We start from the raw sequence: 221,201 nt of genomic DNA on the forward strand, positions 1-221,201 counted from the left end.
ACATTCCAGCAGCGGACGGTTCTTTGCATAGTTTGGTTCTGGCCGACGGGACCGAGAGCGGGGTCGAAGGTGATCCTCTTGTCGGTGGTAGCGGTGAGATGTCTAATGAGGGTTTGATCGCGGCGGCGGCAGGTGGCTTAGGTCTAATTGGTGCCGCGGCCAGCAGTAGCGGTGGGGGAGACGACGATCCTACGGACCCGACCGATCCGACTGATCCTACGGACCCAACCGATCCGACTGATCCCACGGACCCGACCGATCCGACTGATCCCACGGACCCAACCGATCCAACTGATCCTACGGACCCGACCGATCCGACTGATCCTACGGACCCAACCGATCCGACTGATCCTACGGACCCGACCGATCCGACTGATCCTACGGACCCAACCGATCCGACTGATCCCACGGACCCGACCGATCCGACTGATCCTACGGACCCAACCGATCCAACTGATCCTACGGACCCGACCGATCCCACGGATCCGACCGATCCGACTGATCCTACGGACTCGAGTGATCAAGGCCTCCTTGATCCGGTGATCTCTGACGATGGCCTCCTCGGTGATCTGACAGGGAACTCTGGGGTTCTGGGAGACATCACGGGCTCTGAGGGATTGCTTGGCGATCTGATCGGCGAGGGTTCCCCGCTTGGTGCCGTGGGAGATGACCTTCTAGGCCAGCCGTTGTTGGGAGATGGCGTTGCTGATGACAGCGTAGGCATTCTCGACGGGGTCCTCGCGGATGGGGGACTGTTGGGTGATCTCACCGGTAATTCGGGTGTGCTCGGTGAGGTGACAGGCTCTGATGGCTTGCTTGGTGACCTAGTCGGTGACGAGGGGGTTCTGTCAGACATCACTGGTTCCGGAGGGCTTGTTGGCGATCTTACCAACACAGGTACGCTTGGCGGAGGTACGGTCGAAGGAGGCGCTGATGATCTGCTGGGTGGCCTGTTGGGAGATGGCGTTCCTACGGTCCCGGCCGACCCAGCTGAGCCCACAGACCTGAATAATCAAGGCTTCCTCGACCCGGTGATCTCTGACGACGGACTTCTGGGCGATTTGACAGGAAACTCTGGGGTTCTGGGAGACATCACGGGCTCTGAGGGTCTGCTAGGCGATCTGATTGGCGAGGGCACCCCGGCGAGCACTGTGGGGGATGCTCTTTTGGGACAACCTCTCCTCGGAGATGGCGTCCCAGATGATCGCATTGGCTTGGTTGATGGGGTTATCTCTGATGGTGGCCTGCTAGGCGATCTCACCGGCAATTCGGGTGTATTAGGTGACGTAACGGGCTCTGATGGCCTGCTTGGTGACCTCGTTGGCAACGAGGGGGTTCTGTCAGACATTACCGGCTCTGGTGGGATTGTCGGCGACCTTACCAGCACTGGTACTCTTGGCGAGGGTACGTCCGCAGGAGAGGGCGGTGCCGACGATCCTCTGGGTGGACTTTTGGGTGGCGTGCTTGGCGGTCTAACTGGGGAGGAGGGCCCACTGGGTGATGTCCTTGACGGCCTGACCGGAGAAGATGGTCCGCTGGGTGACGTGCTCGGTGGTCTGACCGGAGAAGATAGCGGCTCTGGCGGTCTCGCTGGCGGATTGCTCGGCGGCGATAACCCGCTCGGCGAGACGCTTAACGAAGTCACCGATCTGCTGGGAGGGCTGACCGACGACGGCCTAGGCAGCATCTAACCGTCCCGGTTGATTTGAGAAAATATGTTGACCCCTCCGGCAGCTTTCCCGCTACCGGAGGGGTCAACGTTAACTAAGGAACTGGAGTTGCATGGCCAAGCAACGCGCCTGTTTCCACCTCTACTTTCGCTTAACCGAAACGGACGGCAGCGTGATATTCTTAGCCCACACCTTATGTGTTCGATGCCTTGCCTATCCCGATAGCGGCGACGGAAACTGAGAATGGGGGCTGCGGGAGGAAAAGGGCCAGTCGAACGATCAGGCAGCAAGCTATCCGCCGTCGGCGCGCGTTTCTTTCAGGTCCCGAGGAACGTCGCGCTCATTGGTCTGCTTTATGCGATCATTACCGCGACCGTCGTGTATTTGCTGGGAGGAGGCCGCTGGACCATACTGTTGGCGTTTTTGGTCGGAGGGGGCTGCGCGGGGAAGATTGCGGCCTTGGTCCGCGCCGATATCCTGCATGATCTCCATCCTCCTGACAGGTTGCCAGAACCTTTATCTCGAAAGAATGGCTCGGCCTCACCGTATAAACCGGAGAAGGCCGAGTTGGATGAAGCGCTTCTTTCTCCGTCAGGAGATCAACGAGCAGATGATACAGCTGACGTATGAGAGGTCGAGGCATTGTTCTTAGAGATCTGACGGCCAGCCGTCCGATCGATCGCTCTGTTGAAAGTGTTGCGTACCCGCTGCGTTCGATTGGCATTCGGTCGGACGGGCCGGCCGATCGAAAGAGTGATCGGTGCGTGGTTCGCGTCTTCCCCCCAGGGCCCCATGATCTGAAGTTCGGCTAAGACTAACTCTTCTATTTGCGGCCAGCCTGGTAGGCTGTCGCCGGTGACGATACATAATATCGTACCGCCGCCGAAATGCGCCATAAGAAGCTGCGGGCAGTCCACAACCCGGCTGATTGCGCCTGATACATTGGCGATGGCCATGGCGTATTCGCGGCTGCTGCCGCGAGAATATAAGGTCGCGATGTCCTCGATTTGCGCGCAGAAGACATGGCAGATGTTCAAGTGCTTGCGAGAAAGCTGCGAGAGATAATTTCCCAGCGAAAAGGGCGGGACCAATTGGGGCACGCCAAGAACGTGAACCGGGTCCTCTAAAGCGAAGTCGTGTTGCCCCTCGTGGCCGCCTGTCAACATCAATTTGGGGTCGAGCCGCAGCGCCACTTCTGAACTGTCTAGGAGGCGCTGGATCACGCGCAGGCGCCGTTCAACTTCTCGGACTTCGAAGGGTTTGACAATGTAGTCGTTGGCTCCGGCCGCGAACGCCTGCTCGATTGATATTGCGTCGGATTTGAGTGTCAGCATGATGATCGGCGTTGTGCGATAGCTCGAGATCGCCCGAATTTTGCGACACAACGTTATCCCGTCCATGAAGGGCATCACAATGTCCAGCAGGAGGCAATCGAAAGGCTGCGCTGACGCTTCGATGATTGCGAGCGCTTCCTTTCCCGAAGCGGCAACGGTCACATTCGCAAAATCCGTCCCTTGCAGGATTGCCGGCAAGAACTCGAGGATGAAGGGATTGTCATCGACGGCGAGGATCTTCATGTGCTTTGTCCTTTGATCATGATGCGACATGCTTGAATTAGAGTTCGCGAAGGGAAGACGCATTCAGCGGGTCCTTGCGGCTTTAAGTGCAGGCAGTCGAAACGAGCTGTTCTTTGTCGCTTGGGTCTCCAGGGCCCTTGCGACATGTTCTTTGGTATGTATCTATACTAAAGAGTGTATCCAGGATTGTGGCGATTTAATGACGTCTGGGGCTGCCCTGAATTTTGTGCTCTTCAAAGATCGCGGGGGAATAAAAGCGCCGACCATCCGCTTGTGACTGCATACGGTAATCACCCCAAATTCGCGCACATCTTCCGTCATCATTGGGAAGTTGCATGCAAATTCGGTCCGACATCTGCCTTTACCTTGGCCCCGCCGATCGAGCTGAGCTTGAAGCTCTGCAGAACAACCGCCACACATCGCGCAAGCTCAGTTAATTAACAGCAGGTCATTTGCCTGATAATAATGTCGCGCAGAGCATGGTGGTTGGAATTATGGGAAAGAATTGATGCTTGCACCATATCTTCACGATCCAGCCCCTCCCATGTCAGCTTATGACCAGCGCGTTCGGCGATGTATCGAGCATACTCCCGTAGAGTCCGCATAGCCAGTTTCAGCCAAGTCAAGGTCTTGTTGTGTTCTTAGTCCAAGCTTGTTGCGGAGTATTCCAGTGTCCGGATCAAAATATCTGTCACCACCATCATACTTATCTGACATGTCTAATTATATGGACGGTTCAAGGCGATCGAACCTTGCTTCAATCTTGGCTTTGACCTGCGCTAAGTCTATTTTTCCTGAAATGAAATTATCAAGATCGGCTAACGTATCTACGTCAAGCTCCAACCCCTCAAGGCGCTGACTATTTATTGCGCTCGCAACCACAGTCCTGCGGTCCTCGGAGGCGGTTTCGTCATAGCTTTTGTGTGTGCAGGCCATGTAATCGCCCTTTCTGCTTCCCGTGTATGTTACTCGCATCTGAAGAAAACAACAATCGAACATCTGGGGCTATGCTGCCTCCCACAGAAGATACCTTCGGGTGAGAACCGATGGTTTTCGGCAAGCCCCATCTTATGGCCCGCCGCGCCAAGACACTGCCGCCGAACGCACACTGGTCTAACGTTGAAAATGGGGCCGTTCTGGGTCTGACAGCATCCGTCCGGCTTCGGCGCTCGGACGGCGGGTCATAGTGCTTGCTAGACGTCCACCATCGTAGACATCTTGAGGTTTGGGATGGGGGGTAAGAAGGGTCAGAAAAAGCGGTTCTGGTCGGATAATGAGGCGCGGACGATTTGCGCAGGCGCGGTTTTTGTTGCGCAGGTTGCGCGTCGCTAAGCGAGGGGCGCCAGTCTGATCCACAAATGGCGCCGCGACCCTCGGCTTGCATCGGAAGGTCAGGCCTAGGAGCTTCTCGAGCCTCAGGGCGCGGTGTTTCTCCCCCTTGAGGTCGCGGGCGCGACGTCAGCGTCGTGCATCTCTCCAACAGGTCCCGTCACGGTGCGATGCGCCGACATGGCGTTGTCAGATAGTCGGCGCATTCTGGTGGAGGGACCAATCGAGCTGTCGGCGGTGCTGACGCTAGTCGAGGGACTGGGGGGTAATTCCGGCTCTCCTTGAGGGATTGAAGGAAGAGCGCTTGAAGGTATTTTCTTTCGCCCATTGGCCAAGTGTTGCGATTTTTGTCGCATGATAACAGAACGAATATTTTCCACCTGAAAAGCGGAAGGTAGGCTCCTGCGAAGTTTTTCGGTGAGTGTTTAATTTTGCCCGGCATAGTCCCGGTCCAGGCGGCGCATAAATCGGAAGGAAAGTGCCAGTGACTTAAGACCGACATTTTTCCAATGAACAAACTTTAATGGTAGGAGCGTGCGCCGTTGTGATGCAGGGCAAAACGGGAAGCGACGCCGGCATCAAGACGCCGCGGCAGCAGGGTGCAGATCTGGTTGTGAGCCCGTGAGACTTTCCGTTCTGGCGGACTTCACCCGTTGGATTGCGCGATCAAACGTCCGCTTTACGCGCTGTGTGGCGCTGGCATTCGGCTGGATCGGCTTGCCGATCGAAAGGGTGAGATTCATTTTGCCGCCGTGCTCATAGCGTGGGACCAACTCCCCCAACTGACGTTGAATTGCATTTTCCACGTCGTCCCAATCTGGCAGGTGCTCAGTTGTGACCACGCAGAGAAGCATGCCGCCCCCGTTGTGGGTCATCAAAAGCTCCGGACAGCTTATGCTCTGCGCTATGAGCCGCGTGACTGCAACGATTGCAGTCCTGACCTCTGCGGTGGTGCCATTCGCGTACAGCTGCTGAAAGTTATCGATGGAGACCGCAAAAACATGGCAATCATCTAAGCTGCTCCGTGAGAGCTGGGAGAGATATGCCCCCAGTGAAAAGGGGAGAACAAGTTGAGGGATATCTTCGATGTGCACGGCTTGACTATCGTCAAAGTGATGCACCCCTGGCGATCCCGTTTCCAAATCTTGTGCGGAAATATGGAGCGTGGCTTCTGTTCTCTTCATCATGCGCTCTGCCACACGCAGTCTTGACCTAAGATCGCCTGCTTCAAACGGCTTTGTGACATAATCGGTCGCACCTGCCACGAAGGCGCGGCCCACTGCGATAGCATCCGTCCTTTGCGTCAGCATTAGGATGGGTGTGTAGAGGTATCCCGGTAGGGATCGAATTTTGCGGCATAGGGCAATGCCGTCCATTTCTGGCATCTCGATATCGAGCAGCAGGCAGTCGAATTTTGTTTCTGGTGCTGAAAGAAGCTCTAGCGCCTCTGCGCCAGAGGAGGCGGTGGTGATCTCGCAAGCGTTTACGGCAGATAGGGTCGTTTGGACCAGGTCTCGGATGATTGGGTCGTCGTCGACTGCAAGAATTTCCATCAATTGGCCTTAATATTGAACGCAAACTAAAAATACGGAGTATTTTGTTTACTGTTTCGAAAATGTTTAGCGAAATTATGGCAGTTTTGAAGGGCTGTGCGCCTTTCTTTCGCCATACTTTAGACTTGATATTGCCTTGCGATAATTTCTGCTGCCATGAATGGGTATTTTACCATTTGTATTCAATGACATGGGCTCTTTGCGCAGGCGCAAGTTTTGCGTTTTTTTGGCCCAAAATGGGCTTTTAGTATTGATTGTCCTAACGGGTTTCCTCTTACCTCGGCCAGTAAGGCAGAGTGTAGGACTATGACATTGAATTGTAATGTTTCCGCAAATTTTAGTGCGTCTGAATCTATTGAGTTGGACCCATCTCTGTCCGAGCGCGACGCGCGCTTTGATAAGCTTACAAATATAGCATCCCTTGTCATGAAGGCGCCTATATCCCTTCTCACGATTATCGACGATGCGGGTGGTCAACAGCTCTTTAAGTCAGCCGCGGGCCTGACAGGAGAACTCTTCCAGACGCGTTCGACGCCACTAAGCCACTCTTTTTGCAAACATGTCCGTGACAGCGGCAAACCGCTTGTGGTCCGAGACTCTCGAAAGCACCCTGAGCTTAAGTATAACCCGGCGGTTGCTGAATTTGGCCTCATTGGGTATCTCGGGGTTCCGTTCCGCAGTGAGCGGGGGGACGTTGTGGGCGCATTTTGCTGTATAGACCACCGCCCGCGGGATTGGGACGAAAACGATATTGAAATCCTTACCCGATTGGCCTCCATCGCAGCCGACCAGCTTCATCTGACTTCTGCAGAGGACGGTAGAGTAAAGGCCAAACGTTTGGCCGAGCAAGCCGCGGCGACCCGTGCAAGCTTTCTGTCGCATGCCAATCATGAGGTGCGGACCCCCCTTAGCTCCATTGGGGGAGCAACCCGTCTTCTGAGCATGGTCGTGGCCGATGAGAAAGCGCGCAATCTCGTTGGGGTGATTGAGCGGAATGTATCCCGGTTGAGCGCGCTCGCAGATGATCTTGTGCGGATTGCAGAGTTGGACGACGCGACCGCTTCGATTGCCCAGGAATCCTTTAATCTGTCGGAAGTAATCGGCAATATCGTGGATAGGCATCATGATGCCGCTCAGACCAAAGGGATAGATCTCACTCTTACCTGTGACCTCAAAGATGATCCCCTCTTACTGTTTGATGCGCAAGTCCTCACCCAAGTCGTTGAACGCCTTCTTTCCAACGCTGTTAAGTTTACGTCCCTCGGCGAAGTGCGGGTCGCGATCGCGTCAGAACACTGCCAGGACGGTGCCACTATCAGGATCACAGATACCGGCTGTGGCATTGAGGCAGAACACCTCGTCAGACTTTTTGATGAGTTCGAAGCGCACAACCCAAGAACGGCGCGTCAGGGAGGAGGCACGGGGCTTGGTATGAGCATCGTTCGCCGCGACGTCGAACGGATGGGCGGTGAGATCTCGGTATCCAGCCAGCCGGGGGAGGGAACGGACTTCGTCGTGTTCCTGCCTAACGGCCGCGGCGCAAATTCTTGCGAGCATCTCGAGGATGAGCAGGAGGGTGGCTCTCACCTTCTTACCTGTCTGGAATGTGGGGAGGAGATGGGTCTTCTGCGTCGTCATCTAAGCCAAGTGCATGGTCTGACCCCTGAGGCCTATCGCGCCAAATGGAAGCTGGCTAGCGACTTTGCGGTTTCCAGTAAGGGCTATAGAAAGATGCGGCAGGCGGTCAGAAACTTGATGTAATCTTTTGCCTGGGCCAAGCGTCACAAGCAACGAAGCCTCTACTGGCAAAGCAAAGGTTTCTTAACCTTGTTTGACATGTGGCAAAGCGTGACAGGCTCCCGAGGTTCTGTTGTATGAAGTCGTTTATGAACGAATTTCCCTTTCCCTAGACACAGCGTCTACGGTTCCCGTGATGGGTATGCCAAGCGTGGTGTAGCCCTTCATGACTGCAATACGGACCTAAACCTCTGCAACCGTATCGCGTTGCGAGCTTCTGTTCGATCTTTTGAGCCCACTGAAGCGCCCGGTTCCAACGGGCTACCAGTTCAGCAGTTACCCAAGCAGCTCGGCCAGTCGCTTATTGAGCAGCCTATGCTGTGTTGATGGTGCGGGCCTTTCCCGCCGTCAGGACCCAAAATCTAAGGGCCTTTGCTTAGCGAAGCGTGAGTGCTGCTCTACCAACGCCGGACATCTCGACTTCAATTTTCCCTGGTCCGTCATGATATAAGATCGGGCTATGCGTTCCGCAGAAGACGACTTGACCGGCTTCAAGGGCGAGGCCTCGAGACGCGAGGTGATTGGCAAGCCAAATTACGGCATCCAGAGGGTTTTGCGGAGCCGCTCCTGTAACGTCGTGCACAACTTTGCCGTCAATCAGGACAACAGTATTAAGATCGCTAGTGTTTAAGCTTTCTGGCTCAACCCCACCATCACCAACAACCGCTCCCACGTTCGAAATATTTTGTGCGATAGCATCGGGAATATGAGTGTTGGGCATGTCCGTATGACGCATATCCAATAGCTCTACTCCAGTCGCGAACCTATCTATGGCAGCCACCACCTGAGACCGATTGAAGGGTGTCTCTTGTGGTGCCAGCGTCGACTTCATTACAGCGACGATTTCTGGCTCAAAGGCAAATTCTGTGTAATCCGATGCGTCCAGCACCGCATCGCTTTTCACTGATTGACTTGCAAAGATACGACCCGACGCAGGCTCGCTGAGTTTGAACCGATCCATTAATTGTTGCGAGTTCGCGGCGATCTTCCAACCAGCAACCGGGCCGCGCATTTCAGGAGCAGCTAGGGACGCTGCCACCTCATCCTGAACGGCATAGGCTTGCATGAGGCTTCGCGGTGGCTCTTCGGCATACGGGTTAAAAGGACTGCCATTCTGAACATCCTGCAAGATTCTCTCAATCAACGTGGTTTGGTGGGTCATGCCATCATCCTTTTGAAATCTATCATCCATTGAAGTCCGTCACATGTGTTATGCTGCGGACGATATTCTGCCGAAACTGCGCCGTGGTAGCCTATGTCGTGCAGTGCCGTGAAAGCTGCGGCGAAATCGATCTCGCCAGTCCCAGGTTCATGGCGACCTGGTGTGTCAGCAAATTGAACATGGCCGATCCTTGGCCCCGCCCGCCGGATTGCAGCAGGTAAGTCGGGCTCTGTGATTGCCATATGGTACAAATCAAACTGAAGCGCGATGTTAGGACAGTTGAGCTCCTCCAAAAGCGCGAGCGCCTCATCTAGGCCCGAGAGAAAGAAGCCCGGGACATCGTGACGATTCACTGCCTCCACCATGACCTGCACATCAATGTTGGCCATCACCTCAGCAGTATATGTTAGATTGGCCTTCAACATCGCCAGGCAATCGGCGTGAGGCACGCCTTCAGGCGGTCGGCCAGAAAGAACATTGATTTTGCGCACGTTCAAAGTGGCGGCTTGTTTGGCACAGATTTCCACAGCAGCGCGGTAAGCTTCTTTCTCGGCCGGCAGTGCGGCGAGACCGACAGATTCCCCCGGCCCCCGGGGAACGTTGATCAACTCAATGGGCATCTCCAGCGCGCTCGATGCCTCTTTCAAAGGCGCAATCGCCTGTGCTTCCGGAAATTGGATCTCGACCCCATCGAACCCGGCATCCTGCGCTGCTTTGAGCCGTTCCACTAAGGGAAGTTCACAGAACATCATTGAGACGTTGGAAATAAGCTTCATCTGCCGCACCTCGAATTCAACATTGACAGGAAACGGCATTGAGTGGTTTGGTTCAAGTATAAACCTTCTTTAATGAAACTTTCTTTGGAGGCGGCAATATGGCATCGTCCAACAAAAAGCCACTTCGCTCGCGCATTACCACTGACGGCATCGACCGTAGCCCCCACCGCGCATTTATGCATGCAATGGGGCTCGACGACGCGGCCATCGCCAAGCCGATGGTTGGTGTTGTCAGTCAAAAGGGCGAAACCACCCCCTGCAACATGACCCATTACGCCCAGGTTGAGTATGCCAAGGAAGGCGTCGGCATGGCTGGAGGCACCCCACGGGAGTTTACGACAATCTCCGTGTCGGACGGTGTGGGCATGAACCATGAGGGGATGAAATTCAGTCTCGTCAGCCGAGAGATCATTGCAGACAGTATTGAGGCGGTGATCCACGGGCATGCCTATGATGGCATCGTTGGCTATGGCGGATGCGATAAGACTTTGCCCGGGGTCATCATGGGGATGGTGCGGTGCAACGTGCCCTCCGTCTTTGTTTACGGCGGATCTGCTCTACCAGGACGGTTCCAGGGGCGCGATGTGAGTGTTTTGGACACCTACGAAGCTGTTGGTGCAGTTCAAGCAGGGACAATGACCGAGGACGAGCTTACTCAGCTCGAAGAAGCCTGCAAGCCAACCATTGGCTCATGTGCGGGGCAGTTCACTGCCAATACTATGGCGATGGTTTCAGAAGCATTAGGACTGACGGTGCCTAACTCTTCTATGATCCCTGGCGTTTATTCGGAACGCAAAGGCGTGGGCCATCGTGCGGGCGCTCTTGTGATGGAGCTGATCGAACGTGGCGGTCCCTTGCCGCGAGATATCGTGACACGCAAGGCGCTTGAAAATGCTTGTGCGATCGTTGCTGCCACCGGCGGGTCTACCAACACTGCGTTGCACATTCCGGCAATTGCACATGAGGCAGGCATCAAGTTTACAGCTGATGATGTTGCTGCCGTTCTCCAACGCACGCCATTCATTGGCAATCTGCGGCCCGGTGGCAAATACCATGCCAAAGACGTGTACGAAATTGGCGGCGCACATGTGGTCATCAAAGAGCTGATCGCCAATGGTTTCATGCATGGCGACACACTGACCGTGACAGGTCGAACGCTCGCCGAAGAAGTGGCAGACGCTCCAGCACCGGATGGCGAAATCATCCACCCCGTCTCCAGCGCTATTATGCAGTCTGGTGGCGTTGTTGTACTGAAGGGGAACCTCTGCCCGGATGGCGCGCTTTTGAAAGTGGCCGGGCTAAAGTCGCTGACCTTCACCGGAACGGCACGGGTGTTTGAAAGCGAAGATGAAGCTGTCGAAGCGGTTCATTCACGCGATTATAAAGAAGGCGAGGTCCTGATCGTGCGCAATGAAGGCCCGGTGGGGGGGCCTGGTATGCGCGAGATGTTGGGGCTTACAGCCCTGATCTACGGGCAAGGGATGGGCGAGAAGGTCGCCCTTCTGACGGATGGTCGCTTTTCTGGTGCGACGCGGGGCATGTGTATTGGCCACGCTGCCCCTGAAGCGGCGACCGGCGGACCGATGGGATTGGTCCAAAACGGGGATTTGATCACCATCGACGGCACGTCGGCAACGATCACACTCGACGTCCCTGATGAGGAGTTGGCACGCAGGCGCGCTGAGTGGAAAGCCCCCGAAACACGCCATCGCGCAGGCCTGCTGTCCAAATACGCAGCCTCCGTAGGCCAAGCCCATGAAGGCGCCGTCACGCACCCCGGAAACGCCCAGTGGCCCGAGCCACGCAGGAAAGGGAAAACAACATGAGCGATGTGACAACACTCGGCTACATTGGCACAGGCTTAATGGGCACGCCAATGGCCGCGCGCCTGCTCGACGCAGGCTATGCGCTGACTGTCTGGAACCGCACGGCGGCCAAAACCAAAGCGCTCGTCGAAAAAGGGGCCACTTTAGGCGCCAATCCCGCCGAAGTTGCACGCCGGTCAGATATCGTTTTTATGTGCTTAACCGACACCCAGGCGGTTCAAGAGGCCGTTTTTGGTGAAGGCGGTGTTGCCGCAGGGGCGCGTGACGGTACCACTTTAGTTGATTTTTCTTCCATCCAGCCAGAAGCTACGGTCAAGATGGCCGGACAGCTCAAAGCTGAAACGGGGATGGATTGGATTGATGCCCCTGTCTCTGGCGGTGTTCCGGGCGCTGAAGCAGGCAGTTTGGCAATCATGGCCGGGGGGGCTCAAAGCGCTTTTGACCGTGTTGAAAAAGTAGTTCTAGAAATGGCCGAGCGCTTTACGCTGATGGGGCCATCCGGCGCCGGCCAAACAACCAAGTTATGCAATCAAGTTATTGTTGGATGCACGATGGCAGTTTTGGCCGAAGCTGCACGTCTTGCTACAAATGCTGGCGTTGATGCGACACGGCTGCCGGAAGCTTTGGCCGGCGGTTTCGCGGACAGTAAACCGTTACAGATCTTCATGCCCCGGATGGTAAACGCGCAGCATGAACCTCCTTTGGGGCATGTCTACACAATGCTGAAAGATCTCGACTCAGTCTGCGATCTTGCACGATCTTGCACATCTCCGGTTCCGTTCACTTCAATGGCGGCTGAGCAGTTTCGCCTGTTGACTGTACGTGGGGGAGAGACGGCAGACGCTCTGGAAATCTTTAAACTGAGCGGACCGAGCAAACTTTGATAGACCGACCGCAAGAGCTGATAACAATTAGAGATTATAAGGGAGAGTAAGAAATGAAACCATTTGCAACTTGGGCATTTGCCGCAGCACTCGCGAGCAGTGCGGTCCCCGCCCTCGCGCAAGAGACCAAAACCATTCGGGTGGGATCCTGGCTTCCGGCACACCATCTCATCGTTGCGGGCATTTTAGAACCATGGGCCGCAGCGATTGAAGAAGAGACGGCAGGGTCTCTGAAGTTTGAAATCATGACCTCTCCTCTCGGCCCCCCGCCAGCCCAGTTTGACCTCTTGTTGGACCAAGCCTTTGACGTCGGCTACGGCGTATCGGGACATAATGCCGGTCGGTTCACTATGACACAGGTCATGGATCTGCCCTTCATGTCGCCCGATCCATGGGCAGGCTCCGCCGCCTCCTGGCTGACCTACCAAAAGTTTGGTGCAGATTACGGCGAGCATCAGGGCGCCCATGTGGTAGGTCTGTTCACCCACTCCAACCCAAACATCAATATGGCGAAAGGCCGGGTTGAAACCCTAACGGACTTGCAGGGAAAAACGATCCGCGTAGGGGGTAATGTGACCGGACGCATCATGTCAGAGTTGGGTGCGTCTCCTGTTCAACTTCCGCCAACAGAGGCACAAACCGCGATGTCGCGAGGCGTTGCCGATGGGATTACCTTTCCTTCTGAATCCATCGACTTTTTTGGCATCACACCGGTCATTTCCTCAATCACGCGCGTCCCCGGCGGCCTTTACACAGATACGTTTTGGGTCGCGTTTAACCAAGACAGTTGGGACGGCCTGAGCGAAGTAGAGCGCGCAGCCGTTGACAAGCACTCCGGCATGGCTCTTGCCATGCTGTCCGGGTTTGCTTGGTCCAATGGTGACAAATATGGTGAAGAGAAGCTAAACGAAAACGGCGTGGAGTTTGTCACGCTGAGCGACGAAGATGTCGCCACTGCTCGCGACACATTGAAACCGCTCGAAACCGAATGGCTGGCCCAAGCGTCAGATAAGGGTTTTGATGGGGAAGCCATCCTCCAGTATGCCCGCGATATGGCTGAGAACTATCGCGCAGACCGCGAAGTGAACGTCGTAAAATAACGTTAAGAGGCGGCTCTGCAAAGCATTGCTGCCTCTTTGCGCCTGACACAGACCCTTGAAGAAAGAGAATACTGACATGTCGGCTGCCATTACTTTCTTTGACCGGCTGTGTCTGTCGCTGGCATGGTTGTCTGGGCTCATTGCTTTTGCGGTCATGGCCGTGACATTTACAGGCGTTGCCATGCGCTATGGGCTGCGCAGCCCGCTTATGGGTGGCTTTGAGATGATCGAAATCGGTATGGGGCTGATTGTATTCAGTGCCTTGCCACTCATGGTCCGTCGCCGGGGCAATATTATCGTGACAATCGTAATCGAGCGGCTACCGCCCGTGCTGGTACGGATCGCCAGTGTCTTCTCTGATCTGGTGGGGGCAGCACTTGTGGCTTTTGTTTCTTGGCGCGTATGGCTGCAGGGCGAACGCCTTTTGACTTATAATGAGGTCACAATGGAATTGCGCGTCCCCAAGGGCTTGATCGCCCAAAGCATGGCTATTTTTCTGGCCGTTACAGCGATTGCATTTCTGCTTTGTGCCATTGAATCTTTCAGGCAGGACCGGTCTGCGACGGCCAGTGGCGGGGGGCTCTAATGGCCGTTTGGGAGGTTTCCGGGGTAGCATTCTTCGGTGTTTTTGTACTGATGATGGGCGGGATGCCAATCGCATTGGCCATGTTGCTCATTGGCCTGTCCGGGATATGGCTCACGATCTCTGAGCGCACAGCAATGGGAATGATTGGCCAGCTGCCAATCAATGCAACGATGTCCTATGAGCTTTCTGTGCTGCCCATGTTCATCCTAATGGGCGTCTTTGTTACCCGCGCGCGTATGTCAGAAGACCTGTACCGGCTCTGTCATGGGTTTGTAGGCCATATGCGGGGCGGATTGGCAGCAGCCACAATCCTAGCATGCGGCGGGTTCTCCGCGCTCAGCGGTTCCTCTTTGGCCACGGCCGCCACAATGGCGAAGGTCGCGGTGCCGGAAATGCGCCGGTATGGATATGCTGATGGCTTTGCTGCCTCAGCCGTCGCCGCAGGGGGCACTTTGGGCATTCTGATCCCGCCCTCCGTAATCCTCGTGCTCTACGGCATTGCCACTGGCACGGACATCGGCTCATTGTTCATTGCGGGCATCTTACCGGGCGTCCTAGCCATTGTGCTGTATCTGGCAGCGATCCGCATCGCCGCCCAGATTGATCCTTCCTGCGCGCCTGCAGCCCCCCGCGCGAGCTGGAGCGAACGTCTGCGCTATCTTCGCAGTGTCGGTCCCATCCTATTGCTCTTTGTGGGAATCATCGGAGGACTTTACAAAGGGATATTTACCCCTACCGAAGCAGGAGGCGTAGGCGCAACCGGTGCGCTGGCCTTTGCGCTCTGGCGCCGTGCCCTGTCATGGAAAGGACTGGTTGCCTCTTTGGTGGAAACTGTAACAACAACGGCAAGCCTGTTTCTGGTTCTTATCGGGGCTTTGGTCTTTTCCAACTTCATGAACCTCATCGGCCTCCCCGCCGCTTTGTCAGATCTCATCACTTCCTTAGGCCTCGGCCCGACCGCTGTGATCCTCACCATCCTCGTGATCTATCTCTTTTTGGGCATGTTTATGGAAAGCCTCTCCATGATCTTGCTGACCATCCCCATCTTCTTCCCAATTGTAACCCAACTAGGGTTTGACCCCATCTGGTTTGGGATCTTTGCAGTCATGGTCACAGAGCTCTCCTTGATCACTCCCCCGGTTGGCCTGAATCTTTTTGTAATAAGGTCTGTCATTGATGACTTGTCCGTTGGGGATATGTACCGCGGCATCTTGCCCTTTGTATTGGCCGATCTTATTCGCATCATAATCATCATCGCCGTGCCATGGATCGTCATGGTCCTGCCCGAACTGGCGCGCTGAACATGAATAAGAAAACCATAGCCACAAGCCCAGGGCCCCCCACGGATGACCGGCTCACTTATGGGACTGCACAGCCTCCGGAAAGCAACTCATTAGACCACGGCATTCTCCATGAATTCATCGGCATGTATCTGCGCCGTGCCTATGAAGTTGCCTATGAAGACTTCCGCGCGCGTTTGGGCAAGGACGCACTGCAACCCGGCTATTTCACCATTTTGACCTTGATCGTCCGAAACCCACGCATCAGTCAGACCCAGATCGGCACCGCATCCGCCCGCGACAAATCAAGTGTTACAAAAGCACTCCGGTGGATGGAAGACGAAGACCTGATTGTCCGACTAAGATCCGCTCACGATCGGCGAATACACCTAAGTGTTGCGACCGAAAAAGGGATCAAGCAACAGGCTTTGATGGAAGCAAAAGCACTGGGTCACTTACACTCACTTAACGATGCGATCGGCCCAGAACGATATGCAACTTTTATTTCCACGCTAAAAGATTTGATTGACAGCATGGAGACCATCGCCGCTACACGAGCTGATTAGGCAGGCCGGGATTGATGTTGTAGCCGCCCATCGGGGATACCATTGGTGATGGGTGCAAACTACGCCAACACATCGGCATCAACCCGCGCCGTGATCTGCACCGGGCGATAGAACGGACCTTCGTCAAAGGCGGAAGCGTCTCGGGTGTTCTTGCGCCTATAGCTCTGCTGCCTGTCGTAATGAAATCTTCACTGAACCTTCGCTTGGTCAACATATAACAGCCGCAAGGAAAGGGGCAGATTCTCAACAACAGGACAGAATATGACCCCTCCCGTCATCGGCGCGGCGCTTGGCACCGCAGACCTTGAAACCTACCGCGACTGGATACTCGAAAAGCAGCGCGATCTTGAGCTTCAATCCTTTCATGCGCCTGACGTGCTGGGGGGGGATTGGCAGCCCGAAGCTGACCGGATCAAGGCACTTTTGGATGGCTATACCGGACGTTTGGGTATCCACGGACCCTTTTGGGGCTTCACCATCCATTCAAATGACCCTGAGGTTCGCGCGGTGGTGACCAAACGGGTTAACCAAGGGTTAGATGTTTGCCAGGCTGTCGGGGCAACGCAGATGGTGCTCCATTCGCCCTATACTGCTTGGGACTACAATAATTTCGACAACCTTGAGAATGCCCGCGACATGGTGATTCAAAACACCCATGCGACGCTTTCAGGTGCCGTAAAGCGTGCGGAAGATCAGGGTGTTACGCTGGTCATTGAAAACATTGAAGACATCGCCCCGCGTGACCGTCGACTATTGGTGGAAAGTTTTGACTCTCCCGCGGTGCGCCTGTCGATCGACACGGGCCACGCCCACTATGCCCATGGCACCAATGGCGGGCCACCGGTGGATTATTACGTGCGCGCCGCAGCGGGCTTGCTGGACCATATTCATTTACAAGATGCTGATGGTTATGCTGACCGGCATTGGGCGATTGGCGAAGGAACGATCCGCTGGCATGCCGTCTTCCGCGCGCTTGCCAAACTGGAAGAACAACCACGCCTGATCATGGAACTCCGCAACAAAATCGGCATTCCAGCATCGATTGGTTATCTGACACGTGAGGGGCTTGGCCAATGACACTCAAGATCGTTGTACTAAGCGACTTACACATCGTACGCGAAGGAGAGACAACCCACACGCTTGACACTGCAGACCGGTTGGCACGCGGCGTGGCGGCCATTAATGCGCGCCATGCGGATGCAGACTTCTGTGTTCTGGCGGGGGATTTGGCCGACCTGGGGGAGGCGGAAGCCTATGTCCGGTTGCAGTCGATCCTTTCGGAACTAACCGTTCCTTGCCATATCACCCTAGGCAATCATGATGATCGGCCTGTTTTTCTGGAAGTCTTCGGTAAAGACTATGAAGCAGAGACCGGCTGCATTGATAAGGTGATAGATCACAAGGGTTACCGGACCATCTTGCTCGACTCCTCGGAGCCGGGAATACATCCGGGCGTGCTCACCGACGCGCAATATGACTGGCTGGAAGAACGGTTGCTGGAGGCAGCGGACAAGCCCGTCATCGGCATCTTGCACCACCACGCAAACCCGCTCTTCACGCGGGTCGACCGCATTATCCTGCGCGACGGCGCACGATTGGCCAATCTGCTCGCAACACATGGCGACGTTCGGCAGGTGATTGCCGGCCATGTTCATTATAATTCTACTGCGCTGTGGCGGGGCATTCCCTTTACCACAATGTCAGGGAACCATTACAACGTAACTGTGAACCTTGATGGCGGTACGTTCGAAGAACTTGATGGCCCGGCACAGATCGCAGTGATCCTTGCCGATGCGGATCAGACCTTGGTGCATTTTGACAACTATATCGATAGCAGCACTGTGATCGTTACGCGTTGACCACAATGGGCGGCCAGTGGGCCGCCCTTTTACCATCATAACCGCGGTACCTCCCAAACCTTGGCTCCAGTCTTAGAGTGTTGGGTCCAGGCGGTCGCGCAGCCAGTCGCCGGCCAATGAGATCGCTAATGTTGTCAGCACGATCACAACGGCAGGCGACAGCATGATCCATGGTGCCGTGGTGAGATACTCGCGCCCAAAGCCCACCATATTGCCAAGGCTTGTATCGGGCGGCTGCACCCCAAGTCCTAGGAACGAAAGGCTGGACTCCATCAGGATAATTTCGGGGAAAGTGAGTGTCATGGAGACGATCAACGTCGATGCAACATTGGGAAGAATGTGGCGTAGATAGACCCGCGATGGCTTTGCACCAAGTTGAACCACAGCAGCGGCGTATCCTTGAGCACTTGCTGAAATGGCAAGTCCGCGGGTGATCCGAGCATAACGTTCCCATCCGTAGAAACCCATTAGGCAGACAAGCAACAGCATAGATGATCCGAAGAACGCGAGGACCGCCAGCGACATAATCAGGAAGGGCAGCGCGGCTTGAAAATCCGCCAACATCACGACCACATGCTCCACCACGCCGCGGAACTTGGCCGCCATGAAGCCCAGCAATGTGCCAAAGAAGGCCGAAAGCAGGGTCGCCCCAAAAGCGATAACCAGTGAGGACCGCACCGACTGGATCAGGCGCGATAGCACGTCGCGGCCCAATTCATCTGTACCCAACCAATGCCCCGGCGTGCCCGGCGGAGCGAGCCGTGTGCTGAGGTTCATCTGGGTGATCGGATAGGGCCGCAGAAGATCTACAAAAAGCGCGCAAATGACCATCGCCGAAAGCCAAAATAGCGCCAGCTGCACGGTGAAGGGTAACCGCGCGCGGCGGCGTTTGGCAAAGCGCGGGGGATTGACGGTAGTGACAGCCATGTCAGTTCCTTAATGTGCGGAGGTTGTCTGGCGCAGGCGCGGGTCAAGCCAGCCGTAAAGGAGGTCGACCGTTAGGTTTGACACCACCATAACGGCGGCGACCAGCAGCAAGATACATTGCACCACCGCCAGGTCCCGATTGGTGACGGACACGATCAGCAACCGCCCCATGCCCGGCCAGCTAAATATTGTTTCAACGATGATGGCACCAGCAATTAACGAGCCCACCATGAAGCCTACGATTGTTACGATCGGCACCGCTGCATTCGGTAACGCGTGGTTGCGGACAACATCGCTCCAGCGGACCCCTTTGGCAGAGGCTGTGCGAATATAGGGCTGGCCCATCACCTCAATCATCGCGGAGCGCGAAAAACGGGCCAGAACGCCGATGCCGCCGATGCTCATGGTGAGCACAGGTAGGATCGCATGTTGCCAACTGCTGGCCCCGCCGGAGGGCAAAGCCCCCAAGGTGACGGCGAAGATCAAAACCAGCAGCAAACCCATTACGAAGGAAGGAACGGTGAACCCGATGATTGCCGCGACAATCACACTCCGATCTGCCAGTGTGCCCTGCTTTAGTGCGGCGTAGATACCTGCCGGGATGCCGAAGGCCAGTTGCAGGATCAGCGCAGGGATTGTCAGTTGTAACGTGGCCGGAATGCGCTGCATCACGAGGTCAATGGCGGGTGAACGGTCGCGCATCGACAGGCCAAAGTCGCCTTGCATCATAGCTTGAAGGTAGGAGAGATATTGGCGCCAGATCGGGTCATCGAGCCCCCAGCGGTCGCGGAAATCCTGCACCACATTCTGCGGCACATCCGGCCCCAGCAACACCTGCGCCGGGTCTCCCGACATGCGTAGCACTACAAAGGCAAATGTCATCACCGACAAGATCGTCAGCCCGGCCCGGAAGAGGCGGGAGGTTACGAAACGTATCACTTAAGGCTCCTGTTCAAACCAGTTCCGGCCGTGCTGCGTGGCCAGCGAAATGGCAGGCCGCGCGGCACTCAACGCCGGCACCCTGGGTTTCGGGAACGGTGTGGCGACAGATGTCCTCAGCCTTATGGCAACGCGGGTGAAAGGCGCATCCGGGCGGGCGGTTGCCGGGGTTTGGCGGTTCACCCTGAAGAATGATACGGCTGTTAAGTGCACGGCCGGGTTGGGGCACTGAAGAGACCAAAGCCTGCGTATAGGGGTGCTGCGGGTCGCTGAATATCGTATCAGCGGGGCCCTCTTCAACGATGCGGCCCAGATACATCACCGCGACCCGATCGCAGAGGTTCCGAACGACCTTCAGATCATGGCTGATAAAGACCATGCCAAGGCCCCGGTCGCGCTGCAGGTCAGCCAGCAGGTTCACCACTTGCGCCTGAATGGAGACGTCAAGCGCCGAAACAGGCTCGTCACAAACCAGCAGCTCAGGTTCGGTCATCAGTGCCCGCGCGATAACGACACGCTGCCGTTGCCCCCCTGAAAGTTCATGCGGAAACTTATCGGCTTGGTCGAGGCGCAGACCGACTGATAGCATCACTTCGTGGACGCGCGCCATGCGGCTTTCAGCATCGCCAATGCGGTGAATATCCAGTGGTTCGCGCAGCTGCTCTGCCACGCCAATCCGCCGGTCCAACGCGGCCAGGGGGTCTTGATAGATCATTTGAATGCGTGCCCGCAGGGAGCGCCACTCGGGGGAGCCAAAAAGAGGCATAGCCTTTCCGTCAATATAGACAGCGCCGCCCTGCGCGGTATCAATCCCCAAAAGCATGCGTCCTAGAGAAGACTTGCCCGAGCCGCTCTCGCCCACCACCCCCAACGTTTCACCGCGTCTGACCTTGAGGCTAACCCCATCCACAGCCCGTACATTTGAGGGGCGCCCCAGCAGACCACGGCGGGTTTCATAGATGCGGACCAGCTCGCGGGCCTCTAGCAGGGGGCTCATTGATACTCCTTCTCTCGCTGCACAGCGTCCTGCGCTACTGGCACGGGATAGGCGCAAGCCAACTGGCGGCCTTCCGGCTGGGGCAGCAGTTCTGGTCGGTGTTGCGTGCAAAACGTGCGTGCGCGTGCGCAACGGGGCTCAAACGCACAGCCTGTCGGCAGTTGGCGCGGATCTGGTACGGTGCCAGGGATCGGGACCAATCGCCGCCGCGGGCCAGAGAGTGAAGGTATCGCGTCGAACAACCCCTGAGTGTAAGGATGGCGTGGTGTGTCAAAAAGCTGCGCGACAGGGCCTTCTTCGACGATCTTGCCCGCATACATCACGCAGACGCGTTCGCAGACCTGTGCCACAGCTGCGAGATCGTGGCTGATAAAAACTGTAGCCATCGACATCTCATGACGTAAAGTGATCAACAGATCGAGAATCTGTGCCTGTATTGTAGCGTCAAGCGCCGTTGTGGGCTCATCGGCGATTAGCAGGTCAGGCTCGCCCGCAAGCGCCATCGCGATCATCAAGCGTTGTGCTTGTCCGCCGGAAAATTCATGGGTGTAGAGATTGAACCGGTTGCGCGCGTCGGGAATGCCGACAAGGTCCATCAATCGCAACGCCTCGGTCTTCGCTGCAGCCCCCGCAAGTCCACGATGCAATCGCAATGCTTCGATGATTTGCCGGCCTACCCGGATCACGGGGTTAAGCGCGCTCGACGGGTCTTGGAAAATCATGGCAACGCGCTTGCCCCGCACCCGCTCCAACGCTTGGCGCGGCGCGCCTGTCAAATCCTGGCCTTGCAGGTAGACCGATCCGCTTACGCTGGCTTTACCCGGCAGCAGGCCAAGCGCGGCGAGCCAAGTCACAGACTTGCCGCAGCCACTTTCTCCGACCAGCCCTAAGGCTTCGCCAGGAGCCACATCAAGATCGATGCCATGCAGTACCGGTACGCCATCAAAGGCAACCCGCAGGTTTCTGATCTCGACCAGATTGTTCATGAGAAGAAGTCCTTAGCGATGCGCGCAAGGGCGCGCCCCCAGATTGGGAGCGCGCCGCTATAGTTTAGGACTGACCGGGCCAGTTAGAGGCGCGGAAATCCATGGCAAAGGCGGGAGCCGCCTTCCAGTTTAGGTTCGACCGCATGCCTGTGAAGACCGCGTTCTGGTGCAGGATATTGTAAGCCGGGTCTTCGCGCTCGGCGATTGTCAGCATCCGTGCGATGGCTTGTTTGCGCTTGGCGCGGTCTGTCGAAGTCTCCATCACCTGGCAAAGATCGTTGAACTCTGCATTCGTCCACTCGCGGTTTTGCTGGGCTGAGCCATTCGGCCCAAATTGCACCACCATCGGCGAGATCGGATCGTTGATCGTGTTGGAAGCAGACCAGTCGCGTACCCCTCGTGGACTGTCTTGGGCAAGAATCTGGCCCCAGTTTTCCTTCATCTCGATCTCGACGTTCAGGCCGACTTGGTTCCACATCTCAGTGAGGATCTGTCCGTTCGGCACCTGATTGATGTAATAGTTGTTCAGGAGACGGAATGGGATCGGATCGCCTTTGTAACCCGCCTCTTGAAGCATCTGGCGCGCCAGCTCTGGGTTGTATTCGGGGGCGTCCCAACCTTCGATGAACATGTCAGAGGTCCGGAAACTGTCGAACTGAAGGCCTGCAGGTACTTCTGTTAGATTGGCCCAAAGGGCCTCAACGATGGCCTTACGATCAATTGCATGGGTCATTGCGCGGCGCACAAGCGGGTTTTGCAACTGCTCATGGTCTTGCGTGAAGACATTGACGCGGTGGTTCCAGATGGTGGAGTTTTGAACTTCCAGACCCGGTGCATCCATCACAGTTCCAATCTGGTCAGGCGGTAAATCGCAGGCGAAGTCGTATTCGCCGGACAAGAGACCATTTACGCGGCTTGCAACCTCGGGCACCTCCACGAAGGTAATTGTTTCCAAGGGAGGACGACCGCCCCAATAGTCTTCATGCGCACGCAAGGTGAGCGAGACATCTGGCTGAAAATCGTCGACGTAATAGGGGCCTGTAGTGACCGGTTGCTTTGCCCAAGCATCATAGGATTCTGCTTCGTCCCAAGCGCGACGGCTGGCCACAATGCTGCCGCCAGCATAAAGGCGCCCTTCCATTGTTACATCAGGCGTCGCGTTATGAAAGCGCACGGTATATTTATCGACGGCTTCCACCCCGGCCAGCGAGGGCCATTTGCGCCGCGCGATACCCGGCAAAGCGGCGGGGATGTCCTTGCCTGTGGAGCGGGTAAAATTCTCTGCGTAAATGGTTTCGCCGCCCGCCGGTTGAGTGTCTCCAAATAGCCGCTCGGGGGAGAGTGAAAAGACCACGTCCTCGGCAGTCATCTCATCGCCATTGTGGAACTTTACACCTTCGCGGAGCTTCAACTCGACGGTCTTTTCGTCTAGGCGCTTCCACTCAGTCGCCAGACCCGGCACAGGGCCTTGGTTGCCCATCCAGTCGCGCAGGAGCAGCCCTTCCCAAAGGTTAGGGTAGAGCGCGCGTTCGCCGACATTCGACTGTTCGTTCCAAGGGTCCAGCGTGTTGTTGATGACGACTTGCTGTACTGCAATTCTGATCGAGGGGCGGTTTTGCTGGGCCCGCAGGTGGCTCGGCAGGAAAAGCCCAGAGGCGGTCGCCCCCATCAGGCCCATGACGTGACGTCGGTTCATATTCATTGTGCAGCTCTCCGGTCGGTTCGCGGTTTGCGAGGCAGGTATTGGTCCGGCGGATAACGCATCTGCGCCCCGCGGCTCGCTTCCGTAAAACACCCGATGGCTACAGCTATGTGATGCTCATATTACAACTCTATGACAGGAGTATTGGCCTTCGCGGCGCAGGGCGACCCCCCAATGGGGGCGTGTACCAACTCCTGAGAATGGCTAGTTAAATCAGGAGGGCAGGCTGAATTTAAAATCTGATAGAAGGCGCAATTTTAGGTCGGCTCAGAGCAAATAGCTGAACAGGAGGGGCCCCCTGTTTTCAAGGCAGCAGGTGAGTTGTGGAAAGCTTCACCAACGCGGGCGTTCATGTCTGGTGGCAAAAATGACTGGACGGAACGCAATTTAACAGATGCTGCGGTAGTGTCTAAGGTCTGCTATGCGCAAACCGTTTGGAGCTCCACCCCGGGCGCGTGAAGGCCGTTGGGTGAGAGGGTGAAGATCTCGAAGCCATCTGATGTCACGCCTATCGAATGCTCGAATTGGGCCGAAAGAGACTTGTCCCGCGTCACCGCCGTCCAGTTGTCCGCAAGCATCTTCACGTCGGCACGACCGAGGTTGATCATCGGCTCAACGGTGAAGATCATGCCTTCCCGCAGCTCTAAGCCGGTACCAGCTTTGCCGAAGTTCAGGATATTAGGTGAATCGTGAAAAACCTGGCCGATGCCGTGACCGCAGAAGTCGCAGACCACGGAACAACGTTCGGAATGTGCATGGCTTTGGATCGCGTGGCCGATATCCCCCAGATGCGCCCCCGGTCGCACAGTCTCAATCCCCCGCATCATCGCCTGATGGGCGATCCGGATCAGCCGCTCGGCTGCACGTTTAGGCTTGCCGACCACGTACATCCGGCTGGAATCCCCATGCCACCCGTCAAGGATCAGTGTGACGTCGACATTGACGATGTCGCCGTCGCGCAACTTCTTACCGTTCGGGAAGCCGTGGCAGACCACGTGGTTGACCGACGTGCAGCAGGCGTATTGATACCCTTGGTAGCCTAGTGTCGCGGGCGTGGCGTCATGGGCGGCCGCGAAGTCGCGTACGAATGCATCAATTTGCGTCAGAGCGGTGCCATGGTGGATAAGATCGGATACGCCGTCCAGACATCTTGCAGTTAAGGCGCCCGCATGGCGCATGCCTTCGAATGCATCTGGTCCGTACAGTTTGACGGCTTCGGTTCTGCGAGCGTCTTGCGCCTTTGGTGCGACGGGCACGTCGATATAGCCTTTCATCATGCCGTCTCTCTCATCCTCCATGGTAGCAACAGCAGACAGATTGACCTCATGTTGCTTAGGTATTATACGAATCATGTATAATTCGTATAATGCAAAGTGGGAGGTGCGTCGATGGGGATCGTAAAAATCGGGGACGGGCTGCACGAAGAACTGCGCAAGTCCAGTGCTGTCATGTGCCGTTCGATCAATGCTCAGGCTGAATTTTGGATGAAAGTCGGTATGCTGGCCGAAGCAAACCCGACCATACCGTTTATTGAAATCATGGCGCGACAGCTCAAGAATGCCGATGTGAAAGACCCGGAAATCGATGCGGCCTGAACATTAAAGCTGCTGCAACGAACTTCCAATTTGGGGTGAGCGCTCGTCGATAAGGCAACCCCAAACGGCAATCCCGTGCCGTGAGCCGCCCTGGGTGCTTGTTGAAGCTAAGGGCAGTAATGAGCCCATACTGTAAAATGCTGCACGCTCCACCAATAACCGCTTTATGAAGGTGTGGAAAATGCACTACAGGCTGAAGCGTGCGAGCGATGGTGATCTTCAGGAATAGAAAATGGATAAAGTTTGAAGCAGTTTGCGAAAGAGCTTCGCATTGATTTTGTCAAAGGTTCTGTTGCACATCGTCTTCGGTTTGGTGGTGGTCGTGGTCAAGATTTGGCCAAGGCTATGGGGCTACGGGAGGGTAAAACCCCCATGATCGTTGATGCGACAGCCGGATTGGGACGGGATTCATTTCTTTTAGCTTCTTTAGGTGCCCAGGTCACTTTGATCGAACGCTCAGAGAAAATGCATTCATTGTTAGTTCAGGGCATGAAGCGCGCAGCAAGAGAAGGTGGCCAGCTCCGCGAAATAATTGGCCGCATGACACTTTTGAAAGGCGACGCCCTGGATTTGATCCCTGAATTATCTGCCGAAGCAATTCTGATCGATCCAATGCATCCTGAACGTAAAAATTCTGCACTGGTGAAGTTGGAGCTGCGTCAAGTCCGTGAAATCGTCGGCGCAGACGATGACGCTGCTGATCTTGTACGATTGGCGATCGCACATGCACGTAAACGCGTGGTGCTAAAGTGGCCCGCTAAGGCTGATCCTCTAGAGGGTGTTCAGAAATGCACCCATCAAATTATCGGTAAAACAACGCGATACGATGTTTTTATGGTAGGTTGAGTGGGCCTCGGCGCAACAGTGGAAATTGGCAGTTTTGTTCCGCATATCCGACCTTGCTATACAAGTCAGTTTAGGGTTTCTATCCCGCCAGTTACTGGAAATTATTACAATTTTAACAAGAAAGTTGGTGGAAACCACATGCAGGTTAGTGTTCGCGACAACAACGTTGATCAAGCCCTCCGGGTTCTAAAGAAAAAACTCCAAAAGGAAGGCGTACTCCGTGAAATGAAGCTCAAGCAGCATTTCGAGAAGCCTTCCGAGAAAAACGCGCGTCAGAAAGCCGAAGCGATCCGTCGTGCCCGTAAGCTGGCACGTAAAAAGCTGGAACGCGAAGCATGAGCTAGTTCAGCACTTGATGTTGAACAAAGAGCCCCCGTTGCCCGATGGCAGCGGGGGTTTTCTCTGCCTGATGGGTGTTTTTGATATCGGCAGCCCGGCAACAGCGTTGTGACCTAAGGGTCGCCGGTCGCCCTTTCTTGAACCTCTTTCGTCAAATTGCTGCCTGATTTGCCCAGCAAACTGGACAGAATGTCAAAAGTCACGAAGTTCCGCCGCCGCAAAAACGGTTTATCATCTTTTCTGCCGGTGATTGGCTGCGCAGTCTTGCTGTCGGCGATAGTGCTGCGACCTGAAAATCAGACTGCCGTTCAGCAAGATGCCAGCAAACCGCGCATAATAAGAGGGGGAGGCGCATGGACAGACGGTAGCGCACGGAAGAGTGTTCGTCGAACACAGGAAACTTCGACTGCATCGCCCGGCGCGCAGCTTGTTGACACCGTTACCCGCATCCGGGATGGCGATACTATTGTTGTTGGCCTTATCCCGATCCGGATTGCTAATCTCGACTGTGCTGAACGCGGCAGTAAATCTGGCGATCGCGCTACGCGGCAAATCACTGGGATAGTTAAAGGTGTTCAGCTTCGCTGCACCTTGGAAGGACGGCGCAGCTATGATCGCGAAGTAGGAGTTTGTAGCTTACCTGACGGACGTGACATTGGGGAAATATTGATTGTTGGTGGCTATTGCCAGCGGTGGCGCGGATGACGCCTTTGATGCCGTGCGGGTTCTGGCCAACGGCAGTATCGTTGGTATTGTCACGCGGTCTGACTTGATCGGAACCCTTGCGCGGCGCAGTCTGACAACAGAACTTCTATCGGACATCAATAATGTGAGGTCAGAGAGGGACTGATGATGGAGGATGACGTCACAGGCGGCTCGGACCCGTGCATGGCCCATCTTTTGATCGATGGGAACCCAGTCGATCCAATAAGGATGCGAGATGTGGCCCGGTTTCGAACGGCAGAGCGTGCCCGTTTGATGGAGGCGCGGCGGCAATTGTCCGTTCAGCAGCGTGCCGCGATGACCGCAAATCTTATCACAAAACTCGAGACACGCGTCGTCCCGCAGCAGGGCATGAAGATCGCTGTTTATTGGCCAATTCGCGGGGAGCCGGACCTGCGCGATTGGATGGCCAAGGCGCATGCCGCTGGTGCTGTTGTTCTTCTCCCGGTTGTCGCGGAAAAAAACGCGCCGTTGAGTTTCCGCGCCTGGCAGCCAGGTTGTGCAATGGAACGCGGTATCTGGAACATTCCGGTACCCACGCGCGGCGCAGAAGCGGTGCCGGATGTCGTGATCTCGCCATTGTTGGGCGTGGACGAAGCCTGTTTTCGGCTCGGCAATGGGGGCGGATATTACGACAAGACCTTGGCGCAGCTCGATCCTTTGCCAAAGGTTATTGGCGTCGGATTTTCCCATTGCCGCATTCCGACAATTTTTCCTATGCCATGGGATATTCCGATGGACAGCGTCGTCCTTTCTGATGGATCGGTTTGTGATAGGTTCTAACCCACCCAGCAATAGTGACTTCCCAAAAACCGACCTTCTCGCGAGTGATGCAAGCGACCGCTTTGTTTGAGCCTGGTGAATTCAGCGCCAGCTTGTCGAACGGCAGCGTCTGGAGCTGGGCGCTCGTGCTGGTTTCGGCGAGAACGATGCTGCGCGCCCAACTAACCGATGCTGCGTCGCGCTCCAATTTGCCCTCGTGGTGAACGGTTTTTGCGTTCTGCGCTACGACAAGGCTTCGCGAGATGTATTTGATTTACTACCCTATCAGGGTATATGTTATATGGAGAAAGCAGTGATCCTGATCGACGACTCTGATGACCCGGTTGTAATCATATCCATCGAGATAGCCGAAGGGCTCTTGAAGGTTATGGCTGAAGTCGAGGTCGACCAAGAGCGCCGGCATATTCTGGCAAAAGGGCTTCACCTGCACGGCGAAGGCTTTGATCCAAACGGCCTGGGAGCCAGTAGGCTTCGTCAGATTGCTGCTTCAGTACTTGAGGAGTTAGATTATGAAGAATGCAGAATTGAAGGAGGTGTTCGGACGACTGGGGCCAGTCCAGGTCGTCGACCGCAACCAGTCCGGTTCAAAAGAAAGCGTCGTTCTTCGTCCTAAGGGTGACTCTGCTGAAATCAATGCGATTGCGGCAACGCAAGCTCTCGCACAATGCGGCCTGAAGCTTCTGCTTGCCAAGCGGGCAGTGGAAAGCGTGATTGATGAGGGTGAAGCACTGTTGGTTCTGCCACAGGTGGCTTCGCGGGAGCGTCTGGCAAATGAACTTGCGGCGGTCGGGGTGCACCCTGAATTTATCCGAAGGTCTCCCAAGCTGAAGTCTAAGAACGCCTCCAAAGAATGGGTCAAAAAAGTCCGAACATCAGTGGGCCTGACCCAGAAGCAATTTTCCGTCATGTTTGGCGTGGATTTGAAAACCCTTCAAAAATACGAGCAGGGTGACAGTGTGCCTGCGGCCGCTGTTCAAGCGTATCTGCAGACGATCGAGGCAAACCCTGAGAAGATGATGCGCATGCGCATCGAAGGGTAATTCACACGAATGGATGCTGAAATGAACACTCTAACCGTTCGCTTGAGCGCGGCCGCCGACGCCACGCCCACGCTGAATTTCGCAACTTAAGACGACATGCACCGGGTTTTGGCCCCTCCCTGGCCATCGTGAAGGCGTTGGCCGGAGAGGGGGCCTTGTCGATCCGGGAGGTTTCTCGGCGTGTTGATCGTGGCGAACAGGCCGTGCATCGAGACGTGAGAACGTTCATCAACGCTGGTGTCTCGACTGGACCAACGAGGGGGGCGAGTTCCCCTATGACCGCATTCATTTTGCATTTGATGTGATTGCCGCGGCCTGCGCGCCGAAGATAGCGGGGCGAATGACTGCAAGGTGCCCATTTGTCAGATGCCGCACGGTCCGCGAATGGCGGCTTATGTGCGCTTGACCGTCATAATATCGTTTTCTATTTTGTTACCATTCGTAGAGGAGTGAACGACAATGGATAAACGCCTCCGGTAATCCGCCTACAGGGCGGCAATGCGCTCTGAGCGATCGACGCTTGGGATCCAGCGAACACGAATCTCACGGAGATTTTATGCTCAGACTACAGAACAAAACCGCCCTCGTAACAGGGGGCGCCCGAGGTATTGGTGCCGCCATTGCAATCGCATTTTGCGATGAAGGGGCTAACGTCATACTGACAGACGTTGACGCCAAGACCGGGCAATCCATGGCCGACAAGATCGGCGCAACCTTTGCCCGCCTTGACGTGGCATCCGAGGCTGATTGGAATGTCGTAGCAGAGCGCTTTCCCGACCTCGACGTGCTGGTCAACAACGCTGGCATCACCGGTCTTGAAGGGCCGTTTGATAGCTTACCGCCGGCTCACGATCCTGAAAACGCTTCCTTGGCTGACTGGAGGGCCGTTCATGCCGTGAATAGCGACGGCACCTTCCTCGGTTGCCGCTATGCCATCCGTGCCATGCGGAAAAAAGGTGTGGGAAGCATTATTAATATCTCGTCCCGCTCTGGCCTGGTTGGCATTCCAATGGCCGCTGCTTATGCCGCCTCGAAAGCTGCAATCCGCAACCACACAAAATCGGTAGCGCTTTATTGTGCCGGTCAAGGCCTCGCCATCCGCTGTAACTCAGTCCATCCGGCAGCGATCATGACGCCGATGTGGGAACAGATGCTTGGCGACGGTCCTGATAGGGCGGACCGGGAGGCGTTAATGGTGGCCGACACACCCATGCAGCGTTTTGGCGAGGCGAAAGAGGTCGCAGCTCTTGCCGTCATGCTCGCCTCAGACGAAGCCGCCTACATGACGGGCACTGAACTGACGATTGATGGTGGAATTCTCGCGGGGTCAGCAGCAACGCCCGGCGGGTGATTATTAATAGGAGTGGGTGTGCTTCTACCCGCTCCTATTTCATACATAGCGGTCATTCGGTTCGATGCAGTGAACAGCAGCTGGACAGAGACCCACTACCAAAACCTGCACACCCAAAAGTGTATCTCCTTCGGTAGCCTTGCTGTCTCGCAACAACAAATCAATCGGATACGTCGCAAAACCGCCCAAACATCAGGTTCAGCCCTAGTTTGTAGAGGCCTGATTATCGCTCAACCTGCCAACAACCTTTAGCGTTGTCAGGCCGAAAGTTGCTAATGCAGTTTGTTCGTCGCAGTGTGAGCAAATGAAGACCGCATTTGAGTTCGAGCAGATCATACATCTTCCTCTCATGGCCAACCTTGCCACGGTCGCAGAGGACGGCGCCCCGCGAAATGCGCCGGTCTGGTTCCAGTGGGAAGAAGGCTCGCTCTGGATGCTGGGCTCAAAAAGCAGTGCTTCAATCGAACGGATTGCGCATGACCCGCGTGTGGCTGTCGAAATTGTGCAATACGACAATGCGGGAGGCATTTTGCGGCATCTTGGCATGCGCGGTCGGGCCGCAATACATCCAATGAAACCCGACTTGTTCAAGCGCCTGCTTACCCGCTACCTCGGCCCAGAGAGGGATTGGAACTTTTGGTTTGTCTCCGAGATCGCCCGCGTCGATGATCCGTCCGGGCGTCTGATCCGCCTCGAGCCTGATACGGTATTCACCAACGATGTAAGCCTATTTCGAACAGGCCCAAGCCTCGCTACCCAGTAGAATTATGATCCAGATTTCCGAGAGCCGCTCCATCCGCTGAGGCGACCGCCAACCTGTTCATCTCTGGCAGTCCACCCGCTTGTTAAACAGCTGAAAACGCGTCAAGCGTTAACGGCAGCTTTAATTCCAGTCATAGCCGATATCTTAACGGCGCGGTCAGCGGCTTTGTCTATCATCGCACCTGTGGAGACATTGCGAACCTGACGGGCAGGGCGGTCGCGTGTCTCAAACTTGGCAAGGCCTGGCAGGATGACAGTTTTTCCTGCGACCATCTGTGCTGTAATGACGGCCACAACGGTATCAAGTGCGGCTACTGCTTCTGCTTTCGTCATTTCTCCATGTGCGGCAATCTCTGCGACGAGCTCGGATTTATTCAAAGGTTTGGTCATGGTATTCCTTTTTTTAATGCTTTTGCCTTTGGGTGTGTGGAGGCGGTTTTGTTAAAGCTGGCAATCATGGGTAGCAGTATGGCGACGATCGGCGAGACACCCTACAAATGCAAGAAACTTATCGCCCAACATAAGTGCCAGAAACGGCCGCAGTTTCCCAACAGGGGGGTGTGGCGTCGTGACCCCCCGCCAGTGATCCTAAAGCTGTGAATTGGCGTGCAAACAGTGCGGCGAAAGCCGGATGAGAGCCCGAAGCTACAAAGATGCTGCCGGATGGCGGAGCTCGGCACTTTGTAATTTTCGTGTTAAACTCGGATTATGACCGATACCAACAAGCCAACGCATTCATCGAGCACCAACCCTTATATCCCCAAAGGGGATGGCGATCCATCTGTGCAGGCGTACATCTCTGCAATGCCGGGCTGGAAGTATGAGCTTGGAAGACAGATCGACACCTTGATTGTAAAAGCTTTTCCCGAGGTTCGAAAACAGGTTCGGTGGAATACCCCGTTTTATGGCAAGGAGGACGGCTGGTTTCTCGCCATGTACTGCTACAAGAGCTATGTGCAGATCACGTTCATGACGGGCTCTTCACTTGATCCAGTGCCGCCGAAGGCCTCCAAAGTCGAAGGAACCCGCTACTTGGATATTCATGAGGATGAGGGGCTCGATGAAGATCAACTGGTAAGTTGGATTCAGCAGGCTTTAAAGCTGCCCGGTCACAAGCTCTAAAGCGGGTTCTGCCCTGTGATTGCGCTCTCATAGAAAAAGCGATGTTGTGCAATGACGACAGCTATTGCGAGCGAGAATCCCGGGGCAAGTAAAGTAGTGGCAAGAAGCCAGCCCCCTCCCAAGGCTTACATTTTGTTCCGGTATAAATCACGCCGCGATCCAGACGACGGTTGCTTAGAAACGTCCTATAGCGGGAGCACACCCGTTCAAACCCTTTTTAAATTGGGCCCATTTAGGAATCTCATGGTCCACGTTTGAAGCGTAAGCGCCGTCCCCGTCGCATTGATTTCCACGGTTCCGTTACGCTGATGGAGCGGAGAGTTTCTCTCTGTGCATTCAGAAGGAGACGGCGATGGCAGATGGCGGGAATGGGTTTGATGGCTGCATTGAGGTTTTGCAGCGAACGCGGGGATATCGACGCTGGCCAGATGATGTGAAGGCCCGGATTGTAGCCGAGAGCTTTCAGCCCGGTGTGCGGGTGGTGGATGTCGCGCGACAGCACGACTTGGCCGCGCATCAACTCTCCGAGTGGCGGCGGCGGGCACGCCAGGGGGAGTTGGACTTGCCGGCGGACGCCATGGCCGGGGTAGCGCCTGCTGCTCTGCCAGCCTTTGTGCCGGTTACGGGGGGCCTGAGGACGCTGGTCCGCCAGCGGCTGCCCGCCGGGCCGCCGGCATCATCACGATTGAGCTTGGAAACGATCTGGTGTTGCGGATGCCGGGCGATGTTCCGGCGGAGCGAGCAGCCGCGGTGGCGCGCGCCTTGCGAGGATCGACATGATTGTCGCGGGGCAGCGCCAGCCTATCTTGATCGCGGCTTAAACCTAATGATTTACAGGTCCCGGCGCTTGCCTAGTAATGTTGCGGGCGCAAAACTCATCATAAAAGCCGATGCTGTGTGCGCCCATATCTCGCCTTAAAGTTATAATTTGGCTAACAATTTTAAAGTTTGAGTGACTTCAATTACTGAACTCGATAAGTACTGGATCGGAACGAAGTTGCCGATTTAAGCCAGATTTAATAATGAATATTATCAAAATACTAATCGTTGAAGATCAACCTGACATTCTTGAGATCATCAAGCTTTCCCTTGAGCTGTATGATAGTTTCGAGGTGGCCGAATGTGACTCTGGCGAAGCCGCTCTCCTTAGAGCGTCTGAATTCAATCCAGAGGTTCTTTTACTCGATTACATGATGCCAGATATGTCAGGCCCTCAAACACTCGAAAAGTTACGGCAACTTCCAGGCCTTGCAGATGTTCCAGCTATCTTTTTGACCGCTCGGGTTGGTGAAAGTGCCGAATCCGAAATGCTGGCACTTGGTGCGATAGAAGTTATCACTAAGCCATTCAAACCCAGAGAACTTGGTGCTCGGATCAGAGCCGCAATAGCGCGATGATTTCACCCTATACACTCATTTAGGTGTTACCAGCTTGGGGCTCTTTCAGGACCACATCCTGGCACATTGCGATGCCGTTTGGGGAGGGCGGCAACCACCCCATCTTACAACAACGAGCGACCCAACATGGGCATCGGCGGCATGACACCCGCAATGAAACTGAAAACAGCCGCGTGAATTCTACGGCTGGACCCCATTAGAAATGGGGGGATTACCGATCAATTGCACGCCGCAAACGCGTTTTCGGTATCCTTCACGAATTTCGGCCACCTCCTGATAGACAGGGGGGCTCAGCTATCACGACCAGTTTCCTCTTAAACGGCACCGAAAGCAAAGCACGTCTAAAGCATCAGATGCTGAGGGCTTTCTGGTCCAGCCAGTTGGGTCCATTCTAAATGGGGCTCACTTCCGTACGAAAATCTGCACACAGGATACTATGCGTAGACCAGTGCGCCGATTTTCTTGCCCTCGCCAAGCATCCGTCTCAGGGCGCGGTAGATCCCCATATTCTCTTCGATCTGACTGGCTTCAAGATCCAAAGCAAGCGTTGCTCTTGCGTCGTTTTCCCGCCCGGCAAGCCCATAGACCATGGCCAGGTTGTCTCGGACATGTGGCGCCACGACCGGATCGCGCACCAACTCCTGCAGGATTGCAATACTCTTCGTCTGTTGGCCACTCAGCGCCAGCGAAAGGGCGTAGTTGTTGCGCAGCACATAGTTGGCCGGATATTGTGAGAGCCCGCTTTGATAGGCCTCCTGAGCCTCCGCATGGCGCGATAGCGTATCGAGGGCCACGCCCTTGCCCGTGATGGCTGAGATATTGCTTCGGTCAATTTTCAGGGCCTTGTTGTAATTGGCCAGTGCGGTTTCTGCTTGATGTTGGGAGAGATGGACGCGGCCTAGGACCGATAGGACCTCGACGTTGCGATTATCGAGCTCATGGGCACGGTTGAGGACCGCTGCAGCACGGTTTTGCTGTCCAAGGCGTGAGTAGCTGTCGCCCAATCCCAGTAGAGCGGACACAGACTCCGGCTCCTCTTCTACGATGTTTTCAAACAAGCGCGCGGCGGTCTGGTGGTCTCCGGACTTGGCCGTAGCCTGCGCAAGCCTCAGACTTGATGAGGCAGGTCCTGCGTCAGAGGTCGGCCGGCTTTGCTCTGTGGGTACGGTGCAGGCCGAAACAGAGACAGCCAGGAGTAGAGCGCCGAGGGGGCGGAGAAGTGATTTAGGGAGGGGCAACTTTATCTCCAATTGGGAAAAATCATATTTGAAAGGTGGCATGTTCATCGGACAAGTAGAAGTTTGTCGCAAGCGAGACCATGCAAAGCCAGATCAGCCTCTCCAATGCCAAGGCCGAGTGTCTCCATTAGTTCGTCGATCGCATCGTCCAGAGCTAAGGTTAGACCACTCAAGATAGGGGGAATGCCGCTTTGAAGGGTATTCAGAGTACCTTCTAAAGTCGCTTCAACTATAGCGGTGAGAAAACCAAAGTTGATCTCCAAGAGTTCGAGGTCAAAGTCCCATGAAACATCAACTTCTTTCATGACCGCCGAAAGGACTCCGGTCAAAAGGTCACCAGAACCAATTTCCTTGAATGGCGGAGGATCGTAGTTAGAAACTTCGGAAAGGATAAATTCTGTCTGTGCTTGTTCGGAAATACCTAGGGGTATTGCCGCTTCCAACAGCACAGCTATTTCCACTTTAGCCAGAAACAAATCTACCTCAATCTTGAGTAAATCTGCGGGATGAAGTTTGTCTTTGTTCAATGGGGTCGTGTTATCATTGAAGTCTGGCGGATCGAACTGCCCCAGGAATACCTCAGCCACATGTGTCCCTGTTACGCCGTTCAGAGGGTCTGTGCCGGTATCAAAACGGGCTATGACATCATCGGGTTCTGAGACGCTGCAGTCGATATCTGTCAGTGAGGCGGTGGCACCGGCAACCTCGATATAGAGCGGCAGTAAATTAACAGATAAGATGTCAAGGCCCAGAGGAGCGAAGATCGAGGGCTCTAGTTTCAGGTCCAGCTTAAGACGTGTCTGTGCCGTATGGAGGGTCGTACCGCGCTCTCCGATGGTAATCCATCCTGATTTTGCTTTCTTCTCGCCCACCACCAGGTCGAAATCTACGGAGACCAAACCGTCGATGCCGACATCGAGGTCTGACTCGATATGTCTTTCTGCATTAATGATATCCACCGATGCCTTCAGTAGATCGAGCGCTTTGACGGTGATCTTGGGCAGGAGGTCAGGAGCGAGGGCCTTCACATCTTCTCCTTCGATCAAAATGAGATCGGAGACGTTTAGAAGTTCTGAAGCTCCACTGTTGATGATGGTGGTTAAGGCGGTTGTAACTTCCTCTCCAAGACCTGTGTCGAGAAGAGCTCCGGCGATATTTGTAAGATCAGCCTCTTTCGTGAGTAGAACCTCATAATTTCCCGCCGTAACATCAAGTCGTGACGCTAATGCGTCCGAAAAAGACAGCAGGTCGATATCGGCATCTGCCAAGGCCTCATAATCAAGGACATCGAGGCCCACCGTTGTGCCCAGAGCCGCAGACAGAACCGCGTTTAGAATTCCCTCATCAATCCTGAGCAATCTCGAGCCCAGACTGAAAGAAGCGCTATCATAGCGTGCAGCTGTCGCCTCCGCTTGGATGCGCGTCGTATCTTGATCCAGAAAGATCTGTGCAAAATATAGGGGCACCTCTTTGTTCAGGGTGACCTGCGCAGCGTTATCGCCTGGCTCAACCCATGACCTCCCCGGTTCGAGTTTCGCATCTTCAGTGCGGATGAAGCGACCATATTTGATATCCGTGAGAGCATCCGGCTCAAGGCCATTCCACTTCACTGTTTCGAGAGCATGTTCGTCCGGATCCGACCACAAGTTCGAGGCAGCGCTCACGGCCGTCAGATCAGCCTCTGTTTGCAGTTTTTTCTGTTGGAAATAAAGGAGACCAACATCAATGGCGAGCGCCATGAATCCCATGAGGACGGTCAGCATGAGGGCCGCGATGATGATCACGACACCGCTTTCGTCTTTGCCAAAGCGCTTCAGGAAGCCTTTAATATACAAGATGGCTACTCCTCGAGACCTTGGTGATTTTAAGGCCAAGGAAGCCATCCACTAGGTCGATTACAGAACCAGTCAGATCATAAGTGAGGGTCACTTTGATGCCTGGCCCAGGCGTCACATCCATCGAAATTAACTCGGTGACATTGTCACCCTGTAGGATTGGGAAACGTGTTTTGGCTTCTTCGATAAAAACGTAGGCCTTGTCCTCGCGTTCTTCTCTTCCTAGCCCTCGGACAGAGTATCGTGCGGTTTCAGCGGCAAGCTGTTGCAAGCTATGCGCAATCGAGAAGTATTGCCCAAAGCAGGCAATCCCCAAAAGGATCGCCAGCAAGAGCGGTAAGATCAGTGCAAATTCCACGGCGACAGCGCCGTCCTCATTCCTCCAAAAACTGCATCTATGAGGCATCAGTTCAAAGCCCCTCCCATGATATTGTCGAGAATGTTGAGGGCGGCCGGACCGATCAACACCACGAAGAGCGCGGGCATGATGAAAAGGATCAAGGGGATCGTCATCAAGGCCGGGATACGCCCCGCTTGTTCTTCGATCCGCAACAAGCGAAGCGCGCGTTGGTCGCGCATTAGGGTACGCAGGGCTTGCGAGATCGGGGTGCCATAGCGTTCGGCCTGCATCATCGCATTGGCAAAGATTGATATTTCCGAGAGGGGTAAACGCTCCGAGAGCCTGACCCAAGCCCCGTCACGGTCTGGCATGACATTAAGCTCGACATATAACTGTCTGATTTCGAATGAGAGTGTTGGAGCTACAGCATGTGACTCGCGCGCCACTCGGTTGAGAGCAGGCCCGAAGCTCAACCCCGCCTCAGTCGCGATGACCAGCAGCTCCAACATGTCCGGGAAAGCTTTTTGGACCTCGGTATACCTTTGCTTTTGACGAAATTTGAGGACCGCATCTGGGAGCTTGGAGAGCAGAAGTGCAGCGGCGAGGGCAATCATGATTTTCATGAACACCCCCATCTCGCTGGACGCATCAAGTGAGAACCAAAGCCAGGTAAAACCTATACCTCCGATCGGCAGCAACAACTTCAAGAAGGAGTAGATCAGCAGAGCGTCTCGCCCGCGGAACCCTGCGGTGCGGAGCAACTTGGCAGAGGCTTCCGCCTCGCCCCCATTGACGATGGAGAACCGCTCGGAGGTGTTTATGGCAACGCGCTTTGCCATTCCCAGCAGGAAGCCAGAGCTTGATCGTCTCGGCATGGTCCGATCATTGCGTTTCAGGTTCATGGTGCGGTTCAGTCGCGCCATGCGCTCGCGTCCGTCGAGAGCGTTCAACACCGCTGTCTGTGCAAAATAGAGGATTGGTGCTGCGATGAGTATCAGAACAAGGGGGGGAATTTCACTAAACATCGAGACGCGACAATCTATACATGCTGAAAATACCCATGCCGAGGAAGGCAACGCCGACCAGCGCAAGGATACGTCCGCGCGCATCTATGAAAAGTGGCTGAAGGTATTCGCCGTTCACCATCCAGATGATGAGGCCAATAGCGAAGGGAAGGGAGGATAGGACTGCGGCACTGACCCTGACTTCTGCTGATAAAGCAGCAGCCTTCTTGCGCAGCTTACGGCGCTCTCGCAACATATTGGCAAGGTTTTCCAGTGTCTCGACCAGATTGCCACCGGTTTCGACCTGAAGCCCAACAGCAATAACAATGAACCTTGCTTCCTGGGAGCCGATGCGATCAGCAATACCGCCAAGCGCCTCGTTCAATCCTATTCCCAGACGCATTTCTTCACAGCAAAAGCTAAACTCTTCCTCGGCAATGCCCTTGGCATGATTGGCCACCACCCGCAGGGCAACCGGTGCCGGCTGCCCGGACCGAAGCCCGCGGGCAAACACATCAAGGCAATCAGGCAATGCTTCGTTAAACGCTTTAATCCTGCGTGAGCGCAGATGACCGAGCCAGACAGTGAAAGACAGGTAGCTGGACAGCCCGGAAATGAGCAGAGCCAAGGGCAGGGGCGCCAGTTTAAGAATCTGGAATGCCGCGACCATCACGATGGCCATAATCACCATCACCGCTATGGCGCTTCTGGGTTTCATCTCCAACCCGGCCTCTCGCAGACGGGTATCAAGCAGGCGCGCGAAGCGGCTGTTGTCGACCTTGCCAGTCTCGCCTTCATCCTCAATTTCAAGGCGCCGTGTCGCCCGATCAGAGAATTGAAGTGGATGGTTCTTGGTAAACTTGACCAACCTTTGAAGGCGTGTCTGACGCGCACGGTCGAGTGTAATGGCGAAGACCAATCCGGTGGTCGCAAAGACACCGAATATGAGGAGGAAGAAAGCAAATATCTGCAGCATCCTAAATCTCCAATGTACGGCGCAATGTGCTTTCCAGACCCATTTCTGCCGCCCGCGTCGTGAAATAGGGGGTGCTGCCTGTTGCTTGGAACTCTCCAATGATGGTCTCGCCCGTGCGGGTCAGATCGGGGGTGAAGCAAAACAGTTCCTGCATGCTGAGCGTGTTGCCCTCAGCGCCCACGATTTCGCAGATTGAGGTGATCCTACGTACCCCATCTCGCATGCGCGATATTTGAACCACCAGGTCAATCGCGGAGCTTATCTGCTGGCGAACGAATTCACTTGGAAGGGCGGTCCCTGACATGGCGATCATGCTTTCTAGGCGTGTCAGCGCCTCGCGGGGGGAATTGGCATGAAGGGTGCTCATCGAGCCGTCGTGGCCGGTGTTCATTGCCTGCAAGAGGTCCAGCGCCTCCTCGCTGCGCACTTCGCCGATGATGATCCTGTCGGGGCGCATCCGAAGCGTATTGCGGAACAGATGACGCATGGTGATCTCGCCAAGTCCCTCAATCGAGGGTGGCCGCGTTTCCAGAGATACGACATGCGGCTGTTGAAGCCGCAGCTCTGCAGCATCTTCGATTGTCACAATGCGCTCGGCCTCTGAAATCTCGCCTGATATCGCATTCAGCAGGGTGGTTTTACCGGACCCTGTTCCTCCCGAAATAAGGATGTTCAATCGCATCTTTGCCGCAAGACGCAAAAACTCTGCCATGGGTGAGGATAGGCTGTCGCGCGCCACAAGATCTGCCAGCTGCAGCTCGCCCTTGGGGAACTTCCGGATTGTTAGCGTCGGTCCCTTCAGAGCAAGCGGAGGGATCGTCACATTGATACGGCTACCATCTGGCAGGCGGGCATCAACCAGGGGGGTGGTTTCATCAACACGACGGCCAGCCAGCGATACGATCCGTGTTGCAATATTGAGGACATGTTGATTGTCCCGGAAGGTGACGCCTGTAAGTTCTAGCTGCCCGTTCCGCTCAATGTAGACTTGCTTGGACCCATTCACCATGATGTCGGATATTGTGTCGTCAGCCAGCAGCCGCTCGAGGGGGCCAAAGCCCATCATATCGTCGAGGACATACTCAACCAGCTGAGTGCTTTCGGCCCCGTTAAGTTCTAATTTCTGTTTTCTGCTGACGCTGCGAACAGCCCGGGCGATGGTCTCGCGCTGCAGATCATCCGGTCCTGAGGCGAGCTCGGTAAGGTCGAGAAGCGCCATAATTTCCGGCATGACGCGCTGACTGAGGCTGTTGAGGTGGCGATCAAACCCGGCAAGAGAGGCGCTCCGGGCAGGGTGTGCTGACGTGTCCGGCAGGGCCCCTGGTTCTGGTTCAGACAGAGCGCTGGCCTTCTCACTAAGAGATCGAACCAGCTCGCGTTGCTCATCAATAGGTATTTCCTGGCCCGTCTGCGCCTCATACCAATCTATGGCCCGGCTTACGACGTGAGGCCCAGGCTCCGCGCCACTTGAAATGAGCGCATTGATTTTCTGAAGCAACTCTGCCGGTATTGAGGGGGTCTTTTGATCAGGGAAGCTTTCCGTTAGCGTCATTTGTTATGCCTCTTCCCCCCAAAGAGGCCCTTCCGTTTTGACTGTGAGCCCAGATTTACAGGCTCTTCGAGATCGTTCATCAGGCGCGTGATGGCCCGGCTATAGGGCCCTTTTTTTGAGATCCTCCTCACGGGCTGACCTTTCAGCGAGGCGCGGGCCAAGTCGGATGCGCTTTCAGGCAGCTCATGCAGGTCACTGATGTTCAGCGCCTGTTTGACCTCTGCTGGCGTGAGCCCTGCACCTCGGCGTCGCTTGGACATCAGGTAAGAAAAGCGCGGTGGGTTCGAGCTTTTACTGACCCTTTCAACCAGGCGGCTGCAGTTTCGGACTGAGGAGAAACCTGGTCCGAAAATGAAGATGATATCATCCAACTCCTCTGCCAGCTCTGGCTGTGCCGCCAATAGGCTTCGCGGCAAGTCTACAACTGTTAAAGGGAAGCTCTGGCGGCAACGACGTAGAAGGGATGGTAGATTTGCCTCCATCTCGGAGGTGCTGGAGGGATCATTTACGCTGGCGGAGTAAAGATAGAGCCCGTCCAAGGGCGTTGCCATTGTCGAGGTAAGAAAGGTGTCATCAACCCGCTCTGGCACCAACAGGGCGTCTAAAAGCCCCATTGTCAGATCAGTATCGAGGTCAGCTGCAATCGAGCCGAATTCGAGGTCTGCATCAAGCAGAGCAACGCGGTTTTGCAGATCACCTTTGGCTTTTGTGCTCCCCGCTGCATCAAGGTATGCCACAGCGAGGTTCTCGGCGATGGCGCTGGCGCCCAAGCCCCCGGAGACCCCGCAGACAGCAATACAGCGAGACTGTGCCTTGGTGCGTGTGTCTGGTGCGACCGAGCCCAGCAGCTTCGATATCTGCAGCTGACGATCACCCAGTGGAAGCGGAAGGTATTCCTGAGCCCCGGCATCAAGAACATCCTGATATGTCGGAATATCATTCACGTGACCGACGGCGATCACCCGTGATCCGGCCTCCTTCAGTTCCTTGATCCGGTCCATAGCTGGCCCGAGCGCAGCCCCCAACTCGACGATAAGGATATCGCCGAGAGGGGCTGTGCCAATGAGGCGGGCGGCCGTGGCCGCGGTGCCCGGGTGGATCGTAAGACTTGCGGTTTCGCCAATCTGGGCCACAAGCTTCTCGGCTGCGTCTCGCGCATCTTCGGATTCAACGAAGGCTTCGATCTGGGTTCGCTTAAACCGTGCGTTAAGTTTTACTTTGCCCTGAAACACGTCAATCCCCTCAAAACAAAACGGTCAACGCGCTGCCGTGCGTGCTGTAGGTGCTGGTGATAAGATGTCCGCAGGGCGGTGGATCATATGCGCGAGATTGATGGCATTGGCGCATCCTAGGTCTTCAACGCCCGGCTGACATGTGACCCTGATCCCCTCGGCGCGTGCGACCCTGATCAGCCCTATTTGATGTCTTTCCAATGGGCGCTTGGCAAAGCTTTCCTGCATTGAGAGCTTAATGCGTGACGGAACCAGAGACAGGGCCGCGGTTACATTCTGGACACGGGCAGCGTCGGTATTGTTATCGCCACTGGTCGGGATTGTGATGATCAACACATCCTCACTGCGCAGCGCTCTTGCCTGCAGGAAGCTGTTGAGCTTGCCGCGCTCATGACTTGTCAGATTGGCTGCACCATGACCGAAATGGAATTGATGCTGCGCCTCGACATAGGGGGCGTTTAGACGGTCGAGAACCGAGACACTGGGCTCAGGCGCCGAACAGGCTGCTGCAAGGGATAGGGAAGCCAGGGCAGCCATCAAAGATATTCTGGAGATACTCATTGCAGAAGTAGCCCCGCTTTACCGTTGATGCTCTTGATGGAAATTGCATTGCCGTCTTCCACAGGCACGCCCACCGAAAGCTCTCCTGTCAGAGCGCGCTGCAATGTGCCGGCCGGTCTAAACCCATCGACGGGTGTCTTGAACTTCTTTGGGTCGCCTGGTTCGACCAGATAGGGGGTCACAATGATCACCAGCTCACTCTCGCCGCTCTGATAGCTAGTAGAACGGAATAGGGCGCCCAGAAGGGGAACCTGACCGAGGCCGGGGACCTCATCAATGGACTGCTGCGATGTGGCTTTGAACAGACCAGCAATTGCAAAGCTTTGGCCGCTGCCAACCTCGATTGTCGTCGCTGCGCTGCGCTCCAGGATCAGGGGGAGCCCTTGGGTATTGGAGGTGCTGCCATTTGAGAAATCCAATTCACGGACCGTGGTGTCGACCTCAAGCTTAATCTTGTTCGATTGAAGTACCTCGGGCTGGAATTCCAACTCCACGCCATAGGGTTCAAAAACGACCTCTACTCGGTCATCCGAAGCCGCGGTTTGATAGGGGAAGCGGCCCCCGGCCAGGAACTTGGCCCTATCGCCTGATCGCGCCGTAAGATTTGGCTCTGATAGGATGGTCACCAAACCCTCTTGTTGGAGCGCTTCGAGGCTGACGCCCTGCAATTGGGAACCGACAGTGAAGTCGGTGTTTAGGGCAAAGCCACCGGGCGCACCGACCCCGCCATTCAATCCATTCCCCAGGGCAGTCCAGCTTGTCCCAAGATCCTCGGTGACCGTTCTTGAAACCTCGGCAATCTTCACCTGCAAGTTCACCTGTGCGGGATTATCGAGCGTCAGGCTGTTGATAATGGGTACCTCCTGACCAGAAAGGGCCCGGACGACAGTCTCAATCTGCGTGGCATCTCCAAGGGAAGGTACACGCCCGGTCAAAACCACGGCACCTTCGGTTTCCCGCACCTGGTAATTGCCAGCGGATACGGCGGAATGTGCGGCCGAATTTAACGCCCCAACATTCAAAGCAACCTTCACGACGCTCGAAAGGGTGACGTTATCAAGCTCATCGAGCGCAAAGAGCGTCGTGTTTCCAGGGCTTTTTCCGTAGATATAAACAAGGTTTGCAGATTTGACCTCGATATCTGCAATTTCCGGATTTGCCAAAAAGACAGTTTCGGAAGGCTGGTCGAGACGGATCAACTTCCCCTCGCCGGGGAAAAGACTAACCGGTTTCCCGGTGGCTTCAATCACGGTTTGTGCAGGGCTTATGTCAGGGATGAGCATGACGGAGCCAGCCGCGATTAATGCGATGGCCCTGGTAATATTTGGCAGCATGGATGAAAATCCTGAGGTCTAAATCTAGCGGGAGATGGGCAGATCATTTCCCGTTTGAGCTTCTTGTTTAAGTGGCGATTGCGCCTGATCCTCCGCAGCAAAAGCGGTCTGTTTTTGACCGCCCTGTCCCCGGAATACTGTGATGCGTTTTTTGGGCGGCGGCGTGTAGCTATCCACGGTTTCCCCCGAAATCCGTGTTGAGAGCATGGGGTCATCGCGCACGATGATTGGCTGGCCGCCATCACCTGCGGAAGACAGCACAAATATCAGCTCTCCTGTTTGCTCTGCGAGCGCCAGTACCTTCGTACCTTCAGGGTGCAACTCCAGCGTCATCATGCGCCCGTCATTGCTTCGATTGCCCATCTCATTGAGCGCCAGCACCCGTACATTCTCAAGGATGCTTCGCACAGCGCGCACATCCCCCTGGGAGTTGTAGGACACCATCACGTCGATCCGGTCATTTGGCTCTATTAGGCCGCCAATTGAGGTTTGCCGGCTGAGTGGCACTGAGATCGCCCGCATGCCGGCTCCCAGATCCCCGGTGAACCTGCTGATCTTTTCTGGCTGCGCTACCGGTTTTTCGGGCGGCTCGGGAATAATAAGATCGCTCGCCATGATTGGCGATCCCACTTGAATTTCCTTTTCTGCCCGAAGACCTGATAGACGTTTTCGATTGATTTCAGAATCGAGAATAAAATCCGGAGTAATCAAATTGGCAGGTATATTGATCACTTCAATAAAACCGATCGATAAATCAGTGTCTTTCAATATGAGTTCAGAAGCCCCCAGAACAGCAATGCTGGGCATCTCATTTACAACGGCAACCTCCCCCGGGGAGGGGGAGGCCGGCTGGCTCTCAGGGCGAATGCTGATCCAAGTGACGGCTACGGCAAGGACCGCAGACGTCGATAGGACAAGCAATACGCGCTTCGGCATATCATTGAAAATACTCAATTTTTAAATTCCTGAAATGTCAAGGATCTGGTCATTCAGGAATGGTGACGGCAGTCTTAATAACTTCGAAAGTAGCGACGAGTTCATCACCCAGTAGCCCTACCACCGTAACGATACCTGCCGCGATAAGAGCCGCAAATAGACCGTATTCAATTGCCGTGGCGCCGTCTTCGTCGCGTGCGAAAGTTTTGATGAATTTGATAATCATGGAGAGCAATAACCTCGTTGTTCAGCCTCAATACACAGCGCTTTTCGCGCTGCCGATGAGCGGCAGGCCGCTTGATTAACTCAAGGCACAACTTATGAGGTAGCGCAATAAGGGATAAGCCTAAAGGGGTAATAAAGTATGGTTTTTTACTGTATGGGGCAATAATAAGACGCAGAAATATACTTAATAGTCTGATACTATATACTTAAGAATGGTATGTATACTAAAGATAATTGGTTTTGTTTTGAGTTAGAATTACATTCATTTGCCCATGTGGAATTAACCGCCTTGCTGTGAGTAGGTCCTTTTGCGTCGGCACAGGTCAAGCACCGGGGCAGGGGCCGCAAGATGAGCAATAAAATGGCAGTGCCACAAGGGATCAGCCCGGTTATATGCGGGGTTTGGCGCTTAGGGGCGACCATACAGGCGATCGCCTGTTGCATTGAGCGCTGCCACCCCTTTCTCGGGGCGGCTTACGAGAAGTGACGTCACGGACAGGGTGGCTTCTCGATTAGACGTTTCGCGCGTTCTGGGCAGCCGTCAAGCTATGGCAAAAGGATCATCCAGAACGCCGACCAGGGGCATTAAGAAGTCGCCGTTGGTGGCATCGAGGGCGCTTGCATAGAAACTGTCTGCAGCGTTGATGGCCGCATCTACTCCTGCTTGCGACCCGTTATAGCGGCTCATGACGTCGATCGCATTGTCGACGTCTGACATACCTTTGATAACAGCAAAATACGCGCCCACGTCTGTCTTTGTCTCGAGGTATTGTTGGTCGAGTGCAGATTGGGGGCTGGGGTTGCTTGGGTGCTTGGCGCCATTCAGGATCGCGAGAATGAAGATGCCCGCCGTAATGTCAGGGTTGTCCTGCAGCTCATTCACCCAGTAGTCGAACCCGCTTTGATCTGCTGCGCGCCCCAGTACATTGGTGTAAACGGCGGCAACAAAGGCAGGTACATCTGTCAGGGTGCCATCCGCGTCTAAGGCCGTCTCATATGTGCTACGTGTCTCAGATTGCACGAAGAAGCTTTCTGCCATTTCGGGCAGGGTGTAGCCTTTGGAGAACTCGGTGCCCCAATAGTTCAAGCCCATCGCGTCAGGGGCGCGGTTGAAGTAGGCGATGTAGAGTTCCACCACATTCAGCATGTCTGCCTCAGCGAGCCCCGCCGCGCCTCCGAAGAGTGACAAGTCAAACTCATCGCCTTTAATGCCGGTATCGAAGCTCAGAAACTCAATGTCGGCCAATGTGTCTGTGCCATTCTGGTCGGGGCGTCGATCGGTGAGGGTGGTGCGCTGCGCGCTGAGCGTCAGCGTGTAGCTGTTTTGGTGGCCAGAGTAGCTGACCGTATCAATGCCACCGCCGCCATTTACGATCTGGTTTCCGTAACCTGCGATGACCAGGTCAACGCCGCTTGTGCCGATGTAGTGTTCAATCACGGTCCCGGGCTGGATTTGCAGGCGGGGCAGGGGTGAGACGGGGGTGATGGGGTCTGACCAGGTCTGTTGGTTCCAATCATAGATTTCGATTGCTTGTTCGGTGTCGAGAAATAGACCTTTGCGGAAATCGAATATCGCCGGACCGGTTTGGTTCAAGCCGCTTGCGTCAACGGTATCCGTGCCGCCGGTATCGACCAAGGTGGTGGGCGTAAGGATCGACATGTTCCAGTGTGTGCCCTCCTTGCTCATGCCTCCATGCTCATTGACAGCGAAGACATTGTCGGCGGACGTTATCCGCGTGCCGTAGATGTTTTGCAGGGCGGCAATATCGAGCGCTTGGAGCCCTGTCACAAAACCTCTTTGTGTGGAGCCGCTGTCGAACAGGACGCTGTTATAGGACAGGGCGGTCATGAGCCGCATGTCGTGCATGCTTTCGGAAAAGGCGGGCATCTGGCCTTCCCAGGTGTGGCTCAGGCCAACCGCATGGCCGATCTCATGGGCGAGAATGTAATGAAAGTTCTCGGGCTCTGCTTGAAGGCGCGCGTCGACATTGAGGAATACGCCTTGGTCTCCGCGGAAGGGATAGCTCGCATAGCCTCCCATCTCCATGTTGTGAAAGCCAAAGCCCATCTGTCCATCATTGCTCCCCACTTCTTCAAACGTCAGGTTCGTGAAGCTTTCGATGTAGCCCAAGTAGAACCTGACAGCCTGTTGCTCAGCTGGTGAGAACGTCTCAAAGACAAAAGGCGCGTCCTCAAGGTAGCTCTCTGATTGACGGCCATCTGCATGTGTGAGGAAGCTGTAGGTGACGGTCGTTTCGTGATACCTGTAGCCACTGTCCAGAGCGGACCAGTTCTCGTTGAGAAAGATGGATTTCTCCGTGTCAGACAGCTGAAAATATGACGTCATTTTGCTTCCAAAAAATGGGCGAGAAAGAGGGGGCGGGTGTGTGCAGGCATTTTGTCAGATCCCGCAGGGCCCGCGAACTAGAAAGCCTCTCCTAGAGATGGCTCGCGGCATAAGTGTGGCTTTATGAGCGCTTGGTCTTAAGAGAGTCTTGTCGCACGTGAGGCCTAGCGCGCTCTTATCTAAATACCGCCTGTCCGTCGTCATATAAAGTGGGACATCAGAGCGGCTTGAACATTGGAGGCTCTGGTTCGGTTGTGTGATTGATTATGCTGCTTGTTTTTGATGTTGCAAGCGGCGCTGTCGGATCGTCAGGTTCTTGATCTTCTTCCTTTCTCTCAGAATGGCTTTGTCCCGGCCAAAGTAGACGTCAGCGGGTGAACGGCATCGGACCTGGGCCAACCTTGCAAGGTCAACATCAGTCTGAAGAAGTCTTTGCACAGGAGCGCCGGAATACGGTGTTGAAGCGGGGTGTGAACCTTGCGGATATTACTGCAGCCCTTGGCTACTTTATCGATGCGCCTGCGGTCACAGGACAACTGCTTTGCACCGATGGTAGCGAGCATCTGCAGTGGCAAAATGCCAGTCAGAACAACTGACTGCGGGACGTACTGCAACTTAGCAAGCCCGATGATCTGAAGTGTGGCGCCGTGAGCGCCAATGGCGTGTCCACGCTGTGATAGAGCGCAGCCTACAATGCTTCGTGGTGCGTCCGTAGATGGTGGAATACCGCGTCCTCTGAGCGATATGCCGGACAATACGCCTTTCCTTACCAAGGCAACTTCAAAAAAATTCTGAAACTTTTGAAACTTATTAACGCAAGCTACCGTGTCTCCAATATTCTGCCTACAGGCCGAATTCTGACAACAATTACAGTAAGTAATGTCTCGTGCGCGAAAACGCCCAACAAGGATTGCCCGATGAAAATCAATAGTACCTCCCTCTCACGTCTGCAAAATAGCGCTGCAGTTATATTTTTGATTAGCAGCTCATCAATGGCATTTGCCGATGGGGCAGCACCTTGCAATACCGGGACAGGGACGAACTCTGCAGAATGCGGCGTGAACACGACAGCTGATGGTAATTTTTCTGTCGCTATTGGTGATGGGGCGAACACCGCCGCAGACTCCGTTGACGGTGTTGCAATTGGCTCCGAGGCAACGACCACAGGCCCATCGACGACGGCCATCGGCGGTGAAACCGTGGCCACCGGCCCCGGCACAACGGCAATCGGCTGGCAATCTGCCGCCACCGCAGAGCGTGCGCAGGCCTTTGGTCACCTCGCCACGGCTCAGGGTGTGCGGTCATTGGCCATTGGTGAAAACGCCGATGCACAGACGGACAATGCAACGGCTATTGGTAACGAAGCAATTGCAACAGGTATTGATGCGATTGCATTGGGCGATACCGCTGCTGCAACAGGCCCCTCCACGACAGCTATTGGCGGCGAAAGCGTTGCCACGGGCGCCGGCACAACGGCAATCGGCTGGCAATCTGCCGCCACCGCAGAGCGCGCGCAGGCCTTTGGCCACCTCGCCACGGCTCAGGGTGTGCGTTCATTGGCCATCGGTGAAAACGCCGATGCACAGTCAGATAATGCAACTGCCATTGGCAACGAAGCGATTGCGACAGGTATCGACGCGATTGCGTTGGGCGACACCGCCGCTGCGACAGGTCCCTCCACAACAGCTATTGGCGGCGAAAGTGTTGCCACAGGTGCCGGCACAACTGCAATCGGCTGGCAGGCAATGGCCACCGCAGAACGTGCTCAAGCCTTTGGTCACCTTGCACAAGCAACTGGCGTACGCTCAACTGCTGTTGGGGAAGGTGCTGTAGCGTCAGGTGCACAATCGCTGTCCTTTGGTAACCTCTCCTCGGCTCAGGGTACCAACTCGGCTGCCATTGGTAATGGTGCCGTGGCAACACGCGACAACCAGTTCACACTCGGTAATGCCAATAACACTTACACTGCGTCTGGTATTGCTACGCAGGCAAGTCGTGATGCACAAAGCGGTCCGGTCGCGCTGGTAACATCCGACTCTTCGGGCAATCTCGCAACGTCGGATGTGAACTTGGGCCAGGTTTTGTCCCTTGGTTCAGCAGTGCAGAACAACTCGGCTGCGATTGCCAACAACAAGTCCGGTATCGCGATGGCAATGGCCTTGAAGGCACCCTATGTTCCTGAAAACAAGCAATTTGCAGTGTCCACAGGATTGGGCAGCTTTGAGGGATCACAAGCGATGGCCGTTTCGATGGGTTACCGGTTCAACAACAACACTCAGTTCGATGCGGGTGTCACCTACGGGTTTGATAACGATCAAGTCGGTGGTCGTGTTGGTGTAACCTACGCGTGGTAAGTCTGACCAATTTCTTCAACGTCACAGCACCGCGAACATTGTTTGCGGTGCTTCTATGTTTTGGGCTGGTGGCGGGATCGGCAACTGCACAGGAAGACACAAGCGTTGAGCGCAGTTTTGCTGTTGCATTGATCCGTGACGTCATGATCGCAATCAATCACGGCAACTGGACAGGAAACTATACAGTCCTGCGTGATTATGCGTCACGCGACTTCTCGGAGGCGAACGATCCAACACGATTGGCCGGTTTATTTGCCCCTGTCCGTGAAGCAGGTGTGGATATGCTGCCCGTGCTGGTCGAGGAGCCTGAGATACTCAATTCGCAAGTCGCTGCTGGAGGCGAACAAATTCGTCTTACCGGCTACTTTCCTGTGCTTCCCGAGCACATCAGTTTTGACCTAGTTTTCATCAACGAAAAAGCACGGTGGGTCTTGCTGGACGTTTCTGTCGGCAAATTCGATGCTATTGAGGAAGCCGAAAAACCGCTCGTGGAATCGGATTGAGCATCCAGCAATTTATAGCAGGCTGCTACAGAAGGCAGCTGTTCCGTCGCTACGGTTTGAAAGCGGTTCTTTGCGGCTTCGGACGCCGGGTCAAATTTGGCCCCTTTCGTTAGGCAACAAGACGTTTCCGTGGCCTGTTTTACAGGCCGCCATGACCGCCGGGAATTGTCGCGGACCCTGTCGAGGCCGCCAAACGCAGTTTGAACCATGTGGTCCCACGGACTTGGCCCAGCCGAAGGGTTCTTCAATCTTCTGACGATGCTGCTGGTACAGATCAGACGTGCCGACGCGATGGAAGGCGGTCGATGTTGAGCGCGTCGATAACGGTATCGAGGGGCGCCAACGCGCCACTAACGAACCGTTTGAAAGCCGCGTAGTATCCACGAACACCCAGGATGCAGTCTTTGGGCGGGGCTGACGGGCTTGGTCGCTTCGCTTGACACAAAAGGACCGCATACCTAGCAGTAGAGTAAAGTTGATACACTTATAACGAGATAAAGCGTAAAGCCCATTTTTTGGCCGGTCATTTGATCGGGCGAGATAGGAAGGTAATTGCGCGCAGGCAATAGGCAGCTGAATAATGAGTATATTTGGGTTCAAGAGCGCTGTGCAGCGTGGTGTTACGGCGTTGCCGTTGGCATTGGTGTTGATGGTGCCCCGCCCGGCATTCGCGGAGACTTTGGCGGATGCTTTGATTGGGGCGTATGAGCATTCCGGGCTGTTGGAGCAAAATCGGGCCTTGCTGCGGGCAGCAGATGAAGATGTGGCCAGCGCCCAGGCGATGCTAAAACCTGTACTGCGTTGGGCGGGTGGTTTGACACAGAATTTTGGCTCTCTACGGAGCTCCGGTATTCAGGCTGTGCAGTCAACTGAAAGCCTCACCGCATCAATAAATCTGATCGCAGAGCTGTTGATTTATGACTTCGGTGCCAGCCAGTATCGGGTCGAGACTGCCAAGGAAACGGTGCTGGCAACCCGGCAGACATTGCTCGACATCGAACAGCGCGTACTCTTGCGGGCTGTGGCAGCCTATATGGGGGTTGTTGAAGCCTCTGATGTTGTGGCGCTGCGCAACAATAACTTAGGGTTTCTCGTAGAAGAGCTGCGCGCGACGCGCGACCGCCTTGAAGTTGGGGAAGTGACAAATACTGATGTAGCGCTTGCCCAAGCGCAGCTGGCAGAGGCCCGCAGTGAGTTGGCCGGTGCGGAAGGGGAGTTGCTGCGCGCGGTGGAAGAATACCGTACGGCCATCGGCCGCAAACCCGTCAACCTTAGCCCGCCACCGCGCCTGCCTGACGTCGGAGGAAGCTTAGAGGCGGCTAAGGCCCTTGCCGTGCGCCAACACCCTTCGGTTTTGGCCGCGCAACACCAAGTTAGCGCCTCTCGTTTGGCAGTAAGTGCCAACGAAGCGGCGATGGCGCCCAAAGTGACGCTTCAGGGCAATTATGGCCTGACCGAGACGTTCAACGACAAAAGTTATACCCGCAGTGGAAGTGTGGGGGTGGAAGCCAACCAAACGATCTATCAAGGGGGGGCGCTGTCTTCTGCTGTGCGGCGGGCGATGGCGCAGCATGATAGCCAGCGGGCCAATCTGCATGTTGTGAGCAACAACGTCGTGCAGGATGTTGGCAATGCCTATGCTGGGCTGACCTCTGCACGGGCGCAGTTGGAGGCTTCAGAGCGACAAATTCAAGCAGCACGCACGGCCTTTGAGGGGGTGCGCGAAGAAGCAAAGCTGGGCGCACGCACCACGCTTGACGTTCTCAACGCCGAGCAGGCGCTCCTGGATGCGGAATCAACGCGTGTGGCGGCGCGTGCCAACCTCTATGTTGCAGCCTATTTTGTGCTGTCGGCCACGGGGCGTCTAACAGCGAAAGATTTGGGATTGCCGGTACAGCTCTATGATGCGGCGGCCTATTACAATCTGGTCAAAGACAGCCCCGCAAAATATTCTAAGCAAGGCCAGGCGCTTGATCGCGTGCTACGCAGTCTCCAGAAAAACTGAACGCGCGCGCGGCACCGCTGGTCTATGGTATCTTCGGTTGTATCCGGGGCAATGTTGCGGCGAAGGCCGTCCACAGTCGAATTCTTTGGGGCTCATTGGATACTTGATGAGCGCTTGTCTGAGTGCAAAGCGGTGCGGGATTATTAGCTCTTCGTACAAGAAGAGCTTTGATTTTTTTCGGAAGCGCCGTGGTTTTCCGCCAGCGCTTTGCAGTCCGGGGCAGCCGTCAAGAGATTGGCGGTTGTTTCTTTTTTGCTCGAAGGTCTCGCCGCGGCACATTACGCCGTGATGTTGATTAGAAGCTAAGAGCCTTCTCTGCCTCGCGGTGTTCAAAGGCGTCTGCGAGAGTTTTTAGGTCTTCTCCGCCAATACCGAATTGCCGCATGAGAGGTCTCCACCGATTGGCGATCAGTGAGGCCATCTCGCGCGCCCGCCTGCGCGCCTCGTTCTGCGATAGATCGAAGAACTCCGCAGCGGCTACCGCAAGATCGAGTGACGCCTCAAATGGCTCTCCTTCTATGATCGCCGTCTTGAGATAGCGATGGCGTTCTGCCTGTGGGTTCACATCGAAGAGCGGGGAGAGACGCCAAAGACCATCGTCGGCATAAATGAACCCGTGGTTCTTCAGGTGATCGTCCGTGTTGGTGACAAGAACGTTGAATGTCATTCGCGCCCAAAGCTCATGCAGATCTGCCCGCGCAGCCTTACTGATCATCCGGATCGCCTCGGCGATCTCTGTATAGGAGCCTTGCTCTGATCCTGATCTATCAAGAGCTGTGCGCGCAGAAAAGTAAGGGACACGCCTGCGCGCCCGCCGATCAAAGCGTCGGATCAGGGCCACTGGATGGTTAGATCTTTCCAGCATCAGCCGTGCGTCTGGTGCGCGCAGACCGCATTCCCGCGCCAACTGGAGCGTCGCGACCTCAATGCGCTCCACAGGGCTCTGGTCTCCCGGGGACGAGAACTTAGCGATCCAGAGGACATCGCGGTCCTGCACATTCGCCTTCGGTCGGGCGCCGCCCATCGAGCTGCCGGCGTTTGCGAGTTGGCGCAGACCCTCGCTCGATATCTCGCGGCGCTGCTCGATCTTGGCCGCACTCTCCCGGAGTGCATCAAGCTGCATGAGGTTCGGCACCGGGGCGCGATGTCCACTGATGATCTCGCCGTCTTCTCCGATGAACCGGAGTGCGCCTTGGCGCGTCGCATCATCTGACAGGGTAAGCGTGTCGAATTCACTGAGACCCGCGCCGTGAACGCGCGCCATCAAGAGACGCCCCCATGCATCAGGGGTCGCATCCTGAAGGGCGGAAGGCAGGCTGTCGTGCTGATCGCCTGTGGATGCCAGGGATGCATAGGAGGGCGTCAGCCCGAGCGGCAGCTGAGGTGCGATCGCGAAGGACCGCGCATCGTTGAGCCAACTCTCGAAATATTGAAATTCGGAATGCTGACGGCGCGGCGCCTGCGTGAACCGCAGCTTCCCAACCGGTAAGAGCGCGCTTCCAAGGCAGACATGGGCGACCTTCTGTTCTGCGCGCGGGGCCATCAGAAGCCTACGCCTTCATCGTCATCATCTTCGTCCTCATGGCGGCTACCCGGCGCGCGGGCGCCTCGGCGCTTTACATAGGATACCCCCCTCTGGGGAATCGCGTCGAGGGCGCGGGATAGGCCCACAGCATCCTCTTCTATCCGCAGGATCTTCGCGAGCGCATCGGGCTCGCCGAGCGCCGCAAGCACCGCGGCCAGCTTCCCGATGCCCACGCCAGAATCGCCCCGCTCTAAACGCTGGATCGTCTTCTCCGAAACGTTTGCGCGTTCTGCGAGATCGACCATAGCAAGACGACGTATGAGGCGCGCTTGTTTGAGGTTGCGGCCAAGGTGCGCCAAAGCTCTCTGGGCACGAAGATTAGACATTTATCGTCTCATATGACTTTTAATATATATATACCGGTCATATATGGCTGCTTGCTTTTGGTCAATCATCGCTAACCCGAGCGTGTTTTCTAGTGCGAACAGATCGCACGGTGGATGGCGGCAGAAAATGAGGTCGCGCACGAGGTTTGGGTTCGACAAGCTATTGGCGAAAGAATCTTCGCCGATGCGCATCTATGCACTCTCCCTCAAAAAACGCCACGTTTTGTGGACGCCGAAGATAAGGTTGGCCATCATTTCGCCAACCCAAGTTTCATCTGCACCAAAAATGCAAAGAGCTGGGGTTTCCGGGGCTTCTCGCGATCTTGGTCTATCCGGTCGAGGGTCGCGTCATTTGTGGTCCAAAACTCTGCGCCCCTTCATCCTGGTTAAGCATTGCCCGACTCAACGCTTTGCGCCAAGGGCTGTTTGGGCCAGAAAATATGCGATGGTGTGCTCAGAACGCCCAAACCGACGTTGAAAAAGCTGCGCTGCACGGCGCGCCGTAGCTCTCAGAAAGGGTGGGGGTCGACGGAGACGAAACGTCGTACAGAGCACCCCTTTTTGGCTCTTGTGTCAGGCATTTGTGCCCAGAAGGGCAATGGTTGCGCTTGTCCGTCCTGCAGCCGGTGTAGTCTGCATAGTAGGGTGTCGTGGTGCATTAACTGAAGCCCGTATCGGTCTGTTTCGCCCTATTTCTCTCGTTCTGTTCGGGTTTTGGCGGGAGGATATACTCTGTGCCGCTGCGCTTGGCGGTATCTTCTTGAACTGCCCTGCAATCTGATCTGCGGACCCGGGGGGACGCAGTGGTTGCAAGGGCATGCTTATCAAGGAGGGGGTATGAAATTTGCTATACAGTTTATTATTGCGAAAGAAGTACAGTTAAAGTAATACCCTACTCTATGAGCCCAAGGCTCTGTTCGGTCGTGCCTGTAAGGCAACGTTGGTGGCCGAGGCATTTATCGAGCAGTGAACGTGGTTCACAAATTTCTGGAGGTAATTCACCCATGGCTACGCAAGCCCAAATCGATCAGATCGTACAGCTGTACATCGGCTACTTTGATCGCGCTCCCAACCCAACGGGGCTTAACTATTGGATCAATGAGCTAGATAACAACCCTGACATGTCCTACCTGGACATTGCACAGTCGTTCTCGGTTCAGCCCGAAGCGACAGGTCTTTATCCTTTCCTGGCGAACCCACAAGTGGCTTCCCCAGAGGCCTTTATTACAGCTGTTTACTTGAACCTGTTTAACCGCGCGCCCGATGCCGATGGCCTGGCGTACTGGGAAGGCGAATTGGCTGCGGGTAAATCCCCTGGTCGTATGATCATTGACATCCAGTCGGGTGCTCAGGATTCTGCTGATGGTCAAGACCTGACCATCCTGAACAACAAAACAGCCGTTGCGCTTGATTGGGTTCAGTCGACCGCAGACATCTCGGGCTTCTCCTACTTCAACGAAGACGGCAGCATCAATGCAGCTGCTGAAGCTTCCGCCAAAGGCGTTCTGGACGGTGTCGATGCGACAGAGGAATCCGTTGCTGAAGGCCAAGCCGAAACTGCTGCCTATTTGGACGCTTACGGCGAAACGGGCGCCATTGCTCTCGAAGTTGGCGTCGACAATCTGACCGGCACCTCCGGCGATGACGTGTTCAATGCGCCGATCGAACAAAACATGCTGGGCGCCGTGACCAACACCTTCGAATCCGGCGACACGCTGGACGGCGGCGAAGGCATGGACACGCTGAACGTGGACATGACGCTGACCACATCCGGCACAATTCCTGTTGGCCCCGCGATTTCTGCTACAACAAACAGCATCGAAGTTGTGAACCTGCGCGAGCAGACACTCAACATCGACACTGGCTTCAACGGCTCCAAAATCGACGCCGAGAAGATGATGGGTGTCGAGCAGTGGTGGTCTGACAACAGCCGCAGCAACATCCAGATCGAAGACATCCGCTCCAAGCCGATGGACACTGCCTTTGGTCTGAACGAAACGGATCCCGGTGCGGGTTTGAACGCCTACATCAACGCCAACTACCTGGAAGGCGACGTGGAGTCTGAATCCATCCTGACGCTGACCATCCAGGAAATTAACGCAGACGTGTTGGTTCCTGGCGCTGAGCTTTCCAACATTGCTGTTGGCAAAGTGACCTTCGATCTGGACGGTACTGAGTACGCGCTGGAATCTGCGGACATCACCGCAGCGAACACCTGGGCCGATCTTGAAGCTGCTTTGACAGCACAGATCGATGGCACAGCTGGCCTCGAAAACCTGACCGTGTCCCATGTTGGCGACGGTGTCTTCACCATCTCTGACAGCGAAGGCGGCGCATTGAGTGCAGACCCAGCCACAGCTGTTCTGCTGGGCTTTACTGGCATCGACGTGCGTAACCGCGTTGAAGTGGGTGAAAACCTCGAAACGCTGCCAACACGCACCACAGTATATCTCGATGACGCCGGCAACGGGTCTCAAGGTGGTGCTGTAAACGTCGCAGGCATGTCCGGCGAGCGCGGCATTGAAGTGATGGACGTTGTTGTCGATGACGACAGCCACATCTCGGCTCTGAGCTCGGTAAACCGCGGTGGTCTGAATGGTGAACAGCAGCTGGAAGTTGTGAACGTGACGCGCGGCAATGCCGACGGCACGCAGAACACCGGCGATCTGAAAATCGGCGTTCGTACCATCGACGCTGGCGGCGAAGAAACCACCACAGATGGTCGTTTGGCCGGTGGTCTTCAGAACGTTCGCGTCTTCAATGCTGAAGGTTTCGACGGTCAGACGATGATCGCTGCTGCTCTGAACTCCAACGACGTGTTCGACAAATATCTCGACCCCGACAATGGCGTTGTCCAGTTCACCTACCACATGGGTGATGCAGGCTCGAACACCAGCCTGTTCGTGCAGAATGAAGTTGCCGCAGATGATGACTTCACTCTCGACCTGATTGGTGGGGACGGTGAAGATCGTTTCAACCTGCGCGGTTTGGACGTTAAAGACACCACGTCTGTGGACGGCGAAGGCGGTGTTGACACTGTCGAGGTTAACACATCGGTTGACGGTAGCTTGGATGGTGCCGGTAACATGCGTGCCTGGGAATCTTTCACCAACGTTGAGAACCTGGTTATCGCAGGTAGCGGTGAATTCACTTACGATCCAGCGGTGTTTGACTTCATCGAAGGCAACATGATGGGTCTTGAGACCGTAGTCATCGCGACTGATGGCGACGGTGGTCTTGGTGACGACACCACGCTGATCAATCTGGATGAGGGTACGGACGCAGTCATCTCTGGTCGTAACCAAACGCTGAACGACAACGCGAACAACAACGCTGATCAGGATTTCCGTACAATCATTCTGGACGAAATCCAGGATGAAGTCGGTGTTGATACGGCGACTGTTGTGCTGGAAAACACAGCGCGTACGAATGGTGAGCTGACCGTCAACAACTTGACAGTGAGCAACCCAGAAGTAGGTGTCGATGCACTGGAAATCCAGTCCAACGGCCGGGCCCAAACTTCCAACCAGGTTACATCCTTCAACGCCGCGGCGCTGAATACATTGACCCTGGTAGGCACGCAGGACCTGACCATTGCTGTAGACGCTCTTGCGGATGCTAACGGGGCGGGTTCTGGCGCTGGTGCGGCTGCAACCATTGATGGTTCTGATCTGGCTGGTGATCTGGTTCTGGCCACTACTGGTGCTGTTCTGAACAACGCTGGTGCTGACAAAGTGACTGGTACTGCAGGTGCAAACGATACGCTGCAGCTCTCTGGTGTGCTTGCACCTGGCGCTGTCATCTCGGGCTTCGAAACCATCCAGTTCGGTGCGCCGTTCAATGGGTCTGCTGATGCTGCTTCCGGTGTGTTCAACGCAGCAACCGCGAGCGGTGTTGAAGAGTATGTGATCAACCTCCTCAGTGCTGATCTGGAGATGAACAACACTGCAGGTGATGAAGAGATCACAGTCAACACCAACCTGACTGATGTTGAAGGCAACAACCTGACGTTCATCGCAGCAGCCGAGGACAACAGCAACGCTCTGAACCTGAACTTCCGCGACCTTGATACGTCAAGTGTTGAAGGGGCGAACAATTTCGGTGCGGCTGAAATCTTTGTTGGTAACTATAATACTATCAACTTGGACCTTGATGACGATAATGCCACAGGGATCAATGCCTATACATTCGACCTGAACCTGTTGGATGACGATGGTGACAACGACGCCAGCGGTGCTGCCTACGATATCGATGAAGTGTTCGCTCGGACACTGAATATCACCGGTGGTGGTAACGATGATGGTAGCAATGTGGATACCGTTAGCTTCGCACCAGGCAGCCTGTCCAACGTTCTGTCCTTGATCGACTTCTCGGACTACGAAGGTGCAGTTGGGACTATGGTCGTAGACATTCAAGATCAGGCAGATGTGGATCGTAATATTACAATCCGCTTCAATGACCAGTCTGCGAACGTCACCGAAAACGATCTCGGTGTAGATGATGCGATTGTGACCTACGAGTTCACGCAGGATGTTGCGGATGCCTCTGATATCTGGACCATCACAGGCTTCGATGACTTTGCAACTGCGGGCTTGACCAGCTTGTCCATTCTGGATGTCTCTGGTCTCGGCATCACCGGTCTTGCTGACTTGAGCATCGTTGATGATGGGACCGACACGACCATTACTGCAAATGACCCTGCAGCGTCCGGTCTCGACTTCGAAATCTTCCTGTCCGGGACTACCGGCGGTCTCAACAACGAGAACTTCACGTTCGCGTAAGCTAAATCATAAGGCAGGGTTTTCTCTGTCGACGGAAAGCCCCCAGAATTTCTGGGGGCTTTTCACTTTTAATAGGCCTGTAAGGGTTTTCCATTTCCAGGTGATGCGTAATCAAGACGCACGCCATTTGTGGGTAGGTGGATAAGCGCCAACGCGCTTGGCTGGAGCGCGAAAAAAGATATACCGTCTTTACCTGTGCCCCCCTTCAAAGATACGGGAGTGCGGGTGCACTGGAGGGAGCAGGTAAAGAGCGACTATGGCGACGATATATTATGATCTTTCTGAGCTATTTTTGTCTGCGGGCTCCAAATTTAAGTATTACGGTATTGCCCGCACAGTACTTGAGGTTGGGTATGAACTGGCCAACGCCTCCGCTGATGTTCGCTTTGTCATATTTTCCCCTGCACACGACCGATTTTTTGAAATCACACCGCGTATCGGCGCCGCCTCGGCGAATGGTGTGTTGGATCTAAACTTGCCGGTTGAAGCGAAGCCTGTCCGGCTCCGATATAGCCACCCAAATGCGCATGGGTTGCGCGATACACTTCAGCCGCTGATGCGCCGCATCGCTAGAAAAGTCAGTTTGAGACGATGGCGTCGCTCGGTCCCCGAGGGCCGTACGCGCGACGTTGACCTCGAAGGCCAAATACTTGTGTCTTTAGGGCGCCCAAAAATGATGTCTGACTATCTTGTGGCAATGGATGAAGCGGGCGTTCGAACGCGGTTCTTTCCTTTGTTGCACGATATGATCCCGTTGCATGAATATGCCCATCCGCGGCAAAGTATGTTTGCCCGGAATTTTGCGCATGATAACCGCATCGTAGTACAGCATGCTGAAAAACTGCTGACCAACTCTGTTTTTACCAAAGATGAGATTGAACAGTTTTCGACTGCAGGGCGTATGTGCTCACTTCCGCCTGTGTTGTCGGTGCCACTCGCGCAAGAAATGCGTAAATCAGATGAGCCTATCAATCTTGATTTGCCCGAGACGCCTTATTTGCTCGGGGTCGGGATGATGACAGGTCGAAAGAATCTCGAGTGCCTTGTGAAAGCAATGCATCACTTGGATGAGACGGGCCGCCCAGTGCCTGATCTTATTTTGGCCGGGGCCAAACGAAAACGCACTTTAGAATATGTGAACCGGCCCGAATACGCCTCCATCAGGGATAAAATACGGTTTGTTCTAGACCCGAACCAAGCCGAGTTGGCAAAGATTTACGAGAATGCACTGGCTCTGGTCATTCCCAGTTGCATGGAAGGGTGGGGGCTTCCACTTGGAGAAGCGCTCTGGCTGGGAACACCGGGAATAGCGTCTGATATACCAGCTTTGCGAGAGGTCGGTGGGGATTTGGCTGAGTATTTCGACCCTGCTGACCCGCGGTCACTTGCTGATATCATCGACCAATTGAGCTCTAATCCAAATAATTACGAGATTCTGAAAGCCAAAATCGCGCAAAGCCGCACTGATCTGCGCACCTGGCAACACGTTGCACAAGATATCCTTGTCGCCGTTTCCTCCAGCGAGAGCTCTGATCTCGAACAAAGCTAACGAAGTGCCAGCTTTCCATTTGGGGCGAGATTGATAAAGATTGCTACGGATTCTGCATTTATGTGCAATACCGCACTTTATGCAGGGCGCAGCGAGGAGGGAAATGCAAAAATGTTGATCACTCTTCGCCCCATTGTGGGCGCAAACTAGAATAGGCGAAATTGCGCAGCTTGATTTTTTAATTGGCTGAGGGGCTTTTGTTCCCGCGGAAACTTGCCTACAAAACGGCAATATAATTTTCTATTGAGGAGGGGCTGTTTGATGGCCAAAGTAACGATTGACGGTCGTGAGTACGATTCTGATAATTTGAGCGATGATGCGAAACAGCAGCTGGCAAATGTTCAAATCTGTGAGCAACAGGTGCAAAAGCTCCAACGTGAGATCGCAATCACGCAAACGGCTCGCCAAGCTTACATTAGTGCTCTGAAAGAAGCTCTTCCAACCGACAGCTAACGAGGTCAGATTGGCCGACCTGCTTAAGGCGCATTTGTTTCGCGTAAGTAGGTCATCTCAACGCAGCTATAGATGGGCCATATTCAGGCCCATTTTTTCTATGACACAAAGGGTTTTTGACGTAGGGTAAGGCATCCACTGTTCTGAGGATGGGAACCCACTTTAGCTAAGTTATTCGAGGGAAAGCTGCTTTATGTCGGCACCAACTGCATTGAAACAGGCCTATGGGCGGTTCCGCGCCATTCTGATGGCTACGGTAATCTTCAGTTTTTTCGTAAACCTGCTGATGTTTGTAGGTCCGCTCTACATGCTTCAAATCTATGACCGCGTGCTCTCCAGTCGGAGTGAGTACACGCTGATCATGATTACGAGCGTGGCGGTGGGGCTTTTGGTAACCTACGGGCTACTCGAATTTATTCGCTCAAGAATGCTGGTCCGGGCAGGTTTGGAATTCGACGAAGCGCTGTCAGGTCCTATGTTTTCCAGGGTGGTTCGCCTGCAATTGGCAAACCCCAATGGCGGTGCGCGCACCGCATTGGGAGACGCCGACCGGGTGCGTGATTTCATCACCGGTCAAGGCATTTTGGCCTTTTTTGATGCACCTTGGACGCCCCTGTTTCTGGCGCTGTGCTTCGCTTTCCATCCTTGGCTTGGGGTTGTGGCCACCACAGGTGCCGTCATCATCTTTATCTTAGCCTTGCTAAATGAGCTGCTCACGCGCTCCGCGCTGAAAGAGGCTAATAATGCAGGCCAAGGGTCCGCGCATTTTGCCAGCGCTGCTTTGCAGAATGCGGATGTCATTCAGGCCATGGGTATGGGCAAAGAGCTGTCTGGCCGCTGGCTTAAGCAACGCGAAGTCATGCTCAGCAGCCAAGCCTCAGCAAGTGACTGGGCCGGATTTATCATGTCCTGCTCCAAGTTCGTGCGCATGAGCCTGCAGGTCGCCATTCTGGGGACGGGCGCTTACCTTGCCATGAACCAGCAGATCTCCCCCGGCATCATGATCGCAGCCTCGATTGTTATGGGCCGCGCACTTGCCCCCGTTGAGCAAGCTGTGGGCCAGTGGAAGCAGTTCATCTCCGCGCGCCAAGCCAATGAGCGCTTAGGCAAGCTTTTTGATAGCGTTCTGGATGAGACCGATAGGTTGGAGCAACCAGCCGCAAAAGGCGCTCTGTCGCTTGAGGGGGTCTCAACCGTGGTGCCAGGGTCCCGAGACCCGCTCCTCAAAGGCATTACCTTTAGTCTTGAGGCCGGCAATGTACTTGCCGTGATTGGGCCAAGCGGATCGGGCAAATCTACGCTCGCGCGTGTGCTTGTCGGTGTGACAGGGGCCGCAGCAGGGGCTGTACGTCTTGACGGGACAGAGCTCAATCACTGGGACCCGGATCAGTTGGGCGGCTCGATCGGCTACCTAGCGCAAGAGGTTAAGCTCTTTTCCGGAACGGTTGCCGAGAACATTGCCCGCTTTACCACGGGAGCCACCGATGAGGAGATCATTGCGGCAGCCCAGCTTGCCGGGGCCCATGAGATGATCCAGGGCCTTCGGGAAGGCTATGCGACAGAAATCGGCGATGGCGGCGCGCAGCTTTCAGGTGGGCAACGTCAGCGTGTCGGGCTTGCGCGGGCAATTTTCCGCACCCCAAGCTTGATCGTTTTGGATGAGCCCAACTCCAACCTCGACAGCGAAGGCGAAAACGCTCTGGCACAATGTTTGCTTGCGCTGAAAGCGCTCGGCAAGACTGTTGTGGTCATCACTCATAAGGCGAACTTGCTGTCCACATCTGATAAGACCCTCATGTTGAGCAACGGCGCTGTTCAAAAGATGTTGGACACAAAAGACCTGTTGAAACCAAAACAGCCTGAAACACCGCCTCAGCAAGCCGCTGCCAGAGTTACGAACATTGGTGCCTGATGCGTAGAGTTTTAGTTTCAAATAGGAATATCGCATCGCTTTATTCCCAAACAAGAAGTGTGGGCTCATGAAGACTTCTCCACGGTTTTATGCCCGGCTGGGGTATTTGGTCATCCTCCTGATCTTCGGAGGGCTGGGAAGCTGGGCTGCGACGGCCGTGATCGATAGTGCTGTGGTCGCTCCAGGTACTGTTGCTTTGGAAGGGGACAGGAAGGTCGTCCAACACCTAAATGGCGGTATTATCCGAGAGATCCGGGTAAGAGAGGCCGATCAGGTTGAGGAAGGTGATGTGCTCCTTCTTCTCGATAGCATTGAGGCCAGATCAAACCTAAATTTGCATATGCAGAGGCTTAATGTTGCACGGGCGACCGAAGCGCGGTTGCTCGCTGAGCAAACCTCGCAAGAAGAAGTCGAGTTCCCCGAGGACCTGGTGAAGTCAGAAGATCCAAGGGTGCAAGGTGCCTTGCGTACGCAGGGTCAAATATTTTCGGATCGACGATCCATTTTGCTCTCGCAGACAGAAATCTTGGAGTATCGGTTGGAGCAGCTAAACGAGCAGATCGTTGGGCTTGATCAACAAAAAGATGCTATGGAGCGTCGGGTTGCGCTGCGCCTAGCTCACTTGGACAGATTGCAATCTGGCGAACAAAAAGGGGTGATCGAAAGCAACCGTTTGGTAGAACTCGAAGACACCCTGATTGAGACTGAAGCCAGTTTGGGGGAGGTTATCTCAGAGGCGTCCCAAGTGCGGGGAGCGACGGGCGAGGCCCGCTTGAACCTGCTTAAGCTGGTGCAAGAGTACCGTGAGCGCGCCAATATTGAGTTGAAAGATGTACAAGCTGAGATCTCGGAGCTTACAGAGCGTGTTTTAGTGGCCAAAGACACGCTGGACCGTACCGTCATCCGAGCGCCGACATCTGGATCAGTCCAAGACTTGCAGGCAACCACTGTCGGGTCGGTTGTGCGGTCAGGTGAAGTTCTGATGGAAATCGTGCCGATGGACGAAAACCTCGTCATCGACGCACGTGTGGCGCCAGTGGATATCGACAGCGTTGTCCCAGGCATGGAGACGGAAGTCCGTCTAAGTGCTTTCAAAACAAAGCTGTTGCCCATCGTCTTCGGCACCGTCCAATCTGTTTCAAGCGATGTGATAAGTCCCAAGGACCCCAACGATTTGCCTTATTATCTGGCACGCATTCATGTTCCTGAAGCGAATCTACCTGAGGGTATCAAGGGCAACCTGACACCCGGGATGCCAGGAGATGCCGTTATTGTAACCGGGGAGCGGACAGTGCTGAATTACCTCGTTTCTCCCTTGTCAGAGGCTGTTTCAAAGAGCTTTCGAGAGGAATGAGAGGCGTAAGAGCTATGTGCACGTATAAGAGGAGGATAGCGGTCGTAGAGAATCTTTGAACGTCATTGATGTAGCAGGGAAAATGGTGCTACATTACTTTACGTTTATTGAATCCTAGATATGGAAGCCAGGCCGATGCTCGCTGATTGCGACAGTGTAAGAAAGAACGCGCAGGACCAACGCCGTGAAATGGGCGCTTGGCTGAAGTGCCTCCGCGAAACGCAGGGGCTTTCGCAGCGTGATCTCGCGAACATTTTGTCGCTCGAGTATTACACATTTATTTCTCAGCTTGAGAATGGCCGTGGCAAGATACCTAGCAGCAGGTATGTCGAATGGGCGAATGCGCTTGGCCAAGAGCCTCGTTCGTTCGTAATGACCTTGCTGTCTTATTATGACCCGATCACCCATGATATTTTATTTGGAACAAAGGCGCAGGCCCACTGAGTTCATAACTCCGGTCGGTTTGCTTTACACTCTGAGGCACACCTATGTCGGAAGTCATTAAATTCCCACGCCACAAGACCGATGAAACGACACGCAAACGCGGCGACAGTGGGACATATTCCCTCTCCAGCCTCGTTGAAGGCGCCATGCCGTTGGAGACTTTCCAAGACAGCCCTCTCTTGCAATTGGGTTCGCGCCAAAAGCGCATAGCAGGAAGACCGCCTCGCAATAAAGACGCGGCGGCGGGAGTGGCCAGCTATGATTGGTCCAATCAAGAACTCGCCACATTATTCCGCATCAATCGGCTTTTGAACCTAGCTGACCTTACGATTGCAACCGATCGTGGTGTTACTGATGAGGGCGATCCTTGGTTCGTTTTCCTGGACCCGAAAGGTGAGGTTTTTGTTCACCTTTGCCGTATTCGCGCGATTTATATGCTCGACAGCCCCTCTCAGAGCGCTGTTGTCAAAGGACATAGCCTCAATGATCTTGTTGATGCCTATATTCAGCAGCTGGGGATGGCCAAAGAGAATAAGTCTAAGGCACGGCAAAACATCATCCAGCTTGCAGAAGCAAAGGATCGCAAAGTAACTGTGCATCCCGCTGCAGCTTTGGCCGCTTTGATTTGGACAATTTACTTGCAATCGGATGAAGCGAGCGCCGCGGTCACGCCGGAGGAGGATGTCGTTGAGGAGGCTGCGCCTGAGATCCTCGCAGAGCCCGTCTTTTTTGACGCCACGGTTCCAGAAGCAATAACAACCTTCTCTCTTGCTGAAGAGGCCACATTGCTTTCGGCAGAGACGCATATCGGGCATGATCCAGATCATGCGGAAAAATCAGTAAACCTCACATTGCCTGCAAACTACGTCGGCATGGGCCTCAGCGCCCTTGCACTGACCTATGGTCTAGATCCGTTCCTCGGAAAGGTTGCGCAGACTGCTGGGTTGTTCTCCAACGGTACTTCTGGAGAAAAAGACAAAATCAGCGAGACAGATCAGAAGTCGCTCGAGACCATGTTGCTGAGCATCTCTGGTGCCGATTGGAACATCCTGCAGGACTTTGGCGAAAATGCAGAGGGCATCTGGAGCTCTCTGCTGGACTTCGATCTCTTTGCAAGCAGCCTTGTGAGTTCACAAGTTGAGACCATAGTGTCAGAGCTCATGCAGGCCATGGAAGTCACCGCAAGCCTGTTGACCACCGAGCAACTCTCGAAAGCGCCTTTATTGGCTCTTGCGGTGGGTAGCGAGGTCTTCAGCAACATGAGGAACAAGGCGTATCCTTTTGAAGATGAAGGAAAAGGGGATTCTTCTGAGATGGCTCTCACTAAAGCCTCTCAGTTGAAAGAGACCGCTGAAAATGACAGCGTTTCAATGACTGACATGCCAGAAATCCATGTCGAGAGCAGCTACGTACTTGCGAATTCCCTGCCTTCTGATGTTGCTGCTGTGTTGAAAGAATTTGGGTTCTCCACCACAGGCAACATCATAACAAATGCCACGGCGCAGGATTATCTATCAGACTTTGGTCAGGCTTCGGCAACAAACGACACTGGCGTTATTCGACCTGAGGGCCAGCTTGAGAAGTACGACCAATCTGTAAGGGACTTTATCAGCTTTTTGATGGCAAACGCTGAAGATGTACAAATGATCTCTTATGAAACAGAGTTGGTGATCATTGATGAGGCCACACTCCATCAGGACAGCTCGTTGACGTATATTAAGAGCTGGGATCTTGATGATGGTGGTCGGATTTCCACGATTGGGCTAAAAGCTGATTTTGAAGCTTTTGACCTTATCGCTTGATCAGAGCCACCGGCTAGGTCTGACGGCCGGTGGCAGGCTTTAGATGCCTAGTGGGTGTTGTCACGTTAACTCGCTGGAGGCATTTGATGGACCGGAATGACTTCAAGAGAAGCATGTTCGCCCATGGCATAATGGACTTCCTGAACATTCGGCCGATCAATATCGGCAAAAAGGTAAGCGCTGTCTTCTTCTAATGCTCAGAGAGGAATTCCCCGCTCCATCAGCTTAACGGAACCGTGAAAATCAATGGGCCGCAGACGGCGCTTACGGTACACCTCATGGGTCTGACCGTTGCAGATACATAGCGACGTTTTCAGCTGGCATCTTGAAGCCGCGACCGTCGGAGACCCGCTCAGTGCTGATAGGGTATTTTGGTCTGTTAGGGTTGATCCCAACGATCCGGTGGAGGTCTCCACCGGTTTTAAACGTTCGGCGATAATCAGATGGCTCCAGCCCAAAATGAGGTGCGAGGTAACCACTCGATTGGGACCACCTGCCTGATCTGCTGATGATTTGCTAAGAGACGTGCTTAACGACGTCGTTAGCGACGTGTCTTAGGTGGGGGTCGGCTATGCGTGGTGAGATACTGGGGTTTGAACGTCGGCGGCGCTGGAGCGACGAAGAGAAGCTTGGAATTGTCATGTCGGTGGACACGGATGGTGCGACGGTCACGCAGGTGGCGCAGCGCCACGAGATCACGCGGCAACAGATCTATGCGTGGCGGCATGATCTGAAGAACAAAGGACTTTGGTCGCCTGACGCAGGTGCGCTCTTCCTTCCTTTCGATATTCCTGAACACGGCGTTCCCGCCATCGCTGACACACCCACCGTCGCGGCCCCGATGGCTGTCGAACTGCGCTTGCGCAACGGCCGCAGCCTGCACTTCGACAGCAACATGGCTGCCTTGGCGCTGACGCAGCTAATCCGTGCTGTGGAAGCAGTATGATTGGTCCGGGCACTGGCGTTCGCGTCTACGTGGCTTGCGGTGTCACGGACATGCGCAAGGGCATTGCTGGTCTTGCTGCGCTGACCCAGGATGTCCTGCGCCAGAAGCCGACGGGCGGTGCGGTCTTCGCCTTTCGCGGCCGCAGGGGAGATCGGCTCAAGCTTCTGTATTGGGACGGTCAGGGCTTTTGCCTCTATTATAAAGTCCTGGAACGCGGCCGCTTCCCTTGGCCTGCAATGACCGAGGGGGCCGCCCGTCTGACGTCCGCGCAGCTTGCAATGTTGTGGGAAGGCATTGACTGGCGCAGGCCGGATTGGGGCGCGCCGCCCGCTCGCGTGGGCTGAATATATAGGCTAAAACGCTTTGTTTTTATGGCGCTATCACGTGCATTGTGGTAGCCATGTGCATGTCGAATGTAACGCAAAACCTCCCCGATGATCCCGCCATATTGAAGGCGATGATTGCGGCTTTGCAGGCGGAAAATGCCAAGATCTCGGCGACATTGCGGGTCCACGACCAGCTGGTTCAGGCCCTCCGCCTGCGGATCGCAAAGTTGCAGAAGCTGGCCTTCGGCAAGTCATCGGAAAAGATCGAGCGCGAGATCGAGCAGCTGGAACTGGCCCTTGAAGACTTGCTACTGGCCGTGGCCGAGGGCGATGAAGCGCCCATCGACGAAGGTCAGGACGAGCCGGCACCGGATGATCCCTCTGCGCCCGCGCTGCGTCGACGTCCACGTGTCTCGGATGCGACACCGCGCGAGCGTCGTGAACTTGATCCCGGCACATGCTGCGCTGACTGTGGCGGCGATCTGCGCGTGGTGGGTGAGGATGTCAGCGAACTGCTGGACATGATTGCAGCCCAGATGAAGGTGGTTCAGATCGCCCGGATCAAGAAGTCCTGTCGCCGCTGCGAGCGGATGGTGCAGGAGCCTGCACCCAGCCGTCCGATCCCGGGCAGCATGGCAGGCCCGAACCTGCTGGCTCATATTTTAGTCGCGAAGTTTGACGATCATCTTCCCTTATATCGCCAGCACGAGATCTTCGCCCGCATGGGCGCAGACATCCCCGAGACCACCCTTGTGGGCTGGTGCGGGCGGGCCATGAAGGCCTTGTCGCCACTGATCGAACGGATCGAGGCTGACATCATGGGCAGCGACCTGCTGCATGCGGATGACACGCCGATCCGGGTGCTGGACCGATCTTTGCGCGACAAAGGGCTTGGTAAAGGCGTCAGGCAGGGACGGATCTGGGCCTATGTGCGTGACCAGCGCCCATGGGCGGGGGATGCGCCACCTGGAGCCGTCTATCGGTTTGCGCCGGATTGGAAGGAGGAGCATGTCTTGGACCACCTGGCTAATGCCAGCGGTATCCTTCAGGCAGACGGTTACAAGGGTTATGCCAAGCTTTACGCGCCTGGACCTGATGGTTTGCCTCGTTTACGCGAGGCTTCCTGTTGGGCGCACCTGCGCCGTGACTTCCACGACTTCTGGGCATCGACCAAATCCGAGATCGCCCGCGAGGCGCTCGACCAGGTCGGCAAACTCTATGACGTTGAGCGCGATATCAGTGGCCAGCCTGCTGACGTCCGTTACGCGGCACGTCAAAAGTTCAGCCTGCCGAAGGTTGAGGCGTTCTTTACTTGGTCCGAGCAACAGCTCTTGGGCATCCCGGGAAAGAGCAATTTGGCCAAGGCCTTCCGCTATGGCCTCAACCGTCGGGAAGCCTTCAGCTTGTTCCTGGAAGACGGTCGCGTGGCCATCGACAATAATCCAGCTGAACGCGCCCTGCGACCGATTGGAATCGGAAGAAAGAACTGGCTGTTTGCCGGGGCCGACACCGGTGCAGAAACACTCGCCCGCGCCATGACGATCATTGAAACCGCAAAGCTAAACGGCCTCAACCCACAGGCCTATCTCGCTGACATCCTCGACCGCATCCATGATCACAAGATCAACCGCTTAGATGACCTGCTGCCGTGGAACTGGGTGCCGATGGCTGCGCAAAACAATCAAGCTGCATAAGCGCGGTATCAATGGAGCGGTTACGGTGCGAGCACCTCGAACATGGCTTTGTCCGGCGAGTAGATTGTGCCGTCTTCCATCGGAATGCCGACGCGAAAGCCGATGCTGAAGCTATGACGCAGATCGATATCACTCAATTCACCGTCTTCGACCATCAGGCCATGTGTTTCCGCCACGGTCAGGCAGGCTTTCATCATATCCCGGCGCAGACGCTCACAAAGCTCGGGCGTCAGATTGCGCGGCGGTGACATCTTGGTGCTGGTCGGCGCCGGTGGTGTTTCCTTGGGAGGCCTTGGTTTGCGCGTGTTCTTTTTCATGGGGTTTCTGCCTCGGTAGTGTTGATCGCTGAGACCATTTGAGCCTTTGCTTTGTAGACGGTGCCGCTGCCCGCCGGGATTTTCGCGAAACGTTTTTGACCTTGGTGGTATCACATCTGTCGATCGAGACGACGGGGCAGTTGGAGCGGGCACTCATTGAGCCGTTAGGGTTGGCATTCAAGGGATGAGCAATACAGACTTCGTAGAGTTTATCGCCTAACATGAGCGAAGGTCTGCCGCTGCGGAACTCTAGATGGCGGTAGACCATCGGTCTTATACGTAATCAGAAACCTTCTTTTTATGGCGAACGATGCGGAATTTATGGCGAACGATGCGGAAACTGACGATCGGCTTTCTTGTTGCAATGGGTATCTCGGCCTCTGATTTGGGGGCCGAGCCCTTTGGAATCTGGCTTACGGAAACCGGCCGAACTGGCGCCTATTTGCACGTTGAGGTTGCGCCCTGCAAAGGAAATCGGACGCTGCTTTGCGGGTATATCCATGAAACGTTTAGAACCCCGCATACAGAGATCGTCGGGCGGCCAATTTTCTGGGATCTTGAACAAGTAAGCGCAAACCAATGGGTGAATGGCAGGGTTTGGGATGCCGAAAACCGCAAGGTGTACAGGGCTAAGGTTACCCTACACAAAACCGAACTGCGCGTTGAAGGCTGTCTTGGCATAATATGTGACGGACAAAGCTGGAAACGTGTAAGGTAATGCACACGTCGGGGGAGGATAGAAGAACACCATGACATCCATCGCTCTTCGGTCACGAAAGTACTCTGCGCTCTCAGACTATCAACGCCGCATGCTGTCTGCAGCGCTTGATCCCGATACGCCTGCTGCATTTCATTTGGATCAAACAATTTCATGGGCCTTGCGGATCACCCCCGGAGTAAGCTTTCGTACTCTGCGCCGCGCATTCGATGAGCTGGTTGAAAGGCATGATTCATTGCGGCTGCGCATGGTCGAGATCGGCAGCAGCTGGCATGCTGAGATCCTGCCCAAACATCCACTAGGATTGATTGTCGAAGACCTAGGAGAGATGTCCGAAGAGAGACAAAGGGACGTGATCGCAGCCTATTGCGCGACACCGTTGACGGCGTTGTCTGAGGCGATGTTCGAGATGCAATTGTTGAAGTTCGGGGGCGCGGGAGATGTGATCCTGGCGCGGATCCATCATACGATCATTGATGGTTACAGTCTGGCTTTACTGTTTGAGGAGCTGCTTAAACATGTGTTGAACATGCCTGTCAGTGAGGCGCCTCTATCCCATGCGGATTTCATGGCCTACCGCAATAATCAGTTGGCGGAGAACGCGTCTATAAAGGATGACTTTTGGCGCGATGCCCTCTGCCCGCTGCCGCAGCGATTGAAACTTGGGCGCCAGGCAAAAGGACTCCCCCCTTTGTCGATGCGCAATACAGGGCCAACAAATACACTAAAAAACTTTCTCAAGCCGCAGACGATTGCCCGGATCGATGCTTTGTCCAAAAGCACCGAAGTGTCAGCTTTTTGCCACTTGCACGCGGCGTTTTCAGAGACCCTTTGTGCTCAAGCGGGACAAGATGCGGTGCTGGTTCATAGCATTGTGGGGCGTCGAGATGCAGCAATTGCGTCCTTCATCGGCGCTGAAATGCTTTTGTTTCCTTTGAAGTATTGCCAAGGATCAGGAGCGGCTTGGGTCTCCCAGCAAGTCGCGGCCTCATCTGAGATGGTGCCTACCAAAGCGTTCTCTAAGGAGACCAGGCTGGGGCGAGAGCTGCAGACTGAAGAGGGGGATTGGTACCGGTTTCTTGTGCATATCCCTACGCCAACAGGTCGTATTTCGTCTTCTCCATTTCGCAAGGTTTTTGAGGAGACCCTTGGGGGGAAGATCAGCTTCGGGTTTATCACCTTGGAAAGAATAGAACTGCCCAAGAGCACAGAGACCGATTTTGAAGCCCAACTTAATATCTATCCAACAAAAAGTGGCCCGCAAGCTTCTCTCGTTGCTGATGCTGCCGGCTGGAGCAATGATGACCTTCAGCAACTGGCACAAGAGATAGAGGTGCGCGTGCAAGGTTAAAATCCTGACCTGCGATAGTTTCGTAAGGGCTTCACAGAAGGCAAAGCACTTTCTTATATTTTCGAGGGATCAGCTTCAAAAGCGACGATCTTAACGCTTGGGTTTTGGTAGTGCACTTCTGACAAACTGGGACCAGTTCTCCTTTGTTGCGTGAAGCAACCTTACCATGCAATGTTTTCTCAATCATGAGATGCCACTATTGAGCGGGCGCACCTGTGGGGAAGACATAGAAAGCATATGACAGTTCCGACACCTGCTCTGCGACAAGGAAAATATTTTCCCCTCTCTTACTACCAGCAGCGTATGTTGGCGGCGGCCCTTGATCCAGAAACCTCGGTGGGGTTTCATATCAACCAAACGATTTCATGGGCCGTTCGTATCACGCCTGGTGTGAGTTCTCGCACCCTGCGCCGTGCCTTTGATCAACTTGTGCTCAGACATGATTCCTTGCGGCTTCGTTTTGTTGAGTTGGGTAATGTCTGGCGCGCCGAGATCCTGCCAAATCACCCGATCGGATTGATCATAGAAGAGTTAGGGGAGATGTCCGAAGCGGCGCAAAAGAAGGCCATTATGGCGCGCTGTGCAAAACCGCTGACGGCGCTTTCTGATCCAATGTTTGAAATGTGCCTGCTTAAGTTCGGCGGCGCGGGAGATGTGATCTTGGTGCGGGTCCATCATGCGATCATCGACGGCTATAGCATTGTCCTGCTGCTTGAAGAGCTGCTCAAACACGCACTGAGCATGCCTGTCTCTGAAAGCCCTTTGTCTCACGGGGACTTCATTTCCCACCGCGGCAAACAAATACTGACGCGCGCAGAGGAAAAAGATGCATTTTGGAGAGAGGGGTTGTTCCCCTTGCCGGAGAAGTTGAACATTGGCCGCAAGGCGCAGGGTTTGCCAGATTTGTCCCCAAAAAATATAAGTAAAACCAACACGTTGAATGACGTTCTGGCGCCTCAGGTCTCCGCTCAGGTGGAGGTCTTAGTCAAAAATACGGGTGTTTCGGCTTTTTGTCATCTGCACGCGGCCTTTTCCGAAACGCTGTGCGCTCAGGCCGGCCAAGGGGCGGTATTGGTCCACAGCGTTGTGGGGCGGCGAGAAGCGGCGGTAGCTTCTTTTATTGGTGCCGAAATGCTCGAGTTCCCCTTGCGCTACTCCTGTGGATCAGGGGCCGGCTGGGTGTCGGAACAGATATCAGCCTCTGCTGAGATGTTGCCGACCTCGGCCTTGGATGATGATACCCTCATGGGACAAGAAATCCGTGCTAAGGCGGATTGGATGCGGTTTCTCGTTCATATCCGAACCCCTACAGGGCGTTTCTCAACCTCTCCGTTTCGGAAAATCTTTGAAGAGGCTATGATTGGGAAAATATCTTTCGGCTTTTTAACGATGGAACGCATAGATCTGCCCAAAGAATCTGACAGCGGATTTGAGCTCCAAATGAACGTCACTTCCAGCCCCCAAGGGCCCCAAGCATCTCTGATTGGGAACGCAGCCTCTTGGGGGCAAGCTGATTTGGGACAATTGGCGCAGGAGATTGATGCCAGAGTGCAGCGCAACTGACGAGAATGTTGGCCCTCCATTTATCAATATTTACCGTAGGGGCGTGCCCCCTAGGTTGTCTTGTCTCTTTCCAATCGTTACTTAAGAATGGCAAGGGAATGAGCAGGTTAGGCGGTTTGCGGTTGCGATGTGTGGTTGCCTCCCGAACCTCATGCAATACTTAGACGCGAACGCTGAACTCTTATGAAAACCGCTACAGTATCGCAACTCCTCGACGAACTCATCGCGCGGATATCCCCTCTGCCAGAACCATATCCGTGCTTTGTTGTCTTTGTGTCGGCGACGGATGGTGACAGCCGCGCACGGGTTAAAACGATCACGGCTTCAACCTTGGTTGAATTGCGCGAGCGGCTAGAGGAAAAGGCGTCCTTGCAGCTGCTTGGCGCGCGCCATGTGCGTTTGGATTGGGCGACTTCGGTGCAAGCGACGTCCTTTGCCAACTACAAAGCTGCGCTGCAGAAGGTAAAACGCAACTACAGCCGCAAAGGTATGTCTCTAGATACGGGATTTACGCAGGCGATAACTGAAGGTGAGCTGAACGGCAGTGCCTTGTTTTATAAAGGCGCGCAAGTTCCGCATTGCGAGATGAATCTCAATAACTTTGGAATCTACTGGAAAAGACGTTTTGGAAAAACGTTTGAAGCACCAGCGGATTCCGACACCGTTTATCTTTTTACATCTGATGGGCTGTTTCGTGATCTTGATCGCAACGAAATTGTTTGCCTCGAGCCTTCTGGGCTTAACGGTGGGCGGCGCATTTTCGACCTCATGGAGCCTGATAACCTTGATTTCCTGATACGTGAGAGCGCTGAATATCTTGCGGCCCAGGTGAACGAGAACGGCCTATTTCACTATGGCAGACATCCATGTTTTGATCGCTCGATTAACCATTACAACACGTTGCGCCACGCCAGCAGTACCTATGCATTGTGCGAAGCCTATGAGTTGCTACAAAGCCATGATTTGCGTGAGGCCATTGATCGGTCTTTAAGGCAGATCGCGGAACACCTTGTCAAATACCGCAGTGGTCCGGGCGGTGCGTCGGCCTTTTTGATGGACAGGGGCAATGAGATAAAGCTGGGTGGTAATGCCGTTGCCATTTTGGCGTGCTGCAAGTTCTTCGAAGTGACAGGGGACAAGACTGTGCTCGAACTGGCGCATCGATTGGGCGCCGGAATCTTGTCGATGCAACGAACGGATGGCAGCTTTTACCACATTCTGGATGCGGAAACCCTGACCCCGAAAGAGGATTTTCGCACAGTCTATTATGATGGGGAAGCCGCATTTGCGCTGATGCGCCTGTACGGTGCCACCGGCGATCAACGCTGGTTGGATGCGACGCGGCGTGCTGTCGACTACTTTATCGCCAAGGATTATTGGCAGTACAACGATCACTGGCTGGCGTATTGTGTAAACGAGCTGTCTCGTCATTACACGGACCCAAAGTATATCGCATTTGGCGTCCGCAACGTCCGAGACTACTTGCCGTTTATCCGCGATAGGATCACTACCTTTCCTACCCTTCTGGAACTGTGCTGCGCCACCCGCCTGCTGTTGCAAAGATCGCTGCAGGATGCATCGCTCGTTCCGGTCATTGATGCGCTGGATCTTGATGCGTTTCGCGAGGCGATGGAACATAGGGCGCAGTATCTAACCAACGGGTTCTTTTTCCCCGAAGTCGCGATGTATTTCAGAAACCCGGCTTCAGTCACTGGAAGCTTCTTTATTCGCCACCACGGGTTCCGGGTGCGCATTGATGATGTTGAACACTACCTGTCCGGGTTGATCGCATATCGCTCTTATCTGAAAGAACGCGACAGTTTTATCAGCCTTTGCGATCAGCAAAAGCGCCGGCGGGTCAGTACGACGGGTCGGGCGCGCTGGTCGACAGCAGATATAGCCGACCTTTTGCCGGGGTCAGAATGGCTGACTTCCCCAAGTGAAAAGCTGGAGCTGAATGGCGTTTCGATCTTCGCCCCAAGCTTTCGCGAGGATGATATCGTGTTTGTACGGCATGCAGATGACAGTTTTGGAATTCCCTATAAGGAACTAGAAAGAAAAGGGATTATTCCACGCCTCGCGATTGTGAGTAACAGCTGCGAAGTCTTTGGCAAAGCGGGCTCTGTCTTACGTGTTCCTGATATGCGCGCCGCGTTGATGGCCTTGGCAAAAGACGCGCGTAGATCACTCACTGGGCCGATCGTCGGCGTAACGGGGAGCGCGGGAAAGACCACTGTCACGTCAATGATTGCGCATTGCCTTGGTGCAATCGGCAAAGTTCACGCCACCCGTTTTAGCGCGAATATGGCGCGCGGTCTTGCTTGGAACCTGTGTTGTGCGCCCACGGATACGCAATATTGTGTTCTGGAAATGGCCATCGGACAAATGCAAGAGAACAGCCGACTGGCGCGACCAGACATTGCGGTGTTCACCAATATTCATCCTGCACATTTGGCCTATCATACGAACACGGCCACTATCGCTCAAAAAAAGGCCCGCATTTTTTCAGAGATGCCCGACCAAGGCGTGGCGATCCTCAATCGAGATATGATCGAATATGAGATCGTAGAGGCTGCTGCAAAACTCAAGGGGTTGAAGATTGTAACTTACGGGTGGTCGGATGCGGCCAATATTTTTCCGACATCTTCAGCCGCATCGGCAACGCAAGTCATGCTGAACGTTTTTGGAGAACGTCATATAGTCCCCATACAGGGCCCGGGGCGCTATGCGATTGATAATGTGATGGCTGTCGCCGCTGTCGCCAATGTACTGGGTCAACCGATTGGGCCTATGCTTGAGCATTTGACGACCTTTACGAAAGACATCGGGCGCGGCCAGATTATCGAATGGGCCACAACGAAAGGCCCCGCAAAGATACTGGACCATTCTTATAATGCAAACCCTGCATCGATGCGGGCAGCGTTGGATGAGATGTTTGCTATGCCATGCAGTGGGAAGCGAGTGGCCATTCTGGGGGATATGGCGGAACTTGGTGAGGACAGTCGGTCAGAACATGATGCACTTCTTAACCTACTCAAAAACAAACCTTTGGATGCCGTCTATCTTGTCGGTGACGAGCTTAAGGCGAGCCTTCCATTGGTTGGCAATGACCGTAGGTTCACCATTTTAGACCCGAAAAATCTTGAGAATATCCTGACTCAACAGGTCTCCACGGGTGACATTATCTTGGTGAAAGGCTCAAACAGCACAGGCCTTTTCCAGCGCCTTTCGAGATTCAGAAAATCTTAGCCTGCCTTAATACTGGTTGCAGGAGGGGTAGGCGATCTTCAAAGTCAAAATGTTTGCCTGAAGCCATAGCCGCGACCGGTGCCATCTGATTCCGGCACGTATTTAGCCAGCAGGCGAATGAGAACTTTTCCCAACAGGCGTCTGGACGGCAAACAAGCCCTACATAGCATGTAGGGCTTGTGATTGTTCGATTGATCTGTCGGTTAGACGATGTCGTCTTGTCCACCGCCCAAGCCACCAAGCAAGCCGCCAACGAGACCATCTTCGCCGATTACGCCGTCGAGTAGACCGCTGTCACCGCCGAGCAGACCGCCAACGAGACCTTCTTCACCGGTTACGCCGTCGAGTAGACCGCTGTCACCGCCGAGCAGGCCACCAAGTAGACCGTCTTCACCGGTTACGCCGTCGAGCAGACCGCTGTCACCGCCGAGCAGGCCGCCAACGAGACCGTCTTCACCGGTTACGCCGTCAAGCAGACCGCTGTCACCGCCGAGCAGGCCACCGACGAGACCGTCTTCACCGGTTACGCCGTCGAGCAGACCGCTGTCACCGCCGAGCAGGCCACCGACGAGACCGTCTTCACCGGTTACGCCGTCGAGCAGACCGCTGTCACCGCCGAGCAGGCCGCCAACGAGACCGTCTTCACCGGTTACGCCGTCGAGCAGACCGCTGTCACCGCCGAGCAGGCCACCAAGTAGACCGTCTTCACCGATTACGCCGTCGAGCAGACCGCTGTCACCGCCGAGCAGGCCGCCAACGAGACCGTCTTCACCGATTACGCCGTCGAGCAGACCGCTGTCACCGCCGAGCAGGCCGCCAACGAGACCGTCTTCACCGGTTACGCCGTCGAGTAGACCGCTGTCACCGCCGAGCAGGCCACCAAGTAGGCCGTCTTCGCCACCTTCACCGCCGAGCAAGCCATCGAGAAGGCCGCCGTCACCGCCGTCACCATCGGTTGCCCCAAGCGTTCCGGTTCCCACCAGACCACCGACCAGACCATCAGCACCGGTGAGATCCGACAAGACACCGTCGTTGCCGACCAGGTCGCCAAGCAAGCCTTCAGAGCCCGTGACATCACCAAGGATGCCTTCGTTTCCTGTAACAGGACCGAGCAGACCATCGTCAGCAATGACACCGTCAACAAGACCAGTATCTTCAGATATCTCTCCGCCTCCGATCACGGGCTGACCTAGCAACTCTTCGCCGACATCACCCAATGGCGTTCCGCTACCAAGGAGGTCGCCAAGCAAGCCCTCAGAGCCGGTAACCGCACCTAAAAGACCCTCGTTCCCAGTTACATCTCCAAGCAGACCTTCATCGGAAAGGATGGGGTCGACAAAGCCGTGATCAGCGTCGGCATCCGCATCAGCATCAGCGTCGGCATCCGCATCAGCGTCGGCATCCGCATCGGCATCAGCGTCGGCGTCTGCATCAGCGTCGGCATCCGCATCTGCATCCGCGTCGGCATCCGCGTCGGCGTCTGCATCAGCATCCGCGTCGGCATCGGCGTCTGCATCCGCATCGGCGTCTGCATCAGCATCCGCGTCTGCATCGGCATCAGCGTCGGCATCCGCATCAGCATCAGCGTCGGCATCCGCATCAGCGTCGGCATCCGCATCGGCATCAGCGTCGGCGTCTGCATCAGCGTCGGCATCCGCATCTGCATCCGCGTCGGCATCCGCGTCGGCGTCTGCATCAGCGTCGGCATCCGCATCAGCGTCGGCATCCGCATCGGCATCAGCGTCGGCGTCTGCATCAGCGTCGGCATCCGCATCTGCATCCGCGTCGGCATCCGCGTCGGCGTCTGCATCAGCATCGGCGTCCGCATCCGCGTCGGCATCGGCGTCTGCATCCGCATCGGCGTCTGCATCAGCATCCGCGTCTGCATCGGCATCAGCGTCCGCGTCGGCATCGGCGTCCGCGTCGGCATCCGCATCGGCATCAGCGTCCGCGTCTGCATCAGCGTCGGCATCCGCATCAGCGTCGGCATCCGCATCAGCGTCCGCGTCGGCATCAGCGTCGGCATCCGCATCGGCATCAGCGTCCGCGTCCGCGTCTGCATCCGCATCAGCGTCTGCATCAGCGTCGGCATCAGCATCCGCATCAGCGTCTGCATCAGCATCGGCGTCCGCATCGGCGTCTGCATCAGCGTCGGCGTCCGCATCTGCATCCGCATCAGCGTCTGCATCAGCGTCGGCGTCCGCATCTGCATCCGCATCAGCGTCGGCATCCGCATCAGCATCGGCGTCCGCATCAGCGTCGGCGTCCGCATCGGCGTCCGCATCGGCGTCAGCGTCCCCATCGTCATCATCTCCACCGCCGCCGCCCGACATTGCCAACCCCAAGCCAGCCAGACCTGCCCCGGCAAGACCAGCCAGCTCTTCTGAGCTGAGTTCTTCTTCGGGCTCGCCTTGAATGTCGACATTGGTGTTATCGCGCAGCGTGAGGCTGTGCAGAGAGCCATCTACTGCAGGTTTATAGAAATCATTGATGGTGATCGTATCACCATTTTTCAATTGCACGGTCAGCGTATCGCCCTGTCTGCTATAACGTGCGATGTCTGACTGAAGCGCGTCGACAGGGACGCTGATCTGTGGTCCGGCTTGTAAAACGGTATCGGCCATGGGGGTAATTCCTCTCTTCACCCCATAACAAGGGCGGCACAGTTAATATCAAAAGTATATAAAACATAACTTTGGTATGTTATCAATCGGATATATGTGCTTTTGACGGTAAAAGCTCCAGGTTAAGGTCCCAGCCTGACGAGTGATGTGTGCGACGTAAGATCAATCCGGCAAGTGGCAGCTGATTGGGTCAGATTGAGAAACAACGCGATATTGATCCAGAGCGACTTATTGCAGACATCACTTAGGGATTCGGGCCAGTGCTAGCTTGTTGGGCGGGATTAAAATCCCGGACAAAGCGGATCGTACAGTCAGGAGAGATATCGGGCCGTGTTGACCTCGAAGGCGACGCGAGAGCAAACAGTAGATTTGTCCAGGAGGCAAACCATTGAAGCCGCTTCAAAGATCTGGTGGTGCTAACCGGGGTACAATGGCAGCGAGCCAATCAATGCTTGTGGATTTTTGCAGACCTACCTTGGTATGTTGATGCCACCGGTTCGTGATGACATCGTGAAGGTCGCTCTAATGTTAAAAGGCCTCATCGGCCTTCTTTGCTGGAGCTCAAAACCAGTTTCGAACCGCAGAGGCCCTTCAACAAGTGTATGTACTTTAATGATCAGCTGAGATTGCCCAATGAACGCTGCTAGATCGCCCGCCCTTAGGACGATGTGAGCATGCACGTGGGGGAGGGTGGCAAAATCCAGGTCGTGTGATGCGGCCTAAACGGGCCTCTGCATACAGCCCTCATAGCGCCGTCCCGAGGGCCGGTTCAACTTTGGTCCGCGTGTCGGATCAGGGCAAGATGTCGACTTATTTGAGAAAAGTCTGGGTAAATTCTCAGTTTTGGTGGAGTATTTACAGAAAAAGCATCGCGATCACTGTCGGCCTAGCGGCCGTAGAACAAGTTCGAGGGGCGCAATATTCTCTGAGCGCCTCAGATCCGAACAGGGACAGAAGGTAGATGAGATCTATGCCATTCGCAGCAAACGATAGTACCAAACCTCATAATTCCACCAAGATCGCAATCGTCGGCATGGCGTTTCGGTTTCCCGGCGCAGAAGACAATCCAGACAGCTTATGGCAGATGCTTTGTGAGCAAGGCACCGGGATTGTTGAGATCCCCAACGAGCGTTTTTCAACCGAAAAGTTCTATGATTCCAACCCCGAAACTCTAGGGAAATCCTATACGAAATGGGCCGGAATCCTGCCGCAGATTGATCAATTTGACCCTAAGTTCTTTGGCCTTGCACCTCGAGAAGCCGCCAGCATGGACCCCCAGCAACGGCTCGTTTTGCAAGCCGTCTATGGGGCACTTGAGAACGCGCACATTAAGATGGATGACGTGGTAAGTCAGCGTACCGGCGTCTTTGTTGGGGTCTCCCAATCTGACTACAAAACCATTCGCGAGATGAACACGGCGGATGAGGAAAAATATGCAGGCACTGGCTATGCAATGTCCATCGTCGCCAACAGGGTGTCTCACCGTCTCAATCTGACGGGTCCCAGCGTATCGGTCGATACGGCCTGTTCATCTTCTTTGGTCGCCTTGGATGAGGGGGTGCGTCATCTGCAGGCGGGCAGTTGCGACATGGCATTCGTCAGCGGCGTGAACGTAATCGCTCACCCTGGGGCTTTCGTCGCTTTCTCAAAAGCTGGCATGCTATCGCCCACAGGACAGTTGTCGGCTTTTGATAAGACGGCAAATGGATATGTGCGAGGTGAGGGGGTAGGGGCATTGCTCCTGAAACCTTTGGATGCGGCTATGCGCGATGGCAACCGTATCCATGCGGTGATCGAAGCCACAGCGGTCAATCAAGATGGCCAGACGGGTACAATGACGGCTCCCAGCCCGGAGGCCCAGATAGATGTTATCGAACAGCTGTTCGCAAAGTCAGGACGTGTCCCATCTGAGGTTGGCTATGCTGAAGCACATGGGACCGGTACGCCGATCGGTGATCCCATTGAAGCAGGGTCCATCGGCCAAGCTATTGGACGACGCATTCCAGACCGCAAATTGTATATTGGCTCAATCAAGCCCAATGTGGGTCACCTTGAATCAGCGGCGGGTATGGCCGGTATCATCAAGGCAGTTCTCTCCCTACAAAAAGGAGAGATCCCGCCCAATCGCCGGTTTGACGATCCCAATCCGGCGATCCCGCTGGATGCACTTAATCTAGAAGTTCCTCGGAACATCACCCCGTTCCCAGCGGTTGGAGGGGAGCGGCGTGCGATCGTAAATTCCTTTGGCTTTGGTGGCACCAATGCCTCTACCCTTATCGCTTCGGCGCCAAGCACGGCGGTAAAGGTTCAAAAAGACACGGCCGCTGCTTTAGTGTCGACTGCTTCACCAACAGATGAGCCTGTTTTGATCCCTTTGACCGCCGCCTCCCCCAAGGCGCTTTCGGGGGCCGCGCGCAATCTTTTGAAGGCCCGCAAAAATGGTCCTTTGGCAGAAGTTTCCCTAAGCCGCTTGGCGGCAAGCTTAGCAGATGGTCCGGCAATGTATTCCTACCGGGCGGTTATCTTATGCAAAACCGAACAGGATCTGCTCTCAGGCCTTGAGGCGCTTAGTGCGGAAGATCTGCCCGATATGTTACCCGAACATGTTCACATAGGGCAGGTCAAACATGCGCCGAAGCTGGTGTTTACCTATTCAGGGCAGGGCAACCAATCATGGGATATGGTGCGTGATTTGATGGCTCATGCGCCTATTTTCAGGGCGGCCATTGAGGATTTTGACGCGGCCTACGCCGCTGTGAGTGGATGGTCAGTGCTGGCAGAAATGGCCAAAGATAAAGAGACCAGTAATATTGATAAGACATGGGTGACCCAGCCCGCTCTTGTTGCTGTGCAGTATGGGTTGTCTGCCTTATGGCGCCACTGGGGTGTTACGCCGAACATAGTCTTGGGCCATAGCGTCGGCGAAGTTGCTGCCACCATTGAGTGTGGGGCCACGTCACTCGAGGATGCGGTCCGTTACTTGTCCAAGCGCAGTACAATTTTGGATCATATAACAAGCATGGGCGCGATGGCTGCAGTGGGGCTGCCGCCAGAGGATGTCGAGGCGATGCTGCCTGACAACGGCCTGATTGATATTGCAGGACGCAATGGGCCGGGGGCTACGACCATAAGTGGTCAAAAGGCTGCGGTTGAGGATTTTGTCGCTCACTTCGAGGCCACTTATCCTGACACCTTCATCCGTTTGTTGAAAATTGATGGCGCTTGGCACTCCTACCAGCTGGAAGAAGCAGAGGACTGGTTGCGACACGAAGTCGGAGAGATCAGCTGGTCTCAGCCTAAAATTGACTTTTTGTCCACTGTGACAGGCAAATTAGAAACCCGCCTAGATTTGGATTATTGCTGGCAAAACCTGCGTCAATCCGTGCGCTACATGGATGCGATTGAGGCCGCAATTGAGATGGGCGCTACGACCTTTCTCGAAATAGGACCCCACACAACACTCAAACCTTTGACCGCGAGCACTGCCCTGGCCTGTGGGGCGGCTATCGATGTGGTTTCATCCATGAGCCATAAGTTTCCTGATCTGGATTATTTTGCAGCCTCGGCAGCTGAGCTTTTTGTACATGGTGTCGAGCTCGACTGGCGGGCCCTTTATGGTCCAGGCGATAGCAGCATTTCGCTTCCAAGCTATGCTTGGGATACTGACCGGTATTGGGCGGATTCCGAGGATTCAAGCTACCAACTCTTCACCTGCGCCGATCATCCTCTTCTGGGGCTACGTACCCGGGGACCAGCAGATGTTTGGGTTCAAGACATCAACATATCCTCCCCCTCTTTTCTTAAAGATCACCGCTATGTGGGAGAGGCATTGTTTCCAGCCGCCGGGTATGTGGATGTTATGCTGGCTGCAGGGCAGGTTTTGTTTCCCGACAAAGTGCTCGAGCTGGAAAACGTTGGCTTTCATAAGGCGCTATTTTTACCTCCTCAGGGGACGGTACAGCTGCAAACGGTCTTTGTATCCGACCGCGGTCGGATCGAAGTAAGCAGCCGGTTGCGAAACAGCAGCGAAGAATGGGTGTTGCGCGCCAGCGCGGTGTTGCGCCCAGTGGATGTGGCCCCACCTGGGAAACTGCAGAAGCTGCATCAAGAGGATGCAAAACTGCGCACCCCGGACATTTCTGCGTTCTACGAAGGGTTAGAGAATGCTGCTGCTGTCACATACGGTCCCGCCTTTGCTACGATTCAAAACCTTGTGGTAGACAGCGATCGCGGCGTTGGCGTGATTGCCGCGCATGAAAGTTGCCGGGCGACTTTAGATAAATATGTGGCCCATCCGGCGCTTTTAGATGGATGTATGCAGACCCTATCGGGGCAGCTTTGGGTCGATAGCGACGTGGCGGCCGAGCATCAGCTCGCGCTGCTACCTACCGGAATTGCACGGGTACGGTGCTATGGTCGTCTGCCTGCGGATGTCACCGCGAACATATCCATTGGGGAGGGCATCTCCTTTGAGCAAGGGCGCGGTAAAATAGATATTGCTGGGGCCGATGGCACTATTTTGTTGAGCGTTTCGGGCTTGAGAGCCAAAGAGATGCCCCAGGCCTCCGCGGTCCAGGAAGACGTGCAAACGCCGCCTGACTTTATTGTCGAGGAACTCGATTTGGTCGATCTGGATCTGAGTTTGAAAGAGACGCCTGGGCGCTGGCTCGTCTTGGGGGAGCAAACAGCGCAAACCGTAGGTCTTATCGAGGCGCTGCAAAAGCAAGGCGCAGATGTTACCCGCTTGGGTCATGATACGCTTGGCGAGGATATCACGGATGCTTTGGCCGATCTCCTCATGCCTGCTGCCAGCAAAGATGATGCAACTCTTGCTATTGAGGGCGTTGTTTTTGCTTGGCCGCTGTCTGCACCGGATTTAGCCGAGGATTGCACACCGGCTGAGATCTATGATGCTGTGCGCGGACCGGTACAAACGCTTCTTGAGATGGGGGTTGCGCTGCATGACATACGGGGGCTTCACGCCTTACCGCGTATCATTATTGCGACCACAAACGTGCGCCCGACTGCTGAAAGCTGTTTGACACCCTCCAGTGTGGCGGGTGCTTCCGTGATGGCCACAATGCGCACCCTTTCAACAGAGCTACCCGAACTTAACTTCCGCCATATCGATGTATCCAAGGGGCACAGCGACATGGAAGCGCGGCTGGCGTCAGCCATTTTGTGCCCGATGGAAGAGACCGAGATCGCACTGCACGGAGACGCGATTTATGCTGCGCGGCTAAAAGTGCGAGCACGCGATGACCTCCCGCAGCGTCAGCTGACCATCGGAGCAGAAGATGCGCACAATTTTAAAGTCACCATGCCCCAGCCTGGGGTCATTGACCGGCTAGATCTTTTTGAATGCCCTCGCCACCCTCTGGGGGCGGATGAGGTCCGCATTAAGGTGCGGGCAGTTGGGTTAAATTTCAGAGACATCATGGCAGTGACGGCCTTGTTGCCAGAAGATGCGGAAGCAGAGCCTGCTTGGCAAAACCTGGGGTTAGAGTTTTCTGGAGATATTGTCGAAGTAGGCGAGAAGGTCACAGCTTTTGCCCTGGGAGACAGGGTTATGGGTATGGGGCGCAATTGCTTGCAGCGTTTTCTTGCGATCAGCGCGGAGGGGTTGATCCCGATGCATGATGCTTTGGATTATGATGCTGCAGTCACAATCCCTTCAGCTTTCGCGACGGCCCATTATGCCCTCAAAGAGGTGGGGCGGTTGTCTGAAGGTGACAAGGTTCTGATCCATGTGGCTACAGGTGGCGTCGGGTTGGCCGCGCTTCAGATTGCTCAAGCCGCAGGGGCAGAAGTGTTCGCAACCGCAGGCAATGACGACAAACGTGCCTTGCTACGCGAGCGAGGTGTCGCGCATGTGATGAACTCGCGCAGCCTCGATTACGCAGATGAAATCATGGCGCTTACCCAAGGCACAGGGGTGGATCTGATCCTGAACTCTCTACCGGGAAGCAATATTGATAAAGGGCTAGACATCCTCGCCCCTTACGGTCGGTTTTTAGAAATCGGCAAACGTGACGTCTATGCGGATCATGCGGTGGGTATGAAGGCCATGCGCCGCAATCAGTCCTTCAATATCATCGATCTCGCCGCCATGGGTACGGAGCGTCCCGAGCTTCTAGCAAGTCAGATGCATGCCGTCATGAGCGATATTCGCGAGGGCCGCTTGCTGCCACTGCCCACAACTAACTTCCCCCTTTCAAAGGTGCGTACCGCCTTTCGCTATATGTCTCAGGCGCAGCATGTGGGCAAAGTGGTGGTGACCTTTGATGAAGAGACGTTTGTCGTCCGCGAAGACCGCGACAAACCAATCACCTTTCGAAAAAATGCTAGCTATCTGATCACCGGCGGGACACGGGGTTTCACCTTGGCGATGGCTGACTGGATGAGCCGCCAGGGAGCGGGTCGGCTATTACTTGCATCTCGGTCAGGGCGGCTGGCAGAAGAAGACAAACCGCTTCTTGAAGCAATGCGCGCGCGTGGCACAGACGTGCGCGAGCAAGTGCTAGATACGACAGATGCCATCGCCGTTCATGATGCCGTACTGACGGCTGCTGGCGATCAAGACAAGCCCCTTGCGGGCATCTTACACGGTGCTGCGGTGATCAAGGACACTCTGATCACCATGATGACGCCAGAAGTTCTGGAGGCGGTTCTAGGGCCTAAAGTCATTGGCGCTTGGGCTTTGCATCAAGCAGAGCAAGCCCTCGATGAGCCTCTTGATTTCCTAATAAGCTTCTCTTCCATATCCCAAACTTTTGGGGCCATGGGGCAAAGCAACTATGTCGCGGCGAATGGCTTTCTGTCCGCTTTGGCGGACTATCGATCGGCGCGTGGTAACCAGGGCGGTACGATAGACTGGGGGGCTATTGCAGATACGGGCTTTGTGGCGCGCGACGAGCAGTTGGCAAGTTATCTTGAGACCTCGGGAATGGCTGGGCTTTACACGGCAGAGGCCGAGGTTGCGCTTGGCACTCTTTTGCGAACCGGGCTGGGGCGGATTTGCTATGGGCGTGGAGACTGGGAGAAAGCGGGTCGAACCAATATAGCGCTCTCACGTGCACCGCGGTTTGCCAGTATGATCAGTGGCAGAGGGCGGGATGATAGTGATCTGGCCAAACGCTTGTCTTCGCTCACGGGCGATGCGCTTGTCGCTGAGATCGCAGGTTTCGTGACAGCCACCTTGTCCGATCTGCTTAAGGTTAGCCTGAGCCCGGACGATCTGGATATGCCCATGAGCGAAGCGGGGTTGGACTCACTCTCCTCATTTGAGCTCAAAATGCGGTTGGAGACAGAACTCGGCGTCTCCATCATGGCGTCGCATTTCCTCAAAGCCCCCACGGTGGGAGAGCTCTCAAAGGTGTTGGCGCATGAGTTTGAAGCCCATCAAGCGCGCCTCGCAGACAATACAGAAGATGGAAAGGATGAAGGGCAGGGGGCATCTGCAGCCATTTACCAAAAACGTGCATTTACAGATGGGCAAGCCGGTATGATTGCTACAACGCTGGCGCGGTTCAGCTCAGCGTCAACACGCCGTGCGTTTGAACATCGCTTGGTGTTTGATGCACCTGAAGGCGTAGAAAGCGGGGATCTGCAAAAAGCAATTTATGCTACATTCATGCAATTCCCTTTGATGGGTTTGACATGCGATATCCCGCGGGGCTCTAAACCTAACTTTGCTCTGGGCGAAGCCCCTCAGCTGACCAGCGGACATTTGAAACCTGAAGAACTTCTGGATGTGGCGCGAGGCGAATTGCTGCGGTTTGGCCAGATCGCCAAAGAATCCGGACTGCAGGTACAGATTGCGATGCATGCCGCTTTGGGCGACGCGCAGGCATTAGAGTTTCTAAAAGACGCACTTTGGGCTGAGCTTTGTGCCGCGCCCACTGCGGTAATTCCTGGCAAGTTTGATGCCTCAGCCCATCTTAGCACGCTTGCTTATCATGCAGACACGCCCCAAGGGCTTCGTGATCGATCCTTTTGGAGCCATGTTTTACGCAAAGTACCGGGCCCAGTGGCCTTTAGTAACCGCGGGCGTGCTTTGGGGCCTGAAGCCATGGGTCGAGATCATGGAGCTGCACAGGTAAAGGACGGTCATCTAAAGAACACCTTGTCGGAGGCGGATATGTTGCTGGCCTACGCAGGTGCTCTGCAAAAGGCCAAAAACGGGGCGCAAGCCGTTGTGATCGCAAGAGATGTATCAGCTCGTCCGTCGGGCATGGCCGAAGGTTTTGGCCCCTTTACGGCCACTTTGCCGATCATCGTTCCAGTCAATGAACGCAATGAGTGGGAGGCCGCAGACTTCAAGCGCATTCTGTCTGCGAGCAATGATCACATCGCTTTTGATGTATTCAACGCAGCAGAGGAATTCGACGGGCGACTTCAGGCCTCAGGAGCACGTCTGAACCAGATCGGCTTCGCCTTGCAAAACCAATTGCCACCTTCACGCGACGGCGCCACATACAACGATGTACGGCTAGATGTGGCGGCCAACGAAAAGGGGACATCCTATCAATTTACCTTTGATAGCGCGGTGGTCACAGAGGTAGAGCAGCAAGCTATTATCGCTGCGTTTGAAGCACAACTGGAAGGCATGCTGGTTTCTCCGAACCGTGCGCCGGTAGATGCCGTGGTTGCAAGCTAGCAAGCATGAAAATACCTATAAAAATGCCCTCTGCAGCTATGAAGACGGCCGGCACTCATGCGTGTTAAGCACAAGGCGCATGAGGGTCGCTTAAGCACGCGTCGGATCGCACATTATATCGTCACCCATGATGTGATGTTTTTCATGCTGGGAGCTGTGATCTTACTGATCGCCAGCCTCGGCCTGCTACGCTTAAGCTTTTCCAGTGATAACCGTGATTTTTTTGGTGCAAGCAACCCAGATATAAACGCTGTTCTCCAACTCGAGGATACCTATTCAAAATCTGACACGCTGATTTTCGCCGTCGTGGGCGAGGAAGATATATGCACACCGCAAGGTTTGACGCGGCTGAGAGCCTTCACCGAAGAAGCTTGGTTGCTACCTGATGTGTTGCGGGTGGATTCTGTAGCCAATTTTAACCACAGCTATGCAGATGGCGATGATATCATCATCGAGCCATTGCTCTCCGAAGATACCGATTTGGGCCCGGAAGATGCGCAACGAGTCAAAGACATCGCATTGACGTCGACTGAGTTGGTGCATCGCTTGGTCGCGCCTGATTGCAATGCTTTTGGCATCTTTATTGACCTTGTCCCCTCTGAGAATGCGTCAATCGACCGATTGGACATGGCAGAACGTGCGCGCGCGCTAAAAGCCGACTGGCAGGCACGCGCCCCTGACTTGAATATACATGTCAGTGGCGGGGTCATTGGGGGTGTCTCCATCAATGAGGCGGCGCAACGGGATATGCGCCAACTGGTGCCCCTGTCCTTTGCGGTGGTGACGCTTTTGATGTTGCTGGGATTAGGCACGATCAGCGGATGGCTGGCAACAACCCTTGTGACCTTAGGCGGCACGCTCGCGACCTTAGGCTTTGCTGGTTGGATGGGCATCGCGCTTATCCCTGCTACGGCAACCAGCCCATTGGCCGTCATGGTGTTGATTACGGCGTCTTGTGTGCATGTGGTCTTGGGATGGGCGCGCCGCATGGCACAAAATCAAGATCGCTTGCGAGCGACTTATGAGGCGGTGGAAGAAAACCTCACCGCAGTGTCAGTCACCAATATTACGACCGCCATCGGGTTCTTATGTTTGAACTTCTCTGAATCGCCTCCCCTGGCCCAAATGGGAACTATCGTGGCCTTTGGCATTGTTGTTGGCTGGCTGCTCACAGGAATGTTCTTACCGTTGATTTTGCGGCGGGCCCCGGCTTTGTGTTTCAAACCAGTACATATTCCTGGGCATCAATTGGAAAAGCTTGCGTCTTTTGCCCTGCACAAGCGTGGATTGGTGAGCCTATTTGGCCTCGCGACGGTGCTTGCTTTACTCGGCCTCTCCCAGATCCGGTTCAACGATAGCGCGCTTCGATACTTCGATGAGAGTTTTAGCTTCCGTACGGATAATGATGCCATTGAGGAGCATCTAACTGGTATGGAGAGCGTGCATTTTTCCTTTCAAGCGCCGGAAGGTCACAGTGTTTTCTCTCCAGAGTTTTTGAGCCGTGTCGACAATTTTACAAACTGGGTGCGCACGCAAGATAAAGTCCTTTTTGTAGGCACGGTAACAGACGTCTTGAAACGACTTAACCAAACCTTGGATGGGGGGGCGCAAGACAGCTATCAATTAGCTCCGACACAGCAGGGCAATGCCCAAGCTATGATGCTATACGAATTGTCGCTGCCCGTTGGGCAAGACATGAACCAGATGATGAATATTGACCGGAGTAAAACCCGTCTGACGGTGGTCCTACGCGGGGCGGATGGTCAAGATATTGCTCAATTTGCGCAGCGTTCTGAGGCTTGGTTGCGCGAGAATGAGCCCCAAATCGCGACTGATGCCGTAGGGGTCGGGGTCGCGTTCTCCAAGCTCACACAGCGCAACAATCAGGCAATGATCTATGGTATGCTAACAGTACTGGTGTTGGTCTCGGCCTTGATGACGTTGTCATTGCGAAATCTACGCTTGGGGCTGATCAGTCTTGTGCCAAATGTTGTGCCTGCCATTCTCGCTTTCGGCCTGTGGGGGTGGCTGATCGGCGATGTCAATCTGGGGTCTACTGTGGTGACAACCATGACCTTTGGCATTGTTGTGGATGATACGGTGCACATCATGATACATTACAACCGTCATCGTCGCCGTGGTTTGGACCGCGAAGCCGCCTTACGTCTGACGTTTCGGACCGTAGGTACGGCTCTCATGGTCACGTCTGTCGCAATCAGTAGCGGGTTCTTTATCATGACCCAGAGCGGTTTTTTGATCAACCAGCACCTTGGAGGCTTAACGACCATTGTTATTGTGCTGGCGCTCTTCACAGACCTAATCTTGTTACCTGCCGTTCTCGAAAGGACAAAGCTATGATATTCAAGAAATTGCTTATACCGCTTGTGATTATCTGCTCGAGCGCTGCTTCGGGATTTGCACAAGACGCGCAAAAAGGACAACAGATTGCACAGCGTGCAGAAGCTGCCGGAAACGGCTATGGTGACTTTGCTGTGCAAGGGGATATGACCTTGCGCACGGCAGGGGGCGCCACCAGTAAACGCCGCTTTGCAGCAAAGAACTTAGAGCTAAACGGCGGTCGTGCCACACGCTACATGATGGTGTTTGATTGGCCGGGTGATATCCGGGGAACAGCTTTGCTTACCCACTCATTCGACACCAAACAAGACAGCCAATGGCTGTACCTCCCTGCCGCAAGCCGGGTGAAGAAAATATCTGGGAGCGGACGTTCGGGCTCATTCGTCGGCAGTGAGTTTTCCTATGAAGATATGGTCGAGCAAGATGCATCCAGCTACCGGCATGTGTGGCTAAGGGATGAAGCCTGCCCCAATGGCGCGGGCACCTGCCATCTCTTGCAACGGACCCCCGTCTACAAATCAGGATACTCTCAGCAAGCAGTATGGATAGATACAAATGCTCTGCGATATCAGCTGATTCAGTACTACAATCGCCAAGGGCAGCTGAATAAAACGCTCACCATGAAAAATTATAAGAAATACAAAGGCCGTTTTTGGCGCCCGTCACAAATGACGATGGTCAACCACCTGACTGGGAAGAGTACAACGTTGAACTGGAAGAACTACCGGTTCAATATAGGGCTTCAACCCAATCAACTGACCCGGGAGGCTATGACCCGCGCGCAGTGAAACGGCTTTTTTAAATGCTTCTGCCTCCTGGGTGATATGTCCCGGGCAGCGCTCAAAGGTTTGTTTGCAAAGCATCACGCGAGTAGATACGGCGACGCAGCAGCGCAGTGGAAGGCTAATATGAATAAAGTGCTCGTAACCGGCGGCGCCGGATATATTGGCTCGCATGCGTGTAAGGCATTGAAAGCTGCGGGCTTCACACCTGTTACTTTTGATAATCTCGTAACCGGGTGGCGCGACGCGGTGAAATTCGGCCCGTTTGAGCAAGGTGATCTACTGGACCGAGTGCGACTGGATGAGGTGTTCGCCAAACATCAGCCGATTGCGGTGATGCATTTTGCAGCACTTAGCCAAGTGGGCGAGAGCATGAGCCAGCCCGGCCTCTACTGGCGCAATAACGTCGGCGGATCACTGACGTTGATTGAAGCAGCCGTAGCGGCGGGCTGTAAGCAGTTTGTTTTTTCCTCCACTTGTGCGACCTATGGCGATCAAGACAATGTCATCTTAGACGAAAACAGTGCCCAATACCCGATCAACGCCTATGGCGCATCGAAACGTGCGATTGAAGATATCCTACGTGATTTTGAAGCTGCGCATGAGCTGCAGCATGTGATCTTCCGCTATTTCAACGTGGCCGGGGCCGACCCAGAAAGCGAAGTGGGCGAGTTCCACCAGCCAGAGACACATTTAATCCCACTGATGCTCGATGCTATCGCCGGAAAACGTTCGGCGCTGACGATCTATGGTGATGACTATGCCACGCCCGACGGCACCTGCATTCGTGACTATGTGCATGTCTGCGATCTGGTTGACGCACATGTCTTGGGCCTGAAATGGCTCCAATCCGACAAAGGCAGCCGGGTGTTCAATCTTGGTACCGGCAGCGGTTTTTCGGTGCGCGAGGTCCTAGATCACAGTCGTGCAGTAACCAATCAAACGGTCCCCCATCACATTGGCGCGCGCCGCCCGGGCGATTGCACCAAGCTGGTGTCAGGCTCTTTCCGCGCGGTCGAGGAACTGGGTTGGCAGCCCAAGCGCTCAACGCTGGAACAGATGATTTCCGACGCTTGGCGGTGGCATCAAACCGGCCACTACAGCGGGTGACCGTAGCCGCCCTCGAGCATGTCTGCGCGAAGGTCGGGAGAAACAGTGTGCAACAGAGTGCCTTCAAGCCCGCGGTTTTGATCTGGTCACGGTCTTCGAACAACATCTGGCCCGCGGCATGTATGAGGCTGCAAACGAGGCCGGATACATGTCAGCACCCAGTGACGCGCCCAAATAAGGCCTGGAGATACCTCTTGTGCCAAGGGCGGATATACAACATGCCCCCCTTCAGGTCGGCCCCAACAAGCCAATAAGCATCGCTTTTGCGTGTTCCTAAACACACAAGCTCAATAATTGCGACCTAGGCACCCTCCAATTTGTTTTCAAATTGAATAGAACCGTTCATCAAGTGTGAGACCGGGCATTCTTGGATGGGCACTTCGATGCGCAGAATACTTAAACCCTGGAAAGTTGGGATCTGCGGCCTTGGCGTTGCGCTGGCTAGCTCTGCAACTGCGCAAAACATTACGTTTGAAGGGGAGGCGGGCCTGATCGCTCGTAGCTTCCTGCATGACGGAAAATTGCCCGAACAAAGTACGCAGGGGACTCACACAATTGCCAGCCTCCGGCTTGCTGCGTCCGGAGATCTCTCTTTCGGGCGATGGGTGACCGAGCTGAACGGCAGTAACGATCTGCGCCTTGGCACCCAGTCATTTGATGTAACTAAAGCCTATGTCGAAGGGCGCGCGGGCAGGCTTCGGTACCTGATTGGCAGCGATGTCGTACACTGGGGCGTGACTGAAGCAGCAAACCCGGTCAACATTATCAATCAGTACGGCTCGTTTTTCGAGACAGACGAAGAGCAGCGGTTAGGCCAACCGATGGCCGTCTTATCTTTTGACACGCAAACCTATGGGTCATTTAGCTTCTTCGCACTCGCGGGCTTTCGAGAGCAGGACTATGCGACCGCCTCTGAGCGGCTGCGCTTTAACGCGGTTCCTGACGATAATCGCACCATGTTTGAAGACAAAGATGACCTAGATATCGCCCTGCGTCACACCCATACGTTCAGTTTTGCGGAAGGGTCATTGGACTATGGTCTTTCGTTTTTCTCAGGTACGGACCGGCAACCAGTCTATTTACCTGGCTGCTCATTTCGCTCCTCCACTGTTTCTGAAGCAACCTGCACGGCGATCAATGCAGATATTCGCGGCGCATATGAAAATTTAGGGCAGGGGAGTGACGACCCTTTGGCGCAGCAGGTCTTTGACGCGGCCAATCCTGCTACGCAAGGTTTTTTAGCTTCCGGTGATAGTGTCGGTTCAATTGCTTATTATCAAAACATTCACCAAGTCGGGCTTGAGCTGGCTTATACTACTGGTGACTGGCAGCTGAAGTTTGAAGGCGCGCAGAAATTCACCGATCGGGAGGATTACTTTTCCGGAGTGGTCGGCGCAGAATACAGCTTTGGAGATGCATTTCGGACAGGAGGCGACCTACGCGCGGCCGCCGAGTATATCTACGATGGGCGGTCCAGCCGGCAACCCCAGACGTTCTTAGACAACGATTTGTTCGCTACAATACGGTATGATTTTAATGACTTCAGGGATACAACGATTGCTATGAGCGGGCTCTATGATGTCCATACAGATAGCAACGTCCTAAACGTAAACCTGTCGTTCCGTTTGTCCGATAGCGCCCGCATGGAGCTCTCTTCGACCTTTGTCGATGCCGATGACCCAGAAGATCCATTGACGTCTCTGGATGGGGATGACTTCTTTGAGCTGGGCGTTAAGTACTTTTTCTAATACCAGCCTCTAAAAACTTCTGCGGTATTGCTTAGTGTTTTCGCTCAGGCGGCGCGGCTTTGGCCTCCCAATTTTTTATATAATACTCGCGTGCCTCGTCGATAAGGCCGTATAACTCGACGTATTTTATCAGCGCTTTTTCCAAGAGCTCTATCCGTTCCTCTTCACTCATAATTCGTAACTCTCTGGTTTCCAGTAGTCCATATATCCCTAACAGTTGCGGGCCGCCTTTGGTAAGCTACTTAAGCGCGCCAGGTGTATTTTATCCTAGGCACTCAGTCTCTTTGCGCTCAAAGCCACTTTAACTTTGCGTTATAATGTAATGTAATTTAACGGTTTATAGGAAAATGCGCTCCCTTCAATTCAATCGCGGTGCGTTGGGGCGCCAAGTCGCAAAGACAAACATGGCTGAGAATTTCGGGCGCACCGATAGTACCGATTTCTATCCGAGTGGGGCAGCCCTGCCGACCCCTTCTACGCACAACAAAAGCCGAATTTCACCGTGCATGCCCTGCAATACCAGTTTAGAGATTGAGCATAGGAGAGCCAAATGCGTATTTTAATTGCGGATGACCACAACTTGCTGATGGACACACTTATAATGTTCTTCCAAACGCAGAGCGATATTGAGGTAACCGTCGCCTCAGACCTGCCATCCGCCTGCAAAATGATTGTAAATGACTTGCCCTATGATTTGATTTTGCTGGATTTGAATATGCCGGGCATGAACGGTTTGGAAGGCTTAAAGCATGCACTATCGCTTGAGGGAGGGCAACGAGTAGCCCTGCTTTCTGGTGAAGCGACCCGAGAAATCGTGGAAGAAGCTTTGGAAGCTGGGGCCGCAGGGTACATCCCCAAAACCTTGCCTGCAAAATCCATGATTAATGCTGTCAAGTTCATGGCGATGGGCGAACAATATGCCCCGTTCGACTTCATAAACGCATTAGAAGATACCCCCGTTCACCCGTTGATCGAAAAACTCTCGCCCCGTGAACTGCAGATGCTGAAAGGCCTGACTGAAGGTAAGACTAATAAAGAAATCGGGCGAGACCTTCATATTACCGAGCCGACGGTTAAGCTGCACATGAAGACGCTCTATCGCAAAATTGGGGCTGCGAACCGCACGCAGGCGGCACTTATCGCACGAGAGATAGAGCTTTTCTAACAATCCTATCGACTAAGGCTAAGGCGAAACGATGGAGAGCGGGGCAGGTGGATTTCTGAGATGAGATCGCCATACTATCGCGCCGAGACTGGCCGAGCCATTAAACCCACTTCATGGTTCGGATAAGAGCTCAAGCTCCATCCAAAACACTGACCCCTCTCCCTCCACAGAGCTGAAGCCGACATTTCCACCAAGCAGGTCCATTAGTTGCTTTGTGATGTTCAATCCAAGACCACTGCTCTTGTTTGCGCCCGTTGTACCGGGATTGATCTGGTGGAAGGCGCTGAAGATATCATTCTGTCTCTCTATAGGTATGCCAATCCCATGGTCAGCCACTTCAATCCGGGCTTTGTGCCCAATCCGCTGCAGGCGGACGGTGACCACATCCCCTGAAGATGTAAATTTTGCGGCATTGGAGAGGAAGTTGCTCAAGACCTGAGAGACACGCGCACTGTCGGTAAGAGCCAAGGTTTTTCCTGGTGCCGTAGACACTTCGTAGCTGACCCCGAGGGTCTCGGCATAGGTTCGGCAACTTTCCGCGGCAGCCTCGACCACTTCAGTAAGGTCGGTGGGCTCTTGTTTGACTGAGACTTTCCCTTCGCTCAGAGCTTGGGCATCTAAAATGTCATTAACAAGGGTGAGAAGTCGGTCTCCATTGCGACTGGCAACATCTAAAAGTTTAAGAGCGGTTTTGTCTTCCAGTGTGGCGCCAACCTTGGCTTTCAATAGCGCCAGCCCACCAAGCAGCGACGTAAGCGGGGTGCGTAGCTCATGGCTAACAACGCTCATGAAGTTCATTTTTAGGCGCGACGCGGAAGTTGCTTCTTCCGCGAGAGCGCGCATCTCTCTTTCCCTTTTCCCGGCGAGTCGGAGGTCAATCAGAAGCAACATTATGAAAATGAAGAAGAGCACTAGGATCGTTGCGCCAAGATACGCAATGGCCTGCGACAGGGAAAGCAGACCCGTTCTGAATTCTGTTAGTGAACTGGTTTTTGCCTGTGCGAGCGAAAGCAGAAAATCCCTGAGGGAGCTGTCGAAGCCATCGAGTGCGTTCAAAATGTCCTCCACCATTTGTCTGCGCTTCACCTCACTCATATCTTGAGTGGCAAACTCTGTGATCTGAGGCTCCAGAACTTCAAATCTGTCTTGCAGGGCGGAAAGGACACTTTGGTCGATGTTGAAGGCTGTAATAAGCTCTGCCAGCTTGCCCTCTTGAAGGATGGTGATCCGGCTCCAAGCGATGTCAAAGCGCAACGCGATGTCGGCCGCAGGTTTGGAACCGAGCGCCACTTCGCTGAGTTCCTTCTCAAGCCGAAGCATCTCAAACTGCAATTGCGAACCGATCCATAGAGGATCGCTTTGTTCTGCTGTTTGGATATTCTCGACCCGCTCGCTAAGCTTAAAGATCACGCCTATCCCGAAGAATACGGCCCCTACGAACAATACGAGGAGTGCCGTTCGGATGATTCTGTTTTTTTTCTTCACTCGACAGAGATTTCTTTAAGCTGCCAAACTAACCGATTATTGTAAGCATCGTCCCGAAGTTCAGGGTGTTCGTCCATTGGGTAAATGACCCAAATTGGTCCCTTGTTGCGCACCGTCATACCTTCGCCATCGCGTAGCACCGCCAGTATGACATCGTAGTCAAAGGCATCTGCAGCTGGCACAGTCGAGTTGAAATCGTTAAGTGCGATCATGTTCAGATCAGCATGGCGGTCGATTTCAAAGGTTTCCAAAATGGCGCGGAGAAGCGGCCCTTGAAACGCTGCGGGGTGATCGACGTAGTCGTTTTTTGTGACCACGGTCGTCTGAGGCATCTCTAGCAGCTCTTCCAAGGTGAAGGATGCTGATTGCTCTGGAGTTGTGATCGTCAAAATGGCCTGCGCGAAACCAAAGCTCGGCAGAGTAAGCAAAAATGCCGCAAAGGCTGATCCCGATATTTTCTGCATTCGCATTGCCAACCTCTTTCTGTGCTTTTACTCAGGAAAACTTACCACAGTTTTGGGCGATTTTACGGCGCGCGTGAGAGGTTCCAATGTCGATGCGGCCTGTCTGCGCGGCGGGCAAGACAACTAGCTTTGCCACGATCAGGACTTGTCGGTGTAACGCGCGCGCAGCTCGGCAAATACCTGACCGGCTGGAATACCTAGCCCGCTGTCCAGCCCGGCCTTGATGGCACTCCGCAGAGCCTCAAGATCGCGCAGCTCGGCATCACGGCTGCGGGTCCAGTCGCGTAGCGCCTCACGGACAATCTCACTGGTTGAAGCATACTCGCCACCGGCCACGGTTTGGCGCAGCGTCTCGGCCATGTCGGATGGCAGCGTGATGGTCATTCGTTCAGCTGAAGGCATGGCATATCCTTTCGAGGTTAGGTCACCGGAGTGCCTGCATGAATTCTTCAGCGACATCATCCCATGTCCGAAGCTTTGCCCGCGCGATATGCTGCTCGAGAGCTTTGCGACGTGTCGCATCGACAATCAGTGCCTTACAGGCTGTCGCAATGCTCTCCACATTCAGAGGGTCGCAATACTCTACCAGGTCTCCGCCCACTTCTGGCATCGAGGTAGACTTTGCCACGACCGCAGTTTTTCCCATAGAGAGGCTCTCCCCGATAGGGAGTCCCCACCCCTCATAGAGGCTGACCATAGCGGTGAAAAGGCAGCCATTATAAAGGGCTGCGAGTTCTATATCAGATGGCCGGTTAACAATCTCGATCATGCCATCAAGGCTTTTCGTTCGCCTTATGAAGTCGGTGAAGTCTGGGCTCTGCCAGTTCTGTTTTCCTGCAAAGATCAGCCTTGGTGTGGTGATGGTTTCATCTGCGCACAGATGTTGCCAAGCTATGGCCAGCCGCAGTAGGTTTTTACGGTCCTCTAAGGTGCCAACAACCAATACAAATGGGTGATCGAGTATTTGGCGGGCCTGATCGCTGAGGGCACCTCCTTCGGCCTTCTCGGGTCGATGGAACTGCTGAGCCAACGGCACCACTTTCACCGGCTTCGGTGTGCCTTGCTCTTCGAGATAACTTTGGAGGTCGCCGCGGGTATGGCAAGAGTTGGCCACGTAGTTTGTGCAATAATTGGTGGAACTTTTCAGCCAGCTGTCAAATTTGTGGGAGAAGCCCCCATGCATGTATTCCTGAGCGAGAATAGGGATGAGATCGTGTACAAAGATGGTGACATCAACCTGCTTATCATTCTTCAGGCGCTCTAGCTCTTTTGCCAGCTTGCTTAAGCCGAACACAGCACCCAAGACAACAACTTGGTCGCCAGGCCGTGCCAAATCGTCCACCAGTTGCCCCTTCGGCTGTGGTGGGAGCGGAGTTACCGTATGATTGCGTCTGCCTGCATGATAGCTCTTCCATTCCGCAATGGAGCTTCCCTTTTTAGAGAAATGTGCTTCGTCGCCAATCGCGGCTTTGAAATGTCGAACAAGTGAGTAAACCCAGTACTTTAATGGTCTCAAGCGATACCGCCCAAGCGTCGGGGCTGTTTGCTCCATAAGGCGCGCTTTAGACCCAAAGAACATATGACTAAGCCGATCAGTATCAAAATCGGGCATATCTGTAAGGTGGGAAGCTGGCAGTGCGATGTAATGGTTATCAGGCGTCCAAAATGAGATCATGATGTTCTCGGGGCCAGCTTGCTCCGCGATGCGCTTAATCAAAGCGAGGGACACCCGTTGGATCCCCGAAATTGAAGATTCCGTGCGTACATAACTTAGGATGTCAGATACGTCGAAGAAGTAAGTCGGGGCCACCGTTGTTCGCCTTTGTGATTTAGCTGCTAACTCTCGCATATGGTTTTCGGGCTCGGAGCTTCTGGAGGGTTTTGCGCGCTATAGCTAAATGCCTTTACCCAAGAAAACGACGTCAACCATAGCTATTGCGCTGAGCGGTAAACATAGCGGCGTAGAGCCCATCAAGCGCCATCAGTTCGCTATGAGAGCCCTTTTCTACGACGGTCCCTTCATCCAGCACATAGATCACATCGGCATGAGTAACGGTGGACAGCCTATGCGCGACGATGATGGTGGTCTTATCCACTGCCAATGTATCGATAGCGCCGCGGACTTTTTCTTCTGTGCGCTGATCAAGGGCCGAGGTGGCTTCATCGAGCAGCAAAATGGGCGCGGAGCGCAGGAAGGCGCGCGCGAGAGCAATACGTTGTTTTTGCCCCCCTGATAGCTGTGAGCCTTTCGGCCCCAAGGGGGCATCCCCTCGGCTTCGCATCAATGTGTCGATACCCACCAGTTCAGCGGCGCGCCAAATCTCTTCTTCGGTTGCTTCTGGTCGCACATAGCGAATATTTTCGTAGATCGAGTTGTTGAAAATAACGATGTCTTGAGCCACCACAGAGAACGACTGCCGCAGCTTATCAATGCGCAGTTGATCGACGCAATCCTCTCCGATCTTAACCGCACCTTTGCTGACGTCATAAAGACGTGCAATCAGGCTCAGTACAGTCGTTTTCCCCGATCCTGTGGCCCCAACGATTGCAGTGATCTTGCCACCTTCAAAGGTCATGTTCACCCCTTCGAAGAGAGGTTGGTCTTCTTTGTAAGAGAAAGAGACATCTTCCAAAACGATGTCGGCACGGGGATCGAAGGTTTCTTTCGCATCAGGCGCATTGGTGATCGTTGGCCGCTCGCGATAAAGCGCTTGCAGGCTGTCCAAGATGATCAAGCTTGCCTGCAGGCTCACAAAGAAACTGGTCATGCGGCGCGCGGGATCGAATATCAGCGCCATGCCGACCATGAAGGCGATAATGGATGCACCATCCATATCAAAGCCAGGGTTGAGCGCCATGTAGCCACCCACACCAATGATCAAAACGTAAATGATGGCCGCTAGAATATCGACCGAGGGGCTCATCAGAGCTTGTACTGCCTGCAGGCGAATTGTTAGGCGTCGGATTTCCGTCGTGGCCTTGTTAAGGCGCATCCGTTCCACGGGCTCTTGGTTGGAAATCTTAACCGTGCGCATGCCATTGCTCATCTCTTCAATGCCAGACATGTAGTCGCCCATGGCATTCTCAGCGCTTGCCTGCACTTCTTTGACGCCGTGTGAAATGTGGCGCACAAGAATGGTCACTGTGGGCATGACAAGGATGACTAGGAGAAACAGCAGAGGGTTTTTCCAAGTCAGATAACCCGAGACAATAACCACCGTGACGGCATCGCGCGCTGCATTGACTGTGGTTTGTCCGATAAAGCCACTAAGGTCCTGGGCCTGATTGACCAAGCGCAAGATGATCTCACCGGATTTAGTGCGCTCAAAATATGCCAAATCGAGGGTCATCATGTGGTCAATTAGATCACGGCGCACTTTGTAGACCGCATCACTTGCCAACCAAGTCGATAAGCGGGGCACGGTGTATGACATCAGCGCTCTTACCGAAAAGATACCCATAACCATGGCGCAGACACCGACCAAGCCTCCAATCGAGCCATTGTCAAAGATAACGCGCAAGCCATCCTCGGTCAGTCGAATGAATTGCTGATAGGCCACCCCTTGTATCAGGATCATCCCCATTACGAGGCCAAGCCAGGGCGTCTTCTGCTTGAAGTAGCCATGCCAGAACCACGAAATATTCTTCTTATCCTGATCGGTAAATAAGGGGCGTCGGCCATTCTTCCGGAACATTTTGGATAACCTGATCATGGGCATGAAAGTTGCGTTTTCTGACAAGTACGGGCTCTCTATAAGAGAGTGAGGATAAAGTGTATCCCTCAACTGCCCGCCAGACCGCTGACCGCCGCAGGGGCGGGGCTTCTCCTAGAGATCGCTTGCAATGAAGCAAAGCGCCTAGGCCTCTCGACTGAGGCCATCGTTGCGTTAAGCAATCAGCTTTAGAAGATCGCGCCCCACATCATCCCAGCTCCGCATGGATGCCTTAGCAATTTTGGCCTCCAAAGAGGCGCGGTGATCCGGATCGGCAATAAGTCTGAGGCAGGCCGTTTTGATGGAAAAGAGATCATGTGGATCGCAATATTCCACCATGTCGCCACCAACCTCTGGCATTGATGATGTTTGGGAGACGACCCCGGTTTTGCCGTAGCTGAGCCCTTCACCGATCGGCAAACCCCAGCCCTCGTAGAAACTGGGTGTGGCAGTGAACAAGCAGTGGCGATAGAGGAAATCCAGTTCCAGATCTGTGGGACTCTCGCAGATCTCTACCCAGCCCCCCAAACGCCCGGTGGCTTGCATCAGCGCATCGAAATCAGCGTTTAGCCACCCCCTGCGGCCTGCGAACACCAACTTAGGCAGGCGGACACCTGGATCATCGCGCAACTGATCCCAGACCTGCGCTAAGGCCCAAAGGTTTTTGCGTGCTTCCATTGTACCAACGCAAAGAACAAACGGCCATTTAAGCAAGGCGCGAATGTTTTCATCCAGATTCCAGCTGGTCGCCAAGACATCATAGGGGGCGGGTATAAGCGTGTCGGTCCCTGCCGCAGAAGTGGACGGCCGGGGCAGGGCCTCTTGTGCCAACGGCAGAACAGCAACTTCCCGCTCTGCTTCGTGGCTTGTTAGAAATGCGCGAAAATCTTTTGCGGTCGCCTGAGAGTTGGCCAGATATAGATCGGTGTTCTTCAAGGTGCTCAGGAGCCATTTATAAAACCGCATCGGGTCCGTCCCCGAGATGTACTCGGGGTTCTGCATCTGGATCAGGTCGTGCACCATTAAGGCGATTTTAACGCCTTTTTCACGCAAGTCGTCGCGCCAATTTTCCGCAACATTCCAGCTTGGATCAAGCCAGCCGGCATCCAAGAGGATCACCCAGTCACCCGGAGCGCATACCTTTGAAGCAGCTTGGGTTTCGAAGGCTGGCGTGTGGGAGGCCCGCCGCGGGCTTGACGCTTGCCATTCTTCTATCGTCAGGTTCCGTTTGCGGAAATGATCTGCATTTCCTGCTTTGGCATTAAGGTCGCGCAAGAGCGTATGGATAAGGCGTTTAGCAGGTTTTTGCGCGTAGCCTTCAAGCGAAGGGCGTTGCGTATTTGTCGGGGCAACGTCAAGCACATGGGCGAGCTTTTGCAGATCGGCGGCTCCCTCTGGAGCCAACACGCGATAAGGTAGAACGCGGTAGTCGCTCGCATCATTCCCGCAATATCCAAGCCAGAGGTCATCGGGAGGGTAATGAGCTGCCAACGCTTCAATCAGCATTACCATAACCCGCTGGATGCCGCTCAGTTGCGCGTGTTTAGAAATATAGTTACGCAGCTCAGTTACATCGACAACTATTTTTGTCATATGTGCAAATGCCATGGCTAGGATAGAATGGTGGCTCTATTGGCAGACTGCCTGCCTCTTAGCAAGCAGTGCCTAAGGCCCTCCTGCGGCTGGATAGGGTAAAATAAAGCCAGAGTTGAGGGCAAATATGGACCGGGACCTTTTCTATCGTGATTTTGAAGCGGCCTTCCGAGGACCACGTGAAGAAATTATCGCCCGCTTAGGCTTTTATGCGCCCTTTGTGCAGCCGTTACGGGAACTCTCAGAGATGCCGCAAGCGGCCTTTGATATGGGCTGCGGGCGGGGCGAGTGGCTGGAAGCTTTAGGAAGCTGGGGGTTTGACGCATGCGGTGTTGATCTGGACCAAGGGATGTTGCTGGAGGCCCGCGATCTCGGTCTAGAAGTAATCTGCGCCGACGCGCTCGAGACATTGTCCACATTACCCGACAATAGCCAAGCCGTCATCTCGGCGTTCCATCTTGCCGAGCATATCCCTCAGGATATGTTGCTTACTCTTTTGGAAGGGTCGGTTCGGGCACTTGCACCCGGCGGCATTTTGATCATTGAAACCCCCAATCCAGAAGCGATTGGCGTGGCGACTCTAACGTTCCACAATGATGCGACACATCAAAGCCCAATCCCGCCGGAAGTGTTAAAATTCCTCTTTGGGTACCATGGGCTTGCACCGGTAAGTCGCTTCAGACTGAATGGGCCACAGGGGGCTGAGCCCCCAGGTTTGAAAGACGTGCTCTATGGGGCCGCTCCCGATTACGCTGTTATAGGTCAAAAGCCGGGGAACGAGGCGGCAACACAAGCCCTCGCTCAGCCGCTCTCCTTGAACATTGGTGCCTCGAGTGAAGACCTTGCCCAAACGTATGATGACAGACAGAAACAGCAGGCCGAACAGATCAGAATATTGGATGATCAGTTGCACCAGCTGCGCAATCAGACAAGCGCGATGCAAGCAGATATAGTCCTTCTGCACCGTCTCAAAAAAACCAAGTTTATGCAAAGATCGCGTAAGTTGCGCAATTTTGCCGCTTGGCTAAAGGGACCCAAAAGGCTGCGCCCGGCGCGACTGAAGAGCCGCCGCCCGACCTCCGCGCCATTGATGTCTTCCATGACCCTTCCTCAAGGCCCCCTCAGTTGGCAGTTGGAAGGGCCTTTTGACAGCTCTTATTCTTTGGCTTTGGTTAATCGAGAGTTGGCCCGCGCATTAGATCGGGCCGGACAAGACGTGTCCTTAATCTCGGCTGAAGGACCGGGGGCCTTTGATCCGAGTGTAGAGTTTCTCAAAGCTGAGCCCGATCTTGCCGCTATGTTTAGACGCTCCAGCGATGGTGCAACCGTCATCACCCGCAATATGTACCCTCCTCGTGTCGAGGACTTGCCTAAAGGCTCGAGTAAAAAACCGATTGTCGGCGGACTTCATTGCTACGCATGGGAAGAAACTGGACTTCCCGTAGATTACGTTGATCACTTTAACGCACACTTACGGCTCATGACTGTAACCTCTGCGCATGTGCAAAGGGTAATGATCGATAACGGTGTGCGTGTGCCAGCTTATGTGGTCGGAAATGGCGTAGACCACTTGCCGCTCAATGTAGCTCCTGAGCGGGCTCCCATTTTGCCGCCTCGGATTAAGAACGCCAAACGGGTGTTCATCCATGTCTCTTCTTGCTTTCCACGCAAAGGTGCTGATGTTCTGCTCAAAGCTTGGTCACAGGCCTTTGGAGATCGCGAAGATGTAGCTCTGATCATTAAAACCTTTGATAATCCACACAACGACATTGCGGCACAGATTGCCTCCAAACCGGGGTTATCACAGGTCCATCTGATCTCAGAGGATATGTCTGCCATAGAGATGTCTGCTCTTATGACCGCCGCTCATGTCGCCGTATTGCCGAGCCGTGCAGAGGGCTTTGGCCTTCCTGTCGCAGAGGGCTTGATGGCAGGGTGCAGGGTAATCACCACCGGGTGGAGTGGCCAGACAGTCTTTGAGGGCTGCCCGCTCCTCCGCTTCATCGACTATGATTTGGTGCAAGCAGATAGTCATCTGGGAGCCGGCGACAGTCTTTGGGCAGAGCCAAAACTGCCGGATTTAATCAACGCGCTAAACGAAGCTGCGGACGCCGATTTACCCACCTCTGCGCAGCAGCAAGAGGCGCGCGACTGGTTGCTTGGACGGTTTACTTGGGATGCTGTTGCACAACGCAGTATTGCGGCTGTCAAACATGCTGCCGCTAAACCAATAACGCCGCCCCGCATTGGTTGGATCAGTACATTCAACACCCGCTGCGGGATTGCGACATATTCAGAGCACCTGCTCGATCACATGCCTAATGATGATATTCTTGTCTTGGCTTCTGATAGTGACAACACTGCCCAGCCTGATGAGAGCCTGCCGCACCCAGTGGTCCGATGCTGGAGTGAAGGGCAAGGTGGTCTCGACCGTCTTACAGCTCAGATCAATGCGGCGAACCTTGATGTTCTCGTGGTGCAGTTCAACTACGCGTTTTTCGACATGTCTCAGCTGGGCGCCTTTTTGGATGCACAGCGCGCCGCGGGCCGCCGAGTGGTGGTCATGCTTCATGGCAGCAATGATGCGCGCGCGCCTGCAGATCGCCAATTGCGGCAAATCACTTCAGCGCTTCGGGGGTGCGACCGCCTGTTAGTACATACATCGGCGGATATGTCCCGACTGCGAGAGATGGGTGTTGCAGAAAATGTGACCTTGGTGCCTCATGGCATTTTGGTACCCGCGAAAGCAGCAGCTTTGCCTGCGCGTAAAGGACCGATTGTACTGGGCACCTATGGCTTCTTCCTCCCAGGGAAAGGCTTGGTTGATCTCATTGATACCATTGCCGTATTGCGCAGGCGGGGCCATAATGTAGCACTACGTATGATCAATGCCGAATACCCCCAACCCGTTTCACGGGCCGAAATTGATCTCGCACAGGACCGTGTAGCCTATCACCAGATAGAAGACGCGGTTCAAATCAATACTGAGTTTACGAGCGACGCAGTGGCTATGGCAGCCCTTCAAGATTGTGATCTCATCGTATTTCCCTATCAATCCAGCGCGGAGTCGGCCTCAGGCGCTGTGCGCTACGGACTGGCAAGCGGGCGTCCGGTGGCGGTTACGCCCTTGGAGATTTTTTCCGACGTTGCAGACATCACTCTGACCCTGCCGGGCCGTTCAGTTACCGATATGGCAATGGGAATCGAAAGCTGGTTAAAGGGCTTGCGTTCAGGGCCTAACGGCATTCCGAACAGTGCTATTGAAGATGTGCAAAAACGGGGCGCCGAATGGTGTGCAGCGCGGTCCTACACTCGCACCGGGGCACGTCTTTCAGGAATGTTAACTGCATTGCACAACACCCCTCCGTCCTCTCTGTTCGACGTAGACAGCTAAATATCTTTGGGAAGGTGACATCATTCGGTAGAGAATGTTCATATCCGCGGGCCGAGTGCGAAAGGCTGAGAACAAAAAAATCCGACTTGTGTGACCGCACCCAACAACAAGTGAATGCGAGGCGACAGCGTGACATTTGCTGAGGTTGCACCAAGCCATCTACCTGCAGACCAGCAATCTTCACGCGGCTCAGTTGCTGCTCGGTCACGCCAGCATTGAAAGCCGAGCATGCCGAGATCAATCCATTTGGGCAACCCAAACGATATCAAGAAGTATCCGACGCAAAACGGCCGTTTGTCCGTTGGCTCCAGTTTTGGCATAGATCTGCTTGGAGCAGCTCCGGGTCGTCTCTAGCGTCCAGCCAAGAGCTTGCCCGGCGTCACGCAAGCTGAACCCGTCACAAAGATGGGCCGCCAAACGCGCCTCACTGCGGCTGAGGCCAAAGCGACTGGCAAGTTGGGCCTCAGGAATGTCGCGCGTGGCTAAACTTTGGCGCAGGCGTCCCACAAGCACCGGCTCACCTGCCAAAGATTCTGCACGGATGACCATTTGCACCACAGGTCTGCGTGACAGTTCGACGAATTGCGCCTCTCCTTCGTGCAGTGTGGCTGCCGCTATGCCCCGACGCAGCGCTTCTGCAGCGTTGTCATCGGGTGCGAACAACCTTCTGTCAGCGCGCAAGTACACACCTGCCGCCGTCGCTAGCCGATCGGCCATCCCAGGAGCCATCTGCTGCACCTTTCCAGATTGCGAGAAAATGATCCAACCCGCGCCTAGAGCGCGACATATATGACGGTCCAACGCTGCGATGCTGCGGCTTTGCTCAAGTTCCTTCCACCCTTTCAGGGCGGGGCCAATGTAAGGAACCAAAGAAGATAATCGCGACGCGTCCGTCGCTCGAAAATCCGCCCCCTCGCGTTGCAGCATTAACAGTGCCACTCCCTCCTGCCCGATTATCACCTTCAGCGCCCGCACGGCGCGGCCGGGCGCATCAGAACCGGATATCGCTGCAGCAGGCAGATCGGTCGTGGAATAAACCCGTCCGGCCCGCATACGCACTATCGTTGCTAGGTCCGGCGCACTCCAGTTGGCACCCACCTGCCAGAGCACAGGCGACCCACTCCGCCATTGGATTTGCAGCATCGCGCTCTCGGCGTGGCTGCTCTGTGCCAACAGATCAAGGAAATCCAGCCAGAATGTCGACGAATTACCTTCGCTGTCACCCATGGCAGCCGCGAAAAGCGCTGTCAAAATCTCGGATTCGCTGGGCATGGGGCCTCACCTTGTCACTTTGCCCCCCATATGGGGGAGGTTTTGAGTGGGAAGCAAGACTAGGTCACTGGCAACGAAGTTCTGAAAGAGGCGCTTATGACGACCAAGACATTGACCCATTTGCAGCGCCTAGAGGCGGAAAGCATTCACATCCTGCGCGAGGTTGCCGCCGAGTCAGAAAACCCCGTCATGCTGTACAGCGTCGGCAAGGACAGCGCCGTCATGCTGCATCTGGCCAAAAAAGCATTCTATCCGGCATCCCCTCCGTTTCCGTTGCTGCACGTCGACACAACGTGGAAGTTCCGCGATATGTACGCGTTGCGCAACAAGGCGGCGCAAGATGCGGGCATGAAACTGCTGGTCCATCAGAACCCCGAAGCACTGGAAAAGTGCATTAACCCGTTTGATCATGGCTCCCTACATACAGATATGTGGAAGACCGAAGGTCTGAAACAGGCGCTCGACAAGCACGGCTTTGACGTAGCCTTTGGCGGGGCCCGTCGCGACGAGGAAAAATCACGCGCCAAGGAGCGAGTATTCTCTTTCCGCTCGGCCAACCACCGCTGGGACCCGAAAAATCAGCGCCCAGAGCTTTGGCGCTTATACAACGCTCAGAAGGCTAAGGGCGAAAGTGTGCGTGTCTTCCCAATCTCGAATTGGACGGAATTGGACATTTGGCAGTATATCCACCTTGAAAATATCGAAATTGTTCCGCTGTATATGTCAGCCTCCCGCCCAACTGTAGAGCGTGATGGAATGATCCTGATGGTGGATGACGACCGCTTCCCACTCAGGGATGGCGAAACACCGCAGATGCGATCAATCCGGTTCCGCACCTTGGGCTGCTATCCACTGACGGGTGCGATCGAAAGCACCGCGACAACCTTGCCTGAAGTTATCCAAGAAATGCTACTGACCACCACCTCGGAACGTCAGGGGCGCGCCATCGACCACGACCAGACCGCTTCGATGGAGAAGAAGAAGCAGGAAGGCTACTTCTAACCGCTTCGCATTCCCCAACCCAGTTCAAGCATTCAGGTATCCATCCAATGACCACCACAGACACCTTTTATAAACCAGACTCCCTCGTTTCCGAGAACATTGATGCCTATCTGCAGATGCACCAACACAAGACGATGCTGCGCTTTATCACCTGCGGCTCTGTTGACGATGGCAAATCCACGCTGATCGGGCGGCTGCTGTATGATAGCAAAATGATCTTCGAAGATCAGCTTGCAGCGCTTAAGGCCGACAGCGAACGTGTTGGCACCCAAGGGCAAGATATCGACTTTGCGCTGCTGGTCGACGGCCTCGCTGCCGAACGCGAGCAAGGCATCACCATCGACGTCGCCTATCGCTTTTTCGCAACCGAAAAGCGCAAGTTCATCGTCGCCGACACCCCCGGCCACGAGCAGTATACCCGCAACATGGTCACCGGTGCCTCGACCGCCGACCTGGCGGTTATCCTAATCGACGCGCGCAAGGGTATCCTGACCCAGACCCGCCGACATAGCCACCTGGTACACCTGCTGGGCATCCGCAATATCGTGCTGGCCGTCAACAAAATGGACCTCGTGGATTACGACGAGGCCACCTTTAACCGCATCGTTTCCGAATACCGCGCCTTCGCTGACAGCATCGGAATTGAGGCCTTCACCGCAATACCTATCTCCGGGTTCAAGGGCGACAACATCACCAGCCAAAGCGAAAATACTGGCTGGTTTACTGGCAGCCCCCTACTGCCCTATCTTGAAACGGTCGAGGTCAAGGACGACCGCGACCAGCACGGGCCGTTCCGTATGCCCGTTCAATGGGTCAACCGGCCCAATCTGGATTTCCGCGGCTTTGCCGGTTTGATTGCAGGCGGCACCGTGAAACCGGGCGATCCAGTGCGCGTGTTGCCGTCGGGCAAGACATCGACCATCGCGCGCATCGTCAGTCTGGAAGGCGATCGCGAAGAGGCTGTCGCGGGCGAATCCGTTACGCTGACCCTGGCCGATGAGATCGATTGTTCTCGCGGTCAGGTCATTGTCGCCGCACAGTCGCCACTTGAGGTGGCTGACCAGTTCGAAGCCAAACTGGTATGGATGGACGAGGCCGAACTGGTCGCCGGACGCGCCTATTGGTTGAAGATAGGAACCCAAACCGTATCGGCCACAGCGCAGGCCCCGAAATACGAGATCAACGTCAACACCCAAGAACACCTTGCGGCCAAGTCGTTGGACCTGAACGCAATTGGTGTGACCAACATCACAACCGACCGTGAAATTCCATTTTCCAGCTATGCCGAAAACCGCGATCTGGGTGGCTTTATCTTGATCGACAAGATCACCCACCAGACGGTTGCGGCTGGTATGATCCACTTTGCCCTGCGTCGCGCCCAGAATATCCACTGGCAGGCGACCGACATCGGGCGTGAACACCATGCTTCAATGAAGCACCAAAAACCTGCCGTGCTTTGGCTGACAGGGCTTTCTGGTTCGGGAAAGTCCACAATTGCCAATATGGTTGAAAAGCAGTTGGCGCGCATGAACCGCCACACCTTCTTGCTGGACGGCGACAATGTGCGTCATGGCTTGAATAAGGACCTTGGCTTTACCGAAGCCGACCGCGTTGAGAACATCCGCCGTATTGGCGAAGTTGCGAAACTGATGACCGATGCCGGACTGATTGTGATCACGGCGTTCATCTCACCGTTCCGGTCGGAACGCGACATGGTGCGCAGCATTATGCAACCCGGTGAGTTCATTGAAGTTTTCGTCGACACACCACTTGAAGTGGCCGAGCAACGTGATGTCAAAGGGCTTTATGCCAAGGCGCGGGCGGGAGAATTGAAGAACTTCACAGGCATCGACTCACCTTATGAGCATCCAGAAGCCCCGGAGCTTCGCATCGACACGACAGAAATCACCGCGGAAGAAGCTGCAGCGATGATTGTCTCGCGTTTAATTCCTTAGTATCCCACTCTCATCGTTGAGGACTGAAAAATCTGCCCGCCCCACGCATCACAACCCTTCCTTTGGTTATGGTGGCTATTGCTTGCCTAAAGACAGCAAACAACTCTTGGCGAACTGCTCTGAGGTACCGCAAAATAGCTCCGCACCATCGTTGACGCTAACCGCACGCGCAAGGATTTTATTGCCGAACAGATACTCGCTCAAAAACCACGCCGTGTTGGCGTTTGCCGTTTGGTCATGAAGTCCGGCTCAGGCAATTTTCGGCAAAGTTCAATCCAAGGCGTGATGAAGCGGATCAAAGCCAAGAGCATTGAGGTAATCGTCTATGAGCCTGAAATGCAGGATGAGGATTTTGTCGGATCACAGGTGGAGCGTGATCTTTCTAAATCTAAAAAAGACTGCGACATCATACTCGCAAACCGCCGAACGCGCGATCTTGAAGACGTCATGGATTAAATTTTTACCCGCGATCTATTTGGATCAGATTGATCGAAGCCAAAATACGGTCCGCGACATAGCCTTCTTGAGTTTGGCGAGAACCGCCGATTTTCCTATCCAACAAAACAATCAACTAAAATTGTACTAAGCGCTATCGTCCATAAAAATATAGAGATAACCATAGCGGTTCGACGGCGCCGCTTTGATCGCGCCAATATATTGGATATCCTATTTAACATATGGGTTTTTCTAAAAATGTGGCTGTATTGTCCGTCAGAACAAATGTGTAGCGCTTGATAATATGCCCCGTCAATGAGACCAGCTGCGCAGGTTCTGCTTGATACCAATCCATGACATTATAAGCGCACGCCAAAGCAGTTGAGATTGAATTTATACAATAAAATCATTAGACCCAGTCACCACGCTCGCTGCGCGTGGAAGCCGCCTAACCCCGTCTCCAACCAAAATTCCAAGCCAAAGCTGAGCTTGGCTTGTGGCTTCTAGAAGGGCAGGGTGCTATTGTTACAGATAGTATTTACCGAGGAACGATAGATGACACACATCGTGCACCCTATTTTGCTGTGCGGCGGTTCTGGCACCCGGCTTTGGCCGCTGTCCCGCAAAAGCTATCCAAAACAGTTTGCGAAGCTGATGGGGGCATACAGCTTATTTCAAAGCTCGGCAGAACGCATGATAGGGCAGGGCTTTGCCCCGCCAGTACTATTAACGGGATCAGACTTCCGCTTTGTGGTAACTGAGCAGCTTGCGGCAGTAGAGATTTCCCCCGCGGAGATTTTAATCGAGCCAGAAGGCAAAAATACTGCGCCGGCAATTCTGGCCGCAGCTTTGAGTCTGGCAGAGCGCGCTCCAGAAGCACTGATGCTTGTCGCTCCCTCAGACCATGTTATCCCAGATGCGGAGGCATTCCGCAGCGCGGTGCAAGCCGCTACACCTGCGGCACAAGCAGGCCAGCTGGTCACCTTCGGTATACACCCTGACCGCGCAGAGACTGGCTATGGCTGGCTGGAGATCAACGGCGCATTGGCAGAAGAGCTGGATGCTACACCTCAGCCATTAAAGCGCTTCGTCGAAAAGCCAGACAAACCTACTGCAGAGGCTATGCTCGCCGATGGTCAGCATTTGTGGAATGCGGGTATCTTCCTCTTTTCCGTAAAGGCGATCATTGCGGCTTTCGAAACCCATGCGCCCGAGATGTTGATGCAAGTGCGTACCGCCCTGGAAGAGGCGGAGAAAGATCTAGGCTTTACGCGGCTGGCGCCAGATGCCTGGGCCCAAGTTGACAACATTTCCATCGATTATGCCGTGATGGAAAAAGCAGATAACCTCAGTGTTATGCCCTACTCGGGGGCGTGGTCAGATTTAGGAGGCTGGGATGCTGTCTGGCGCGAATCCGGGCCAGATGAAGCCGGAGTGGTAACTTCCAACTCTGCGACGGCCATCGATTGTCATGATACACTGCTGCGTGCAGAAGACCCACGCCAGCACCTTGTCGGCATTGGCTTGCAAGATATCATCGCAGTTGCCATGCCTGATGCAGTGCTGGTCGCCCACAAAGATCGTGCGCAGGATGTTAAAGAGGCCGTGGCGGCTCTCAAGAAGAAAGGCGCCGCACAAGCCGAAACTCTGCCTCGCGACTATCGGCCATGGGGGTGGTTCGAAAGCTTGGTCTCGGGATCGCGCTTTCAAGTCAAACGTATTGTAGTGCACCCAGGCGCGGCGCTCTCACTGCAAAGCCATCATCATCGCTCTGAGCATTGGATCGTTGTCGAAGGTACCGCAAAAGTTACGATCGGAGAGGATGTGCAGCTCGTAAGCGAAAACCAGTCAGTCTACATTCCCCTCGGCACGGTCCACCGTATGGAAAACCCCGGAAAGATTCCCATGGTACTCATTGAAGTGCAGACAGGAAGTTATGTGGGTGAAGACGATATCATCCGCTACGAAGACGTTTACGCCCGCGGCCAAGGCGCTAAGGGCTAGATCCATAAACTTAAGTGACGGCTGTATGGCCGCACAATCAATCTGAGATTGCCCCCATGAAACGACTTATCTTGATACCTTTCCTGCTTCTCTCTGCTTGCGGCTCAACGCCCGGCAAAGAACCACCAATGCACTATGACCGCACCACTGGTGAGATGCGGCCCTGTGCTCACATTGGCATGTTAGGAGACTGCAAGCATTTCATGTGAGGACGACTTAGGCAGCGCCGAAAGGGGGCGTCCTTCAAACTCTTTATTTCCGACGGAAACCACAATGTTTCCGCAGGACAAAGCCCGGACAAATTGGCCTTGGATGTGAATATACTTGCTGATGAGAACGGTGCGGATCATGGCAGACCTCGAGCTTTAAGTGGGTAAGTCTTACCTATAAGTACCGCTTGGCCATGCGTAAAGACGCAAAGGCTAGATACCTGCGCAAGAGCGCCAGCGTCAAGCTGGGTGCCCTTGGAGCAAAGCCATCCTTTGACACCATATCCGCTCAAATGAGCAATCGTACTGTTAGATTCCAGCTCGTTTAGATCCTGAACTTATTGAGTGGCCCAAAACAGATCTCGAGGGGACTGCAAGGGCCGCTTAAGGAGTGGGCGGAAGATTTTCTGCAGCCGTCCCATCTAAGCGATAACGGGTCCTCAACGTTCAGATGGCGCGTCAAACTTGGGGGAGGGCACCTCTCAATCTGCTTCAACTGAAGCTCGCAACTATATAATATCATTGTTATTTTATTATTGATTAAATCCACCCTCATGTAAGCGAGGCCTGAGGCAAGGCTGTTGTTCGGAGGGGCAGAATGCGCAGAACGGGTACCCTGCGGTATTATGCCGTCTCAAATGATCGGGGATCGTTCGTGTTATTGAGCTATGGTAGGCACGCCCGCAGCGCACATTCACCATGTCGGTCGCCTTTAGGCCAGTGGGGTATCTATGCGCCTTGCTTTCCAAAATTTTGAGCTGAAAACACCAAGATGAGAGACAGACCCAAACCTCAATCAACGCCGCTGAGCGTTAAGCAGCGCCGATTGATTGCAATTTGGTTAACTGCCGGTCTGGCCGCTGGCATCGCGGCGTTGACGTTGATGCCCTTAAACACACCTCAAGCCATCCCGGGCACCGACAAAATCCATCACATTATCGCATTCATGGCGCTAACGTTGCCTTGCGCTGCCTTCTATCCAAAGGCTCTCTTCCAAGTGATGGTTGCGGCTGTCACCTACGGTGCTCTGATTGAGGTAATCCAACCCTATATCGGACGATCCGGCGAACTCACAGATTTCTTCGCAGACTTGGCAGGGATAGGGCTTGGCGTCAGCATTGGGCTTCTCTTGAACATAATTCTAAAGAGTTCAGCCCTGCTGCGTCCGCTGCGAGGATAACACAGACTTCAGTTGCCGGCTCAATGAGGTACAAAAAATCGACCGGGCCCACACTTAAGCCTTATAGGCGGCCCCTTATTGCCCCATTGCTGGTCAACAATCACGAGCATAGAGCAGGATTGGAGCAAAAAATGACACATCACTCAAAAACCGATCTTTTCCATATGATTGGATACAGCCTGATCGCCGCAGTCGTCGTTTGCGTCACACTATATACTTGATAGCGCGTTCTTGGTGGATGAGCAGGAAACCTATAGTCTGAGGTGGGTTGGTAGTGTCTTAGGACATGAAGAAAAGCCGTTTCAGCGAAGAGAAGAAGGGCATTGGGGTATTACCTCGAGCACTTTGAGGGCTACTGACCAATCTGCTTTGCTAAGAAGCGCAAAAACCGAGGATCGCTAGTGCGAGTGATGTTGAGCCTAATGCCGGCATTCCCACTGTTTTCCTGCGCTGAGAAGAAAGTAGAGGGGGCTAGGAAAATATCCTCTGTTGCGGCCTTGCGGGCGAGTTCAGTATCGCTCACCCCCTCGGGCAATTCCAGCCAAGCGTAATAGCCCTGTCCTGGGTCAAACTTGCACCGCAAATTCAGATCGGCCAAATCATTTTTTAACTTCTCCGACGCGTCCTGCAATCTTCCTGCCAGTCTGTTGAGATGACGGGCATAGCGGCGGCTTCGGATCGCCTCAGCAATAATCATTTCTGACATGCGTGATGAGTTGACGGTTGTGATCATCTTCAGTTCAGCAAGTTCTTCGGCAATGCCACGCGGGGCCGCGATATAGCCGGTTCGGAATGAAGCAGAGAGTGTCTTAGAAAATGTGCCGACGAAGATCACCCGGTCAAAGCCATCAAGCGCCGCAAGCCTTACCCCTTTCGGGTCTGGCAGATCGATGAAGGGGTCGTCATCTACGACCATGAACCCCGATGATTCAGCCAGCTTCAAAACTCCATGAGCTGTCATTAGGCTCATTGAAGTGCCCGTCGGGTTCTGAGCAAGGGACTGCGTGAAAAAAAGTTTGGGCCGATGCTGGGCAGCCAAATTACGCAATTGCTCCAGGTCCGGTCCGTCAGCACCGCGCGGCACCCCGATATAGCTCACTTGAGCGAGCCGTAATTTCGCAAATAAAGGGTAGTACCCGGGGTCATCAACCAAGACTGTGTCGCCTGCCTTTAGATAGCGTCGCACAATCAGGTCCAGGCCGTGGTTTGCGCCAAATGTCGTGACAATCTGGTTCGCATCAAGCGCAATACCATCGGCGTAGTGATGCGCTGCAATTAAGGAACGTAGCGGCTGATACCCCATGTGGGAACCGTATCCCGACGTGTCGCTATCCTGATCCGGCAATTGGCGCATGGGAATGCCAGCCATCCACGAGGCGGGTGGGCGACCATCACCGACCCGAACTGCGTAGTTCTGGTCAAGCTGCGCGCGCAGCAGCGAGATACTGTCTACCGCTTCGATCAGATGACGCGGCGCCTCGTCTTCTCGCAAGGTTTGATGTTGGCTTGCCACGGTAAAGCCAGCCCCTTGTCGAGCTGCGATAAGCCCGCGCGCGACCAGCCTATCATACGCCTCGACTATAGTGTTCTTGGACACGGAGTGATCCTGCGCTGCCGCTCGGATAGAAGGGAGACGCTCTCCTGCCTTTAGATCGTCATTAGCGATGCGATCGGTAAGGATTTGTACGATAGTATCGATTTTGTTCACCACGGAACCCTTACTGTACCCTCTTTAGTACCAGTACAGTGCGCAGCTGTTTTCCACAATTGTCCCTATAAAGCTTCTCCCAGTTCTGCATATGCTTCGCTCTGAATAAGGGGGGATATTCTAAATGGCTGACGGCACCACAGTGCAGATCAATTCACGGCTCGAAAACCTGCGCAATCTTGAGCCAGAGGCGCGGCTGGACCTACTAGCAAAGGCAGTCGGCCTCGCCGATACCGATCAGGCCGCACTAGCAGGGCGTGATGTCTTGCCAATGTCGCTTGCAAACGGGATGATTGAGAATGTGATAGGGAAGTTTGAGCTTCCGCTTGGCGTCGCCTCCAACTTTACGATTAATGACAAGGACTACCTGATCCCGATGGTAGTTGAAGAGCCCTCTGTGGTGGCTGCAGCCTCCTATATGGCCAAAATTGCTCGTGGCTGCGGCGGCTTTCACACATCCTCCGACCAGCCGGTGATGCGCGCGCAGATACAAGTGGCAGGCCTGACGGACCCAAGCGGAGCCCGTCATCGGCTGCTTGCTGCAGAAACCGAACTGCGCGAGATGTGTAATGCGCGCGATGAGGTTCTGGTATCGCTGGGCGGCGGCTGCATTGGGATCGAAGTTCATGTGTTTGAAAACACAGCTGTCGGGCCCATGGCAGTGCTCCATATTCTAGTCGATGTGCGCGATGCGATGGGGGCAAACGCCGTTAACTCGATGGCAGAAACAATCGCGCCACGCGTCGCTGAAATTGCCGGTGGGCATACCCGCCTGCGTATCTTGTCCAATCTGGCTGATCGTCGCTTAGCGCGAGCGCATGTCACCTTAACGCCCGAAGCCATGACCACAAAAGCAATGGACGGGCGAGAAGTGATCACTGGCATGATCGAGGCTTATGCACTGGCGCAGATTGATCCTTACCGCGCAGCAACCCATAACAAGGGCATCATGAACGGGATCGACCCTGTGGTTGTGGCCACCGGCAACGACTGGCGAGCGATTGAGGCGGGAGCCCATGCTTGGGCCGCGCGCAAGGGCAGCTATACTTCGTTAACTACGTGGGAACGTGGTCAGGATGGCACACTCACCGGTACGATTGAGATGCCTATGGCGCTCGGTCTGGTTGGGGGAGCAACCAAAACGCATCCGGCGGCACAAGCGGCATTGCGCGTACTGAACGTCGAGACGGCGCAAGAGCTTGCAGAAGTCACCGTCGCAGTAGGGCTGGCGCAAAACATGGCCGCCCTGCGTGCGCTGGCGACAGAGGGCATTCAAAAGGGGCATATGGCGCTGCACGCGCGCAATATCGCCATTCTCGCAGGCGCCACAGGATCGCAGATTGAAGCGGTAGCTAAGGCCATCGCGGGGGAGGGGCATGTCAGCGTCCAGGCGGCAAAGAGAGTATTGTCTGAACTTTAAGACGACACACAGCATTCAGGTTTCTAGGGAGGATAACCAATGACAAATAGTTTCAACAAAAGCGCCACGCGCCGGCATTTCATGCGCGGTGCCGCGGCGGCAGGTTTGGCTGCTCCGGCAATTGTCGCGGCAAGCTCAGTCCGCGCTCAAGGTAAAATTGAGTGGCGGATGCAGGCCCTTTGGGGCGGCGGCACCACACCAATGCTTTATGAAGAAAAGTTCTGCGACCGGGTGCGCGAACTGACCGGCGGAAGCCTCGATATCACGCCTTTTGCGGGCGGCCAGATTGTACCGGCCGCGCAGTCTTTCGATGCCGTACGCGGTGGCGCATTCCAGTTGATGAAAACCTTTGACGGTTATACCGCCGGCAAGATTCCGGCGCATGGGTTCTCTTCCACTGTGCCCTTCGGGTTCCCCGAAGCGGATCAATACGAAGCATGGTTTTACGAACGCGGCGGCATGGAGCTTGCAGCCCAATCCTATGCCCCTGCCGGCCTTACTTATGTAGCCCCGACGGTTTACGGCGAAGAGCCGCTACATTCGAAAGTCGAAATTCGCAAGATGGCGGATATGGAAGGCCTTAAAGGTCGTTTTGTTGGTCTGGCTGCTGCCGTAATGGCAGATTTTGGCGTTGCTGTCTCTCCGCTGCCCACGTCCGAAGTCTATTCCGCCCTCGATAAGGGCCTCATTGATCTTGCCGACCGCGGCGACATCAAAGCAAACTACGAAGAGGGCCTTCACGAGGTCGCAAAATACCTCATCCTACCGGGTATCCACCAGCCATCCACCGCGACTTGCTATGTGGCCAATACGGCGGCCTATGGTCAATTGGATGATCAGCAACGGGCTGCCCTAGCTGTAGCCGCGCGCGAAGTGTCTGGGGCGCTGCGTCAGAACATCATCGTGGACAACGCCGAATACCTTGCGAAGTTTGAGGAAGCCGGTGTCGAGATCATCACCCTCGATCCCGCAGATGTTGCTGAGGCGCGCAGCAAAGCTGTGGCCTCTTGGGAGAAAGCGACCAACGGCGATGCCCTCGCAACGGAAATGATGGAAAGCCAAAAACAGCTTCTCTCGGATCTCCGACTCCTCTAGTCCCCCTAAACAAGCCACAGAACGGCCCGAGCCAGCGAGCATCGGGCCGTTTTTGTAACACAGGGAGGTGCCAATGCTTCGCGCGGCTCAAGCTATTACCACGTTCAATCGCTGGACATTTGAGACCACCAAATGGCTGGTCTATGTCATTGCAGCACTCATGCTTTTCGAAGTCATCTCCCGCTATTCGTTTCATAGCCCGACCAGTTGGGGGCCTGAGCTGGCCACTTTGCTGTTCGGTCCATTTTTCCTTCTTGGCGGGCCCTATTTACTTCACATCGGAGGGCATGTGGCGGTCGATATTCTCTCGGCTGCAGCACGGGGCAGACTGCGCACGATCCTCGCGGTTGCGGCCGCTTTGCTGGCGCTTCTTTTCGGCTTGATCTTGGTACGGTTCAGCTTGCCGCTAGCATGGCAGGCGTTCGAATATGGTGAGACCAGTTACTCCGCATGGAACCCCGTAGTCTGGCCCGCCAAGATGGTTCTCCCTCTGGCAGGGTTACTGCTCATCTTGCAGTCACTTGCCGAAGTGGTCTTCGCTCTGAAAGTGAGGACCACCTGATGGAAAGCAGTCTTGTCCTGTTCGGGATGTTTGCCTCGCTCATCGTACTGATGCTCAGCGGCGCGGGGCTTGCCTTCGTGTTAGGTGCCATCGCTTTTCTGGCGACCGCTACTTTATGGGGGCCCAGTGCGCTGATCGTCACGGTGCTTAATACCTTTGAGACAATGACGTCAGAAGCACTCATGGCGATCCCGCTTTACGTCTTGATGGCGGCGATATTGCAGAAATCCCGGATCATTGATGATCTTTATACTGCGATGGAAACATGGTTCGGGGGGGTGTCAGGTGGCTTGGCGATTGGAACCGTGGTCATCTGCACAATCATGGCTGCAATGACGGGCGTTGTCGGTGCAGCGGTTGCCGCGATGGGCATTCTTGCGCTGCCCTCCATGCTGTCGCGCGGATACCACCCTCCATTGGCGTTGGGGGCGATCTGCGCAGGCGGTACATTGGGCATTTTGATCCCACCATCAGTGGTTACGATCGTCTATGCGATCACAGCACAGATCTCGATTGGTCAGATGTTCATTGCAGGGATTATACCTGGTCTTGTCCTTGCGGTGGGATATTGCAGCTACATTTGGGTGCGCGTAGCTTTGAACCCCAAGCTCGCGCCTAAGCCGGTGGATGAAACCACCATACCGCTCTCTCAAAAGGTTGCTTCTCTGAGGCATCTGGCCTTGCCTGCGCTCGTGATCCTGTCTGTTCTAGGCTCAATCTATGCAGGGATTGCGACGCCTACCGAAGCTGCCGCGGTCGGCGTTCTCGGCGCGCTGCTTTCTGCAATCTTCTCTGGCCGCCTTGAGCTGTCGAGCCTCAATGCGGCGGCGACAGACACGTTGCGCGTCACGGCGATGATTTTGTGGATCACGTTGGGCGCCAAGGCATTCATCTCAGTGTTTGTGGCGACTGGGGGCGCGGACAGCGTCTTGAGCTTTGTCGAAAGCTTAGATTCCTCTCGCTATGTGGTTTTGCTGGCAATGCTTTTAGTTCTGATATTCTTGGGGCTTTTTCTGGACGAGATCGGCATCATTCTGCTGTGCGTTCCAGTATTCGTGCCAATCATTAAAACACTGGGGTTTGATCCACTTTGGTTTGGCGTGCTGTTTATGGTGACCGCCCAAATGGCCTACATCACCCCGCCCTTCGGCTACACGCTATTCTATCTCAAGGGGGTGTTGCCCGATGGGATTGGCATTGGTCAGGTTTACCGTGGTGTGATCCCGTTTTTCCTTATTCAGGTGGTTGTCCTGATCCTCTTTGTCGCATTTCCTGAAATCGTTACCTGGTTGCCAGAGCAGGCGGCTGCTCGACTCAAATGAATGCGCAAATGGCACATGGAAATGAAACCCTCAAAACCGGCCGCATCGGCACCCCCAAGGTTGCGGAGCACTGGCGATGCGCCTCAGCTACTCCGACTAGGCGTTTAAAGCCTTATAGTAGGAAACATGTTTTTCGTCTGATGGAACGACAGAGGCATCTTCAATGCGGTTTGCTTGGCAAGGCCGAGTTCAAGTAAGCTGTGCCGCTCTATCCGATCGCGGAGCGTCTTATCGCCTTACCTGAGCGGAGGTCTGTCTTGACTCTCCAACCGGAATAAATCACCTGTTAGCAAGGCAGTCTGAACCGGCTCACCGGCTTTAGGTTTGGGTTGCTTAGAGAAGGCGCCGATAGTTCTCGTCAAAAAATTGTTGTTGGCGCCTTCTCGTTCTTTGCTCCTGTTGCTGCCCCCGGGGACGAAGCCAAACATCCAACCTTCTCGAAGCTCAGCCTTATTTCCAGTGACCCTGATGCTAGGAGGATAAGCGCGGTTCCAGCGCTACGACACACACTGCACGACCCTGTAGTAAAATACGCTTCTGTTGAGGCCGTGGAGAAACAATCTTACGCTTGCTCCGATTGAAGAGCTGCCGCAAGATCACTGTACAATTTCTGTGTTAGAAGGGAGAGCCATTGCCCGCATTTCTGGTTTCATATGACACCATGGCTTTCCCAACCGCGAAGGATGGGGCGAAAGTCATGAATGCGCTTAAAGCGGTTTTGATTGCTCGCGACCTCTGGGGCGTGGAAATAGACGCAGATGAAGCAGAGCTTCGCAAACGGCTTACGTCACAGTTAGGCGCAGACTGCCCAATGACCATCGTAGAGATAGACCCTATTGGACAAGGCGTGAGACCGGAGGTGGCTGCGTGGTTTGAACGTTCCCTGACGTCTCGGAGTAAAAGACGTACCATACTAATGTCGGCAGTGCCGAAGAAAGCTATTCTCTAAATCCGCCGATGTGGAGGTGAGTGCCTCTCTGGATAGAGGATCGCGAAAATAAGAGCTTTCACTGCAATCTTCGCGAAGCATCGCGCGGTTGATGCATGCAACAGCCCCCAATTTTTTAGGTTTCTATGCAGCCCTTGGCGCCGAAATCCATTATGCGAGAACGAATAATTTGAGGTTCGGTATGCAAAATATAGAGAATTATAGAGGGCTTGATATCAAGCATTTGACGGCCTTCCGCGCAGCTATACTCCATGGAACATTGTCGGCCGCAGCACACTCCATGGGAGTAAGCCAATCAACTGTGACGCGCATGCTGACAGAGTTGGAAGAAAGTCTAGGGTTTGCTCTTTTCACACGGCGAAAGGGGCGGGTGAGTGCGACAACACGCGCCTTAGAATTTCATGCCCTTACGGATGACTTTTTTGAAGCACATGCGAGATTGCGAGCTGGAACTTCGCGTCTCGGAGGCATGCTCAGCGAGGAAATACGCATCGTATCGATTTCTGTTCTGGCGATGACCATTGTTCCTGAAATCTCTGAACGGTTTCTGGCTCAAGACGGCGCTTCCCGTCTTCATGTCGAGTCCCGCGGTATAACGGGCTATTTTCGTAAGATCCGAGATGTCAAAACTCATATCGGGTTTGGTTACCGGCTAGGGGATCAACCTGGGATCGAGCAAGTTCAACTGGGTCGAATTCCTTTTGTTTGCGCGTTGCCACCAGAACACCCTCTATCGGGCCAAGCACGCATTCACGTGAAAGACCTTGTTGGAGAACCTGTTATTTCACTTGCTGAAGACGAGCTCGACCTCTTCCAAAAGCAGGAGGAGTACCTTCTTGAGCATGGGGTAACGACGCGTGCGCGTGTTTCAACACAAAGCTCAGCAAATGCATACTCCATGGTACTCAGAGGGCTTGGCATCGGCTTAATTGACCCATTTTCCGCTGATCTCTGGAGGAAAAATGGTGTGGTGGTCAAACCCCTTGATCCTATCTTGTCGTTTGACTGTACAGCTAGTTTCAGCCGCAATCTGGCGCACACGCCCGCAGTAAAGAAGTTACTTCGCATCGCTAAAGAGGTAGTCGCCCGCTACGCCCTTACAACATAAATGCATAACTTTATGCATCATTATCTATATGCTGGGAGCCTTTAAGGAGCCAGTCTCCGCTGCGAAGATGGCAGCATAGGAGAGCCAGGATGTATTCCCCACCTATGGACGAGCTCCAAGCCGCCCACGAGGCGCTGATGGGCCGCGTGGTTCGAACGCCGAGCTTGTTATTGGCGCAAGATACGCTACAGGCACATCTGCCACCGAACGCAAGCGTAAAGGCAAAGCTTGAACTTTTCCAACAAGCTGGATCCTTCAAGGCACGCGGTGCAATTCTCGGAATTATGGGCCTCTCCCAGGAGCAACGAGCGGCCGGTGTAGTGGCGGCCAGTGGTGGAAATCACGCAATGGCCGTGTCTTGGGCCGCGCAAGCTGAAGGCGTCGACGCTTCAATCATTATGCCTGAGACTGCCGACCCTTTACGTATCGAAAGCTGCCGCAAACTTGGCGCAACAGTAACTTTAGTTCCCGATATAGCCGCCGCCTTTGAACTGATGCAGGCGCTCGAGAGCCGCGAGGGCCGCACTATTATGCATCCTTTCGATGCTAAACACATGACTTTAGGCGCAGGTAGCTGTGGACTAGAGATGCTAGAAGATGTCGGTGACGCCGATATCTATGTTATTCCCGTCGGTGGGGGCGGATTGATCAGCGGCATGTCCGCAGTCATTCGCAAAGCGCGCCCGAATGCTCTGATTTTTGGCGTTGAGCCTGAAGGGGCGGACAGTATGGCGCGCAGCTTTGAAAGCGGGAAACCCGCCAAGCTCGCTTCTGTGGCTACAATTGCTGACAGTTTGGGCTCCCCATATGCGATGGCATATTCCTTCGGCATCACAAAAGAGAATGTCGACGCGATCATACGCGTCTCCGACAATGCCCTGCGCGATGCCATGCGGCTTTATTACAGCACTCTGAGGTTGATCGCTGAACCAGCATGCGCCGCCACTCTTGCGGCAATCTGCGGGCCGCTCCGAGACAAATGTGAGGGTAAGAAAGTCGCGATCCTTGCTTGCGGATCAAATATCTCAATTGAGCGATATCAAGAAATATTAGGGGGTTGAGGTGGACTTAGAAATCAAAACCGTAAGCGGGCAGGGCGTGGCCCCTGCAGTTGGCCCATACTCTCACGCCGCAGTTTATGGCGACCTCGTATTCGTCTCTGGGAATGTGGCTCTGGACGTGAACGGCACGCTTCGCAAAGGTAGCGCCGCTCAAGAAGCACGGCACGCCCTAACGAACCTCCGTAAGGTTCTGCGAAGCGCAGGTTGCGATCTTTCCGACGTGATTAAGACAACAATCTTTATCACAGATATGGCCGACTATTCTGAGGTGAATGCCGTCTACCAAGAAGAATTCGAGTCTCATGCCCCAGCACGGTCCTGCGTGGGCGTTGCTGAACTCCCATTAGGGGCGCGGGTCGAGATCGAAGCGATCGCAAGGCATCGTGCCGTGCAAGATCGGACAAAAGAGGACACTTAAATTGCCCTATCCTAACGAAGCTGCGCCCAAGGCGCGCACTGCGATTTCGTGGCATGCCCTGACAGATTGGCGCCTGCATGTTGGCGTTGCCGTTATTACCATTCTTGCGGAGCTGGTCGGCATCATACAGATCCCCATCGGGATAGGTTCGATCCTGCTACTTCCATTGTTTTATAGTTTCATCCTTGGGCTCTTGCTCAACCCGCAGATTATTAAGTGGGCGGCATCATGGACAACGCCACGCCAGCAGAAAGCAGCTTCTTCTATTATTTTGATCTCTATCCTGCCGTTCATGGCAAAGTTTGGAACGATTATCGGGCCAGCTATGAATACCATCTACGAGGCCGGGCCAGCTCTCATCCTGCAGGAGATCGGGAACTTGGGGACGGTCGTCCTTGCCTTGCCGCTTGCTGTGATCATGCTTGGAATGGGGCGTGAAGCAATTGGAGCTTGTTTCTCGGTTGCGCGCGAACCCAACATCGGCGTGATCGCTGAGAAGTACGGCCTCAAAAGTGCCGAAGGCACCGGCGTTCTAGGGGTTTACGTCGTTGGCACGCTTGTGGGCACCTTCATCTTCGCCATCCTTGCCTCTCTCTTCGGCTCGCTCGGATTGTTTGATCCTGCAGCTCTTGCCATGGCCTGTGGCGTTGGTTCGGGAAGCATGATGCTAGCCTGTACGGGGTCGTTGACAGAATTATTTCCCGACCGCGCGGACGAGTTGGCCGCTCTTGCCGGCGCCAGCAACCTAATGACCTACGCCACCGGACTTTATGTGTGCATCTTTGTGGCACTGCCGCTGTGCAACATTCTTTATCCAATCTTAAAAAGGGTACGGCCATGACCGCGATATCTGACGACACGCAGCCACCGGCAGACGAGCCGTACCTCAACTTTAAACAAAATATCTTCATTCTGTCTGTGGTTGGAGTAATCTGCTGGATTGGCAATGTGATCGGTCCGGGTATGCCGCCGCTTGGCGCGGCTATCGGTATTCTGTTGCTCGTAGCCATCTCATTAGTGGGGCTTTTAATTGCTAGGTTCGTACCATTGCGACTACCTGCTGTGGCGTGGATTTCGTTATTGGCCATTCTCGTTTGCCTGCCCGGCATGCCAACGGCAGATTTTGTGCTCAGATGGACGAACGATGTGAACTTTATTGCACTGGGTACACCCTGCGTCGCCTATGCAGGACTGGCAATCGCCGAACATGAGGTGGCAATCGCCAAACGGTCAGGATGGAAAATCTTAATCGTGGCACTGTTGGTAATGATCGGGACCTTCCTTGGGTCAGCGATCATCGCACAGATGTTTTTATAGAGCCAAAGCAGCAGTCAAACGCCATGGGCAAACCGGTAGGACCGGCGACGCCCCCTGCGAATTAGACCAAGCCGTGAGATTAAAGGAGCGACCGGATGGCCATTAAACAAACTATGATCAGCACGAGCATCGATTTGGATAAAGATGGGCGCCATGTCGGGCACTTGAAGTTGCCAAATTCCGTACATCGTTCAGCCTATGGGCACATCCCAATTCCTATTGCTACGATTAAGAACGGCGAAGGGCCGACAGTCTTACTTACTGGAGGTGTACATGGTGATGAATATGAGGGGCCTATCGCGCTTACACGCTTGGTCCGTGAGGTTGAGGCTAAGCAAGTTGCCGGCCGCATCATTGTTGTACCCATGTTGAACCAACCGGCCTTTGCGGCAGGGACACGCACGTCTCCGATTGACGATATTAACCTGAATCGCACCTTTCCAGGTCGCCCTGATGGCACCGCAACCGAAATGATTGCCCACTATGTAGTAAGCGAATTGCTTCCTCGCGCAGACTACATGATCGACCTACACGCTGGTGGCAGCTCGCTACAATACGTTCCCACGCTGCTCGCGCCCCGCTGGGACGATTCAGCAGCAACAGACCGAACTGAAGACTTGGTTCAGGCATTCGGCGCAGAGAAGGTAATCTACTTCGACTCGATCAGAGCCTTAAGTGGAGAAGATCGGGTCATGGGAAACCATGCCCATCAAAATGGCGTCGAATTTCTCACGGGCGAATTTGGTGGTGGAGCGAGTGTTAATCTTGGCGGTTTGGCAATGGTGGAACGCGGTATTCGCGGAGTACTCTCCCATCTTGGTGTCTTGAAAGTAGACTTGCCCCCAGCCCCCCAAAGCCGAAAGTTTGTGATGGACGCTCCCGGGCTCTATGCATTTGCTGATCGTGCAGGTTTCTTTGAACCTCAATACGTTCTGGGTGAAACTGTAGAGGCGGGAGCGATCGCGGGCCTAATCCATAATATTGATGCGCCTTGGGACGATCCAGTACCAGTTCATTTTCAAGCTGGTGGCGTCGCGATTTGCATCCGTACACATGCTTTGGTGGAAGCTGGCGATTGTTTGGGCCATCTTGCAACTGAACTGTGAGAACTTCTCAACAGGCCGATGTTAAATCAGGCATATCGTGAAGAGCAGATACATTGCCCTAGTAACCCTAGAATATTAGATGCTGAGCGCGATTACACACACCCGCCTTCGCCGAGACCGAGTGGGCGGCAAATAGACCATCTATCTCGATATAGTGAAGCGCTGGTCACGAAATGAACCCCTCGGTTGACGGAGAAGCATGCCTGAAGGGTAACGTTTTTCGGATGCCATTTAGACGTATATTTGGCCCACAGTTACCAGCACAACTTACAGTGTATATCATCAGGAAAGAAAATTCTTAATAGGGCTGTTCTCAAAGTCTTTTAATGCCGCGCCAAGCGCGTCCTCCTCCGTTGGAAACAGTTCATCCCAAACAAAGCTGGTCCCTTTGGCATTGACTATTTCGAGGGACCATTGGGTATCTTCCCCACGATAAATCTGTATTTCGAAGCGATTGCCTTCCACCACGACTGCCTGGCTCAGCGGGCTACAGATAATCTCGAAGTGGGTCACCGGAGCATCCTCAAGGCAAAATTGGACCGCCGACCTCGCCTTAGATAGCCGAAGGAGCGTGCGTCATAGGCCTTATATGGCGTACCCCACAAAAAGCAGCACAGACAAAAAAGCCACGACTCCAGCGATATATAATCGTAAAATCTTCATGTAGTCACCTCTATATGAGAGGAGATAGTTAACTTGTAACGAATTGACCATAGGCAACCTAGAGGTTAACTCAACAAAAAGTTTTTAAACCTAAGCGTGCGCCCAAAGATTCAGCACTTGCTCCGGTTGGTCAGAAGAAAAGACCATGGCCTACGCACTCTTGAACGGCTGTGGGAAGTTCGATCAAGCTTCTACGTTCAAGCGGTCAATACGCGTGTCTGGAAGCTCGTTTTCATCTCGAATGGCGAAGTAACGCTGAAAGAAAAGCTGGCCTCGGAAAGGCTCAAAATTGAGTACCCCCCCAACATCGGAAGGTGTGGCTGTACACAGCCGCATCACACCTTCCTTCTAGTTATCGGATAAGTGGGTTGCACCCTGTTATCCGATAACAAATAGTTGAAATGGCATATCTTCAGGGGCTTGGGCTTATTCAAAGGGTCAAATGCTTTGGCTTCATTTACATAGTTCTTAAAGGAAATATTATGCTTCGCACCCTTCGCAACACAGCAATCATGTTCTGTGCAATCACTGCGACATCAGCTTCAGCAGAGCCAGCTGGTCCTTTGGCACTCGGCTTGGGTGCAATCATTGCTGTCGGAGCGGTCCATTCCGGCGCGCCAGAATCATCGCCCGAAGCCCCCGCACGCGCTACGATTGACGTTACGCATTCGCAAACTGAAGAGAAGAAAGCTCAGGCCAAGGGTCAGGGTTTCACGCCGGTCGCAGGTGCCGCTCTCGGGATTGCAGCTCGACCTGAAGACTAAACACCTCAGATCACAGGCCCGGGTTTCACGCCGGTCGCAGACGCAGCATTCATTAAGAATGAAAAATGAGAAGCTGGCGGCATAAATCTTCTATAGCTATCGCCCGTTGTACAATCGAAGCTCTGGCAGCAGCCGTTCGCCGCATGTGTGCAAATGGCTGCTTTGTCCGCACTGAGTGATTTCATGCGCAGCGCAGCGAATGGCGGCTTCCACAAACGCAGGTTTGTGAAACGGATGTAAAATAGGCTCTCAGATAGCGAAGTCGTGCATCTCAGTTCGTGTCTCAATGTAAATTCCGCAAAGGGTGTCAGCGTCAGGGAAAAATATTCCTTAACGTAGGATTTTGCACTGAGCCGGAGCAGACCCCTCAATACGTCATATGCTTGAGCGAAGTGGCACGGACTTGTCGGATTTGTCGGAAAATATAGCAAAAATTCCGACAAATCCGACACTTTGAAACACGTAGGGCATATTTTAAATATGCCAGCCCCGAAGCTGCAGGCAAGGTCTAACTTCTAGAAGACTTTTCGATCAAACGTCATTACGGCAACAACCTGATGAAGCTGCGACGCAATGTTCCATGCTGCTTACGAATTACAGGAAAAGAATAGCTATGATGCCATATGTCGTGCCGCTTCCTCCCCATCGCTCGGCAAAATTGCGGCGGCCTACCTTGTCAAAAAAGGCATGGTGGCGCGGATCCGGTGGGAAGACCCGCGCCTTTTCCTTCTGTCTTTGAAAACTGGGCTGCGACAGAAGAAATAACTGGATTTAGGGATCAACTTTGTTCCCGGAGGTATTCACGTTTTTGAGGCCTTCAGCAACAACATCCGCAAAAGTTGAAACCATCGCAACATAAAAATCTGTCTCCGAAGGCGGCACATTTACATAGCCTTCTGGAGCGACTGCGTCACCACTATAGGCAGAAATATTGACTGCAAAGCTCAGTCCAGAGCTTTCCCCGGTGGGGCTCGTTACATCAACAACACCCTCTAACTCATTGAATTCTCGAGTTTCTGGAAGCATCACTGATCCGTTCAATGCGATCTTACGAATATCGACCCTTATTTGCGGGTCTGCGCCGTCACTGCTCAATGGGACACGTTGAGCAATCTCAGACCTCAAGTCTTCCTCTAGATCAGGGTAAAAGGTCAGTGCATTGCTGTCCGCCATTGAAGCGACAGAAGATTCCACATCAATCTTGGAAATGCGAACGTCCTCTGAGCCAAGAACAGCTGTGCTCAGCGCGAGCGTGCTAACGCCGGCCGCCAAGGCAAGGGTTTTGAGGTGAGCGAACATAGTAAATCCCTAACTTGCAAACACTGCGACTAGCCCTTCTGGCCGCATGAGGTATTGTTCAATGAACCCCAAAGCACCTAGGAAGTTCCCCCGTCGAGTGCTGAACGGCCGCATAAGCACTCGGTTTGAGAGTTTTGACCTTCAAATCCTCTGCGTTTGCATCACAAAAGAAGAGCCCGGTTATTTAACTGAGAGAAAGTGCTGAAACAGTTGTTTCAAACCGCTTTCGAGGGAAATTTTTGGGGCAAACCCAATTTCCTCAAAAGCCCGCTGATTGCGCAATTCTGAAATCCCCCGTCCGCTTTGAGTAGAAGGTGCACAGGTGACCGCTATGCCTGGCTGAATCTGCATAACTATCTCTGCGACATCTGACATCTCGATTGCAGGTCCAGCCGTAATATTAAGTATCTTTGAGCGAGGCGCTTTTGCTTCCGCGGCACGCAAAAGGCCATCCACAGCATCCGTAATATGGAGGTAATGAGTATATGCGTTCGCAGGCGTAAGCAGTTCAAACCTGTGATCTGAATGCGCTGCGCGCGCCAATTTCTCAAGCGTCGTAGGCGTTTGTCGCCCCGGCCCATATATCCATGACAGCCGCAATGCGACAGCATCTACTCCATGCTCTTTGACGTAGCCCAGCATCGCTTGCTCGCCTGCTACCTTGCTGGCACCGTAGATTGTATGAGTGGCAAGCTGAGAGGCTTCGTCGACAGAACCTGACAGTTCACCGTATACTTCACTGGTGGAGCATATGATGACACGTCCCACTCTATGGCGGCGGGCTGCCTCAAGAACAGAGGCGGTGCCTCCAGCATTGATTTTCCATATATCCAAGGGCCGCTCGGGCATTACCATTGGACCTGATACGGCGCCACAATGCAGGATCGTATCGAACTCTCCTTGCCTTACAACCAAGTCGACTTGCTCACTGTTTGTCACTTCGCACTGCATGATATCACTGCGTTGGCATACTACTGAGCCCACGTCTGTGGCCACAACATCTACGCCTCTTGTCCTGAGTGCGCTTACCACTGCCGCCCCGAGAAAGCCGCCAGCACCCGTAACCAGGACCCGTCCAAGCTTTCTGCCGGCGGGGAATTGGTTCTTCTGGCCCATTCCGCATCCTTCTTTTGCAACGCCTCTTAGGCTTCTGTAGCATTCTACTATTTAGCAGCCGAAGTCATACCCATGGCCACGGGTATTTACCCCCTCTTAACCGGACTTACATATTTGAAACAGCCAGCTGCAACTCTAAGATACTCATAAATATACGATATCATCAATCTCGCACGCAGAGTGCGAAGGAGCACACCTATGGGACAACTAGACAATCGTATTGCCTTCGTTACCGGTGCAGGCACAGGTCTGGGACGCGGTATCGCGTTACTTTATGCCCGCGAAGGAGCCGATGTTGCAATCTTTGATCGCAATGCGCGAAGCAGTGCAAATGTCGCCAAAGATATCAAAAAACTTGGCCGGCGCAGTGTCGCCATTGAAGTCGATGTAGGGGAGGAGGTTGCCCTCAATGCCGCAATGGCTGAAGCGGCTCACGTGCTTGGTCCTCCGGATATCCTGGTCAATAACGCCGGGATCATCACGGTCGCAGCAATGGATGGAATGACCACCGAAACATGGGATGAAATGCTCCGGATCAACTTAAAGAGCGTATTCCTTTGCACCCGTGCTGTGCTGCCTGCGATGCGGGCGCGCGGCTATGGCCGGATCATCAACATCAGCTCGCAGCTGGCTCACAAGGGCGGCTATGGAATGACCCATTATGCGGCAGCCAAGGCCGGGGTAATTGGCCTTACAAAAGCACTGGCCCATGAGGTGACAAAGGATGGTATCGCGGTTAATGCAATTTGTCCTGGGCCACTGGATACTGACATGAGGCTGCCTCCCGAATGGGCCGCAAGAAAACAAAATGACCTCATGATCGGACGGCAAGGTCGCGTCGAAGAGATTACCCCGACAGCATTGTTATTGGCCACTGAGCAAGCTGCTTTTTACGTAGGTACAACCTTCAATCCCAATGGGGGTGATGTAATGATCTAGCTTTGAGCCGCAGCGTTAAAACACAAACGCTGAGCGGACCGTTTGGCTAGATGCGACCTCACCAGAGAGTGAAATTCGCTGCAAGGCAGATGCATGTCGTTCTTTAGTATCCGTAGCACAAGCGTCTTCAATACATATCATACGATACCCCAGAGCCGCCCCGACTTTCATTGTTTGCTCAACACATTGGTCTGTCAGAAAGCCCGTACATAGGATGGTCGATATACCCATATTACGCATGACGTAGTCAAAATTGGTCGAATGAAAGAGGCAAGCCGAGGACTTCTTCCACACGATATCGTCACTTTGAGGAGAAAAGCGGGACGAAACCTGCCCACCTTGAGAACCTTTAGGAATGTTGAAACCAGAAAGCTTGTAATCAAGACTGCGGTCACGACCATCCCGAGTAAGGTTTTCCATGACCGTGTAACACACCTCAACGCCGCTATCGCGCGCGGTTGGCAAGAGCTTTGACAAGCTTGGCCACACAACATGGGCGATGCGGTCATAAAAAGACGGACGCGGCGGGTGATTGATCGGATCAAGAACGTAGTCTTGCACATCAATCAACAGCAGCGCGGTTTTTTCGGCTTCAAGAAGCATCGTCATGACGTCCGCACAAATGGTTCTTTCAAACCAAAGAGACCCTTGGGCCGCACCAATAGGAAAGCAATCAGCGCCACGGCCACGATCACCTGTGTCACGCCGTAAACCCCAGTCGCTTCCTCTACCTGACGCAAAGATTCACTGCCGAAGGTGATCAAGACGGCAGCAAAAATCGCCCCGATGATCGACCCTTGCCCACCGACCACGATGATCGCAATGAGATTGAAAGCCAATATCAGACCGAAGGACTTCGGTGACATGACAGAAACGACATGCGGCAAAAGAGCCCCACAGAAACCAGCAATGCCTGCTCCTAAGACAAAGGCCATTACTTTTATCCGAATGGCTTTGATGCCAAAGCAACGAGCAGCCATTTCGTTTTCCCGTACAGCGAGCATCGCTCGCCCTATTGAAGCGTGTTTAATCCGCCAGCACAGCACGATCACCAAAACGGTAAAAAAACCGATCAATGCAAGCGTCGCCTCCCGCGGAATGCCCGTGATGCCGCGACCACCACGGGTGAAACCATCCAGATTGAGAGCGAAGGTCTGAACAACGATGATCAAGCCCAGCGTGGCCACCGCAAGATAATGGGTTTGAAGATGTACAACGAGACGTCCAATGATCCACCCCATCAACGCAGCAACCAAGCCTCCAACCAGAGCTGCTACGGGGAGGGATAAATGGATCTGGGCGACAGCTTCGGGCAAAGCGGGCATCGCAAACCCTTTGCGGCCCACTGGGTAGGTAAACAGGATCGCGACATAGGCCCCAATGGTCATAAAAGCAGGGTGACCAAGACTAAACATACCAGTAAAGCCGTTCGTCATCGTTAAGCTAACCGCTAACATCACCTGAATGAGCATAAGGGCTGTAAACGTCTGGAAGTAGCCATTGCCAGAAGCATCAACAGCCAGAACCAGGATGGCCATAGCCACAACGAGCACGAAGAAAGCCTGCCAAGGTGTGATTTGCAGCTGTCTCATGCCCGTTCCTGCTCTGCTTCACCAAACAACCCTTGAGGGCGGACCAAAAGGATCAGGATGAGGAGCCCAAAAACGAAGGCATCGCGATACCCTGAATACTCAGGTGGCAGAAACCCCACAAAGGCAATTTCAGAAAAGCCGAGGATATAGCCGCCAACGATTGCACCAGGCAAGGACCCGACACCCCCGATAATCGTGGCCAAAAAGGCCTTCAAACCCGGCAGGAACCCCATCAAGGGATTGATCTGGCCATATTTTCCGCTCCAGAAAAGACCTGCTAGGGCGGCCAAGGCTCCGCCGAGCCCAAAAACAAGAAAGACCAAACGGCCGATTGAGATCCCCATAAGCTGTGCGGCAAAGGGGTTTTCCGCCACCGCACGGATCGCAATTCCCACTCTGGTCTTGCGGATAAATGTTGTAAGTCCAAGCGCACATAACAGAGTGACCGCCGGAATAACGAGATCAATCAATGCGACATCTGCGCCTCCAAGCGGAAGGCGCATACGAAATACCTCAGGAAAGTTGAAGTTACGCGGTTGCGAGCCCAGAAAAATCAGTGCCAGGTTCTGGATCGCGACAGAGGCAGAAAGCGTGACAATAAACCCGGTGATCATAGGTGCGCCACTGATGGAGCGGAAAGCTATTCTCTCGATAAGCCCGCCAGCTGCAAAGCCTCCCGCGAGGACGAGAAGCGGGATTGCGGCCCATGGCACGACATCACTTGCCACTAAGCCGAAGGTCATAAAGGCACCGATCATGAGTAGGTCGCCATGGGCAAAGTTGACCAAACGGATTACACCATAAATCAGTGAGAAGCCGATCGCCACAAGTGCATAAAGACTGCCTAGACTCAGACCGTTCACGACCTGCTGGATCAGATAGTCGGACATCAGCCCACCCCCAAATATGCTTCAAAAACAGCTGGATCATTGAGCAGCTCATCGCCGCTGCCCTCGAGTACGATACGCCCGTTTTCCAGAACAAAAGCCCGATCTGCCAGCTCAAGTGCGAGCATTGCGTTTTGCTCGACAATCAGCATCGTCACGCCTTGCTCGCGGTTCAACTCCTCAAGAAAGTCGAATATCTCTTCAGTGATCTGAGGCGCCAGGCCCAAGGATGGTTCATCCAGCAAAAGCAATTTGGGCTCGGCGACAAGCGCACGGCCAATGGCCAGCATCATTTGCTCGCCCCCAGAAAGGTTGCCCGCCGGCATTGCACGCCGTTCCCCCAAAATAGGAAACCGTTCATAAATATCAGTAATTGCTCGCGCCACGCGCGCCTTATCGTTCGATAAGAAAGCACCGAGCTGCAGGTTCTCTTCAATGCTCAGACGCCCAAAAATTTGACGCCCTTCGGGGGCGTGAACAATACCTGCGCGCACTAAGTCGACCGGACTGGTTGCTCCAACGTCATAACTGCCGTCTGAGGTTTGAAGCCTTGCTTGACCGCTAGAAATGGGCAAAAGCCCCGATAACGTCATCAAAGTTGTCGTCTTGCCTGCTCCATTGGCCCCAATGAGCGTCGCGATCTCGCCAGCTTCGACAGCAAAATTGATCCCCTGCAAAACCTTAGTGCGGCCTCGGTTAACGTGCAGCTCCTCGACACGCAGCATCACAATATCTCCTTGCGGCGACGACCCAGATAAACGGCTGCGACCTCGGGCATACGCAAAACCTCGTCCACCTTGCCAAGGGCCAGCATCTCGCCCTTGTTCACGACGATGAGTCTTTTGCACAATGCAGCAACCATGCGCACGTTATGCTCCACGAGAATAATCGTGAGGCCATCGTCATTCAAACGACGCACCAGCTGCGAAAGGCGTCCTTTTTCAGTGTCTGTCATCCCCGCCGCTGGCTCATCCAGCAGCAACAGGGTCGGCGCGCTGGCCAATGCTCGAGCGATTTCGACCCGACGCCGATCCCCATAAGATAATTCGGACGCGTTACGGCTTCCAAACTCTGTCAGCCCCGTTCGTTCCAACATTTCATCGGCGATCTCGCCAATGCGCTGTTCGGCTGCACGATGCCCAGGCAAACCAAAGACGCTGTGCATCAATGAGCGACCTGCGCGTGCATGCGCGCCCGCCATAACATTCTGACGCACCGTCATATCGTCAAATAATCGGATATTCTGGAAGGTGCGGGTCATACCCAGATTAGCGCGCACTTCAGGGCTCAGACGAGTGATGTCCTTGCCCTCAAATTCAATGCTTCCGCTACTGGCAGCCATTACGCCAGTCAGAACATTAAAGGCAGTTGTTTTGCCGGCGCCATTCGGGCCGATCAGCCCAACCAGATCACCTTTCCCTACAGTGAAACTCACGTTTGACAGCGCTTGTACGCCGCCGAACCGTTTGGAAAGTTTTCGCACATTCAGTTGCGACATGAGACCTTGCCGAAGACATTCTAGACAAATTTAAATTGATATTGTAACCGCCTTGATGTCAATATGTATTAAAAGTTTCATTTGCGAAGCGGCGAAGAAAGCCGTAGTCGGAGCCCCTAATGCCTGATTATCTAACACTCTTAAGTGCCGACGAGCCATCGCCCTTCGGACTTGAAAATGAGCTTGGCCAAAGTCCTTTTGTGATCGTGTGTGAGCACGCAAGCGCGCGCCTCCCAAAAAGCCTCGGCACACTGGGACTTGATGATGAACACTTAACCCGCCACTTCATGTGGGATATTGGGGCGTTGGACCTAGCGCACATTATCGCCCAGCGTCTTGACGCCCCTTTGGCAACCCAGCGGTATTCGCGCATGATCTGCGACTGCAACCGACATTGGGAAGCTGAGAGCTTCATCCCCACACACGGCGAGGGCATTCCTGTTCCAGCCAATGCCGATTTGACGCCTGCCGAGCGCGCGCGACGTCGGGCCGAAATCTGGCAACCCTTCCAGGATGGCGTAGCAAATATGCTGGATGCGAGGGAAGCACGAGGCCAAAGAACTCTTTTTGTGACCATTCATAGCTTCACCCCAACGTTCTTCGGAAAGCAACGGGAAGTGGAGTATGGAGTACTCTTTGACCGCGACACGACGTTATCTCCTGCTTTACTAAAAGCGCTACGTGCGCAGCATGGGGAAAAGGCATTAGCAAACGAGCCTTATGACATGAACCGAGACAGTGACTACACAGTCCCGGTTCATGGTGAAGATCGAGGCTTAGACAGCGTTGAAATTGAAGTGCGAAACGACCTTCTCTCCACTCGAGAACAGATTGAGACGCGAGCCAATGAACTGGTCTTTGCACTGCGCGAAGCTGCCGAAAACCTCGGTGTGACAACCAATCCTCCAAAAGAAGGGACTACGCTGTGAAACAGGTCGAACCAATACGCAACTGGCCGTTAACCCCATCGAAAACCGCCGTTCTTGTGGTTGATGTCCAGCTTAGTGAATATACAGACGAGGTCTTGGCCGAAGCACCCGAAATGGCCACAGCGATGCGCGACCGCATGCTGCCAGCATTAACCCGTTTGGTTGACGGCGCCCGCGCTTCAGGATGCGAAATCATTTATACCGTGATCGAAGCTCTAACAGCAGATGGGCGGGACCGTAGCCTCGATCACAAATTATCAGACATTCTGGTGCCCCGCGGCTCCCCCCTCGCCAAGACACTTCCAGAAGCGCGCCAACAAGAAGACGATATCTTGATCCCGAAGACCTCTTCCGGTGTGTTCAACTCAACCAATCTCTCCTATTTGCTGCGCAACATGGGATTGGATCGGGTCATCGTGGCAGGACTATTGACCGATCAGTGTGTCGACATGGCGGTGCGTGATGGCGCTGATCTCGGCTTTTACATGATCTGCGCCAAAGATGCCTGTGTAACGAAAACCAAAGCGCGTCACGACAAGGCACTCGCGGCCTTCGGCGGATATTGCCAGACGGAAGAGGTGGAAGATATCCTACAACAGTTACGAGCCGCCGAATAAGAACGCTTGCATCACAACTCAACAAAACCAAATTCTTGGGCCGCCAATCGCGCTCAGAAATGATGTGGTTGATTGAGACGGAGGGTGGGACGATTTCGCCATATGCCATTTTTCAGAAACAACTTCAGCAGCCTGTCACGATCAGTTCAATGAACGCCCGCAGAAAGAGTTTGCTTAGAGCCTATTCTGTTAAAAAGTCGGAAATTCGAAGGAGACGATTTTCCACCAGCACCGCATCGACTGCGACAGCCCAAAATATTTCCTTGTGAAACGCTTAGAGGCGTTCTGAGAAAAGAAGAGGGCGGTTTTGGCGAGCCAACACCGCTATCCTGTGGATCGTGTGGGTTATCAATGCTGCGTCCTTCTTCGTTGAGATTGTCGCCAGGCACGCGGCGAGTTTTGGATGCCCGCCCCAGACACAGGCATTTATATCCTGCGCTGGCCGAAGCCGGTCAGCCATTCCAAGACGGCAGGTCGTCGATCCCCATGCCTGGCCGACGCCCAGGCTCGGAGCTATCGCGCACGGGGTCCATAATTCCATATAGCGCGCTGTAGGAAAGTTTTCCAACCCAGTCAGCCCTTTGATACATTCGAACCAGACGTAGTGGGCACTCTGCTGTAGGGGCAGAAGATCCCGTCCGATTTTCCACAAGTGGGCATTCCACCCAGCACGAGCTGTCACGACGATGCTATGCCTCGCTCAACGGCAACGAAGTGTAAGAACGGAAACCGAACCGGTTAGACGAAAAGCAACGCGGATCATAAGGCAGACGTATGATTCATAGGGCCCTGCACCGAGTATGCTCTGGTCTCCGAAGTACACGGCTGTGCGCACTCCCTGATCCATCTTGGAGATGTGCCATCATGCTTTCGATCTACAAAAGCATATCACATCATTACATATATATACTTAAATAGATCATAACTTGAGAAGCCGCGCCCAATATGATACACCAACGCAGATCAAGCGCTTTGCTTGATCTGCAGGATTATATCAAGATGAGCTATGAGAGCGAAAAACTGGCGGCGACACTGAAGACCGCACGCGAGAACAAGGGGCTTAGCCAGCGCGCACTAAGCGCGCGTGCAGGTGTGCCGCAGTCGCACATCTCCAAGATCGAGAGCGGCGCGGTCAACCTCACCGTCTCAAGCCTGACCGCCATTGCCAACGCCCTCGATCTGGAACTGGCGCTTGTGCCGCGCAAGGCGGCACCCGCCGTAAGGACGCTCACCCGTAACGTAAGCGACGCGCCGAAGGCCACGCCGGAAACGCGTAAAGAGATTGCCCAGCTCGCCAAGCAGCTTGAGCACATCCAGTCGCTCAAAATCGATAGTCCCGCCTTCGAAAACCTGCAGCGGCAGTTTCGAGAGATGCGACAATTCGGGAACCTGATCCGGAACCCCGACACATTGCGCAGCATCCGTAAAGCGCTCAAAGCCGTGGAGGGCGAGGGTGGCATTGCAGCGCTGCAAGACGCGTCAAAGCAGATGAAAAGTTTCCGGAACACGCTTGCTCACGGCATAGCTAACGAGGATCGCGTGCGCTTGCCGCGTCCTGCCTATCGCCTTGATGGAGAAAACGATGAGTAGTGTCTCCGTTCTCAACGTGAACCTGTATGGCGAGCCGATCGGCACGCTCACCAATCTCGGCGGCGATCGCACCATCTTTGCCTTCACTGACGAGTATATCGAAAACCCTGACAGGCCGACCCTCAGCCTCGCTTTCAAGGATGAATTCGGGGAGCTTTATACGGACTTTAGACCCTATCAGAAGCGCGTCATGCCCTTCTTCTCAAACCTTCTGCCCGAAGGTCATCTGCGCAAATACCTGGCCGAACGGGTGGGCGTGAATCCCGAACGTGAATTCTATTTACTCTGGGCACTTGGCCATGACCTGCCCGGCGCGATCACAATAACCCCTTCCGATGGTGAAGCCTGGCCGCCGGATGCCACCGACGGTGCCGATGATCATGGCGATGATCAACGCGAAAACGCGCTGCGCTTCTCGCTGGCAGGTGTTCAACTCAAGTTTTCCGCCGTGATGGAAGCAAGCGGCGGACTGACCATCCCCGCCTCTGGCGTGGGGGGCTCTTGGATCGTAAAGCTACCCTCCCGCGAATTCTCCGGCGTCCCTGAAAATGAATACTCGATGATGAAGCTGGCCAGCCTTATCGGGATGAACGTGCCTGCCATCGATCTGGTCAGCATCAATGCGATCAAGAACTTGCCCGAAGGCATCGATAGGACCGGCAACCATGCCTTTGTGATTGAGCGCTTTGATCGGCTATCCAACGGATCGAGCGTCCATATCGAGGATTTCGCACAGGTCTATGGGCTCTATCCTGAGGACAAGTACGGCAATGGCACATTCCGGAACATCGCTCAGGTGATCGCCGCCGAAGGTAATGACACCGACATCATCGAATATATCCGGCGTCTGACCTTTAATATGCTGATCGGCAATGCAGATATGCACATGAAGAACTGGTCGTTGATCTACCCGGACAGGCGGTATGTATCGCTGGCACCCGCTTATGATTTTGTGGCGACCGTGCCCTACATTCCGGGCGATGCAACCAACATGAAGATCAGCCGCGCCAAAGTGTTCTCGGCGTTCTCATTGGATGAGCTAACGCATCTCGCGGTGAAAGCTTCCATACCGAAAAAGATGGCGATCGATGCTGCTAAAGAGACCGTTCAGCTTTTTCGGGAGCATTGGGATGCAGAAGCGCCAAATTTGCCGATGAGTGATGAAGTCAGATCAACCGTAGAGACCCACATGAAGACAGTGCCAATCTTGGAAGAGCTTTCGTAGGGCAAGTGGTTCCCCAAGGAAACTCCCTCGGGGAACGCCAATACTTCGCCCACGCACTTCGTCTTTCAAAGGCTCGCAAACCAATGGACTGCTTGCGAGTGGACGTTTAACTCAAGGCCGCCAAATCGACTCGACGTTGAACTCACCACCCATAACCGAGATGATCGAAATCGGCTTCGGTGGCACCATCGTGTCACGTGTGTACGATATGGTACCGGTCACCGCTTTAAAGTCGCGCGTTTTTTCCAATTCATCGCGGATCGCATCGGGCTCCGCCGATCCGGCACGTTCGATTGCATCAACAACAAGCATCAACGCATCATAGCCCAATGGCGCAAAAGCATTCTCGGGGTCCATGCCGTACTCATCATTATAATCCGCAATGAACTGGCCCACTTCCGGACGGTCGTCCCCACGATAGGTATGAGTTGAAAACCAAACGTCATTTGCCAGATCCGGACCGGGGGTATCCGCGACCAGATCAGTATCAAAGCCATCCCCAGAGACGATCGGAAGCTCAAGCCCTGCTTCCCGGATTTGCTTGACCGTCAAACCGGCTTCGGTCGGGATTGCGGAGACAAAAATAATGTCGGGCGCCGGATCGGTTGATTTGAGGCGCGCGATTTGTGCTGAAAAGTCAGTGTCGCCAATCATAAAGCTATCTTCAGCAACAATTTCCCCGCCGCGCTCGATGAAACGCTCCTTGAAAAACTTGCTGAGGGCCTTCGTGAAGTCCATCGATTGGTCCGTCCACACGACGGCAGTCTTCGCGTCCATCTCATCCACCGCATAATCCGCGATGGCGTAGGATTGGTCATCATCTCCAAATGGCGCCATAAACATGTAGTTTCCAACCCACTGCGGCAACTCCGGGTGCGTTGCTCCGGATGTCACAAAGGGAATGCTAGCCTCTTGAAACAAGGGCGCTGCGGCCATGACAAAGGTCGTATCAGATTGCCCAATTCCAGCAACGACCCCTTCAGATAGGACACGTTGTGCAGCTTTCGCCGTTTCCTGTTGATCAGTCCGTGTATCAGGTGCAAGCAACTCGATCTGCCGACCAAGCACGCCACCGTTCTCGTTCACTTTTTTAGCAGCCAGTTGCGCGCCCTTTAGGGAAGGGCCATCCAAGGACGACATGCCTCCGGTAGCATTATAAAGAGCTCCAATCTTGATTGGCTCGTCCTGTGCCAGGCCAGGTGCGGCTCCTAAGGCGGTCAAAGCCGCGGCTGCTGCAAATTTTTTTAAAGTTTTCATCAATCTTTACTCCCCTGAGTTTCGAATATGACACCGGACAAATAACATTTACGCGTCGTTGCTCTTCGCCACCGCTGCCGACAGGACGCAGAGACATGCCAAAAACAGCCATGCTATCCGGCATCATGTCCATCTCATGACGCTAGCGAAGGTGAGGGCCGTGCGTCAATAATTTTTGACATTTTTGTCTTGTGGGGCCTCTTATATATCATTACTTTTTTTTCATGAACAAAAAACATGCGCAGCCCCGTACTGATCAGCCCGAGTTGAGCCCGACTGGCGCCGACTCTGTTGCCGTGTCTCAGCGCATCACTGACCTTTTTGAATCTCTTGGACGTCGAGAGCAGGACGTGGCGCGCGAGATCCTGCGCCAATACCCGCTTTCTGCTCTTTGCACCGTCTCAGCTTTAGCAGAGCGCTCCAATGTGAGTACCGCGACAGTCCTGAGGTTGGTACAACGGCTCGACCTGAATGGGTACGGAGGGTTTCAGGAAGCTGTAAAATCAGACGTAGCGCGGCTTCTGGAAACACCACTACAGCGACTGTCAGCCCAAACTGCTCGCCCAGATCAAGAGGGGAGCTTGCTGAGCGATCTGTTGAACAGAACTTCCCAGCAATTGCAGAATTGCCATGATCCAGTAATGGACGCGGATTTCGAAACCGCCACCGCTCTTCTCGCTGATACGAAAAACCGCATCTATTGCGCGGGCGGACGCCATTCACGGCACATTGCCGCGCTGCTAACAGAGTACCTGGGCTTGCTCCGCCCAAATGTTCAGCTAGTGGAGGGGCCATCCGAAGGATGGCAGCGCTACCTATTGGAAATGAACAGCCGTACGGTACTTTGCGTGACCGATATTCGCCGGTATCAGCCATCCCTGCTGAGATTCAGTAATCTTGCGGCCAAACAGGGGGCGCGAGTCATCGCCATCTCCGACGCATGGGCCGACAGGCATGATTTTGGTGCCGAAGTCCTGTTTCGCATGCCTTCCGCTTCACCTTCTCCAATAGATAGCCATTGTGGGCAACTTCTACTCGCCGAGGCCCTTATCGGAGGGCTTGCAAAAAAGATCGGGCCTCCGCTTCAAGAACGTTTGGCCTTGGGCGAAACGCTGAGTTGCGTAGATACCGGCGCATATAATTCCCAATCTGAAAGCACTTAGGAGGTCCGACGTGACGCGTCTCGATACCGACTTAATAATGATCTGCGCCAGTGACGTAGCAGGGCAACTGCGCGGTAAAGCGGTTCCATGGCGCGCATGGGAGTCGCGCCAAAAAAACGGCATCGGCTGGACACCGACGAATGTTCTGCAGACCTCTTTCGGCCCGATCGCACCTTCCCCATGGGGCGCATTAGGGGATCTTACGATCCGACCGGATCCAGAAACTTTGATCGACCTCGAAATGGAAGAGGCTGGCATTGACGAAAGTTTTGCCTTGGGTGACATCTTCACATTGGATGACGAACGGTGGGACTGCTGTCTGCGCGGCCAGCTCAAGACTGCGTTGGAACGGCTAGAAGACCGGCACGGCCTACGCGTCAAAGCGGCTTTCGAGCATGAGTTTCATTATTCAGGCCTGCCGAAACAAGAAGGGCTAGGCTACACGCTACGCACGTTCCGAAGGCTCGGCACATTCCCTAATGCTGTTATGTCGGTTCTGGACGCAGCGGGGCTCGACATTGACACGTTCATGCCGGAGTACGGGCCAGGCCAATGCGAAGTTACCGTCGGCCCAAAACCTGCATTACGAGCAGCAGATGAAGCTGCAATCTTAAGAGACTTGGTGCGCGCTTGTGCCCAAGGGCAGGGTGAACGCGCAAGCTTCGCTCCGATTTTGCATCCAGATGGCGTTGGCAATGGGGTGCATGTCCATTTCAGCCTTGAAACCTTAGATGGGCAACCGGTTTGCCACGACCCCACGCAACCTAGCGAAGTTGCGCGTGCATCGGGTGCCTTTGTGGCCGGCATTCTCGAACGACTACCCGAATTCTTGGCCATCGCCGCGCCCTCTGTTCCTTCATATCTCAGGCTCCAGCCTCATCGCTGGAGTGCTGCCTTCAACAATTTTGGGAACAAAGATCGTGAATCTGCGGTACGTATTTGCCCAGTCTTTGGCACCAAAGATCCGGAGGCCATGGCTCGGAAATTCCATTTTGAGTTTAGAGCCGCAGATGCGGCTGCCAGCCCCCACCTCTTGCTCGCAGCCTTAATCAATGCCGGTCTAGACGGCTTGGACCGCGACCTGACAACGCCGACGCCCACCGAAACAGACCTTGCCAAACTTAGCCCTGAGGAACTGAAGGCAGCTGGATGCACGCGCCTAGCATCGAACCTTGATGACGCGCTAAGCGCGCTCACATCTAGCGAATGGGCTGCTAAAGCATTTGGTAAAACCCTCATTGATGTCATCGACCGACACAAACGCACAGAGATCTCTCTAATGGAGGACTTATCAGATGAGGAAGTATGTGCCCGCTATTATGAAGCGTACTGAAGCCGCAGCGACCGATTTTGCTCTGTCTGTGAATAGCGCTTGTTCTGAATTGCAACATCTACCGCTGAAGGAAAGTAGCGAGGAGGATATCAAAAACGTGTACCCCCCAAGACTCCTGCCATTCAGTAATGGAACCGCAGTTGCGCAATCTCTAAGCTTTGACCGTCGCCCCTTCCCTTGACCCGGTAGACCATTCGATCTTCCTGAGAAATTCGCCGTGACCACCAGCCGGTCAGATCCCCTTTCAAAGGTTCCGGCTTGCCGGTCCCTTTTAAAGGGGTCCGCTTGCACTGTTTGATCAGCTCGTTGATCCGCTCATGCACCTTGTCATTGGTACTGACCCAGTGTTGATAGTCTTCCCAAGCCTGTTCAGAGAAAACCAGCTTCACTCGGCCAGGTCACGCTCATTGCCAGTTCCAGCATCGAGTTGCGCGATCGATGCGCGTAAGCGGGATGCGTTGTTCGGTGTGGACAAGAGGTGCAACGTCTCGTTAACGGCGTTCCAGGTGTCCAAGGATACGACCACAACGGACTCACTTTTTTTGCGCGTCACAACAACTTCTTGCTTATCATTGATCGCACGATCCATGACGTCCTTCAGGTGAGCTCGTGCATCTGAATAGGTCATAACATCCATACCAACTCTCCTTTGCTCCCCTCTATATGTACAATATTTAGTACAAGTAAAGAAGTGGTGCGAAGACGACGGTCAATTTCACGGGAGAACCTGCAAAAGCGGAAGGTCACACCGAAGGAGATGGTCTGATAAATTTCTCATGAACTTTCCTCCGGTAAATAGGTCACGCCGAACGCGTTTATCTGCCGGAATCGCGAATGTCGGCCTGCCGGACTGAACCCTCAGGAAGCATTGAAATTACTATAGATGTCCTCAACCCGCTCGACTTCGTGATCAGTCAAAGCGGCAAATTCTTTGCCGCGTGCTCTCTCAGAGAGCTGGCCATTATTCTGCTGTAAGAAGCGGAATAAGAGATCGACGGTGCGTGCGGGCATGTCAAAGATGTCATCTATTGCTGCGCGGAACAGGTCGTATTGACGGAGGAAATCAGTCTCATAAGGCAGATCAACTTCGATCGTTTTTTGGACGCAGCTGTAGAGAAATACAGCATGCGGTGTGGCGTCAAAAAAGCGGTAAAAATCGCCCGTGTCGTTAATGACTTCGACATTGGATTTTTCAGTTGGCTTCCATTCGATGAACGGCAGCAGTCGTGTTGAATAGCTTTCGAGGACAGCGCGGTAGTCGTCGACGCGTTCAAGGATTGCAGACGAGATCGGGAACACGACACCTGGCGGATTAAACCCACGCTCGGCCAAAACATGGTGGAAGATGTATCGATGCAGACGCCCGTTTCCGTCTTCAAACGGATGAATGTAGACAAAACCAAACGCGAGCACCGCTGAGGCAATCACAGGGTCGAGATTCTGCCCATTTATGCTGTCAAACGCGACCATGCCAGCAATTAGGTCGTCCAGGTCTTCATGCTTCGCGCTTATATGATCCGGAAGAGGCAACTGGCTTTCACGATCATGCGATCCGACGAAGCCGCCTTCCTGGCGGAAACCCAATTTTATGAAACGGTCATCCCCAATGACAATCTGTTGGAGACGGAGCAGTTCTTCTTGATCAAGTGGCTGTCGGCCTGCCTCACCAATGGCGCGACCCCAACGTTGAATGCGATCTTGGGGGGGGCGTTCGCCTTCAATAGCGTAACTGGACCGAGAGTCCTTCAGCAATAAAAATGCGGCTGTACGCGCTAAAAGATCGCGGGGCACTTCGTCCAAAATCTGTTTGGCTCTGTGCGCCAGGTCCATTGCGCAGAAAGCATCAAGCTCCGGCGTGCGAAACACCAAAGGACAGAAGTCTGGTGTCCCGGGCAGATTATTCTTCACTCTATGACGTGACGAGTTTGACCCGGCCGACCCATATTGAAGACGGTCGTCCAGCACTTGTACGTAGCGTCCGCCAGTTGCGTCTTCCAGACCAATTTGCGTTTGGAGGAGCCATTCATAGAGGAACCAAACCCTCCGCGCATAGCTTCCATTAGGTTCATCACTAGCCCATGCAACGATTGGTTCACTCCCAACAGCCTCAAACAATCGTTTGAGAATAGCGAGATCAAGCCCTTCATACTTTAGGGCGAATGTCAGATGGCCACGCAGTGAAGCCTGGGGCTCATGACGTGGTGTCATGATGCGCCATTCATCCGAAATCACAATGCGATGCCGGTCTCCGATTGCAGAGAGTTGGTGTGGGATGGGGACTGCGAGGTGATAGGCGTCAATAAGCGCACTATAGCCTGCTGGAATAGCGTTCTCAGGCAATCGTCTTTGGTGAATTGTGCTCACAGGCCCTGAAAACTGAGCCTCTATCGGCTGTGTGTTGATTTGCGTTTCTCCTGTGCGAATATCGTCACTAAAGGCAAGATGTTCTGAAAAACGTTACTAACGCATGAAATATGTTACTAAAAGATTAAAATTATGAAAAGCGTTACTGCGGGCAATGCCTATGATATCATCAATATACCCACATGCGCACCCACGGCACACTGACCGAGACACCAAACGCGGCTTTGCACCCCATCCATTCTGAACTGAATGCACGCAGAAGCCATACTCGTCTCAGACTGCGCATTGGATTTCAAACAAACCTCTCCTGTGTCACGCTACGCATATCGCAAACAGCAGCAGTTCATCTTTACGAGCGGGGTGGTGGATTTCGAAGGTTCCTTTCGCGCTTCATGTAAAAGTAGATTCCGGATGTATTAACGATGTTGATACACACGCACACCATGTCTATATCTTGGGTTCAAAATGGGAATGAGGATGAGAGATGCGCGTGATAGTGAAAAAATGGGGCAATAGTGCCTCCGTTCGGATACCTGCAGCCATTATGCAGGCAGCGAAGCTATCGCTCGATACTCCTGTTGATGTACGCGAAGAAAATGGACGTATTATCATTGAGCCAGATCGATCGCCGGAGTTTCTATTGGACGATTTGTTAAATGGAATTACCAGCGATAATGCTCATGCATCAATCAAGACTGGTGGGCCATTGGGGCAAGAAACCTTCTGATATGACCTACATCCCAGAGGCAGGCGACATCGTCTGGCTGCAATTCAACCCACAAGCAGGACACCGTCCAGCGCTCGTCTTGAGCCCAGCAAAGTACAATAAGATCGGCTTGATGCTCTGCTGCCCGATGACGACCAAAGTAAAGGGATACCCCTTCGAAGTGGTTATCAAAGGGTCGCCGATTAGCGCAGCGCTTGCTGATCAAGTGGAAAGCCTGGATTGGAAAGTCAGAAGAGCAAAGCGGAAGGGTCAGGTAACCATATCGGAACTAGCAGAAGTGCGCGCCAAGTCCGTTGCGCTCATCAAGGGCTGAAGCCTTGGCATCGGCATTCATAAGTTAGGCTTGGGCCGATATTCTATACTGGGTGTCCGCCGCACGCAGCACGGTTCAGCACATCTTCCGCCCACTGGTTGAGGCTCTTGCCCGACAGCTCTGCGGCCAGTGCCGCCTTGCGGTGCACCTCTGGATCGACGCGGAACATTACGCGGCCAGAGTATGGCTTCTGTGGTTCCTTGCCCACCTTGGCGCAGGTCTCGACGTAATCATCAACCGCCTCATGGAACGCCTCTTTCAGTTCTTCCACACTGTCAGCATGAAAACCTACGCCGTCACGGATGCCCGCAATCTGGCCCGTCATGATGCCGTCCTCATCATCGTACTCGATGCGGGCAGAGTAGCCTTTGTAAGTCATGGTGTTGGTCATGGCGTAATTCCTATTCTCTCCAAAAACGCACGGGCAGCGCGAACCTGATACCGCTTGGCTTTCTTGGCCGGGTGAGGGCGGTAGAACGTCTCGACCTCGCCAACCTTCTCGAACCGAACGCGCGAGCCATTGCCCTCGATCACCCGTGCTCCCGCGGCAACCAGTAGCCTTTCAATCGCCGACCACTCAATCGTCCCCGATACAGGGTCCGTGAAAACTACGGCAAGCGTTTTGCGATGTTTGTTGTTCATGAGGTTACATAGAATATGCTTGCAATATTTGCAAGCGCATCATCTCGTCAACTGGGACCTTCGCGTGTCTCCAGCGTTCTATCTTGCGTCGTTCTGTGATACTGAGTTGGTCATAAACGGCTCCCATACCGATTCCTCCAGTTAGATAAACTACTGTTTTCTAACAAGAGTCGCACTTGAGGGTAGCGCGCGCCCGGTTCCACGATCAAAAGTGATGGACCGTCGGGCTACGAGGGGGAGATCTTTAATGGCACTCGTGATCTTGCCCATGACCGGCTTGGTGCGCTTGTTGGGGTTCTTCAGGATCACGGTGAAGCGGCTGACGCGCTCAACCAGTGAGGTGACGTTGGTCTGGCCAAGCTTTTGTTTGAACAGCATCAAATCAGCTTCCCAGTGACCAAACTGACGGCGATGAGCGACATCATCCGGGCGGAACAGGATACTGACATCGCGGTGGAACTTGGGTTCTCTACGCCTTCTGGTGCGGCGTGGTCTACGGGCGACACGGTGGGTCGGTAGATACCACCACAGGTCTTCGCGCTGACCTTCTGTGGAATAGATGTAACGATAGATGGTTTCTTGGCAGACCCTAAGCGGAGCACCCTCGTGGATCATGCGGTTACTGATCTGCTCGGGTGTCCAACCGTTCTTGATACGCTCGATCACGCGCTTGCGAAGCTCAGGATGTTTAATCAGCTTGCGCTCTCGAGCACGACGTTCCGCTTGCATGAGGTGGGCAGCAGCACCGTAATAGCCATCGCATCCCGGCATGCTCTCGTCCGAGAAATGGTTGCGCTTTAGCTCGCGAAATATCGTTGATCTGCAGCGCTTCAGAACGCGCGCCATCTCGTTAACTGGGACCTTCGCGTGTCTCCAGCGTTCTATCTTGCGTCGTTCTGTGATACTCAGTTGATCGTAAACGGCTCCCATACCGATTCCTCCCGTTAGATAAACTACTGTTTTCTAACAAGAGTCGCACTTGAAGGTAGCGCGCGCCACTACAAAAATTTTAAACTCATAATATGAATTATGTTTAATTAAGTACTTTCAAGTTCCTTGCCGGTTGTCAGCACAAAGCTTCAACTGCGTGAAGCGATATGTTTAAGTACCCTCGCGCGACAAAACTAAGGTACCCCTTCCATGTGTACAGCGATTTGGTGCTGATCCCCAGCCGCTCAGCAACTTCGCTGACCGCGTAACCACGTTCGACAACCTGTGCCACAGCGTCCTGTTTAAACTCGTCCGTAAACCGTATTCCCTTGTTCATATCCGTCTCTCCTTGGTTCCAAAATTACCAAGCAAAGCGTCTACAAATCTAGGGGCACCTCACACTCCCCCGAGAAACGCAATGTCCGACTGGAATACATCCAGCCGGGCAAGCCACAACAGAATGCCTACATCGAACGCTATAACCGCACCGTTCGCGGCGAATGGCTAGGGCAATACATCTTCGAAACCATTGAGGAGGCACAAGACCAAGCAACTGAATGGCTCTGGACTTACAACAACGAGCGACCCAACATGGGTATCGGCGGCATGACACCCGCCATGAAACTGAAAACAGCCGTCTGAATTCTACGGCTGGACCCCACTAAAAATGGGGGGATTACCCTTTGGGTGGAACAATTTAAGCTCGCTCTCATGCAGCTTCGCCGTATTTGCGTAGATACTGGCGCTCATTCCAACAGCACATTCTGCGGAACTTCGGCCCAAATCTGCGACCGTGTCTGCAATCGACACCAGCCAGCGTAAGGATAGCTCTGACCGGATCACCTCAAACTGTTCATCCAAGATCCGCCAAAAAAGTTGAAGGGCGTTCTCGCAGCTCGGGTTCCTGCGCAGCACAACGATCGTACAGGCCAGCAGGTGCGAGAGACGAGAAGCCCCAGAAAACTCCGGCTGAAGCTTCTGAAAATGAGCTACCAGATCTTTTGACCGCCCCGCCCAAGCCCCCGTTGGAGAGCCCGGGATAATCTCATCCGCGAAGGGCTCAAGCGCAGAAGTCTCCTCAGGCAGCGCTTGCGCGGCATCTTTTAGGAAGACCTTTTCGTCCGAGAAATAGGCTGGCCAAAGATCGTAAACCGTCCTTTCTTTGGGCCTTAAAGGTTCAAGATTATATCGTTTCTTTGTGGGTTCAGGGCGACCGGGAGCATACCCCAAAAAGCGATAGTCATCGGCAAACAAGCGCATGAAGCGCTTTTCATCCTCCGGCCGCCACCGCTCCTCGTGTTTCAGGCCGCTCCGAGACGCTCGTAGTCGCGCCAGGTGTGCAGCGATCCCAAAATTTGCACAAAACGCCCCAAAATCCTCTTCAAGGGTTTCGAACCGAAGAACCGTGTCTGCATAGAACAAACAATTAAACGGATGGGTCTGGGGAATGATATGATGTTTGAAGTTCCAAGGGATGTCCCGATGACTGCGGTCAAAGCCAATCCACGGGTCTTCCAGCACATCGAGCGCCTGCGAGATGGACAGATCGGGCCATCGCGGCTCGGCATAATAGTCCCCCTCCAACTGATTGCCGAACTTGAACATCCGGAAGGCAGACAGAAATCGGGCTTTTGGCTCGCGAACAACCGCCAAGCTGTGTCGGTCTCGAAAGTGCTTTGGCACATGACCAAAGTACCGTCCCTCCAGCTCCCCAAGCGCGTCGCGCACCGATGTGCCGCCGGTTTTGGGCAAGTGGATGAAAACAATACGCGGCTCGTCGATTATAAAGTTTGTCATCTCGTCCTAGAGCAATGTTGGAGCCGGTACGGGGCGCGCATTTCCTAAGTGTGGACGAGAAACAGCGTATTGTGAAGCGGTTACGCTCACAACACACGTTGCGAATCTTTAAACCTTCCCAATCTTAGGGGGATACGGAGCGCGCTCCGCGAGGTTTGGCCTCGGAGCCGAGATATGTCACTGCAGCGAGCAGCGAAATATCGATGTCAGGGCTGGACAACGCTCTCGGCCAAGAGCTGCCTTTTACGCACATCTCAAGCAATGTCCAAGCTCCCCCTCTTGAGGGCTTATCCTAGGAATCAATTGCGCAGCGTTTACAGCTAAGCTTGACTGGAGTGGCTCATAAGCGTGGCCAACGTTGTCATAACTTGGGCATGAACGGACGGTTAAAGCTTCGGCCGGGCGCTTGATCAATAGCGATGCTGAACTCGTTACGGTCCTGCCGCGCGGCAGAAAGCGCCTAGGCAGAGGCATTCGCAATCGTCCCGACACCAAACCCCTTGAAAAGCGAACTTTTGCTATCTGTCACAGCATCCCGCGTACCTTTGACGGTGAAGTTGGACGCCTGGATACACTTTGATGGACCGTAAGGTGCCCACCGCGTAGGAAGCCGCACTGTATGCGAGCTATCTCGAAGGTGACACCGACCTATCCTTTTGCATAGCGTCTCAATACCTCTGCTGCTTCGCGTTGAAGCCTCCGACCTATTAAACAACAGCCAGATGATATGATTGAATTCGCCAAAGCGGTTGCCGCTAAAACCGATACAAAGTGGAGCGGCTGGCGACTAAAGTAGATTGGACAAAGACAATGCCAAACGTAGCACAGAACAACGTATTCGCCGTCGTCGGAACAAAGCTTGATGACAGCCTCACTGATCTCAACTTCGCCGTTCCCAAAGCGCCGACGGCAATTGAAGCTTTCAAGGTAAACGGGTTAGAAGGCGGTGATACACTGGTCAGCTACAAAACAAGCGACCTTGCCGCTGGCGATATGGTTGGCGACGAATGGTCTTTCGAGAACGGCAAGTGGGTCTATGACGCAAAAGCCGTAATTGTCTCAGGTTATGGCGCGGACAGTTCTTTCGATGATTTTATCAGCACCGGCAACGGCGATGATGTCCTTCTTGGCAATGGCGGGAACGACGTTCTCTATGCTGGTGCCGGCAATGATATCTTGAATGGTGGCAACGGCCACGAGCAAGCTTTCGGCGGTTATGGCGATGACTTGATCAACCTTGAAGAAGGCAACGACTGGGCCGAGGGGGGTTTTGGCAATGATACCGTAAACGCTGGGAACGGTGACGATATTGTCTACGGCGATGTCAAAGGTGACAACCTTCTTGAAAACACTGCGACACTTGCGACAACCTTCTCTCAGTTGGCCCAAAACGGCGCTTGGACGATGGCAGACTCTTTTGGGCAATCTGAAATCTCCCAATCGGTTGCGACGGTGGCAGGTGAAAGCTACACGATTTCCTTTGATCTGGCCGCAAACCTCGACGGGGGCCATGCAACTGGCCACGTAGAAGTGCTGTGGAACGGTCAAGTGTGAGCACAGTCGAAGCAACAACTGGCGTATATGAGACGTTTCAGGTGAATGTCGTCAGCGACGGCGGTGCAGGTGAGCTTACTTTCCGTGCGCTTACACCGGAAGATGGCAATAGCTACGACTTTGACGGCCCTATCATCACTTATGACAAAGAGATGGAAATCGGCGGCGAAGGGGTTGGCATCAAAGGCTTTGCAGCAGGCCAGGCTAACCTTTACCAAGTGATCGACGGCCAACTGCACGTGTTTGATGTAGAAACAAAGACCTATGTGGAAGTCGGTGAGCAGCCAGCCTTCAAGACAAACGCTGTAGGCTTCAACGTCGAAGACGATCTGATTTATGGCGTTGCCAAATCACGTGGTGTCGACTCGCTAGGGAATGAAGTTAATTCCAGCGACATCGTAATGATCGATGCCGCGGGTGATACTTTCCGTATCGGCGAAGGATTTTACGGTGACTACGTCGGGGATTTCGACGACGCCGGCAACCTCTGGACGTTCCACTCGGCCTTAAACCGTGTGAGCGTTGTGGATGTTGATCAGTTGGATGCTAATGGAAACCCAAAGATCACGCATTACAAGATCGACAACAATCTATTCACCGGCCGCACCTTTGACCTGTCTTTCAATGCGCAAGACGGCAACTTCTATGCTGTGATAGCTCCCAAACAGAATGGTCAGGATGGGAAAGTTGTTAAAATCGACCTGAGCGGCATTGCTGATGGTGGTGGGCCCGAGTTCTCTGAAATTGCAATCACTGGCACTCTCTATGGTGATGAGATGTCAAAAGGCATGACTAAAGGCGCATATGGCGCGACGTTCATGGACGGTGAAGGCAACCTGTACTACGGCCTGAACAATGGTGACCATGATCTTGACGCATCTACGGGTACTCAAGGTGCGATCTTCAAGGTCAACATGGATTGGGAAACTGGCCAAGCTTACTCCGAGTTCATGTCGGAAGCCCCCTCCACAGGGTCCAACGATGGTGCGGTGGACCCGCGTTCGACTGATGCATTCTCGGAAGTTGACGCTGATGCGGGTGTTTTGCTCCGTGACCCTGAGGTGACACTTGTAGATGGCGGCAATGATGTTCTGAACGGCGGTGCTGGCGATGACGAAATGCATGGCAACGCTGGCGACGACGAATTGAACGGCGGCGAAGGAAATGATGCATTGTTCGGCGACGAAGGTGCAGACATCATCAACGGTGGTACCGGCGACGATTGGGTGTCCGGCGGTCAAGGCGACGACAAGATGCGCGGTGAAAGCGGCGATGACGCGTTGTTTGGCGACGAGGGCAAAGACTACCTTAGCGGAGGCACGGGCGGCGATCTGCTCAATGGCGGCGCAGGTGTGGACAAGCTCGTTGGTGGTGTCGGGTCAGATACTGTTAATGGCGGATCGGGCAACGATCATCTTTGGGGAGGTGAATGGAGCGCCGATGGCTGTGAGGATACATTTGTGTTCGAATGCGGAACAGGCAAAGATTATATCCATGACTTTGAAGTCGAAGTTGACTTCATCGACCTTTCCGACTTCGCGACGAGCTATGATGAAATGACCGCCGCAAGCCGCGACCTCGGCTGGGCAACGGTAATTGATCTTCAGCAATTGGATGGTGGCCAGCAAGATGATCGTCTGGTTTTGAAAAACGTCGGTGTAAGCGACCTGGATATCGATAACTTTATCTTTTGAAAGGTAAAGAAACTCAGGCGGCTAAAGCGATTTACTTTTAACATGAATCGAACGGGGATTCACAAGGAAAGTTGTATCTGCTTCAGTTCCGTCCGAAAATGGGTAGGTAATCCCCCTGAAATAGTGGTGATTGGTTCAGCCGATCACACCCTACAACATTACCCCAGGCCGTAACTTACCTTCCATCTAACCCGCAGACTATAAGTTTACTATGATAGAATGATAGGTAGTGGCTTTAGGCTCAGGGCCCATTGATTATCGCGGAGCCGCATGATTCACCGTCCGAAAACGGAGCGGTGATATGTCTGATCTTTTCTGGCTGAACGATGCGCAGATGGCGCGGCTGGAGCCCTACTTTCCGAAATCCCATGGCAAACCACGTGTCAATGATCGGCGGGTTTTAAGCGGGATTATTTTCATCAATCGCAATGGTTTGCGATGGCGAGATGCGCCTACGACTGTTTCTTCGAAGTTTTCACGCGTTTCTGGGAGAGTGTCCGGTCTTCTGTGTAACTGCGATCTGGTCCATGCTTCCTGAGAGGAGCAAGGACTATGACTATTTCCAAGGAACTGTTGGACGAGCTGCTGAAGGGCTGCGAGCGGCCTGAAGATCTGCTTGGCGATGCCGGGCTAATGAAAGAGCTCAAGATCAAGCTGATGGAACGGATGCTCGGGGCTGAGCTGACTGCACATCTGGGCTATGAAGACGGAAAAGATGCCCCGCCTGATCAGGCCAACCGTCGCAACGGCTCATCTGCTAAGAAATTGAAGGGGCAAGACGGCGAACTGCCTATCGCTGTGCCGCGGGACCGGGACGGCAGCTTCGAGCCTGAACTGGTGAAGAAGGGACAGACCCGCATTGATGGGATGGATGACAAGATTATCGGGCTTTACGCCGCTGGTCTGACGGTCCGCGACATCCGTGCTCATCTTGAGGACGTCTATGGCCTGCAAGTCTCGCCAGACTTGATCAGCCGCGTGACCGACGCGGTGTTGGATGAGGTTCGAGAGTGGCAATCCCGGGCGCTGGACCGGATGTATCCCATCGTCATTTTTGACGCTCTACGGGTCAAGATCCGCGACGCCGATAGCCGCATGGTCAAGAACAAAGCCGTCTACGTGGCCCTTGGTGTCAGCAGGGATGGCGTGCGCGAGGTTCTTGGTCTTTGGATCGCTGACAACGAGGGCGCCAAATTCTGGCTCTCGGTGATGACAGAGCTGAAGAACCGTGGGCTTCAAGACATCCTGATTGCGGTCGTGGACGGCCTCAAGGGCTTCCCTGATGCCATTACCGCAGCCTTTCCGGATACGGTCGTGCAAACGTGCATTGTCCATCTCGTGCGCCACTCGTTGAATTTCTGTGCCTGGAAAGATCGCAAGGAGGTGGCCGCTGATCTGCGGCGGATTTACAGTGCCCCTACAGCCGAGCAAGCCGCTGCGGAGCTGGATGCCTTTGAAGAAAAATGGGCCGGGAAATATGCCTCTATCGCCCCCGCCTGGCGCAGGGCTTGGCAAGAGGTAATACCGTTCTTTGCCTTTGATCCCGCCATCCGGAAAATCATCTACACCACCAACGCAATTGAAAGCTTGAATCGGGTAATCCGAAAATCGGTCAAGACGCGAGGATCGTTCCCGACCGAAGACGCAGCCACGAAACTGATCTACTTGGCGATCCGCAACTTTGAGAAAGGCGGCCGGAATGTTCGAGAATGGTTTGCGGCCCGCAATCATTTCGCCATAATGTTCGAGGATCGCTTCAATGCGTGACTGTATCTAAAACCCGCATGGGCCAGACCAAATACACAAAGTTCATGACACTCCCGTTTCTGGCGGTTGATCACTCTATTTTCGAAACCCTATTCGCACCGTCTACTTGCAGGCCAATTCCAATTGAAGCGGTCAAAATTCAACAGACGGCTCTGGCACATCGGGAAACAGGACCGCCGTACTGAACGTCTCCTTTTTCAAGTTGCGCAATTTAGTTTGCCTACGCAGCGAACGGCAGCTTCCCGCCCATTGTGTTGAAAAACTATTTGCTGCAACTGCAAAACTCTAAGAAGTGGGAAGCTGTTCTCCGACAAGCAATTTGTGCCTCGGGGTGCCGCCGAAATTCCCATAGATTGGAATTTTGTTCCGCCGAAGTTGGCTTCAGCGCACTGTAGGAGATTTTTTCAACACAATCCGCCCTGAATGCCGTCTGAAAAGGTCCCCATGGGTTTTCAACAAGGGCCTGAATGTCATTATTTGCACTATCGCCTAAAGGAAGCGAGTTTGATTACATTGGTTAAGGAGCAACATTTGGCGCAACAAATTTCGTGCCTGTAAAAAATTGCCAATAAAATAAGGTGTCTCAAGCCCTATCGACGCCATCCATCACCGTACAAGGGTTTGAATCCCCTGCCCCATATTTGGCGCAAGGGATACCCATAGCGGAGCTTCATGACCTCTGCGGCGAAGGACCGGTTTGAGCCCTAACTTACGAATGCCGCGCGTAGCTTAAATGTCAGCTATGGTGCCGCCGCCATCTCAATCGACCAGGTTCATCGGCCAAGCGTGTTATGTCGATTTCCCTGTCCTGAAGAGCCGAACCGGCCCCTTGCCGCTGCGCTCGATCACACCTTTGGCTTCGAGGTCGAGTTGCACTGCTTTCAGCCACCATCCGGCCTTCTCACCGCCCGGAAACAATTCCTGTGACAGGTTCGACAACAGCGCGGCCTTAGCCTCGGCGACGGACATACCAGGGGCCTCGGTCGGTAGCACCGGAAGCAACGCATCGCATATAGCTGTGAACTTCACCTTGTCCACTCGTCGGACGTGATGCGGTGACGTGATACTCTCAATCTCGATTTTCTGGTCGGCGTCAGACATTGATCTCTCCCGTGTTTGGCGTCTTGGGGTTGCGGAAACCCATGGCGACCCAGGCCCCGAAAAGCTTGGCGAAGAAGCCAAGGCTCTGCTTCTTTGCGTTGGGAATGTCGTCTGGCAGGGTGGCATCCTTCGGGAGATCGGAGGCCATGGTGCGCATCGTGGGCTCAGGCTTTGTGCCAGGCGGCCAGAGTCCACTGTAGAGACTCAGCCAGTGTCCGCCTTTGAACTCCAGATAGACGGGCGTGTTGCAACAAGTGGCGATCACCCGCATGCTGGGGGCCTCGGGCGACAGGCGGAACCCGGCCAGGTTGGCGGCTCCCGCAAGGAACCGCACGCGATCCTTGCGATACATGACGAAGGGCGTCGTGCCGTAATCGGTCAACGTCGGGGGTGCGCCCTCAAGACCCTGCATCCTCCCCGCCGCCTCGCGGCAGGAGTTGCAGCAGCATTCGACGCTTGCAATGGGCCTGCCCTCGACTTCGAGGTGGGTCTGGCCACAGGCACATCCGATCTGTGTTGCCTCACCCATGCGTTGGCTCCTTCTCGGCAGCAGCTTCGAGGGCGGCAATGTCAATCTTCTCCATCTGCATCATCGCCTCGCTCACGCGGCTCACCACGCCCGGATCTTCGCTGGCCAGCAGGCCCGGAATTCGCTTCGGCACGATCTGCCAAGACACACCAAAGCGGTCCACGATCCAACCACACCGTCCTGCTTTACCGCCTCTCGCGGTCAGCGTGGCCCAGAGCCGGTCCGTCTCATCTTGATCCTCTGTCAGCACAGAGATAGATGCGGCGGGCGTCAGCTCGTGATGCGGCCCGGCGGTCAAGATCATCATGGGCGCACCTGCCAGCGTGAACTCGACAATCATCGGGTCGTCCGGTTGGCCGTTTTCGCGCACGGCCTCAATTTTGCTGTTTGGTATAAACGTTACGTATTCCTGCGCGGCAGCATGTCCGCCCTTCTCAAACCAGAAGCAGGTCCGCACTTTCGAGGCATGTTCCATCCAAAATTCCTCCATTGCTCTCGTGGTTGGGGGGTTAAGCTTTCAAGCCGGGCGGCCACATCAACATTCAGCCGCGCTTGCTTTCGACGTAGGTAGTGAAATTTTTTAAGATCGCCTGCCAACCGTCGCGCTGCATCTCGATCGGGTTCTGCGCCTCGGCGTCGAAGGTGGTCACGACATGGGTGTTTCCGCCGCTTCCGGTAAATGTTGTGCGGGACTTACGGCCGTCGTCAAGAACCAGCACGAGTGACTTATGCGGCTCGATCTCTTCGTAAGTGCCCTCGAAGTCGAAACCCATGCTACCGTCCTTCGCCTCCATACGGGCGACCTGCTTGCCACCGGGGCGCAGAGCCACTTCGGCGCGCGGGCAGCACCAATCATCGTTTGCGAAATTCCACTGAATTATGTCGTCCGGGGTGGTGTAGGCGCTCCACACCTCTTCAACGGAGGCGGCAACTTTCGTTTCCACGGTGATTTGCTGGTTGGTCATGTTGATCTCTCCTTGTAGCTGGCTTCAGATGTATCTGGTTCCACCCCGAACAGGCCGCGCACATAGCGAATGAGGTGATCAACGCTTTCACGGGCGAGGTCCGGGTCTCCGGTGGCCTTAGCGAGGATGAACCCACCCTGAAGGACCGCCTGAGTGTGGCGGGCAAGGCTCTCGGCAGTCCAGTCAGCGGCGATGTTACGCTGCTTGCGCGCCGCTTTGATGTCGGCCTCCAGCGTGGCGGCATGGCCGAAGATGCTGGCGGCGCAGGCATCCCGGATCGCGGGCGCGCTATCATGCACCTCCTGTGTCATGGTGCCGACAAGGCAGGTGTATTCAAACGTCTCGCCGCCGATGATCCCTTTGCGGAAATCGAGATAGGCCAGAACACGGTCCAGCGGATCGTCTGGCTCATGGTAAGGCGCGCTGGCAAAGAGTGCGCTGGTTGTCTCGGTCCAGAAATTTGCTGCCGCCACGCCAAGCGCGTCCTTCGTCTTGAAGTGATGGAAGAACGCACCCTTCGTGACACCGGCCGACTGGCAGAGATCATCGACTGAGGTCGCGGCGAACCCCTTGCGGCGGATCACGTCGCGCGCGGCTTCCAGCAAGCGTGTGCGCGCATGGCCGCGCTCGGGGGATTGTTTGGTTGGTCTTGGCATATTCGACACATACCATACGGTTGGTATGTAGTCAATAATCTGAGACATGACGTGCTGCGGCGATGCCAAAAGTCGCCGTTTGCGCACTTGAAAATTGATATTGGGCTTCGGCCGAAAGCAGACTATTCAACTATCGCGGCGAAGGGCAGTAAAGTCCGCGTTGCAGACCTTAATGCGCAACGCAGCGAATGACCGCAATCCGCCCTTCCTGTAGCCCGCTGCTTCCGGCCCATTGCGGACCTTGGCCATGAATTCAAGCTGCTGCGGTGCGGCCCGTCATTGCGGCTATTCATTCATAGTTCAGCATTCTGTTGAGTTAAACGTCGCACAGCGGACCCATTTAATGTGCGGACACCCCCAACAAAAAACGGCGGGTCCATTGCAGAACCCGCCGCACATCATGTCACAGTTTAAGTGACGGATTGCCTTAGCTGAACTTCTTGGAAGCCGAACCAGCTTTGTCAGATGCGCATTTATCTGCGGCGTCTTTGGCGGCAGAATTGAACTTGTCTGTCGATTCTTTGGTGCTGGCTGTGAGCCGCTCGCTGGCCTCTTTAGCGTTGGCTGTGAACTTTTCACCGGCCTCTTTGGCGCTGGCTGCAACCTTGCCATTCACTTCTTCACCGACCTCAGAATTCAGCTCTTGCGTCTCGGTGCCAGCTTCCTGGGTCAGTTCGCCGACATCTTGCGCGGAACGTTTCAGGATGAGCCATCCAACAAATACGCATCCCATATCCCAGACCTGACGGAACCTCTTATATGGTCCAGCAGAACCTCTTGAATGGCCTCGGTTGCGAAGGTCGGTGGACGCGATGCGAGGCGACAAAGGTAGAGCGTTCGCGACAGCTCCGGTGCAGTTATGGCGCGGGCGTGGACAACGCCACTTTGCAGTTGATCGTGCATGAACAGGCGTGTGCCGATGATGCAGCCTAACCCCGCCTCGATCGATCCTGCAATGGCCTGCACGGAGTTAATCTGCAGAATCGCTTTGGCCTCAATCTTCTTTAGCAAAGTTACGTCATCAACGATCGCGCGCGCTGACACACCTTGCCGCAGAAGGATCATTGGCAACTCAAGAAAATCGGCAAAAGTAATGGGATCGTCGGAATCTCCAATGATCTCCCTGCGGCCGACGCAGTACAACCTTTCCTCCAGTACGGGACGGGTTTCGAAAGCGGGATCGGTAGGCGGATTGTAGATAAGTGCCATGTCCACCTCTGAAGCTAAGAGGTAAGGCAGCGCCGCGCCGGAAAGACTTTCAGTCAACGCTAATTGGACCTTCGGAAAGTCGCGCACCACCTGAGTGATAAAGTCCACTCCGATCGCCTTTACACCTGAAAAGGACATGCCCACCGACACGGGTCCCGAGATGATATTTCTCGCGTCCTTTAGGTCGGTTTCGGCGGCATTCATCGCCCGGAGGATTGAGCGTGCATGGCCATAAAGTCTGTGCCCCGCTGCGGTCGGCTCCATTCCGCGTGGCTTTCGACGGAACAACGGCGTAGAGAATCGCGCCTCCATCTGGGACAGGTGATGGCTGAGCGCCGACGATGCGATGCGTAGGGTAGCCGAGGCCTGAGCCAGCGACCCATGTTCGTAAATTGCTGCAAAATATAGAAGTTGACGTGTATCAAGCATTCTGGATTCCAGAAGGGTTCTGTCTAAACATTATAATATTCAGTGGTTGCACCTTTGGCTATGGTTTGTCGAGGGAGGATATTTATGACTACTGACATCAGGCCGCTGGCTGGGTACCGTGTTATCGAAATGACCCATATGATCATGGGGCCGTCCTGCGGCATGTTCCTTGGCATGCTTGGCGCAGAGGTGATCAAGGTCGAACCTCCGGCAGGTGACAAGACCCGCGCGCTCACGGGTATGGGGAGTGGCTTCTACCCGACCTTCAATCGCGGCAAGAAAAGCGTCACACTTGATCTTAAATCGGACGCGGGCCAAGACGCCTTGCACCGGCTCCTTGAGAGTGCAGACGTCTTTGTCGAGAATTTTCGGGACCAGTCTCTCGCCAAGATGGGGTTTGCGCCAGAGGTGTTGAAGGCCCGTTATCCAAGTTTAATCGTATCGTCACTCAAGGGCTTTTTGAAGGGGCCCTATGAAAATCGGACGGCGATGGACGAGGTCGTGCAGATGATGACCGGCATGGCCTATATGACAGGTCCGACCGGTCGCCCGCTGCGCATCGGTTCTTCGGCAAATGATATCATGGGCGGGCTTTTCGGTGCATTCGCCGTTCTCGCGGCCTTGCTGCAGCGGGAGAAAGACGGCGAGGGCCATGTCGTGCGCACCGGTCTCTTCGAAAACTGTCTCCTCTTGGTGGCGCAGCACATGGTCCAGTTCGACATCGAGGGGCGCGAGGCACCGCCGATGCCGGAGCGCGAGTTCTCCTGGCCTGTATATGATATCTTCGAGACTTCCGAGTGCCGTCAGATATTCATCGGGGCCGTGACCGAGGGACAATGGGCAACACTTTGCAACATACTGGGGCTTCAGGAGCTTTTGACCGATCCTGCCCTTCAGACCCGTATGAACCAGATCAACGCCCGTGACCGTACGATACCTGTCTTCACGGAGGCTGTCCGCAGCCGCTCCTTTGACGACCTTATTGCTGCTTTCGAAGATGCGGGTATACCGTTTTCGCCGATCCATCGCCCAGCAGAAATGTATGATGACCCACACGTGACGCGTCTTGGCGGGCTCTTTACCTCATCATTGCCAGATGGAACAACCTACCGCGCCCCCGCCATGCCGTTCGAGATAGACGACCAAACTCTTGTCGGAGACAATCTCGACATCGTCGCGAACGGGGCGGATACTCACTCTGTGCTGTCCAAGGTCGGCTTAACCAAAACCGAGATCGCCGCGGCCAGTGGCATGGAAACGGCAGCATGAGCCGCGCGAATGCCATCTATCCTGCCGACCGCGTCACATTGCGTGAGGTTGGCTTGCGTGACGGATTGCAGATTGCAAAATCACAGCCCACGACTCAGGCCAAGATCGCCTGGCTGGAGGCTGAACTTGCTGCCGGTGTGCGCCACTTCGAGATTGGATCATTTCTTCCCGCAACCCGCTTTCCTCAGTTTGCTGACATCGCCGAGATGGTCGCAGCAGGCGAGCGCCTGAACATCCACTCTGCTGCGCTGACCCTGAACGAGCGTGGCGCGGAAGCCGCTGTGCAGACCGCGATCCGCGAAATGGTCTGCGTTATTTCTGCAACAGAAGAACACAGTCAGGCCAATACGCGCCGCTCACGCGAAGCCGCTGTCGAACTGGTTGGCAAAGTCACGGCAATGCGCGATGCGCGAGCTCCCGACACCCTTGTAAACGCCGGAATCTCGATGGCGCTCGGCTGTTCGATTTCTGGCGATGTGGACCCTGAAGAGGTTGTCCGTTTGGCGGCAGCCTGTATTGAGGCAGGTGCCGATATTGTCGGGATCGCAGATACAGTTGGCTACGCAGGTCCAAAGGCAGTTGGCGCGCTTTGTGCGCGGATGCAAAAGCTGTGCGGTGATCAGCCGTTCATTATCCACCTGCATGACACGCGGGGAATGGGCGTGGCCAATGCAGCGGCTGCTTTGGATAACGGGGCGCGGGTGATTGATGCATCGCTGGGCGGATTGGGGGGATGCCCCTTTGCACCCGGTGCGACCGGCAATGCTGTTTTCGAAGATATCGTTTTCCTGTCCGAGACCATGGGTTTCACAACCGGGATCGACCTCGAGAGGTTGAAAGAAGTTCGGCGTATCGCGGAGGAGGCGATGCCCTATGACGAGTTCCACGGGGCCCTGCATCGTGCAGGTCCACCGAAGAACGCAGATTGGCAGACCAAATCATTGGTTTGAGTTAAATATGGGAGGAGAAACCAAAATGAAATACATCGTATCCGCGGCCCTTGGCGCGGCCATCTTCGCGGCATCAGCACCGGCCTCACAGGCCGCCACAGAAATGCGTTGCAGTCACCAATTGCCTCCGTCGCACCACATTGCCAAGGTTGTCGACCGCTGGGCCGCAGAGGTCGAGACTCTCTCCGAAGGTGAGATCGACGTGCAGGTTTTTGGTGCCGACAGCCTTGTAGGTGCGCGCGAGAACATCGTGGCGACTGCCAAAGGCGACATCGAATGCGCTTTTTCGCTCAACTTCCAGTGGGGCAAAACTCTACCAATTATGAACGTGACTGTCGCGCCCTTCGCCTTTGGCGATATCGAGGTCTGGGAGAAATGGCCAACCTCTGAAGCAGCGGCATTTCTGGAAGAAAAGCTGCTTGAGAAAGGGGTCCGGAACATCGCTTGGCTGTTCCAGACTAACACCTCCGTATTCACCACGAATGGAGAGCCACTGGTAACACCTGAGGATTTCGAAGGTCTGAAGATGCGTGGCCTGACACCGCCCTTTGACGCTTCCCTTTCAGCGCTCGGGGCCACGCCTACTGCAATGCCCGGCTCTGAGGTGTATCAGGCGTTGGCGACTGGTATCATCGATGGTGCCGTTACTGACGTCGCCGCCGCCGTATCGCGGAAGTACTATGAGGTGCAGGACGCCTTTACTGTCGTACCGGTACTATCAGCCTATCTGCATGGCTATCTGAACCCAGATTTCTACGACGGATTGTCGGATAAGTCCAAGAATGCGCTTAAGGAAGCGGGCTTGAAGGCATCGGAATGGGCCATTGAGGCCTCAACCGAAGCGGGTGCGGCCGGTCCCGCTCAGCTTGAGGAAAAAGGTGTTACAGTTCATATCGCAACACCCAAAGAGATCGCGGCACTTGAAGCGGTCATGCGGCCTGCTTTCGACAAGTCTTTTGGGGAAGGCAATGCGGACAGCCAGAAGCTTCTCGAACTCATCGGCAAGATGTGAGTGGGCATTGGCATGATTGACCACAAAGAGTGGGGGGCGGCAAACGTTCCCCTCTTCCCCGACCGCATTGTCACCTGCCTTGTCCGTTTTTGCGGCGCACTGAGCACGGCGTTGATCCTGGTGATTTTTGTCCAGATCGTTTTCGCCGTAATCCGGCGCTATCTTTTCGACAGTCCCCTGCAATGGAGTGATGAGATGATTGGCTATATGCTCGTTACCTTTGTCATGCTGGGCTCTGCCGAAGCGCTGCGGCGGGGGGATCATATCGCAATTGACCTTGCGTCGGCCCAGTTGCGTCCTCGAATGGCGCGCATCCAGATAGCCATTGCGAACCTGTCAGTTATGGCGTTCGCCATCATCGTCGGCCTGTCCATCTGGGATAGCATTTCCTTCGCATATAGTTTCGGCTCCTACTCTGTCGGCTATATCGAGATTGCGACATGGATTCCGCAGGCACCGATCGTTCTTGGCATGGCCCTGCTATTTCTGACCGCGGGACTTGGCTTTTACCGCTCAGTCAGGGGATTGCCTCAATGACCCTGGTACTTGTCTTTGCAGGCTTGATCTTGCTTTTGCTTACAGGCATCCCGATCTTCGCAGCGTTGGGCCTTACAGCCAGCGCCATCATGATGATTGCCGAAGGTGATATCGATGGATTGGGGAAGGCTGTCTTTGCCCATCTGGACAAACCGATCTTGAGCACCATTCCCCTCTTCGTTTTCATGGCACATGTTATGATCCGGGCAAAGGTAATCGAAGACCTCTACACCTTTGCTCATACCGTCATCGGTCATGTAAAAGGGGGGCTGGGTGTCGCGACAGTTCTTGCCTGCACCATATTCGCCGCCATCTCCGGCTCATCTGTCGCTACGGCTCTTTCCATCGGGTCAAGTGCCATCCCCCAGATGAAACGTTTTGGCTACGCAGAGCGCGATGCGTTGGGCGTTGTGGCGGCTGGTGGCACACTGGGCATCCTGATCCCGCCATCCGGACCCATGATCCTATATGCCATCGTGTCGGAGGCATCCATTGGCGCGCTGTTTCTGGCCGGGATCGTACCGGGAATGTTGTTGGCGCTGATGTTCTCTGCCTATTGCATGGTCCAGGCGCGCGGGCGCAACGGGATAGACACACCTGACTGGGCAGGCTGGACAGCTGCGGCCTCGGCCTTCCGCCGTTCGGTCTGGGCGCTGCTTGCCCCGCCTGTTGTAATGGGCGGCATTTACTTCGGTATCTTCACCGCATCCGAAGCCGCCGCCGCAGGTTGCTTGTACGCCTTGCTGGTTGCTGTGTTAGTCTATCGCAGTTTCGGGCTGCGTGATCTTTGGGCATGTGCCTATGCGACGATGCGGACCTCAATGATGGTTTTCATGATTATCGCTGGGGCTGCCATGTTCGGGCATGCCATTACGTTGGTCCGTCTTCCGGTCGGTGTGACGGAAGCCGTGACAAGCCTTGGGCTTGGGCCAATTGGGTTTATTCTGGTGGTGATGTGTCTCATTTTCGTGCTGGGCATGTTTCTTGAGTCTATTGCGATCATCCTGATCACGACACCGATCTTGTTACCCACAATGACTGTCCTTGGCATCGACCCGATCTGGTACGGCGTCCTCTTGATGATCAACCTCGAACTGGCGATGATTACGCCACCTGTCGGGATGAATCTTTTCGTGATCAAAGGCATCACCGACGCTCCACTCGGAACAATCGTACGAGGGGCGGCTCCGTTCGTTGGAATCATGTTATTTGGCCTCGCGCTTTTAATTGTAATGCCAGGGCTTACGACATGGTTGCCAACCGCTGCTGGGTTTGGACGTTGATCTAAAAAGCGCTCGTTCCATGAAAAAGGTGCTGGTCGGGGCCGCGCTGCAAGGATGTAAAAAGCTCTCCGCTCGTCCTGAATTCGTGTGTGTGTTTAGTCCAATGGCACATCGCGATGCCATCGGGGCATCCACGCCATCAATAACGCCGAGGTCATTCTGTAGTGATGGCAAAGCGCGTCATACCGCGTCGTCAGGTCTGTTTTTGGGTCGGCATCCAGATTACGAAACGCCGCCGAGAGACGGTCGCTGCGATGCTGCTGTGGCGCACCGTCTGCGGACCAGAGGGTGTTGCAACCCTTCGGCCAGCCCAACAGAACTCACGCCAAACAGAATGATATGGGCATGTCCAAAGTCAGACCAAAGGAGCCTGAAATGATACAGCATATGGACCGCGGACCCCGCGATGGTGAAACCCATGGATGCCATATCGGTAAAATCCGACAATCCTATCGGTTTCGGCTCATGCGCCGGTCGGAATATCACACCCTGTTCGGGGCCATGTAGGCCGCGCCATGCCCGGACGGAGCGTACCAACAGCTCCCGGGGCCGACGCAAAGGTCCGGATGTCGCAGCAAGATCTCGTTGGAAACCGCAATAGGACGTAAGCCCGGCGCTTCTTACAGGAGCGGCACAACCTCGGCGTCGAAGATGTTCTTGAGTGGACCCAGCCGCCGCTGCGCGCACCGTCACTTTTTATGACGGAAGCCTTGGGTCCGGTGCCTTGCAAATGCCGTAGGTGCGACTGTCAACCGTCTTTGCGGCTACCACCTCAATGGGATGAGTCTGTCTATACTTTATGAAAAGTCTCATCTGGTGATCGGTTACGTGCTATCCCGGCACAAACGTGGTTCTCCATTCCAGAAAATCCCAGATTTGCAGAACTACTACGATTGCAGAGACGCTTTTGCTGAATGGCCGCTCTCACATCATTTAGTGGGAGTCTTCGCATTCGGCAGCGAATGACTGGTTTCCGCCCCGCATGTCGATCGACGAGAACGGCCCAAAGCCGACATTACCCGCTCACTCAAGCAATGTCTGCTATGAGGTGATCATGGCTGCATTCCTCGAATACGGCAAGTCTGCCTGTGGTCGGGCCCAGATCGCGTTTACCCAACAAAGATGATCTCGAAAGTTGTTCCTGGCTTATTTTCCGACACAGTTATGTCAGCACCATGCAGATCACAGATGGCTTTTACTAATGCCAGGCCAAGGCCATTTCCAGGACTATTCCGACTCTTCTCACCCCTGAAAAATCGTCGAAAAATACGCTCTCGGTCATCGCGTTCGATCCCCGGACCGCTGTCAGCGATGCGCAAGGTCGGGCCGGCAGGTGTGCTCTCCGCTAAGACCAAAACCTTAGAACCAGCGGGACAATGTTTGATCGCGTTCTCGACAAGGTTCGACAGTAATTGCGTCAGAAGATTTCTATCACCAATAACCGCAAGCTGTTCGTCCGGCATCTTAGTGGTCAACTCAATGCCAGCATTCTCTGCCGTCGGCTCAAAGACTTCCGTAACATTGGCTATGATCTCAGAAAGATCGTTCAGCCTGAACCTTTCGCGACGGTCACTTCCCTCAATCTGAGCGATACGCAAAAGGGCGTTGAAGGTCGCTATGATTTCTTCAGTTTGATCAAGACTGGCCGAAATATCGTCCGGCCGAATAGTCGGACTGTCTCGTAGTTTCTCCAGCCGCTGCCGAAGATGCTGAAGCGGTGTGCGCATATCATGGGCAATGTCATTCGAGATCTGTTCTTGGCTTTCGAGCAAGCGTTTGATCTGGCCGAGCATACTATTTATCTCGGTTGATACCCGCGAAAGGTCATCACGAGCCTTTGGGACCGTTGAAATACGGGAAGCGAGGTTGCCAGAGGAAACCTCCGCGAGGGTATTGGATATCGCCGTAATCCGCCGCTCGGTGATGCGGCCTATTCGGACACCCACGATAAGGCCGAGGATCACAACCGCCAAATAGCCCACCACCAAAGCCATGCCGAGCGCTTCCAGAATCTCCAAGACGATATGGTCTCCTGCCCCTTGGATCAGGAGATAGGGGCCAACATCATCTGCGCGTAGCCAATAGCCGGTGACCTCATCGTGGATTTCTCCAGCAAGAGGCAAATCCTGGGCGGGAAGGTAGTCTGGCAAAGGGCTTGCGAAGGTCGAGGACAGGTTACCGGAAACGATCGTGCTGTCTGAGTTTAAGAGCTGGTAAACCCGGGCATTCTGAAAGCTGACTTCGGCGAGGGCATCTACACGGTCGATCAACACCTCATCGCCGCCCAACTCAAAAATTTCAACGAGCGTCTCCGCATCGCTACGCATTTGATCGAGGACCCAGTCTTGAACTTCGTATTGCGTGAACCAATAGGCCAAGGCGAAGACCAGTGCAGAAAGCACCGAATAGAGGAACGAGTATTGCAAAGACAGCCTTATGGATGTCCTCAACGCGGTTGGATCTTTGCGCGCGTGCTTATCCATGGAGGCTGTATCCAGCGCCCCGAACGGTATGGATTAACGGCTGGTCGAAGGGTTTGTCGATTTTGTTGCGTAGGCGGCTGATATGCGTTTCGACGACATTGGTGTTCGGATCAAAGTGGAAGTCCCAAACTGCTTCCAGCAACATGGTGCGTGTCACTACGCGCTCGGCGTTCTTCATTAGATAGGATAGTAGGCGAAACTCGCGCGGTTGCACGGCTATCTCTTGGCCGGATCTGCGCACAGTATGGCGGATCAGGTCAATCTCCAGATCGGCAACCTGAAGTCTCGTTTCTTCAGTCTGCATTGGGGGGCGACGCGCAAGTGCAGTCAGCCGCGCAGATAGTTCTGAAAAAGCAAAAGGTTTTACAAGGTAGTCGTCCGCCCCGGCTTCCAATCCATTCACCCGGTCGTTCAACCCGCCGAGCGCGCTCAGGAACAGGATCGGCGTATCAACATTAGCTCCGCGCACTGATCTGACGAGGGTCATCCCATCCAAGCCGGGCAGCATCCGGTCGACAACGATTACGTCAAAGTCACTATCCAAGGCATCAAGGAAACCTTGTTTGCCATCCGGCGCATGCTTCGTCACATGACCAAGCGCCTTTAGGCTGGTGCAGATATACTCAGCCGTCTCGCCATCATCTTCTACAACAAGCACCCGCATTTGCGCCCCGGCTCCCAAAGTTCTCGAGAAAATAACCTGTTTCGCGGCTTTAAGCCATCTTCGTAATGTTACGGATCGGTATAGTGCCAACCACCTTTTGCAGATCGTCGCCGTCCTATGCCCTAAGAAAAAGGATAGGACATGATGGTCACATTAGAACCGAGATTCGACACAGCCGTGCGGCAAGAGCATGCGGGACGCTTTGGCTTAACGCGCAGTGACCAACGGTTCCTGCTGTTTGCACTCAGTGCATTGTTCGCTGTGCGCCTGCTGGCCATGTTCTGGTGGCCTTTCACGGATTCTACAGAAGCTCGCTATGCCGAGATCGCGCGTAAGATGGTCGAGACCGGGGACTGGATCACACCTCAGTTCGACTACGGCGTCCCGTTTTGGGCCAAGCCTCCCTTACATACTTGGCTGTCTGCCTTGGGGATAAAGCTCTTTGGCGTTGGAGCCTTTGGCGCGCGGGTATTCATCTTTGCTGCCTCACTGATGGTGTGGATGCCCCACCCCTGAAGCGGCATCAAAGTGTGCCATAATGGTGATGTTGAAAGCACCAAATTGGAGGAAGCATCCATGAATGAAGTTACAATGATCGGCGTCGACTTGGCAAAGTCCGTTTTCCAGGCACACGGCGCGACGGCTACTGGTGAGCCAATGTTCCGCAAGAAACTAACTCGGGGTCAGTTCCTGAAGTTCTTGGGCGAACAGCCCTCTTGCGTGGTCGCAATGGAGGCATGTGCGTCATCGCACTACTGGGGTCGCGAGATCATGAAGTTGGGCCATGACGTCCGCTTGATCCCACCTATCTATGTGAAGCCATTCGTTAAGCGCCAGAAGAATGACGCAAACGACGCCGAGGCCATTGCGGAAGCGGCAGTCAGGCCCACAATGCGATTTGTTCCTGTCAAATCGGCTGAACAACAATCCCGTTCGATGGTCTTCAAGACACGGGATTTGTTTGTTCGGCAACGTAACTCCATCATCAATGCGCTGCGTGGTCATTTGATGGAATACGGGATCATCGCCCCTCCCGGTCGGAACTTTGTAAAGAAGTTAGCTGAACAGATTGATAGCCCGGATTGTGACCTGCCTTCAATTGTTATTGAACTCAGCCATATACACTTGGATCAGCTAAGTATCATTACTGACAAAATAGTTGCGATAGAGCGGCGCCTGAAAGAAGAATCGAAATCCGACCCAGAAACGATCCGATTGCAAACTGCGCCGGGGGTCGGACCTGTGAGTGCAATGGCGATCAAGGCATTCTCCCCGCCGCTAGAAGGCTTCAAACGCGGTCGGGATTTTGCGGCATGGCTGGGTCTGGTCCCGGTTCAGAAATCAACAGGTGGGCGGCAAGTGTTGGGGCGAACATCAAAGATGGGGCAACGCGACATCCGACGACTGCTGATCATCGGCGCCATGACCCGGATCAGATGGGCGATCAAAAATGGACCACCTAAAGGGTCGTGGCTTGAGCAAATGTTAGAACGCAAACCACGTATGTTGGTCGCAATCGCGTTGGCTAACAAAACAGCCCGAACCATTTGGGCAATGATGACGAAGCATGAAGATTATCGAGATCCGATCGCGACGGCGTAAGCCTGCAACGCTCGGTATGATGTGAGAAGGACATTGAGACAGTAAGGACAAATGATCGACCAGATCGAGGTTAGGAAAACCAGGCACTCCCAGAGAGCTCCGCGCTCGTGTCATTGATATGGACCCAACCTTCGCATCGCCATACCGGCCCGCGGCATGTGAAACGTCGCAAATTGAGGCCTGACACATGACCGTACCCGATCACATGTTTAAACCGTCAAATTATCTCTTGCATCAAAGCGGGCATCCACACATGGGAGTGCTAAGCCTTCTTTTCACCTGGGTGCGCCAGCATCGAGGCGCAGATCAGGCTCTCCTCGTCACCACGGTGCTCGCCTCATCCTTTATGTTTTTCGGCGCGTCGGCCTTTGTGATGACGGACATGGTCATGGTGCTCGGCACTACCTTGAGCATGATCGGCTTCTACAACTATATGATAGACGGCCCCTCTCGCATTGCATGGGGGCGGTGGTTCTTTGTCGGCATTGCTATCGGCCTTATGGCGAAGGGACCAGTCGCGCTTGTGATCACAATGTTCGCACTTGGGCCTTGGCTCGCTGTGACGGGGCACTGGCGGGATTTACACGGGTTTCCCTGGCTATCCGGGCTGTTGATCGCCGCGACGCTGACCCTTCCGTGGTATATTCTGGCCGAGATCAAGTCTCCGGGTTTCCTGCATTACTTTCTCCTCGGAGAGCACTTCCAACGCTTTGTCGTGCCGGGCTGGCAGGGAGATCTCTACGGGTCCGGCCATGAGCAGCCCAAAGGCATGATTTGGTTCTATGCTTCCGCAACGTTTCTTCCGTGGAGCTTGTTTGGCTTGACCCTGTTTCCCAGAGCAGTGTCTTGCATCTCCGAGATGACAGGCAATGATCAGGGCTGGCATAGCTATCTTGCTCTTTGGGTCGTCGCGCCGCTGATCCTCTTCACACCCGCCGCAAACATTTTGCCGGCCTATGCTTTGCCCGGGCTTCCCGCCGCAGCGGTTCTCTTGGTCTCGCTTTGGGCACAGGTTAGGGGCCAGCCGGGGTGGTGGACGCGGAGTGCGATCGTCGTGGCCATCGGCTTCGTGGGGGTTGCATTTCTGACCTTGACCATTCTGGTGCGATACCAGCCCGGAACGGTCACCGGCCGGTCCGAGCGCGCATTAGTAACTGCGGCGCAAAGTTACGACCCTGATGTGCAGATTACCTATTGGGGCGGTCGCAGCTTTTCAGCCGAGTTCTATACGCGGGGCCAAGTCCAGTTCACAGAACGAACCGCAACATTCGATGGCTTCCCAGACAATGGCTTGCGCGACGCGGTGGCCATCCCGGCATCTATCGCCTCGAAACTGGCCCCTCTTCTGGCCCCACGGTTCGACCCTGCCGGGCGGTTTGGGTATCGCATTTTGTTCGTCGAAGCTCTGGATCGGGAGGTATCACGATGAACCGTCGCCCCGGAAGCTATGTTAAGCCTCAGCTCGTTTCTTCTCCACAACCTATTCCCGATCTTTCGTTTGTGATCCCCGCCTACAATGAGGCAGGCAATATCACTAGAACGGTGGCCCAGGTGGATGCGCATGCCCGGAGACTGGTGAGTAGCTTTGAGATCATCATCGTGGACGATGGCAGCCTCGATGCCACCTTTGAAGAAAGTCGAGCGCTCTGCACCCAATATCCGCTTCGTGTGCTGCGGCTGTCGCGGAATTTCGGCAAGGAGCATGCGATCATGGCCGGTCTGGAGAGCACAGTGGGTGCGGCGGTGGTCATCCTTGATGCCGATCTTCAGGAACCCCTTTTTCATCTCGAAACCATGCTGAAGCATCGCGCCGAGGGGTATGAGATGGTCTATGCTGTCCGCGCGCAACGCCGCGACGAAACATGGCGCAAACGGGCTTTCACCCGAGCGTTCTATGCCCTGCTGAATATCGGCGGCGACACCGCAATACCGGCCAACGCCCGCGACTTCAGGCTCATGGATCGACGGGTTGTCGGTGCGCTCTGTGCCTTGCCTGAGCGCAATCGATTTATGAAGGGGCTGTATGGCTGGGTTGGCTTTCGCACAAAGGCTGTGGCGATAGAGTTGGAGCCGCGGGCGTCCGGGGCCTCTAAATTCGGCTTTGCTGGCTTGTTTAGGTTAGGTTTGACTGGTCTCACGTCCTTCACTGCTTGGCCACTGCGGGTCTGGACAGGGGTTGGTATGACCATTGCTGCCTGTTCAATCCTCTACGCCCTCGGGATTGCCGTCCGCACCCTCATCTTCGGCATCGACGTGCCGGGTTGGTCGACCCTTGTGGTGGCCGTCATGTTGCTGGGAGGCGTGCAGCTTATCTCCATCGGTGTATTGGGCGAATACCTCTCGCGGGTCTTCACCGAAGTCAAAGGCCGTCCCGGCTTTATCGTTGCCGAAGATTTTTCTGCTGATCCGGAACATCTATGATGTGGCGCCAATTATTGCGTTTCGGGATGGTCGGCCTGTTTTCGACCTTCGTTCATATGGTGATTGGCTTTCTACTGATCCAATCAAACTGGCAGCCAGTGATGGCGAACCTGATCGCCTTCACAATTGCTTTTCTGATTAGCTTCATCGGCCATCTCGGCTTTTCTTTTGCAGACCAAGACGTCAGCCTATCAAACACGCTTTGGAAATTCGCGCTTGTCGCCCTGATCGGCTTTGCCGGCAACGAAGTGCTGCTGATTGTTTTGCTATCTGTCGGTGATCGGACTGAAATCATGAGCCTGTGGACCTCAACCGGGTGCATTGCATTTTTCACTTTTGCGCTCAGCAAATTTTGGGCGTTTCGGGGTCCCGCGCAGCTGCGCCGACCCCCGCGCTAACGTCCGTCGGTGCGGTCGCAATGGCCGGAATGGCTTTGGCTGAAATGGGTTATGCGAAAGAGGTGACAATGCTCATTGATGCCCAGGCTGACATTCCAAATCGCTCTCCGTTGCCATTAAACGGTTGGTTGTCCGAAGTTCAGCCCTGCATGCCCGCATCTATGGCCCGATCAATACCTTACCAATTGGTAATATTGCGGCAATGGTCCGATCAGTCGGCAAACTCTACTGCTTCGTTTAAGGAGAACCCGATGAAAAAAACCGCCTTTCGAACCCTATTGGCAACAACAGTGGCCCTTATTCTTGTTGCCGGGACCGAAGGGCAGGTATTCTCCGTCGCGGCTTCTGGCATACGGTCATTGGCGAGCCCTTTGCAATCAGACATGTTCGACACAAACCGGGTCCACAAACTGGATGTGACGCTGCCGTTCTCTGTTTTGGCGGCAGGTGACATCGCCTCCTGCGCAAACGGGGGCTACTTGGGTAGAACCGACAGAAACCTGCGCTATGCGGTTGGTCTTCCCCGGGCAGAGGCCACACCGAACGAGGGCATGATAGACACCACCAGTATCTTGGAACAACACCCCGAAACGGCAGTGCTTGCCTTGGGGGACCTGGTTTATAAACGCGGAGAAGCCGTGGGCTTTGAAGATTGCTACGACCCCTATTGGGGCGCTGCTTGGGAGCGCACATGGCCGACCCCTGGAAACCACGAATACCACTCCCCTCTTGCATATGCATACTATGACTACTGGCAAGATCGCGCAGGACCAGACCGAAGCGGCTATTACGCCCTGCAAGCCGGGAACTGGTTGATCCTGTCACTCAACAGCGAGATCGATGCGTCCGAAGGGTCTGCACAGGTGAAATGGGCAAAAGAAGTGCTCGCAGCGCATCCCGACAGCTGCACTGCCGCATATTTTCATAAACCCGCCTATTCGAGCGTGGTGCGCAGCGGATCGAACGATGCACGGGCGCTGTTCCGGCTTGTCGCTGACGCGGGTGTCCGCTTCGTCTTGCATGGTCATAATCACTTCTACGAACGCACCGCGCCGCTGGATGCCGAGGGAAAGCCAACAGAGGGCGGCACGATCGCCTTCGTGGTAGGGGCCGGCGGCAAGTCGACACAGGGCAATATTGAGCCTGCGGCCTTCTCTGAGCGGCTGATTGCCGGGACAACAGGCGTGCTGAAGCTGACCTTCACAGATGAGTCGGCCATCTGGACCTACCTCACCGCCCCCGGATCGGAGGAAACTGACAGCGGCTTGATCCCGTGCTGAAAAAGGCAATCCTGCCCAACCTACCGCATAGGCCCGAGCATGTCTGACTTTATCACCTCGCTGCTGGCTTCAACGGGGAGCCTCGGCGTCGCCGCCCTGATGTTGTTTGAGAACGTCATCCCGCCGATCCCTTCGGAAGTCATCATGCCCTTCGCCGGCTATCTCGCGGCGAGCGGTGACCTCTCCTTTGTAATTGTAGTGATCGCCGGCACGATCGGTTCAGTTGCAGGAGCCCTCCTGTGGTATTGGATCGGCTCAGTGGTATCTGAAGCACGGTTGCGCAGGCTCATCGCGCGGCACGGCAGGTGGCTGACCATCTCAGAGCAAGACCTTGACCGCTCCCTTGCGTGGTTTCGGCGCAGTGGTGGCAAAGCGGTGGTTCTGGGCCGGATGGTGCAGGGTGTCCGAACGCTGATATCTGTCCCAGCCGGTATGACGGGGAAGCCGCTGCTGCCATTTCTTCTCTACACAGGGTTGGGCAGCCTCCTCTGGACGGCCGCCCTCACCATTTCAGGCTATCTACTGGAGGCGCAGTTTGCCAAAGTCGAGATGTGGGTCAATCCGGCGGCAAATGTTCTGCTCCTGGGCCTTCTCGCTTTTTATGTCTGGCGGTTGCTTCGCCCACAGGCACAAAGATGACGCCGGTGGAGCGGCGCAGTTCAGACAGTCTCAACCATCGGCCTTTGCAGTGACCGTTCTTGCTAAAGATGCCATAGGCGCTCTCCAACTGGCAACGGCTCCGGCGATCTTCCAAGTGTGATATAAAGCTGCCATTCGAATATCATGCAGCGAAAGTCCGGTTTCCGCCCTTCGTGTCGAAGGCCGCGAAACAGTCCAAACCGGCCGTTCGCCCAAGTTGCCGCGAATGGCGGGAACGAGCCCATTTTACCAGATGCTGCGAAATTTGAGAATGGCCGCTTTGAAGCAGACGAAGATGCGAGCAGTCTAATTTACGTCCCTGAAGACACCACGGCCATCATGGCGTCATACAGCAACTCTCTTAATGCTTCATTGTGATCTGTTGATACAGCATCGGCATCCACAGAAACTCGACCAACGAACATTCCTGAGACGATGCTGAGCAAGATTCCGGCCTTTTGATCAGCTTTGTCGCCACCGATCAAAGATGCAAGTTGCTCGACCATCGGGTTGCCGAGCTTGCTGCGGATTACATCTTGCGCTTCTTCGGAGCCGGAAGACTTAATTGCGACGACCATCGGATCAAAGTTACCCGTTGGATTAACTTTGCCCAAAGCGATGTCCGCCAAGGCCGCAACCATTTCATTCGGCGGCAGGCCGTCAAGCGGAGTGAGATCAATACACTCTTCCATTACAGCTTCGAGTAAGCCAAGCTTCGAGCCAAAGTAACGATTGATGAGCGCAGCATTGCACCCAGCCTCCGACGCGATATTTCGCGTGCTTGCCGCGTCATACCCCATCCGCTGAAATTCTGTTCGCGCTGCATCAAGCAAAGTGTCTTTGGTTGCGCCGGGATTACGCTTCCTCGCGTCCGGCTTGGTCGACTGTACTATTTTCGCTCTCAAGTAATCACCTGTTGACTTTATTTCACGCATCATTGTAATCACTTGATTACAGTGAAAACGCGCTTATTCCAAGAGAACCTACAAGATGACTGATGACATCCAAATTATCGATCACAGCGATCGTGTAGAGAACCTGTTTGCCCCGTACCATGACATCATTGGCAAAGACTACGCAGCATATCGGGGTCACGTGTATCGTGTTATCACCTTTGCCATGCATTTTTTGAATGGTGACGAAGAGGCAAGACCTCTGGTCGAAACTGCATTGGTTTACCATGATATTGGTCTCTGGACGGAGAACAATCTTGCTTATCTCGAGCCATCAGAAGAACATGCTTTGGCTGACAACGAGAAGTATGGCTGGGGACTTGATCCTCAGTTGCTGAGGGACGCGATTCACTGGCACCATATCGCGGACCAAATCAGCGCATCGTAGAAGCTGTTCGCAAGGCTGATTGGATCGATGCAACCGAAGGAAGAATTCGAAAAGGTTTGAGCAAGGCTCAGGTTAGGGCGGTGCAAGATGCGATCCCGAATTACGATTTCGGTGAGGTACTCCAAAGGCTGGCGGGTGATCTTGGCGGAAACAAGCTGAGTGGAAACCTCCGGGTCCTGCGTCACGTGTTTAAGTGGTAGCTGAAAGCAGTTATTGGCGCAGCCGCAGCGAAATGGTGCTTTGTCCACCCAGCAGACCACCGCACTCGTTGCAGCTAACAACGGCTTTGAGCCGATTGTGTTGAAAAACTCTCCTACAGCGCGCTGAAGCCAAACTCAGCAGAAAAATTCTAAACTATGGGAATTTCGGCGGCACCTCGGGGCGCAAGTAGCGTGTCGGAGAACAGCTTCCCAGTTTTTAGAAATTTGCAGTTGCAGCAAATAGTTTTTCAACACAATTAGCCCTCTTTACCGAATGCCGTCCCGCAGCATTTTGCAAGTGCAGAAAATACAGCCTGTTGCTCACGGCCCTTACCGGCCGTTCGTTTGGTGCCGCGCCGCTACAGTGCAGCTACCAAGAAGCGGACATCCAAAAATATGTCGATATAACACTGACTAAAAGTAACCTTTCGATGCCACGCTTGGCACGGAGGCGTTATGCATGCTGAAAGGGTCCTTGCATAAGTTAGCCTCCACCAATGTTCACCAACCAATCCAGAAAAACACCCAACCGGCGCAGCCCCGAGACGCGGGTAAGGTAAAGCGCTGAGATATTCAGTGGGTCCGCTGAAAGCTCGCACGGAAACAGCTCAACCAATCGGCCCGCATCAATGTCATCTGCGATCATGAACTCGGAAAAACGCGCGATGCCCAGACCGCCTAATACCATCTGGCGCACGGCCTCTCCATTGCCTGCGGTCACCGCGGGCGGTACCGTCACAGGAGTGGATAGGCCGACAAAGCGCAATGTGTTGATGTGATCCGGTGCCGCGAAGCGCACTTGCTCCAGATTTGCGAGGTCGGTTGGTGTTTTTGGCCAGCCTTTGCGATCAAGGTATTCCGGCGCAGCCACTAATTTCCAAGCTGTGCGCCCCATGGGGCGATGCAACATGTCGCTGTCGGGTAGCTGGCCCAGTCGAATGGCAACGTCCGCGTGACTGCCGATCAGGTCCACCAGCGTATCTGTCATGTCGATCGACAGCTGGATGTCCGGATACTTCGCATGAAACTCGGCCAGCCGCGGGGCGAGGACGTGCAGGACGTAAGGCACAGGCGCATTCACACGCAGTGGTCCGGCGGGGGCCTGTCCGCTGGTTGCGATTTCCTGCAGGGTTTCACTCCGATCCAGAATCTCGCGTGCCTCGGCCAGAACTGCAGCGCCTTCGGGGGTGATCTCGATGGATCGCGTGGTGCGGCGCAGGAGTGTGACCTTCAGCTGCTCTTCCAGCCGCGTCACTGACCGGCTGAGTGTTGAGGCCGATACCCCCCTGCGCCGCGCGGATTCAGCAAAGCCCCCATCATCGACGATCCCGATGAAAGCTGCCAAATCCATCATGCGCAACAATTCGTGCGATTTTTGCAATGATCCATTCCAAACTTGCCTGTTCTCGCAACAGATAGCGACTGGCATATGTGGCGTCGACATCAAATTTATTGGAGAAAACCGATGCCCCTTGCCCTTTGGGCGCTAACCATCAGCGCTTTCGCCGTCGGAACGACCGAGTTCGTTATCGTCGGCTTGCTTCCCACCATCGCCGCCGATCTTGGAGTTTCCATCCCCTCCGCTGGCCTGTTGGTTAGCCTCTATGCGCTTGGCGTGACCATCGGCGCGCCTGTGCTGACCGCCATGGCAGACCGAGTGCCGCGCAAGACGCTGTTGCTGCTCTTGCTGGCGTTATTCACGCTCGGCAATGCTTATGCCGCCTTTGCGCCGGATTACGGCAGCCTTGTCGCTGCGCGCTTTATCACCGGTCTCGCCCACGGTGTGTTCTTTGCAATTGCTTCGACCATCGCGACCGATCTGGTAGAGCCTGAGAAGGAAAGCTCGGCCATTGCGCTGGTCTTCCTTGGCCTGACAGTCGCGCTGGTGACGGGCGTGCCCTTGGGGACCTTAATCGGCCAGAACTTCGGCTGGCAGTCGACCTTCCTTGGCGTCGTCGCGCTTGGCGTGATCGGATTCATCGCTTCTGCCATCTTGGTGCCCGCCAATCTGACCAAAGCTGCCTCGGCAGGAATCAACGCGCAGTTGCAGGTTCTAACCTCACCCCGCCTTCTGCTGGTCTATCTAATCACGGCTGTCGGTTATGGCGGCAACTTCATCGCCTTCACTTTCCTCGCGCCCATGCTGAACGAAGTCACGGGTCTGTCCGCAGGCGCGGTTAGCCTTGTGCTGCTGCTCTATGGTGCATCTGTCGCCGTAGGGAACATCGCCGGCGGTAAACTGGCTGACCGTATTGGTGCAGTGCCGTCCCTGACGGTGATCTTTGCTGGTCTTGCGATATCACTGGTCGCTCTCGGCGCACTCCTCAACAGCCCGATTGCAGCCATCGCGGTTGCGGCCTTCTGGGGCGGTTTTGCCTTCGCCAACGTGCCACCGCTGCAGTCTTACGTCGTGCAAATCGCACGCGAAGTCTCACCCGGCGCAGTTGACGTGGCCTCTGGCCTGAACATCGGAGCGTTTAACCTGGGCATTGCCGGTGGCGCATGGGCCGGTGGACTTGTGGTGGAAGGCATCGGCCTTGCCGCTGCCCCCTACATCGCCGCTGGTGTGGTGGGTGTCGGGATCGTTCTGGTGCGCCTGTCTGGTCGCTGGAACACAACAGCACCCCAATCTGCTGCTGCTGAATAACCTCATTAGCCCCGCCGTATCTAACGTGCGGCGGGGCAGACCAATGAACAGGAGGTTCGTATCATGTCTGCCCTCAATCTGATTTACAAATACCGCATGACTTTTGGCATTGAATTGCCACTGGACCGCGACTGGTCTGAAGCCGGGCAACGCCGTGCCCGTATCGAGGGGCGCCCCTTTGGTGTGCCGGACATCTCGAACCCCTCCAAGCATTCGTCACGGCGACCGACGAAAACGTGCTCAGGGCCGCTGAGTTAACGAACCCCAGTTGGACAGTGCTTTGGCAATCATCAGATCAAAATGCGCACCGCCACCGTTTTTGAAAACGGTGATGAAGTCCGGTATTCTCCGGCCGGCCGCGCACTGTGTCAAATCGTAGAGATCGCCCCGCACATCGGACTGGCTTATGATGCCCTCTCTCAGAGTCATCCAGCATGCCGAAATGCTGCGTGATCGATCAACGTCCGCTTCGGGGAAGCTGCATCGCAGCAACCTAATCTACGGCAAATGTCCGCTAAGGGTGGCGGGCTCAACTGATCGACGCAACACACTGTGCGAACTTCTCCGCTGGCGTCTGGTATTGCAAGGTCTTGCGAGGCCGTTCGTTCAGCTGTCTGGCGATTGCACTGTGTTTTGCTTGAGAATGGACAGTTAGATCTGTTCCGCGCGGCAAATATTGCCTCAAAAGCCGGTTGGTGTTTTCATTTGATCCTCGCTGCCAAGGGGATTGTGGGTCGCAAAAGTAGATCTCGACATCGGTTGCCTTGGTCAGGCGTTGATGATCAGCCAGCTCTTTGCCGCGATCCCATGTCAGGGATTTGTAGAGTTCGCGTGGCAACCTTTGAGCCGACTTGATTAGTCCTGAGACGACGCTTTCGGTGTCCTTATTCGCAACTTTTACCAGCATGACATATCTGGAATGCCGCTCCACGAGGGTCGCGATATAGCTGTTTTTTGAACCTCCGATCAGGTCGCCCTCCCAGTGCCCCGGCACCGCTCTGTCGTCCACGGATGCCGGCCTTTGGCTGATAGATATTGCATCCTTGATCTGGCCAAGGCCGTTGCGCTTGAGGCTCGCATGCTTGGATCGGCGGATTGTTCGTTTGGCGCGCAGGTGCTCAAGTAGCTCCTTCTTCAGGGCACCACGCGCTTGTATATAAAGGCTTCGATAGATCGTCTCGTGTGACACCTGTTTCTGCGCCTCTCCCGGGAACGCACGCTTGAGCCAGCCGGCAATCTGCTCAGGTGACCACTTTCGCCGCAGCTTAGCGGATACTGCGCGGCTCAATGCGGGGTGACAAGCCAGCTTACACATCTTGGGACGCAAGGCGCGGTCCCACGCTGCTTGGTCTGAAGCAGCGGCACGATAGCCGGCAGACCCACCGTTGCGCCGGACCTCGCGGCAGATGGTCGAAGGCGCACGCCCCAATTGCCCCGCAATCGCGCGTAAAGAGTGCTTGATGCTGAGCCCTCGTGAAATCTCTTCGCGCTCAGAAAGGCTCAGAGCGTGGCTGCCGCGTCTGCGATCTGGCGGTCTGATGCCCCCCGTCGGTGAAATCACGGAAAAGACCGAGGATGATTGCCGGTCAAACACCCGCCCGATCGAGCTCATCGACTCCCCACGCTGCCAACGGTCTCAAATCTCAGCTCGCTGCTCTGCCGAGTAATAAATCCTGCGCCGATACTTCATGCTGAACACTCCAACTTTTCCTAAAGGTTAAAGTGTTGCATCCACCTGTTGAGCCCACCGCCGAAAGCGATGCTTTTCTACGGCATTGGTGGGGCGGTTCAATTTCAGCATGTTTCTGAGCGCGACGACAAAGAGATGGCCACAAATTCCCGATTGCCCTTGTGGCAAAGCGAGCCGCCCTATGCGTTTTTTCGCCACTCTAATCACAAATGGTCAGACGCCCGCTGTTCAAATTTGCACAAAGTGTGTTTGAGAGTAGGGAGTTGCGCATTTTTGCAGCGGAGTTAGATGGATCTGACATGACGAACGCATCTCAAACGGAGAAATGGATTCAGATGAAATACTTCCTTCTTACGACGGCAATGGGCGCAACGCTCGCGACCGCGGCACAGGCCGAAACGGTGACCTATGTTCTCGATCCGTCTCATAGCCAGATCGTGTTCAGCTATAACCACTTGGGTTTCTCAACCACGACAGGCATGTTCTCCGGGTTCGATGGAAGCATCGAACTGGACCAGGATGACCCGGCGGCATCGAGCGTCTCTGTGTCCTTTCCCGCCAAGAGCCTCATCACCGGCTGGCCCGCCCGCGAAGAGCATTTCCTGTCCAAGGATTTCTTCGGCGCCGAAGCGAACCCCTTGGTGACATTCACCTCGACGTCGATCGAAGTGACCGACGAAAAGACCGGCAAGATCACCGGCGATTTGACCATGAACGGCATTACGAAGTCTGTCGTCTTGGACACCACACTGAACCAGTTGGGAGATCATCCGATGGAAAATCGCCCCTGGGCCGGTTTTGACGCGACAACCAAGCTGCTGCGCTCGGATTTCGACATGGGCCAGTTCGCCCCGTTTGTCGGGGATGAGGTTGCGATCGATATCTCGATCGAAGCAATGGTGCCCGCAGAATAATCGAAGCCCCACCCCCAACCAAAAGGGTCGCGCAACCACTCGCGCGGCCCTTTTCCGTCTCGATAGCGCAGGGCCTACCCCGCCCTATTTGCCACCAGATCAATCCGGACCTCTACGGAGAACCCGACAGAGCTTTCGTCCGGATAGGCTGTCCCCATGCCGAAATCACGACGGTCCAGAGCCGTGCCACCTGAAACCTTGGCCGTGCCCTCTGTCACCTCGAGATCGAAGTCAAGCGTAACGGGAACACTCTGCTCGACCAATGTCAGGAAGCCCGATGCGCGGTGTCTCGGTCCGTCGATTTGCACAATGTCGCCCTGAAACACGGCGGTATCATAGGCGGCGACATCGAAGAACTCGGGGCCTTTCGCCTGGTCCGTGACGGGTCCCAGCAATAGAGAGGTCGTGTCGAGCACTGTCTTTACGGTGCCCTTCCCAGTTTTTTCATCATACTCGATGTCGGCCTGCCAATTCGCAATGCTGCCGGTTACCTCAGCTCCCATTTGCGTAATCGTGATCGCCAGATTGCCGTCCTGCACGACCCACCCCTCGGTCTGTTGAGCAGGCAATTGTGACGCGGAGTCCTCGTTATGAGTAGGGGCAAACACGATCAGGGCGCCGCCGATTGCAAAGGTCCATATCCCTATTGTGGCGAGAAAGGAGGCCCCCTTGCCGGGGTGGGCAGCCGCATTGCCGGCAGCCCGTCCGTTCCACATCCGTGCCAAGGTGCCGTCGCGGTCAATCAGCGCGTGTTTGACTGCACCGCCAATATGCGCCGCGACCATGGCCGCCAATAAGATCCCTGCAATCCAGTGGATATTGGCCGCCGCACCGGCGAGGCGCTCCGATTTCGGAACGAACGGCAGGCTTTGGGGGAAGGGCCACCAGATTGCCGCAAAGCCCGCTTCGGCCGAATGGATAACCCAGCCGGAAAGCGGAAGCACGAAGATTGCGGCGTAGAGCACCCCATGCGCCGTGTCGGCGGCGAAGGTTTCAAGGCGCCGTTCGGGATGGAGAGGCACGGGACGTGGTTGCGAGATTGCCCAGATCACCCGTAACACAGCCAGAGCCAAGACCGTAACGCCGATCGTCTTATGAGTCGAATACAACAGCTGAAGGAAAGCCACGGTATCGCCACTGCGCGTCGTGAACTTTCCGATCAATCCAAGCGCTATGTCTGCCAGCACCAGGAGCGCGATGCTCCAATGGAAAAAGCGGGCGACGCGCCCGTAGCTGGCGGTTGTGTTTGATATCATCGGACCCTCGCATGTCTTGGCTGGGTCTCCGATATCAAGACTTCGCCGCCAGCACATTCCGTTGTTTTCACACAACCTCTGTGCGCAGATAGGGAAGGCACGGTTTAGCGAGGCGCAACTGGGAGGGCAGGTGTCCGCATGCGCACGTCTTTCGGCACAATTATCCGTGCAACGTATGGGTGCTTGCGGGACCGCACCCCCACCGGGTCAGTTCTCAATGACATTCAACAGAGTAATTACTCTTAAAGGTACTTGGGATGCCCTTCTTCTTTTCCAATAGGCTCCGAAACAGGGAAATCTACGGTGAAGGTCGTCCCCTCTCCTTCGGCAGTCTCAAATGTGATCTCCCCAAGATGCTGGTCAACGATTGCTTTCACAATGCCCATTCCCAGCCCATAGCCCTCATTGACCCGATAAGTGTCCCCGCGCGCAAAGGGCTTGAAAAGGGTCTTCTGAATACTGTGCGGCAATCCTGCCCCCTCGTCCTTTACATAGAAGCCGTGTCCCGTACTGGTGAGACCCAACTCTACCGTCCCGCCCTTTGCTGATGCTTTGATAGCATTTGTCGCAAGGTTAGATATCAGCCGTTCCACCCTGCTTGCGTGCAATCGCAAAGGTTGGTTAGGCGCATCTGAAAGCTTCAATTTGAGACCTATACCATGGTTTTCTGCATAAGAGGTAAGTGTCTCGATCGCCTGAGAGAGCAAAGGAGCAAGGGGGACTACAGCGAAGCCTGACGGTTCCCCCGCACGAAGCTGTTCAACGTCGAGTATGTCGGCAACCATCTCGTCGATACGCCGCGCATTGCGCAACGCGAGACGTAACAGTTTGGTTTTCGCTTCGTCCAGCTCCGGCTTGTGTGCATCCAGTACTTCTAATGCACCGCAGAGCGCAGACAGGGGATTTTTTATGTCATGGCTAACAGTAGCTATCAGCTGGTCTTTGGCATGCTCAAAAGCACGCTGTTCAGAAATATCTCGGACAACTGCCAAAAAGCCAAGAGTCTCACCCCAGTCAGTTTCCACTTTGGCGCTCGAAACAAGACCATCAAATGTGGAACCATCAGACCTTCGACAGGAAATCTCAAACTCACCTCGCTTGCTTGAGGCCCGGGGGTTAAACTTTTCCTCGCCCGCGCGCTCATAACTATCAAGCGTTCCGTAAAGCACTGCTGTTTGTCGCCCCAGAATTTGGTGGGGCGCATAGCCAAATAGCGTCTCCACAGCTGGGTTGACCATCGCGACACTGCGGTTGAGATCGGCTAAAACGATTGCTTCGGGCACCGCATCAATCATAGCACTGAGCAACCCACGTTGTCCGCGAAGTTCCCGCCGCTCGGCGTGCAGCTTCAGTTCATTGCCCAACCAGCGCGCCAAAAAGGCGACAAACTCGAACTCTTTCTGCCTGAACGGTGCTTGACGCGGGGCGCGATCAGAAAAATTCAACGTGCCAAAGAATTCATTTTCACACCGCAAAGGGGCGCCTATGTAGCTTTCCAGCCCAAAATTTTGATAACAAGGGTGGGAAGATATTTCCTGCTTCCCCGCATGATGGAATGCTGTAACTTCATCATTGTTTAATGTGTAAAGGCAGTAGGTACCGTTTACATTAAAGGTGGTCCCAGAGGCCGGAGCCCATTCAGGGCCATGGACAAAAAGACACTCGTAGATTGGATGCTCTATCCGGCTAACAATTCCAAGCTCGAGACCAAGGGCATCCGTACCTAAGGCAAGCAATTGTGCAACCTTATCCTCGAATGTAAGGTCTGGCTCTATTGCGAGCATATAGAGTTGGCGAAGCGGATCATCAAAATTTGCAGGAGCATTTGGGAAATGGTTCATTTGGAGTTTTTCCTCTGCGCCTGTTCTAATGACGAACCGTTTAAGTACTATCATCCTGCGTCCCACCTGATGTAAAGCAGGCCCTCAAGGTAAGCGGCCTCATTGACGTAAGGTCAAAGAAAAGTGCTTGCTATGATGTGGCTTCCCAAATCGAGGGATTCAAAGGGGTAATCTCTCGTTATTGCGGCAACCTCAAGTATCAGGGTTAGGCTTGAGCTTGCCGAGAACCACCGCGATCTCGCGCTGTTCAATTTGGCCATCGACAGCAAATTGCGCGGCTGCGACTTGGTCAAAATGAAAGTGGTCGATGTCATGGCATCCGGTCAGATCAAAGCGAGGGCGTCAGTATTGCAAAGTAACCCAGAAATCCGTGCGCTTCGAGATTTCCGAAGGGACCAGAGCTTCGCTCACTAAGTGGATGGAAGATCCGCTAATGGTCGGGTCCGAGTATCTCCGGCCTGGCCGCTTCCACGAGCGTTTGCACATCTCATTCCGCCAATTTGCTCGGATTGTTCGGGACTGGGTTTCCTCGATTGGTTTGGAAGTAACCGCATATGGAACCCATTCAATGCGGCGAACGAAAGTCACCCAAATATACAAGAAAACTGGAAACTTGCGGGCGGTACAGCTGCTGTTGGGTCATACCAAGATGGACAGCACGGTGCGCTATCTCGGCGTAGAAACGCATCAGATGCGTGTCGTGAAGAAGCGTCTGCTGCGGTTTTTGTCAGAGCAGATTGAACTCGCCGGTTAGTTAGATTACAATTCAATTTCTCCAATTGTGGTTTGGACATCTACTTCGTGCCAGGAACGATAAAATCTCTGCGGAGCCATGGCTTTTACAGACGCTTTAGGACCATTTTTGCTTGGTTCGTTCTCTCCCGGGCCATTTAGCCGGCCAATAGAATCACAAATACTTTAGTCAGCCTTCAGATGTCCGCAAGTTTTTCGACGGCATGTTAAGGACGCGTACTGGCGTATTCCCCACCGCCTTGACTGCAGCTTGCGGCCCGCAAGCCGCGGGCATCAATTGATCAGGTAATCTCCATCATCATAGGGATCGGGGCGGGGATTCATTGGTCCGCGCGTGACCTGTGATCCCCATGCTGCAAAGCAACCGCGCGTCAGTCCGTCCAATAAACGTCTTTTGGACTGATGTCATCTAATTGGGTTTTTCCAGCCAGTCCCATCGTCGTTCGCAGTTCCTTGTCCAGAATTGACAGTAAGATTTCGACGCCCTCTTGGCCCATCGCGCCCAGTGCATAAACCATGGCCCGCCCCAGCAAGACGCCTGATGCCCCCATCGCACGGGCGCGGAAGATATCCATCCCGCTGCGCACCCCAGAGTCGAGCAACAACTCCACCCTATCGCTCACAGCATCCGCGATCCTGGGTAGCCAAGAAATCGAGCTTCCCGCCCCATCCAACTGGCGGCCACCGTGATTTGAAACCACGATGGTTTCTATCCCCATATCCGCTGCTATCCGGGCATCCTCAACATCCAGAATCCCTTTGAGGATCACCGGTCCGTCCCACTCCCGTCGGATCCATTCGACATCGTCCCAATCTAACGCCGGATCCACCATTTCTGCGGCCCAAGTGAGCAAGCTGGCAAGATCATCTACTCCCTTCGCATGCCCAACCACATTGCCAAAGCTGACCGCCGGACCTGTCGCAAACTCATAGGCCCAACGAGGCTTCGTGGCGATATTGACAAGGTTCTTAAGGTTAGGGCGGATCGATAGTTTGTTTTTCAGATCCCGGTGGCGCTGACCCAACATCGACAGGTCCATGGTTATAACCAAACGCGAGCAGCCCGCAGCTTTGGCGCGGTGTATCATCTCACGTACGAAATCCCGATCTTTGACTACGTAAAGCTGAAACCAGAACGGCGCACTGGTGGCCTCGGCAACCTCTTCTACAGATGCAATCGACATAGTAGAAAGAATAAAGGGCACGCCGAATTTCTGCGCTGCCTTCGCAACCTTGATCTCGCCACCAATGTTTTGAATCCCCAGCATTCCAACAGGGGCAAAGGCGAGCGGTAGGTTTACGCTTTCTCCGGCCATCTCAGTCAGGGTTGTGATATTGCGGATATCGACCCCAACACGCTGACGAATGTTAAGACGCTGAAAGTCGCTTTCATTCTGGCGGAAGGTGCTTTCAGTGTACGATCCACTCTCTGCGTAATCGTAAAACATCCGCGGCACCCGAGAGCGGTAGACCTGGCGAAAGTCCTCAACGCAAGTGATTGTCATTTTTAGCCCCCCTTAGGCCATGCCGACCGGCACGCGGTCGGGCTGGATATCATCAGGACGGGACATCAATATATCGGTCAACTCTTGCTGCAATTCTGCATGCTCGGGGAGATCAAAGAGATTATCCATCTCCTGTGGATCATCTTGAAGATTATACATCTCGCCGGCACCAGACTTCAAATCCATCGTTAGCTTTGCGGTCTTACTCCGCACTGTGCGCAGGCTCAGGCCAACTCCCACACGGCCGGGCAAGAGTTCCCATTCTGAAAAAGCAGCGGCGCGGGTACCCTCGCCTGAGATGACGTCGCGCATTGACTCGCCATGTATCTTCATCAGGCTATCCGCACCGGCCCAATCCATAAAGGTTGCGCCAAGGTCCAGCGTAGAGAGCGGTTCCTCACTGACCTTACCCGCCGGCACATCCGGCCCTTTCACGATAGCCTTAACGTTCAAGAGCCCCTCAAAAGGCATCGGGCCTTTCAAGACCAGTCCATGGTCGCCCAGCCAATCACCGTGATCGGCCGTGTAAACGATATAGGTATCTTCAGCGAGACCCTGCGCGTCGAGTTCGATCAGGATGCGCCCCACCGAGTGATCAATCAGAGCCAACTGGCCATAAGTATTGGCGATTACCTCACGCAGATGTTCATCGGTCAATTCAGCAAGCCGTGAATACTTGGAGCGGATTTCAGCATGTTCGGCAGGAATTTCACTTTCGACCGCGGCAGCGTGCCACCATGGACGGCCCTCGAAATTGCGGGTGCGGTGTTCGGGCAAATCGACGTCTTCTGGCCGATGCAACGACGCCCAAGGCTCTGGGCAATCGAAAGGATGATGTGGATCTGGGAAAGAAACCCATAGGCAAAAAGGCTTTTCGTGGTTCTGTTTAAGGTAATCGATCGCACGGTCTGCGATCCACGTCGAATTGTGCCATGCCACCGGAAGCTTCGAAGACCATGTCTGTGGCGCGCCCTTGTGATCTCGCGCGCTGGCCCAAAGCAGTTTATTCTTCCACTCTCCCCTTCCATCTCCGTAGTACCATTCTTCATAGGCCAACCCGCCGGGCGGTTTCTCAGGTAGCCACCAATTATGGCCGATATGGACAAGTTCGGCATGGTCAAAGCCCATATAGGGCCCTTTCCAGCCTTCTGGCACTTGCCGAGAGCCTGGGATCGATTCAACTGTCTCGCTGTCACCAAAGACATGGTAGGTCGCAAAATGTGCCTTGCCGATCACCGCCGTATGGTACCCTGATGCCGAAAGCGATGCGGCAAAGCCTTTCTCCCCGATCTCGGGATCAAGATCGATCCCGTTGTCGTGTACGCCATGGGTGCGCGGTAAAAGACCCGTCAGAATTGAGGCACGCGCGGGCTGGCAGACAACACAGGGGGTGACCACAGTTTCAAGGCTCGTGCCCTCACTTGCCAACAGGTCCAGATGCGGCGTCTGCACATTGCGGCCACGGAAACCATAGCAATCGCCACGCTGCTGGTCGGATGTGATGAACAGAATGTTCGGGCGCTTCGTTTCTTTGGTCATGCGGGTCTCCAACAGTTTGAATGGATTACTTTGGGGGGGTGCTACGAAGGTACCCGGCGCTCAGAACGATGGCGGCGGAGAGTGCAAGAAACACCACCGAGGTGGGGGTGCTGAACAAGAACCACGGGTCGCTCCCTGAGGCTTGAAAAGCATTGCGGATTGCCGTTTCCAATGGACCAGCCAAAATGTAAGCAATTACAAAAGGTAGAATTGGAACACCGGATAGCCGCATGAGATAGCCGAGGAGCCCGAAGCCCAGGAGGATGTAAACATCGCTCATGGCGCTGCCTTCGATGTAGACAGAGGTAATGGTCAACAGCAGTACAATCGGCAACAGGATCTGCTTTGGCACCCGGATCAAACCGCCCAGCAAGCGCATGAACCAAGCGCCTGTGGTCCAGTTTAACAAATTGGCAACAACCATAAGAGTGAACAATGCAAAGGCGACGACCAGTTCAGTGTTCACCTCGTCCGGGGTGAAGCGGAAGACTGCGGGTCCGGGATTAAAACCACCGATGGTATCTGCTGCAAGAATTATAAAAACGGCCGCGACGTTTCCAGGGATCCCAAGGCTTAGTGCCGGGATTAAGTTGGCACCGGATACCGCGGAATTTGCAGCTTCAGTGGCGGCGATACCCTCGGGCGCGCCTTGACCGAAAGGCACTTCGCCTCGGTACATCTTAATTCCAGCAGTATAACCCATGGCTGCTGCGAGCGTAGTGCCGATACCAGGCAGAGCGCCCACGACTGTACCGATGGTCATCGATACGCCGATGAACGGCAGAAGCTTGCGGCGTTCCTCAAAGCTAAGGCTGCTTTCCCCAGGGTCAGGTTGCACAACCGTCTTTTGGAGCGCGCGCTTTGAAAGCCACATTTCCTGCAAGCTTACAAATATTTCGCCGACCACAAGAATACCGATAACAACAGCAATGGTAGGGAGCCCGCCAGCCAGCACATCGCTGCCGAGCGACAGTCGTGGATAGGTATCTGTGCCTGTCGCGATGGCTGCGACGAATAACCCAAAGCAGGCAGCCAGCAGACCTTTCCAAGTATCTTTGCCGACGACAACGGCGACGAACGAAAGCGACAGGATCATCAACGCGGCTTTTTCGGGAAGGCCCAAGAACGCTTCGATGCTTATAGCGAGGAAAGGCGCACAGACGAATAGAACGATATCGGAGAATGTGTCACCACTTACCGAGGCAAAATGCGCAACTCTCAACGCTTTGCCGCCCTGCCCCTTCATGGCCATCGGATGCCCATCAAGGGTGGTCATGAACGCATCCGGCGTTCCGGGCGTATTGAATAGGATCGCAGGGACTGCACCACCGACGGTGGCCCCCTTCATGACCCCGACAAGAAATCCAAGAACAGGGAGCAGAGCGTCGGGGGTAAAGCCGAAGATTGATATCAGGATCGGTAGGGCCAGCGCCATGACGAAAGGCCCCGACAGACCCGGCGTAGCCCCGATCAAGACGCCCATGAAAAAACCTAAGGCCACGAGGATCACCGGCCAGGACAGGACAAGGGGCCCAAGCATTAGCGCAGGATTGGCCGTAAACGCCTCAACAATACCTGCAAAAATATAGTCAAACACACCCATCAAAAATCACCGTTGGGAGGCAGCAACAGGTTGTCGAAGGGCAGATCGTAGAGCAGCGCGATTACAAGGGTCGCAACAAAGGCCAACAGGCCAAGACGCCAAGTGGCCTGCGGTGCGCATAGAGCCATAAGTGCGAAGGTCATCACGGTGCCCCCCAGCAAAAATCCCAAATACTTCCACGGCGCCGTTGCGAGCAGTAGGCGGTACGAAGTCTCTCCGCCGGTGAAAGCCCAAGCTATTAGTGGTCCGGCTACCATCATAAGCCCCAGCCCCACGGCAAGAACGAGCGTCAGCCAGATCAGAAAACGTGGCTTAATCTCGCCCACATCTTCCCCGGTCCGCGAGAGCAAAGCGCGCAGACCGATGACGGTGGCAGCGACAGCCATCCCTATCGCCGAAAATGCCGGCAGCATTGCATCACCGATCCGGACATTCCGTCGCCAGACGTCAATTACCGTCGTATCGATATCCTGTGGAATCCAGAATACGAGTGCCAGAAGGGCAAACCCTATCCCCACAACAGCGATCGCGAGATCGCGCAGGTATCCAGTGTGGTTCATAAATTTGCCCCCCATTCGCACGCGATTTGATTAGTTTGAAGTCGCAGCCAATAGTGCTTCGGCGTCCGCTAACTCCTTATTAACATAGGATTTTGCAGCGTCTCCGCTCTTGACCTTAAGCGCGAAAACCCGCGTGATGAAGGCATTCGATTTGCTTCCTTCTTTTTGAATGACCGTCGAGATAGCATCAGACAACGCAGTCCGGGCGTCGTCTGATAGATCGTTCGGCGCGATCGCGACGAAGGTGGCCCCGAAGGAAAATTCGACCCCGATATCGCTGAGATTTTGTGCGTTCGGTGAGACAGCAAGCGGCACATCCTCGCCATTGGCCAAATTCACCAGATCGCCAGAAACAACGCCCGCTTTCTGTGGACCAGCCACCCAACCAATATCGACATCATCTGCCGTCACGGCGTTGAGCACCGCGCGCCCCCCTTGATAGCCCGACACGATGTTGAATTCGACGTCATTGGCCAGGCCAATGTAATAGGCTCCGTCCGCCAGTCGCGGTGTCATGGTTCCGAAAGAGATCGTCTCGCCTGACTTAGCAGCGGCGATCACGTCGGACATGGTGTTCCAGCCGCGGTCGGACTTTGCAACGATGCCCATCTGGGTGCCGGCAATGGTCGACAGATACGTCAGATCATCGGTTGAATAGCCCGGATCGCGCGTGGCCAGAACACCATAGGCAAATGTGTCCGTGATACCGATACCGATTGTCAGCCCATCGGGCTCGGCTTCCATGACCGCGCGTGCCATTACGGCCCCTCCCGCGCCAGGCATGTTCTCGGGGATCATTGTCCAGTTGTAGGTTTCCTGAACGTCTTCGGCGATCAAACGGGCCAATGAGTCTGCGCCGCCTCCTGGCGCAAAGCCAATCAGCACTTTGATTGGCCCCGTCGGAGCCCATTCCGCAAAAGCGGCGTTTGTCGAAAGAAGCACCGCAGCCGCGGTGGTGATAAGATGTTTCATATGTCCTCCCAAGGTTCGACAGAGTCGAATAGAGCGAGGTTAACTAACCGGTCCCTACTCCGGAAATATTAGTTACCTATACCAGCCATATGAATTTGGTTATACCTATGCTATGCGTCCCCGTCTGCTGAAACAATTTCTTGCGATCTGCCGGCATGGTTCAATGTCTGCCGCAGCGCGAGAGTTAGGCATCGCGCAACCAGCCCTGAGCAAGCAGATGCTACAGCTTGAGCATGAGTTGGACGCACAGCTTTTTGTTCGTCATTCCCGTGGCGTTACGCTAACTCGCTCGGGTGAGAAACTAAGACATGAAGCCGCCGAACTGATCCGACGCATAGAGGCCATCCGGCAATCGATACGAACAGAGGGAGAAGACGTTACCGGCAAGGTTGTGATCGCTATAATCTCTTCGCTGGCACCTCCATTGGCCACCGAACTCTACCCACGTCTGGAACGCGAGTTTCCCGGTATTGCTCTGCATATTATCGATTCCTCGTCTGAACGCGCTGGTCTGGCACTACAAAACGAAGAGGTTGACCTGGCCATCCTGCCGAACGCGGCCTCGGACTTTCCGCATCTGGCGTCACTACCCCTTTTTGAGGAGAACTTCTATCTTCTGACCAAGGCAACGACCGAGACCCGGATGGGTCCCATCCGCTTCATAGAAGCTGTCGGCTACCCGCTGATCCTCCCGTTTCACACTCATGACTTGCGGCGCCGGATCGAAGAGGGTGCGCGCAGCATCGGAGCAAGTCTGGATATTAAATACGAAACGGGCAGCATCAATGTTATCGACGCGATGGTAGAGCGTGGCCTCGCGGCGAGTATTGTACCCATTAGTCATTGGCTTGAACGGATCGCCGCCGGTCAGGTTTCGGCCCAGTTAGTGATCGAACCTTCGGTAAGCCGCGTGCATTCGCTTTGCCGTATCGAGGCACGCGTGCTGTCACCTGCCGCAAAGATCGTACATGACGTTATCGCGTCCGAGGTGCAATCGCTCGTCGCTGCGGGCAAATTGTCTGGGAAACCTGTCCGACGGTGACCTTCTTCATTTGTCGTAGACAAGGCGAAAGCCTTGGTGCGACGTACTGCTATCGGCACTGGTTCCCGTGCGGGCCGCGATGCGGTAACGGTAGCAGTAGCTGGCATGACATAGAAACGAACCGCCTTTGCCAACCTTGTAGCCCACCTTGCCAGCATGCACTCGTTGGGTGGTTTTCTTCAAGGATTTCACCTTGAAAGGCTGTGAGGTGTACTCCCAGACATTGCCGACCAAATTGTAGAGACCGTAGCCGTTAGGTGAATAAGATCGCGCCGGGGCGGTACCAGCGTAGCCGTCACGGCCATGATCATGGTCTGGAAATCGCCCCTGCCATATATTGCAGGGAAAGAAATCGCTGTCCGTGGGCTCAGCATCCCCCCAGGGAAACCGCACATCGCCCAACCCTCCCCGCGCCGCATGCTCCCACTCTACTTCGGTCGGCAAACGCCCCCCGGCCCAGCGGGCAAAGACCATGGCATCGTTCCAACTCACGTGTACCACCGGGTGGTCGTCCAAACATGCTGCTTCCGATCCAGGCCCCAATGGCGTAGCCCAACTTGCGCCTTCAACCACCCGCCACCATGGGACAGCTGCGACGGCCCGCGTGGGCGGAGCATCAAGCGGCAACAGATTTTCGAAAACAAACGAATTCCCGATACGCTCGGCTTCGGTGAGGTAGCCGGTATCAGTGACGAACTGGCGAAATCTTAAGTTCGTTACGCTGGTCACGTCCATCACGAAGGATCTAACCCGTGTCTTGCGTAGCGGTGCTTCACCGTCGACCGACAGCTCTGGTCGGTCAGTCCCGATAAGACCTTTGCCTCCAGGAATATTGACACGGGCCATCGTGCCCGTTTCGAAAGCTGCAACAGCTATACTGTCAGGGACATCTGCGGTGGCTGCGCGCACAGGCAGGCAACACCCAGTCTTTTCAGTATTAGCGGGCATCTATGAACCTCAGGAAGAAGCCAATTTCAGTAGAGAGTATCGTACTTTAGTGCCAAACTCACGCTAAAGTGGAAAGCGCTTTCGCCCTTCGATGGCAAAATTAGGGAAGCGTTTATTTTTTCCGGATGATAGCGAACCACAAAATCGCAAGGTATTCGACGTGAACATTCGGTGGAACGGACCATTGCGGTCATTCAGCATGTCAAGCACTAAAGTCCGCTATTCATAAACTGGCATCCGAATTGCTTGATGCGGCACATTGTAATTTTACTCTTCCCATATCGACGGTCAGCGCCTGGATGGTAATGAAAAAACTTCAGGCAATGTCTTTTAGATCTGGTGAGCCAAAAAGACACTTCGATAGCATCTTACGCATGATCGAGCGTACCGCTCTCCCAAAACAAACCTGTTTCCTGAATGCCTTTTGGAAACTTGACCCCACCGCCAATCTTTGGGTCCAGTACCATGCCAAAAAGCTGGTGACCGTTAGTCGGCAGCTTCTCGTCTCAAGTGACTTTTGATCGAGGACGCAGATACCAGTACCAGACCCGATAGGCCTCCAGGAGACCAAGCGGCACGAAATGGACCATTGCCGGGGCAAAGCCGCCCCAGTCATGCAGTGCCGCCCAGTGCAACAGGGTCAGAACCGCAGCGGCATAAGTTGTGCGTTGCAGTGTCTTCCAGTTTCGCCCCAATTTTCGCACGAAATAGTCCGAAGATGTGACGGCCAGCGGTACAAAGATCACGAAAGCGATCCAGCCGGTCCAGATGTAGAATCTTGGTAGGTCTGCCATGACCTTCTGCACCGTGCCCAAATCAATGAGGTACAACACCGTGTGCGCCAGCGCGTAAAAGAAGGCTGCGACGCCAAGATAGCGTCGGTTCTTCTGCAGCCAGCGCGGACCGCGCCAGCCCTTAAAAACAAGTGCCAGCGGTGAGGCCATCATGCCGATAATCATAAAACGCGCGGCGAACTCGCCGGTGGGATGCAGTGCCTCCTGTATGGCTTTGGAGTCGGGTGCATTGATCAGGCTGTTAAGCACAGCGAGACCAGGCAAGGACAGCAGTACCCAAAACCAGTAGGGAGAAACTCTGGAAAACATGTTTGTGGTCTTTCCTAAAAAAGAGGGCGTCAGTGGCCCCAACCCGATCACGACAGCAACAAAAGGGGGCAAAAGGTAGACAAGGCTGGCTAATGGGCGGGCGGAGTTTCTACCTGCTCGATGCGAAAAAAGCCGTCACGCAGGTGCGGCACAAACAACAGCACCAGAAACACCAGGTCAAAGACGGTCTGGATCACCGGGATCATAAAGGGGTTCATGCCCTCGGCAATGGACGGTGACCCGACAAAGGTGGTGGTGACGAAATTGCCGATCTGGTCGACAATCGAAATCGTCCAGTAAACCACCAGCGCCACCCATGTCAGAAAGCCGCGCCGCGCCCAGACCGCCCAGATCAGCGGCACGGCACCCACCACCGCGAACAGGTCCAGATAGGCGGGATATCGCCACGCCTCGGAAGACCCGCCCGCATTGATGTCTTGGAACAGCACCCATGCGATCAAACGGGACAGTTGCAGCGCCAGCCAGATGCCGGTGCCAATGAGAAAGTTACGTTGCGCACCGGTCGTCATGCCGAGTTTCCTTGGAATATAGATGGCGGCATCAATTGCAGATGTCGGTAATATTAGCCCTTGAGGGCAGCGAAGTAGTTGTCCCAAGGTTGATGCGGGCGGCCGGTGGCGGCTTCGAAATCGCTGGATCGGTCATAGGCACCGTTGCGGATGCCTTCGTAGATGCCCGCGATCACCGTCCCAATGAATTGACCCAATTCCGCCACGCGGTCGGCGCGGTAGTCTTCAACACTCATGCTGCGGTACGTCAGATCGGTGTCAAAGGCCCGGTTCATGTAGGTCGCAAGTTCGGCCTGGGTTATCGGTGTGCCGTGCAGATCGTAGGTCTGGCCGAGGTGCGGCGGTGCGGTCAGCATATGGGCATAAGCCACCGCCAGTTCCCCGCGCGTCGTATACCCACAACGCCCGTCGCCAGCGCAATTGGCAATCTCGCCCGCCTTGCGATAGCTGTCGATATATTCGATGTCGGGCTCGATATAAATGCCGTTGCGCCCGATGACCCAGCCCATGCCACTGGCGCGAATGTCGGCCTCCGTCTTGCGGTTGCTATCGATCACCTGCGAAAAGGCGGTGCCGGTCTCCGGCCCCTGCACGCTGGTATAGACGATCCGTTCGACGCCTACGACTTTTGCCGCGGCAATCACATTGCGGTGCTGATCAATCCGCGCAGCTGGGTCGCCATTGCCTGACACCAGCAGCAGGCGGTCCACCCCTTCCAACGAGGTTTCAAGCTGCGCTCGGTCGGCGTAATCGCCGGGGCGTACCTCGATATTCAGGTCGGTGACATTTTCCAGGGTACGTGCCAGCCCGATAACGGTTTCGCCCCGTCCGGTCAACTCACTTGCGATTGTTGCGCCCAGATGGCCGGACACGGCGGTAACTGCGATGATCATATTTCAGGCCTCTCGAAAATGGCAGGCCGCATGCAGCCTGCCGTGGGAAATTCTCAGCTATCAGGCAGCATCAGGCGTGATAGGCTTGGCTGACAGCAAAGCTGTCCTCGAACCAGTGCCACAGCACCACTTGGCCGTCTTTCACCTTGGCACGTAGGGCAAAGGTAAATTCGCCGATCTCCTCGCCCGAATGGGTGGTGATGCCATTCATCTTGCCAAAGACAGCGACGGTGTCGCCCGAAGCAAAAGCATCGGTATTTTCCCAAGCGGTAGTCTGGAAATTCTCTGAAAACTTACCAAGAAAAGCAAAGACGTTCTCTTTGCCCTCTGCGCCCCCGATCCATGGCAGACTTGGGTCGCCTTCGTTGTGCCAGACCATGCCATCGGCCATGAGCTTACCCATGGTGTCCATGTCACCTGATCCCATCGCGCCCATGAAGGCCATGACTGTATCAAAGCTTGCTTGTGTCTGTTCGTCCATTTCCTGTGCTCCTGCTTGTTGTCCAAGGATGATTGCGAGCGATGCGCCCAGCGAAGTTTTCAATAGTGTTCTGCGGTTCATTTGATGGCCTTTACGTAGGTTGACGTTGCGAATGCGGTGCGCTTTTCAACGCGATGGTCGAGAGCGCAAGAGCGATGATCCAAAGCACCGGACCAAGGGCACCGGGCACCAGCGGAACGGTGCCAGGGATCAGCAAAGTCACAATGAACCCGATATCCCCTGCGCTGACGACAACCGTGCCGAAAAGCGCAAAGAACGTCAGGTTCCAAGCGCCCTGATAGATACGCCCCTGAAGGACGCCAGCGTCCAAAGTTGTACCAAGCTGGTAGACGCCATATGCCACACCAAGGTGTAGAATGCCCCACGCCACATAGGTCATGGCGGCAAGGCGTGCATAGATCATAGTATATCCTGTCGGGTTTTGAGGCGGCCGACGCTCCCGAGCGCCGACCACGCTTGCCTAAGATTACTTGCCGGAGAGTTGCTGCAATGCGCCCGCCCAATCCTCAACGTGCCAAGTCTTGACGATCTCACCGTTTTCCAACTGATGAATATCGATCGTCATGATGTCAAAGCTGCGCCCTTCGCCGTCGACCCCAAAGAAGGGGGCGACAGGGGTGCCGGTTGCACGGCTTCGCACTGTCACAAAGTTCTCGTCCTGATGCATGTCCTGCACCGCCCATTTCAGGTCGGGCATGAGTTGGCCAAAACCACCCACCTGCCCGATGAAGGCATCGCGTGTCTTGTCGGCTCCAGAATAGCCGCCAACGCTGACCCAATCTTCGCTGGTCGCGTCAACAAATGCCGCGACGTGGCTTTGCGAACCTGGGTTGCTTAGCATCTCGTAGAATGTGTTCACCGTTTCGGTGTCGTCTGCGAAAGCTCCGGTGGCGAGGGTTGCAAGTGTAGCCGAAGCAAAGAAATTCTTGAAGGTCATGGCATTTCCTTTGTCATGATGTTTTCGGGATAGCGTCATCCGTCACGCCCCTTGATGAGGCGTGTTGAATAACGGCAGGATGGCGGTATCAGGTGGTCAGGCTGCTGAGACTTGCCAATCCAGCTGGGGATTTTCGCGAAACGCGAAGCGGTCCAGATGGCTGGAGATAACCTCCGCAGCTTTGTCGAGTTTCGTCTTATCTGGCGCTTCGACGGTCATGTGCAGACCTGCCTCATCCGCGCGAAGGTCACAGTGCCCGAAGGGAAACTCGATCCGTCCGGAACCCGGCTTATGTGTGACGGGAATTTTGTGGCCGAAATGTTTACACAGCGTACCCAGATAGCGTTCCGCGTTCGGTGTGGTGAAAAATGTGCTCGCGTTCATGTTGCCGCTCCTTGTCTTGCATAGAACATCTATCCTTGCGGGACTGATCGGGGTATTCACAAAATTCAGAAATCATAATTCGGGCAGGCAGAATAATGATCGAGCATTTGCGGCATATGGCAATTTTTGCCAGCGTTGTCGACGAAGGGTCTTTTCGAGCAGCTGCAAAGGCGATCGGTCTTGCCCCGTCGCGTGTCAGTGAAACGGTCTCTGATCTTGAAAGCTATCTTGGTGTGACCTTGCTGTACCGCACAACGCGCAAGATCGCGCTGACCAACGAGGGGCGCATGTTCTATGCCCGCGTGGCGGAAATGTTGCGCAGCGCTGAAAACGGCCTGAACGAACTTAACGCGCTCTCGCTGGAGCCAGTGGGTGCGCTGCGTGTGTCGATGCCTGCCTACATGTCTACGTCCTCGCTTGCCACGGCCATTGCCGAATTTGTGCGGCGCCACCCGCTGGTTGCCCTGTCGGTTAGCTTCAGCGACGCACGCATGGATTTGATGGAGGATGGGTTTGACGTCAGTTTTCGCGCTGGATGGCTGGACGATAGCTCGATGATGTCACGCAAATTGGGCGAAAGCGCGCGGGCGCTGGTGGCCGGAACCGGCTATGCCGCAACTCGTGCCCGCCCGTCGCATCCGTCTGAAATGGAAGACTGGGACTGGCTGCGCTACAAGCACCGCTCTGATGTGACCAAGCTCCACGGACCGGCGGGAGAAACGGCGAAGGTGCTGGGCCAGTCTCGGCTGGAAGTGGACAGCATCGACGCCTTGCACCACCTCACCTTGCAGAACCTCGGTGCCACGATCCTGCCCGAGCATCTTGCCGCCCGGGGTGAAGACGATGGCACGTTGGTGCGCCTGCTCCCTGACTGGCAATTGCGCCCGCTGGGCACCTTTGCCGTCTGGCCGGACACATCGCGCCGCGAAAGCCTGACCCTGCTTTTTGTGCGCTTTGTTGCGAAGTGGGAAGGAAAGCAGACTAAACAGCAAACAAGCATGTGAACGATCCATGCCTCCGATATGCCCCGACCCGTCCTTCCAAATCGGGGCCCGTTTCAATCCAGCTCTCTATAGCTTGCCCCGCTATAGCGCCTCTTTGACCATCTGCGGTGTCATGGGCAGGTGGCGCAGCCGAACCCCGACGGCATTGTAGATCGCATTGGCAACAGCCGGGGCGACGCCGGTGACACCGGGCTCCCCTAAGCCAACGGGAGCCTGCACACTTTCGATAAGCTCAATCTGCATTTCGGGCGTGTCGATCATCCGCAGTGGCGTATAGTTGCCAAGATTGCGGTCGTCGACCTGGCCGTTCACGATCTGCGTCCCCTCATAAAGCGCCATCGACAGCCCCCAAAGCGCCGCACCCTCGCATTGCGCCTGTGCGCCGTCGGGATCAATCACCGTGCCGCAGTCGATCACCATCCACAGCTTTTGCACCTCGACCTGCCCTGTCTCGCGGTCCACGCGCAGTTGCACGGCGGTGCCGTTCCACGTCGGCATTTCGCGTTCCTGTCCATAGGTGCTGGCGATGCCGATCGCCGTATCCGGGCCGAGATCACTGCGCCCATAACCCGAAAGTTCGGCCACCCGCCGCAACACGGCGGCCTGCCGGTCTGCACCGCCGATGGAATGCGGTGCCTCGCCCGCGTTGCGGCCTTCTGGGCGAAGATGCGCAAGGCGGAACGTGACCGGATCGACGCCCAGCTTATGGGCGGCTTCGTCCATAAAGCTTTCCACTGCAAAGTTGGTCCAGCCCGGCGCGATAGACCGCAAAAAGCCGGTGCGCACGGTCTGGCTCGCAAGCTGATTGGCAATCGCGCGGACCTTGTGTGCACCCACGTCATACCAGTGATCCGCGCCGAAAATACCCGCCGTGTCATAGGGTTTGTCGTCGATGCCCTTGGCCATATCGGCCTCAGTCCGAACCGTATAAGATGGCCACCCCGCCGCTGCGCTGTGATCCATCGCGGCGATGTTGCGCTGTGCATCCAAAGCAAGCCGCAGCTTTTGCACACTGGGCGAACGCGGGCAGTCGATTAGACTGTCGTCCTCGCGGAAGAAGACCAGTTTGACGGGCGTGCCGCCAAGCGCCTTGGTCGCCAAGGCCGCGGCCACAACGTAATCGCCAAACACGCGCCGGCCAAAGCCGCCGCCCAAAAGATAGGTGCGGATTGTCACCTTGTCTGCCTCAACCCCAAGCGCGCGCTGCGCCCAGCCGGTCATAAGCGCGGGCCATTGGCTCCCTGCATGGATCTCGTACTGGCCCGCCTCATTGACAAAAGCCGTGGCGTTCATCGGCTCCAATGCAAAGTGCAGAACGGTCGCGGTCGTATATTCGGCCTCCAAAACCTCCGCCGCGCCATCAAAGGCGGGGGCCGTATCGAAGTTGCCCGTGTCCAGAAGCGTCCCCGCGCTGTCATCGGCGATCAACGCGCGCGATAGGCTCTGGATATCATCCTCCGAAACACTGGCGGTCTCGCCCGCCTCCCATTCAACCGTGACCCTCTCCGAGGCCCATTTCGCGGCCATCAGCGTTTCGCCGACGACGACAACCATGCCGGGGACGATACCGGAGGGGTCTTGTAGGTCGATGGTGCGCAGGTAGCCCTTCTGGCCCCTTGCGTCGCTGTCGTCGATAGAGATCACTCTTGATCCTTGCCGCGTGGGCGGAATCAGGGGCACGGCGTAGACCATGCCGTCCACCTTCGCATCGAGCCCGTAGAGCGCGCGGCCGGTGGTTTTGTCATTGATGTCCAGTGCGGCGACATCCTGACCGATCAGGCGGAAGTCGGAGTGGGGTTTGAGCGGCAGGGCCTTCAACTCGTCCTGCGTAAAGCTGCGCGACAGCCCCTCGGCTACCAGCGCGGCGAAGGTGATGGTCTTGCCGCCGCCTGTGACCATGCCCGCCTCGGCGGTGCAATCCTTTGGCGCGATGCCCCATTTTTGGGCAGCGGACTCGATCAGTGCCACTCGGCCCGCAGCGCCAGCCTGACGATAGACGGACCACAGACTCCAGACCGAGCGGCTGCCGGCTGTGGGGGCGCCGCCCCACTTCTTTTCGTGGTCAACATAGGTGATCCGCACATCGTCCCAATCCGCACCCAACTCATCCGCAAGGATTCGGGCAAGCGCGGTGCCGATGTGCTGGCCCATCTCGGCGCGGGTGATGTTGACGTTGACACGGCCTTCGCCGTCGATTGTGTACCAGAGGCTGGGTTCGAAGTTCTGATCGGAGGAAGGAGGGATCACCTCCCCATTCGTTGCAAAACTTTGTGCGGCCTCAACGATACGGGGAAAGCCGAAAGCGGCCCCTGCCGCAACGCTTGCGACCAGAAAGCCGCGGCGTGTCAGGGCGGTGGCCTGCTTGGCGCTTTGTTTCTTAGGCATCATGGCTCAGTTCCCTTTCATGGCGGTGGCGGCTTCGCGCACGGCATTGCGAATGCGGGGGTAGGTCATGCAGCGGCACAGGTTGCCTGTCATCACCGCGTCGATGTCGTCATCGCTGGGGTCTGGAATGTCCTTAAGCAGGGCCGCAGCCTGCATGATTTGGCCCGACTGGCAGTAACCGCACTGGGGAACGCGCAGGTTGCGCCATGCTTCTTGCACGGGGTGATTGCCTTCTGGTTCCAGCCCCTCGATGGTGGTCACCTCAGCGCCCTCGACATCACCCAGGAGGGTAATGCAGGCGCGGGTGGCTTGGCCGCCGACATGGACTGTGCAGGCCCCGCACATGCCGATGCCGCAGCCGAATTTTGTGCCGGTCATGTCCAGCTCGTCCCTTAGCGCCCAAAGCAGAGGTGTATCAGGGTCCACGTCGAGGGTGATCTGGCGGCCATTTACCTTCAAAGAGATCATTGGGGGCTCCTATGTGTTCAATCTGCGTGTGCGCTGCGGATGCGTGCGACGGTGTTTGTCAGCTCTGGCCAAGAGGTGGCGTCGGTGCGCGAGGCACGCAGGTAGGCGGCGATGGCTGCAACCTCGTTATCCGAAAGCGCATTGCGGAAACCCGGCATAACGACCCCGGCCATGCCCTCCTCGTTACCGACACCGTTCAGGATCACCTGCAGCGGTTTATCGGGTGCATCCAGCCGAGTGGCCGAGTTGATGCCAAGGTCGGGACTCCCCGGCGCGATCTGTGCAGCGTTGTAATGACAGGCGGCGCAGGCAGAGGCATAAAGCCGCTCTCCCAGATCAAGACGATACCTGGTAGAGGGCTGCCCGGCGCGCAGGCTGGTCTCGATCGCGGCTTGTGCTTCGGCAGCGGACTGCGGCGCACCGACAACCTCCCCAAGATAAACCCCGATGGCTTTCAAATCGGCCTCCGGCAGTTTTTGCAAGCCAGCATGAACCACAGGCGCCATCGGCCCGGCCGCAACACCATGTGCGCGGGTCGCGCCGGTCTTGAGGTACTCGGTGAACTCCTCGGCGGTCCAGCGGATGGTGGCGGGGTTCTCGGCGGTAAGCGCCGGGGCAATCCAGCGGTCGATGGCCGCGCCTGCGAAATCCTTTGATCTGATCTCTGCACCAAGAAGGTTGCGGGGCGTGTGGCAAGCCCCGCAGTGGGTCGCGCCCTCAACAAGATAGGCGCCGCGGTTCCACTCGGCGGATTTGTCGGGATTCGGCTCAAACCGGCCCAGATCAACAAAAAGAAGCTTCCAACTCGCCTGCCATATGCGCAGGTTAAGCGGAAACGGTAGGCCGTTTTCCGGCACTGTAGCGTCCACTGGCGCGACCTCGGTCATAAGATAGGCGTAGATCGCGCGGACGTCAGCCTCTGTCATCAGGGTGAAGTGATCATAGGGGAACGCGGGGAACAGGTGCCGCCCTTCGCGGTCGACCCCTTCGTGCATGGCACGCACAAAGGCCTCTTCGGACCATGCGCCGATGCCCGTTTCAGGGTCGGGTGTTATGTTGGTCGAATAAAGCGTGCCAAAGCCCGTTTCCATTCCGTAGCCGCCCACATAGGGCGCATTGCCGGGAACGCTATGGCATTCAGAGCAGAAGCCCGCGGCGGCCATCAGCCGCCCCTGTTCAACCACCTCGGGGTCAAAAGCCGGAAGATCAGAAACCCTGATCGGGGAGAACGCAGGCCGGTAGGCAAAGACGGCGAAGCCACCAAAACCGACCACTGCGAGACAGAGCAGAGTGAGTATTGCTTTCTTGATCATGGCGTTCCGCGTCTTTCGTAGGTGCATCTTGGGTCTGCCGCCCCGCTTGGGCGCGACTTGGCTGAGATTGGTCCATCGGGGCGCTGATGCGTCCTTACCTGCCTTTGATTCGCTACGGTAATGGTGATTACCACTTTCCCTTCTGCGCTTACGGTAATAGTAATTACCGCGTCAAGTGAAAATGGTTCATGACAGGAATGCACAGATGACAAAGATCGAGGACCCGCGCCGCAAAGAAGTCCTCAGGGCGGCCGGAGAGCTGTTTTTCGAGCAGGGGTTTGCCCAGACGAGCATCGATTCCATTATTGAGCGCGTGGGCGGATCAAAGCGGACGATCTATGCGCTGTTCGGCAACAAAGCGGGCCTGTTCAAGGAAATCATTCTGGACAACAGCGAAGACCTCTTCAACCAGTCGATCCCCATGCCCGGCAAGCCCCACAACATCGCGGAGGCGCTGGAAGAATTTGCGCTTCGCTTGCTGGAACTGATCAGCAATCCAAGGGCCCGCGGGGTCTACAAGCTGGTCACGCGCGAGGCTTCGCAATTCCCCGAACTGGGACGCATTTATTTCGAACAGGGCCCAGAACGGGGGCGTCGGTGGTTGGCTGAAACTCTGGCGCGGGCGCAAGAGAGCGGACAAATTCGGGTCGAAGACCCGGAACTGGCGGCGGCACATTTCTTTGGCATGGTGCGCGGCGATTTGATGCTCGAACTCTTGTTGCACCGTGAAGCCCCCCCCTCGCCCGAGGAAATCAGTCGAAGAGCAAGAAGCGCGACGCAGACCTTTCTTGATGGAATCCGTACGAAACCCGATGTTGGTCCTGACGGCGGATAAAAGTTTCCGGCCGCGCCGTCGGGGGCGCGGCCGGAGCAAGGGTCACGCGCCCAAATGGATGACCGAGCGGATGCTTTTTCCTTCATGCATCAGGTCGAACGCTTCGTTGATCTTATCCAACCCCATAGTATGGGTGATGAAGTCGTTCAGCTTGAATTCACCGTTCATGTAACGCTCGACGTAGTCCGGTAGCTCCGACCGCCCCTTGACGCCGCCGAAGGCCGACCCGCGCCAAACGCGGCCCGTGACCAGTTGGAATGGACGGGTAGAGATTTCCTGCCCTGCGCCGGCTACACCGATGACCACGGATTCTCCCCAGCCTTTATGGCAGCACTCCAGTGCCGAGCGCATGACATTAACGTTGCCGATACACTCGAATGAGTAATCAACACCGCCATCGGTCATCTCGACAATCACGTCCTGAATGGGCTTGTCGTAATCTTTGGGGTTGATGAAGTCCGTGGCGCCCAGCTTGCGGGCCAGATCGAATTTGCTTTCGTTGATATCGATCACAATGATCCGGCTGGCCTTGGCCATGGCGGCGCCGATAACCGCGGACAGGCCAATGCCGCCCATGCCAAAGATCGCAACGGTCGAGCCTTCTTCGACCTTGGCGGTGTTCATCACGGCCCCCATGCCGGTGGTGACACCGCAGCCCAGCAAACAAACCTCTTCAAGGGGCGCTTCGGGGTTCACCTTGGCGAGCGAGATTTCTGGAAGAACGGTGTATTCCGAAAAGGTCGAGCAGCCCATGTAGTGCAGGATCGGCTTGCCATCCTTGTAAAAACGGCTGGTCCCATCAGGCATAAGACCGCGCCCTTGGGTTTCGCGGATTTTCTGGCAGAGGTTGGTTTTGCCAGATTGACAGAATTTGCACTCACCGCTGTTGAATTCTGCGAGAATTTGACCCAGTTTTTCGAAACGCAGTGACCCACTGGGAATAAGAACTCATTCGGCTTTTCATGAGATTATCATGTTGCAGAGGGGGCAATGCCAAATGAAAAAGTGGGTCAATCCGACACGGAAATCGACACACTGGGCAAAACCAGTCCGGAGTTGTTGTTCGAACTGAGCTCACAACGCTATGAACGCAAATCAGCCCGGACCACCAGCAGGGGTTGGACCAAGGCATGGATACCAAACGACCTATGTTCGGCAGAGCCGACACGTAAGAACTACAGTCACGCTAGCACATTAGAGCATCGATCGAGACCGGGTCAGAACCGAACGGCGGCATCGTCCCGCAAGCTCCAAGCGTCGCCTGGGGCAGGCCAACTGATTTCCTTCCCTCACCCCAGATAAATCTGCCCTGAGGGATATTTCACCTTAGGAACGCTACGTGTGGCGAGGAAAAAACCTATTGCCAAGGGCCCGACCCGCCCGACGAACATGATCAACATGAGGATAAAGCGCCCGATGCCATCTAACTCCGCCGTAATGCCGCGCGACAGGCCGACCGTTCCGAAAGCGGATGTAACCTCAAAGGCGATATCGGTGAACTGGCCGTCGTGGTTGATTGTCATGACGAAAACCCCCGTCAGGACCAGCAGCATTGAGATCGTGGTGAGAGCCAAGACTTTCATCACCTCGTCCAACCCCAAGGACCGACCAAAGGCGTGTAGCGTTGTCTGACGTCGAAAGAATGCGATCGTGGCAAGCAGCAGGACAAAGAGCGTGGTCACCTTGATCCCGCCTGCCGTCGAAGTGCTACCGCCCCCCACCAGCATCAGCGTCATTGTCAGCAAGGAGGTGCTGTCATGCATCCCGCCGGTGTTGATCGTGTTGAAACCGGCGGTACGCGGCGTGGTGCCTTGAAACCAACTTGCCCATAGTTTCTCAACGACACTCAAGGGGCCGAGGGTCTCAGGATTGCCCCATTCCAGCAGGCCAAACATGACACTTCCCCAAGTGATCAGCAGTGCCGTGCCAACCAGCATCAGCTTGGAATGCAGGGTCAGTTTCCGCCAATTCCGGCTGCGATACACATCGCCCACCACGATAAACCCAAGCCCGCCAAGGATGAAAAGCGCAGGGATCACAAGATTGATGATCGGGTTTCCCACCCATTGCGACAGGCTATCGGGGTGCAGGGCAAACCCGGCATTGTTGAAGGCTGAGATCGAGTGAAAGACCGCCTCCCACAGCCCGGCCCAGCCGAACTCAGGCACAAAGACCAAGGCCAGAAGCGCTGCACCCACCGCCTCGCAAGAAACCGCGATGATCAGGATCATACGGGCGATATAGGACAGGTTTGACAGGGATGTCTGGTTCAGGTCCTCGCGCAGGATCAGCCGTTGCGGCATGCCGATAGGAATACCAAGCGCGCCCAGCAACAGCACCGCAAAGGTCATCAGGCCAAGACCGCCAAGCTGGATCAACGCTGCGATCACCGCTTGACCAAAGCCCGTGAATGCCGCCCCGGTATCGGCGAGCACCAGCCCCGTGACCGTTACTGCGGAGGTCGAGGTGAAAAGCGCCTCGCCCAGACCGATATCACCGTGATGCGAAATCGGCAGCCAGAGCAGAATGGCCCCCAGAATGATGAATGCCATATAATAGAGCGACAAAAGCGCAGGCGGCGGCATCCGCAGGGTCTTTTTCCGCCGCAAAAGGGACCGAAACGACAGGGGCATTGTCAGAGGCTAGCCGCAAAGCTGTGCAGGTCTTTGCGCTGGCCCAACAGCAAGAGCAGATCATCACACTGCAACTGACATTCGTCTCCATCCTGCCCGATGAACTCGCTCCCCCGCATGACGCCGATGCAGCGCAGATTATAGGTTTTCCCATGCGGCAGTTCGGTCAGACGTCTGCCCTCGAGGCTTTCTGGGATGCGAAAGTTCACGACATGGTATCCATTGCCGAGGCTGACATAGTCCCGCAAAAGTGGGTTGTGCAGGATCTGCGCGATATGCTGGCCAATCTCGACCTCTGGATGCACGATCCTGTCCACGCCGAGCTTCTTCAATATGCGGTGGTGAGTTCGGGTCGTGGCCTTGGCCCAGACGACCTGAACGCCAACGAGCTTGAGGTTCATCGCCGATAGAATGCTCGCCTCTAGGTCCGACCCCATGGCCACCACGGCGGTATCACAGTCACCAAACCCGGCATCACGGAGCGCTGCATCATCGCGGGCGTCCACAATCATGGCCTGCGACAGGGTATCGGCGAGGTTGGCAACGCGTGCCTCTGAGATGTCGATGCCGATGACGTGGTTGCCGAAACGTTGCAATTCCTTCGCAACGGAGCTTCCGAAATTGCCCAAACCAACGACACCAAATGTGCGTCTTTTGATTTTCGTCACGTTACTGTCCATTCAAACTGACTGTCGCGGAACATTGCCGCAACGCAGAATGATGTCAATGAAGGGGAGCGCTTTTGGGTTTCACATTTATGCGCGGTGAAGGCGCTTTAGTTTTACCGACCGATCACGCTTAGGTCTCCTCCGACCGATCCGTCGCGGGCGTCGGTTTCGGGCTTAGTTGCGAAATTTCAGCGTAGCTATCCCCGGACAAGTCCAAGCCCATCGCATCCAGTGAAGGCTGCAACTGGTCAACATTCCGGCCTGAAATAAGCGTTGACGTCACCGCCGGGTGCCGGGCAACCCACGCCACGGCAAGGGTGGTGGCCGCAATACCCAGACGCTGCGATAGCGTGGCCAAATCACGCGCAACCTCGTGCATCCATGGCTGCCCATAGCGTGCGGCATAGGTCTTGTCGTCTTGCAAACGCCCCTCGGCACCTTTGGCGTGTTTCCCGGTCAACAAGCCCCCACCCAAGGGCGAAAAAGGACTAACGGCAATGCCTTGGTCCGCGCAGGCCGGAAGAATCTCGACCTTTACCTGTCGTTTCACAAGGTTATACATCGGTTGGCAGACATCAATCTGGGTGCCGATCGCCTTACACACCGCTTGCGCCTTCATGATCTGCCAAGCCGCAAAGTTCGACACGCCGATATAGCATATCAGCCCTTGAGACTGCATCTTGGCCAAGGTGGCAAATGTCTCTTCAAAAGGGCGGGCCGATCATTGGGGGCTTTCGTACCGATGATCAGATCATCGACATTCGATCCCAAGATCTGCCCCAACATGCTCTCAGTCGCGCCGCCATTATAGCTATAGGCCGTGTCGAAGTGATTGATCCCCGCCGCGACGCAGGTCTCAAACATCTCTTTGGCGTTGCCCACATCCGCCGTACGGCCAAATTGCATGGCGCCAAATCCCAATCGCGAGATGGGGGTTCCGTTCTTGGTTCGAATGTTAGTGCATGTTCGGCCTTTGGTCTATCGGGACGATGCTTTTGGTCGCTGGCGGTCGGTAGCCCAAGGCGCTGTGCGGCCTGACTGTGTTGTACAACAGCACGCCAGAACACCCACGTTATCGAATGCCGGAAGGTTCTTTATCGATGCCATCCTTGGTTTGGCCAGTCGGTCTATATCCATCACGAGCCTCCTGTCACGAGGCCGATAAGGCAAATGTGGACCTGTATGCGCTGGCGGCACTTGCAGACCTAATCCGCCATGCCGACTGTACCTCGTTCAGTAGATCCGACGCCTCCTCACCTACTGACGCAGCATTGGACTCTGAGCCCACGATTCGGAGGTCGGCCAATGCCGCGCAAAATGATGACGATCTCCAACAACAGCACCAAGCTTTACTTAGGTTTGCCGACTGGGTCGATTTCATGCACGATGATCGTCTACAGCTTGGCCACAGAATTTTACGCACCCAGATCGCCTTGCTTGCTATGTTGTGTCTAAAGAAGCCAGATCCGGGATTCGGCCTTTTGGTATGCGCGCTCCGAAATGTCCAATAACCTCGGCTGCCATTTTCTGCCCAAACGGGATTGCAGCGGCTGGTTTACTCCCACGGAGACGTGCAACAAAATAGCCTGCATTAAATGCGTCCCCTGCTCCAGACGTGTCCTGGATATTTTCAACAGGCGGGGTCGGAATTGAAACCTGATCGACACCTGTCCAAGCTATAGCGGGAGCCGCGCCGTTTTTCACGACGATTTCGTTCACTCCAAAATCTCGGAGGCGGGCAATTGTATCATCGGGGGTTTTGTCGCCCCAGAGTTTTTGTTCATCTTCAAAGCTAGGTAGGGCAATGTCGGTAAGTCCGTTGACCTGTGAGATCGCCATCCGAGCCTCCTCTGCCGAGGACCATAGCCGCGGCCTGACATTGGGATCGAAAGATACTCGCGCTCCGAGTCGTCGAGCCCGTTTGATTGATGCGACCAAAACACACCGTGCTTCAGGTGTCAGAATAGCCAGAGTGATCCCAGAAAAGTGGATCAGCCCAGCACCTTCCAGTTTGGCATCAAGCCAGTCCCCATCATCGGCCAATAGGCGGGCTGCGGATTGGTCTCGCCAGTACTGGAAACTGCGTTCAACGCCATCTACGTCGATCAAATACAAACCCATGGTTCGGCCCGACACACGACCAATAGAAGAGACATCCAAGCCGTCTGCCTCGATCTCGTCGACAAAGGCGTCAGAGGTCGTGTCGGTTCCCACCTTGGTGAGCAACGCGACGGGCGACCTCGAGCCTGCGACCTGTGACATATGCCAGACCGTGTTGAATGTATCGCCCGCAAAATTGCGCCGATATGTACCCTCACCGATCGGAGCCATTTCGATCATTGCTTCGCCGATGGCGAAGGTCTTAGCGGTGTTGAATTTCAGCATATTCAGTTTTTTAGCCCGAGATCACTTAATCGCTGGCGATACCTTTTCTCTGTTGGGCGGCAGCCGCGCGCCGGCATGGTTTCTTTTATCGGTTATTTCTCTTTGCGATCCTGCGAAGGGTTGGCACCAACAAGAGAGCGAGACTCATCAATGTTGCGATCGCTAGAAAAGCGCTGATCGGGCGGGTGAGAAAAGGCTCAAGTGACCCCTCTGATAAATTAAGGCCCCGGCGCAGGCTTTTGTCCAAAAGGTCACCCAGCACCAAGCCTAAGACAAGCGGCGCCATTGGGTAATCCATCTGCTTTAGGATAAAACCGAGAACGCCAAAGCCAAGCATCGTCCAGACATCAAAAGGACGTGCTGCGATCGCAAAAGCGCCGACTGTGCAAAGCACGAAAATGACCGGCAAAAGCCTTTCGCGTGGGATACGCAGGACGGCCAGTAAAGGTGTCGTAAGCATGACGCCTGCGACGGTCATAACACAGGCGGCCAGTGTGATCGCGGCGACGATGCCATAGACCATATCCGCGCTGGTGAACATAATCATTGGTCCCGGCTGAACGCCATGTATGACAAGAGCGGCCAAAAGAACGGCGGATGGGGCCGAGCCGGGAATGGCCAATGTCAGCACCGGAATGATTGCGCCTGGCACAGCGGCGGAGTTTCCGGTCTCTGCTGCGATCAATCCTTCGGTTGATCCGCGGCCGAACATTTCTTTTGTCCGGCTAAACCGCTTTGCGATGGCGTAAGAGACCCAAGCACCGATGTCTTCTCCGACTCCGGGGATAAGACCCATCAGCGTGCCAGCTATCCCGGAACGCCCGATGGTCCCTGCATTTTGCGCAACTTCGCGCGCTTTGGGCAGCAGACGGCCTTTGTTTTCCGAAATTTTCGGCTTTTGATTGTTCGAGATGCTCGAAAGAATTTCAACCAGACCAAACGCGCCGACCATCGCGGGAATTAAGCTAATCCCGCCGGTCAAATCCTGAATTCCGAAAGAAAACCGAGCGTATGCAAACACCTGTTCTTGGCCGGCCATGGCAAAAAGCAAACCCAGAAAACCTGCAATCCACCCTTTCAGCGGGTCATTAAGTGCCGTCAGGCGACCCGAAATTACAACGCCGAAAAGCGCCAGCCAAAAATACTCGTACGTCCCAAACTTAAGGGCGTAAGTCGCCAGAATAGGGGCCGTAAAAAGGAGCAGAACGACGCCAACCATAGTGCCGAAAAAAGAGCCGATGGTCGCAAGACCAAGCGCTTCGCGCGCGCGGGACTGCCGGGCGAGCGGATAGCCATCGAGCGACGTCGCAGCGCTTGCAGGTGTGCCGGGCATGTTCAGTATGATTGCCGTGCGGCTGCCACCATAGATCGCGCCGACATAAAGGCCGAGCAACGCGGTAATCGCCTGAAAGCTTTCCATCTGAAATGTCAGCGTCGTTAAAAGCGCCAGCCCCATGGTGGCCGTTAGACCGGGCAACATCCCGATGATGATACCAAGCACCGTGGCCCAAAGGGTGATAAGCAGGTATTCAGGCGAAAGTGCTGTTGCAAAAGCGTTGAGTATGGCTGGGGTATTTAGCATTTAAGGCAGCCTCACCAGAAATAGGTTCTGGAAGACGTAGTAACTTCCAAAGCTTGTGACGAGCGCGAGCAGTGCAGCGGCGATTAGGGTTGATATCGCCCGGTGGGTGCTGCCTTCGGATTTCAATATAACTTCAAAGGTGCAGACAAAGGCGAAGACGAACAGAAAAGTGGCCAGAACGAAGTGGACATTGCCAAACAGAACGGCGCCGTAGACCAGCGTCAATGCAAGTGCAGCAAACGCGCGGTTGCGGTTAGAAGCGGTACCGATCACTGTATTCCAATATGAGCGTTCGGCCCCATCCTCGCGTTTCGTGCGTAGGGCTAAAATCAAACCGCAAATGCCTAAAGCTATACCAATAAGGCCTGGTGTCAGTCCGGGTGCAAGGTATGGCGACGCGCCCTGCGCCTCGAACCGCGGCATAACCCAAGACCCCGCGACGACAGCGAGGCCAAGTGCTACAAAGAAAATTCCGGTTAGTCTGTCGAGTGCGTGATTGTTCATGCCTACCTCCTGTCTTGGTCGCCCCAAATACAGGGACGACCGGTCTTTTCTGCCGGCTTAAGGGCGCGGAATGCCGAGATCTTCAGGGCTTGTGGCCGAATTTCCCGCATCGTGAAGCATCCAGGCATTGATCTGGATCGACGGCCAAACCTTTTCTTGGGCCTCATTACCTGCGTGCACCGTCAGCAACGAACCGCGTCCTTCGGTGTATTCGGTCAATGCAGCTGACTCCGCCAAACCGGCCCAGGCCTTTTCCATTCTGGAAGACACTTCTTCTGGAACATCACCCGGAACGAAGACACCGAAGTAGATCGGCGCAACCGGCACATCTGGCAACGCCGCTAAAACCGACGGGATGTTACCAACTCCTGGCACGTCAGCATCCGTATCCGATAGAATTGCAATCGGTTTCAGCTGACCCGCGCGTAGCATGTCAATTTGTTCAGAAATCAACTGCGTCGTTGCATCGGTTTCGCCAGAAACCGTGGACAAAACCGCAGCAGAGCCACCATCATAGCTTGCATGGATATAAGACCCGTCAACAGCACCCGAGAGGGCTTCAATCGCCGAGTGACCGGCTGAATTGACACCGGATGTCCCGACCTTGATCCCGCCTGCTTTCAGCGCGGCAACGAAGTCGTCCAGGTTATCGATGTCAGAATTGGCAGGCACTGAAATGACGCTTGCGAGCGCGGAATTAAGATACAGATCCCAGTCCTTGATCGAAGTATCCATCATTCCTGTTACGCCATAGGTCCCTAGGTCTTTGGCGGCACCCGCAGTCCAGGTGTAGCCGTCATGAGGCGCATCCCATGCGGCCTGACTCCCCAGCGAACCTGATGCGCCGGGTTGATTGACGACAACCACGCTTTGGCCAAGCGCGTCACCAAGCTCGGCCGCAACCACGCGTGTGACCTGATCGGTCGCACCGCCTGCGCCCCAAGGCACGATCAACTGGATAGGCTTTTCGGGCCATTCGGCCAATGCAGGTCCGGCAAGAAAAGCTGCCGCGACGGCACCCGTAAGAGTTCGTTTATATCCCATTCTTTCCTCCTTAAGTTGGGTTTTCAGATATTGCCGCTTAAGCCTCCCAACTTGTGGGCAATTGCTTGTGCTTCGATCGCCAGCCGCATGACCGTTACGGTTCTGTGCTGCGGACAGGACGTTTCGGTTCGGTGTTCAATGTCGTACACCAAGTTCGCAAAGTAGGGCGTGCCGGCGCGGCTTGCGCCAATGCGCTCGCATGTGGTGCCATTGACAAGAAACACGTGGTCGGTGCCGGGCTGGCCAGCGATATCCATGTATTTGCGGACCTCAATGAAACCTTCGGTTCCGGTAAGGATCAACCGCCCGTCGCCCCAGTTGGGCGCGGCATCCGGCGTGAACCAGTCAAGGCGCACATAACCTTGAACATCGCCTGCGCTCAGGTTCATCTCGCCGAAATCTTGAAACGCCGGGTGGTCTGGCGTGGCCATGTTGCCGACAGTCGCGCGCGTCACCTCGCAGGTGTCGGCGCGGGCAAAATGCAGAAACTGGTCGATCTGATGGGTGCCAATGTCACCCAAAAGACCCCCGTATTCCGACGGCTCCCAAAACCAATCCGGCCGCGTCTGTGCATTCAACCGGTGCGGGCCCTGTGACAGGACATGAACCAGCTTGCCGATCCGCCCTTCGCCTAATAGCTGATCGGCCAGGGTGGTGGCGGGCACCTCGAAACGTTCAGAGAAATTGACAGACCAGATGCGGCCCGTCTGTTCGATGGTCGCTTCGATCTGAGACAGCTCGTCGAGCGTAAGACAGCCGGGTTTGTCCAGCATCACGTCCTTGCCGTGCTGCATGGCGGCAAGAGACAAACGCGCGCGTTCAGCGGGCGGCGCGGCGATCAGCACCAAATCAATGCTTTTGTCATTCAAAATGGTGTCGAGGTCTGCGGCACGCGGGACATTCGGAAAGCGTTTTATGAACCCTGCGATTGGCTGCGGGTTGCCGTCGGTCCAAAAGCCGGCAAAATCGCAACCGGCATCAATCATGCCCTGCGACATGCCATAGATGTGCCGGTGATCCAGGCCAAGTGCGGCGAAGCGGATGCTCATGCCTCGACCTCGACCTGCGCAACAGAACCACTGCGGGCCGAGCGTTCAATAGCGTAAATCAGACGGTGCACGTGAAGCGCCTCGCGGCCAGTGATGCGAGGGGGGCGCCCTTGTCGTAGCGCCTCTGCGAAATCGGCAATCAAATCACGGTGCCAGTCGCACGGGAAATCCATCGGATCACTGCCGCCGCCCGTTCCGGTGACTTCGCCGACCGTTTCGGTGCGCCCATCACGCCAGTGAACGACAAGCTCTCCGGCGGTTAATTGTAACGAGGCATGTTCACAATCAAGTATCAATGTCTCGGCATCGCCCGGAAACGCCGATGTCGTCGCCACCACCGAGCCGATTGCGCCGCTTTCAAACCGCAACCCGGCCGTGGCGAAATCTTCGGCCTCCATCCGGTGCAGATCAGTTGTGGCCGTCATTGCCGAAACTTCGCTTACCGGTCCGGTCAGGCTTAGCATAAGATCCAGCACATGGATCGCTTGGGTCAGCAGCACACCGCCGCCGTCCACATCATAACGCCCTCGTCCGGGTTGGTCATAATAGGTCTGATCGCGCCACCACGGCAGCGTGACGCGCACCATGTTCACGCGCCCGGCCTTGCCGCTTGCGATCAGGGCGCTTAATGCTTCTGCGCCCGCGCGGAACCGGTGTTGCAGAACCAATCCGAGCGGCACGCCAGCCGTTTCGCAAAGCTCCACGATCTTGGTTGCGCGGGCCAGATCCCGCTCGACCGGTTTTTCCGTCAGAATCGCCTTTCCCGCCTGCGCCAAGGCCGCGACACTTTCGGTCCTGCCGTTGGGGGGCGTGATCAAGATCGCGCCATCCGCATCGCTTGCGGCGATGTCTGCAAGGCTGTCGAAAGCGGGCCATCCCGAAGCCTGAGAAACCTGCGCGCGTCGCTCGGGCGAGCGGGCATAAACGCCGAGAACTTCAACGCCGGGTGCCAGTTGCTTTAATGCGGCAAGGTGCGGCTTTGAAGCCATGCCGAGCCCAATGACGACAAGTTTAATAGGGGGGTTAGACATGGGCATCCTCTTTCGTTGTAGCCATCAAACCGTGTTGCGTAATTGCCAGAAGATAAGCGGCCGTCTTCGCGCGAAAGTCCGGATCGGCAGCAAGCGCGGCCGGTAGCAGATCAGGCAACGCAAAAAGGGCATCAACCCGGTCTTTTGGATGACTGGGAAGGGCTGCCAATTCGGCTTCGCGTGGGTCCCGAAGTGCGTAGGCATCACCCGCATCGGTGCGACCGCCAAGGTAGTGCAACCAACATGCTGTCGCAAAAGAGAAAGGCGTGACGTCCTGTCCCCGTCGCACCGCATCCTGAGCCGGCGCAAACATGCGCTGCGGCATTTTTTGGCTTCCGTCCATCGCGATTTGATACGTCTTGTGCGCAATGTGGGGATTGCGAAAACGGGTCAGCAATTGATCACGGTAAGCGCTTGGATTTAGGCCCGTGCCGGGATCAAGCGTGGCTGCGGCCGCATCCATGTGACGGGCGACAAGCGCAGCAAGGGCAGGATCGGCCATAACATCGCGAACATATACCTTTCCTGTCAGATGGCCGCAGTAGGCCAACATCGAATGGGCACCGTTCAGCATACGCAGCTTCATCTGCTCGTAAGGTGCGACATCTGGCACCAGTTCCGCACCCGCATGTTCCCAATCCGGGCGACCAGCGGCAAAATTATCTTCAATCACCCACTGGCTGAACGCTTCTGTTTCGACGGGAATTTCGTCAGCCCACCCCGCTTGCTCGGCCACTTCGGCGCGCAATTCAGCCGTGGTGGCGGGTGTGATACGGTCCACCATCGTAGACGGGAAACGCACATGCGCGGCGATCCAGTCCGCAAGGTCGGACGGTGCGGCACCTGTCACCGCTTTTTGCAACACCGCACCGTTGTCAGTAAGGTTGTCGCAAGACAAAAGTGTGACCCCGGGCCGCCCTGCGTCTTTGCGCATTTGCAAAGCTTGGACCAACAACGTGATGGCACTGCTGGCATCGAAAGGGGGGGCATACCCTTTTTCTGTGATGGTCAGGCTGATGATCCGTGTGTCAGCTTGCGTCAGCGCATCTAGGACGGGTCCGCGCCCATTTGCGATAGCGAGCGCTTTGGACATGGCGGTGACTTGGCGATATTCAATGCCATCCGTCCCGCGTGTCACCAGCGTGTAGCGTCCATTCTGTTTGATCAGGGCGTCGGCGAAATCCGCGCTTCTTAGGCTTACGCCTGTGATTTGCCATCCATCCGCGGCATCTTCGGTATAAATCGCCTGATGGGCACGGTGAAACGCGCCGGGGCCGATGTGAACGATACGTGTCATTGTAAATCCCCCCCAAGGGCGGCGATGACGCCCCTTAACTCGGCCAATCCGCGCAGGCGCCCGACCAGCGGATAGCCTGGCTGTTGCTTGCGGTGCATATCGATTGCCATGGCATGGCCGTGATCGGGGCGCATGGGAATCGACCAGTCGCTCCGCTCCGCCCCCTTGCGCTGCTTTTCTTCGGCAATGACGGCCTGCAACAGCGCAACCATGTCCGTACTGCCTTCCAGATGTGCCGCCTCGTGGAACGATCCGGGAAAACGTGTTTCTTCGCGGGTGACATTGCGTAAATGCAAAAAGTGCACCTTGTCGCCCAAACGTTCCATCATCCCCGGCAAATCGACATCCGGGTTCACACCAAGCGAGCCAGAACATAGCGTAATACCGTTGGAAGGACTATCCACCGCGCCGGTGAGGCGCAGATAGTCACCTTCTGTTGACACCACCCGTGGCAATCCAAGAAGTGGGAACGGTGGATCATCAGGATGGCAGCAAAGCCGGATTCCAAGAGCTTCGGCAACCGGAACGACCTCTTCCAGAAAGGCAGTTAGGTTGGCGCGAAGCTGGTCAGAAGATAGCGTTCCATAGCTGCGCAGTAGCGTGTGAAAATCGTCAAAGCTGAGTTCTTGATTGGCCCCCGGCAACCCCATCGTGATATTGGCGGCCAAACGGCGGTGATCTTTATCACTCATCTGCTGGTAGCGGGCGCGCGCAGCTTCGACGACAGCTTCCGGGAAACCTTCCGCAGCGCCATGACGCGCCAGAACAAAGATATCAAAGGCGGCAAAGTCTATCCAATCGAACCGCATACAATTCGCACCTGTCGGGGTGACATGCGCAGGATCGGTGCGGGTCCAGTCAAGAACGGGCATGAAGTTATAGCAAACGACCTGCAAACCGCTTTTGGCAAGGTTCTTTAGGCTGTCTTTGTAGGCCTGAATGTGCGCCCGCCAGTCGCCGCTTTGCTTCTTAATCTCTTCGGATACCGGCAGGCTTTCCACAACGTCCCACGCCAGCCGCGAAGGCGATCCATCACTTCGCCGTGCCACTTCGGCCTGACGTTTGCCGATCTCTTCAACGCTCCAAACGGCACCATTGGGAATATGATGCAATGCCGTGACAATACCCGTCGCCCCCGCTTGCTCGACTTCCTCGATTGCAATTGCATCTGCTGGTCCGAACCAACGCCATGTCTGTTTCATATGCGCGCCTCATAGCCATAGGCCCGGCGCGGCAGGTTGTATGTCAGATCCTTTGCGACGATCGCGGCTTCATCTTCGGGCAGCCGATGCTCGACCACTTGTTTGGCAAGAAAAGCGCAATCGACCCTGCGGGCCATGTCATGGCGCGCCGCGATCGCAGACAGGGCGCGGGTGTCATCGTTGAAACCCACGGTGTTGTAATAACCCGCAGTTTCGGTTGTTACCTCGCGGTAGCGCATCATGCCGTCCGGGCTGTCGAAAAACCACCATGCCGGGCCAAGGCGCAAACAGGGATAAGCCGCGGCCAAGGGTGCCAGCTCGCGACCATAGGCGGTTTCATCCAACGTAAACAGGATCACCGTCAGCCGTGGGTCATGCCCATGCGCGTTCAACAGCGGACGCAGGGCCTCGACAAAGTCGGTTGGGCCGGGAATGTCGAACCCTCTATCCGCGCCGTGCCGATTAAAGACCATACTGCTGTGGTTGCGGCGCGACCCGGAATGAATTTGCATCACAAGTCCGTCTTCCAGGCTCATCCGCGCCATCTCGGTCAGCATCTGCGCGCGGAAAAGCTCTTTGTCTTCAGCGCTTGCGCCAGCTTTCAAAACCCGGCCAAGCAAAGCTCTGCAGTCATCAACAGGCAGGTCGGCAGTTCGCGCGGTTGGGTGCCCATGGTCCGTCGCCGTAGTGCCCAATGAAATGAAATACTGACGCCGCTGGCGATGTGCCGCAAGAAAGCCCGCCCATGTACTGGTGTCCTCACCCGTCAATGCACCCAGCTTTGCAATATGTTCGTGGAACCCATCGGAATCGGGATTGGTCACCTGATCCGGCCGATAGGTCGGGACGACGTTGCCCTGCCAATCGCTATCGCGAATAGTCTGGTGGTGCCGCAAGTCATCGAGACAGGCGTCTGTCGTTGCCAAAACCTCGATCCCGAATTTTTCATACAAAGCGCGCGGGCGACACGCATCGCCCGCAAGTGCCTCGGCAATTTTGTCAAACGTCTGATCCGCGATCTGGGAGTTCAGCGGCCCTTCGATCCCGAAAAGCGTTTCCAGCGTATAGTCCATCCAGTGCCGCACGGGGGTGGATCGAAACAAATGGTAGTTCTGGGCAAACCGCCGCCAAATAGCACGGCTGTCGGTTTCAATCGGCGTGCCATCACGCGTAGGCACACCAAGCTCGGCATGGGTCACCCCTTGGCTTACCAGCATACGCACCACATAGTGGTCCGGCACAATAAGCAGCTGAGCGGGATCGCGAAACGCATCGTTTTCGGCAAACCAGGCAGGTTCGGTATGCCCATGCGGGCAAATCAGCGGCAGGCGCTCTACCTGCGCAAACAACCGCCGCGCCACGTTCCGCGACGCTGTATCGGCCGGGAAAAAGCGATCAGGATGCAGCATTTAGGGCCTCCATGGCAGAGTTGATATGTTTTGATACCAGCGCCTTGGACAGTTCTACGTCACCGGCCTTAATCGCATCCAAAAGGGCAATGTGTTCGCTGAATGCGACATTGATCCGCTGCGGCAAATGCCCCGTCAACATGATCCGGGCCCGATCCGTATGTGACTTCACAGAGTGGGCCAACCGCCAGGCCGCGGGCAGGCCGGCAAGATTGGCTAGCTCGGCATGAAAGCGTTCATCTTGGCGGAAAAATTCAATGTGATCGCCGTGACCGACTGCGACGCTTTGCAAGGCTATGATCGCATCCAGAGAACGCAAGCATGGCGGGGCGTCCGCAAGTAAGGCAACAACCTGACGCTCCAGTGCGCGGCGGATAATGATACCCTCTCGCACCCGAGTGTCGTCAATCGCAGTGACCGTCGTTCCAGATTTGGGCCGAGCCTCAATGAGCCCATCCTCAATAAGACGCTGATAAGCTTCCCGCACTGGCGTTCGGCTAACGCCCAAAGCCTGTCCCACCTCCAATTCATAGATTGGATCGCCCGGTTGAAACATCTCAAGAATAATAGCCAAGCGCAGCAAATCGTAGATTTGCGGCCCCAACGGGTGCGATCGTTCGATCAAACCGAGCGAGGCCCAATCGATTCGAGTTGCAACACTGTTAACTGCGGCGATCTTTCGGTTCATTGCTCTCCCCCTATCATGAATTCTTGCATGCAAGTATACTTGAGTCAAATGGTGAAATTTTCTCTGTCAGAATGGCAGTTTCTCGATGAGTGCTGAGGGTGTTGTCACGTTAATGGGCCTGAGGTTGCTGGTTTATTGATCTTTGCGTAGGCGGTGTCGATGCAAACAGAGAAAATCAGCTACAAGCGCCACCGCTTTCCGCCCCAGATCATTGCTCATGTTGTCTGGCTCTACGCCCGGTTCAACTTGAGCCTGCGCGAGGTCGAGGAACTGATGTTGGAAAGGGGCGTGGAAGTTTCGTATGAAACGATCCGGCGCTGGACCGTTAAGTTTGGCCCTTTGATCGCCCACGTTCTGCGGCGGCGGCAGCCTCGCGCTGGTGATGTCTGGCATCTGGACGAAGTTGTGGTGAAGATTACTGGCCGGTCATACTGGCTGTGGCGAGCGGTCGATCAACACGGCGTCGTTCTTGAGGAAGTCCTACAATCGAGGCGAGACAAGCGCGCGGCAAAGCGGCTTTTGATCAAGCTGATGAAACGTTGGGGTTTCGTACCCAAAAGGATCATTACGGACAAACTGCGATCCTATGGTGCTGCCAAGCGTGAGGTCGCGCCTGGCCTTGATCATTGGTCACACAAGGGGCTGAATAACCGCGCAGAGAACAGCCATTTGCCTTTCCGAAAACGAGAGCGAGTAATGCGAGAGTGTCCTATCTTCTGTGTAACTGGGATCTGGTCCATGCTTCCTGAGAGGAGCAAAGACTATGACTATTTCCAAGGAACTGTTGGACGAGCTGCTGAAGGGCTGCGAGCGGCCTGAAGATCTGCTTGGCGATGCCGGGCTAATGAAAGAGCTCAAGATCAAGCTGATGGAACGGATGCTCGGGGCTGAGCTGACTGCACATCTGGGCTATGAAGACGGCAAGGATGCCCCGCCTGATCAGGCCAACCGTCGCAACGGCTCATCTGCTAAAAAATTGAAGGGGCAAGACGGCGAACTGCCTATCACTGTGCCGCGGGACCGGGACGGCAGCTTCGAGCCTGAACTGGTGAAGAAGGGACAGACCCGCATTGATGGGATGGATGACAAGATTATCGGGCTTTACGCCGCCGGTCTGACGGTCCGCGACATCCGTGCTCATCTTGAGGACGTCTATGGCCTGCAAGTCTCGCCAGACTTGATCAGCCGCGTCACTGACGCCGTGCTGGATGAGGTTCGGGAGTGGCAATCCCGGGCGCTGGACCGGATGTATCCCATCGTCATTTTTGACGCTCTACGGGTCAAGATCCGCGACGCCCCTCTCGGGACATTGCTTCGCAATGCCCTGCCGGGCAGTGGATAGCCGCATGGTCAAGAACAAAGCCGTCTACGTGGCCCTTGGTGTCAGCAGGGATGGCGTGCGCGAGGTTCTTGGTCTTTGGATCGCTGACAACGAGGGCGCCAAATTCTGGCTCTCGGTGATGACAGAGCTGAAGAACCGTGGGCTGCAAGACATCCTGATTGCGGTCGTAGACGGCCTCAAGGGCTTCCCTGATGCCATCACAGCAGCCTTTCCGGACACGGCCGTGCAAACGTGCATTGTCCATCTCGTGCGCCATTCGCTGAACTTCTGTGCTTGGAAAGATCGCAAGGAGGTGGCCGCTGATCTGCGGCGGATTTACAGCGCCCCCACAGCCGATCAAGCTGGCTTGGAGTTGGATGCCTTCGAGGAAAAATGGGCCGGTAAATATGCCTCTATCGCACCGGCCTGGCGCAGAGCTTGGCAGGAAGTAATCCCGTTCTTTGCTTTTGATCCCGCCATCCGGAAGATCATCTACACCACCAACGCAATTGAAAGCTTAAACCGCGTAATCCGCAAATCGATCAAGACGCGAGGATCGTTCCCGACCGAGGACGCAGCCACGAAGCTGATCTACTTGGCGATCCGCAACTTTGAGAAAGGCGGCCGGAATGTTCGAGAATGGTTTGCGGCCCGCAATCATTTCGCCATAATGTTCGAGGATCGCTTCAATGCGTGACTGTATCTAAAACCCGCATGGGCCAGACCAGATACACAAAGTTCATGACACTCCCAGTAATGCAGGGCTTCCGATCACCGGGTGGATTGCAGCGCTTCGTCACTATGCAGTCCGCAACCCGTAATTGTTTCTCTGTCCCAGTCCGCCATCGTTCCGCTCTCACCATCCGCTACCACCGGCTCGAAGCATTCGAGGCGTGGAAATCTGCGGCACATGCCGCTTGACCAACGACCGGCATGCTAACCTGCAAACTCGGCGAGTTAAAGTGACAACACCCGCGCCAGAGATAGCGCCATTTGCCACCAACCCGGATGTAGGTTTCATCAACGTGCCAATCGACGCTTGCGCGACGATGCCTCTCAGTGCGCTTCGCCAGTTCAGGCGAGAACTTCTGGACCCAGCGGAAGACCGTTGATCGATCGACCATGATCCCACGCTCTTCCAGAAGATCAACAACATCTTGGTAGGACAACGGGTAGCGCAGATACCAACGCACAGCGCAGAGTATGATCTCCCGGGGAAAGCGATGGCGCTTGAACGGCGACTTGCGTGACATGCTCGACCTCCAAATCATGATCGTCGCCAAGGGGCTCCGTTAATGCAACAGCCCCCTCTCGCCTAGCCGCGTGAGGCGGGGTTCGCAGGCACCTGGCAACAGAAGCCTGCATCACTTACTTATCTGCGATTCTATGTAGCTGCTCTGAGGGGCGGTTTTCGCGATGATATCAACGCTTTCAAACCTCTGCCACGAATGCCATTGGGTGAAAGCTGTTAATGCGATGCCTCAAGTACCACAGCTAACGCTGCATAAACGTTTGGAAAAATAATACGTCGCCTACCACGCTTTGGCGGCGTCACGCATTTCTTCTGGCGTTGTGGATAAAACGTGTTACACAGAGAGAAATCCGGATAACACGGTTTACAAGGCAGAATAA

The 221,201-nt window shown here is 54.9% G+C and carries 185 protein-coding genes and 14 pseudogenes (1 of these 199 only partly in view); 99 read left to right on the forward strand and 100 right to left on the reverse strand.

The window, feature by feature from the left end; genetic code table 11:
- Positions 1-1,691 carry the 3' portion of a BapA prefix-like domain-containing protein gene (locus tag DSM110093_RS17310; RefSeq protein ID WP_243267956.1) on the forward strand. The gene continues 145 nt to the left of window position 1, outside the view, so only the last 1,691 of its 1,836 coding nucleotides appear in the window; the start codon falls outside the window, past its left edge; the stop codon is at positions 1,689-1,691.
- 578 nt (positions 1,692-2,269) lie between these two features.
- Here the strand turns inward: DSM110093_RS17310 and DSM110093_RS17315 are convergent.
- From DSM110093_RS17315 to DSM110093_RS17325, 3 genes are all read right to left on the reverse strand, one after another.
- Positions 2,270-3,247: a response regulator gene (locus DSM110093_RS17315; protein ID WP_243267957.1), complete on the reverse strand. Its 978-nt coding sequence runs from the start codon at positions 3,245-3,247 to the stop codon at positions 2,270-2,272.
- A 723-nt stretch (positions 3,248-3,970) separates the two neighbouring features.
- Positions 3,971-4,183, reverse strand: coding sequence for an antitoxin VbhA family protein (locus tag DSM110093_RS17320; RefSeq protein ID WP_243263313.1), 213 nt, complete (start codon positions 4,181-4,183; stop codon positions 3,971-3,973).
- 971 nt (positions 4,184-5,154) lie between these two features.
- Complete coding sequence (locus DSM110093_RS17325) at positions 5,155-6,129, reverse strand: response regulator (RefSeq protein ID WP_243267958.1); 975 nt, start codon at positions 6,127-6,129, stop codon at positions 5,155-5,157.
- A gap of 306 nt (positions 6,130-6,435) precedes the next feature.
- On the opposite strand from DSM110093_RS17325, the gene DSM110093_RS17330 reads away from it, so the two are divergent.
- On the forward strand, positions 6,436-7,890 hold the full coding sequence (locus tag DSM110093_RS17330) for an ATP-binding protein (RefSeq protein WP_243267959.1): 1,455 nt from the start codon (positions 6,436-6,438) through the stop codon (positions 7,888-7,890).
- A gap of 412 nt (positions 7,891-8,302) precedes the next feature.
- Here DSM110093_RS17330 and DSM110093_RS17335 read toward each other — a convergent pair whose 3' ends face one another.
- Both DSM110093_RS17335 and DSM110093_RS17340 read right to left on the reverse strand, forming a co-directional pair.
- Positions 8,303-9,088: a fumarylacetoacetate hydrolase family protein gene (locus DSM110093_RS17335; RefSeq protein ID WP_243267960.1), complete on the reverse strand. Its 786-nt coding sequence runs from the start codon at positions 9,086-9,088 to the stop codon at positions 8,303-8,305.
- Positions 9,085-9,864, reverse strand: a complete 780-nt coding sequence (locus tag DSM110093_RS17340) for a TIM barrel protein (RefSeq protein WP_243267961.1) — start codon at positions 9,862-9,864, stop codon at positions 9,085-9,087. The genes DSM110093_RS17335 and DSM110093_RS17340 overlap by 4 nt, the downstream gene beginning before the upstream one ends.
- A 98-nt stretch (positions 9,865-9,962) precedes the next feature.
- Here DSM110093_RS17340 and ilvD point away from each other — a divergent pair, with 98 nt between their 5' ends.
- The 8 genes from ilvD to DSM110093_RS17380 all read left to right on the forward strand — a co-directional run bounded on the left by ilvD (position 9,963) and on the right by DSM110093_RS17380 (position 17,965).
- The gene (ilvD, locus tag DSM110093_RS17345) at positions 9,963-11,690 is read left to right on the forward strand and encodes a dihydroxy-acid dehydratase (RefSeq protein ID WP_243267962.1); all 1,728 of its coding nucleotides are present in this window, start codon (positions 9,963-9,965) and stop codon (positions 11,688-11,690) included.
- Positions 11,687-12,574, forward strand: a complete 888-nt coding sequence (locus DSM110093_RS17350; RefSeq protein ID WP_243263300.1) for an NAD(P)-dependent oxidoreductase — start codon at positions 11,687-11,689, stop codon at positions 12,572-12,574. Before ilvD ends, DSM110093_RS17350 begins: the two co-directional genes overlap by 4 nt.
- Before the next feature lie 53 nt (positions 12,575-12,627).
- On the forward strand, positions 12,628-13,674 hold the full coding sequence (locus DSM110093_RS17355) for a TRAP transporter substrate-binding protein (protein WP_243267963.1): 1,047 nt from the start codon (positions 12,628-12,630) through the stop codon (positions 13,672-13,674).
- A 76-nt stretch (positions 13,675-13,750) separates the two neighbouring features.
- A complete protein-coding gene (locus tag DSM110093_RS17360; protein ID WP_243263298.1) occupies positions 13,751-14,260 on the forward strand; it encodes a TRAP transporter small permease in 510 nt (169 codons plus the stop codon).
- Complete coding sequence (locus DSM110093_RS17365) at positions 14,260-15,561, forward strand: TRAP transporter large permease (protein ID WP_243267964.1); 1,302 nt, start codon at positions 14,260-14,262, stop codon at positions 15,559-15,561. The genes DSM110093_RS17360 and DSM110093_RS17365 overlap by 1 nt, the downstream gene beginning before the upstream one ends.
- 2 nt (positions 15,562-15,563) lie before the next feature.
- A complete protein-coding gene (locus DSM110093_RS17370; protein WP_243263296.1) occupies positions 15,564-16,106 on the forward strand; it encodes a MarR family winged helix-turn-helix transcriptional regulator in 543 nt (180 codons plus the stop codon).
- A gap of 261 nt (positions 16,107-16,367) precedes the next feature.
- Positions 16,368-17,183 (forward strand): sugar phosphate isomerase/epimerase family protein, encoded by an 816-nt coding sequence (locus DSM110093_RS17375; protein ID WP_243267965.1) that lies wholly within the window; start codon positions 16,368-16,370, stop codon positions 17,181-17,183.
- Entirely contained in the window at positions 17,180-17,965 is a 786-nt protein-coding gene (locus DSM110093_RS17380) for a phosphodiesterase (RefSeq protein WP_243267966.1), read from the forward strand. Before DSM110093_RS17375 ends, DSM110093_RS17380 begins: the two co-directional genes overlap by 4 nt.
- Before the next feature lie 72 nt (positions 17,966-18,037).
- On the opposite strand, the gene DSM110093_RS17385 is transcribed toward DSM110093_RS17380, so the two are convergent.
- The 6 genes from DSM110093_RS17385 to map form a co-directional block, all read right to left on the reverse strand.
- Entirely contained in the window at positions 18,038-18,892 is an 855-nt protein-coding gene (locus DSM110093_RS17385) for an ABC transporter permease (RefSeq protein WP_243267967.1), read from the reverse strand.
- 9 nt (positions 18,893-18,901) lie between these two features.
- Positions 18,902-19,831 carry an ABC transporter permease gene (locus DSM110093_RS17390; protein ID WP_243267968.1) on the reverse strand — a complete coding sequence of 310 codons (930 nt, stop codon included), beginning with the start codon at positions 19,829-19,831 and terminating at the stop codon, positions 18,902-18,904.
- A gap of 13 nt (positions 19,832-19,844) precedes the next feature.
- Complete coding sequence (locus DSM110093_RS17395) at positions 19,845-20,828, reverse strand: oligopeptide/dipeptide ABC transporter ATP-binding protein (protein ID WP_243267969.1); 984 nt, start codon at positions 20,826-20,828, stop codon at positions 19,845-19,847.
- Positions 20,825-21,814 carry an ABC transporter ATP-binding protein gene (locus tag DSM110093_RS17400; RefSeq protein WP_243267970.1) on the reverse strand — a complete coding sequence of 330 codons (990 nt, stop codon included), beginning with the start codon at positions 21,812-21,814 and terminating at the stop codon, positions 20,825-20,827. Before DSM110093_RS17400 ends, DSM110093_RS17395 begins: the two co-directional genes overlap by 4 nt.
- Positions 21,815-21,878: 64 nt before the next feature.
- Positions 21,879-23,516, reverse strand: coding sequence for an ABC transporter substrate-binding protein (locus tag DSM110093_RS17405; RefSeq protein ID WP_243267971.1), 1,638 nt, complete (start codon positions 23,514-23,516; stop codon positions 21,879-21,881).
- A 419-nt stretch (positions 23,517-23,935) separates the two neighbouring features.
- Positions 23,936-24,790, reverse strand: a complete 855-nt coding sequence (map, locus tag DSM110093_RS17410) for a type I methionyl aminopeptidase (protein WP_243267999.1) — start codon at positions 24,788-24,790, stop codon at positions 23,936-23,938.
- A 114-nt stretch (positions 24,791-24,904) separates the two neighbouring features.
- Between map and DSM110093_RS17415 the strand changes: the two genes are divergently transcribed.
- From DSM110093_RS17415 to DSM110093_RS17450, 9 genes and pseudogenes are all read left to right on the forward strand, one after another.
- A complete protein-coding gene (locus DSM110093_RS17415) occupies positions 24,905-25,111 on the forward strand; it encodes a ParD-like family protein (protein WP_243267972.1) in 207 nt (68 codons plus the stop codon).
- A gap of 243 nt (positions 25,112-25,354) precedes the next feature.
- Positions 25,355-25,957, forward strand: a complete 603-nt coding sequence (locus DSM110093_RS17420) for a class I SAM-dependent methyltransferase (RefSeq protein ID WP_243267973.1) — start codon at positions 25,355-25,357, stop codon at positions 25,955-25,957.
- A 138-nt stretch (positions 25,958-26,095) separates the two neighbouring features.
- Positions 26,096-26,296 (forward strand): 30S ribosomal protein S21, encoded by a 201-nt coding sequence (rpsU, locus tag DSM110093_RS17425; protein WP_243263529.1) that lies wholly within the window; start codon positions 26,096-26,098, stop codon positions 26,294-26,296.
- Between the two features lie 189 nt (positions 26,297-26,485).
- A complete protein-coding gene (locus tag DSM110093_RS17430; RefSeq protein WP_243267974.1) occupies positions 26,486-27,001 on the forward strand; it encodes a hypothetical protein in 516 nt (171 codons plus the stop codon).
- 144 nt (positions 27,002-27,145) lie between these two features.
- Positions 27,146-27,802 (forward strand): 5-formyltetrahydrofolate cyclo-ligase, encoded by a 657-nt coding sequence (locus DSM110093_RS17435; RefSeq protein WP_243267975.1) that lies wholly within the window; start codon positions 27,146-27,148, stop codon positions 27,800-27,802.
- 509 nt (positions 27,803-28,311) lie between these two features.
- Positions 28,312-28,842: a type II toxin-antitoxin system MqsA family antitoxin gene (locus DSM110093_RS17440; protein ID WP_243267976.1), complete on the forward strand. Its 531-nt coding sequence runs from the start codon at positions 28,312-28,314 to the stop codon at positions 28,840-28,842.
- Positions 28,843-28,938: 96 nt separating this feature from the next.
- Positions 28,939-29,158: pseudogene (locus DSM110093_RS20930) on the forward strand (hypothetical protein); the annotation flags it as partial.
- 240 nt (positions 29,159-29,398) lie between these two features.
- Positions 29,399-30,193 carry an SDR family oxidoreductase gene (locus tag DSM110093_RS17445; RefSeq protein WP_243267977.1) on the forward strand — a complete coding sequence of 265 codons (795 nt, stop codon included), beginning with the start codon at positions 29,399-29,401 and terminating at the stop codon, positions 30,191-30,193.
- A gap of 304 nt (positions 30,194-30,497) precedes the next feature.
- Positions 30,498-30,956, forward strand: coding sequence for a pyridoxamine 5'-phosphate oxidase family protein (locus DSM110093_RS17450; protein WP_243267978.1), 459 nt, complete (start codon positions 30,498-30,500; stop codon positions 30,954-30,956).
- A 101-nt stretch (positions 30,957-31,057) separates the two neighbouring features.
- On the opposite strand, the gene DSM110093_RS17455 is transcribed toward DSM110093_RS17450, so the two are convergent.
- Positions 31,058-31,345 (reverse strand): HU family DNA-binding protein, encoded by a 288-nt coding sequence (locus tag DSM110093_RS17455; protein WP_243263288.1) that lies wholly within the window; start codon positions 31,343-31,345, stop codon positions 31,058-31,060.
- Between the two features lie 318 nt (positions 31,346-31,663).
- Between DSM110093_RS17455 and DSM110093_RS17460 the strand changes: the two genes are divergently transcribed.
- From DSM110093_RS17460 to DSM110093_RS17470, 3 genes are all read left to right on the forward strand, one after another.
- The gene (locus tag DSM110093_RS17460; protein WP_243263286.1) at positions 31,664-32,077 is read left to right on the forward strand and encodes a DUF1801 domain-containing protein; all 414 of its coding nucleotides are present in this window, start codon (positions 31,664-31,666) and stop codon (positions 32,075-32,077) included.
- Between the two features lie 352 nt (positions 32,078-32,429).
- Positions 32,430-32,996: a transposase gene (locus DSM110093_RS17465; protein WP_347568650.1), complete on the forward strand. Its 567-nt coding sequence runs from the start codon at positions 32,430-32,432 to the stop codon at positions 32,994-32,996.
- 103 nt (positions 32,997-33,099) lie between these two features.
- A complete protein-coding gene (locus DSM110093_RS17470; protein ID WP_347568651.1) occupies positions 33,100-33,474 on the forward strand; it encodes a response regulator in 375 nt (124 codons plus the stop codon).
- Between the two features lie 434 nt (positions 33,475-33,908).
- On the opposite strand, the gene DSM110093_RS17475 is transcribed toward DSM110093_RS17470, so the two are convergent.
- The 12 genes from DSM110093_RS17475 to DSM110093_RS17530 all read right to left on the reverse strand — a co-directional run bounded on the left by DSM110093_RS17475 (position 33,909) and on the right by DSM110093_RS17530 (position 47,054).
- The gene (locus DSM110093_RS17475; protein WP_347568652.1) at positions 33,909-34,760 is read right to left on the reverse strand and encodes a tetratricopeptide repeat protein; all 852 of its coding nucleotides are present in this window, start codon (positions 34,758-34,760) and stop codon (positions 33,909-33,911) included.
- Entirely contained in the window at positions 34,757-36,547 is a 1,791-nt protein-coding gene (locus DSM110093_RS17480) for a pilus assembly protein TadG-related protein (protein WP_243267980.1), read from the reverse strand. The genes DSM110093_RS17475 and DSM110093_RS17480 overlap by 4 nt, the downstream gene beginning before the upstream one ends.
- A complete protein-coding gene (locus DSM110093_RS17485) occupies positions 36,537-36,905 on the reverse strand; it encodes a TadE/TadG family type IV pilus assembly protein (protein ID WP_243267981.1) in 369 nt (122 codons plus the stop codon). Before DSM110093_RS17485 ends, DSM110093_RS17480 begins: the two co-directional genes overlap by 11 nt.
- A gap of 47 nt (positions 36,906-36,952) precedes the next feature.
- Complete coding sequence (locus tag DSM110093_RS17490; RefSeq protein WP_243267982.1) at positions 36,953-37,810, reverse strand: type II secretion system F family protein; 858 nt, start codon at positions 37,808-37,810, stop codon at positions 36,953-36,955.
- 94 nt (positions 37,811-37,904) lie between these two features.
- Positions 37,905-38,966 carry a type II secretion system F family protein gene (locus tag DSM110093_RS17495; RefSeq protein ID WP_243267984.1) on the reverse strand — a complete coding sequence of 354 codons (1,062 nt, stop codon included), beginning with the start codon at positions 38,964-38,966 and terminating at the stop codon, positions 37,905-37,907.
- Positions 38,869-40,098, reverse strand: a complete 1,230-nt coding sequence (locus DSM110093_RS17500) for a CpaF family protein (RefSeq protein ID WP_243267985.1) — start codon at positions 40,096-40,098, stop codon at positions 38,869-38,871. Before DSM110093_RS17500 ends, DSM110093_RS17495 begins: the two co-directional genes overlap by 98 nt.
- 317 nt (positions 40,099-40,415) lie before the next feature.
- Positions 40,416-41,651, reverse strand: a complete 1,236-nt coding sequence (locus DSM110093_RS17505) for a hypothetical protein (RefSeq protein WP_243267986.1) — start codon at positions 41,649-41,651, stop codon at positions 40,416-40,418.
- A gap of 24 nt (positions 41,652-41,675) precedes the next feature.
- On the reverse strand, positions 41,676-42,188 hold the full coding sequence (locus DSM110093_RS17510; RefSeq protein WP_243267987.1) for a hypothetical protein: 513 nt from the start codon (positions 42,186-42,188) through the stop codon (positions 41,676-41,678).
- Positions 42,189-42,208: 20 nt separating this feature from the next.
- A complete protein-coding gene (locus DSM110093_RS17515) occupies positions 42,209-43,546 on the reverse strand; it encodes a type II and III secretion system protein family protein (RefSeq protein WP_243267988.1) in 1,338 nt (445 codons plus the stop codon).
- Between the two features lie 24 nt (positions 43,547-43,570).
- The gene (gene cpaB / locus DSM110093_RS17520; RefSeq protein WP_243267989.1) at positions 43,571-44,500 is read right to left on the reverse strand and encodes a Flp pilus assembly protein CpaB; all 930 of its coding nucleotides are present in this window, start codon (positions 44,498-44,500) and stop codon (positions 43,571-43,573) included.
- A 31-nt stretch (positions 44,501-44,531) separates the two neighbouring features.
- Positions 44,532-44,708 (reverse strand): Flp family type IVb pilin, encoded by a 177-nt coding sequence (locus DSM110093_RS17525; RefSeq protein ID WP_243267990.1) that lies wholly within the window; start codon positions 44,706-44,708, stop codon positions 44,532-44,534.
- A 540-nt stretch (positions 44,709-45,248) separates the two neighbouring features.
- Positions 45,249-47,054 carry a DUF4214 domain-containing protein gene (locus DSM110093_RS17530; RefSeq protein ID WP_243267991.1) on the reverse strand — a complete coding sequence of 602 codons (1,806 nt, stop codon included), beginning with the start codon at positions 47,052-47,054 and terminating at the stop codon, positions 45,249-45,251.
- A 371-nt stretch (positions 47,055-47,425) separates the two neighbouring features.
- Here DSM110093_RS17530 and DSM110093_RS17535 point away from each other — a divergent pair.
- The 4 genes and pseudogenes from DSM110093_RS17535 to DSM110093_RS17550 form a co-directional block, all read left to right on the forward strand.
- A pseudogene (locus tag DSM110093_RS17535) lies at positions 47,426-47,650 on the forward strand (short-chain dehydrogenase); the annotation flags it as partial.
- A gap of 462 nt (positions 47,651-48,112) precedes the next feature.
- Positions 48,113-49,408, forward strand: coding sequence for a YadA-like family protein (locus DSM110093_RS17540; protein ID WP_243267992.1), 1,296 nt, complete (start codon positions 48,113-48,115; stop codon positions 49,406-49,408).
- A complete protein-coding gene (locus tag DSM110093_RS17545; protein WP_243267993.1) occupies positions 49,402-49,911 on the forward strand; it encodes a hypothetical protein in 510 nt (169 codons plus the stop codon). Before DSM110093_RS17540 ends, DSM110093_RS17545 begins: the two co-directional genes overlap by 7 nt.
- 580 nt (positions 49,912-50,491) lie before the next feature.
- Positions 50,492-51,916, forward strand: a complete 1,425-nt coding sequence (locus DSM110093_RS17550; RefSeq protein WP_243267994.1) for a TolC family outer membrane protein — start codon at positions 50,492-50,494, stop codon at positions 51,914-51,916.
- Positions 51,917-52,211: 295 nt separating this feature from the next.
- Here DSM110093_RS17550 and DSM110093_RS17555 read toward each other — a convergent pair whose 3' ends face one another.
- Positions 52,212-53,459: a HipA domain-containing protein gene (locus DSM110093_RS17555; RefSeq protein WP_243267995.1), complete on the reverse strand. Its 1,248-nt coding sequence runs from the start codon at positions 53,457-53,459 to the stop codon at positions 52,212-52,214.
- Positions 53,459-53,827, reverse strand: a complete 369-nt coding sequence (locus DSM110093_RS17560) for a helix-turn-helix transcriptional regulator (RefSeq protein WP_243267749.1) — start codon at positions 53,825-53,827, stop codon at positions 53,459-53,461. Before DSM110093_RS17560 ends, DSM110093_RS17555 begins: the two co-directional genes overlap by 1 nt.
- Before the next feature lie 1,004 nt (positions 53,828-54,831).
- On the opposite strand from DSM110093_RS17560, the gene DSM110093_RS17565 reads away from it, so the two are divergent.
- The 10 genes from DSM110093_RS17565 (at position 54,832) to DSM110093_RS17610 (ending at position 69,088) form a co-directional block, all read left to right on the forward strand.
- Positions 54,832-58,608, forward strand: a complete 3,777-nt coding sequence (locus DSM110093_RS17565) for a DUF4214 domain-containing protein (RefSeq protein WP_243267750.1) — start codon at positions 54,832-54,834, stop codon at positions 58,606-58,608.
- 256 nt (positions 58,609-58,864) lie between these two features.
- Positions 58,865-60,157, forward strand: coding sequence for a glycosyltransferase (locus DSM110093_RS17570; protein ID WP_243267751.1), 1,293 nt, complete (start codon positions 58,865-58,867; stop codon positions 60,155-60,157).
- Positions 60,158-60,418: 261 nt separating this feature from the next.
- Positions 60,419-60,610 (forward strand): DUF6447 family protein, encoded by a 192-nt coding sequence (locus tag DSM110093_RS17575; RefSeq protein ID WP_243263262.1) that lies wholly within the window; start codon positions 60,419-60,421, stop codon positions 60,608-60,610.
- Between the two features lie 193 nt (positions 60,611-60,803).
- On the forward strand, positions 60,804-62,522 hold the full coding sequence (locus DSM110093_RS17580; protein ID WP_243267752.1) for a type I secretion system permease/ATPase: 1,719 nt from the start codon (positions 60,804-60,806) through the stop codon (positions 62,520-62,522).
- A gap of 67 nt (positions 62,523-62,589) precedes the next feature.
- The gene (locus tag DSM110093_RS17585; protein WP_243267753.1) at positions 62,590-63,876 is read left to right on the forward strand and encodes an HlyD family type I secretion periplasmic adaptor subunit; all 1,287 of its coding nucleotides are present in this window, start codon (positions 62,590-62,592) and stop codon (positions 63,874-63,876) included.
- 135 nt (positions 63,877-64,011) lie between these two features.
- Positions 64,012-64,320 (forward strand): helix-turn-helix transcriptional regulator, encoded by a 309-nt coding sequence (locus DSM110093_RS17590; RefSeq protein WP_243263259.1) that lies wholly within the window; start codon positions 64,012-64,014, stop codon positions 64,318-64,320.
- 44 nt (positions 64,321-64,364) lie between these two features.
- The gene (locus tag DSM110093_RS17595; protein ID WP_243267754.1) at positions 64,365-66,122 is read left to right on the forward strand and encodes a hypothetical protein; all 1,758 of its coding nucleotides are present in this window, start codon (positions 64,365-64,367) and stop codon (positions 66,120-66,122) included.
- Positions 66,123-66,693: 571 nt separating this feature from the next.
- Positions 66,694-67,068, forward strand: a complete 375-nt coding sequence (locus DSM110093_RS17600) for a transposase (RefSeq protein WP_243266315.1) — start codon at positions 66,694-66,696, stop codon at positions 67,066-67,068.
- Positions 67,065-67,412: an IS66 family insertion sequence element accessory protein TnpB gene (tnpB, locus tag DSM110093_RS17605; RefSeq protein WP_086055032.1), complete on the forward strand. Its 348-nt coding sequence runs from the start codon at positions 67,065-67,067 to the stop codon at positions 67,410-67,412. Before DSM110093_RS17600 ends, tnpB begins: the two co-directional genes overlap by 4 nt.
- A gap of 62 nt (positions 67,413-67,474) precedes the next feature.
- A complete protein-coding gene (locus tag DSM110093_RS17610) occupies positions 67,475-69,088 on the forward strand; it encodes an IS66 family transposase (RefSeq protein ID WP_243266316.1) in 1,614 nt (537 codons plus the stop codon).
- Between the two features lie 20 nt (positions 69,089-69,108).
- Here the strand turns inward: DSM110093_RS17610 and DSM110093_RS17615 are convergent, their stop codons facing one another.
- On the reverse strand, positions 69,109-69,405 hold the full coding sequence (locus DSM110093_RS17615) for a hypothetical protein (RefSeq protein ID WP_243267755.1): 297 nt from the start codon (positions 69,403-69,405) through the stop codon (positions 69,109-69,111).
- Positions 69,406-70,154: 749 nt separating this feature from the next.
- On the opposite strand from DSM110093_RS17615, the gene DSM110093_RS17620 reads away from it, so the two are divergent.
- The 3 genes from DSM110093_RS17620 (at position 70,155) to DSM110093_RS17630 (ending at position 76,286) form a co-directional block, all read left to right on the forward strand.
- Positions 70,155-71,474 (forward strand): condensation domain-containing protein, encoded by a 1,320-nt coding sequence (locus tag DSM110093_RS17620; protein WP_243267756.1) that lies wholly within the window; start codon positions 70,155-70,157, stop codon positions 71,472-71,474.
- A 237-nt stretch (positions 71,475-71,711) separates the two neighbouring features.
- The gene (locus tag DSM110093_RS17625; protein ID WP_243267757.1) at positions 71,712-73,037 is read left to right on the forward strand and encodes a condensation domain-containing protein; all 1,326 of its coding nucleotides are present in this window, start codon (positions 71,712-71,714) and stop codon (positions 73,035-73,037) included.
- Between the two features lie 183 nt (positions 73,038-73,220).
- Complete coding sequence (locus DSM110093_RS17630) at positions 73,221-76,286, forward strand: Mur ligase family protein (RefSeq protein ID WP_243267758.1); 3,066 nt, start codon at positions 73,221-73,223, stop codon at positions 76,284-76,286.
- 203 nt (positions 76,287-76,489) lie between these two features.
- On the opposite strand, the gene DSM110093_RS17635 is transcribed toward DSM110093_RS17630, so the two are convergent.
- The gene (locus DSM110093_RS17635) at positions 76,490-78,910 is read right to left on the reverse strand and encodes a BapA prefix-like domain-containing protein (protein WP_243267759.1); all 2,421 of its coding nucleotides are present in this window, start codon (positions 78,908-78,910) and stop codon (positions 76,490-76,492) included.
- Positions 78,911-79,880: 970 nt separating this feature from the next.
- On the opposite strand from DSM110093_RS17635, the gene DSM110093_RS17640 reads away from it, so the two are divergent.
- The 6 genes from DSM110093_RS17640 to DSM110093_RS17665 all read left to right on the forward strand — a co-directional run bounded on the left by DSM110093_RS17640 (position 79,881) and on the right by DSM110093_RS17665 (position 94,732).
- Positions 79,881-87,569 carry a type I polyketide synthase gene (locus DSM110093_RS17640; RefSeq protein ID WP_243267760.1) on the forward strand — a complete coding sequence of 2,563 codons (7,689 nt, stop codon included), beginning with the start codon at positions 79,881-79,883 and terminating at the stop codon, positions 87,567-87,569.
- Positions 87,570-87,626: 57 nt separating this feature from the next.
- Positions 87,627-89,927, forward strand: a complete 2,301-nt coding sequence (locus tag DSM110093_RS17645) for an MMPL family transporter (protein WP_243267761.1) — start codon at positions 87,627-87,629, stop codon at positions 89,925-89,927.
- Positions 89,924-90,715: an outer membrane lipoprotein-sorting protein gene (locus DSM110093_RS17650; protein WP_243267762.1), complete on the forward strand. Its 792-nt coding sequence runs from the start codon at positions 89,924-89,926 to the stop codon at positions 90,713-90,715. The genes DSM110093_RS17645 and DSM110093_RS17650 overlap by 4 nt, the downstream gene beginning before the upstream one ends.
- A gap of 120 nt (positions 90,716-90,835) precedes the next feature.
- On the forward strand, positions 90,836-91,819 hold the full coding sequence (gene galE / locus DSM110093_RS17655; RefSeq protein WP_243267763.1) for a UDP-glucose 4-epimerase GalE: 984 nt from the start codon (positions 90,836-90,838) through the stop codon (positions 91,817-91,819).
- Between the two features lie 383 nt (positions 91,820-92,202).
- Positions 92,203-93,567 (forward strand): hypothetical protein, encoded by a 1,365-nt coding sequence (locus DSM110093_RS17660; protein WP_243267764.1) that lies wholly within the window; start codon positions 92,203-92,205, stop codon positions 93,565-93,567.
- Positions 93,568-94,117: 550 nt separating this feature from the next.
- Entirely contained in the window at positions 94,118-94,732 is a 615-nt protein-coding gene (locus DSM110093_RS17665) for a response regulator transcription factor (protein WP_243267765.1), read from the forward strand.
- A 111-nt stretch (positions 94,733-94,843) separates the two neighbouring features.
- Here DSM110093_RS17665 and DSM110093_RS17670 read toward each other — a convergent pair whose 3' ends face one another.
- The 6 genes from DSM110093_RS17670 to DSM110093_RS17695 all read right to left on the reverse strand — a co-directional run bounded on the left by DSM110093_RS17670 (position 94,844) and on the right by DSM110093_RS17695 (position 102,002).
- On the reverse strand, positions 94,844-96,217 hold the full coding sequence (locus DSM110093_RS17670; RefSeq protein WP_243267766.1) for a HAMP domain-containing sensor histidine kinase: 1,374 nt from the start codon (positions 96,215-96,217) through the stop codon (positions 94,844-94,846).
- Positions 96,214-96,687: a hypothetical protein gene (locus DSM110093_RS17675; protein WP_243267767.1), complete on the reverse strand. Its 474-nt coding sequence runs from the start codon at positions 96,685-96,687 to the stop codon at positions 96,214-96,216. Before DSM110093_RS17675 ends, DSM110093_RS17670 begins: the two co-directional genes overlap by 4 nt.
- 132 nt (positions 96,688-96,819) lie before the next feature.
- On the reverse strand, positions 96,820-97,083 hold the full coding sequence (locus DSM110093_RS17680) for a type II toxin-antitoxin system ParD family antitoxin (protein WP_243267768.1): 264 nt from the start codon (positions 97,081-97,083) through the stop codon (positions 96,820-96,822).
- 22 nt (positions 97,084-97,105) lie between these two features.
- Positions 97,106-98,491 (reverse strand): glycosyltransferase family 1 protein, encoded by a 1,386-nt coding sequence (locus DSM110093_RS17685; RefSeq protein ID WP_243267769.1) that lies wholly within the window; start codon positions 98,489-98,491, stop codon positions 97,106-97,108.
- A gap of 112 nt (positions 98,492-98,603) precedes the next feature.
- A complete protein-coding gene (locus DSM110093_RS17690) occupies positions 98,604-100,421 on the reverse strand; it encodes an ABC transporter ATP-binding protein (protein ID WP_243267770.1) in 1,818 nt (605 codons plus the stop codon).
- Between the two features lie 147 nt (positions 100,422-100,568).
- Complete coding sequence (locus DSM110093_RS17695; protein ID WP_243267771.1) at positions 100,569-102,002, reverse strand: glycosyltransferase family 1 protein; 1,434 nt, start codon at positions 102,000-102,002, stop codon at positions 100,569-100,571.
- Between the two features lie 100 nt (positions 102,003-102,102).
- On the opposite strand from DSM110093_RS17695, the gene DSM110093_RS17700 reads away from it, so the two are divergent.
- The gene (locus DSM110093_RS17700) at positions 102,103-105,381 is read left to right on the forward strand and encodes a glycosyltransferase (protein WP_243267772.1); all 3,279 of its coding nucleotides are present in this window, start codon (positions 102,103-102,105) and stop codon (positions 105,379-105,381) included.
- A gap of 237 nt (positions 105,382-105,618) precedes the next feature.
- Here DSM110093_RS17700 and DSM110093_RS17705 read toward each other — a convergent pair whose 3' ends face one another.
- Positions 105,619-106,653, reverse strand: coding sequence for a hypothetical protein (locus DSM110093_RS17705; RefSeq protein WP_243267773.1), 1,035 nt, complete (start codon positions 106,651-106,653; stop codon positions 105,619-105,621).
- Between the two features lie 96 nt (positions 106,654-106,749).
- On the opposite strand from DSM110093_RS17705, the gene cysD reads away from it, so the two are divergent.
- The 5 genes and pseudogenes from cysD (at position 106,750) to DSM110093_RS17730 (ending at position 113,438) form a co-directional block, all read left to right on the forward strand.
- Positions 106,750-107,655 carry a sulfate adenylyltransferase subunit CysD gene (gene cysD, locus DSM110093_RS17710; RefSeq protein WP_243263493.1) on the forward strand — a complete coding sequence of 302 codons (906 nt, stop codon included), beginning with the start codon at positions 106,750-106,752 and terminating at the stop codon, positions 107,653-107,655.
- A gap of 47 nt (positions 107,656-107,702) precedes the next feature.
- Positions 107,703-109,610: a sulfate adenylyltransferase subunit CysN gene (cysN, locus tag DSM110093_RS17715; RefSeq protein WP_243267774.1), complete on the forward strand. Its 1,908-nt coding sequence runs from the start codon at positions 107,703-107,705 to the stop codon at positions 109,608-109,610.
- Positions 109,611-109,656: 46 nt separating this feature from the next.
- Positions 109,657-110,066, forward strand: a pseudogene (locus DSM110093_RS17720) (UDP-glucose 6-dehydrogenase); the annotation flags it as partial.
- Between the two features lie 534 nt (positions 110,067-110,600).
- Entirely contained in the window at positions 110,601-112,049 is a 1,449-nt protein-coding gene (locus tag DSM110093_RS17725; RefSeq protein WP_243267775.1) for a mannose-1-phosphate guanylyltransferase/mannose-6-phosphate isomerase, read from the forward strand.
- Between the two features lie 981 nt (positions 112,050-113,030).
- The gene (locus DSM110093_RS17730; RefSeq protein ID WP_243267776.1) at positions 113,031-113,438 is read left to right on the forward strand and encodes a VanZ family protein; all 408 of its coding nucleotides are present in this window, start codon (positions 113,031-113,033) and stop codon (positions 113,436-113,438) included.
- 352 nt (positions 113,439-113,790) lie between these two features.
- Here the strand turns inward: DSM110093_RS17730 and DSM110093_RS17735 are convergent, their stop codons facing one another.
- On the reverse strand, positions 113,791-115,146 hold the full coding sequence (locus DSM110093_RS17735; protein WP_243267777.1) for a PLP-dependent aminotransferase family protein: 1,356 nt from the start codon (positions 115,144-115,146) through the stop codon (positions 113,791-113,793).
- Between the two features lie 124 nt (positions 115,147-115,270).
- Between DSM110093_RS17735 and DSM110093_RS17740 the strand changes: the two genes are divergently transcribed.
- From DSM110093_RS17740 to DSM110093_RS17785, 10 genes are all read left to right on the forward strand, one after another.
- Positions 115,271-116,566 (forward strand): hydroxymethylglutaryl-CoA reductase, degradative, encoded by a 1,296-nt coding sequence (locus DSM110093_RS17740; RefSeq protein WP_243267778.1) that lies wholly within the window; start codon positions 115,271-115,273, stop codon positions 116,564-116,566.
- 39 nt (positions 116,567-116,605) lie between these two features.
- Complete coding sequence (gene dctP / locus DSM110093_RS17745; RefSeq protein ID WP_243267779.1) at positions 116,606-117,661, forward strand: TRAP transporter substrate-binding protein DctP; 1,056 nt, start codon at positions 116,606-116,608, stop codon at positions 117,659-117,661.
- A gap of 73 nt (positions 117,662-117,734) precedes the next feature.
- Complete coding sequence (locus DSM110093_RS17750; RefSeq protein ID WP_243267780.1) at positions 117,735-118,223, forward strand: TRAP transporter small permease subunit; 489 nt, start codon at positions 117,735-117,737, stop codon at positions 118,221-118,223.
- Positions 118,223-119,545, forward strand: a complete 1,323-nt coding sequence (locus tag DSM110093_RS17755; RefSeq protein WP_243267781.1) for a TRAP transporter large permease subunit — start codon at positions 118,223-118,225, stop codon at positions 119,543-119,545. Before DSM110093_RS17750 ends, DSM110093_RS17755 begins: the two co-directional genes overlap by 1 nt.
- 1,040 nt (positions 119,546-120,585) lie before the next feature.
- Entirely contained in the window at positions 120,586-121,602 is a 1,017-nt protein-coding gene (locus DSM110093_RS17760; protein WP_243268001.1) for a LysR family transcriptional regulator, read from the forward strand.
- A gap of 137 nt (positions 121,603-121,739) precedes the next feature.
- Positions 121,740-122,663: a threonine/serine dehydratase gene (locus DSM110093_RS17765; RefSeq protein WP_243267782.1), complete on the forward strand. Its 924-nt coding sequence runs from the start codon at positions 121,740-121,742 to the stop codon at positions 122,661-122,663.
- A gap of 1 nt (position 122,664) precedes the next feature.
- Complete coding sequence (locus DSM110093_RS17770) at positions 122,665-123,081, forward strand: Rid family detoxifying hydrolase (protein ID WP_243263479.1); 417 nt, start codon at positions 122,665-122,667, stop codon at positions 123,079-123,081.
- A gap of 1 nt (position 123,082) precedes the next feature.
- Positions 123,083-123,922 carry a DUF3100 domain-containing protein gene (locus DSM110093_RS17775; RefSeq protein ID WP_243267783.1) on the forward strand — a complete coding sequence of 280 codons (840 nt, stop codon included), beginning with the start codon at positions 123,083-123,085 and terminating at the stop codon, positions 123,920-123,922.
- The gene (locus DSM110093_RS17780; protein ID WP_243263477.1) at positions 123,919-124,398 is read left to right on the forward strand and encodes a hypothetical protein; all 480 of its coding nucleotides are present in this window, start codon (positions 123,919-123,921) and stop codon (positions 124,396-124,398) included. Before DSM110093_RS17775 ends, DSM110093_RS17780 begins: the two co-directional genes overlap by 4 nt.
- A gap of 95 nt (positions 124,399-124,493) precedes the next feature.
- Complete coding sequence (locus DSM110093_RS17785) at positions 124,494-125,504, forward strand: succinylglutamate desuccinylase/aspartoacylase family protein (RefSeq protein WP_243267784.1); 1,011 nt, start codon at positions 124,494-124,496, stop codon at positions 125,502-125,504.
- A 282-nt stretch (positions 125,505-125,786) separates the two neighbouring features.
- On the opposite strand, the gene DSM110093_RS17790 is transcribed toward DSM110093_RS17785, so the two are convergent.
- Positions 125,787-126,017 (reverse strand): hypothetical protein, encoded by a 231-nt coding sequence (locus tag DSM110093_RS17790; protein ID WP_243267785.1) that lies wholly within the window; start codon positions 126,015-126,017, stop codon positions 125,787-125,789.
- 551 nt (positions 126,018-126,568) lie between these two features.
- Between DSM110093_RS17790 and DSM110093_RS17795 the strand changes: the two genes are divergently transcribed.
- Positions 126,569-126,931 (forward strand): hypothetical protein, encoded by a 363-nt coding sequence (locus DSM110093_RS17795; RefSeq protein ID WP_243267786.1) that lies wholly within the window; start codon positions 126,569-126,571, stop codon positions 126,929-126,931.
- 771 nt (positions 126,932-127,702) lie between these two features.
- On the opposite strand, the gene DSM110093_RS17800 is transcribed toward DSM110093_RS17795, so the two are convergent.
- Positions 127,703-128,230: a hypothetical protein gene (locus DSM110093_RS17800; RefSeq protein ID WP_243267787.1), complete on the reverse strand. Its 528-nt coding sequence runs from the start codon at positions 128,228-128,230 to the stop codon at positions 127,703-127,705.
- 180 nt (positions 128,231-128,410) lie between these two features.
- Positions 128,411-129,346 (reverse strand): NAD(P)-dependent oxidoreductase, encoded by a 936-nt coding sequence (locus tag DSM110093_RS17805; RefSeq protein WP_243267788.1) that lies wholly within the window; start codon positions 129,344-129,346, stop codon positions 128,411-128,413.
- Positions 129,347-129,544: 198 nt separating this feature from the next.
- Between DSM110093_RS17805 and DSM110093_RS17810 the strand changes: the two genes are divergently transcribed.
- A complete protein-coding gene (locus DSM110093_RS17810; RefSeq protein ID WP_243263468.1) occupies positions 129,545-130,285 on the forward strand; it encodes an SDR family NAD(P)-dependent oxidoreductase in 741 nt (246 codons plus the stop codon).
- A gap of 15 nt (positions 130,286-130,300) precedes the next feature.
- Here the strand turns inward: DSM110093_RS17810 and DSM110093_RS17815 are convergent, their stop codons facing one another.
- The 5 genes from DSM110093_RS17815 to DSM110093_RS17835 are packed head-to-tail and all read right to left on the reverse strand — an operon-like array spanning position 130,301 to position 134,262.
- Positions 130,301-130,894: an isochorismatase family cysteine hydrolase gene (locus tag DSM110093_RS17815; RefSeq protein ID WP_243267789.1), complete on the reverse strand. Its 594-nt coding sequence runs from the start codon at positions 130,892-130,894 to the stop codon at positions 130,301-130,303.
- Positions 130,891-131,877: a branched-chain amino acid ABC transporter permease gene (locus DSM110093_RS17820; RefSeq protein ID WP_243263465.1), complete on the reverse strand. Its 987-nt coding sequence runs from the start codon at positions 131,875-131,877 to the stop codon at positions 130,891-130,893. Before DSM110093_RS17820 ends, DSM110093_RS17815 begins: the two co-directional genes overlap by 4 nt.
- Entirely contained in the window at positions 131,874-132,767 is an 894-nt protein-coding gene (locus tag DSM110093_RS17825) for a branched-chain amino acid ABC transporter permease (protein WP_243263464.1), read from the reverse strand. The genes DSM110093_RS17820 and DSM110093_RS17825 overlap by 4 nt, the downstream gene beginning before the upstream one ends.
- Positions 132,767-133,489: an ABC transporter ATP-binding protein gene (locus DSM110093_RS17830; protein WP_243263462.1), complete on the reverse strand. Its 723-nt coding sequence runs from the start codon at positions 133,487-133,489 to the stop codon at positions 132,767-132,769. Before DSM110093_RS17830 ends, DSM110093_RS17825 begins: the two co-directional genes overlap by 1 nt.
- Complete coding sequence (locus DSM110093_RS17835; protein ID WP_243267790.1) at positions 133,489-134,262, reverse strand: ABC transporter ATP-binding protein; 774 nt, start codon at positions 134,260-134,262, stop codon at positions 133,489-133,491. The genes DSM110093_RS17830 and DSM110093_RS17835 overlap by 1 nt, the downstream gene beginning before the upstream one ends.
- Before the next feature lie 119 nt (positions 134,263-134,381).
- Here DSM110093_RS17835 and DSM110093_RS17840 point away from each other — a divergent pair, with 119 nt between their 5' ends.
- The 4 genes from DSM110093_RS17840 (at position 134,382) to DSM110093_RS17855 (ending at position 138,623) form a co-directional block, all read left to right on the forward strand.
- On the forward strand, positions 134,382-135,191 hold the full coding sequence (locus DSM110093_RS17840) for an N-formylglutamate amidohydrolase (protein WP_243267791.1): 810 nt from the start codon (positions 134,382-134,384) through the stop codon (positions 135,189-135,191).
- Positions 135,188-135,808, forward strand: a complete 621-nt coding sequence (locus DSM110093_RS17845) for an isochorismatase family cysteine hydrolase (RefSeq protein ID WP_243267792.1) — start codon at positions 135,188-135,190, stop codon at positions 135,806-135,808. The genes DSM110093_RS17840 and DSM110093_RS17845 overlap by 4 nt, the downstream gene beginning before the upstream one ends.
- A gap of 999 nt (positions 135,809-136,807) precedes the next feature.
- Complete coding sequence (locus tag DSM110093_RS17850) at positions 136,808-137,398, forward strand: helix-turn-helix domain-containing protein (protein ID WP_243267793.1); 591 nt, start codon at positions 136,808-136,810, stop codon at positions 137,396-137,398.
- The gene (locus tag DSM110093_RS17855; protein WP_243268002.1) at positions 137,391-138,623 is read left to right on the forward strand and encodes a HipA domain-containing protein; all 1,233 of its coding nucleotides are present in this window, start codon (positions 137,391-137,393) and stop codon (positions 138,621-138,623) included. The genes DSM110093_RS17850 and DSM110093_RS17855 overlap by 8 nt, the downstream gene beginning before the upstream one ends.
- Before the next feature lie 111 nt (positions 138,624-138,734).
- Here the strand turns inward: DSM110093_RS17855 and DSM110093_RS17860 are convergent, their stop codons facing one another.
- Positions 138,735-139,880 (reverse strand): ABC transporter substrate-binding protein, encoded by a 1,146-nt coding sequence (locus tag DSM110093_RS17860; RefSeq protein WP_243267794.1) that lies wholly within the window; start codon positions 139,878-139,880, stop codon positions 138,735-138,737.
- A 224-nt stretch (positions 139,881-140,104) separates the two neighbouring features.
- Between DSM110093_RS17860 and DSM110093_RS17865 the strand changes: the two genes are divergently transcribed.
- Positions 140,105-141,043 carry a MurR/RpiR family transcriptional regulator gene (locus DSM110093_RS17865; protein WP_243267795.1) on the forward strand — a complete coding sequence of 313 codons (939 nt, stop codon included), beginning with the start codon at positions 140,105-140,107 and terminating at the stop codon, positions 141,041-141,043.
- Positions 141,044-141,053: 10 nt separating this feature from the next.
- Entirely contained in the window at positions 141,054-142,376 is a 1,323-nt protein-coding gene (locus tag DSM110093_RS17870) for a glutamine synthetase family protein (RefSeq protein ID WP_243267796.1), read from the forward strand.
- Positions 142,377-142,498: 122 nt separating this feature from the next.
- Here DSM110093_RS17870 and DSM110093_RS17875 read toward each other — a convergent pair whose 3' ends face one another.
- From DSM110093_RS17875 to DSM110093_RS17885, 3 genes are all read right to left on the reverse strand, one after another.
- Complete coding sequence (locus tag DSM110093_RS17875; protein ID WP_243267797.1) at positions 142,499-142,765, reverse strand: Txe/YoeB family addiction module toxin; 267 nt, start codon at positions 142,763-142,765, stop codon at positions 142,499-142,501.
- On the reverse strand, positions 142,762-143,013 hold the full coding sequence (locus tag DSM110093_RS17880; RefSeq protein WP_243267798.1) for a type II toxin-antitoxin system prevent-host-death family antitoxin: 252 nt from the start codon (positions 143,011-143,013) through the stop codon (positions 142,762-142,764). Before DSM110093_RS17880 ends, DSM110093_RS17875 begins: the two co-directional genes overlap by 4 nt.
- A gap of 221 nt (positions 143,014-143,234) precedes the next feature.
- Positions 143,235-144,584 carry a Fic family protein gene (locus DSM110093_RS17885; RefSeq protein ID WP_243263448.1) on the reverse strand — a complete coding sequence of 450 codons (1,350 nt, stop codon included), beginning with the start codon at positions 144,582-144,584 and terminating at the stop codon, positions 143,235-143,237.
- A 640-nt stretch (positions 144,585-145,224) separates the two neighbouring features.
- Here DSM110093_RS17885 and DSM110093_RS17890 point away from each other — a divergent pair.
- A complete protein-coding gene (locus DSM110093_RS17890; RefSeq protein WP_243267799.1) occupies positions 145,225-145,467 on the forward strand; it encodes an AbrB/MazE/SpoVT family DNA-binding domain-containing protein in 243 nt (80 codons plus the stop codon).
- A 1-nt stretch (position 145,468) separates the two neighbouring features.
- On the forward strand, positions 145,469-145,780 hold the full coding sequence (gene mazF / locus DSM110093_RS17895; RefSeq protein ID WP_243267800.1) for an endoribonuclease MazF: 312 nt from the start codon (positions 145,469-145,471) through the stop codon (positions 145,778-145,780).
- 43 nt (positions 145,781-145,823) lie between these two features.
- Here the strand turns inward: mazF and DSM110093_RS17900 are convergent, their stop codons facing one another.
- From DSM110093_RS17900 to DSM110093_RS17915, 4 genes and pseudogenes are all read right to left on the reverse strand, one after another.
- Positions 145,824-146,171 carry a type II toxin-antitoxin system HicB family antitoxin gene (locus DSM110093_RS17900; RefSeq protein ID WP_243267801.1) on the reverse strand — a complete coding sequence of 116 codons (348 nt, stop codon included), beginning with the start codon at positions 146,169-146,171 and terminating at the stop codon, positions 145,824-145,826.
- Positions 146,168-146,422 carry a type II toxin-antitoxin system HicA family toxin gene (locus DSM110093_RS17905; protein WP_243267802.1) on the reverse strand — a complete coding sequence of 85 codons (255 nt, stop codon included), beginning with the start codon at positions 146,420-146,422 and terminating at the stop codon, positions 146,168-146,170. Before DSM110093_RS17905 ends, DSM110093_RS17900 begins: the two co-directional genes overlap by 4 nt.
- 150 nt (positions 146,423-146,572) lie before the next feature.
- Positions 146,573-147,352: an IS30 family transposase gene (locus tag DSM110093_RS17910; RefSeq protein ID WP_243267803.1), complete on the reverse strand. Its 780-nt coding sequence runs from the start codon at positions 147,350-147,352 to the stop codon at positions 146,573-146,575.
- Between the two features lie 208 nt (positions 147,353-147,560).
- Positions 147,561-147,689, reverse strand: a pseudogene (locus tag DSM110093_RS17915) (transposase); the annotation flags it as partial.
- A 71-nt stretch (positions 147,690-147,760) separates the two neighbouring features.
- Here DSM110093_RS17915 and DSM110093_RS17920 point away from each other — a divergent pair.
- Positions 147,761-147,994: pseudogene (locus DSM110093_RS17920) on the forward strand (transposase); the annotation flags it as partial.
- 3 nt (positions 147,995-147,997) lie between these two features.
- On the opposite strand, the gene DSM110093_RS17925 reads toward DSM110093_RS17920, so the two are convergent.
- On the reverse strand, positions 147,998-149,149 hold the full coding sequence (locus DSM110093_RS17925) for a sulfotransferase family 2 domain-containing protein (protein ID WP_243267804.1): 1,152 nt from the start codon (positions 149,147-149,149) through the stop codon (positions 147,998-148,000).
- A gap of 771 nt (positions 149,150-149,920) precedes the next feature.
- Between DSM110093_RS17925 and DSM110093_RS17930 the strand changes: the two genes are divergently transcribed.
- The 4 genes from DSM110093_RS17930 (at position 149,921) to DSM110093_RS17945 (ending at position 154,164) form a co-directional block, all read left to right on the forward strand.
- The gene (locus DSM110093_RS17930; protein WP_243267805.1) at positions 149,921-150,703 is read left to right on the forward strand and encodes a hypothetical protein; all 783 of its coding nucleotides are present in this window, start codon (positions 149,921-149,923) and stop codon (positions 150,701-150,703) included.
- Positions 150,700-152,397, forward strand: coding sequence for a calcium-binding protein (locus DSM110093_RS17935; RefSeq protein WP_243267806.1), 1,698 nt, complete (start codon positions 150,700-150,702; stop codon positions 152,395-152,397). Before DSM110093_RS17930 ends, DSM110093_RS17935 begins: the two co-directional genes overlap by 4 nt.
- Positions 152,398-152,698: 301 nt before the next feature.
- Positions 152,699-152,935, forward strand: a complete 237-nt coding sequence (locus DSM110093_RS20935) for a transposase (protein ID WP_347568645.1) — start codon at positions 152,699-152,701, stop codon at positions 152,933-152,935.
- A gap of 14 nt (positions 152,936-152,949) precedes the next feature.
- On the forward strand, positions 152,950-154,164 hold the full coding sequence (locus tag DSM110093_RS17945; protein WP_243265642.1) for an IS256 family transposase: 1,215 nt from the start codon (positions 152,950-152,952) through the stop codon (positions 154,162-154,164).
- 789 nt (positions 154,165-154,953) lie between these two features.
- Here DSM110093_RS17945 and DSM110093_RS17950 read toward each other — a convergent pair.
- From DSM110093_RS17950 to DSM110093_RS17980, 7 genes are all read right to left on the reverse strand, one after another.
- Positions 154,954-155,265 carry a hypothetical protein gene (locus tag DSM110093_RS17950; RefSeq protein ID WP_243267807.1) on the reverse strand — a complete coding sequence of 104 codons (312 nt, stop codon included), beginning with the start codon at positions 155,263-155,265 and terminating at the stop codon, positions 154,954-154,956.
- Complete coding sequence (locus tag DSM110093_RS17955; RefSeq protein WP_243267808.1) at positions 155,258-155,794, reverse strand: hypothetical protein; 537 nt, start codon at positions 155,792-155,794, stop codon at positions 155,258-155,260. The genes DSM110093_RS17950 and DSM110093_RS17955 overlap by 8 nt, the downstream gene beginning before the upstream one ends.
- A complete protein-coding gene (locus tag DSM110093_RS17960) occupies positions 155,787-156,269 on the reverse strand; it encodes a VOC family protein (protein ID WP_243267809.1) in 483 nt (160 codons plus the stop codon). Before DSM110093_RS17960 ends, DSM110093_RS17955 begins: the two co-directional genes overlap by 8 nt.
- A 67-nt stretch (positions 156,270-156,336) precedes the next feature.
- The gene (locus DSM110093_RS17965) at positions 156,337-156,759 is read right to left on the reverse strand and encodes an SRPBCC family protein (RefSeq protein WP_243267810.1); all 423 of its coding nucleotides are present in this window, start codon (positions 156,757-156,759) and stop codon (positions 156,337-156,339) included.
- Entirely contained in the window at positions 156,756-157,415 is a 660-nt protein-coding gene (locus DSM110093_RS17970; protein ID WP_243267811.1) for a TetR/AcrR family transcriptional regulator, read from the reverse strand. Before DSM110093_RS17970 ends, DSM110093_RS17965 begins: the two co-directional genes overlap by 4 nt.
- 427 nt (positions 157,416-157,842) lie before the next feature.
- Entirely contained in the window at positions 157,843-158,148 is a 306-nt protein-coding gene (locus DSM110093_RS17975) for a hypothetical protein (RefSeq protein ID WP_243267812.1), read from the reverse strand.
- Positions 158,115-159,053 carry a LysR substrate-binding domain-containing protein gene (locus DSM110093_RS17980; protein WP_243267813.1) on the reverse strand — a complete coding sequence of 313 codons (939 nt, stop codon included), beginning with the start codon at positions 159,051-159,053 and terminating at the stop codon, positions 158,115-158,117. The genes DSM110093_RS17975 and DSM110093_RS17980 overlap by 34 nt, the downstream gene beginning before the upstream one ends.
- Positions 159,054-159,137: 84 nt before the next feature.
- Here DSM110093_RS17980 and DSM110093_RS17985 point away from each other — a divergent pair, with 84 nt between their 5' ends.
- Genes DSM110093_RS17985 through DSM110093_RS18005 form a run of 5 tightly spaced genes read left to right on the forward strand, consistent with a single transcriptional unit; the run spans position 159,138 to position 164,104 of the window.
- Complete coding sequence (locus tag DSM110093_RS17985; protein ID WP_243267814.1) at positions 159,138-160,322, forward strand: CoA transferase; 1,185 nt, start codon at positions 159,138-159,140, stop codon at positions 160,320-160,322.
- Positions 160,319-161,272, forward strand: a complete 954-nt coding sequence (locus tag DSM110093_RS17990) for a hydroxymethylglutaryl-CoA lyase (RefSeq protein ID WP_243267815.1) — start codon at positions 160,319-160,321, stop codon at positions 161,270-161,272. The genes DSM110093_RS17985 and DSM110093_RS17990 overlap by 4 nt, the downstream gene beginning before the upstream one ends.
- A 25-nt stretch (positions 161,273-161,297) precedes the next feature.
- Positions 161,298-162,284 (forward strand): TRAP transporter substrate-binding protein DctP, encoded by a 987-nt coding sequence (gene dctP, locus DSM110093_RS17995; RefSeq protein ID WP_243267816.1) that lies wholly within the window; start codon positions 161,298-161,300, stop codon positions 162,282-162,284.
- Between the two features lie 12 nt (positions 162,285-162,296).
- Complete coding sequence (locus tag DSM110093_RS18000) at positions 162,297-162,821, forward strand: TRAP transporter small permease subunit (RefSeq protein ID WP_243267817.1); 525 nt, start codon at positions 162,297-162,299, stop codon at positions 162,819-162,821.
- Positions 162,818-164,104 (forward strand): TRAP transporter large permease, encoded by a 1,287-nt coding sequence (locus DSM110093_RS18005; RefSeq protein WP_243267818.1) that lies wholly within the window; start codon positions 162,818-162,820, stop codon positions 164,102-164,104. Before DSM110093_RS18000 ends, DSM110093_RS18005 begins: the two co-directional genes overlap by 4 nt.
- Positions 164,105-164,256: 152 nt before the next feature.
- Here the strand turns inward: DSM110093_RS18005 and DSM110093_RS18010 are convergent.
- The 3 genes and pseudogenes from DSM110093_RS18010 to DSM110093_RS18020 all read right to left on the reverse strand — a co-directional run.
- Positions 164,257-164,917 (reverse strand): annotated as a pseudogene (locus DSM110093_RS18010) (IS21 family transposase); the annotation flags it as partial.
- 296 nt (positions 164,918-165,213) lie between these two features.
- Positions 165,214-166,587, reverse strand: coding sequence for a HAMP domain-containing sensor histidine kinase (locus DSM110093_RS18015; RefSeq protein ID WP_243267819.1), 1,374 nt, complete (start codon positions 166,585-166,587; stop codon positions 165,214-165,216).
- On the reverse strand, positions 166,580-167,251 hold the full coding sequence (locus DSM110093_RS18020; protein ID WP_243267820.1) for a response regulator transcription factor: 672 nt from the start codon (positions 167,249-167,251) through the stop codon (positions 166,580-166,582). The genes DSM110093_RS18015 and DSM110093_RS18020 overlap by 8 nt, the downstream gene beginning before the upstream one ends.
- Before the next feature lie 144 nt (positions 167,252-167,395).
- On the opposite strand from DSM110093_RS18020, the pseudogene DSM110093_RS18025 reads away from it, so the two are divergent.
- From DSM110093_RS18025 to DSM110093_RS18055, 7 genes and pseudogenes are all read left to right on the forward strand, one after another.
- A pseudogene (locus tag DSM110093_RS18025) lies at positions 167,396-167,743 on the forward strand (phospholipid carrier-dependent glycosyltransferase); the annotation flags it as partial.
- A gap of 84 nt (positions 167,744-167,827) precedes the next feature.
- Entirely contained in the window at positions 167,828-168,853 is a 1,026-nt protein-coding gene (locus tag DSM110093_RS18030; protein ID WP_243264639.1) for an IS110 family transposase, read from the forward strand.
- A gap of 253 nt (positions 168,854-169,106) precedes the next feature.
- Entirely contained in the window at positions 169,107-170,282 is a 1,176-nt protein-coding gene (locus tag DSM110093_RS18035; RefSeq protein WP_243267821.1) for a phospholipid carrier-dependent glycosyltransferase, read from the forward strand.
- Positions 170,279-171,274: a glycosyltransferase family 2 protein gene (locus DSM110093_RS18040; RefSeq protein WP_243267822.1), complete on the forward strand. Its 996-nt coding sequence runs from the start codon at positions 170,279-170,281 to the stop codon at positions 171,272-171,274. The genes DSM110093_RS18035 and DSM110093_RS18040 overlap by 4 nt, the downstream gene beginning before the upstream one ends.
- Positions 171,274-171,672, forward strand: coding sequence for a GtrA family protein (locus tag DSM110093_RS18045; protein ID WP_243267823.1), 399 nt, complete (start codon positions 171,274-171,276; stop codon positions 171,670-171,672). Before DSM110093_RS18040 ends, DSM110093_RS18045 begins: the two co-directional genes overlap by 1 nt.
- Before the next feature lie 251 nt (positions 171,673-171,923).
- Positions 171,924-172,952, forward strand: a complete 1,029-nt coding sequence (locus DSM110093_RS18050; RefSeq protein WP_243267824.1) for a metallophosphoesterase — start codon at positions 171,924-171,926, stop codon at positions 172,950-172,952.
- A gap of 39 nt (positions 172,953-172,991) precedes the next feature.
- Positions 172,992-173,591 carry a DedA family protein gene (locus DSM110093_RS18055; protein WP_243267825.1) on the forward strand — a complete coding sequence of 200 codons (600 nt, stop codon included), beginning with the start codon at positions 172,992-172,994 and terminating at the stop codon, positions 173,589-173,591.
- Between the two features lie 311 nt (positions 173,592-173,902).
- On the opposite strand, the gene DSM110093_RS18060 is transcribed toward DSM110093_RS18055, so the two are convergent.
- Positions 173,903-174,529 carry a TetR/AcrR family transcriptional regulator gene (locus tag DSM110093_RS18060; RefSeq protein ID WP_243267826.1) on the reverse strand — a complete coding sequence of 209 codons (627 nt, stop codon included), beginning with the start codon at positions 174,527-174,529 and terminating at the stop codon, positions 173,903-173,905.
- A 52-nt stretch (positions 174,530-174,581) separates the two neighbouring features.
- Here DSM110093_RS18060 and DSM110093_RS18065 point away from each other — a divergent pair, with 52 nt between their 5' ends.
- Positions 174,582-174,932, forward strand: a complete 351-nt coding sequence (locus DSM110093_RS18065; protein WP_243267827.1) for a hypothetical protein — start codon at positions 174,582-174,584, stop codon at positions 174,930-174,932.
- Positions 174,933-175,616: 684 nt separating this feature from the next.
- On the opposite strand, the gene DSM110093_RS18070 is transcribed toward DSM110093_RS18065, so the two are convergent.
- Positions 175,617-176,486: a LysR family transcriptional regulator gene (locus DSM110093_RS18070; protein WP_243267828.1), complete on the reverse strand. Its 870-nt coding sequence runs from the start codon at positions 176,484-176,486 to the stop codon at positions 175,617-175,619.
- A 111-nt stretch (positions 176,487-176,597) separates the two neighbouring features.
- On the opposite strand from DSM110093_RS18070, the gene DSM110093_RS18075 reads away from it, so the two are divergent.
- On the forward strand, positions 176,598-177,779 hold the full coding sequence (locus DSM110093_RS18075) for an MFS transporter (RefSeq protein WP_243267829.1): 1,182 nt from the start codon (positions 176,598-176,600) through the stop codon (positions 177,777-177,779).
- A gap of 63 nt (positions 177,780-177,842) precedes the next feature.
- A complete protein-coding gene (locus DSM110093_RS18080) occupies positions 177,843-178,037 on the forward strand; it encodes a hypothetical protein (RefSeq protein WP_243267830.1) in 195 nt (64 codons plus the stop codon).
- 271 nt (positions 178,038-178,308) lie between these two features.
- Here the strand turns inward: DSM110093_RS18080 and DSM110093_RS18085 are convergent.
- Positions 178,309-179,469 (reverse strand): annotated as a pseudogene (locus DSM110093_RS18085) (IS30 family transposase).
- A gap of 362 nt (positions 179,470-179,831) precedes the next feature.
- Between DSM110093_RS18085 and DSM110093_RS18090 the strand changes: the two are divergent.
- Positions 179,832-180,383, forward strand: a complete 552-nt coding sequence (locus DSM110093_RS18090) for a YceI family protein (protein WP_243268003.1) — start codon at positions 179,832-179,834, stop codon at positions 180,381-180,383.
- A 74-nt stretch (positions 180,384-180,457) separates the two neighbouring features.
- Here DSM110093_RS18090 and DSM110093_RS18095 read toward each other — a convergent pair whose 3' ends face one another.
- Positions 180,458-181,639 carry a cytochrome b/b6 domain-containing protein gene (locus DSM110093_RS18095; protein WP_243267831.1) on the reverse strand — a complete coding sequence of 394 codons (1,182 nt, stop codon included), beginning with the start codon at positions 181,637-181,639 and terminating at the stop codon, positions 180,458-180,460.
- A 242-nt stretch (positions 181,640-181,881) separates the two neighbouring features.
- Complete coding sequence (locus DSM110093_RS18100) at positions 181,882-183,480, reverse strand: ATP-binding protein (protein WP_243267832.1); 1,599 nt, start codon at positions 183,478-183,480, stop codon at positions 181,882-181,884.
- Positions 183,481-183,660: 180 nt separating this feature from the next.
- On the opposite strand from DSM110093_RS18100, the pseudogene DSM110093_RS18105 reads away from it, so the two are divergent.
- Positions 183,661-184,234: pseudogene (locus DSM110093_RS18105) on the forward strand (tyrosine-type recombinase/integrase).
- 370 nt (positions 184,235-184,604) lie between these two features.
- Here DSM110093_RS18105 and DSM110093_RS18110 read toward each other — a convergent pair.
- The 5 genes from DSM110093_RS18110 to DSM110093_RS18130 are packed head-to-tail and all read right to left on the reverse strand — an operon-like array spanning position 184,605 to position 190,412.
- Positions 184,605-185,738 carry an alpha-hydroxy acid oxidase gene (locus tag DSM110093_RS18110; RefSeq protein WP_243267833.1) on the reverse strand — a complete coding sequence of 378 codons (1,134 nt, stop codon included), beginning with the start codon at positions 185,736-185,738 and terminating at the stop codon, positions 184,605-184,607.
- Positions 185,739-185,750: 12 nt separating this feature from the next.
- Positions 185,751-187,277, reverse strand: coding sequence for a sulfatase-like hydrolase/transferase (locus tag DSM110093_RS18115; RefSeq protein WP_243267834.1), 1,527 nt, complete (start codon positions 187,275-187,277; stop codon positions 185,751-185,753).
- 25 nt (positions 187,278-187,302) lie between these two features.
- Positions 187,303-188,880 (reverse strand): tripartite tricarboxylate transporter permease, encoded by a 1,578-nt coding sequence (locus DSM110093_RS18120; protein ID WP_347568646.1) that lies wholly within the window; start codon positions 188,878-188,880, stop codon positions 187,303-187,305.
- The gene (locus DSM110093_RS18125) at positions 188,880-189,440 is read right to left on the reverse strand and encodes a hypothetical protein (RefSeq protein ID WP_243267835.1); all 561 of its coding nucleotides are present in this window, start codon (positions 189,438-189,440) and stop codon (positions 188,880-188,882) included. Before DSM110093_RS18125 ends, DSM110093_RS18120 begins: the two co-directional genes overlap by 1 nt.
- A 30-nt stretch (positions 189,441-189,470) precedes the next feature.
- Positions 189,471-190,412: a tripartite tricarboxylate transporter substrate-binding protein gene (locus DSM110093_RS18130; RefSeq protein ID WP_243267836.1), complete on the reverse strand. Its 942-nt coding sequence runs from the start codon at positions 190,410-190,412 to the stop codon at positions 189,471-189,473.
- 112 nt (positions 190,413-190,524) lie between these two features.
- On the opposite strand from DSM110093_RS18130, the gene DSM110093_RS18135 reads away from it, so the two are divergent.
- The gene (locus tag DSM110093_RS18135; protein ID WP_279290860.1) at positions 190,525-191,454 is read left to right on the forward strand and encodes a LysR family transcriptional regulator; all 930 of its coding nucleotides are present in this window, start codon (positions 190,525-190,527) and stop codon (positions 191,452-191,454) included.
- A gap of 6 nt (positions 191,455-191,460) precedes the next feature.
- Here DSM110093_RS18135 and DSM110093_RS18140 read toward each other — a convergent pair whose 3' ends face one another.
- The 8 genes from DSM110093_RS18140 to DSM110093_RS18175 all read right to left on the reverse strand — a co-directional run bounded on the left by DSM110093_RS18140 (position 191,461) and on the right by DSM110093_RS18175 (position 196,751).
- Positions 191,461-192,402, reverse strand: a complete 942-nt coding sequence (locus tag DSM110093_RS18140) for a formylglycine-generating enzyme family protein (RefSeq protein ID WP_243267838.1) — start codon at positions 192,400-192,402, stop codon at positions 191,461-191,463.
- Positions 192,403-192,908: 506 nt separating this feature from the next.
- Positions 192,909-193,505, reverse strand: coding sequence for a ferric reductase-like transmembrane domain-containing protein (locus DSM110093_RS18145; RefSeq protein WP_243267839.1), 597 nt, complete (start codon positions 193,503-193,505; stop codon positions 192,909-192,911).
- Positions 193,506-193,594: 89 nt separating this feature from the next.
- Positions 193,595-194,035: a hypothetical protein gene (locus tag DSM110093_RS18150; protein ID WP_243267840.1), complete on the reverse strand. Its 441-nt coding sequence runs from the start codon at positions 194,033-194,035 to the stop codon at positions 193,595-193,597.
- A 53-nt stretch (positions 194,036-194,088) separates the two neighbouring features.
- The gene (locus DSM110093_RS18155) at positions 194,089-194,928 is read right to left on the reverse strand and encodes an SDR family oxidoreductase (protein WP_243267841.1); all 840 of its coding nucleotides are present in this window, start codon (positions 194,926-194,928) and stop codon (positions 194,089-194,091) included.
- A gap of 70 nt (positions 194,929-194,998) precedes the next feature.
- Positions 194,999-195,409, reverse strand: a complete 411-nt coding sequence (locus DSM110093_RS18160; protein ID WP_243267842.1) for a nuclear transport factor 2 family protein — start codon at positions 195,407-195,409, stop codon at positions 194,999-195,001.
- 91 nt (positions 195,410-195,500) lie between these two features.
- A complete protein-coding gene (locus tag DSM110093_RS18165) occupies positions 195,501-195,833 on the reverse strand; it encodes a hypothetical protein (protein ID WP_243267843.1) in 333 nt (110 codons plus the stop codon).
- Between the two features lie 63 nt (positions 195,834-195,896).
- Positions 195,897-196,367: an ester cyclase gene (locus DSM110093_RS18170; RefSeq protein WP_243267844.1), complete on the reverse strand. Its 471-nt coding sequence runs from the start codon at positions 196,365-196,367 to the stop codon at positions 195,897-195,899.
- 96 nt (positions 196,368-196,463) lie between these two features.
- Positions 196,464-196,751, reverse strand: coding sequence for a DUF2218 domain-containing protein (locus tag DSM110093_RS18175; RefSeq protein WP_243267845.1), 288 nt, complete (start codon positions 196,749-196,751; stop codon positions 196,464-196,466).
- A gap of 95 nt (positions 196,752-196,846) precedes the next feature.
- Between DSM110093_RS18175 and DSM110093_RS18180 the strand changes: the two genes are divergently transcribed.
- A complete protein-coding gene (locus tag DSM110093_RS18180; RefSeq protein ID WP_243267846.1) occupies positions 196,847-197,755 on the forward strand; it encodes a LysR family transcriptional regulator in 909 nt (302 codons plus the stop codon).
- Positions 197,756-197,836: 81 nt separating this feature from the next.
- On the opposite strand, the gene DSM110093_RS18185 is transcribed toward DSM110093_RS18180, so the two are convergent.
- Genes DSM110093_RS18185 through DSM110093_RS18195 form a run of 3 tightly spaced genes read right to left on the reverse strand, consistent with a single transcriptional unit; the run spans position 197,837 to position 201,921 of the window.
- Positions 197,837-200,143, reverse strand: a complete 2,307-nt coding sequence (locus DSM110093_RS18185; protein WP_347568647.1) for a molybdopterin cofactor-binding domain-containing protein — start codon at positions 200,141-200,143, stop codon at positions 197,837-197,839.
- A gap of 3 nt (positions 200,144-200,146) precedes the next feature.
- The gene (locus tag DSM110093_RS18190) at positions 200,147-200,608 is read right to left on the reverse strand and encodes a (2Fe-2S)-binding protein (RefSeq protein WP_243267847.1); all 462 of its coding nucleotides are present in this window, start codon (positions 200,606-200,608) and stop codon (positions 200,147-200,149) included.
- A 17-nt stretch (positions 200,609-200,625) separates the two neighbouring features.
- Positions 200,626-201,921, reverse strand: a complete 1,296-nt coding sequence (locus DSM110093_RS18195) for a cytochrome c (protein ID WP_243267848.1) — start codon at positions 201,919-201,921, stop codon at positions 200,626-200,628.
- Between the two features lie 205 nt (positions 201,922-202,126).
- Here DSM110093_RS18195 and DSM110093_RS18200 point away from each other — a divergent pair, with 205 nt between their 5' ends.
- A complete protein-coding gene (locus tag DSM110093_RS18200) occupies positions 202,127-202,756 on the forward strand; it encodes a TetR/AcrR family transcriptional regulator (protein ID WP_243267849.1) in 630 nt (209 codons plus the stop codon).
- 42 nt (positions 202,757-202,798) lie between these two features.
- Here the strand turns inward: DSM110093_RS18200 and DSM110093_RS18205 are convergent.
- The 15 genes and pseudogenes from DSM110093_RS18205 to DSM110093_RS18275 all read right to left on the reverse strand — a co-directional run.
- A pseudogene (locus DSM110093_RS18205) lies at positions 202,799-203,638 on the reverse strand (S-(hydroxymethyl)glutathione dehydrogenase/class III alcohol dehydrogenase); the annotation flags it as partial.
- A 407-nt stretch (positions 203,639-204,045) separates the two neighbouring features.
- Complete coding sequence (locus tag DSM110093_RS18210) at positions 204,046-205,341, reverse strand: TrkH family potassium uptake protein (protein WP_243267850.1); 1,296 nt, start codon at positions 205,339-205,341, stop codon at positions 204,046-204,048.
- Positions 205,342-205,391: 50 nt separating this feature from the next.
- Positions 205,392-206,057, reverse strand: a complete 666-nt coding sequence (locus tag DSM110093_RS18215; protein WP_243267851.1) for a TrkA family potassium uptake protein — start codon at positions 206,055-206,057, stop codon at positions 205,392-205,394.
- A gap of 130 nt (positions 206,058-206,187) precedes the next feature.
- Positions 206,188-206,736, reverse strand: a complete 549-nt coding sequence (locus DSM110093_RS18220; RefSeq protein WP_347568653.1) for an aldo/keto reductase — start codon at positions 206,734-206,736, stop codon at positions 206,188-206,190.
- Positions 206,718-206,963 (reverse strand): aldo/keto reductase, encoded by a 246-nt coding sequence (locus tag DSM110093_RS20940; protein WP_347568648.1) that lies wholly within the window; start codon positions 206,961-206,963, stop codon positions 206,718-206,720. Before DSM110093_RS20940 ends, DSM110093_RS18220 begins: the two co-directional genes overlap by 19 nt.
- Before the next feature lie 534 nt (positions 206,964-207,497).
- Positions 207,498-208,442 (reverse strand): sugar kinase, encoded by a 945-nt coding sequence (locus tag DSM110093_RS18230; RefSeq protein ID WP_243267852.1) that lies wholly within the window; start codon positions 208,440-208,442, stop codon positions 207,498-207,500.
- A gap of 85 nt (positions 208,443-208,527) precedes the next feature.
- Positions 208,528-210,024: a tripartite tricarboxylate transporter permease gene (locus tag DSM110093_RS18235; RefSeq protein ID WP_243267853.1), complete on the reverse strand. Its 1,497-nt coding sequence runs from the start codon at positions 210,022-210,024 to the stop codon at positions 208,528-208,530.
- Positions 210,025-210,528 (reverse strand): tripartite tricarboxylate transporter TctB family protein, encoded by a 504-nt coding sequence (locus DSM110093_RS18240; RefSeq protein WP_243267854.1) that lies wholly within the window; start codon positions 210,526-210,528, stop codon positions 210,025-210,027. It lies immediately after the preceding gene.
- A 57-nt stretch (positions 210,529-210,585) separates the two neighbouring features.
- Positions 210,586-211,572 carry a tripartite tricarboxylate transporter substrate binding protein gene (locus DSM110093_RS18245; RefSeq protein ID WP_243267855.1) on the reverse strand — a complete coding sequence of 329 codons (987 nt, stop codon included), beginning with the start codon at positions 211,570-211,572 and terminating at the stop codon, positions 210,586-210,588.
- A 23-nt stretch (positions 211,573-211,595) separates the two neighbouring features.
- The gene (locus DSM110093_RS18250) at positions 211,596-212,621 is read right to left on the reverse strand and encodes a Gfo/Idh/MocA family oxidoreductase (protein ID WP_243267856.1); all 1,026 of its coding nucleotides are present in this window, start codon (positions 212,619-212,621) and stop codon (positions 211,596-211,598) included.
- Positions 212,618-213,652, reverse strand: a complete 1,035-nt coding sequence (locus DSM110093_RS18255; RefSeq protein ID WP_243267857.1) for a Gfo/Idh/MocA family oxidoreductase — start codon at positions 213,650-213,652, stop codon at positions 212,618-212,620. The genes DSM110093_RS18250 and DSM110093_RS18255 overlap by 4 nt, the downstream gene beginning before the upstream one ends.
- The gene (locus tag DSM110093_RS18260; protein WP_243267858.1) at positions 213,645-214,949 is read right to left on the reverse strand and encodes a mannitol dehydrogenase family protein; all 1,305 of its coding nucleotides are present in this window, start codon (positions 214,947-214,949) and stop codon (positions 213,645-213,647) included. The genes DSM110093_RS18255 and DSM110093_RS18260 overlap by 8 nt, the downstream gene beginning before the upstream one ends.
- Positions 214,946-216,151 carry a mannonate dehydratase gene (gene uxuA / locus DSM110093_RS18265; RefSeq protein WP_243267859.1) on the reverse strand — a complete coding sequence of 402 codons (1,206 nt, stop codon included), beginning with the start codon at positions 216,149-216,151 and terminating at the stop codon, positions 214,946-214,948. The genes DSM110093_RS18260 and uxuA overlap by 4 nt, the downstream gene beginning before the upstream one ends.
- Positions 216,148-217,560 (reverse strand): glucuronate isomerase, encoded by a 1,413-nt coding sequence (uxaC, locus tag DSM110093_RS18270; protein ID WP_243267860.1) that lies wholly within the window; start codon positions 217,558-217,560, stop codon positions 216,148-216,150. The genes uxuA and uxaC overlap by 4 nt, the downstream gene beginning before the upstream one ends.
- The gene (locus tag DSM110093_RS18275) at positions 217,547-218,248 is read right to left on the reverse strand and encodes a GntR family transcriptional regulator (RefSeq protein WP_243267861.1); all 702 of its coding nucleotides are present in this window, start codon (positions 218,246-218,248) and stop codon (positions 217,547-217,549) included. The genes uxaC and DSM110093_RS18275 overlap by 14 nt, the downstream gene beginning before the upstream one ends.
- A 159-nt stretch (positions 218,249-218,407) precedes the next feature.
- On the opposite strand from DSM110093_RS18275, the pseudogene DSM110093_RS18280 reads away from it, so the two are divergent.
- The 3 pseudogenes from DSM110093_RS18280 to DSM110093_RS18290 all read left to right on the forward strand — a co-directional run.
- Positions 218,408-218,947, forward strand: a pseudogene (locus tag DSM110093_RS18280) (IS6 family transposase); the annotation flags it as partial.
- A 64-nt stretch (positions 218,948-219,011) separates the two neighbouring features.
- Positions 219,012-220,266: pseudogene (locus tag DSM110093_RS18285) on the forward strand (IS256 family transposase).
- A gap of 56 nt (positions 220,267-220,322) precedes the next feature.
- Positions 220,323-220,490: pseudogene (locus DSM110093_RS18290) on the forward strand (IS6 family transposase); the annotation flags it as partial.
- Positions 220,491-220,543: 53 nt separating this feature from the next.
- Here the strand turns inward: DSM110093_RS18290 and DSM110093_RS18295 are convergent.
- Positions 220,544-220,822, reverse strand: a pseudogene (locus tag DSM110093_RS18295) (IS6 family transposase); the annotation flags it as partial.
- Between the last annotated feature and the right edge of the window lie 379 nt (positions 220,823-221,201).

This window comes from Sulfitobacter sp. DSM 110093, from assembly GCF_022788715.1.
GTDB lineage: Bacteria > Pseudomonadota > Alphaproteobacteria > Rhodobacterales > Rhodobacteraceae > Sulfitobacter.

What these genes read in the sequence shown, in the direction of transcription:
- DSM110093_RS17315 (WP_243267957.1), bottom strand. Translation starts at nt 3,247, where the DNA reads ATGAAGATCCTCGCCGTCGATGACAATCCCTTCATCCTCGAGTTCTTG.
- DSM110093_RS17320 (WP_243263313.1), bottom strand. Translation starts at nt 4,183, where the DNA reads ATGGCCTGCACACACAAAAGCTATGACGAAACCGCCTCCGAGGACCGC.
- DSM110093_RS17325 (WP_243267958.1), bottom strand. Translation starts at nt 6,129, where the DNA reads ATGGAAATTCTTGCAGTCGACGACGACCCAATCATCCGAGACCTGGTC.
- DSM110093_RS17330 (WP_243267959.1), top strand. Translation starts at nt 6,436, where the DNA reads ATGACATTGAATTGTAATGTTTCCGCAAATTTTAGTGCGTCTGAATCT.
- DSM110093_RS17335 (WP_243267960.1), bottom strand. Translation starts at nt 9,088, where the DNA reads ATGACCCACCAAACCACGTTGATTGAGAGAATCTTGCAGGATGTTCAG.
- DSM110093_RS17340 (WP_243267961.1), bottom strand. Translation starts at nt 9,864, where the DNA reads ATGAAGCTTATTTCCAACGTCTCAATGATGTTCTGTGAACTTCCCTTA.
- ilvD (WP_243267962.1), top strand. Translation starts at nt 9,963, where the DNA reads ATGGCATCGTCCAACAAAAAGCCACTTCGCTCGCGCATTACCACTGAC.
- DSM110093_RS17350 (WP_243263300.1), top strand. Translation starts at nt 11,687, where the DNA reads ATGAGCGATGTGACAACACTCGGCTACATTGGCACAGGCTTAATGGGC.
- DSM110093_RS17355 (WP_243267963.1), top strand. Translation starts at nt 12,628, where the DNA reads ATGAAACCATTTGCAACTTGGGCATTTGCCGCAGCACTCGCGAGCAGT.
- DSM110093_RS17360 (WP_243263298.1), top strand. Translation starts at nt 13,751, where the DNA reads ATGTCGGCTGCCATTACTTTCTTTGACCGGCTGTGTCTGTCGCTGGCA.
- DSM110093_RS17365 (WP_243267964.1), top strand. Translation starts at nt 14,260, where the DNA reads ATGGCCGTTTGGGAGGTTTCCGGGGTAGCATTCTTCGGTGTTTTTGTA.
- DSM110093_RS17370 (WP_243263296.1), top strand. Translation starts at nt 15,564, where the DNA reads ATGAATAAGAAAACCATAGCCACAAGCCCAGGGCCCCCCACGGATGAC.
- DSM110093_RS17375 (WP_243267965.1), top strand. Translation starts at nt 16,368, where the DNA reads ATGACCCCTCCCGTCATCGGCGCGGCGCTTGGCACCGCAGACCTTGAA.
- DSM110093_RS17380 (WP_243267966.1), top strand. Translation starts at nt 17,180, where the DNA reads ATGACACTCAAGATCGTTGTACTAAGCGACTTACACATCGTACGCGAA.
- DSM110093_RS17385 (WP_243267967.1), bottom strand. Translation starts at nt 18,892, where the DNA reads ATGGCTGTCACTACCGTCAATCCCCCGCGCTTTGCCAAACGCCGCCGC.
- DSM110093_RS17395 (WP_243267969.1), bottom strand. Translation starts at nt 20,828, where the DNA reads ATGAGCCCCCTGCTAGAGGCCCGCGAGCTGGTCCGCATCTATGAAACC.
- DSM110093_RS17400 (WP_243267970.1), bottom strand. Translation starts at nt 21,814, where the DNA reads ATGAACAATCTGGTCGAGATCAGAAACCTGCGGGTTGCCTTTGATGGC.
- DSM110093_RS17405 (WP_243267971.1), bottom strand. Translation starts at nt 23,516, where the DNA reads ATGAATATGAACCGACGTCACGTCATGGGCCTGATGGGGGCGACCGCC.
- map (WP_243267999.1), bottom strand. Translation starts at nt 24,790, where the DNA reads ATGAAAGGCTATATCGACGTGCCCGTCGCACCAAAGGCGCAAGACGCT.
- DSM110093_RS17415 (WP_243267972.1), top strand. Translation starts at nt 24,905, where the DNA reads ATGGGGATCGTAAAAATCGGGGACGGGCTGCACGAAGAACTGCGCAAG.
- rpsU (WP_243263529.1), top strand. Translation starts at nt 26,096, where the DNA reads ATGCAGGTTAGTGTTCGCGACAACAACGTTGATCAAGCCCTCCGGGTT.
- DSM110093_RS17430 (WP_243267974.1), top strand. Translation starts at nt 26,486, where the DNA reads ATGTCAAAAGTCACGAAGTTCCGCCGCCGCAAAAACGGTTTATCATCT.
- DSM110093_RS17435 (WP_243267975.1), top strand. Translation starts at nt 27,146, where the DNA reads ATGATGGAGGATGACGTCACAGGCGGCTCGGACCCGTGCATGGCCCAT.
- DSM110093_RS17440 (WP_243267976.1), top strand. Translation starts at nt 28,312, where the DNA reads ATGAAGAATGCAGAATTGAAGGAGGTGTTCGGACGACTGGGGCCAGTC.
- DSM110093_RS17445 (WP_243267977.1), top strand. Translation starts at nt 29,399, where the DNA reads ATGCTCAGACTACAGAACAAAACCGCCCTCGTAACAGGGGGCGCCCGA.
- DSM110093_RS17450 (WP_243267978.1), top strand. Translation starts at nt 30,498, where the DNA reads ATGAAGACCGCATTTGAGTTCGAGCAGATCATACATCTTCCTCTCATG.
- DSM110093_RS17455 (WP_243263288.1), bottom strand. Translation starts at nt 31,345, where the DNA reads ATGACCAAACCTTTGAATAAATCCGAGCTCGTCGCAGAGATTGCCGCA.
- DSM110093_RS17460 (WP_243263286.1), top strand. Translation starts at nt 31,664, where the DNA reads ATGACCGATACCAACAAGCCAACGCATTCATCGAGCACCAACCCTTAT.
- DSM110093_RS17465 (WP_347568650.1), top strand. Translation starts at nt 32,430, where the DNA reads ATGGCAGATGGCGGGAATGGGTTTGATGGCTGCATTGAGGTTTTGCAG.
- DSM110093_RS17470 (WP_347568651.1), top strand. Translation starts at nt 33,100, where the DNA reads ATGAATATTATCAAAATACTAATCGTTGAAGATCAACCTGACATTCTT.
- DSM110093_RS17475 (WP_347568652.1), bottom strand. Translation starts at nt 34,760, where the DNA reads ATGAACATGCCACCTTTCAAATATGATTTTTCCCAATTGGAGATAAAG.
- DSM110093_RS17490 (WP_243267982.1), bottom strand. Translation starts at nt 37,810, where the DNA reads ATGGCGCGACTGAACCGCACCATGAACCTGAAACGCAATGATCGGACC.
- DSM110093_RS17500 (WP_243267985.1), bottom strand. Translation starts at nt 40,098, where the DNA reads ATGCCGGAAATTATGGCGCTTCTCGACCTTACCGAGCTCGCCTCAGGA.
- DSM110093_RS17510 (WP_243267987.1), bottom strand. Translation starts at nt 42,188, where the DNA reads ATGGCTGCCCTGGCTTCCCTATCCCTTGCAGCAGCCTGTTCGGCGCCT.
- DSM110093_RS17515 (WP_243267988.1), bottom strand. Translation starts at nt 43,546, where the DNA reads ATGCTGCCAAATATTACCAGGGCCATCGCATTAATCGCGGCTGGCTCC.
- DSM110093_RS17525 (WP_243267990.1), bottom strand. Translation starts at nt 44,708, where the DNA reads ATGATTATCAAATTCATCAAAACTTTCGCACGCGACGAAGACGGCGCC.
- DSM110093_RS17530 (WP_243267991.1), bottom strand. Translation starts at nt 47,054, where the DNA reads ATGACGTCATATTTTCAGCTGTCTGACACGGAGAAATCCATCTTTCTC.
- DSM110093_RS17550 (WP_243267994.1), top strand. Translation starts at nt 50,492, where the DNA reads ATGAGTATATTTGGGTTCAAGAGCGCTGTGCAGCGTGGTGTTACGGCG.
- DSM110093_RS17555 (WP_243267995.1), bottom strand. Translation starts at nt 53,459, where the DNA reads ATGGCCCCGCGCGCAGAACAGAAGGTCGCCCATGTCTGCCTTGGAAGC.
- DSM110093_RS17560 (WP_243267749.1), bottom strand. Translation starts at nt 53,827, where the DNA reads ATGTCTAATCTTCGTGCCCAGAGAGCTTTGGCGCACCTTGGCCGCAAC.
- DSM110093_RS17565 (WP_243267750.1), top strand. Translation starts at nt 54,832, where the DNA reads ATGGCTACGCAAGCCCAAATCGATCAGATCGTACAGCTGTACATCGGC.
- DSM110093_RS17570 (WP_243267751.1), top strand. Translation starts at nt 58,865, where the DNA reads ATGGCGACGATATATTATGATCTTTCTGAGCTATTTTTGTCTGCGGGC.
- DSM110093_RS17575 (WP_243263262.1), top strand. Translation starts at nt 60,419, where the DNA reads ATGGCCAAAGTAACGATTGACGGTCGTGAGTACGATTCTGATAATTTG.
- DSM110093_RS17580 (WP_243267752.1), top strand. Translation starts at nt 60,804, where the DNA reads ATGTCGGCACCAACTGCATTGAAACAGGCCTATGGGCGGTTCCGCGCC.
- DSM110093_RS17585 (WP_243267753.1), top strand. Translation starts at nt 62,590, where the DNA reads ATGAAGACTTCTCCACGGTTTTATGCCCGGCTGGGGTATTTGGTCATC.
- DSM110093_RS17590 (WP_243263259.1), top strand. Translation starts at nt 64,012, where the DNA reads ATGCTCGCTGATTGCGACAGTGTAAGAAAGAACGCGCAGGACCAACGC.
- DSM110093_RS17595 (WP_243267754.1), top strand. Translation starts at nt 64,365, where the DNA reads ATGTCGGAAGTCATTAAATTCCCACGCCACAAGACCGATGAAACGACA.
- DSM110093_RS17600 (WP_243266315.1), top strand. Translation starts at nt 66,694, where the DNA reads ATGCGTGGTGAGATACTGGGGTTTGAACGTCGGCGGCGCTGGAGCGAC.
- tnpB (WP_086055032.1), top strand. Translation starts at nt 67,065, where the DNA reads ATGATTGGTCCGGGCACTGGCGTTCGCGTCTACGTGGCTTGCGGTGTC.
- DSM110093_RS17610 (WP_243266316.1), top strand. Translation starts at nt 67,475, where the DNA reads ATGTCGAATGTAACGCAAAACCTCCCCGATGATCCCGCCATATTGAAG.
- DSM110093_RS17615 (WP_243267755.1), bottom strand. Translation starts at nt 69,405, where the DNA reads ATGAAAAAGAACACGCGCAAACCAAGGCCTCCCAAGGAAACACCACCG.
- DSM110093_RS17620 (WP_243267756.1), top strand. Translation starts at nt 70,155, where the DNA reads ATGACATCCATCGCTCTTCGGTCACGAAAGTACTCTGCGCTCTCAGAC.
- DSM110093_RS17625 (WP_243267757.1), top strand. Translation starts at nt 71,712, where the DNA reads ATGACAGTTCCGACACCTGCTCTGCGACAAGGAAAATATTTTCCCCTC.
- DSM110093_RS17630 (WP_243267758.1), top strand. Translation starts at nt 73,221, where the DNA reads ATGAAAACCGCTACAGTATCGCAACTCCTCGACGAACTCATCGCGCGG.
- DSM110093_RS17635 (WP_243267759.1), bottom strand. Translation starts at nt 78,910, where the DNA reads ATGGCCGATACCGTTTTACAAGCCGGACCACAGATCAGCGTCCCTGTC.
- DSM110093_RS17640 (WP_243267760.1), top strand. Translation starts at nt 79,881, where the DNA reads ATGCCATTCGCAGCAAACGATAGTACCAAACCTCATAATTCCACCAAG.
- DSM110093_RS17645 (WP_243267761.1), top strand. Translation starts at nt 87,627, where the DNA reads ATGCGTGTTAAGCACAAGGCGCATGAGGGTCGCTTAAGCACGCGTCGG.
- DSM110093_RS17650 (WP_243267762.1), top strand. Translation starts at nt 89,924, where the DNA reads ATGATATTCAAGAAATTGCTTATACCGCTTGTGATTATCTGCTCGAGC.
- galE (WP_243267763.1), top strand. Translation starts at nt 90,836, where the DNA reads ATGAATAAAGTGCTCGTAACCGGCGGCGCCGGATATATTGGCTCGCAT.
- DSM110093_RS17660 (WP_243267764.1), top strand. Translation starts at nt 92,203, where the DNA reads ATGCGCAGAATACTTAAACCCTGGAAAGTTGGGATCTGCGGCCTTGGC.
- DSM110093_RS17665 (WP_243267765.1), top strand. Translation starts at nt 94,118, where the DNA reads ATGCGTATTTTAATTGCGGATGACCACAACTTGCTGATGGACACACTT.
- DSM110093_RS17675 (WP_243267767.1), bottom strand. Translation starts at nt 96,687, where the DNA reads ATGCGAATGCAGAAAATATCGGGATCAGCCTTTGCGGCATTTTTGCTT.
- DSM110093_RS17680 (WP_243267768.1), bottom strand. Translation starts at nt 97,083, where the DNA reads ATGCCTTCAGCTGAACGAATGACCATCACGCTGCCATCCGACATGGCC.
- DSM110093_RS17695 (WP_243267771.1), bottom strand. Translation starts at nt 102,002, where the DNA reads ATGGCATTTGCACATATGACAAAAATAGTTGTCGATGTAACTGAGCTG.
- DSM110093_RS17705 (WP_243267773.1), bottom strand. Translation starts at nt 106,653, where the DNA reads ATGCCCAGCGAATCCGAGATTTTGACAGCGCTTTTCGCGGCTGCCATG.
- cysD (WP_243263493.1), top strand. Translation starts at nt 106,750, where the DNA reads ATGACGACCAAGACATTGACCCATTTGCAGCGCCTAGAGGCGGAAAGC.
- cysN (WP_243267774.1), top strand. Translation starts at nt 107,703, where the DNA reads ATGACCACCACAGACACCTTTTATAAACCAGACTCCCTCGTTTCCGAG.
- DSM110093_RS17725 (WP_243267775.1), top strand. Translation starts at nt 110,601, where the DNA reads ATGACACACATCGTGCACCCTATTTTGCTGTGCGGCGGTTCTGGCACC.
- DSM110093_RS17730 (WP_243267776.1), top strand. Translation starts at nt 113,031, where the DNA reads ATGAGAGACAGACCCAAACCTCAATCAACGCCGCTGAGCGTTAAGCAG.
- DSM110093_RS17740 (WP_243267778.1), top strand. Translation starts at nt 115,271, where the DNA reads ATGGCTGACGGCACCACAGTGCAGATCAATTCACGGCTCGAAAACCTG.
- dctP (WP_243267779.1), top strand. Translation starts at nt 116,606, where the DNA reads ATGACAAATAGTTTCAACAAAAGCGCCACGCGCCGGCATTTCATGCGC.
- DSM110093_RS17750 (WP_243267780.1), top strand. Translation starts at nt 117,735, where the DNA reads ATGCTTCGCGCGGCTCAAGCTATTACCACGTTCAATCGCTGGACATTT.
- DSM110093_RS17755 (WP_243267781.1), top strand. Translation starts at nt 118,223, where the DNA reads ATGGAAAGCAGTCTTGTCCTGTTCGGGATGTTTGCCTCGCTCATCGTA.
- DSM110093_RS17760 (WP_243268001.1), top strand. Translation starts at nt 120,586, where the DNA reads ATGCATGCAACAGCCCCCAATTTTTTAGGTTTCTATGCAGCCCTTGGC.
- DSM110093_RS17765 (WP_243267782.1), top strand. Translation starts at nt 121,740, where the DNA reads ATGGGCCGCGTGGTTCGAACGCCGAGCTTGTTATTGGCGCAAGATACG.
- DSM110093_RS17780 (WP_243263477.1), top strand. Translation starts at nt 123,919, where the DNA reads ATGACCGCGATATCTGACGACACGCAGCCACCGGCAGACGAGCCGTAC.
- DSM110093_RS17785 (WP_243267784.1), top strand. Translation starts at nt 124,494, where the DNA reads ATGGCCATTAAACAAACTATGATCAGCACGAGCATCGATTTGGATAAA.
- DSM110093_RS17795 (WP_243267786.1), top strand. Translation starts at nt 126,569, where the DNA reads ATGGCATATCTTCAGGGGCTTGGGCTTATTCAAAGGGTCAAATGCTTT.
- DSM110093_RS17800 (WP_243267787.1), bottom strand. Translation starts at nt 128,230, where the DNA reads ATGTTCGCTCACCTCAAAACCCTTGCCTTGGCGGCCGGCGTTAGCACG.
- DSM110093_RS17805 (WP_243267788.1), bottom strand. Translation starts at nt 129,346, where the DNA reads ATGGGCCAGAAGAACCAATTCCCCGCCGGCAGAAAGCTTGGACGGGTC.
- DSM110093_RS17810 (WP_243263468.1), top strand. Translation starts at nt 129,545, where the DNA reads ATGGGACAACTAGACAATCGTATTGCCTTCGTTACCGGTGCAGGCACA.
- DSM110093_RS17815 (WP_243267789.1), bottom strand. Translation starts at nt 130,894, where the DNA reads ATGACGATGCTTCTTGAAGCCGAAAAAACCGCGCTGCTGTTGATTGAT.
- DSM110093_RS17820 (WP_243263465.1), bottom strand. Translation starts at nt 131,877, where the DNA reads ATGAGACAGCTGCAAATCACACCTTGGCAGGCTTTCTTCGTGCTCGTT.
- DSM110093_RS17825 (WP_243263464.1), bottom strand. Translation starts at nt 132,767, where the DNA reads ATGTCCGACTATCTGATCCAGCAGGTCGTGAACGGTCTGAGTCTAGGC.
- DSM110093_RS17830 (WP_243263462.1), bottom strand. Translation starts at nt 133,489, where the DNA reads ATGCTGCGTGTCGAGGAGCTGCACGTTAACCGAGGCCGCACTAAGGTT.
- DSM110093_RS17835 (WP_243267790.1), bottom strand. Translation starts at nt 134,262, where the DNA reads ATGTCGCAACTGAATGTGCGAAAACTTTCCAAACGGTTCGGCGGCGTA.
- DSM110093_RS17840 (WP_243267791.1), top strand. Translation starts at nt 134,382, where the DNA reads ATGCCTGATTATCTAACACTCTTAAGTGCCGACGAGCCATCGCCCTTC.
- DSM110093_RS17850 (WP_243267793.1), top strand. Translation starts at nt 136,808, where the DNA reads ATGAGCTATGAGAGCGAAAAACTGGCGGCGACACTGAAGACCGCACGC.
- DSM110093_RS17855 (WP_243268002.1), top strand. Translation starts at nt 137,391, where the DNA reads ATGAGTAGTGTCTCCGTTCTCAACGTGAACCTGTATGGCGAGCCGATC.
- DSM110093_RS17860 (WP_243267794.1), bottom strand. Translation starts at nt 139,880, where the DNA reads ATGAAAACTTTAAAAAAATTTGCAGCAGCCGCGGCTTTGACCGCCTTA.
- DSM110093_RS17865 (WP_243267795.1), top strand. Translation starts at nt 140,105, where the DNA reads ATGAACAAAAAACATGCGCAGCCCCGTACTGATCAGCCCGAGTTGAGC.
- DSM110093_RS17880 (WP_243267798.1), bottom strand. Translation starts at nt 143,013, where the DNA reads ATGGATGTTATGACCTATTCAGATGCACGAGCTCACCTGAAGGACGTC.
- DSM110093_RS17885 (WP_243263448.1), bottom strand. Translation starts at nt 144,584, where the DNA reads ATGACACCACGTCATGAGCCCCAGGCTTCACTGCGTGGCCATCTGACA.
- DSM110093_RS17890 (WP_243267799.1), top strand. Translation starts at nt 145,225, where the DNA reads ATGCGCGTGATAGTGAAAAAATGGGGCAATAGTGCCTCCGTTCGGATA.
- mazF (WP_243267800.1), top strand. Translation starts at nt 145,469, where the DNA reads ATGACCTACATCCCAGAGGCAGGCGACATCGTCTGGCTGCAATTCAAC.
- DSM110093_RS17900 (WP_243267801.1), bottom strand. Translation starts at nt 146,171, where the DNA reads ATGACCAACACCATGACTTACAAAGGCTACTCTGCCCGCATCGAGTAC.
- DSM110093_RS17905 (WP_243267802.1), bottom strand. Translation starts at nt 146,422, where the DNA reads ATGAACAACAAACATCGCAAAACGCTTGCCGTAGTTTTCACGGACCCT.
- DSM110093_RS17910 (WP_243267803.1), bottom strand. Translation starts at nt 147,352, where the DNA reads ATGGGAGCCGTTTACGATCAACTGAGTATCACAGAACGACGCAAGATA.
- DSM110093_RS17925 (WP_243267804.1), bottom strand. Translation starts at nt 149,149, where the DNA reads ATGACAAACTTTATAATCGACGAGCCGCGTATTGTTTTCATCCACTTG.
- DSM110093_RS20935 (WP_347568645.1), top strand. Translation starts at nt 152,699, where the DNA reads ATGTCTGATCTTTTCTGGCTGAACGATGCGCAGATGGCGCGGCTGGAG.
- DSM110093_RS17945 (WP_243265642.1), top strand. Translation starts at nt 152,950, where the DNA reads ATGACTATTTCCAAGGAACTGTTGGACGAGCTGCTGAAGGGCTGCGAG.
- DSM110093_RS17950 (WP_243267807.1), bottom strand. Translation starts at nt 155,265, where the DNA reads ATGTCTGACGCCGACCAGAAAATCGAGATTGAGAGTATCACGTCACCG.
- DSM110093_RS17955 (WP_243267808.1), bottom strand. Translation starts at nt 155,794, where the DNA reads ATGGGTGAGGCAACACAGATCGGATGTGCCTGTGGCCAGACCCACCTC.
- DSM110093_RS17960 (WP_243267809.1), bottom strand. Translation starts at nt 156,269, where the DNA reads ATGGAACATGCCTCGAAAGTGCGGACCTGCTTCTGGTTTGAGAAGGGC.
- DSM110093_RS17965 (WP_243267810.1), bottom strand. Translation starts at nt 156,759, where the DNA reads ATGACCAACCAGCAAATCACCGTGGAAACGAAAGTTGCCGCCTCCGTT.
- DSM110093_RS17970 (WP_243267811.1), bottom strand. Translation starts at nt 157,415, where the DNA reads ATGCCAAGACCAACCAAACAATCCCCCGAGCGCGGCCATGCGCGCACA.
- DSM110093_RS17975 (WP_243267812.1), bottom strand. Translation starts at nt 158,148, where the DNA reads ATGGGATGCGTATTTGTTGGATGGCTCATCCTGAAACGTTCCGCGCAA.
- DSM110093_RS17980 (WP_243267813.1), bottom strand. Translation starts at nt 159,053, where the DNA reads ATGCTTGATACACGTCAACTTCTATATTTTGCAGCAATTTACGAACAT.
- DSM110093_RS17985 (WP_243267814.1), top strand. Translation starts at nt 159,138, where the DNA reads ATGACTACTGACATCAGGCCGCTGGCTGGGTACCGTGTTATCGAAATG.
- DSM110093_RS17990 (WP_243267815.1), top strand. Translation starts at nt 160,319, where the DNA reads ATGAGCCGCGCGAATGCCATCTATCCTGCCGACCGCGTCACATTGCGT.
- dctP (WP_243267816.1), top strand. Translation starts at nt 161,298, where the DNA reads ATGAAATACATCGTATCCGCGGCCCTTGGCGCGGCCATCTTCGCGGCA.
- DSM110093_RS18000 (WP_243267817.1), top strand. Translation starts at nt 162,297, where the DNA reads ATGATTGACCACAAAGAGTGGGGGGCGGCAAACGTTCCCCTCTTCCCC.
- DSM110093_RS18005 (WP_243267818.1), top strand. Translation starts at nt 162,818, where the DNA reads ATGACCCTGGTACTTGTCTTTGCAGGCTTGATCTTGCTTTTGCTTACA.
- DSM110093_RS18015 (WP_243267819.1), bottom strand. Translation starts at nt 166,587, where the DNA reads ATGGATAAGCACGCGCGCAAAGATCCAACCGCGTTGAGGACATCCATA.
- DSM110093_RS18020 (WP_243267820.1), bottom strand. Translation starts at nt 167,251, where the DNA reads ATGCGGGTGCTTGTTGTAGAAGATGATGGCGAGACGGCTGAGTATATC.
- DSM110093_RS18030 (WP_243264639.1), top strand. Translation starts at nt 167,828, where the DNA reads ATGAATGAAGTTACAATGATCGGCGTCGACTTGGCAAAGTCCGTTTTC.
- DSM110093_RS18035 (WP_243267821.1), top strand. Translation starts at nt 169,107, where the DNA reads ATGGGAGTGCTAAGCCTTCTTTTCACCTGGGTGCGCCAGCATCGAGGC.
- DSM110093_RS18040 (WP_243267822.1), top strand. Translation starts at nt 170,279, where the DNA reads ATGAACCGTCGCCCCGGAAGCTATGTTAAGCCTCAGCTCGTTTCTTCT.
- DSM110093_RS18045 (WP_243267823.1), top strand. Translation starts at nt 171,274, where the DNA reads ATGTGGCGCCAATTATTGCGTTTCGGGATGGTCGGCCTGTTTTCGACC.
- DSM110093_RS18050 (WP_243267824.1), top strand. Translation starts at nt 171,924, where the DNA reads ATGAAAAAAACCGCCTTTCGAACCCTATTGGCAACAACAGTGGCCCTT.
- DSM110093_RS18055 (WP_243267825.1), top strand. Translation starts at nt 172,992, where the DNA reads ATGTCTGACTTTATCACCTCGCTGCTGGCTTCAACGGGGAGCCTCGGC.
- DSM110093_RS18060 (WP_243267826.1), bottom strand. Translation starts at nt 174,529, where the DNA reads ATGATGCGTGAAATAAAGTCAACAGGTGATTACTTGAGAGCGAAAATA.
- DSM110093_RS18065 (WP_243267827.1), top strand. Translation starts at nt 174,582, where the DNA reads ATGACTGATGACATCCAAATTATCGATCACAGCGATCGTGTAGAGAAC.
- DSM110093_RS18070 (WP_243267828.1), bottom strand. Translation starts at nt 176,486, where the DNA reads ATGATGGATTTGGCAGCTTTCATCGGGATCGTCGATGATGGGGGCTTT.
- DSM110093_RS18075 (WP_243267829.1), top strand. Translation starts at nt 176,598, where the DNA reads ATGCCCCTTGCCCTTTGGGCGCTAACCATCAGCGCTTTCGCCGTCGGA.
- DSM110093_RS18080 (WP_243267830.1), top strand. Translation starts at nt 177,843, where the DNA reads ATGTCTGCCCTCAATCTGATTTACAAATACCGCATGACTTTTGGCATT.
- DSM110093_RS18090 (WP_243268003.1), top strand. Translation starts at nt 179,832, where the DNA reads ATGGGCGCAACGCTCGCGACCGCGGCACAGGCCGAAACGGTGACCTAT.
- DSM110093_RS18095 (WP_243267831.1), bottom strand. Translation starts at nt 181,639, where the DNA reads ATGATATCAAACACAACCGCCAGCTACGGGCGCGTCGCCCGCTTTTTC.
- DSM110093_RS18100 (WP_243267832.1), bottom strand. Translation starts at nt 183,480, where the DNA reads ATGAACCATTTCCCAAATGCTCCTGCAAATTTTGATGATCCGCTTCGC.
- DSM110093_RS18110 (WP_243267833.1), bottom strand. Translation starts at nt 185,738, where the DNA reads ATGACAATCACTTGCGTTGAGGACTTTCGCCAGGTCTACCGCTCTCGG.
- DSM110093_RS18115 (WP_243267834.1), bottom strand. Translation starts at nt 187,277, where the DNA reads ATGACCAAAGAAACGAAGCGCCCGAACATTCTGTTCATCACATCCGAC.
- DSM110093_RS18120 (WP_347568646.1), bottom strand. Translation starts at nt 188,880, where the DNA reads ATGGGTGTGTTTGACTATATTTTTGCAGGTATTGTTGAGGCGTTTACG.
- DSM110093_RS18125 (WP_243267835.1), bottom strand. Translation starts at nt 189,440, where the DNA reads ATGAACCACACTGGATACCTGCGCGATCTCGCGATCGCTGTTGTGGGG.
- DSM110093_RS18130 (WP_243267836.1), bottom strand. Translation starts at nt 190,412, where the DNA reads ATGAAACATCTTATCACCACCGCGGCTGCGGTGCTTCTTTCGACAAAC.
- DSM110093_RS18135 (WP_279290860.1), top strand. Translation starts at nt 190,525, where the DNA reads ATGCGTCCCCGTCTGCTGAAACAATTTCTTGCGATCTGCCGGCATGGT.
- DSM110093_RS18140 (WP_243267838.1), bottom strand. Translation starts at nt 192,402, where the DNA reads ATGCCCGCTAATACTGAAAAGACTGGGTGTTGCCTGCCTGTGCGCGCA.
- DSM110093_RS18145 (WP_243267839.1), bottom strand. Translation starts at nt 193,505, where the DNA reads ATGTTTTCCAGAGTTTCTCCCTACTGGTTTTGGGTACTGCTGTCCTTG.
- DSM110093_RS18150 (WP_243267840.1), bottom strand. Translation starts at nt 194,035, where the DNA reads ATGACGACCGGTGCGCAACGTAACTTTCTCATTGGCACCGGCATCTGG.
- DSM110093_RS18155 (WP_243267841.1), bottom strand. Translation starts at nt 194,928, where the DNA reads ATGATCATCGCAGTTACCGCCGTGTCCGGCCATCTGGGCGCAACAATC.
- DSM110093_RS18160 (WP_243267842.1), bottom strand. Translation starts at nt 195,409, where the DNA reads ATGGACGAACAGACACAAGCAAGCTTTGATACAGTCATGGCCTTCATG.
- DSM110093_RS18165 (WP_243267843.1), bottom strand. Translation starts at nt 195,833, where the DNA reads ATGATCTATGCACGCCTTGCCGCCATGACCTATGTGGCGTGGGGCATT.
- DSM110093_RS18170 (WP_243267844.1), bottom strand. Translation starts at nt 196,367, where the DNA reads ATGACCTTCAAGAATTTCTTTGCTTCGGCTACACTTGCAACCCTCGCC.
- DSM110093_RS18175 (WP_243267845.1), bottom strand. Translation starts at nt 196,751, where the DNA reads ATGAACGCGAGCACATTTTTCACCACACCGAACGCGGAACGCTATCTG.
- DSM110093_RS18180 (WP_243267846.1), top strand. Translation starts at nt 196,847, where the DNA reads ATGATCGAGCATTTGCGGCATATGGCAATTTTTGCCAGCGTTGTCGAC.
- DSM110093_RS18185 (WP_347568647.1), bottom strand. Translation starts at nt 200,143, where the DNA reads ATGATGCCTAAGAAACAAAGCGCCAAGCAGGCCACCGCCCTGACACGC.
- DSM110093_RS18190 (WP_243267847.1), bottom strand. Translation starts at nt 200,608, where the DNA reads ATGATCTCTTTGAAGGTAAATGGCCGCCAGATCACCCTCGACGTGGAC.
- DSM110093_RS18195 (WP_243267848.1), bottom strand. Translation starts at nt 201,921, where the DNA reads ATGATCAAGAAAGCAATACTCACTCTGCTCTGTCTCGCAGTGGTCGGT.
- DSM110093_RS18200 (WP_243267849.1), top strand. Translation starts at nt 202,127, where the DNA reads ATGACAAAGATCGAGGACCCGCGCCGCAAAGAAGTCCTCAGGGCGGCC.
- DSM110093_RS18210 (WP_243267850.1), bottom strand. Translation starts at nt 205,341, where the DNA reads ATGCCGCCGCCTGCGCTTTTGTCGCTCTATTATATGGCATTCATCATT.
- DSM110093_RS18220 (WP_347568653.1), bottom strand. Translation starts at nt 206,736, where the DNA reads ATGCAGTCTCAAGGGCTGATATGCTATATCGGCGTGTCGAACTTTGCG.
- DSM110093_RS20940 (WP_347568648.1), bottom strand. Translation starts at nt 206,963, where the DNA reads ATGCAATTTGGCCGTACGGCGGATGTGGGCAACGCCAAAGAGATGTTT.
- DSM110093_RS18230 (WP_243267852.1), bottom strand. Translation starts at nt 208,442, where the DNA reads ATGCTGAAATTCAACACCGCTAAGACCTTCGCCATCGGCGAAGCAATG.
- DSM110093_RS18235 (WP_243267853.1), bottom strand. Translation starts at nt 210,024, where the DNA reads ATGCTAAATACCCCAGCCATACTCAACGCTTTTGCAACAGCACTTTCG.
- DSM110093_RS18240 (WP_243267854.1), bottom strand. Translation starts at nt 210,528, where the DNA reads ATGAACAATCACGCACTCGACAGACTAACCGGAATTTTCTTTGTAGCA.
- DSM110093_RS18245 (WP_243267855.1), bottom strand. Translation starts at nt 211,572, where the DNA reads ATGGGATATAAACGAACTCTTACGGGTGCCGTCGCGGCAGCTTTTCTT.
- DSM110093_RS18250 (WP_243267856.1), bottom strand. Translation starts at nt 212,621, where the DNA reads ATGAGCATCCGCTTCGCCGCACTTGGCCTGGATCACCGGCACATCTAT.
- DSM110093_RS18255 (WP_243267857.1), bottom strand. Translation starts at nt 213,652, where the DNA reads ATGTCTAACCCCCCTATTAAACTTGTCGTCATTGGGCTCGGCATGGCT.
- DSM110093_RS18260 (WP_243267858.1), bottom strand. Translation starts at nt 214,949, where the DNA reads ATGACACGTATCGTTCACATCGGCCCCGGCGCGTTTCACCGTGCCCAT.
- uxuA (WP_243267859.1), bottom strand. Translation starts at nt 216,151, where the DNA reads ATGAAACAGACATGGCGTTGGTTCGGACCAGCAGATGCAATTGCAATC.
- uxaC (WP_243267860.1), bottom strand. Translation starts at nt 217,560, where the DNA reads ATGCTGCATCCTGATCGCTTTTTCCCGGCCGATACAGCGTCGCGGAAC.
- DSM110093_RS18275 (WP_243267861.1), bottom strand. Translation starts at nt 218,248, where the DNA reads ATGAACCGAAAGATCGCCGCAGTTAACAGTGTTGCAACTCGAATCGAT.